The organism is Micromonospora profundi (assembly GCF_011927785.1).
GTDB classification, from domain to species: domain Bacteria; phylum Actinomycetota; class Actinomycetes; order Mycobacteriales; family Micromonosporaceae; genus Micromonospora; species Micromonospora profundi.
Genome location: NZ_JAATJK010000001.1, coordinates 629,278 through 859,963, shown reverse-complemented (window position 1 = coordinate 859,963; position 230,686 = coordinate 629,278). Strand labels below are relative to the sequence as shown.

187 protein-coding genes, 1 tRNA gene, 1 other RNA gene, 1 pseudogene and 1 riboswitch (2 of these 191 running past the window's edge) are annotated in these 230,686 nt (G+C 71.1%); of the genes and pseudogenes, 88 read left to right on the top strand and 102 right to left on the bottom strand.

Annotated elements, in window-relative coordinates:
• Positions 1–1,504, bottom strand: the 5' end (the start) of a protein-coding gene (locus F4558_RS03890; protein ID WP_167943234.1) for a non-ribosomal peptide synthetase. Its footprint begins 3,134 nt before the window's first position; only the first 1,504 of its 4,638 coding nucleotides appear in the window; the start codon lies at positions 1,502–1,504; its stop codon lies off the left edge, out of view.
• Between the two features lie 195 nt (positions 1,505–1,699).
• Between F4558_RS03890 and F4558_RS03885 the strand changes: the two genes are divergently transcribed.
• The 10 genes from F4558_RS03885 (at position 1,700) to F4558_RS03840 (ending at position 25,529) form a co-directional block, all read left to right on the top strand.
• Entirely contained in the window at positions 1,700–1,912 is a 213-nt protein-coding gene (locus F4558_RS03885) for an MbtH family protein (protein ID WP_053657863.1), read from the top strand.
• Between the two features lie 14 nt (positions 1,913–1,926).
• A complete protein-coding gene (locus F4558_RS03880; RefSeq protein ID WP_053657860.1) occupies positions 1,927–2,688 on the top strand; it encodes a thioesterase II family protein in 762 nt (253 codons plus the stop codon).
• Between the two features lie 14 nt (positions 2,689–2,702).
• Entirely contained in the window at positions 2,703–10,856 is an 8,154-nt protein-coding gene (locus F4558_RS03875; protein WP_167943233.1) for a non-ribosomal peptide synthetase, read from the top strand.
• Between the two features lie 115 nt (positions 10,857–10,971).
• The gene (locus F4558_RS32060; protein WP_167943232.1) at positions 10,972–13,452 is read left to right on the top strand and encodes a condensation domain-containing protein; all 2,481 of its coding nucleotides are present in this window, start codon (positions 10,972–10,974) and stop codon (positions 13,450–13,452) included.
• A 107-nt stretch (positions 13,453–13,559) separates the two neighbouring features.
• Positions 13,560–15,032: an MFS transporter gene (locus tag F4558_RS03865; protein WP_245241262.1), complete on the top strand. Its 1,473-nt coding sequence runs from the start codon at positions 13,560–13,562 to the stop codon at positions 15,030–15,032.
• 177 nt (positions 15,033–15,209) lie between these two features.
• Complete coding sequence (locus F4558_RS03860) at positions 15,210–16,661, top strand: MFS transporter (RefSeq protein WP_082377611.1); 1,452 nt, start codon at positions 15,210–15,212, stop codon at positions 16,659–16,661.
• 68 nt (positions 16,662–16,729) lie between these two features.
• Positions 16,730–17,437, top strand: a complete 708-nt coding sequence (locus tag F4558_RS03855) for a 4a-hydroxytetrahydrobiopterin dehydratase (RefSeq protein ID WP_053658630.1) — start codon at positions 16,730–16,732, stop codon at positions 17,435–17,437.
• Positions 17,438–17,547: 110 nt separating this feature from the next.
• Entirely contained in the window at positions 17,548–18,999 is a 1,452-nt protein-coding gene (locus F4558_RS03850) for an MFS transporter (protein WP_167943230.1), read from the top strand.
• Positions 19,000–19,002: 3 nt separating this feature from the next.
• Entirely contained in the window at positions 19,003–23,655 is a 4,653-nt protein-coding gene (locus tag F4558_RS03845; RefSeq protein WP_167943229.1) for a non-ribosomal peptide synthetase, read from the top strand.
• 2 nt (positions 23,656–23,657) lie between these two features.
• A complete protein-coding gene (locus F4558_RS03840; RefSeq protein ID WP_167943228.1) occupies positions 23,658–25,529 on the top strand; it encodes a non-ribosomal peptide synthetase in 1,872 nt (623 codons plus the stop codon).
• A gap of 6 nt (positions 25,530–25,535) precedes the next feature.
• Here F4558_RS03840 and F4558_RS03835 read toward each other — a convergent pair whose 3' ends face one another.
• The gene (locus F4558_RS03835; protein ID WP_231640150.1) at positions 25,536–27,314 is read right to left on the bottom strand and encodes a carbamoyltransferase family protein; all 1,779 of its coding nucleotides are present in this window, start codon (positions 27,312–27,314) and stop codon (positions 25,536–25,538) included.
• A 177-nt stretch (positions 27,315–27,491) separates the two neighbouring features.
• Between F4558_RS03835 and F4558_RS03830 the strand changes: the two genes are divergently transcribed.
• Genes F4558_RS03830 through F4558_RS03810 form a run of 5 tightly spaced genes read left to right on the top strand, consistent with a single transcriptional unit; the run spans position 27,492 to position 42,570 of the window.
• Positions 27,492–32,303, top strand: coding sequence for a non-ribosomal peptide synthetase (locus F4558_RS03830; RefSeq protein ID WP_167943227.1), 4,812 nt, complete (start codon positions 27,492–27,494; stop codon positions 32,301–32,303).
• Positions 32,300–38,041 (top strand): non-ribosomal peptide synthetase, encoded by a 5,742-nt coding sequence (locus tag F4558_RS03825; protein ID WP_167943226.1) that lies wholly within the window; start codon positions 32,300–32,302, stop codon positions 38,039–38,041. Before F4558_RS03830 ends, F4558_RS03825 begins: the two co-directional genes overlap by 4 nt.
• Before the next feature lie 31 nt (positions 38,042–38,072).
• On the top strand, positions 38,073–39,440 hold the full coding sequence (locus tag F4558_RS03820; protein ID WP_197281452.1) for an MFS transporter: 1,368 nt from the start codon (positions 38,073–38,075) through the stop codon (positions 39,438–39,440).
• A complete protein-coding gene (locus F4558_RS03815) occupies positions 39,437–41,332 on the top strand; it encodes a non-ribosomal peptide synthetase (protein WP_053653254.1) in 1,896 nt (631 codons plus the stop codon). The genes F4558_RS03820 and F4558_RS03815 overlap by 4 nt, the downstream gene beginning before the upstream one ends.
• Positions 41,329–42,570, top strand: a complete 1,242-nt coding sequence (locus F4558_RS03810; RefSeq protein ID WP_053653253.1) for a cytochrome P450 — start codon at positions 41,329–41,331, stop codon at positions 42,568–42,570. Before F4558_RS03815 ends, F4558_RS03810 begins: the two co-directional genes overlap by 4 nt.
• A gap of 19 nt (positions 42,571–42,589) precedes the next feature.
• On the opposite strand, the gene F4558_RS03805 is transcribed toward F4558_RS03810, so the two are convergent.
• The 7 genes from F4558_RS03805 to F4558_RS03775 are packed head-to-tail and all read right to left on the bottom strand — an operon-like array spanning position 42,590 to position 50,761.
• The gene (locus F4558_RS03805) at positions 42,590–43,330 is read right to left on the bottom strand and encodes a thioesterase II family protein (RefSeq protein WP_082377306.1); all 741 of its coding nucleotides are present in this window, start codon (positions 43,328–43,330) and stop codon (positions 42,590–42,592) included.
• On the bottom strand, positions 43,327–44,601 hold the full coding sequence (locus tag F4558_RS03800) for a cation:proton antiporter domain-containing protein (RefSeq protein ID WP_053653252.1): 1,275 nt from the start codon (positions 44,599–44,601) through the stop codon (positions 43,327–43,329). The genes F4558_RS03805 and F4558_RS03800 overlap by 4 nt, the downstream gene beginning before the upstream one ends.
• A gap of 12 nt (positions 44,602–44,613) precedes the next feature.
• Entirely contained in the window at positions 44,614–45,411 is a 798-nt protein-coding gene (locus F4558_RS03795) for a PhzF family protein (RefSeq protein ID WP_053653251.1), read from the bottom strand.
• Complete coding sequence (locus tag F4558_RS03790) at positions 45,392–46,519, bottom strand: fatty acid desaturase (RefSeq protein WP_197281451.1); 1,128 nt, start codon at positions 46,517–46,519, stop codon at positions 45,392–45,394. Before F4558_RS03790 ends, F4558_RS03795 begins: the two co-directional genes overlap by 20 nt.
• Entirely contained in the window at positions 46,516–47,205 is a 690-nt protein-coding gene (locus F4558_RS03785; RefSeq protein WP_167943225.1) for an iron-containing redox enzyme family protein, read from the bottom strand. The genes F4558_RS03790 and F4558_RS03785 overlap by 4 nt, the downstream gene beginning before the upstream one ends.
• A 42-nt stretch (positions 47,206–47,247) precedes the next feature.
• On the bottom strand, positions 47,248–48,138 hold the full coding sequence (locus tag F4558_RS03780; RefSeq protein WP_167943224.1) for a chlorinating enzyme: 891 nt from the start codon (positions 48,136–48,138) through the stop codon (positions 47,248–47,250).
• Complete coding sequence (locus F4558_RS03775; protein ID WP_167943220.1) at positions 48,128–50,761, bottom strand: amino acid adenylation domain-containing protein; 2,634 nt, start codon at positions 50,759–50,761, stop codon at positions 48,128–48,130. Before F4558_RS03775 ends, F4558_RS03780 begins: the two co-directional genes overlap by 11 nt.
• A gap of 210 nt (positions 50,762–50,971) precedes the next feature.
• On the opposite strand from F4558_RS03775, the gene F4558_RS03770 reads away from it, so the two are divergent.
• Complete coding sequence (locus F4558_RS03770; protein ID WP_157552321.1) at positions 50,972–51,499, top strand: hypothetical protein; 528 nt, start codon at positions 50,972–50,974, stop codon at positions 51,497–51,499.
• Positions 51,496–52,701 carry a cytochrome P450 gene (locus F4558_RS32055; protein WP_053653246.1) on the top strand — a complete coding sequence of 402 codons (1,206 nt, stop codon included), beginning with the start codon at positions 51,496–51,498 and terminating at the stop codon, positions 52,699–52,701. The genes F4558_RS03770 and F4558_RS32055 overlap by 4 nt, the downstream gene beginning before the upstream one ends.
• A gap of 15 nt (positions 52,702–52,716) precedes the next feature.
• On the opposite strand, the gene F4558_RS03760 is transcribed toward F4558_RS32055, so the two are convergent.
• The 4 genes from F4558_RS03760 to F4558_RS03745 form a co-directional block, all read right to left on the bottom strand.
• Positions 52,717–53,904 carry a VOC family protein gene (locus tag F4558_RS03760; RefSeq protein WP_167943218.1) on the bottom strand — a complete coding sequence of 396 codons (1,188 nt, stop codon included), beginning with the start codon at positions 53,902–53,904 and terminating at the stop codon, positions 52,717–52,719.
• Between the two features lie 74 nt (positions 53,905–53,978).
• The gene (locus tag F4558_RS03755) at positions 53,979–57,299 is read right to left on the bottom strand and encodes a condensation domain-containing protein (RefSeq protein ID WP_167943216.1); all 3,321 of its coding nucleotides are present in this window, start codon (positions 57,297–57,299) and stop codon (positions 53,979–53,981) included.
• Between the two features lie 36 nt (positions 57,300–57,335).
• A complete protein-coding gene (locus F4558_RS03750) occupies positions 57,336–58,607 on the bottom strand; it encodes a cytochrome P450 (RefSeq protein WP_053653243.1) in 1,272 nt (423 codons plus the stop codon).
• A complete protein-coding gene (locus tag F4558_RS03745; RefSeq protein WP_167943214.1) occupies positions 58,607–61,696 on the bottom strand; it encodes a non-ribosomal peptide synthetase in 3,090 nt (1,029 codons plus the stop codon). Before F4558_RS03745 ends, F4558_RS03750 begins: the two co-directional genes overlap by 1 nt.
• A 237-nt stretch (positions 61,697–61,933) precedes the next feature.
• Here F4558_RS03745 and F4558_RS03740 point away from each other — a divergent pair, with 237 nt between their 5' ends.
• From F4558_RS03740 to vioD, 3 genes are all read left to right on the top strand, one after another.
• The gene (locus tag F4558_RS03740) at positions 61,934–62,278 is read left to right on the top strand and encodes a Rieske (2Fe-2S) protein (protein ID WP_167943212.1); all 345 of its coding nucleotides are present in this window, start codon (positions 61,934–61,936) and stop codon (positions 62,276–62,278) included.
• A gap of 102 nt (positions 62,279–62,380) precedes the next feature.
• On the top strand, positions 62,381–63,196 hold the full coding sequence (locus F4558_RS03735) for a hypothetical protein (protein WP_306273761.1): 816 nt from the start codon (positions 62,381–62,383) through the stop codon (positions 63,194–63,196).
• Between the two features lie 176 nt (positions 63,197–63,372).
• Positions 63,373–64,503, top strand: a complete 1,131-nt coding sequence (gene vioD / locus F4558_RS03730) for a capreomycidine synthase (protein ID WP_167943210.1) — start codon at positions 63,373–63,375, stop codon at positions 64,501–64,503.
• Between the two features lie 34 nt (positions 64,504–64,537).
• Here vioD and F4558_RS03725 read toward each other — a convergent pair whose 3' ends face one another.
• Positions 64,538–65,641, bottom strand: coding sequence for an aminotransferase class I/II-fold pyridoxal phosphate-dependent enzyme (locus F4558_RS03725; protein ID WP_197281450.1), 1,104 nt, complete (start codon positions 65,639–65,641; stop codon positions 64,538–64,540).
• Between the two features lie 227 nt (positions 65,642–65,868).
• Between F4558_RS03725 and vioC the strand changes: the two genes are divergently transcribed.
• Positions 65,869–66,897, top strand: coding sequence for an arginine beta-hydroxylase, Fe(II)/alpha-ketoglutarate-dependent (vioC, locus tag F4558_RS03720; RefSeq protein ID WP_053653238.1), 1,029 nt, complete (start codon positions 65,869–65,871; stop codon positions 66,895–66,897).
• Between the two features lie 9 nt (positions 66,898–66,906).
• Here vioC and F4558_RS03715 read toward each other — a convergent pair whose 3' ends face one another.
• The 3 genes from F4558_RS03715 to F4558_RS03705 all read right to left on the bottom strand — a co-directional run bounded on the left by F4558_RS03715 (position 66,907) and on the right by F4558_RS03705 (position 69,911).
• On the bottom strand, positions 66,907–68,064 hold the full coding sequence (locus tag F4558_RS03715; RefSeq protein ID WP_053653237.1) for an aminotransferase: 1,158 nt from the start codon (positions 68,062–68,064) through the stop codon (positions 66,907–66,909).
• A gap of 29 nt (positions 68,065–68,093) precedes the next feature.
• A complete protein-coding gene (locus F4558_RS03710) occupies positions 68,094–69,188 on the bottom strand; it encodes a branched-chain amino acid aminotransferase (RefSeq protein ID WP_053653236.1) in 1,095 nt (364 codons plus the stop codon).
• Positions 69,189–69,263: 75 nt separating this feature from the next.
• Positions 69,264–69,911 carry a response regulator transcription factor gene (locus F4558_RS03705; RefSeq protein ID WP_167943208.1) on the bottom strand — a complete coding sequence of 216 codons (648 nt, stop codon included), beginning with the start codon at positions 69,909–69,911 and terminating at the stop codon, positions 69,264–69,266.
• Positions 69,912–70,380: 469 nt separating this feature from the next.
• Here F4558_RS03705 and F4558_RS03700 point away from each other — a divergent pair, with 469 nt between their 5' ends.
• Together F4558_RS03700 and F4558_RS03695 are read left to right on the top strand one after the other, a co-directional pair.
• Positions 70,381–73,218: an AfsR/SARP family transcriptional regulator gene (locus F4558_RS03700; protein ID WP_245241261.1), complete on the top strand. Its 2,838-nt coding sequence runs from the start codon at positions 70,381–70,383 to the stop codon at positions 73,216–73,218.
• 215 nt (positions 73,219–73,433) lie between these two features.
• Positions 73,434–74,123, top strand: coding sequence for a DUF4191 domain-containing protein (locus F4558_RS03695; RefSeq protein WP_053653235.1), 690 nt, complete (start codon positions 73,434–73,436; stop codon positions 74,121–74,123).
• A gap of 121 nt (positions 74,124–74,244) precedes the next feature.
• On the opposite strand, the gene F4558_RS03690 is transcribed toward F4558_RS03695, so the two are convergent.
• Positions 74,245–74,643 (bottom strand): RDD family protein, encoded by a 399-nt coding sequence (locus tag F4558_RS03690; RefSeq protein ID WP_053653265.1) that lies wholly within the window; start codon positions 74,641–74,643, stop codon positions 74,245–74,247.
• A gap of 263 nt (positions 74,644–74,906) precedes the next feature.
• On the opposite strand from F4558_RS03690, the gene glnA (F4558_RS03685) reads away from it, so the two are divergent.
• Entirely contained in the window at positions 74,907–76,331 is a 1,425-nt protein-coding gene (gene glnA / locus F4558_RS03685; RefSeq protein WP_053653234.1) for a type I glutamate--ammonia ligase, read from the top strand.
• Between the two features lie 126 nt (positions 76,332–76,457).
• On the opposite strand, the gene mptB (F4558_RS03680) is transcribed toward glnA (F4558_RS03685), so the two are convergent.
• From mptB (F4558_RS03680) to F4558_RS03660, 5 genes are all read right to left on the bottom strand, one after another.
• Positions 76,458–77,909: a polyprenol phosphomannose-dependent alpha 1,6 mannosyltransferase MptB gene (gene mptB / locus F4558_RS03680; RefSeq protein ID WP_312877267.1), complete on the bottom strand. Its 1,452-nt coding sequence runs from the start codon at positions 77,907–77,909 to the stop codon at positions 76,458–76,460.
• Positions 77,910–78,004: 95 nt separating this feature from the next.
• On the bottom strand, positions 78,005–79,405 hold the full coding sequence (mptB, locus tag F4558_RS03675) for a polyprenol phosphomannose-dependent alpha 1,6 mannosyltransferase MptB (RefSeq protein WP_312877266.1): 1,401 nt from the start codon (positions 79,403–79,405) through the stop codon (positions 78,005–78,007).
• Positions 79,406–79,453: 48 nt separating this feature from the next.
• On the bottom strand, positions 79,454–81,094 hold the full coding sequence (locus tag F4558_RS03670) for a hypothetical protein (RefSeq protein WP_245241260.1): 1,641 nt from the start codon (positions 81,092–81,094) through the stop codon (positions 79,454–79,456).
• Positions 81,087–84,104, bottom strand: coding sequence for a bifunctional [glutamine synthetase] adenylyltransferase/[glutamine synthetase]-adenylyl-L-tyrosine phosphorylase (locus tag F4558_RS03665; RefSeq protein WP_167943204.1), 3,018 nt, complete (start codon positions 84,102–84,104; stop codon positions 81,087–81,089). Before F4558_RS03665 ends, F4558_RS03670 begins: the two co-directional genes overlap by 8 nt.
• Positions 84,104–84,871, bottom strand: a complete 768-nt coding sequence (locus tag F4558_RS03660; protein ID WP_167943203.1) for a type 1 glutamine amidotransferase — start codon at positions 84,869–84,871, stop codon at positions 84,104–84,106. Before F4558_RS03660 ends, F4558_RS03665 begins: the two co-directional genes overlap by 1 nt.
• 85 nt (positions 84,872–84,956) lie before the next feature.
• On the opposite strand from F4558_RS03660, the gene F4558_RS03655 reads away from it, so the two are divergent.
• Positions 84,957–85,892: a S66 peptidase family protein gene (locus F4558_RS03655; RefSeq protein ID WP_053653228.1), complete on the top strand. Its 936-nt coding sequence runs from the start codon at positions 84,957–84,959 to the stop codon at positions 85,890–85,892.
• A 3-nt stretch (positions 85,893–85,895) separates the two neighbouring features.
• On the opposite strand, the gene F4558_RS03650 is transcribed toward F4558_RS03655, so the two are convergent.
• Complete coding sequence (locus tag F4558_RS03650) at positions 85,896–86,786, bottom strand: Vgb family protein (RefSeq protein ID WP_167943202.1); 891 nt, start codon at positions 86,784–86,786, stop codon at positions 85,896–85,898.
• A gap of 179 nt (positions 86,787–86,965) precedes the next feature.
• On the opposite strand from F4558_RS03650, the gene F4558_RS03645 reads away from it, so the two are divergent.
• Positions 86,966–87,523, top strand: a complete 558-nt coding sequence (locus F4558_RS03645; protein ID WP_245241259.1) for a hypothetical protein — start codon at positions 86,966–86,968, stop codon at positions 87,521–87,523.
• Between the two features lie 333 nt (positions 87,524–87,856).
• Here F4558_RS03645 and F4558_RS03640 read toward each other — a convergent pair whose 3' ends face one another.
• The 5 genes from F4558_RS03640 to glnA (F4558_RS03620) form a co-directional block, all read right to left on the bottom strand.
• A complete protein-coding gene (locus F4558_RS03640) occupies positions 87,857–89,218 on the bottom strand; it encodes a M28 family peptidase (RefSeq protein ID WP_167943201.1) in 1,362 nt (453 codons plus the stop codon).
• A 461-nt stretch (positions 89,219–89,679) separates the two neighbouring features.
• Positions 89,680–90,051, bottom strand: a complete 372-nt coding sequence (locus tag F4558_RS03635) for a VOC family protein (RefSeq protein ID WP_167943200.1) — start codon at positions 90,049–90,051, stop codon at positions 89,680–89,682.
• A gap of 92 nt (positions 90,052–90,143) precedes the next feature.
• Entirely contained in the window at positions 90,144–90,836 is a 693-nt protein-coding gene (locus F4558_RS32050; protein ID WP_053653224.1) for a helix-turn-helix transcriptional regulator, read from the bottom strand.
• A gap of 31 nt (positions 90,837–90,867) precedes the next feature.
• Positions 90,868–91,293 carry a DUF350 domain-containing protein gene (locus F4558_RS03625; RefSeq protein WP_053653223.1) on the bottom strand — a complete coding sequence of 142 codons (426 nt, stop codon included), beginning with the start codon at positions 91,291–91,293 and terminating at the stop codon, positions 90,868–90,870.
• Between the two features lie 87 nt (positions 91,294–91,380).
• Positions 91,381–92,730 carry a type I glutamate--ammonia ligase gene (gene glnA / locus F4558_RS03620; protein WP_053653222.1) on the bottom strand — a complete coding sequence of 450 codons (1,350 nt, stop codon included), beginning with the start codon at positions 92,728–92,730 and terminating at the stop codon, positions 91,381–91,383.
• Positions 92,731–92,992: 262 nt separating this feature from the next.
• Here glnA (F4558_RS03620) and F4558_RS03615 point away from each other — a divergent pair, with 262 nt between their 5' ends.
• From F4558_RS03615 to F4558_RS03605, 3 genes are all read left to right on the top strand, one after another.
• On the top strand, positions 92,993–94,750 hold the full coding sequence (locus F4558_RS03615; RefSeq protein WP_167943199.1) for an NAD+ synthase: 1,758 nt from the start codon (positions 92,993–92,995) through the stop codon (positions 94,748–94,750).
• A 186-nt stretch (positions 94,751–94,936) separates the two neighbouring features.
• Positions 94,937–95,782: a 3-methyl-2-oxobutanoate hydroxymethyltransferase gene (panB, locus tag F4558_RS03610; protein ID WP_053653220.1), complete on the top strand. Its 846-nt coding sequence runs from the start codon at positions 94,937–94,939 to the stop codon at positions 95,780–95,782.
• Between the two features lie 182 nt (positions 95,783–95,964).
• Positions 95,965–96,729 carry a DUF222 domain-containing protein gene (locus tag F4558_RS03605; protein ID WP_167943198.1) on the top strand — a complete coding sequence of 255 codons (765 nt, stop codon included), beginning with the start codon at positions 95,965–95,967 and terminating at the stop codon, positions 96,727–96,729.
• Here F4558_RS03605 and npdG read toward each other — a convergent pair.
• The 4 genes from npdG to F4558_RS03585 form a co-directional block, all read right to left on the bottom strand.
• On the bottom strand, positions 96,690–97,388 hold the full coding sequence (npdG, locus tag F4558_RS03600) for an NADPH-dependent F420 reductase (protein ID WP_053653217.1): 699 nt from the start codon (positions 97,386–97,388) through the stop codon (positions 96,690–96,692). The two genes, F4558_RS03605 and npdG, sit on opposite strands and share 40 nt — an antisense overlap.
• A 116-nt stretch (positions 97,389–97,504) precedes the next feature.
• Positions 97,505–98,935, bottom strand: coding sequence for an RNB domain-containing ribonuclease (locus F4558_RS03595; protein WP_167943196.1), 1,431 nt, complete (start codon positions 98,933–98,935; stop codon positions 97,505–97,507).
• A 93-nt stretch (positions 98,936–99,028) separates the two neighbouring features.
• Positions 99,029–99,865, bottom strand: a complete 837-nt coding sequence (locus F4558_RS03590; protein ID WP_231639956.1) for a histone — start codon at positions 99,863–99,865, stop codon at positions 99,029–99,031.
• An 81-nt stretch (positions 99,866–99,946) separates the two neighbouring features.
• Positions 99,947–100,150, bottom strand: a complete 204-nt coding sequence (locus F4558_RS03585) for a hypothetical protein (RefSeq protein WP_082377299.1) — start codon at positions 100,148–100,150, stop codon at positions 99,947–99,949.
• Positions 100,151–100,420: 270 nt separating this feature from the next.
• On the opposite strand from F4558_RS03585, the gene F4558_RS03580 reads away from it, so the two are divergent.
• Positions 100,421–101,623, top strand: a complete 1,203-nt coding sequence (locus F4558_RS03580; protein WP_231639955.1) for a M48 family metallopeptidase — start codon at positions 100,421–100,423, stop codon at positions 101,621–101,623.
• Between the two features lie 58 nt (positions 101,624–101,681).
• Positions 101,682–102,179 (top strand): NUDIX hydrolase, encoded by a 498-nt coding sequence (locus tag F4558_RS03575; protein WP_053653213.1) that lies wholly within the window; start codon positions 101,682–101,684, stop codon positions 102,177–102,179.
• Here the strand turns inward: F4558_RS03575 and F4558_RS03570 are convergent.
• The 5 genes from F4558_RS03570 to F4558_RS03550 form a co-directional block, all read right to left on the bottom strand.
• Complete coding sequence (locus F4558_RS03570) at positions 102,137–102,751, bottom strand: GNAT family N-acetyltransferase (RefSeq protein ID WP_197281454.1); 615 nt, start codon at positions 102,749–102,751, stop codon at positions 102,137–102,139. The genes F4558_RS03575 and F4558_RS03570 overlap by 43 nt on opposite strands.
• A gap of 144 nt (positions 102,752–102,895) precedes the next feature.
• Entirely contained in the window at positions 102,896–104,122 is a 1,227-nt protein-coding gene (locus F4558_RS03565; protein WP_053653212.1) for an epoxide hydrolase family protein, read from the bottom strand.
• Positions 104,123–104,355: 233 nt separating this feature from the next.
• The gene (locus tag F4558_RS03560; RefSeq protein ID WP_167943194.1) at positions 104,356–104,976 is read right to left on the bottom strand and encodes a hypothetical protein; all 621 of its coding nucleotides are present in this window, start codon (positions 104,974–104,976) and stop codon (positions 104,356–104,358) included.
• Between the two features lie 60 nt (positions 104,977–105,036).
• Positions 105,037–106,038, bottom strand: a complete 1,002-nt coding sequence (locus F4558_RS03555; RefSeq protein WP_053653210.1) for a HEAT repeat domain-containing protein — start codon at positions 106,036–106,038, stop codon at positions 105,037–105,039.
• Positions 106,039–106,044: 6 nt separating this feature from the next.
• Positions 106,045–106,707 carry a HEAT repeat domain-containing protein gene (locus tag F4558_RS03550; protein ID WP_245241439.1) on the bottom strand — a complete coding sequence of 221 codons (663 nt, stop codon included), beginning with the start codon at positions 106,705–106,707 and terminating at the stop codon, positions 106,045–106,047.
• A gap of 242 nt (positions 106,708–106,949) precedes the next feature.
• On the opposite strand from F4558_RS03550, the gene F4558_RS03545 reads away from it, so the two are divergent.
• Positions 106,950–107,876 carry an expansin EXLX1 family cellulose-binding protein gene (locus tag F4558_RS03545; RefSeq protein WP_167943192.1) on the top strand — a complete coding sequence of 309 codons (927 nt, stop codon included), beginning with the start codon at positions 106,950–106,952 and terminating at the stop codon, positions 107,874–107,876.
• A gap of 254 nt (positions 107,877–108,130) precedes the next feature.
• On the opposite strand, the gene F4558_RS03540 is transcribed toward F4558_RS03545, so the two are convergent.
• Positions 108,131–108,406, bottom strand: coding sequence for a hypothetical protein (locus F4558_RS03540; RefSeq protein WP_167943190.1), 276 nt, complete (start codon positions 108,404–108,406; stop codon positions 108,131–108,133).
• 309 nt (positions 108,407–108,715) lie between these two features.
• Between F4558_RS03540 and F4558_RS03535 the strand changes: the two genes are divergently transcribed.
• Positions 108,716–109,522: a helix-turn-helix domain-containing protein gene (locus F4558_RS03535; protein ID WP_167943188.1), complete on the top strand. Its 807-nt coding sequence runs from the start codon at positions 108,716–108,718 to the stop codon at positions 109,520–109,522.
• Entirely contained in the window at positions 109,509–109,700 is a 192-nt protein-coding gene (locus F4558_RS03530) for a DUF397 domain-containing protein (RefSeq protein ID WP_053653206.1), read from the top strand. Before F4558_RS03535 ends, F4558_RS03530 begins: the two co-directional genes overlap by 14 nt.
• Before the next feature lie 205 nt (positions 109,701–109,905).
• On the opposite strand, the gene F4558_RS03525 is transcribed toward F4558_RS03530, so the two are convergent.
• Positions 109,906–110,073 carry a DUF7660 family protein gene (locus F4558_RS03525; RefSeq protein WP_167942848.1) on the bottom strand — a complete coding sequence of 56 codons (168 nt, stop codon included), beginning with the start codon at positions 110,071–110,073 and terminating at the stop codon, positions 109,906–109,908.
• Between the two features lie 426 nt (positions 110,074–110,499).
• Here F4558_RS03525 and F4558_RS03520 point away from each other — a divergent pair, with 426 nt between their 5' ends.
• Entirely contained in the window at positions 110,500–112,722 is a 2,223-nt protein-coding gene (locus F4558_RS03520) for a protein kinase domain-containing protein (protein ID WP_167943186.1), read from the top strand.
• 373 nt (positions 112,723–113,095) lie between these two features.
• On the opposite strand, the gene rnpB is transcribed toward F4558_RS03520, so the two are convergent.
• Positions 113,096–113,512, bottom strand: an RNA gene (gene rnpB / locus F4558_RS03515) — RNase P RNA component class A.
• 131 nt (positions 113,513–113,643) lie between these two features.
• On the opposite strand from rnpB, the gene F4558_RS03510 reads away from it, so the two are divergent.
• A complete protein-coding gene (locus tag F4558_RS03510; protein WP_053653204.1) occupies positions 113,644–114,405 on the top strand; it encodes a sulfite exporter TauE/SafE family protein in 762 nt (253 codons plus the stop codon).
• A 12-nt stretch (positions 114,406–114,417) separates the two neighbouring features.
• Here F4558_RS03510 and F4558_RS03505 read toward each other — a convergent pair whose 3' ends face one another.
• Entirely contained in the window at positions 114,418–115,650 is a 1,233-nt protein-coding gene (locus F4558_RS03505) for an MFS transporter (protein WP_167943184.1), read from the bottom strand.
• 54 nt (positions 115,651–115,704) lie between these two features.
• Between F4558_RS03505 and F4558_RS03500 the strand changes: the two genes are divergently transcribed.
• On the top strand, positions 115,705–116,163 hold the full coding sequence (locus tag F4558_RS03500) for a MarR family winged helix-turn-helix transcriptional regulator (RefSeq protein ID WP_167943182.1): 459 nt from the start codon (positions 115,705–115,707) through the stop codon (positions 116,161–116,163).
• 134 nt (positions 116,164–116,297) lie between these two features.
• Here F4558_RS03500 and F4558_RS03495 read toward each other — a convergent pair whose 3' ends face one another.
• Positions 116,298–117,188, bottom strand: a complete 891-nt coding sequence (locus F4558_RS03495) for an NmrA/HSCARG family protein (protein WP_167943180.1) — start codon at positions 117,186–117,188, stop codon at positions 116,298–116,300.
• Between the two features lie 87 nt (positions 117,189–117,275).
• On the opposite strand from F4558_RS03495, the gene F4558_RS03490 reads away from it, so the two are divergent.
• Positions 117,276–117,812 carry a TetR/AcrR family transcriptional regulator gene (locus F4558_RS03490; RefSeq protein WP_167943178.1) on the top strand — a complete coding sequence of 179 codons (537 nt, stop codon included), beginning with the start codon at positions 117,276–117,278 and terminating at the stop codon, positions 117,810–117,812.
• A 167-nt stretch (positions 117,813–117,979) separates the two neighbouring features.
• Here the strand turns inward: F4558_RS03490 and mctP are convergent, their stop codons facing one another.
• The 9 genes from mctP to F4558_RS03450 all read right to left on the bottom strand — a co-directional run bounded on the left by mctP (position 117,980) and on the right by F4558_RS03450 (position 127,606).
• Positions 117,980–119,629: a monocarboxylate uptake permease MctP gene (mctP, locus tag F4558_RS03485; protein ID WP_167943176.1), complete on the bottom strand. Its 1,650-nt coding sequence runs from the start codon at positions 119,627–119,629 to the stop codon at positions 117,980–117,982.
• 58 nt (positions 119,630–119,687) lie between these two features.
• Positions 119,688–119,942, bottom strand: a complete 255-nt coding sequence (locus F4558_RS03480) for a DUF3311 domain-containing protein (RefSeq protein WP_053653199.1) — start codon at positions 119,940–119,942, stop codon at positions 119,688–119,690.
• A 242-nt stretch (positions 119,943–120,184) separates the two neighbouring features.
• Positions 120,185–122,656: a M14 family zinc carboxypeptidase gene (locus F4558_RS03475; protein WP_167943174.1), complete on the bottom strand. Its 2,472-nt coding sequence runs from the start codon at positions 122,654–122,656 to the stop codon at positions 120,185–120,187.
• Between the two features lie 111 nt (positions 122,657–122,767).
• Complete coding sequence (locus F4558_RS32295; RefSeq protein WP_350874228.1) at positions 122,768–122,848, bottom strand: putative leader peptide; 81 nt, start codon at positions 122,846–122,848, stop codon at positions 122,768–122,770.
• Positions 122,849–122,937: 89 nt separating this feature from the next.
• Positions 122,938–124,095: a bifunctional RNase H/acid phosphatase gene (locus F4558_RS03470; protein ID WP_167943172.1), complete on the bottom strand. Its 1,158-nt coding sequence runs from the start codon at positions 124,093–124,095 to the stop codon at positions 122,938–122,940.
• Positions 124,096–124,098: 3 nt separating this feature from the next.
• The gene (locus F4558_RS03465) at positions 124,099–124,836 is read right to left on the bottom strand and encodes a zinc ribbon domain-containing protein (RefSeq protein WP_053653196.1); all 738 of its coding nucleotides are present in this window, start codon (positions 124,834–124,836) and stop codon (positions 124,099–124,101) included.
• Positions 124,826–125,662: a Nif3-like dinuclear metal center hexameric protein gene (locus F4558_RS03460; protein WP_053653262.1), complete on the bottom strand. Its 837-nt coding sequence runs from the start codon at positions 125,660–125,662 to the stop codon at positions 124,826–124,828. The genes F4558_RS03465 and F4558_RS03460 overlap by 11 nt, the downstream gene beginning before the upstream one ends.
• 125 nt (positions 125,663–125,787) lie before the next feature.
• Positions 125,788–126,360, bottom strand: coding sequence for a flavoprotein (locus F4558_RS03455; RefSeq protein WP_167943170.1), 573 nt, complete (start codon positions 126,358–126,360; stop codon positions 125,788–125,790).
• A gap of 16 nt (positions 126,361–126,376) precedes the next feature.
• Positions 126,377–127,606, bottom strand: coding sequence for a helix-turn-helix domain-containing protein (locus F4558_RS03450; RefSeq protein WP_167943168.1), 1,230 nt, complete (start codon positions 127,604–127,606; stop codon positions 126,377–126,379).
• A 250-nt stretch (positions 127,607–127,856) separates the two neighbouring features.
• Between F4558_RS03450 and F4558_RS03445 the strand changes: the two genes are divergently transcribed.
• Positions 127,857–128,528 carry a bifunctional DNA primase/polymerase gene (locus tag F4558_RS03445; RefSeq protein WP_053653193.1) on the top strand — a complete coding sequence of 224 codons (672 nt, stop codon included), beginning with the start codon at positions 127,857–127,859 and terminating at the stop codon, positions 128,526–128,528.
• A 392-nt stretch (positions 128,529–128,920) separates the two neighbouring features.
• On the opposite strand, the gene F4558_RS03440 is transcribed toward F4558_RS03445, so the two are convergent.
• From F4558_RS03440 to F4558_RS03420, 5 genes are read right to left on the bottom strand one after another with little or no spacing between them, the layout of a single operon-like run.
• Positions 128,921–129,643 (bottom strand): FAD:protein FMN transferase, encoded by a 723-nt coding sequence (locus tag F4558_RS03440; RefSeq protein WP_167947215.1) that lies wholly within the window; start codon positions 129,641–129,643, stop codon positions 128,921–128,923.
• 49 nt (positions 129,644–129,692) lie between these two features.
• On the bottom strand, positions 129,693–130,313 hold the full coding sequence (locus F4558_RS03435) for an FMN-binding protein (protein ID WP_167943166.1): 621 nt from the start codon (positions 130,311–130,313) through the stop codon (positions 129,693–129,695).
• Positions 130,314–130,324: 11 nt separating this feature from the next.
• A complete protein-coding gene (locus tag F4558_RS03430) occupies positions 130,325–131,743 on the bottom strand; it encodes a ferredoxin reductase family protein (RefSeq protein WP_053653191.1) in 1,419 nt (472 codons plus the stop codon).
• A complete protein-coding gene (locus F4558_RS03425; protein ID WP_053653260.1) occupies positions 131,740–133,122 on the bottom strand; it encodes a DUF1501 domain-containing protein in 1,383 nt (460 codons plus the stop codon). The genes F4558_RS03430 and F4558_RS03425 overlap by 4 nt, the downstream gene beginning before the upstream one ends.
• A gap of 8 nt (positions 133,123–133,130) precedes the next feature.
• The gene (locus F4558_RS03420) at positions 133,131–135,251 is read right to left on the bottom strand and encodes a DUF1800 domain-containing protein (protein WP_053653190.1); all 2,121 of its coding nucleotides are present in this window, start codon (positions 135,249–135,251) and stop codon (positions 133,131–133,133) included.
• Between the two features lie 432 nt (positions 135,252–135,683).
• Here F4558_RS03420 and F4558_RS03415 point away from each other — a divergent pair, with 432 nt between their 5' ends.
• A complete protein-coding gene (locus tag F4558_RS03415) occupies positions 135,684–135,941 on the top strand; it encodes a DUF3040 domain-containing protein (RefSeq protein ID WP_053653189.1) in 258 nt (85 codons plus the stop codon).
• Between the two features lie 4 nt (positions 135,942–135,945).
• On the opposite strand, the gene F4558_RS03410 is transcribed toward F4558_RS03415, so the two are convergent.
• Together F4558_RS03410 and F4558_RS03405 are read right to left on the bottom strand one after the other, a co-directional pair.
• Complete coding sequence (locus F4558_RS03410) at positions 135,946–136,845, bottom strand: SWIM zinc finger family protein (RefSeq protein WP_167943164.1); 900 nt, start codon at positions 136,843–136,845, stop codon at positions 135,946–135,948.
• A complete protein-coding gene (locus F4558_RS03405) occupies positions 136,845–140,042 on the bottom strand; it encodes a DEAD/DEAH box helicase (RefSeq protein ID WP_167943162.1) in 3,198 nt (1,065 codons plus the stop codon). Before F4558_RS03405 ends, F4558_RS03410 begins: the two co-directional genes overlap by 1 nt.
• Positions 140,043–140,265: 223 nt before the next feature.
• Between F4558_RS03405 and F4558_RS03400 the strand changes: the two genes are divergently transcribed.
• Positions 140,266–140,472 carry a DUF8847 domain-containing protein gene (locus tag F4558_RS03400; RefSeq protein WP_167943160.1) on the top strand — a complete coding sequence of 69 codons (207 nt, stop codon included), beginning with the start codon at positions 140,266–140,268 and terminating at the stop codon, positions 140,470–140,472.
• A gap of 8 nt (positions 140,473–140,480) precedes the next feature.
• On the opposite strand, the gene F4558_RS03395 is transcribed toward F4558_RS03400, so the two are convergent.
• From F4558_RS03395 to F4558_RS03380, 4 genes are all read right to left on the bottom strand, one after another.
• Positions 140,481–141,623 (bottom strand): polysaccharide pyruvyl transferase family protein, encoded by a 1,143-nt coding sequence (locus F4558_RS03395; protein WP_053653185.1) that lies wholly within the window; start codon positions 141,621–141,623, stop codon positions 140,481–140,483.
• 87 nt (positions 141,624–141,710) lie between these two features.
• Positions 141,711–142,178, bottom strand: coding sequence for a GNAT family N-acetyltransferase (locus F4558_RS03390; protein ID WP_167943158.1), 468 nt, complete (start codon positions 142,176–142,178; stop codon positions 141,711–141,713).
• Positions 142,179–142,345: 167 nt separating this feature from the next.
• Positions 142,346–142,975, bottom strand: a complete 630-nt coding sequence (locus F4558_RS03385; protein ID WP_167943156.1) for an HAD-IA family hydrolase — start codon at positions 142,973–142,975, stop codon at positions 142,346–142,348.
• A 152-nt stretch (positions 142,976–143,127) separates the two neighbouring features.
• Positions 143,128–143,925 carry an alpha/beta fold hydrolase gene (locus tag F4558_RS03380; RefSeq protein ID WP_167943154.1) on the bottom strand — a complete coding sequence of 266 codons (798 nt, stop codon included), beginning with the start codon at positions 143,923–143,925 and terminating at the stop codon, positions 143,128–143,130.
• 201 nt (positions 143,926–144,126) lie between these two features.
• Here F4558_RS03380 and F4558_RS03375 point away from each other — a divergent pair, with 201 nt between their 5' ends.
• From F4558_RS03375 to F4558_RS03355, 5 genes are all read left to right on the top strand, one after another.
• Positions 144,127–144,909, top strand: coding sequence for a hypothetical protein (locus F4558_RS03375; protein ID WP_167943152.1), 783 nt, complete (start codon positions 144,127–144,129; stop codon positions 144,907–144,909).
• 396 nt (positions 144,910–145,305) lie between these two features.
• A complete protein-coding gene (locus F4558_RS03370) occupies positions 145,306–145,701 on the top strand; it encodes a hypothetical protein (protein ID WP_167943151.1) in 396 nt (131 codons plus the stop codon).
• 128 nt (positions 145,702–145,829) lie between these two features.
• On the top strand, positions 145,830–146,060 hold the full coding sequence (locus F4558_RS03365; RefSeq protein WP_167943150.1) for a hypothetical protein: 231 nt from the start codon (positions 145,830–145,832) through the stop codon (positions 146,058–146,060).
• Between the two features lie 85 nt (positions 146,061–146,145).
• On the top strand, positions 146,146–146,610 hold the full coding sequence (locus tag F4558_RS03360; RefSeq protein ID WP_167943149.1) for a hypothetical protein: 465 nt from the start codon (positions 146,146–146,148) through the stop codon (positions 146,608–146,610).
• Between the two features lie 339 nt (positions 146,611–146,949).
• Entirely contained in the window at positions 146,950–147,546 is a 597-nt protein-coding gene (locus F4558_RS03355) for an SMI1/KNR4 family protein (protein ID WP_167943148.1), read from the top strand.
• Positions 147,547–147,771: 225 nt separating this feature from the next.
• On the opposite strand, the gene F4558_RS03350 is transcribed toward F4558_RS03355, so the two are convergent.
• Both F4558_RS03350 and F4558_RS03345 read right to left on the bottom strand, forming a co-directional pair.
• Positions 147,772–147,909, bottom strand: a complete 138-nt coding sequence (locus F4558_RS03350) for a hypothetical protein (RefSeq protein ID WP_167943147.1) — start codon at positions 147,907–147,909, stop codon at positions 147,772–147,774.
• Between the two features lie 160 nt (positions 147,910–148,069).
• Positions 148,070–148,621 carry a CbrC family protein gene (locus tag F4558_RS03345; RefSeq protein WP_167943146.1) on the bottom strand — a complete coding sequence of 184 codons (552 nt, stop codon included), beginning with the start codon at positions 148,619–148,621 and terminating at the stop codon, positions 148,070–148,072.
• Positions 148,622–148,858: 237 nt separating this feature from the next.
• Between F4558_RS03345 and F4558_RS03340 the strand changes: the two genes are divergently transcribed.
• Positions 148,859–149,842 (top strand): aldo/keto reductase, encoded by a 984-nt coding sequence (locus F4558_RS03340; protein WP_245241258.1) that lies wholly within the window; start codon positions 148,859–148,861, stop codon positions 149,840–149,842.
• A gap of 203 nt (positions 149,843–150,045) precedes the next feature.
• Here the strand turns inward: F4558_RS03340 and F4558_RS03335 are convergent.
• The 6 genes from F4558_RS03335 to F4558_RS03310 all read right to left on the bottom strand — a co-directional run bounded on the left by F4558_RS03335 (position 150,046) and on the right by F4558_RS03310 (position 154,936).
• Positions 150,046–150,120 (bottom strand) — tRNA-Val (locus F4558_RS03335).
• 79 nt (positions 150,121–150,199) lie between these two features.
• Positions 150,200–150,664: a peroxiredoxin gene (locus F4558_RS03330; RefSeq protein WP_167943145.1), complete on the bottom strand. Its 465-nt coding sequence runs from the start codon at positions 150,662–150,664 to the stop codon at positions 150,200–150,202.
• A gap of 80 nt (positions 150,665–150,744) precedes the next feature.
• On the bottom strand, positions 150,745–151,182 hold the full coding sequence (locus F4558_RS03325; RefSeq protein WP_167943144.1) for a DUF3052 domain-containing protein: 438 nt from the start codon (positions 151,180–151,182) through the stop codon (positions 150,745–150,747).
• 112 nt (positions 151,183–151,294) lie between these two features.
• On the bottom strand, positions 151,295–153,853 hold the full coding sequence (locus F4558_RS03320; protein ID WP_167943142.1) for a thiamine pyrophosphate-dependent enzyme: 2,559 nt from the start codon (positions 153,851–153,853) through the stop codon (positions 151,295–151,297).
• A gap of 262 nt (positions 153,854–154,115) precedes the next feature.
• A complete protein-coding gene (locus tag F4558_RS03315) occupies positions 154,116–154,520 on the bottom strand; it encodes a secondary thiamine-phosphate synthase enzyme YjbQ (RefSeq protein ID WP_209273163.1) in 405 nt (134 codons plus the stop codon).
• A gap of 26 nt (positions 154,521–154,546) precedes the next feature.
• Positions 154,547–154,936 (bottom strand): hypothetical protein, encoded by a 390-nt coding sequence (locus F4558_RS03310; RefSeq protein WP_167942847.1) that lies wholly within the window; start codon positions 154,934–154,936, stop codon positions 154,547–154,549.
• Between the two features lie 175 nt (positions 154,937–155,111).
• On the opposite strand from F4558_RS03310, the gene aceE reads away from it, so the two are divergent.
• Positions 155,112–157,850: a pyruvate dehydrogenase (acetyl-transferring), homodimeric type gene (gene aceE, locus F4558_RS03305; RefSeq protein ID WP_167943139.1), complete on the top strand. Its 2,739-nt coding sequence runs from the start codon at positions 155,112–155,114 to the stop codon at positions 157,848–157,850.
• A gap of 185 nt (positions 157,851–158,035) precedes the next feature.
• On the opposite strand, the gene F4558_RS03300 is transcribed toward aceE, so the two are convergent.
• Positions 158,036–158,482 carry an SRPBCC family protein gene (locus tag F4558_RS03300; RefSeq protein WP_053653175.1) on the bottom strand — a complete coding sequence of 149 codons (447 nt, stop codon included), beginning with the start codon at positions 158,480–158,482 and terminating at the stop codon, positions 158,036–158,038.
• Positions 158,483–158,672: 190 nt separating this feature from the next.
• Between F4558_RS03300 and F4558_RS03295 the strand changes: the two genes are divergently transcribed.
• The 3 genes from F4558_RS03295 to gltX all read left to right on the top strand — a co-directional run bounded on the left by F4558_RS03295 (position 158,673) and on the right by gltX (position 162,793).
• Complete coding sequence (locus F4558_RS03295; protein ID WP_167943138.1) at positions 158,673–160,022, top strand: GH1 family beta-glucosidase; 1,350 nt, start codon at positions 158,673–158,675, stop codon at positions 160,020–160,022.
• Positions 160,019–161,296 carry an MFS transporter gene (locus F4558_RS03290; RefSeq protein WP_053653173.1) on the top strand — a complete coding sequence of 426 codons (1,278 nt, stop codon included), beginning with the start codon at positions 160,019–160,021 and terminating at the stop codon, positions 161,294–161,296. The genes F4558_RS03295 and F4558_RS03290 overlap by 4 nt, the downstream gene beginning before the upstream one ends.
• A gap of 87 nt (positions 161,297–161,383) precedes the next feature.
• Positions 161,384–162,793, top strand: a complete 1,410-nt coding sequence (gene gltX / locus F4558_RS03285) for a glutamate--tRNA ligase (RefSeq protein ID WP_082377294.1) — start codon at positions 161,384–161,386, stop codon at positions 162,791–162,793.
• Between the two features lie 200 nt (positions 162,794–162,993).
• Here gltX and F4558_RS03280 read toward each other — a convergent pair whose 3' ends face one another.
• Positions 162,994–163,638 (bottom strand): copper resistance CopC family protein, encoded by a 645-nt coding sequence (locus F4558_RS03280; protein ID WP_053653171.1) that lies wholly within the window; start codon positions 163,636–163,638, stop codon positions 162,994–162,996.
• A gap of 220 nt (positions 163,639–163,858) precedes the next feature.
• On the opposite strand from F4558_RS03280, the gene F4558_RS03275 reads away from it, so the two are divergent.
• Positions 163,859–164,509, top strand: coding sequence for a hypothetical protein (locus tag F4558_RS03275; RefSeq protein WP_167943136.1), 651 nt, complete (start codon positions 163,859–163,861; stop codon positions 164,507–164,509).
• A gap of 71 nt (positions 164,510–164,580) precedes the next feature.
• Here the strand turns inward: F4558_RS03275 and F4558_RS03270 are convergent, their stop codons facing one another.
• Together F4558_RS03270 and F4558_RS03265 are read right to left on the bottom strand one after the other, a co-directional pair.
• Complete coding sequence (locus F4558_RS03270) at positions 164,581–164,922, bottom strand: hypothetical protein (protein WP_082377293.1); 342 nt, start codon at positions 164,920–164,922, stop codon at positions 164,581–164,583.
• A 102-nt stretch (positions 164,923–165,024) separates the two neighbouring features.
• On the bottom strand, positions 165,025–165,564 hold the full coding sequence (locus F4558_RS03265) for a hypothetical protein (RefSeq protein WP_053653169.1): 540 nt from the start codon (positions 165,562–165,564) through the stop codon (positions 165,025–165,027).
• Between the two features lie 199 nt (positions 165,565–165,763).
• On the opposite strand from F4558_RS03265, the gene F4558_RS03260 reads away from it, so the two are divergent.
• The 8 genes from F4558_RS03260 to fabF all read left to right on the top strand — a co-directional run bounded on the left by F4558_RS03260 (position 165,764) and on the right by fabF (position 173,448).
• Entirely contained in the window at positions 165,764–166,963 is a 1,200-nt protein-coding gene (locus F4558_RS03260) for a sensor histidine kinase (RefSeq protein WP_167943135.1), read from the top strand.
• Positions 166,960–167,658 carry a response regulator gene (locus tag F4558_RS03255; protein WP_053653167.1) on the top strand — a complete coding sequence of 233 codons (699 nt, stop codon included), beginning with the start codon at positions 166,960–166,962 and terminating at the stop codon, positions 167,656–167,658. The genes F4558_RS03260 and F4558_RS03255 overlap by 4 nt, the downstream gene beginning before the upstream one ends.
• A 96-nt stretch (positions 167,659–167,754) precedes the next feature.
• Positions 167,755–168,603 carry a septum formation family protein gene (locus F4558_RS03250; protein WP_167943133.1) on the top strand — a complete coding sequence of 283 codons (849 nt, stop codon included), beginning with the start codon at positions 167,755–167,757 and terminating at the stop codon, positions 168,601–168,603.
• An 11-nt stretch (positions 168,604–168,614) separates the two neighbouring features.
• Positions 168,615–169,916: a PucR family transcriptional regulator gene (locus tag F4558_RS03245; RefSeq protein WP_306273704.1), complete on the top strand. Its 1,302-nt coding sequence runs from the start codon at positions 168,615–168,617 to the stop codon at positions 169,914–169,916.
• A 78-nt stretch (positions 169,917–169,994) separates the two neighbouring features.
• Positions 169,995–170,951 (top strand): ACP S-malonyltransferase, encoded by a 957-nt coding sequence (locus F4558_RS03240; protein ID WP_167943130.1) that lies wholly within the window; start codon positions 169,995–169,997, stop codon positions 170,949–170,951.
• Complete coding sequence (locus F4558_RS03235; protein WP_053653163.1) at positions 170,948–171,892, top strand: beta-ketoacyl-ACP synthase III; 945 nt, start codon at positions 170,948–170,950, stop codon at positions 171,890–171,892. The genes F4558_RS03240 and F4558_RS03235 overlap by 4 nt, the downstream gene beginning before the upstream one ends.
• A gap of 87 nt (positions 171,893–171,979) precedes the next feature.
• A complete protein-coding gene (locus F4558_RS03230; protein WP_053653162.1) occupies positions 171,980–172,219 on the top strand; it encodes an acyl carrier protein in 240 nt (79 codons plus the stop codon).
• Positions 172,220–172,221: 2 nt separating this feature from the next.
• Positions 172,222–173,448 (top strand): beta-ketoacyl-ACP synthase II, encoded by a 1,227-nt coding sequence (gene fabF / locus F4558_RS03225; RefSeq protein ID WP_053653161.1) that lies wholly within the window; start codon positions 172,222–172,224, stop codon positions 173,446–173,448.
• Positions 173,449–173,523: 75 nt separating this feature from the next.
• On the opposite strand, the gene F4558_RS03220 is transcribed toward fabF, so the two are convergent.
• From F4558_RS03220 to F4558_RS03210, 3 genes are all read right to left on the bottom strand, one after another.
• A complete protein-coding gene (locus tag F4558_RS03220; protein ID WP_167943129.1) occupies positions 173,524–173,742 on the bottom strand; it encodes a hypothetical protein in 219 nt (72 codons plus the stop codon).
• 111 nt (positions 173,743–173,853) lie between these two features.
• On the bottom strand, positions 173,854–175,590 hold the full coding sequence (locus F4558_RS03215; protein WP_167943128.1) for a glycoside hydrolase family 3 protein: 1,737 nt from the start codon (positions 175,588–175,590) through the stop codon (positions 173,854–173,856).
• A gap of 108 nt (positions 175,591–175,698) precedes the next feature.
• Entirely contained in the window at positions 175,699–176,190 is a 492-nt protein-coding gene (locus F4558_RS03210) for a DUF3145 domain-containing protein (protein ID WP_053653158.1), read from the bottom strand.
• Positions 176,191–176,497: 307 nt separating this feature from the next.
• Between F4558_RS03210 and F4558_RS03205 the strand changes: the two genes are divergently transcribed.
• Positions 176,498–176,827, top strand: a complete 330-nt coding sequence (locus tag F4558_RS03205; protein ID WP_030330285.1) for a hypothetical protein — start codon at positions 176,498–176,500, stop codon at positions 176,825–176,827.
• Between the two features lie 101 nt (positions 176,828–176,928).
• On the opposite strand, the gene F4558_RS03200 is transcribed toward F4558_RS03205, so the two are convergent.
• Entirely contained in the window at positions 176,929–177,585 is a 657-nt protein-coding gene (locus F4558_RS03200; protein WP_231639952.1) for a carbonic anhydrase, read from the bottom strand.
• Between the two features lie 148 nt (positions 177,586–177,733).
• Between F4558_RS03200 and F4558_RS03195 the strand changes: the two genes are divergently transcribed.
• The 4 genes from F4558_RS03195 (at position 177,734) to F4558_RS03180 (ending at position 183,294) form a co-directional block, all read left to right on the top strand.
• Complete coding sequence (locus tag F4558_RS03195; protein ID WP_053653157.1) at positions 177,734–178,702, top strand: alpha/beta fold hydrolase; 969 nt, start codon at positions 177,734–177,736, stop codon at positions 178,700–178,702.
• Positions 178,703–178,809: 107 nt separating this feature from the next.
• Positions 178,810–180,927 (top strand): HelD family protein, encoded by a 2,118-nt coding sequence (locus tag F4558_RS03190; RefSeq protein WP_053653156.1) that lies wholly within the window; start codon positions 178,810–178,812, stop codon positions 180,925–180,927.
• 106 nt (positions 180,928–181,033) lie between these two features.
• Complete coding sequence (locus F4558_RS03185; protein WP_053653257.1) at positions 181,034–181,951, top strand: cation diffusion facilitator family transporter; 918 nt, start codon at positions 181,034–181,036, stop codon at positions 181,949–181,951.
• Positions 181,952–182,092: 141 nt separating this feature from the next.
• A riboswitch (cyclic di-AMP (ydaO/yuaA leader) is annotated at positions 182,093–182,224 on the top strand.
• A gap of 53 nt (positions 182,225–182,277) precedes the next feature.
• Positions 182,278–183,294 (top strand): coiled-coil domain-containing protein, encoded by a 1,017-nt coding sequence (locus tag F4558_RS03180; RefSeq protein ID WP_167947212.1) that lies wholly within the window; start codon positions 182,278–182,280, stop codon positions 183,292–183,294.
• A gap of 116 nt (positions 183,295–183,410) precedes the next feature.
• Here F4558_RS03180 and F4558_RS03175 read toward each other — a convergent pair whose 3' ends face one another.
• Positions 183,411–183,878 (bottom strand): SRPBCC family protein, encoded by a 468-nt coding sequence (locus F4558_RS03175; RefSeq protein WP_053653155.1) that lies wholly within the window; start codon positions 183,876–183,878, stop codon positions 183,411–183,413.
• A gap of 187 nt (positions 183,879–184,065) precedes the next feature.
• Here F4558_RS03175 and F4558_RS03170 point away from each other — a divergent pair, with 187 nt between their 5' ends.
• Positions 184,066–185,028, top strand: coding sequence for a 1-phosphofructokinase family hexose kinase (locus tag F4558_RS03170; RefSeq protein WP_053653154.1), 963 nt, complete (start codon positions 184,066–184,068; stop codon positions 185,026–185,028).
• A complete protein-coding gene (surE, locus tag F4558_RS03165) occupies positions 185,025–185,852 on the top strand; it encodes a 5'/3'-nucleotidase SurE (RefSeq protein WP_167943127.1) in 828 nt (275 codons plus the stop codon). The genes F4558_RS03170 and surE overlap by 4 nt, the downstream gene beginning before the upstream one ends.
• A gap of 24 nt (positions 185,853–185,876) precedes the next feature.
• Here surE and F4558_RS03160 read toward each other — a convergent pair whose 3' ends face one another.
• A complete protein-coding gene (locus F4558_RS03160; protein WP_053653152.1) occupies positions 185,877–186,239 on the bottom strand; it encodes an STAS domain-containing protein in 363 nt (120 codons plus the stop codon).
• Positions 186,240–186,670: 431 nt separating this feature from the next.
• Here F4558_RS03160 and F4558_RS03155 point away from each other — a divergent pair, with 431 nt between their 5' ends.
• Positions 186,671–186,814 carry a hypothetical protein gene (locus F4558_RS03155; protein WP_157552313.1) on the top strand — a complete coding sequence of 48 codons (144 nt, stop codon included), beginning with the start codon at positions 186,671–186,673 and terminating at the stop codon, positions 186,812–186,814.
• Positions 186,815–186,948: 134 nt separating this feature from the next.
• Positions 186,949–187,356: a hypothetical protein gene (locus F4558_RS03150; RefSeq protein ID WP_053653151.1), complete on the top strand. Its 408-nt coding sequence runs from the start codon at positions 186,949–186,951 to the stop codon at positions 187,354–187,356.
• A 192-nt stretch (positions 187,357–187,548) separates the two neighbouring features.
• Here the strand turns inward: F4558_RS03150 and F4558_RS03145 are convergent, their stop codons facing one another.
• Positions 187,549–190,311: a cellulose binding domain-containing protein gene (locus F4558_RS03145; RefSeq protein ID WP_167943126.1), complete on the bottom strand. Its 2,763-nt coding sequence runs from the start codon at positions 190,309–190,311 to the stop codon at positions 187,549–187,551.
• Between the two features lie 336 nt (positions 190,312–190,647).
• Between F4558_RS03145 and F4558_RS03140 the strand changes: the two genes are divergently transcribed.
• The 3 genes from F4558_RS03140 (at position 190,648) to F4558_RS03130 (ending at position 192,440) form a co-directional block, all read left to right on the top strand.
• The gene (locus F4558_RS03140; protein WP_053653271.1) at positions 190,648–191,334 is read left to right on the top strand and encodes a BON domain-containing protein; all 687 of its coding nucleotides are present in this window, start codon (positions 190,648–190,650) and stop codon (positions 191,332–191,334) included.
• Positions 191,335–191,397: 63 nt separating this feature from the next.
• Complete coding sequence (locus F4558_RS03135; protein ID WP_053653272.1) at positions 191,398–191,895, top strand: redoxin domain-containing protein; 498 nt, start codon at positions 191,398–191,400, stop codon at positions 191,893–191,895.
• Entirely contained in the window at positions 191,892–192,440 is a 549-nt protein-coding gene (locus tag F4558_RS03130) for a DsbA family protein (protein ID WP_053653273.1), read from the top strand. Before F4558_RS03135 ends, F4558_RS03130 begins: the two co-directional genes overlap by 4 nt.
• A gap of 32 nt (positions 192,441–192,472) precedes the next feature.
• Here the strand turns inward: F4558_RS03130 and F4558_RS03125 are convergent.
• Positions 192,473–195,489 (bottom strand): annotated as a pseudogene (locus tag F4558_RS03125) (winged helix-turn-helix domain-containing protein).
• A gap of 77 nt (positions 195,490–195,566) precedes the next feature.
• Between F4558_RS03125 and F4558_RS03120 the strand changes: the two are divergent.
• From F4558_RS03120 to serS, 5 genes are all read left to right on the top strand, one after another.
• Positions 195,567–196,007, top strand: coding sequence for a hypothetical protein (locus F4558_RS03120; protein ID WP_053653275.1), 441 nt, complete (start codon positions 195,567–195,569; stop codon positions 196,005–196,007).
• Positions 196,004–197,152, top strand: a complete 1,149-nt coding sequence (locus tag F4558_RS03115; RefSeq protein WP_053653276.1) for an alcohol dehydrogenase catalytic domain-containing protein — start codon at positions 196,004–196,006, stop codon at positions 197,150–197,152. Before F4558_RS03120 ends, F4558_RS03115 begins: the two co-directional genes overlap by 4 nt.
• Positions 197,153–197,201: 49 nt before the next feature.
• Positions 197,202–198,377 (top strand): saccharopine dehydrogenase family protein, encoded by a 1,176-nt coding sequence (locus F4558_RS03110; RefSeq protein WP_053653277.1) that lies wholly within the window; start codon positions 197,202–197,204, stop codon positions 198,375–198,377.
• A gap of 109 nt (positions 198,378–198,486) precedes the next feature.
• Complete coding sequence (locus tag F4558_RS03105) at positions 198,487–199,572, top strand: DNA polymerase III subunit beta family protein (protein ID WP_053653365.1); 1,086 nt, start codon at positions 198,487–198,489, stop codon at positions 199,570–199,572.
• Between the two features lie 160 nt (positions 199,573–199,732).
• Positions 199,733–201,016 carry a serine--tRNA ligase gene (gene serS, locus F4558_RS03100; RefSeq protein WP_053653366.1) on the top strand — a complete coding sequence of 428 codons (1,284 nt, stop codon included), beginning with the start codon at positions 199,733–199,735 and terminating at the stop codon, positions 201,014–201,016.
• Here the strand turns inward: serS and F4558_RS03095 are convergent.
• The 4 genes from F4558_RS03095 to F4558_RS03080 all read right to left on the bottom strand — a co-directional run bounded on the left by F4558_RS03095 (position 201,013) and on the right by F4558_RS03080 (position 205,740).
• Positions 201,013–201,960 (bottom strand): cytochrome c biogenesis CcdA family protein, encoded by a 948-nt coding sequence (locus F4558_RS03095; protein ID WP_312877265.1) that lies wholly within the window; start codon positions 201,958–201,960, stop codon positions 201,013–201,015. The two genes, serS and F4558_RS03095, sit on opposite strands and share 4 nt — an antisense overlap.
• A complete protein-coding gene (locus tag F4558_RS03090; RefSeq protein ID WP_053653278.1) occupies positions 201,957–202,565 on the bottom strand; it encodes a TlpA family protein disulfide reductase in 609 nt (202 codons plus the stop codon). Before F4558_RS03090 ends, F4558_RS03095 begins: the two co-directional genes overlap by 4 nt.
• Before the next feature lie 71 nt (positions 202,566–202,636).
• Positions 202,637–204,103 (bottom strand): NADH-quinone oxidoreductase subunit NuoF family protein, encoded by a 1,467-nt coding sequence (locus F4558_RS03085; protein WP_053653279.1) that lies wholly within the window; start codon positions 204,101–204,103, stop codon positions 202,637–202,639.
• Positions 204,100–205,740, bottom strand: a complete 1,641-nt coding sequence (locus F4558_RS03080; protein WP_167943125.1) for a hypothetical protein — start codon at positions 205,738–205,740, stop codon at positions 204,100–204,102. The genes F4558_RS03085 and F4558_RS03080 overlap by 4 nt, the downstream gene beginning before the upstream one ends.
• Before the next feature lie 311 nt (positions 205,741–206,051).
• Here F4558_RS03080 and F4558_RS03075 point away from each other — a divergent pair, with 311 nt between their 5' ends.
• On the top strand, positions 206,052–207,497 hold the full coding sequence (locus tag F4558_RS03075) for an alpha-amylase (protein ID WP_167943124.1): 1,446 nt from the start codon (positions 206,052–206,054) through the stop codon (positions 207,495–207,497).
• An 86-nt stretch (positions 207,498–207,583) separates the two neighbouring features.
• The gene (locus F4558_RS03070; RefSeq protein WP_167943122.1) at positions 207,584–208,495 is read left to right on the top strand and encodes a L,D-transpeptidase; all 912 of its coding nucleotides are present in this window, start codon (positions 207,584–207,586) and stop codon (positions 208,493–208,495) included.
• A gap of 39 nt (positions 208,496–208,534) precedes the next feature.
• Here the strand turns inward: F4558_RS03070 and F4558_RS03065 are convergent, their stop codons facing one another.
• From F4558_RS03065 to F4558_RS03050, 4 genes are read right to left on the bottom strand one after another with little or no spacing between them, the layout of a single operon-like run.
• Positions 208,535–209,155, bottom strand: a complete 621-nt coding sequence (locus F4558_RS03065; protein WP_053653281.1) for a response regulator transcription factor — start codon at positions 209,153–209,155, stop codon at positions 208,535–208,537.
• The gene (locus F4558_RS03060) at positions 209,152–210,288 is read right to left on the bottom strand and encodes a sensor histidine kinase (protein WP_167943120.1); all 1,137 of its coding nucleotides are present in this window, start codon (positions 210,286–210,288) and stop codon (positions 209,152–209,154) included. The genes F4558_RS03065 and F4558_RS03060 overlap by 4 nt, the downstream gene beginning before the upstream one ends.
• Before the next feature lie 27 nt (positions 210,289–210,315).
• Entirely contained in the window at positions 210,316–211,140 is an 825-nt protein-coding gene (locus F4558_RS03055; protein ID WP_167943119.1) for an ABC transporter permease, read from the bottom strand.
• A 1-nt stretch (position 211,141) separates the two neighbouring features.
• Positions 211,142–212,041, bottom strand: a complete 900-nt coding sequence (locus F4558_RS03050; protein ID WP_167943118.1) for an ABC transporter ATP-binding protein — start codon at positions 212,039–212,041, stop codon at positions 211,142–211,144.
• Between the two features lie 159 nt (positions 212,042–212,200).
• Between F4558_RS03050 and F4558_RS03045 the strand changes: the two genes are divergently transcribed.
• Positions 212,201–213,055 (top strand): alpha/beta hydrolase, encoded by an 855-nt coding sequence (locus F4558_RS03045; protein WP_053653285.1) that lies wholly within the window; start codon positions 212,201–212,203, stop codon positions 213,053–213,055.
• Positions 213,056–213,110: 55 nt separating this feature from the next.
• Positions 213,111–214,244 carry a site-2 protease family protein gene (locus F4558_RS03040; protein WP_167943116.1) on the top strand — a complete coding sequence of 378 codons (1,134 nt, stop codon included), beginning with the start codon at positions 213,111–213,113 and terminating at the stop codon, positions 214,242–214,244.
• Positions 214,245–214,274: 30 nt separating this feature from the next.
• Here F4558_RS03040 and F4558_RS03035 read toward each other — a convergent pair whose 3' ends face one another.
• Together F4558_RS03035 and F4558_RS03030 are read right to left on the bottom strand one after the other, a co-directional pair.
• Positions 214,275–215,507: an FAD-binding protein gene (locus F4558_RS03035; RefSeq protein WP_167947210.1), complete on the bottom strand. Its 1,233-nt coding sequence runs from the start codon at positions 215,505–215,507 to the stop codon at positions 214,275–214,277.
• 38 nt (positions 215,508–215,545) lie between these two features.
• The gene (locus F4558_RS03030; protein WP_157552327.1) at positions 215,546–216,316 is read right to left on the bottom strand and encodes a hypothetical protein; all 771 of its coding nucleotides are present in this window, start codon (positions 216,314–216,316) and stop codon (positions 215,546–215,548) included.
• A gap of 101 nt (positions 216,317–216,417) precedes the next feature.
• Here F4558_RS03030 and F4558_RS03025 point away from each other — a divergent pair, with 101 nt between their 5' ends.
• The gene (locus F4558_RS03025) at positions 216,418–216,828 is read left to right on the top strand and encodes a hypothetical protein (protein ID WP_167943108.1); all 411 of its coding nucleotides are present in this window, start codon (positions 216,418–216,420) and stop codon (positions 216,826–216,828) included.
• Here the strand turns inward: F4558_RS03025 and F4558_RS03020 are convergent.
• From F4558_RS03020 to F4558_RS03010, 3 genes are all read right to left on the bottom strand, one after another.
• Positions 216,825–217,754: an LLM class F420-dependent oxidoreductase gene (locus tag F4558_RS03020; RefSeq protein WP_167943107.1), complete on the bottom strand. Its 930-nt coding sequence runs from the start codon at positions 217,752–217,754 to the stop codon at positions 216,825–216,827. The genes F4558_RS03025 and F4558_RS03020 overlap by 4 nt on opposite strands.
• Positions 217,755–217,856: 102 nt before the next feature.
• Positions 217,857–218,894, bottom strand: a complete 1,038-nt coding sequence (locus F4558_RS03015) for a hypothetical protein (RefSeq protein WP_167943106.1) — start codon at positions 218,892–218,894, stop codon at positions 217,857–217,859.
• Positions 218,894–219,163, bottom strand: coding sequence for a hypothetical protein (locus tag F4558_RS03010; protein ID WP_167943105.1), 270 nt, complete (start codon positions 219,161–219,163; stop codon positions 218,894–218,896). Before F4558_RS03010 ends, F4558_RS03015 begins: the two co-directional genes overlap by 1 nt.
• 430 nt (positions 219,164–219,593) lie before the next feature.
• On the opposite strand from F4558_RS03010, the gene F4558_RS03005 reads away from it, so the two are divergent.
• The 6 genes from F4558_RS03005 to F4558_RS02980 all read left to right on the top strand — a co-directional run bounded on the left by F4558_RS03005 (position 219,594) and on the right by F4558_RS02980 (position 224,026).
• The gene (locus F4558_RS03005) at positions 219,594–219,800 is read left to right on the top strand and encodes a hypothetical protein (RefSeq protein ID WP_167943104.1); all 207 of its coding nucleotides are present in this window, start codon (positions 219,594–219,596) and stop codon (positions 219,798–219,800) included.
• Positions 219,801–219,971: 171 nt separating this feature from the next.
• The gene (locus F4558_RS03000; RefSeq protein WP_053653292.1) at positions 219,972–220,523 is read left to right on the top strand and encodes an RNA polymerase sigma factor; all 552 of its coding nucleotides are present in this window, start codon (positions 219,972–219,974) and stop codon (positions 220,521–220,523) included.
• Positions 220,520–221,326, top strand: a complete 807-nt coding sequence (locus F4558_RS02995) for an anti-sigma factor (protein ID WP_167943103.1) — start codon at positions 220,520–220,522, stop codon at positions 221,324–221,326. The genes F4558_RS03000 and F4558_RS02995 overlap by 4 nt, the downstream gene beginning before the upstream one ends.
• An 11-nt stretch (positions 221,327–221,337) precedes the next feature.
• The gene (locus F4558_RS02990; RefSeq protein WP_167943102.1) at positions 221,338–222,138 is read left to right on the top strand and encodes an ATP-binding cassette domain-containing protein; all 801 of its coding nucleotides are present in this window, start codon (positions 221,338–221,340) and stop codon (positions 222,136–222,138) included.
• Entirely contained in the window at positions 222,135–223,457 is a 1,323-nt protein-coding gene (locus F4558_RS02985; RefSeq protein ID WP_167943101.1) for an ABC transporter permease, read from the top strand. The genes F4558_RS02990 and F4558_RS02985 overlap by 4 nt, the downstream gene beginning before the upstream one ends.
• Positions 223,454–224,026: a hypothetical protein gene (locus F4558_RS02980; protein ID WP_167943100.1), complete on the top strand. Its 573-nt coding sequence runs from the start codon at positions 223,454–223,456 to the stop codon at positions 224,024–224,026. The genes F4558_RS02985 and F4558_RS02980 overlap by 4 nt, the downstream gene beginning before the upstream one ends.
• Before the next feature lie 87 nt (positions 224,027–224,113).
• Here the strand turns inward: F4558_RS02980 and F4558_RS02975 are convergent, their stop codons facing one another.
• From F4558_RS02975 to F4558_RS02950, 6 genes are all read right to left on the bottom strand, one after another.
• Positions 224,114–225,316, bottom strand: coding sequence for a serine hydrolase domain-containing protein (locus F4558_RS02975; protein WP_209273162.1), 1,203 nt, complete (start codon positions 225,314–225,316; stop codon positions 224,114–224,116).
• A gap of 133 nt (positions 225,317–225,449) precedes the next feature.
• Complete coding sequence (locus F4558_RS02970; protein WP_082377316.1) at positions 225,450–226,328, bottom strand: IclR family transcriptional regulator; 879 nt, start codon at positions 226,326–226,328, stop codon at positions 225,450–225,452.
• Positions 226,329–226,369: 41 nt separating this feature from the next.
• The gene (locus tag F4558_RS02965; protein WP_167943099.1) at positions 226,370–227,335 is read right to left on the bottom strand and encodes a Gfo/Idh/MocA family protein; all 966 of its coding nucleotides are present in this window, start codon (positions 227,333–227,335) and stop codon (positions 226,370–226,372) included.
• Complete coding sequence (locus F4558_RS02960; RefSeq protein ID WP_167943098.1) at positions 227,332–228,243, bottom strand: NAD(P)-dependent oxidoreductase; 912 nt, start codon at positions 228,241–228,243, stop codon at positions 227,332–227,334. Before F4558_RS02960 ends, F4558_RS02965 begins: the two co-directional genes overlap by 4 nt.
• On the bottom strand, positions 228,240–229,679 hold the full coding sequence (locus F4558_RS02955) for an amidohydrolase family protein (RefSeq protein WP_053653301.1): 1,440 nt from the start codon (positions 229,677–229,679) through the stop codon (positions 228,240–228,242). Before F4558_RS02955 ends, F4558_RS02960 begins: the two co-directional genes overlap by 4 nt.
• 65 nt (positions 229,680–229,744) lie before the next feature.
• Positions 229,745–230,686, bottom strand: the 3' portion of a protein-coding gene (locus tag F4558_RS02950) for a dipeptide ABC transporter ATP-binding protein (protein ID WP_167943096.1). The gene runs 1,068 nt beyond the window's last position; 942 of the gene's 2,010 nt are visible here — the last part of the coding sequence; its start codon lies off the right edge, out of view; it ends in the stop codon at positions 229,745–229,747.

Here is a 230,686-nt window from a genome sequence, read left to right as displayed (position 1 = left end):
GGCGCTGGAACAGCTCGACGAAGCCCGGCGCATCGTCCCGGGCGGCGTCCGACGTCTGCTCGACCGCCGCCGGGGATGCCGGTGCGACAGCCAGCGGCAGGTCGCCCACCGTCGTGTCGGGCGCGTCGACGAACGCCCGCAGGATCCGGACGAACTGATCGGCGAGCACCTGCATGGTCTCGGCGTCGAACAGCTCGGTCATGTAGATCCACTGCAGTCGCAGCGTGTCGCCGTTCGGGTCGGCGTCCAGCGTCAGGGGCGTGGCGGCGATCAGGTCCGTCTCGATCGTCTCGGCGCTGATGCGCAGGCCCGGGACCTCAAGGTCCCGCTCCGGCGTACGCACGTCGAGCCACATGTCGAACAGGGTGGCGGACGCGGCCTCCAGACCGAGGCCGAGCCGGTCCAGCATGCCGTCCACCGGCAGATCCTGGTGGTCGTAGGCGGTCACCACCGTGTCCCGGGCCTGTCGCACCACAGCTGCGAGGGTCTGCTCGTCGGTGAGCCGCATCCGCATCGGGAGGGCCCCCACGAAGCAGCCGATGAGCGGTTCGAGTTCGGCCCGGTTGCGGCCGGCGACGTTCTCGCCGATGACGACGTCGTCGCGGCCGGTGTACCGGTGCAGCAGCACGGCGCAGGCGGCGAGCAGGAGGATTCCCGGCGATGCGCCCTCGCGCTCGCCCAGGCGGCGCAGGTCGGTGGAGACCGCGGCCGGCAGCTCGGTGAGGTGGGACGCCCCGGCGAACGTCGGGCGCGCCGGGTACGGCCGGTCGGTGGGCAGCCCCAGTCCGGCCGGGATCCCGGCAAGGGTCTCCTGCCAGTGCCGGGTCTCGTCGTCGATCCGCTCCGCCTCGACGGACCGCTGCCAGGCCGCGAAGTCGCCGTACTGGATCTCCAGCGGGTCGAGTGGGGCGCCCACGTAGAGGGTGGCGAACTCCCGGACCAGAAGGCCCACCGAGAACGCGTCGGCGGCCACGTGGTCGGCGGTGATGAAGACGACGTGGGTCTGCTCGGCCAGGCGGAACACGCGGACCCGCAGCCGCAGCGGCTCCCCGGGGTCGAACGGCATCTGGACCTCGGACTGCCAGCTCTCGCGCAGCTCGGCCCGCTGCTCGTCGTCGGCCAGGTGCGACAGATCGACGATGGGTACCGGCACCGACGTGGTCGGGTGCACCACCTGCGCCATGGTCCCGTCGGACTGCATCTCCACCGTGGACCGGAGTATCTCGTGCCGTTCCACCACCTCGGCGAGAACGCGGCGAAGCAGGTCCTCGTCCAGTTCACCCTCGACCCGGAACGCACCCGGGATGGTGATCGACTGGAACTGGGCGAAGGTCCACTCGCGCTGCTGCTGGATCGCCAGCGGTGTGGGCCGGTCGCGGTCACGCGGCTTGATGGCGGTGCTCACCCGGTGACCACGGGCGGCGGCCATCTCGGCGAGGCGTTCCTCCAACCGGGCCCGCTGCTCCGGCGAGAGGGCTGCGATGCGTCGTTGCAGATCAGTCATTGGTCATCCCGTCCCTGTGTCGTCCCGCGGCACTCGTTCCAGCGGGTCGAGTCCGGCGGTCGACGAATGCGTCCACTCCTCCGTCGCCCGCAGCCGCGCCAACGCCATCGCCAACGTATGCGGCAGCCCACGGGCCTTCCCGTCCTCGTTTCACGTGACAGATGCGGCACCACCGGGCGTCCTAGGGTCAGCGACATGAACCCCTTCGATGACCCCGACGGCACATTCCTCGTGCTCGTCAACGATGAGGATCAGCACTCGCTCTGGCTGGCGACGCTTGCCGTTCCGGCCGGGTGGCGCGTCGTGCACGGCCCGGACGGTCGTCAGGCCTGCCTCGATTACGTCGAGGCGAACTGGACCGACATCCGTCCGCGCAGCGCCCGCCGCGACACAGCCACCACGAGCTGATTCCGGTCCCCGCGATGACCCAGCTGCAGGACGTCGACCGGCGCTGGTTCAAGCGATTCGGGCGCCGCGAGCAACCGTCCGAGGTCCGGCTGCTGTGCTTCCACCACGCCGGCGGCAGCGCCGCGATGTACCGGAAGTGGCCCGGTCTCCTGCCCGCGTCCGTCGAGCCGATCGCTGTGCAGTTGCCGGGACGCGCCGACCGGTTCGGCGAACCGGCGTTCGACCGGATGGCACCACTCGTCGACGCGCTGGTGAACGCGCTGCTGCCGCTCCTGGACCGACCGTTCGCCTGCTACGGCGTGAGCATGGGGTCCCGGGTGGCCTGGGCGCTCGCACACGCCCTGCGCGAGCGCGCGATGCCGATGCCCTTCATGCTCTTCCACGCGTGCGACGTCGCACCGGTAAACGACGACGACGTCTGGCCGTGGGAAGGGCGCACGGACGGGCTCGAGGGCTACATGCGGGAGATGGGCGGAACGCCGCCCGAAGTCCTCGCCGAACCGGAGCTGGTGCGGGCGCTGGTGCCCACGTTGCGTGCCGACCTCACAGTGCTCAGCACACACGGGTTCCGTCCGCACACGCCGCTCGACGTGCGGATCCGCGCTTTCGCCGGCGCCGAAGACTGGACAGCGCCTCCCGACCAGATGGCGGGGTGGCAGGCCGAGACGACAGCCCGGTTCGACCTGGACGTCGTCCCGAGCGGGCACTTCTTCGGCCCGGAGGCCGAGCAGCAGGTCATTCGGAGAATCGGCGACGACCTCGTCCGGGCACGCTGACCCAAGGAGCAGCGGTGAGCGACAACCTTGTCGACCTGGCCACCACGGATCTCACGTCGGACCGGGTTCACCGCGCCCGCCGCCGCGGCACCACAGTGACGCGGCGAGCGCCTGACGACCTGGCCGACGCCGCCCGCGGACACGCCCAGCGCCACGGCGTTACCTGCTCCGCCCTGTGGCAGGCCGCGCTGCTGACCGTCCTGCACCGGTACACCGGAGAAACGGATCTGGCGATCAGGTCGGGCGGCGCGGTGTGGCGCGCCGACCTGAGCGGCAACCCCGGCTTCGCCGAGCTGACCGCGCGCTGCCACACCTCAGCCGGCACCGATGCGCGGTTCCAGGTTGGCCTGGCCGGGCGCGACACAGCAGCAGGAAGCCCGTTCGACCTCACGCTCACAGTGGGGTCCACGGACCTCACACTGGAATGCCCGGCGGACCAGTCGGACGAAGGCCGGGCCGGCCGGTTGCTGGATCATCTGACCGCGGCGCTGGCCGGTGGGCTGGCCGACCCGCACCGGCCGGTCGCCGCCATCGACATCCTGCCGGCGGCCGAACGGAACCTGGTCCTGCACGGCTGGAACCCGCCACCCGTCCCGCGTACCCCCGGCCTGCTGCACCACGTCACCCTCGGCCACCCCCCGGACCGCGTGGCCATCCGGTTCGCCGGCGCCGAACTGACCTACGACCGACTCGAACGCCGATCCAACCGACTGGCCCACGCCCTGCACGGGCACGGCATCGGCCCCGGCCACATCGTCGGGCTGCTCCTGGACCGCGGCATCCACCTGCCCATCGCCCAACTCGCCGTCATGAAGGCCGGCGCCGCCTGGCTGCCGCTGGACCCCCAACATCCACCGGCCCGGCTCGCCCTCCTGGCCACCGACGCTGGCACCAGGCTCGTGATGACCACCACCGACCTGGCACCGGCGGCCCCCACCGACATTCCCCACTGGAACCTCGACGACCGCGACGACAGCGGCCCGGACACCCCACCTGAGATCGACGTCCGACCGGACGATCCGGCGTACCTGCTCTACACCTCCGGGTCCACCGGCACCCCCAAGGGCGTCCTGGTGCCCCACCACAGCGCCTACTCCTTCTGCGAGACAGCTGTCCAACTGTTCCGCACCACCCCCGCCGATCGGGTCGCCCAGACCTCCAACCCGGCCTTCGACGCGAGCATCTGCGACTGCTACGCCACACTGCTCGCCGGCGCGACAATGATCAGCGCACCTCGCGAGACCATCGCCGACGCGGCCGCGTTCACGACGCTCATCCGTGCCGAACAGGTGACGCTGTCCTTCATCTCGACAGCCGTTCTGGCACTGCTCGAGCCCGACGACTTCGCCGGCACCGCGCTGCGCGCCGTCTGGAGCGCGGGCGAGGCCCTGCCGCCCGAGCAGGCCAGCCGTTGGTCGCGGCCCGGCCTCGAACTGCACAACTGCTACGGGCCCACCGAGACCACAGTGGTCGTCACCGACTACCTGTGCACCGACGAGCCGCTGACCGGACCGACCCCGATCGGCACCGCCCTGCCCAACCACCGCGCGTACGCCCTCGACGAACACCTCCGCCCCACCCCGATCGGCGTACCCGGACAGCTGTTCGTCGCCGGCACCGGCGTCACCTACGGCTACTACGGCCGGCCCGGCCTCACCGCCGAACGCTTCCTCGCCGACCCCCACGCCGACCAGCCCGGACAACGCATGTACGCCACCGGCGACCTCGTCCGCTGGCTCCCCGGCGGCATCCTCGAATTCCTCGGTCGCCGCGACCGCCAGGTCCAGATCCGCGGCCAACGCGTCGAGCTCGGCGAGATCGAACACACGCTCAGCCGCCACCCCCACGTCCGCCAGTGCGCAGTCCTCCTCCACGACGCGACCCACCTCGTCGCCTATCTCACCGGCGAACCCGACCTGGACGACGTGCGCCGGTACCTGGCGGACCGGCTGCCGACGTACATGATCCCGACCGTCCTGGTCACGGTGCCCGAGCTGCCGCTCGCCCCGAACGGCAAGCTCGACCCCACGCGACTGCCCGAGCCGACGACACCTCCGGCCACCGGGTACGTCGCGCCGCGCACCGACACCGAACGCTGGCTGGCCGCCGTCTGGCAGGAGGTCATCGGGGCGGAGGAGGTGGGTGCCACCGACAGCTTCTTCGACCTCGGCGGCGACTCGCTGCACGCCATCCAGCTCGTCGCCCGGATCCGGGACCACCGCAACGTCGACCTGCAACCGCGCCACCTCTTCGCCCACCCTGTGCTCGACCAGTTCGCCGCCCTCCTCGACGAGGCCGCTCCCCTGGCTGTCGACGAACCGATCACGCCGGTGCCGCGCACCGGGCCGCTGCCCTGCACGCGCCAGCAGGAAGGACTCTGGTTCCAGCACCAGTTCGACCCCTCGTCGGCCACGTACCACATCGGGTTGCGGCTCTGGGTGCGCGGCGAGCTGGACGTGGCGGCGCTCGGCCGGGCGGTGCACGCCCTCGTCGTACGCCACGAGGCGCTGCGGACCCGGTTCGTCGACAAGGTCGGCGTTCCGGCGCAGGTGGTCGACGATCCGCCGCCGATGACCCCGCTGCCGGTGGTGGACATCGAGCCGGCCGACGTCGAGGCGTGGGTCGCGCGGGAGATCCGCCGGCCGCTGGACCTGGCCGCCGGGCACCTGTTCCGGTGCCCGCTGGCCCGGATCGCGGCCGACGAGCATGTGCTCCTGATTGTCGTGCACCACATCGTGGCCGACGGGTGGTCGGCTCGCATCCTCGGTGCCGAGCTGTCCCGGCTCTACGCCGTCGAGGCCGGCGCCGCCGACGAGGCGCTGCCGGCGCTCGTCCTCCAGCCGGCCGATCACGCTGTCTGGCAACGTGACAAGCAGCGCAGAGCCGAACTGGAGCGCCAGGTCGCCTACTGGCGGGACACCCTTGCCGACCTCCCTACCGTGGACTTCCCGACCGACCGGCCCCGGCCGGCCCAGCGCACCGGCGCCGGCGTCACCGTGTCCCGGCGCCTGCCGGGCGACCTCGCCACCGCCGCCCGCGCGTACGGCCGGACCCACCGCGTGTCGTTCCTCGCGGTCCACCAGGCCGCGCTGCTGACAGTCCTGCACCGCCACACCGGGCAGCACGACCTGCCGATCGGGTCGATCTTCTCTGGACGCACCCGACCCGAGATCGAGCCGCTCGTCGGCTTCTTCGCCAACCCCCTCGTGCTGCGCACCGATCTCACCGGCCGCCCCACCTTCGCCGACCTTGTCCGCCGCTGCCACGACACGGTCCTCGACGCCGGCGCCCACCAGGACGCGCCGTTCGCCCTCGTGGTCGAGAGCCTGCGACCGGAGGTGACGGGCCAGACCAACCCGCTGTTCCAGATCAGCCTGTCGCTCCAGCCACCGGGCACCTCCCTGCCCGGCCTGGCACTCGCCGGGGCGACAGCCGAGGCCCTCGACGTCAGCACCGGGTACGCCCGCTTCGATGTCGCGCTGGCCGTCATCGACCTGGCCGACGGCGGGCTGGAGCTACAGGTGGAGTACTCCACCGAGCTTTTCGACGCCGACCGCATCGACCGCCTTGTCGAGCAGTTCACCACAGCCCTCGCCCGCGGGCTGGCCGAGCCGGACCGCCCGACCGACGAGATCGACGTCCTGCCGCCGGCCGAACGGGACCGGGTGCTGCGCGACTGGAGTTCCCGCGCCGCCCTCCCGCCCGGGGTGGGAGCCGCTGCCGGGACCACAGTCGTCACTGACACGCCCGGAAGGCGCGTATACGTCCTCGACGCCGCGTTGCGTCCGGCGCCCATCGGCGTCCCGGGGCAGCTGTACGTCGCGGGCACCGGCGCGGCGCAGGGCGACCCCGACCGGCCGGCGCTCACGGCGTGCCGGTTCCTCGCGGACCCGTACGCCGACCGGCCCGGCAAGCGCATGTACGACACCGGCGACATCGCGCGCTGGCGCTCCGACGGCGTGCTGGAGCACCTCGGTCGAGGCGACCGGCAGGACGAGGGAACGGCACGGCAGGACGAGGGAAGAGACCCGCAGAACGGGCACGGGGCCGGGCAGCCCCGACCCCCGATCGTCGACGCGGCCGTCGCCCCACCACCGCCGGCGCCCCGGGGCGAGCTGGACGCCGAGATCGCCGAGCTGGAACGGAGACTTGCCGAGCGGGCCCTACTGGAGCGGCTGCTCGAGGAGAAGCGGGCCGCGAGGGCGCGGCGGGACGCCGCCCGCCGGGTGGTGCCGGTGCCCCGCGACGGGTCGCTCGTGTGCACGTACCAGCAGGAAGCGATGTGGTTCGAGCATCAGCTCGACCCCGACTCGCCGGTCAACCACATCGCGTTCGCACTGCGGTTGCGCGGCGCCCTGGACGTGGCGGCGCTCGGGCGGGCACTGCACGCCCTGACGGTGCGTCACGAATCACTGCGGACCCGCTTCGTCGCCGAGGACGGCAGGCCCCGCCAGGTGATCGATCCGCCGGCGGACGCGCTGCCGCTGCCGGTGGCCGAGCTGGACGCCGGGACCGTCGAGGAGTGGGCGGCGGCCGAGATCAGCCGGCCCATGGACCTGACCGTGGGCGGGCTCCTCCGGACAGCGCTGGCCCGGCTGAGCCCCGACGAGCACGTGCTGGCGCTTGTCATCCACCACATCGTCGCCGACGGCTGGTCGGCAACCATCCTCTCCGACGAGCTGACCCGCCTCTACGCGGCCGGGACCAGCGGGGCGCAGGCACGGCTGCCGGAGCTGGCAGTGCAGCCGGCCGACTACGCGGTGTGGCAGCGCGCCCGGCTCGACGGTGGCGAGCGGGAGCGGCAGCTCGACTTCTGGCGCGAGACACTTGCCGACCTGGCCACTATCGACCTGCCCACGGACCGCCCCCGCCCACTCAGCCCGGCCGGCGACGGCGCGGACCGGTGGCGACAGGTGCCCGACGGTCTGGCGCAGGCCGCCCGGGAGTACGCCCGCGCCCGCCGGGTTTCGCTGCTCACCCTCACTCAGGCGACACTGCTCACCGTGCTGCACCGCTACACGGGGCAGACCGACCTACCCATCGGGTCCATCTTCTCCGGCCGGACCCGTGCCGACACCGAACCGATGGTCGGCTACTTCGTCAACGCGGTGGTGCTGCGCACCCGCCTCGACGGTGATCCCAGCTTCGACGGGCTCGTCGGCCGCTGTCACGAGACCGTCCTGGCCGCCACCGCCCATCAGGACGTCCCGTTCGGCCTCGTCGTCGACGCCCTGCACCCCGAGCGCGTTCCCGGGCGCAACCCGCTGTTCCAGGTCAACCTGTCGCTTCAGCCGCCTGCCGCCGCACAGGGTGACCTGACGCTGGGCACCGTCACCGCCGAGCCGATGCCGGTCTCCGGCGGCCACGCCCGCTTCGACCTCGCCATGGCGGTGATCGACTCGCCGGACGGCCGCATCGAACTGGGCGTGGAGTACGCCACCGAACTGTTCGATGCCGACCGCATCAACCGACTCCTCGACCACTTCCTCACCGCGCTCGCCAACGGACTGGACCGACCCGAGCAGCCCGCCCGCGAGGTCGAGATCATGCCGGCCGCGGAACGCCACCAGGTGCTACACGACTGGAACGACACCACCACCGGATACCACCACGAACCGCTGCACCACCTCGTCGAACGCATCGCCGAACACACCCCGAACGCCATCGCCGTGATCGACCACGACGGCACCCACCACACCTACCGCGACCTCGACACCACCGCCAACAAACTCGCCCACCGCCTCCACCACCACGGCATCACCCCCGGCGACCACGTCGGCGTCTGCCTCCCCCGCGGCATCCACCTCGTCACCACACTGCTCGCCATCTGGAAAACCGCAGCCGCCTACGTCCCCCTCGACCCCGAACTCCCCCCCGAACGCCTCACCGCCATGCTCCACGACGCCACCCCACCCCTGGTCATCACCACAAGCACCCACACCGAGGCATTCCCCACCACCCTCGACGTCACCGACACCACCAACGACGACACCGGCTGCACCCCCGACGACTGCACCCTCCACACCCACACCACCACCGCCGACGACACCGCATACCTGATCTACACGTCCGGCTCCACCGGCGCACCCAAAGGCGTCGCAGTCCCCCACCGCGGACTCCACAACCGCATCACCTGGATGCAGGACACCTACCACCTACAAACCGACGACCGAGTCCTGCAAAAAACGCCCTACGGCTTCGACGTCTCCGTGTGGGAATTCTTCTGGCCCCTCACCACCGGCGCCACCCTCGTCCTCGCCGCCCCCGGCGGCCACCGCGACCCCGACTACCTACACCAACTCATCGTCGACGAGGGCGTCACCGCACTGCACTTCGTCCCCACCATGCTCCAAACCTTCCTCGACGCCACCGCCGACCGCGGCCCCCTCGGCCAGGTCCGCCGCGTCTTCTGCAGCGGCGAAGCACTACCGGCAGACACCGCACACCGCTTCCTCACCACCTGGCCCCACATCGAACTCCACAACCTCTACGGACCCACCGAAGCATCCATCGACGTCACCGCCTGGCAATGCGAACCGAACTCCACCACCGTCCCCATCGGACAACCCATTGCCAACACCCGCGCCTACGTACTCGACAACCGACTACGCCCCACCCCCATCGGTATCGCCGGAGAACTCCACATCGCCGGCACCGGCCTCGCCCACGGCTACCACAACCGCCCCGGTCTGACCGCCGAGCGGTTCCGGACCGACCCGTACGGACCACCCGGACAACGCATGTACGCCACCGGTGACCTCGCCCGCTGGCGCTCCGACGGCACACTCGAATACCTCGGCCGGACCGACCGACAGATCAAGCTCCACGGTCAGCGCGTCGAACTCGGCGACATCGAACACGCCCTGTGCCAGCACGCCGCGGTCGACCGGAGCGCGGTAGCGGTCCGCCACGGCGTCCTGATCGGTTACATCGTCGGCGACGCGGATCCCGCCGACGTACGCCGGTTCCTCGCCGACCGACTGCCGACGTACATGGTCCCCACGACTGTTGTCGCACTCCCGGATCTGCCTGTCACACCACACGGCAAGCTGGACACCGCCCGACTGCCCGAGCCCGCGCCACCGCCGGAGGCCGGGCACGTCGAACCGCGTACCGACACCGAGCGGTGGCTGGCCGAGGTGTGGGAGAACCTTCTGCGCGTCGAGCGGGTCGGCGCCGGAGACAACTTCTTCGACCTTGGTGCCAACTCGCTGCACACCACCCAGCTCGCCGCACGGGTCCGCGACGGGCTCGGCCTCGACGTCCATCTCCGGCACGTGTTCGCCAACCCGGTCCTCGAGGACTTCGCCAGGCACCTTGACGAGAGCGCCAAAGCGCCGGCCGAGGCCAACGGCCCGCTCGTCGGGCTCCAGCCCCGTGGATCGCAGTCCCCGCTGTTCCTGGTGCACCCGGTCGGCGGGGCGGTGACCCACTACCTGACGCTGGCGACGATGCTCGGCGACGACCAGCCGGTGTACGCCATCGAGGACCCTGAGCTGCACGGCACCGCCCCCGCCGGCAGCCTCGCCGAGCGGGCCGGCCGCTACCTCGACCTGGTCCGCGGCGTCCAGCCGCACGGCCCGTACCACCTCGGTGGCTGGTCACTTGGAGGCCCCGTCGCGATGGAGATGGCCGGGCAGCTCCGGGACGCCGGAGAGGAGGTCGGCGTCGTCCTGGCGCTGGACTCGGCCCTGCCGGTCCCTGGCCAGAACCCGACCGACCTGGAGACGCTCACCTGGTTCGTCCTCGACACGGCCGGCACGGCAGGCGTGCCCCTGCCGGACGTCGACCTCGACGCGTTGCGGGGGCTCGACCGCCAGGCGCTGGACACTGTGGCCCTGGACGTGCTGGCCCAGGCCGGGCTGGCACCTCCGGACACCCACGACGACCTGCGGACCAGGATGCGGGCGTTCGCCACGAACATCGCGCACTATGCCGCGTACCGGCCACGGAACTACCTCGGCCGGCTGGTGCTCGTGACCGCAGAAGACAACAGGGCGACGGACGACGTGTCAGCGTGGCAGGCCCACGCACCCCGCCTGGAGCACCTCACGGTGCCCGGTGACCACTTCACGATGCTGCGCCCGCCCCATGTGCGGGACCTCGCGGCGGTCGTACGGAGGGTGCTGGAGCAGGGGGCCGGAGCCTGCGGCCCCCGGTTCGTGTGACGGGACACCTCCCGCGCCCGGCTCCTAGATTCGCACTGCACCGCCCGACCGTTGCCGCGCCGGTCCGACCAGCGGATTGCACCGATGAGGACCCTGCGCGGAGGCAGGAGCTTCCGTGAGCACGTCCAACGTCGACGACATCTACGAGCTGTCCCCGTTGCAGCAGGGCATGCTGCTGCACACGGTCCACGACGGCGCGACCGACATGTACCTCGGCCAGCACGTCTACATCGTCGAGGGAAGCCTGGACGTCGACGCGATGGTTCGGGCCTGGCGGCAGGTGTTCGAGTCGCACCCCGCGCTGCGGACGTCGTTCCACTGGGACGGCGACGACAAGCCGCTTCAGGTCGTGCATCGGGACGTCACGCCGCCGGCGCACCAGGACGACTGGTCCGCGCTGAGCGAGGACGAGCAACAGGAACGGCTCGACGCGATGATGGCCGAGGACCGCGCCACCGGCTTCGACGTCGCCGCAGCCCCGCTCCAGCGACTGCACCTCATCCGTCTCGGGGACGATCGGCACGCCCTGGCCTGGACCCATCACCACCTGCTCCTCGACGGCTGGTCGGTGCCGATCTTCATGAACGAGGTGATGGCCCACTACCAGTCCCTGACCGGTGGCGGCCCGCTGCCTCCGCCCGCGCCGCCTTTCCGCGACTACATCGCGTGGCTGCAACGCCAGGACATGGACGCGGCGAGGACCTTCTGGAAGGAGGTCATGGACGGTGTCACCCCGGCCACCCTGGCCGGGATGCGCCCGGTGGACCCCCACCACGGCACCGGCGGTGTCGACCGGCACGTCGTGAGCCTTCCGCCAGCCGTCGAGGAGGGCCTGCGCGACGCTGCCTCCCGTCACCGGGTCACAGTCAACACCGTCCTGCACGCGGCGTGGGCCGTCGTGCTGGGCCGCTACAGCGGGCGCTCCGACATCGTCTTCGGCTGTGTCAGCTCCGGCCGGCCCGCGGAGCTGCCCGGGGTGGACCGCATGATCGGCATGTTCGTCAACACCCTGCCGGTCCGCTTCAGCGTTCCGTCCGAGGGCGACCTGGGGCCGTGGCTACACGAGCTACAGACCCGGTACGCCGACATCCGCCGCTACGAGTTCAGCCCGCTCTCCGACATCAAGAAGTGGGCCGGCGCCCCGGGCCAGCAGTTGTTCGACAGCCTGTTCGTGCTCGACAACCACTCGTTCGGCGTCCAGGCCGGGGGCTCGCCGCAGGGACAGCTCACAGTGCGCTCGCAGGCGACCTTCGACAAGGTCAGCGTCCCGATGGCGCTGATCGTGACGCCCGCGCCGGTGTCCGAGGTGCAGCTGCTGCTCCACGAGAACCGCTTCGAACCCGGCTTCGCCGACGGCGTCCTCGACTGCCTGTTCAGCACCTTGAGGGCGATCATCGGGGCCGACCGCGTCGAGCAGGTCGTGGCCGCCGCCGGGCCCGTGATCGCGTCACCGGACAGGCACGACTCCGCGTCGTTCGTGGACGCGCCGACCGGACCAGTGGTCCCGCCCGCGACACCAGAGGAGGAGGCGATCGCGACGGTCTACCGCGACATCCTCGAGCTGGCCGAGGTCGACGTCACCACGAGCTTCTTCGACATGGGCGGCGACTCCTTCGGCGCCGTCCGGGCGGTCGGCCGCATCGAGGGCGCCTCCGTCACGCTGCTCGCGTTGAACCCGAGCGTGCGCGCGCTCGCCTCCGCTCTCGCGACCGGCGGCCAGACGAGCGAGGAGGACGAGCTCGATGCCGAGATCGCCGAGCTGGAACGACAGCTCGCCGAGACCGACGACCTCGCCGAGGAGCTGACCGCGTTCTACACGACCAGCGAGGAGGAGGAGCGGGAGGCCGCCGCCTCCGGCCACGGCCGGCTCGAGTTCGAGCGGACGCAGGAGATCCTGCTGCGGCACCTGCCGCCAGCGCCCGCTGTCATCGCCGACATCGGGGGCGGTACCGGCCGCTACGCGCTCTGGCTGGCCGAACTCGGCTACCGGGTGGTGCACCGCGACATCGTTCCCCTGTACGTCGAGCAGTTGCGAGCGGCCATCCGGCCGGGCACCGACGTGGAGACCGCCGTCGGCGACGCGCGCAGCCTCGACCTCGGCGACGAGAGCGTCGCGGCGGTGCTCCTGCTCGGACCGCTGTACCACCTCCCCCGCCTGGCCGACCGGGTGCAGGTGCTCCGGGAGGCGCGGCGCATCGTCGCGCCCGGCGGCGCCGTGTTCGCGTCCGCCATCTCGCGCTGGGCGGCGCGGATGGACGGGGTCCTGCGGGAACGGATCTACGAGCGGGGTCCGGAGATGCTTGCCCACATCGACGAGGTGGAGGAGACGGGGGTCCTTCCGCCGCTGGCCCGGGGCGGCTACACGGCCTACACGCACCGGCCGGACGAGTTGGAGTTGGAGTTCTCCTCCGCCGGCCTCGACATGACCGACCTGGTCAGCGTCGAAGGCTCTGCCTTCCTGCTGACCGACCTCACCGAACGCATGGACGACCCCCTGGGCCACGAGGCGATCCTCGCGAGCGCACGAGCGCACGAACGGGTGCCCGAACTGCTGGGCATCGGCCCGCACCTCGTGGCGACCGGGCGGCGGCCGTGACCAGCCGGACCCGGTTCCAGTGACAAGACACGTCGATGGATGACTCCTACGTTCCGAAGTGCGCGACCGACGCGGTCGCGCCGGCCTGACCTGAGCAGGAGGCACCCATGACGAATGTCGAGGCCGAACCGTCAGCGGTTCGGTCGGACGCACTACCGGCGTCTGGAATTCGTACGTACATAATTCTGTGGATCTCGCAGTGGCTGGCATGCGCCGCGGTGAGCTTCACGGTCTTCGTGATCAGCGTAAACATCTTCGTGGACTTCAGCGCGGTCTGGATCGTCGCCGCCGCGTACGCCGTCCTGTTCGTGCCCTTCCCGATCCTCTCACCGTTCGCCGGCGCCTTCGTCGATCGGTACGGCCAACGGCCGGCACTGCTGATCAGCAACATCGGCACGCTTCTCAACCTGTCGATCCTCGCCTACATGATGATCAGCGGCCTCGGCACCCCGTTCTACGCGGTCTGCGCGGTCGGCATCTCGACGATCCTGCGGACCTTGCAGCTGGCCGCCATCGAGTCGGTGGTGCCCCTGCTGGTGCCGAAGCGCCACTACGGGCGCGCCAACGGCCCACGCATGCTGCTGACCGGCACGTTCGTCCTCGCTGGACCGCTCCTCGCCTACCTGCTGCTGAGCGTTTTCGCACCATCGACGATCGTCATCGCCGAGTGCGTGCTGGTGGTCATCGCCATCATCGTCGTGTCCAGGATCCAGTTCCCTGGCGTCGACAGGCCCAGCCCCGAGGCGACCACCCAGTCGCTCGGCCGGGACGTCGCCGACGCGTACCGCACCCTGCGTGCCCGCAGGGGGCTGCTGACGATGGTGGGGTTCCTGGCCATCGTGAGCGGCGTCCTCGGCGCGCTCGAAGTCGCGGCCAGCGGTACGGTTCTGGGCTTCGCCGACGACAGCGGCGCCATCGCGGTGTCCACGTCGTGCTGGCTCGGCATGGTCGTCGCGAGCATCCTGATGGTGGTGTGGGGCGTACCCCGCAAGCTGGTGATGGGCGGCCTGCTCGGTGCCGGGCTCGTGTTCGCCGTGGCGCTCGTCGCGGCGGCGGTACGGCCGAACCTCATCCTGCTGTGCGTCGGCGGTTTCATCGCGATGGGCAGCCTCGCGGTCGTCATCGCCACCTTCCAGACCGTGATGCACCTCAAGGTCGAGCAGCGTTACCTCGGTCGCGCCGTCGGCCTCAAGAACACGGCGGTCACGTTGTCGCACATCGTCGGCGACGTCGGAACGCTGGTGCTGGGCATCAGCATCTTCGCCAACAGCGGCAAAGACTCCGGCGGCGGCGTGTGGGGATGGCGGCAGGGCCACGGTTGGGACGATGTGGACTCGCCGTTCCTCAAGGTGATCATCGGCGACGGCCCCGGGCGTGGTTGGGCCCTCTTCATGATGTTGATCGGGCTCGGCGTGGGTGCTGTCGTCGCCTACCTCAGGTACCGCAAGCCCGCGTTGCTCCACGTGGAGGACGACCTGCCGGACGTCACACCGATGGACCGGCTGTCCCGACCGACCGAGGACCTCACACCCGTCCGCGCCAGCGAGGCGACGGCGACGCCGGGAGGCCGGTCCGCATGACGTGCCGGTCGTGCGCGTACGGCTCCGGGGAACGTGCGCGCGCGACCGGTGCCGGCTTCCCATCTGGTCAGTGTCGACGCGATCCACCACGAATACGAAGGCACCGATGAACCACAGGTTCCCCATCGTCGCAACCGAACGGCTACCGCACCGACCTGACGAGAGCAGGAGGCATCAATGACAACTGTCAAGACCGGACCACCGCAGGATCAGTCGGACGCATTACCGGCGTCCGGAACCCGCACGTACGTCCGTCTCTGGGTTTCGCAGTGGCTCGCCTGCGCTGCCGTGAGCTTCACGGTCTTCGCGCTCGAGCTCAACATCTTCGTGGATTTCAATCCCATCTGGTTGATCGCCATCGCCTACGCCATCCTGTTCGTGCCCTTCCCGATCCTGTCCCCGTTCGCCGGCGCGTTCGTGGATCGTTACGGCCATCGGCGCGCGCTGCTGATCAGCAACATCGGCACGCTGCTGAACCTCCTGGTTCTCGTCGTCGTGATGGTCACCGGCGTCGGTGGGGCGCTGTACGCCGTCTCGGCGGCCGGTATCTCCACGATCTTGAGAACGCTTCAGTTGGCCGCGATCGAGTCGGTGGTGCCTCTGCTCGTACCGAAGCGTCACTACGGGCGGGCGAACGGCCCACGGATGCTGATGACCGCGACGTTCGTCCTCGCGGGGCCGCTGTTCGCCTACCTGCTGTTGAGCGTCGCCAAGCCGGTCACGATCGTCCTGGCGGAGTGCCTGTTGGTGGTGATCGCCATCTGCGTCGTGATCACCTCTAACATCCCTGTCGTCAAGAGGCCGGACGGTGACGCGCCCCGTCAGTCACTGGGCAGGGATGTCGTCGACGCATGGCAACACCTCCGCGTCCGGCGGGGTCTGCTGACGATGGTGGGTTTCCTGGCCCTCGTCAGCGGCACCCTCGGCGCCCTCGAGCCCGCCTCGAGCGGGGCCGTGCTCGGCTTCTCGCCGGATAGCGGCGCCATCGTGGTGTCCACGTCGTGCTGGCTCGGGATGGTCGTCGCGACCATCCTGATGGTGTTCTGGGGCGTACCCCGCAAGCTGGTGATGAGCGGCCTGCTCGGCGCCGGGCTCGTATTCGCCCTGGCGCTCTGCGCGGCCGCGTTCCGGCCGGATCTCATCCTGATGTCCGCCGGCGGCTTCGTCGCGATGGGCAGCCTCGCAGTCATCATCGCCAGCTTCCAGACCGTGATGCACCTCAAGATCCCGCCGCACCTGCTCGGTCGCGTGTTCGGTTTGAAGAACACCTCGGTCACGCTGTCGCACATCGTCGGGGACGTCGGAGCGATCGCGCTCGGCGTGGCATTTCTCTCGAGCGACTTCACCTACAGCGGCAGGCCTCCCGGGGAGGGCTGGGACGATGTCAGCTCGCCGATCCTCGCGGCATTCATCGGTGATGGTCCCGGCCGCGGCTGGGCCCTCGTGATTATGCTGATCGGGGTCGGGGTGGCCGCAGTGGTAGCGCTCCTCGCGACCCGCAGCCGTGGGCTGCGTGGCCTGGAGCAGGACCTGCCGGACGTGATTCCGGACGACCAGCCGCCCCGGTCCACCGAGGACCTCGCACCGGTCGGCGCCACCGAACCGGCGCCGGGACGCCAGTCCGTGTGACCCGGTAACGGCGCGCACGCCGCGCCGAGCACGAATCCGTTGACCGAACGACGAAACGAGTCCCGACCATGGACATGCTGAAGGGCGACGAGATCGCCAACGCGAAGCTCACCGACTGGCGCAAGCTCGCCCAGGGACTGCATGCCCGCTATCTGGTCGACGACTTCAGTACCGGCGCGCGGTTCGTCGCTGCGGTCGGCGAGGCCGGCGACGCGCTCGGGCACCACCCGAGCGCGTCGCTCGGCACCGGGCACGTCGACCTCAAGCTGGTCAGCGCCGACGCGATCTACCGCGACGACGAAGGCACCGAACACGTCATCGAATGGGTGACGCAGCAGGACGTCGATCTCGCCCGACGGATCACCGAGATCGCCGCCGACCACGGGCTCAAGGCCGATCCGGCCTCGGTCAGCCTCATCGAACTCGGCCTCGACACCGCGGACTCCGCGACCATCGCCCCGGTGTGGGCCGCGTTGTTGACAGGCAACCCCGGGGCCCAGGGCCACGGGACGCCCGGCGACGAGATCCGGGACGCCACGGGCCGCGTGCCGAACCTGTGGTTCGGCGACGCCGGCAACGGCGACGCCCCCGGCCAGCGCTTCCACATCGAGGTCTACGTGCCCCGCGAGGTGGCCGAACAGCGAATCGCGGCTGTCGTCGCCGCAGGTGGGACCGTCGTCGACGACAGCGGCACGCCGTCGCTCACAGTCATCGCCGACCAGGACGGCAACCGGGGGGTTCTCTGCGTCGCCGAGTCTCCCGCGACTGTCGACTGACCCGTCGACCGGACCCCGGTTCGTGTGACAAGACACCACGCAACGCCGTCGAGATCCTGACGTACGACCCGAGGCTCAACGCCGCGACGAGACGAGAGCAGGTAGCGCCGATGTCAACCGCCGACGCCGAAACCTCCACCCGTCGGCCCGACACCGGCCCGCCAGCCAGAATACGTACGTTCGTTCTCCTGTGGTGTTCCCAGTGGCTCGTGGTGTTCGCCGCGGCGCTTACCGTCCTGGTGTTCCGCCTCGACATCTTCGCGGAGTTCGACTCGCTCGCCGCGCTCATCTTCGCGTTCCTCATCCTGTTCGCACCGTTCGCGTTCCTCTCCCCGCTCGCCGGAGCGCTCGTGGACCGTTACGGGCACCGGCGGGTGCTGCTCGCCAGCAGCATCGGCTACCTCATCAACCTGGGCGCGCTCGTCGTCGTGCTGCTCCTGGACGTCCCCCTGCTGTGGCCGCTCATCGCCGTCCTGGCCATCGACGCCATCCTCAAGGCGCCGCAGTTGGCAGCACTGGAGTCGGCGGTGCCGCTGCTCGTCCCGAGGCAGCACCTCATCCGGGCCAACGCCCCGCGGATGCTGCTGACCGTCACGGGGGTGGTCCTGGGGCCGCTGGTCGTGGCCCTCGCCCTGACCGTCGTCGCACCGGTGGGCGTGATCCTGCTCGAGTGCGCGGCGGTGGTGGTCGCCATCCTCGTGGTGCTCACCCTCGACATCCCGGTCGTGCCGAAGGACGCCGACGCCGCGGCACGGCGGTCGATCGGCGCGGAGGTGCTCTCGACCTGGTCGCACCTGCGGTCCCGGCCGGGACTGCTGCCGGTGCTGGGTTTCCTGGCGGGCGTCAGCTGCGTCATCGCGATCCTCGAAGGCGCCGGGCCCGAGAACGTCTTCTCGTTCGCCGGCGAGGGCGGAACGGTGATCGTCTTCGCGTCGGGGTGGGTCGGCATGCTCATCACGAGCATCATCATGATCGTCACCGGCCGGCCCCGCCGCCTCGCCCGCGGCCTGCTGTCGGCGGGGCTCGTCTTCGCCGTGGCGCTCCTCGTGGCCGCCGCGCGACCCAACGTCGCGGTGATGGCGGTCGCCGCCTTCATCGCCCTGGGCAGCACTGCGGTCTTCATCGCCTGCGTGCAGACGGTGCTGCACTCCAAGGTGGCTTCCCAGCACCTCGGGCGGGCGATGGGCTTCAAGAACCTCATGGTCGCCGGGCCGCACATGATCGGCTCCACGATCGTGGTGACGGTCGGAGCGGGTCTCGTCACCGTCGTCGGCCGCGACGAGGTGCGGTCGCCGGGGGTCTCGGCGCTCGTCGGTGACGCGCCCGGCCGCAGCTGGGCCCTCGTCATGATGGGAGGGGCCGTCTTCGTCGCAGTCGTCGTCGCCCTCGTGTCCCGGAGCGTTCACCTGCGGCGCGTGGACGACCTTCCGGACGTCACACCCGGCGCCCAGCTGGATCCGGCGTCCGCGGGCCCATCGGCCTCCGTGGACCTGCCGGCCGCCGCCGGCCCACCGGCCTCCGTGGACCTGCCGGCCGCCGCCCCTACGCCGGCTCGGCGGTGACCGATGTCCTCCGTGATCCCACACGATTTTCGTGAGCAGGTCGCTCCCTCGCGGGCTGATCTGGAGCGGCGGCTCGCCGAGAAGCGGGCGGAGCGGGAATGGCTCGCCCAAGCCCGCCGGATCCTCCCGGTGCCGCGGGACGGCTCGCTGCCGTGCACGTACCAGCAGGAGGGCGCCTGGTTCATCCAGCAGCTGGACCCGCTGTCGTCGACGTACCACATCCCGTTCGTGCTCAAGCTGCACGGCGACCTCGACATACCGGCGCTGGAGCGGGCGTGGCACGCCCTCGTCGTTCGTCACGAGGCCCTGCGCACGCGGTTCGTGGACGAGGGCGGCGTGCCCCGGCAGGTCGTCGATCCGCCGCCGGGGATCCGGCCGCTCCCCGTTGTGGACCTGCCCGCCGACGGGATCGAGAAGTGGACGGCCGACGAGATCCATCGACCGATGGACCTGGCGACCGGGCCGCTGCTGCGTACGTCGCTGGCCCGCGTCAGCCCGCGGGAGCACGTGCTCGTGTTCGTCGTGAACCACATCGTGTGTGACGGATGGTCGATGCGCGTCCTGGCCGGCGAGCTGTCGATGCTCTACACCGCCGAGACGGGTGGTCCCGAGGCCCGGCTCCCCGACCTGCCGATCCAGCCGGCCGACCACGCGGTCTGGCAGCGCCGCTGGCTCGACGGTGACCGGCTCGACCGTCAGCGTGACTACTGGCGTAGCCGGCTGGCTGAGCTATCCACCGTGGACCTGCCAACCGATCGTCCCCGCCCTACCGAGCCCCGAGGCAGCGGCGCCTTCCAGTCGCGTAACCTGCCGAGCGAGCTGGCCGACGCGGCCCGCGCCTACGCACGCTCCAACGGCGTGTCGATCCTCGCGCTCATTCAGGCCACGGTGCTGACAGTGCTGCACCGGTACACGGGGCAGGTGGACCTGCCGGTCGGATCGGTCTTCTCCGGGCGCAACCGGGGCGATCTCGAACCCCTGGTCGGCTTCTTCGTCAACTCGATGGTGCTGCGCACCAGCCTTGAGGGCGATCCCGGCTTCGCCGATCTCGTCCGTCGCTGCCACGACACGGTGCTGGAGGCCACCAGCCACCAGGACATCCCGTTCAGCCTTGTGGTCGACGCTCTGCAGCCGGAGCGGGTCGCCGGTCGCAACCCGCTGTTCCAGGTGGCCGTCACGCTGCAACCCGCCGGAGCCGCCGTCGACGTGCCGACGCTTGGCGACATCACCACTGAGCTTTTGGACACCAGCGGCGACCACACCCGCTTCGACCTGAACGTCCTGGTGGTCGACGGTCCGGGCAGCGCGCTGGAGCTCTCCGTGATGTACGCCACGGAGCTGTTCGACAGCGACCGCATCGACCGGTTCATGTCCCACTTCACGGCCGCCCTCGCCCACGGCCTGAGGGAGCCGCACCAGCCGGTCAGCCGAATCGAGCACCTCTCCGACGGCGAACGGCACCAGCTGCTGCACGCCTGGAACGACACGTCGGTGGACTTCCCGGCCGAACCGTTGCACCGGCTCGTGGAGGCCGCCGCCGACGCCACCCCCGACGCGGTCGCTGTCGTCGACCACGACGGCACCCCGTACACCTATCGGCAGCTCGACTCGGCCGCCAACCAGCTCGCCCACCGTCTGCGCCGCGTCGGCGTCGGCCCGGACACCCGTGTCGGCGTCTGCCTGCGGCGTGGTGCCGACCTGGTCACGGCCCTGCTCGCCACGTGGAAGGCCGGCGGCGCCTACGTGCCCCTCGAGCCCGACCTGCCGCCGCAGCGCCTGGCCTTCATGCTTGAAGACGCCGCACCGGCGGTCGTGGTCACCGACGCCGCCCGTGCCTCGTCATTCCCGACGGTCATCGCGCTCGACACCGAGCGGCAGGCCCTTGCCGCCGAGCCGGCCACGGTGCCGGACGGCGGCGGCGAGCTGGACGATCCCGCCTACCTGCTCTACACCTCGGGCTCGACCGGGACTCCGAAGGCCGTGCAGGTCCCGCACCGGGGCGTGCACAACCGGATCGCCTGGATGCAGGACGCCTACCGGCTTCAGGCCGACGACCGGGTGCTCCAGAAGACGCCGTACGGCTTCGACGTGTCGGTGTGGGAGTTCTTCTGGCCCCTGGTCACCGGGGCCACCCTCGTCCTCGCCAAGCCCGGAGGCCACGGTGACCCCCGGTACCTGCACGAGTTGATCAACCGCGCGGGCGTCACCACACTGCACTTCGTACCCACGATGCTGAACAGTTTCCTCGACGCCGTCGGCTCCGACCCCCTGCCGAGCGTGCGGCGTGTCTTCAGCAGCGGTGAGGCCCTGGCCGCCGACACCGTGCGCAGGTTCATGTCCACCTGGCCGCACGTCGAGGTGCACAATCTCTACGGGCCGACCGAGGCGTCCATCGACGTCACCGCGTGGCGCTGCACGCCGGACGCGGAGACCGTCCCGATCGGACGGCCGATCGCGAACACCAGGACCTACGTCCTCGACGACCTGCTGCGGCCGGCACCGATCGGGATCGCCGGCCAGCTGTTCCTCGCCGGAGCCGGCCTGGCCCACGGGTACCACCACCAGCCGGCGCTCACCGCACAGCGGTTCCTTCCCGACCCGTACGGTCCGCCCGGGCGGCGCATGTACGCCACCGGAGACCTCGCCCGCTGGCGCGCCGACGGCGTGCTGGAGTACCTCGGCCGGCAGGACAGCCAGGTCAAGATCGGCGGCCAGCGGATCGAGCTGGGCGAGATCGAACACGTCCTCGCCCAGCACCCCGGCATCCGCCAGTGCGCCGTCGCCGTCCGCGAAGCGGGCCGTCTCGCCGCCTACGTCGTCGGCGACGCGGACCTGGGCAAGCTCCGGGCGTACGTCGCCGAACGGCTGCCCGCCTACATGACCCCGACGGCGTGGGTCGCGCTCGCCGAACTGCCGGTCACGCACAGCGGCAAGCTCGACACCGCCCGCCTGCCCGAACCCGAGCAGGTGACGGCGGAGACTGTCGGCGCCCGGACCGAGACCGAGCGCTGGCTCGCCGACACCTGGCGCGACCTCCTCGGTGTCGAGCAGGTCGGCGTCGATGACGACTTCTTCGCCCTCGGCGCGAACTCGCTGCACGCCACCCAGCTGACCGTCCGCATTCGCGACCATCTCAACATCGAACTCGCCCCGCGCCACCTGTTCACCAGCTCCAGCCTCGAGCAGCTCGCCGACCTGCTGGACAGGACCGAGCCCCTCCCAGCCGTCGATCGGATCGTGCCGGTTCCGCGCAACGGCCCGCTGGTCTGCACGTACCAGCAGGAGGCCCTGTGGCTCGTGCAGCAACTCGACCGCACGTCCGCCGCGTACCACATCGGCTTCGCGACCCGGTTGCGCGGCGCGATGCAGGTGCCGGCGTTGGAGCGGGCCCTGGGGGACCTGGTGGTGCGGCACGAGGCGCTCCGGACCCGGTTCGTGGCGGTCGACGGCCTTCCCAGGCAGGTCATCGACCCGCCGCCGGCGGCCCTGACGCTACCCGTCGTCGACCTGGCGCAGGAGCAGGTCGAGCACTGGGCCGCCGACCTCATCCGCCAACCGATGGACCTGGCGACCGGGCCCCTGCACCGCGTCGCACTGGCCCGCCTCGGTCCCGACGAGCACGTCCTCGTCGTGGTCGTCCACCACGTCATAGCCGACGGCCTGTCGGCCCGCATCCTGATCGAGGAACTTGCCGCGCTGTACGCCGCCGGAACCACCGGCGAGCAGGTGCGGCTTCCCGACCTGACAGTGCAGCCGGCCGACCACGCCGTCTGGCAGCGTGGCCAGCTCACCGGGGAAGAGCTGGAACGGCAGCTCGGCTACTGGCGGACGCGGCTCGCCGACCTGCCCACCGTCGACTTCCCGACCGACCGTCCGCGACCCGCCCGCCCCACCGGCGCGGGTGCCGGCGTCCGCCGGCGCATCCCCGACGACGTCGCGGCAGGTGCGCGGGCGTACGCACTGCACCACCACGTGTCGTTCCTGGCAGTCCTCCAGGCGGCCCTGCTTGTGGTCCTGAACCGGTACACCGGACAGAGCGACCTTCCCGTCGGCTCGGTGTTCTCCGGTCGCACCCGGACTGAGCTCGAACCGCTCGTCGGATACTTCGTCAACGCCGTCGTCCTGCGTACCGACCTCGACGGCGAGCCCACATTCGCCGAGCTGGTCCGCCGCTGCCACGACACCGTCCTGGACGCGACGGCCAACCAGGCCGTGCCCTTCAGCCTCGTTGTGGACACGCTCGAACCGGACCGTACCGCCGGGGGCAACCCGCTGTTTCAGATCGCCCTCTCGCTACTGCCCGCGCAGCGGGCCGACGAAGCCCCGCAGTTCGGTGGGTTCATCGCCGAACCGGTCGAGGCCACCACCGGGCACACGCGGTTCGACGTGGCCATCAATGTGGACGACGCCGACGACGGAGGGCTGGATCTGGAGGTGGAGTACTCCACCGAGCTGTTCCATGCCGACCGCATCGAACGACTCGTCGATCACTACACCACCGCCCTCGCGCACGGGCTCACCGAGCCCGACCTGCCCGCCACGGACGTCGAGATCATGTCCCACGCCGAGCAGCGAGAGGTCCTGCACAACTGGAACCCGGCGCGAGGCGGGCCGGTCACCGGCGTCGCGGACGCCGCCGGCGGGGAAGGCGCGTGAGGATGGACCCCACCGCTGCGGGCTCGGCATTCACGGCAGGACTGCTGCACGAGGTGGTCACCGGGCACGATCCGGACCGCGTCGCGATGCGGTACCGGGGACCGACCGCCGGTGAGCTGACGTACGGCGACCTGGATCGGCGATCCAACCAGCTCGCCCACGCGCTGAACGAGGCAGGAGTCGGCCCCGGCAACGTGGTCGGACTCCTGCTCAACCGCGGACCGCACCTGGCGACAGCCCAACTGGGGGTGATGAAGGCCGGCGCGGCCTGGACGATGCTGGACCCGCAGCTACCGCCGGCCCGGCTCGCCTTCCAGCTCGACGACGCCGAGGCATCCCTCCTGCTCACCGCCACCGCGCTGGCCCGGACGGCCGAGGAGATCAGCGGGCGGACACCGTACTGGTCCCTCGACGACCCACACGAGCACGCCCGGCTCACGATGTGCCCCGATTCCGCGCCGGACGCCGACGTACGCCCCGACGACCCTGCCTACCTGCTCTACACCTCCGGGTCCACCGGTACGCCCAAGGGCGTCCTGGTGCCCCACCGGTCGGCCCACGCGTTCTGTCGCAACGCCGTGGAAGTCCTGGCGGTCACCTCTGCCGAACGGGTCGCGCAGACAGCCAATCCGAGCTTCGACGCCAGCATCTTCGACTGCTTCGCGACGTTGCTCGCCGGCGGGACGATGGTCAGCGCTCCGCACGAGACCATCGCCGACCCGGCCGCGTTCACCGCCTTCCTCCGCGACGAGCGCGTCACGCTGACCTTCATCCCGCCGGCGATCCTCGGCCTGCTCGATCCCGACGCGGTGGCCGGGGGCGCCCTGCGGCTCGTGTTCACCGGCGGCGACGTCCTCGGCACCGAGCAGGCCAACCGCTGGGCGCGGCCGGACCTGGACCTGCGCAACGTGTACGGCCCGACCGAGACCACTGTCTTCTGCACCCAGTACGAGCTGCCCCGCACGCCCCTGGACACCCCGCCGCCCATCGGCACCGCGCTGCCCCACCAGCGGACCTACGTCCTCGACGCGCGACTGCGACCGGTCCCCGTCGGCGTACCCGGCCAACTGTTCATCGCCGGCCCGGGGATCGCGCACGGCTACCACAACCGGGCGGCGCTCACCGCGCAGCGGTTCCTTCCCGATCCGTACGACGACCAGCCGGGCCAGCGGATGTACGCCACAGGTGACCGGGTCCGTTGGCGTAGGGACGGCGTAATCGAGTACCTCGGCCGTCTCGACCGGCAGGTCAAGATCCGCGGCCTGCGGATCGAGCTCGGCGAGATCGAACACGCCCTCACCCAGCACCCCGGTGTCCGCCAGTGCGCGGTCGTCCTTCGGGACAACAGCTACCTCGCCGCCTACCTCGTCGGCGACGTGACAGTGGGCGAGGTCCGGATGCACCTCGCCCAGCGGCTGCCTGGCAACATGGTCCCCTCGGCGTACGTGACGCTGCCCGAACTGCCGCTGACGCCGAACGGCAAGCTGGACACGGCCCGGCTGCCCGATCCCGGACCGCGGACCGCGGAGTACCGCCAGCCCCGTACCGACACCGAGCAATGGCTCGCCGACACCTGGCGGGATCTCCTCGGTGTCGAACGGGTCGGTGCCGACGACACCCTCTTCGACCTGGGTGCCAACTCCCTGCACACCACGCAGCTCACTGCCCGGGTCCGGGACCGCTTCACCATCGAACTCGACCCGCGGGACCTGTTCCAGGACCCGACCCTGGAACAGCTCGCCGCACGCATCGACGAGACCACGGCCGCCGGCACGCCGGACGACGACCTTGTCGAGATCGCCGAGCTGGAGCGGATGCTTGCTGAGAAGCGGGCCGAAAAGGCGCGCCGGACCGCTTCCCAGCAAGCGATGTAGGCCCGGTCAGGCGCCGGCGGCGGGTCCGACAGGTGCGGGTGCCCGCACCACCAGGCGGTCGCCGAGTGCCAACGCGTCCATGTCGGAGCGGCGGTACGTGGCGACGGCGTCGTCCGGGGTTCGCACGATCGGTTGACCGCGCAGGTTGAACGAGGTGTTCAGGACCACGCTCATGCCCGTCCGCGCGCCGATCGCCTCCAGGAGCGAGGCGAACAGTGGCGACTGCTCACGGTCGACGACCTGCACCCGCGCCGAGCCGTCGACATGCGTGACAGCCGGCAGCTCGGTGCGGTACTTGCTGCGTACCGGGGCGGTGAGCAGCATGTGCCGGTACGCCGACAGCCAGCGGTCGGGGATGTCGAAGTAGGTGGTCGCCTCCTCCGCGAGAACCGCCGGCGCGAACGGCCGGAAGTCCTCCCGCTGCTTGATGATGCCGTTCAGGTGCTCCCGCATCGTGGGTGAGCGGGGATCGGCGAGGATGCTGCGGTTGCCGAGGGCACGCGGCCCGAACTCCATCCTCCCGTGGCACCAGGCCACGACCTCGCCCGCGACGATACGGTCGGCGACGGCCTCGATCAGCTCGTCCTGAGCCAGCTGGCTCACCTGGAAGTCGTCGGGGAGCGTGCCGATCGCGCTGGCCACCGCCTCCGGATCGCAGTCCTCTCCCCAGTACGGCATCGTCATGCGCTTCGGCGGCGCGGGACGGCGGCGGCGTGCCGCGACGAGCGCCGCGCCGAGGGCGCTACCGTCGTCGCCGGCAGCCGGCTGGACGAACAGGTCCTCGACGAGGCCGCTACGGGCGATGGCTCCGTTAGCCGTGCAGTTCAACGCCACTCCGCCAGCCAGGCACAGCCGGCGCGAGCGGGTCCGGTCGAGGTGAGCGCTCAGCACGTGCATGAGCGCATCCTCCACGCGCCGCTGCAGTGCGGCGGCGATGTCCAGATGCCGTTCCTCGATCGGCTCGCGGGGGTTGCGGGCCGGGCCGACGAGGTCGGCGACGACCTCCAGCATCGCACCGTGGGTTTCCCGGTCGGTGTGCGACTGGTCGGCGTAGATGACCGGAACCTGCACGGCCCCCTTCGGGCCCAGGCGGACCAGGCTGCGGAAGGCGGCGGCGTACCTGGCCGGGTCGCCGTACGGGGCCAGCCCCATCACCTTGTACTCGTCCATGTTGAACAGGAACCCCAGGTGGTGGGTAAGCGCGCCGTAGAGGATGCCGAGCGAGCTGCCGACCGGGTAGGACGCCTGCGGGGTCAGTTCGGTGCCCTCCCCGTGGAAGACGGTGATGGCCTCCTGCTCGCCCATCCCGTCGGCCACCAGCACGAGCGCCTCGTCGAAGCCGCTGAGGTAGTAGGCGCTCGCCGCGTGCGCCTGGTGGTGGCGCACGTGCTCCAGCGGGGTGCCGGCCAGTTGCGGGAACGCGGCGGTCAGCATGGCGCGCTGCACCTCGCGCGCGTAGACGTTCTGGTACCAGCCAGCGAGGTTCTCGTTCGCGGACCAGTCCTGGGACGGGTCGTAGTCGAAGCCGTGCGCGACCACGTCGATGTCCGCGAGGTCCGCGCCGGCTTCGCGCAGGCAGGCTTTGATCGCGTCGGCGGGGAACGCGCCGGTGCCCTTGTCGCCGTCGTGGCGTTCCTGGGCGGAGGCGACGATCCCTCCCTGGTCGTCCAGCAGTACGGCGGCGGAGTCCAGGCCCTGGCGCATCCGTTCCGTCCGCGGATCGGCACCCGGAAGGATCTTGCGCTTGTATGCGGCGCTCGCGCCGAGCCCGCTGTATCCGAGCACGATCAACTCGGACTCCTTCGCCGGTCATGGCGACCCATCGTCGCGTTCAGTCCGATGGTCGCCGACCCGACGGCACTATCACCGTCACCGAATCCTGGCACTGCACATCTTCGGGCCGACCACGCCCCCGGTTCCGGCGACACGACACCCGTGAGAGGTCGTCCCTAGATTGCGGAGGTGGGTAGAAGCATGGGTGTCGGCGGTTTTGGGGATGTCTTCGAGCCCTCGCCGCCGCAGCGTGGCACGACGGTTCACAACGGGCACGGCGGCGCCGGCCATCTGAAACTCGCCGGTTTACCCGAGCCCGCCGATCCCGCCGACACGACGGCTGAACACGACCGCGGCGACCGTACCGGTGCGGGTGACCTCGACGACGAGATCGCGGAGCTGGAGCGGCGACTCAGCCGTAAGCGGGCCGCGCTGGCCGCGAAGCGAGTCGTGCCGGTGCCGCGTGGGCAAGCGTTGGTGTGTACGCGTCAGCAGGAAGGGCTGTGGTTCGAGCATCAACTCGACCCGGCGTCGACGGTCTACCACCTCCCCGTCGCACTACGGCTGCACGGCGTGCTGGATGAACCCGCCCTGCGGCGATCGCTACACGCGCTGGTAGTGCGACACGAAGCACTGCGCACCCGCTTCGTCGAACACGACGGACTCCCCCACCAGATCATCGACCCCCCACCGGCAGACCTTCCCCTGCCCACGGTCAGCATCCCGGCCGACACCATCGACACCTGGGTCGGCAAACAAATCAACCACCGTCTGGACCTGGCGACCGGACCCGTGTTCCGCACCGCCCTGGCCCGCATAGCACCAGACGACCACGTACTCGTGCTCGTAGCCCACCACATCGTCGCCGACGGCTGGTCCGTGGGAATCCTCACCACCGAACTCACCCGCCTCTACGCCGTCGAGACCGGCACCGCCACCGCGGACCCCTTGCCTGACCTGCCCGTACAACCCGCCGACCACGCGGCCTGGCAACGCGCCCGCCTCAACGACGACGAATTCACCCGCCAACTCGACCGCTGGCGCACCACCCTCGCCGACCTACCGACGCTGGATCTGCCCACCGACCGGCCGCGCCCGGCTCACCCCACCGGCGCCGGAGCCTGGATAGGCCGACCACTGCCCGACGACGTGACGGCCGCCGCGCGCCGCTACGCCCGCGACAACCGAGTCTCCTTCCTCGCCATCCACCAAGCCGCACTCCTCACCGTCCTGCACCGCTACACCGGACAAACCGACCTACCCATCGGCTCGGTCTTCTCCGGCCGCACCCAGACCGTCATCGAATCCCTCGTCGGCTACTTCGCCAACACCGTCGTCCTGCGCACCCGTCTCGACAGCGACCCCACCTTCACCGAACTCATCCACCGCTGCCACGACACCGTCCTGGAAGCCACCGCACTCCAAGACATCCCCTTCAGCCTCATCGTCGACAGCCTCCAACCCGAGCGCGTCACCGGCCGCAACCCGCTGTTCCAGATCAGCCTCACCCTGCAACCAGCCCTCGCTCGGGGCGCGTCGGGTCTCGGCACGCTCACCGCCGAACCTGTCGACGCCACCACCGGAAACGCCCGCTTCGACATCGCGGTCAGCATCGAAGAAACACCCGACGGCCAGCTCAGCATCGCCGCCGAATACTCCACCGAACTCTTCGACGCCGACCGTGTCGACAGGCTCCTCGACCACTACATAACCGCACTCGCCAACGGACTCGCACAACCCGAGCAGCCTGTCCGCGAGGTCGAGATCATGCCGGCCGCGGAACGCCACCAGGTGCTACACGACTGGAACGACACCACCACCGGATACCACCACGAACCCCTGCACCACCTCGTCGAACGCATCGCCGAACACACCCCGAACGCCATCGCCGTGATCGACCACGACGGCACCCACCACACCTACCGCGACCTCGACACCACCGCCAACCACCTCGCCCACCGCCTCCACCACCACGGCATCACCCCCGGCGACCACGTCGGCGTCTGCCTCCCCCGCAGCATCCACCTCGTCACCACACTGCTCGCCATCTGGAAAACCGCAGCCGCCTACGTCCCCCTCGACCCCGAACTACCCCCCGAACGCCTCACCGCCATGCTCCACGACGCCACCCCACCCCTGATCATCACCACAAGCACCCACACCCAGGCGTTCCCCACCACCCTCGACGTCACCGACACCACCAACGACGACACCGGCTGCACCCCCGACGACTGCACCCTCCACACCCACACCACCGCCGACGACACCGCATACCTGATCTACACCTCCGGCTCCACCGGCGCACCCAAAGGCGTCGCAGTCCCCCACCGCGGACTCCACAACCGCATCACCTGGATGCAAGACACCTACCACCTCCAGGCCCACGACCGGGTGCTCCAGAAAACGCCCTACGGCTTCGACGTCTCCGTCTGGGAATTCTTCTGGCCCCTCACCACCGGCGCCACCCTCGTACTCGCCGCCCCCGGCGGCCACCGCGACCCCGACTACCTACACCAACTCATCGTCGACGAGGGCGTCACCACACTGCACTTCGTCCCCACCATGCTCCAAACCTTCCTCGACGCCACCGCCGACCGCGGCCCCCTCGGCCAGGTCCGCCACGTCTTCTGCAGCGGCGAAGCACTACCACCAGACACCGCACACCGCTTCCTCACCACCTGGCCCCACATCGAACTCCACAACCTCTACGGACCCACCGAAGCATCCATCGAGGTCACCGCCTGGCAATGCGAACCGGACTCCACCACGGTGCCCATCGGAGCGCCCATCGCCAACATCCGCGCCTACGTGTTGGATCGCCGGCTGCGGCCGACGCCGATCGGCGTCGCCGGGGAACTCCACATCGCTGGCACCGGTGTCGCCTACGGCTACCACAACCGGCCGGGACTGACCGCCCGTAGCTTCCTGGCCGACCCGTACGGCCCACCCGGGCACCGCATGTACGCCACCGGTGACCTCGCCCGTTGGCGCTCCGACGGGGCCATCGAGTACCTCGGCCGGACCGATCGGCAGGTCAAGCTGCGCGGCCAACGCGTCGAACTCAGCGAGATCGAACACACCATCGCCCAACACCCCGACGTACGCCAATGCACCGTCCAGCTACACAACGACACCCAACTCGTCGCCTACCTCACCGGACAACCCGACCTCAACCACCTCCGCCGCCACCTCGCCGACCGCCTCCCCACCTACATGGTCCCCACCACCCTCATCACACTTCCCGAACTACCACTGACCCCCAACGGCAAACTCGACACCACCCGCCTACCCGAACCCACACCAACGGTTACCGAACACATCGCACCCACCACCCACACCGAACAATGGCTCGCCGACACCTGGCAAAACCTGCTCAACATCGACCAGATCAGCACCACCGACAACTTCTTCGACCTCGGCGGCAACTCCCTCCTAGGCACCCAACTCGCCGCCCGCATCCGCGACCAACTCCACACCGAACTCCCCCCACGCGAACTATTCGCCAACCCCGTCCTACACCAACTCGCCAACCACCTCGACCACACCGCACCCACCACCACCAGCACACCAATCAAACCCATACCCCGCGGAGAACCCCTGGCCTGCACCCGCCAACAAGAAGGACTCTGGTTCGAACAACAACTCGACCCCAACTCGACCGTCTACCACATCCCCGTCGCACTACGACTACACGGCACCCTGAACACCACCGCCCTACACCGCGCCCTCCACACCCTCACCACCCGACACGAAGCCCTCCGCACCCGCTTCGTCGAACACAACGGCCTACCCCGCCAAATCATCGACCCCCCACCGGCCGAGCCGCCCGCGACCTCCGACAAACCCCCCACCGTCGTCGAGGTCCCCGCCGATGCCATCAACACCTGGGTCACCGAACAGGTCAGCCGGCCGTTCGACCTGGCAACCGGACCCGTGTTCCGCGCCGCCCTGGCTCGCATAGCACCCGACGACCACGTCCTCGTCCTCGTCGCGCACCACATCGTCGCCGACGGCTGGTCGGTGGGAATCCTCACCACCGAACTCACCAGCCTCTACGCCGCGGAAACCGGCTCCACCACCGACGCCCCGCTACCCAAGCTGACCGTGCAACCCGCCGACCACGCAGCCTGGCAGCGCGCCCGCCTCGACGACGACGAATTCACCCGACAACTCGACCACTGGCACACCACGCTGGCCGACCTGCCCACCATCGAGTTCCCCACCGACCGACCCCGCCCCGCTCACCCCACCGGCGCCGGAGCCTGGACCAGCCGACCCCTACCCCACGACCTCACCACAGCCGCGCACCGCTACGCCCGCACCAACCACGTATCCCTGCTCGCCATCCACCACGCCGCACTACTCACCGTGCTACACCGCTACACAGGACAAACCGACCTACCCATCGGCTCCATCCTCTCCGGCCGCACCCACACCGACATCGAACCCCTCGTCGGCTACTTCGCCAACACCGTCGTCCTCCGCACCAACCTCGACAACAACCCCACCTTCACCCAACTCATCCACCGCTGCCACGACACCATCCTCAACGCCACCACCCACCAAGACATCCCCTTCAGCCTCATCGTCGACACCCTCCAACCCGACCGCATCCCCGGCCGCAACCCCCTCTTCCAAATCAGCCTCACCCTCCAACCCGCCACCACCACAAACACCATCACCCTCGGCACCCTCACCGCCGACCCCGTCAACGCCACCACCGGCAACGCCCGCTTCGACCTCGCCATCGACATCGAAGAAACACCCGACGGCCACCACACCATCGCCACCGAATACTCCACCGAACTCTTCGACACCGACCGCATCAACCGACTCCTCGACCACTACACCACCGCACTCACCAACGGACTCACCCAACCCGAACAACCCGTCGAAGAGATCGACATCCTCACCGACGCCGAGCGGGACCACATCCTGTACTCCTTGAACCCGATGCTCAGCCAGGACGCGGACGGTCAGTCCCCGTGGGGTACCGCATGAAGGGTCTGTTGCACGGCGTACTGGCGGGTCATGACCCGGAACGGGTGGCGATCCGATTCCAGGGCGCCGAACTCAGCTACGGCGAGCTGGACCGGCGATCATCCCGGCTGGCCCAGAGGCTGCGCAGGCACGGCATCGGCCCGGGGCACATCGTCGGGCTGCTGCTCGACCGGGGCCTGCACCTGCCGGTGGCCGAACTGGCGGTGATGAAGGCCGGCGCCGCGTGGTCCATGCTGGACCCGCAGCTGCCACCGGCGAGGCTTGCGTACCAGACGAGGGACGCCGACGCCTGGCTGGTATTGACGACCACCGACCTGACTCCGCTCGCGCCGGAGGACGCGCCGCTCTGGCAACTGGACCAACCGGAGCCGCCCGCGGTCACCAGCGAACCGGACCCACCCGATGTCGACGTCCGCCCGGAGGATCCGGCGTACCTGCTCTACACCTCCGGCTCCACCGGCACACCCAAGGGCATCCTGGTCCCGCACCGCAACGCGTACGCGTACTGCCGCAACGCTGTCGCGCAGTTCGCCAGCACACCGGACGACCGGGTCGCCCAGGTGGCCAACCCGGCCTTCGACGCCAGCATCTTCGACTACTACGCGACCTGGCTCGCCGGGGCTACATTGGTCAGCGCACCGAGGGAGGTCATCGTCGACCCCGAGGCGCTCACCGGTCTGCTTGAGGACGAGCGCATCACGCTTGCCTACCTGCCGCCCGCGTTGTTGGGGCTGCTCGACCCGGCGCGTCTGGTCGGCTCCGCGCTGCGCGGAGCGTTCAGCGCCGGGGAGGCGCTACCTGTCGCGCAGGCCAACCGGTGGGTGTGGGCCGGCTTCCGGCTGCACAACTCGTACGGGCCCACCGAGACGACGGTCGTGGTCACCGACTACGTCTGCTCCGAGACGCCGGTGCGCGGTTCGACTCCGATCGGTGTTCCGATGCCGGGCCACCGCGCCTACGTGTTGGACCGTCGGCTGCGTCCGACGCCGATCGGCGTCGCCGGAGAACTCCACATCGCCGGCACCGGTGTCGCCTACGGCTATCACAACCGGCCGGGGATGACCGCGCGTAGCTTCCTGGCCGACCCGTACGGCCCACCCGGGCACCGCATGTACGCCACCGGTGACCTCGCCCGCTGGCGAACCGACGGCACCCTCGAATACCTCGGACGCCGCGACCGACAAGTCCAGCTCCGCGGCCAACGCGTCGAACTCGGCGAGATCGAACACACCATCGCCCAACACCCCGACGTACGCCAATGCACCGTCCAGGTCCACAACGACACCCAACTCGTCGCCTACCTCACCGGACAACCCGACCTCAACCACCTCCGCCGCCACCTCGCCGACCGCCTCCCCACCTACATGGTCCCCACCACCCTCATCACACTTCCCGAACTACCACTGACCCCCAACGGCAAACTCGACACCACCCGCCTACCCGAACCCACACCAACAGCCACCGAACACATCGCACCCACCACCCACACCGAACAATGGCTCGCCGACACCTGGCAAAACCTGCTCAACATCGACCAGATCAGCACCACCGACAACTTCTTCGACCTCGGCGGCAACTCCCTCCTAGGCACCCAACTCGCCGCCCGCATCCGCGACCAACTCCACACCGAACTCCCCCCACGCGAACTATTCGCCAACCCCGTCCTACACCAACTCGCCAACCACCTCGACCACACCGCACCCACCACCACCAGCACACCAATCAAACCCATACCCCGCGGAGAACCCCTGGCCTGCACCCGCCAACAAGAAGGACTCTGGTTCGAACAACAACTCGACCCCAACTCGACCGTCTACCACATCCCCGTCGCACTACGACTACACGGCACCCTGAACACCACCGCCCTACACCGCGCCCTCCACACCCTCACCACCCGACACGAAGCCCTCCGCACCCGCTTCGTCGAACACAACGGCCTACCCCGCCAAATCATCGACCCCCCACCGGCCGACCGACCGATGACAGTCGTCGACATCCCGGCCGACAGCGTCGACACGTGGGTCACCGAACAGGTCAACCGCCGACTGGGCCTGGCGACCGGGCCCGTGTTCCGCACCGCGCTGGCCCGCATAGCGCCGGACGACCACGTTCTCGTGCTCGTGGTGCACCACATCGTCGCCGACGGCTGGTCGGTGGGAATCCTCACCACCGAACTCACCAGCCTCTACGCCGCGGAAACCGGCCTCACCGCCGAGAACCCGCTACCCGAGCTGCCCGAGCCGAACATCCAGCCCGCCGACCACGCGGCCTGGCAGCGCGCCCGCCTCGACGACGACGAATTCACCCGACAACTCGACCACTGGCGCACCACACTGGCCGACCTGCCCACCATCGAGTTCCCCACCGACCGACCCCGACCGGCCCACCCCACCGGTGCCGGGGCCCGCGTCGACCGGCTTCTGCCCCACGACCTCACGTCGGCAGCGCACCGCTACGCCCGCACCAACCACGTATCCTTCCTCGCCATCCACCACGCCGCACTACTCACCGTGCTACACCGCTACACAGGACAAACCGACCTACCCATCGGCTCCATCCTCTCCGGCCGCACCCACACCGACATCGAACCCCTCGTCGGCTACTTCGCCAACACCGTCGTCCTCCGCACCAACCTCGACAACAACCCCACCTTCACCCAACTCATCCACCGCTGCCACGACACCATCCTCAACGCCACCACCCACCAAGACATCCCCTTCAGCCTCATCGTCGACACCCTCCAACCCGACCGCATCCCCGGCCGCAACCCCCTCTTCCAGATCTGTCTGACCCTGCAGCCGGCGGACATGGCCAGGGGTGAGAGCGGGGAGGACCTCAGGCTCGGCGCGGTCGGCGTGGAGCCGATCGACATCGCTGGCGATTACGCCCGGTTCGATATCAGCTTCGACGTGACCGAGCAGGCCGACGGTGGGCTGTCCATCTCGGTGGAGTACTCGACCGAGTTGTTCGACGCCGACCGGATCGACAGGCTCATCGACCACTTCACCGCGGCGCTGGCCGACGGGATCGCCGACCCCGACACCGTCGGCGCCCACGACGTCGAGCTGATGTCCCGCGAGGAACGCCGCCAGGTTCTGCAGGAGTGGAGTTCCCCGCGCCGCCCGGTCACCGCCCGGCGCGCGCCCTGTCTGCTGCACCACGTGCTGGCCGGAGCCGACCCGGACGCGGTGGCGATCCGGTTCCGTGGCCCGGCGGCGGGCCAGCTCACCTACCGGGAGCTCGACCAGCGGTCCAACCGGTTGGCCCACGCCCTTGCCGGGGCCGGGGTCCGGCCAGGCGAGGTGGTGGCGCTGCTGCTCCATCGCGGGCTCGACCTCCTGGTGGCCCAACTGGCGGTGCTGAAGGCGGGTGCCGCGTGGATGCCGCTGGACCCCCAGCATCCGGCCGCGCGGCTGGAGTTCCAGGTCGACGACACGAAGGCCGCGCTCGTCCTGACCCGTAGCGACCTGGCCGAGCTGGCACCGGCCCGCCCACCGCACTGGTGCCTGGACGATCCGCAGCGTGTCGCCGCCATCGCGGCCCGGCCGGACACGCCCCCGGCCATCGAGGTACGACCCGACGACGTCGCCTACCTCATCTACACCTCAGGTTCCACGGGGACACCCAAGGGCGTCCTCGTCTCGCACCGGTCGGCCTACGGGTACTGCGAGAACGCGGTTGCCCTCTTCGCGGTCACGCCTGCCGATCGCGTCCCGCTGGTGGCCAACCCGGCTTTCGACATGAGCGTGTTCGAGAGCTTCGCCACCCTGCTCGGCGGCGGCACCGTCGTCGGCGCGCCGCTGGACGTGATCTCCGACCCGGACGCGTTCACCACCTTCCTGTGCGAGGAGCAGGTCACCGTCGCCTATCTCCCGCCTGCGTTCCTGTCCCACCTCGATCCGCGGCGGCTGGCCGGCAGCGCACTGCGGGCGCTGGACATCGGCAGTGAGGCGCTCAGTGCCGAGCTGGTCAACCGCTGGGCCCGGCCCGGTCTCGAACTCCACAACTCCTACGGCCCGACCGAGACGACTGTGGTGTGCACGGACCACCTCTTCGACGCACCGCTGGAGGGCCGGCCCCCGATCGGCTCAGCCCTTGCCGACCACCGGACGTACGTGCTGGACAGCCGCCTGCGCCCAGCTCCGATCGGCGTACCCGGTCAGCTGTTCATCGCTGGGTTGGGCGTCGCCCACGGTTACCTCGACAGGCCCTCGTTGACCGCCGAGCGGTTCCTGGCCGACCCGTACGGCGACCGACCCGGACAGCGCATGTACGCCAGCGGCGACCTCGTCCGCTGGCGCTCCGACGGGCTCCTGGAGTACCTCGGCCGTATCGACCGGCAGGTCAAACTGCGCGGCCAGCGCATCGAGCTCGGCGAGGTCGAGCACGCTCTGGCGGGGCACCCCGCGGTGCGGCAGTGCGCGGTCGTGCTGCACGACAACGACCGTCTCGTCGGTTATCTGGTCGGGCAGGGCGCCAGCGTCACCGCCACGGACCTCGACCACGTACGCGGGTACCTGGTCGACCGCCTCCCCACCTACATGGTCCCCACCACCCTCATCACACTTCCCGAACTACCACTGACCCCCAACGGCAAACTCGACACCACCCGCCTACCCGAACCCACACCAACAACCACCGAACACATCGCACCCACCACCCCCACCGAACAGTGGCTCGCCACCACCTGGCAAAACCTCCTCAACATCGACCAGATCAGCACCACCGACAACTTCTTCGACCTCGGCGGCAACTCCCTGCACGTCACGCAGTTGGTCGCCCGCATCCGCGACCGGGCTGGCGTGACCCTTCACCCCCACGCGTTGTTCGCCGACCCCACGCTTGAACGCCTGGCCGCCGTTGTCGACCGGGCCGGGGACGCGGACACTGCCGGGTACGCCGGCAACGGCCTCGTCACGCTGCACCAGGCGACCGGGCGGCCACCGTTGTTCCTGGTGCACCCGTCCGGCGGGTCGGTGACCAGCTACGCCCAACTGGCGGGCACGCTCGGCGACGACCAGCCGGTACACGCCATCGAGGATCCCGCGCTGCGCCACGCCGAGGCGGTCGGCGACCTGGCCGCACGGGCCGCGACGTACGTGGACCTGATCCGGCAGGTGCAGCCAGACGGGCCGTACCACGTGGGCGGCTGGTCGCTCGGCGGGGTCATCGCTCTGGAGATGGCGCGACAGTTCGCCGACGCGGGCGACCCGGTCGGCGCCGTCGTCCTGCTGGACCCGGGTCTGTCGAACGACCCGCAACCACCGGACGACCTGTCCACGCTGTCGTCGTTCGTGTACGACCTGGCTGGCCTTGCCGACGTGACGCTTTCCGACGTCGACCCGCGAACGCTCGAAGGGCTGGACCGGGATGCGTTGGAAGAGGCAGCCCTCGACGTGTTGGACAAGGCCGGTCTCGTACCCGACGGGCTGCGCGACGAGGTGCGGTTGCGGATGCGGGCCTTCACCACCAACGTCGCAGCGCTGCACACCCACCGGCCGCGCCGGTACGACGGGCCGGTGACGCTGATCCGGACCGCCGACGGGGCGGACGGGTCGGACGACGACGTGACCTGGCAGGCGCTCTGCCCCCGGCTTGATCGCCGGACCGTGCCCGGCGACCACTACACGATGCTGCGGCCACCGCACCTGGCCGCGCTCGCCACAGCGGTACGCGACGCCCTCGGCGCGCCGGTCCCGACTCCCGGTGGACCGACGCCGGCCCTGCCCGACTCATAGTTCGTTGGATCCACCGACCCGAAGAGGACAGATGGCGGCACCTACCACCGGCCTACGCACCTACATGGTTCTCTGGTGCGGACAGTTCGTCTCGCTGGCCGGGTCGAGCCTGTCCGGCTTCGCCCTCGGCGTCTACGCCTACCTGCTCAGCGGGTCGGTCACGACGCTCGGCGTCATCTACGCGCTTGCCTATCTCCCGCAGATCCTGGCCTCACCGTTCACGGGTTCGCTCGTCGACCGGTGGGGACCACGGCGTGCCCTGGTCGTGAGCAACATCGCCTCCGCCGTGGTCATGTTGACCCTGGCCGCGCTGCTCGCCACCGATCGGTTCGCCATCTGGCACATCTACCCGATCGTCGCCTGCCTGTCGGTGATCGGGGCGCTGCAAACGCCCTCGTTCGAGGCTGCGGTGCCCCTGCTGGTACCGAGTCGGCACATCGGCCGGGCGAACGGGTTGCGCATGGTGGCCCTGGCGACGACTCAGGTGCTGGCGCCCATCGGTGGCGGTTACCTCCTGCTCGCCATCGACATCTCCGGCATCATCCTGCTCGACTGCGTCTCCTTCACTCTCGCCCTGATCACCCTGGCCCTCGTCCGCATTCCGCGGCCGGCCGGTGCCGCGACGACGCCCGCCCACCCGATGTCGTTGCTGCGTGAGTTCGCCGAGGCGTGGCGCTGGGTCGCTGCCCGCCACGGCCTGGTGGCCCTGATGGTCTTCCTCGGCGCGCTGAATTTCTGCGCAGGCTTCGTCGACGTACTGATCATTCCGCTGGTTCTCGCGTTCGCCGAGCCCAACGTCCTCGGCACCGTCATGTCCATCGGCGGCCTGGGCATGATCGCCGCGAGCGTGGCCATGAGCATCTGGGGCGGGCCGCGCCGCCGCATCCACGGCATCCTCGGCTTCACGCTCGTCCTCGGCGTGGCCACTGTCATCGGGGCACTGCGGCCGAATGTCCCGCTGATCACCATCGGTGCCGTCCTCTTCCTCGGCAGCCTGGCCATTGTCATGGGCAGCAACCAGGCCATCTGGCAGACCAAGGTGGAGCCCCATCTGCTCGGCCGGACGATGGCCCTGCTCGGCATGGTCGCCAACACCCCTCAGCTCATCGCCTACCTCGTGGCCGGGCCCGCCGTCGACCACGTCTTCCAGCCCCTGGTCGGTCCGGAGGACGTGCGCTCGCCGTTCGTCGCGGCAGTGGTCGGCGACGGCCCGGGGCGCGGGATCGCACTGCTGCTCATGCTGATGGGCGTGCTCACCGTCGGCTGCGCGATCGCAGGCTTCGCCTACCCCCGCCTGCGCCACCTCGATGACGAACTTCCGGACGTAAGCACAAAGGAGTCACCTATGCCCGTCGAGCCCGTACCGGCGTCTGCTGCCGTCGCCGAGGTGACGCCGTGACCACCGTGGCGACCACCGACGCGCCGGACGAGCCCGTCTTCGCGCGCTCGCCGCTACCGCCGGCCGAACGCGAACGCATCCTTCACCACCTCAACCCCTACCGCCGGCCGGACATCGGCTCCACGACAATGGCCCAGCCGTTCGAGGAGCAGGTCCGGCGCACGCCCGACGCCGAGGCGGTGGTCAGCGAGGACGCGAGCCTGACGTACGCCGCGCTCAACACCCGGGCGAACCAGCTCGCCTGGCTGCTGCGCTCGGCCGGGGCCCGTCCGGGCACGTTCGTGGCCGTGAGCATGGAACGCAGCGTGGACCTCATGGTGGCGCTGTACGCGGTGGCGAAGAGCGGGGCCGCGTACGTACCGATCGACCCCGAGCTGCCCGATGCCCGGATGGCCTTCATGCTTGAGGACTCGGCCCCGGTGGCCGTCCTCGTGGACCGTACGACCCGGCCGCGCGTGCCCGAGGGCTCCGGGCTGGTGCTGGCTGTCGACCAGGACGGCGAGCGCTGGGCCACCGAACCGACCCACGACCTTCCGCCCGAGCCCGGCAACCACCTGATCCACATGCTCTACACATCGGGTACGACGGGCCGTCCCAAGGCCGTGGCGTACCCGGTCGACGGCGCCCTTGCCGACACCTACTGGCTGCACAGCCGGTACCCGTACGGGCCGGGAGACACCGTCCTGCTCAAGACGTCGTACGGCTTCGACGTGTCGATCTGGGAGATCTTCTGGCCGCTCTACTGCGGTGCGCGGGTCGCCATCTGCCCGCCCGGGGCGCACCGGGATCCCGTACGGTTGCGCGACTTCATCGACCAGCACCAGGTGACCGGCATGTTCATGGTCCCGACGATGATGCAGCCGTTCTACGACCACACGTCGCGCGGCAGTTGCCCCTCGCTGCGCCGGGTGTTCTGCGGCGGCGAGCCGGTCACCCCGCGGGTGCGCGACGGCTTCCACGAACGCTTCGACGCCGAGCTCGTCAACTGCTGCGGGCCCACCGAGTTGGGCTGCGTGGCCGAGACCGTACTGGCGGTCGAGCCGAACGCGCCGGTCATGATCGGGTCGCCGCCGGAGCACCGGCGGGTCTACATCCTCGACGACAACCTCGAACCGACCCCGATCGGGGTGGCCGGTGAGCTTTTCGTCGGCGGCGAGGTCGGGATCGCGCAGGGCTACCACCGCCGGCCGGCGCTGAGCGCGGAGCGATTCCTGGCTGACCCGTTCACTGACCAGCCCGGCGCGCGCATGTACCGCACCGGCGACCTCTGCCGCTACCGGGAGGACGGGGTGCTCGAGCACCTCGGCCGGATCGGCCGGCAGGTGAAGGTCCGTGGCGTACGCATCGAGCTGGCCGAGATCGAGGCGGTCCTGGCCGAGCACGACGACGTCAGCCAGTGCGTGGTCACTGTCGTGCCCGACCGGGACGCCGAGATCGCCGCCTTCGTCACGGCGGCGCCGGGGCGGTCCGTCTCGGCGGCGGCCCTGCTCTCGCACGCCGCCACGCTGCTGCCCACCGCCATGCACCCGAGCACCGTGACAGTGGTGAGCCAGATCCCGACCTTCGTCCACGGCAAGGTCGACATCTCAGCGCTGCTGAGTCAGATCGACCGCACCGGCGGCGCGGACACCCTGCCGCTGGTGCCGCCGGCGAACGCGATCGAGGAGCAGGTCGCCGGGATCTTCTGCGAGATCCTGGGTCGGGACGCGGTGAGCGTCACGGAGAGCTTCTTCGCCCTCGGTGGACACTCTCTGCTGGTCTTCAAGCTCATCGAGCTGTGCACCACACAGTTCCAGGTCGACCTGTCGGTGAGGGACGTGCTCGCGAACCTGACGGTCCGCGACCTGGCCGGCACCATCGCACGTCTGAGCCCATCGGAGGCGACACCATGACCACGGACGTCGAGACGGGCGAGTCGGACGACATCCTGGACCAGGTCGTCACCGTCGACCTGGCGGATCCCAGGCTGTACGCCGGCGAGCGACCGGAGCGGCTCTGGGCGACGATGCGCCGCGCCGGCACGCCGCTGTTGATGACCGGCCTGCGCGAGCACTGGGCCGTCACCAGGTACGAGCAGGTCCGCGAGGTCTTCCGGGCCAGCCACCTGCTCTCGTCGCAGAAGGGCAACCGGCTCGGCGAGAAGCCGTCGGACATCGCGGCCGGCGAGGCCGCCGGCGGGCTGTCTATGCTCGTTGCCGACGATCCCGCGCACGCGCGGATGCGCCGCGCGCTGGAGTCCGCCTTCTCACCGAGGGCCCTGGGGCGGCTGACCGACAGCACCCACGCACTGGCCCGACGGCTGGTCTCCGACGCCGCCGCGCAGCCGTCGGTCGACTTCGTGGACTCGATCGTGACGCCTCTGCTGACCACCGTCGCCTGTGACCTGCTGGGGATCCCGCAGAGCGACCGCCCACGGCTCGCGGAACTCAGCCAGATGGCGTTCAGCGGGGCCGGTCACGTCACGGCGACCGCGCAGATGACAGCCCACGTCGAACTGCTGGCGTACTGCGATGAGCTGTTGACAAGCAAGTACCGGAGTCCGGGAGACGACCTGGCGACGACGCTGGCCCAGGCCCAGCGCGACGGCGATGCCATGAGCCGCTCGGCCGCGATCATGAACTGCCACGACTTCATCCTGGGTGGCAACGCCTCGGCCCGCTACGTGCTGACGGCGATCCCCCTGACGATGGTCAGGCATCGTCAGTTCTGGGCGTCGCTGCGCGCCGGCGACGCCGACTTCGGCGTCGCCGCCGAGGAACTGCTGCGGTACGAGGCACCGGTCAACCACGTGATGCGGTCTCTCCTGGATGACCTGGAGATCGGCGGCGTGACAATGCGCCGGGGCGAACTGGTCACGCTGTGGTTGCGCTCGGCCAACCGGGACGCGGACGTCTTCGACGACCCCGAGCACATGAGCCTGAGCCCGCGGAGCCGCCCGCACCTCAGCTTCGGCCACGGACCGCACTACTGCATCGCGGCCTACCTCGGCCGGTTGGAGATCGCGTCACTGTTGCGGGCCCTGGCCGACCTCGTCGACGACGCCGAACTCGCCGGCGAACCCCGGCGCATGGAGTCGAGCTTCCTGCGGGGCTACCGCTCGGTGCCGCTGACCCTGCACGGTAAAGGATGATCGCCGCGCCGGGCCGTCGTCACCGCCCGGCGCGCAGGCCCGAGCACAGATGGTCGAGGAGTTCCGGCGGCGCGTCGACGATGCGGTTGTGCTCCCCCGGGAGGACCCGCAGGGTGGTCTCGCCGCATTCGGCCCACCCGGTCATCTGGTCGGGCGTGACCTCCGAGTCGTCGCTCCAGCCGAACGCGGAGATCGGGCAGGACAGCGGGCCCGGGTCGGAGGCGATGTAGTGCCGGCTCATGTCGAGATCCGACCTCAGGATGTCGGCGTAGATGGCGACCAACTCCGGATGAGGGCTGCTTCCCATGTCGCGGACCGTCTTACCCAGTTCTTCCGCCAACTGCGCCTCGTTCATGGTCATCAGGCGCCCGATGACCTCGTCCTGAGGTGCCATGAGCGACGAGACGTACAGCCCCGCCGGCCGGGGCCCGCCTGAACGCTCCAGCGCGACAGTGGCCTCGTAGGCGATCAGTGCCGACCAGCAGTGGCCGAAGAAGGCGAAGGGAACGTCCAGGTACGGCGCGAGACCCTCGATCATCTCCGCGGCAAGGTCCTGGAAGGTCTTCGGCATCTGGTCGCTGAAGCGGGTGAGCCGGCCCGGCAGCTCCACGGCGAGGAACTCGACGCCGGCCCGCTCCTGCGGCCAGTTGCGAAAGACGCTGGTGCCGCAGCCGGCGTGCGGGATGCAGAACACCCGGCCTTCGACGGTCGGCGAGGGCGCACGCTGAAGCCAGACGGACTTGCGGGCCACCGGATTCACGACGCCGGCTCCTTTCGTTCGGGGTCGCGCCGCCCGAGCGGGTCGGCGTCGGCGTCGCGTGCGGCGATGTCCTCCCGCACGCGCTCCGGCGGGTACACGAACCGCAGGAACACGCCGGCCATCGCGGTGGTGACGAGGGCCATCACCACCATCAGCGAGTAGAGATCCTGGTCGAGCACCCCGATCTGCAGGCCGACGGTCAGCACGATCAGTTCGGTCAGGCCGCGGGTGTTGATGAGCAGCGCGAGAACGAGCGAGTGGCGCGGGCGCACACCGCTGATCCGGGCGCCGAAGAACGCGCCGGCGCACTTGCCACCGATCGCCACCAGCAGGATGAGGGCGAGCTCGCCGACGGCGGTGCCGCCCAGCCCGGACAGGTTCACCTTGATGCCGGCGACGATGAAGAAGACCGGGAGCAGGACCCACGTGCTGATCTTCTCGATCAGCGGCAGCACCCGCTCGCGGACCGCGACCGCGCCCTCGCGCGGCATCACCACGCCGAAGAGGAACGCGCCGAAGATGGCGTGCAGGCCCATCCACTCGGTCGCCGCCGCCGACGCCGCGAGGCCTGCGGCGACAGCGACAAGCACCGCGGTCCCGCTGAGAAGGCCACCGTCCGGGTAGCGCCGGGCCAGCCGGGCGAGCGCGGGCCGCACGACCTTGAGCATCACGGCGGCGAACGGGATCACCAGCAGGACGCGCCACGGGTCACCGCCGGCGTCGGCGAGCGCAGCGACAACGGCGAGCAGCGACCAGGCGAGGACGTCGTCCACTGCCGCGCAGGCCAGCGCGAGACCACCGATCGGCGTGTCGATGAGGCCCCGGTCGGCCAGGATCCGGGCAAGCACCGGGAACGCGGTGATCGACATCGCGGTGGCCAGGAAGAGCACGAACGCGAGACGGTTCTCCGCCGGGTGGTTGCCCAGGAGATAGAGGGCCAGCAGCGCCCCCAGGCCGAACGGCAGCGCGATGGCGCTCAGCGACACGGTTGTCGCGATGCGGCTCTGGCCGCGCAGCAGACGGTGGTCCAGGTGCAGGCCGACGAGGAACATGAACACGCAGACACCGACGCTGGCGATGGTGGCCAGGGTCGGTCGCACATCGGTCGGGAAGACGGCCGACGTGACCGCGCCGTTGAAGAGCGTGGGCCCGAGCAGGATGCCGGCGAGAATCTCGCCGATCACCGCCGGCTGGCCGAGTCGACGGGCCAGCGCCCCACCGATCCGCGCCGCAACGAAGATCACCAGGAGGGCTAGCAGAAGTGTCAACACCTGTCGTCTCCTCTACCTGAGGGCCAGGGCGAGGTCCCGGGCGCCGCCGCGGCGGACCGCGGCGCCGAGCACCCGAACCCGGTCGCCGCGGTGTTCCACCTCGAGCCGCCCGCCACGCTGCGACAACTGGAGGGCGACGAGCGCCTGGCGGTTCAGCCGCCGCGCCCAGAACGGGGTCAACTTGCAGTGCGCGGTGACACACACCTGGTCCTCGTCGACCCCCAGCGACGGGAAGAACGTCCGGGATACGAAGTCCACGCCGGAGGGTCCCGGCGCTGTCACGATGTGCCCGCGGAAGGGCAACCGGGCAAGCGCCGCGAAGTCCGGACGGACCTGGGCCACGGCCTCGGCGGAGGCGACCTCGACGAGGACGTCGTCGCTGGAGACCGCGCACCCCACGGCGTCGACGCCCAGGGCCTCGAGGAGCCCTTGCGGCGGCGGAGCGGGCATCAGCGTGGCTGCCGGCAGATCGATGGCGATCAGGTCACCGACCCGCTCGGCGTACAGGACGCCGTTGTCCGACACGAAGCGCAGCGTGTCGGACCCGAGGTCGCCAGCAGCCTCGAAGAGGTGCCGTGCGCTCGCGATAGTGGCGTGCCCGCACAGGTTGATCTCCTTGTACGGGGTGAACCAGCGCACCCCGTACTCCCCCGGCCCGGCCGGCACCACGTACGCGGTGGTGGGCAGGCCGATCCGGTGGGCGGCCTCCTGCATGCTGGCCTCGTCCGGGAACGAGTCCACTGCCACCACGGCCGCCGGGTTACCCGCGTACCGCCCGTCGGCGAACGTGTCAACGATGTGATAGCGCACCGGTGCCGGTTCCTTCCCAGGCCCGGAAGACCTGGTCGATCGCCGCGCCCATCCCCCAGACCTCCCGATACGGCGGGCCCTCCGGCCCGGTGTCGATGTCGCGTTGCCGCGCGTACGCGGCGGTCGTCCACTCCGCCGTCGAGGGATAGCGGTGGTGGTAGTCGTGGTTGGGCAGATCACCGACCACGACGAGCAGCCGGGACGGGATGTGGTAGCACAGCGTGGCCGCGATCCAGCGCGCCCACGCGACGGCCTTGGCGCCCGCCGGCAGCGAGCGCGCCGGGACCGGCGCGCCGCAGTAGCGGGCGTTGGTGTTCGCCGCCGTGTAGAAGCGGTGCCCGAACTCCGGGTTGCGCGGCGCGAGCCACTCGTGCTCGCCCAACCGGTCCAGCAACGCGCTCAGCTGCGCGAACAGGATGACCGGCAGCACGAACGCGAGCACAAGCACGAGCAGGCCGTTCGGCATCCAGAACGGCATCGAGAGCCACCAGCCGACCCAGGCGGCGAACCCGACCCGCCGCCAGGTGCCGGCCCGCAGGTTGCTGGTGACCCGGCCGAGGAAGCCGCGCGCGTAGAAGACCGGGGACAGGAAGACCTTCCACGCGCGCCGCCACTGCTCGGCGCGCGTGAGGCCCGGACGGAACCCGAGATCGAGCAGGAACTGCACGGGCGGGTCGACCTCCGTCGCGAAGATCTCGCGCCGGTGGTGGTTGTCGAAGTGTTCCTCTTTGAAGTCCCGGAAGGTGTGGAAGACGGACAGGACCGTCACCGCCTCGCCCCAGAACCGGTCGGTCGCCGCGTTGCCGGAGAACTTCCGGTGCAGGGCCTGGTGGGCGATGACGAGGACCATCATCCGTTCGCCGGTGACCGTCAGCACCCAGCCGAGCAGCAACACGACGTACCACAGTGGGAACATCACTGCCACTGCGACCGTGGAGACCGCGAGCCCGGAGAGGAACAACGTCAGCGTCACCGTCAGGTACGAGGCCCACGTGTGCCGGATCAACGGCTCCTGGCCTGGCAGAGCCTTACCGGTCTGCCAGGTCCAGAAGTGTTGCGTCCACGCCGGGAAGCGCGTGTAGGTCGCCCGGACGTCCACGGAACTCACGGGGCCTGGGTGGTCGCCCCGACGCCGGACTCCAGGGCGAGACGGTCGAAGAACGCGATCCACAGCCGCCACATCTCGTCGGCCGCCGCGATGACCGCGTCCTCCTGCTCGGCGCTGAAGTCCGCCATCAGGGCGTGGTTGGCCTCTTCCACGTGGTCCGGCTCCTGCTCGACGTGGATGGCGACCCAATCGTTGTCCGAGACGCCCGTCGTCCGCTCGATCGCCTTACCGATGCTGGAGACCATGAGCAGGTCCGTGGTCTCGGTGGCGAAGATGAAGCCGAGCGCGTCCTCGTGCTTCTCCGAGGCCTGCCGGTAGCCCTCCACGAGCGCCGCCGTCTCCGGGTACGGAGTCGTCCCGGTGACCCGGTCGCGGTCGAAGCCGCACTTCACCATCGATTCGACGTAGATGACCTCGTGCGCCAGGTCGACCCGGCCGCCGCCGGCCTCCTGGTTGAGGATCCGCGTGATGGCGGACTTGGCCGCGATGTCGGGCAGCACGGCAACGCAGCGGGCGAGGAACGTCGGGAAGTAGTGCAGCGGGTACCACCACTGCTCGATGAGCAGGGCGGCCTGCTCCTTGGTCAGCTCGGCGGTGTCGACCGCCGCGAAGAACGGGTGGTCACGGAACTTCTGGTAGACGGGGCTGGCGGCCAACCGGTCGCCGAACGTGAACGTCGCGGTCACTTCTACTCCTTCACAGGTCGTTCGGGTCTGACCGGTGGGCGGTCACATCGCCAACCGGTCGATCGGGGTAAACGGCTCCCCCCACGCGTTCTCGGACCGCACCCGGTTGTGTCCGTACTCGTCCTCGCCGGCCACCACCACGCAGCCGTGCCGGGACAGGTCGAAGTGGTGACCGAACTCGTCGAACTCGGTCATCCCGCCGTAGACCCGCACATGGGTGGGCACGACCCGGATCGCGAACCCCATCCGCTGACGGTTGCTGACGTTGGGGTTCGAACCGTGGATGCACCGGGCGGTGAAGATGAAGAACTCGCCGGCCCGCATCTCCAGGTGTTCCACGTTCTCCTGGTCCGGGTCCCACTGCTTGTCGAGCTTGATGTCGTCGTAGTTGTAGCCGAAGAACGAGTTGTCCCGGGCAGAGCCGTTCCACTCCATCGGGGCACGCTCGTCGTACTTCCACTCCCGGTGGCTGCCCGGGATGACCTTCATGCAGCCGTTCTCCCGGGTCGCGTCGGTGAAGGCGACCCAGCAGGTGAGCTCCATCGGAGCCTCCGGCGACCTGTCGGTCGCATCGAGCATTCCGGTCGTCGCCTCACCGATGGCGTACGTCTCGACCTGGTGCCACCCGGTGCCGGTGTCACCGGGGTTCTTCGGGAAGAACTCGGTACGCCAGCAGAAGATGTCCGAACCGATGATCGCCTGCATCCGTCGTACGATCTCCGGCTCGGTGATGAGCTTGCTGAGGCCGGGGATGTCGAGGTGACGGTCGTAGTTGACGGGGTTGTCGAAGACCTTGCGCGCGTTGTTGGCGGGGTCGAGCAGCTCCCTGCGCTGCGTCTTCCACCAGCGGTTCATCTCCTCCGGCTCCCAGAGGGTGAACGGGCCCATGTAGCCCCGCTCGGCGAAGGTCTTCCGGTCGTTTTCAAGATCCATTTGTCATGCTCCCTACCCGCCCCACGCGTTGCAGCGCCGAATCCAGTTCGCGCGCCGCCTCGGCGACGTGCTCTCCCCTTATGAAGCCCCAGTGGTCACCCGAGATCGGGATGACCGTCAGCGATCCGGGACACAGCCCGCGCATGGCCTCGGCCAGTCGCGCCTGACGTTCGTCATCGGATCCGGTCGCCTGGAACAGGTGGACCGGTCCGGCGTACGGGGCGGGCTCGTAGCGCATCGCCGCGTTCATGCACGAACGGGCTGTCTGCAGCGCGGTCCGCAGGTACCCGCCGGACGAGGCACCGCGGACCGGCGCGCCCATCAGCTGGGTCCAGGTCTGCCCGCTGGTCAGCTCCTCTATGTCGGCCTCGGTCGAGGCCGGGTCGTCCAGCCGGGCGAGGACGGAGTCCAGCATGTCGAGGAACGGCGTGCGGTCCATCGGCAGGCCGGTGATCGGATCGATGAGGGGGTTGGCGTCCAGCAGGGCAAGGAACTCGACATCGCCGCCGGCGGCGGTCAACTGCTGGGCCATCTCGTACGCCAGCACGCCGCCGAACGACCAGCCCGCGAGCCGGTACGGCCCGTCCCGCTCGATGGTGCGCAGCTGCTCCACGTGCACCCGGGCGATATCGGCGAGCGAGCTGCCGAACGCCGGCGGTTCGCCCTGCCAGCCGATGCCGAGCAGGCGCAGCGGCGCCCGCGAGGCGCGTGCCAGCTCGCGGTAGCCGAGCAGCTCGCCACCGAGCGGGTGGACCAGGTACAGGCTGCGCCCGGAAGGGCCGGCCCGCAGCGTGACGATCTGCGACGAGCGGGGGCGCTGCTCCGGCACCGTCGCCTCGGACCCCAGCGCGCCGGCGAGATCCTCGACGGTGCTGTAGTCCAGGAACACCGACAGCTCGACGGTCCGGCCCAGCTCCTGTTCGAGCTCGGTCACGACCCACGTCGCGAGCAGCGAGTCGCCGCCGACATCGAAGAAGTCGTCGTCGGCGTCGAACTCGTCGTGCCCGAGCACCCGCGCCCAGATCGACGTGATGAGCTCGGTGAGCGACGGCGCCTCCGCCGGGCGTGGTCCGGTCGGGTCCGGCAGGTCGAGCGCGGCCAGCGCCAGCGTGTCGACCTTCCCGCTCGCGGTGCGGGGCAGCCGCTCGACAGGGACACAACGGGTCGGGACCATGTAGGGCGGCAGTTGGCCACGCACGTGGTCGGTGATCTCCCGCTGCGTGACCTCGCCGTCGGTCTGCAGGTAGGCGACCAGGACCGGGACGCCGTCCGCGACCTCGCGCAGGCCGACCGCCGCGGCATCGACGCGGGGGTGGCTCAGCAGCGCGTTCTCCACCTCGGCCGGTTCCACCCGGAACCCGCGCACCTTGAGCTGGGTGTCCGTCCGGCCGACGAAGTCGAAATCGCCGTCGGCGCGCGCCCGCACCAGGTCGCCGGTGCGGTAGAGGCGGCTGCCCGGTGCGAGCGCGAACGGGTCCGCCACGAACCGTTCCGCGGTCAGCGCCGAATCGCCGTGGTATCCCCTGGCGAGGCCGCTGCCGCCGACGTACAGCTCGCCGATGTCCCCGTCGGCGACGTCCGCGAGCTTCTCGTCGAGGACCCGGCAGACGACCTCGTCCACGGCGGCGCCGATGGACGGCACGACCGGCCACGCGGCGGCGTCGGCCGGCAGGGTCAGGCTGGTCACCAGGTGCGCTTCGGTCGGCCCGTAGTGGTTGTCGAGCCGGCACTGCGGGATCGCCGCGAACAGCGCGCGGATGGCCGGGGTGATGATGAGGCGTTCACCGGCGGTCACGACGTGCTCCAGCGAGTCCGGCACCACCTGGCGGCGCTGGGCCGTGACGGCCATCAACTGCAGGGCCACGTACGGCAGGAACAGCCGCTGGATCCGGTGCTCGACTATCGCGTCGAGCAGCGCGGCCGGGTCGCGGCGGGTCTCCTCGGAGGCGACCACGAGGCACCCGCCGGTCGCGAGCGTCGAGAGCACCTCCTGGAGCGTCACGTCGAAGGAGGTGGCGGTGAACTGCAGCGTGCGCAGGCCCGGCCGGCCGTCGCCGACCTGCCACCGGAGCAGCCGGGCCAGCCCGCCGTGGGTCATGGCGACGCCCTTGGGCCGGCCGGTCGACCCGGACGTGTGCATGATGTACGCAAGCGCGTCGAGGTGCGGCGACACCGCCGGCAGGGGATCCACTGCCGGACCGGACGGCGGCACGATCGTGAGGCCCGGCGGCAACCGGTGCGCGTCGGCGCGTTCGGCCACTGCGACGCCGGCACCGAGCGCACCGACGACGGCGGCCAGCCTCGCGGCGGGCGCTGTCGCGTCGAGCGGGCAGTACGCCCCGCCTGCGGCCATGACGGCGAGCATGGCGATGACCGAATCGGTGGACCTGTCGAGCAGGACGGCGACCGGCTGGTCCGACGTGACGCCGCCGGCACGCAGACGTGCCGCCAGCCCGTCGACCCGGTCGACCAGCTCGGCGTAGCTCACCGGATCGCTCGACTTGTCGGCGACGACAAGCGCCGGCGACTCGGGGTGCGTGAGAGCCCACGTGCGCACGAGTTCGTACCCGAACGGTGCGATCGCCCCGGCGTCGGTAAGCGTCACGGTACCGGCCTCGCTCATTGCGGCACCCTCCCGAGTCCTGGCGTTCGTACTTCGACCCTAGGTACGCCAGGGATCGACGGGACGTCACGTGAATGGGCGACGGCTTGCGCGGGTGCGACGTCCGTACGGCGAACTGTCCGCCGAACCGGGGACACGGCGGCCGGTTGACGGGCCGGGTGGCAGGTTCGTTAACTGAGGCGGCCGAGACGACCGGCGGTAGGAGTGTTCGTGAGCGACACGACGACGCACCAGGACAGCGAGATATCGACGCCGCCGGAGTGCGTCGGTCCCGTGGCTATTCCCCAGGCGCTGACGCATGCCCTGCGCCGGCTGGCGGAGGCGGCCGCTGTGGACGACCTTGTTCCGCTGTCGGTCTGCGCGACCGAGCTGGTCCTGCGGATGCCGCTGCCGGGACCGCCCGTCCGCGCCCGGGTCATCCGCGGCCCCCTCGAATCCGTCACTCCCCTGTCGACGCGGCTCTCGGACGCGGCGGTGAGCTTCCGCGACGCGCTCGCGCGGTCGCCTGGCCGTTGCACGTCGACGGTGCCGGTCGACGTCGTCTTCCTCGTGTCGCAGGACGGCGACCGCCTGTATGTCGAGACCGTGCCGCGGTCGGCCGGAGCGCCGACAGCGGAAGGCTGGGCCCGCGCGTTCCTGCGTCTGCTGTCCAGCGCGGGCAACGAGCCCGACGCGCCCCTCGCCGGCCACGCGTTCCAGGCCCAGCGGGAGGCCGCCCAGGGCCGGGAGCGAGGGTGACGGCGCCGCGCGACGACGGCCATCCGGAGTACGACCCCTTCTCGTACGCGGTGCAGGAGGACCCGTATCCGATCTTCGCCTGGATGCGTGAGCACGCGCCGCTGTACCGCAACGAGAAGCGCGACTTCTGGGCGCTGTCCCGCTACGCCGACGTGTCCGCGGCACTGCGTGACCCGACGCGGTACTCCAGCCGCAACGGCATCGCCCTGGAGCCCGACCTGTGGGGGCCGGACGCCAGGAAGACCGCCTTCTTCCTGGCGATGGACCCGCCCGAGCACGGCCGCTACCGCAGTCTCGTGTCGTCCGCGTTGGCGCCGCGCCGGGCCGCCGCGCTGGAGCCGAGGATCCGCGAGTTGGCCCGGGAGCGACTGGAGACGCTGCGCGGCCTGCCGGCGTTCGACTTCGCCGAGGAGTACGCGGCTGCCCTGCCGAACGACGTGCTGTGCGAGTTGCTCGGCATTCCCGCCGCGGACTGGGATCAGGTCCGCGCCGACACCGACGAGCTCAACCACCGCGACGACCTGTCGGACGGTCGCAGCGCGACCTCGACGGCTGCCGCGCTCCGGCTCGCCGAGTACCTGCTCGACGTCGTCCGGACCCTGCGCCGCCGGCCCGGAGACGATCTGACTTCAGGGCTGACCCAGGCGGAGGTCGACGGCGCGAAGCTCACCGACGCGCAGATCGTCGGGTTCATGTTCATCATGCTTGTCGGCGGCAACGAGTCCACGGGCAAGACGATCGGCAACGCCTGGTACTACGGCCACCTGCACCGTGACGTGCAACGGGCGGGGCTGAACGGACGCGCCGACGACTGGGCGGGCGAGACACTGCGCTACGACTCGGCGAGCCAGATGGTCGCCCGCGTCCTCACGACTGACACGCTGATCCATGGCACCTGGGTGCCCGAGGGCGCCCGCATGGTGATCCTGCACGCCTCGGCCAACCGGGACCGGCGTGTGTTCGAGGACCCGGACCGCTTCGATCTCGACCGGGACACGGGACGGTTGATCAGCTTCGGCAACGGGCCGCACTTCTGCCTGGGTGCCGGGCTGGCCCGCCTCGAGATGCGGATCGCGCTGGAGGAGATCGGGGCGCTCGTCTCGGAGTACGACGTCGACATGACCCGGGCCCGGCGCTGCCACTCACCGCACCAGCACGGCTTCACGTCGATGCCGTGCGCCGTGCGGTGGCGTACCGGTTGAGCGCCCGCCAGGCCGTCAGGTCGGCCCCCCGGACCCACTGACGATCACCATCTCGTTGCCCTCGGGGTCGGCGACCCGCCACCGGCCCGCCGCCTCGTCGAGGAGCCGGCCACCGGCTGCGACGGTGGCGGCGAGGCGCGTCTGCGCGAGATCCGGCGGTACGGCGAGCTCGACGTGGATGCGGTTGCGTTGCCGGCGTCGCTCCACCTCCGAGGCGTCGAGCTCCTGGAACACCAGCACCGGGTTCAGCCGCCGTGGATCGTGGATGTCGGTGACGTCGGCTCGCCGGTCGTAGGTGTATCCGAGCGCGGCGGCCCAGAACGCGCGCAGCACTTCGACGTCGGCGGCGTCGAGGAAGACCTGGGCGAAACGCGGCAGCCCCGGATCCGCTGTGGCACCGAGGTCGCGGGCGGCGGCCTGGAGCTGTGCGGCGAGATCGGTGAAGTCGAGTTCCAGGCCGTGGACGTCGTCGTCCCACTGGTCCTTGCCGCTGTCCAGGATGACGAGTCCGGGGCGCATGTCGATCAGCAGCGGGAAGCCCGCGTCGTCGGCAAGCGTGGCCGCTGCGGCGGCCAGGTCCCGCTGCCCCGCCGGCGAGGTGACGCGGTAGCACGCCATGGCGCTGAACACCTCCTGCCAGTCGGCTGTGCCGGGCCCGTCGCCGAGGGCGTCGCCCGGCAGCAGGTCGACCTCGTTGCCGTCGGGATCGGCGTGGCAGGCCTCGAACGCTCCCGACGCCTCACCCAGGCCCGCCCGCTCGACCGCCGCGGCCGGCCGCGCCACGTCGAGGTGGATGCGGTTGCGCCACGGCCGCGGCTCGGACGACTGCCCTATCCGTATCGCGGGGTCGCGCCGCAACGGATCCGCCAATCCGCCGTCGCGGGCGGGCGCGTAGTCCAACGCGCGCTGCCAGAACCGCCGCACCGCTGACGGGTTCGCGGATTCGACAACGACGCTCAGGTGCTGCGACACCGCCGGGTTCGCGGTCAGCCCGAGGTCCCGCGCGGCCGCCGACACCGCCTCGGCGTGGCGGTCCGCGTCCAGGCGCACCCGCGTACCCGTCGCGCGAAGGTCGACCAGGGTCTCCGCCGACAGCTGCACGACGCGCCCGGCCAGCGCGGCCCCCTCGATGAGCGACGGCGCGTCGAACCATGCCGTCGTGACACCGTCGACCACCCGCCAGTCCGCTCCGGCCCCTGTCATAGCCGGCACTCTAGGGCTTTCCGGGCCGACCCCGGCGCGACCGCGCGTTTCTCACGGCGTGACAGGACAGCGGATCAGGCCCGCTCGACCTCGTCCAGCAGCGCCTCGAACTCGTCCAGGCCGGACTGCTCCCCCTGCGCGCGGACGACGAGCCGCGCCAGTTCGTCGACTGTCGGCGACTCGAACACGTCACGCACCGCGAGCTGGACCCCGAAGACGTCGCGTACCCGGGTGATCAGCCGGGTCGCGAGCATCGAGAAGCCGCCCAGCTCGAAGAAGCTGTCGTAGATGCCTACCCGTTCGATGCCGAGCAGTTCCGCCAGCAACTCGGCGAGCTGCCGCTCCATCGGCGTACGCGGCGCCGCGTAGTCGTCGCCGAGCCCGGCGTCGCCGCTGGGCCGGGGCAGTGCGCGCAGGTCGTACTCACCCCACGGGGTGCGCGGAAGAGCGTCAAGCACGAGCAGGTGCCGCGGCACCAGGTAGTCGGGCAGGCGCGCCTTGAGATGGCTCTGGATCGCGGCGGCACCCCGCTCCGGATCCGGCCCTGCCACATAGCCCGACAGCGTGGTCGCCCCGTCGGCGTCGGTCTGCGTCAGCACGACAGCATCCCGGACCCCTGGGACGTCGCGCAGGCCGGAGAGTGTCTCGGCAGCGTCGACGTACTCGCCGCCGGACGACACGACGGCGTACTCCACGGACCCGTCGGCACGCCGGCGACCGTGGTCACCGGTACGTTCGTCGCCGAACCAGATCTCGGCGAGTTCCCCGGTCGCGGCCGGCTGTCCGGAGGCCCGCCGCAGCGTGACAGGCATGCCGGGCAGCGGGGTGCCCAGCGGGACACGCAGCGGCGCGTTGCGCACCTCCATGTCCTGCGGCGCCTCGTAGCAGCAGAGCGGGCGGCCGTCCGCCGTCACCCGGTACACCGCCACGCAACGGCACCCCGGTGCCATCTCCCGCACCGCCTCGACGTCGTGCGGCAGCAGGTCACCGGCGTTGTCCATCAGCACGTAGCGCAGCGCCGGCAGGTCGGGCACCGGCGTCTGCGCCGTCATCGCCCGCAGGATCGGCGCGTCGACGTACGCCACAGTGACGGCCTTCTCGCGCAGCCAGGTGGTCAGCGCCCCGGCGTCGGCGCCGAACGCACGGTCCGGAACCAACAGGGTGCCGCCGGCGGCGAAGGCGGTGCGCATCGCCGACATCAGGTGACCGGGTCGGCTGGACAGCACAACGAACCGGTCGCCGGGACCGAACTCGAAGCGCTGGGCCGCCCAGTCGTCCGGCGCCGTCGCGGCGGGACCGCCGCTCGGCGCGGGGAGCGGGCCTGCGGCAGCCGGCAGGACCGTCCGCAGGTCCACAGTGCCGGCGGCCGGCGCACCTGCGGGGTTGCCGTCCAGCACCGTCGTGAGTTCGAGAGGTCCGGTCAGCGCCGGGTCGTCGGTTTCGATAACCATGCCCACCGCCCCGGCCCCGGCCGCACCGAGCAGGCTGGCGACGAATGCGGCACTCGGCCGGCGCACCACGCCGACGCGGTCGCCGGCCCGGACTCCGCGCTCGGCCAGCACCTCGGCGATCCGCTCCGCGGCCACCGACATCCACGCGTAGCTCCACTCCCCTTCGCCGTCCACCACGGCGACCAGGTCGGCGCCGTCGGGCCGACGGAGGTCGAGGGGCGCCAGGGTGTACGCCGGTTCGGCGGCGACCGGAGGCTCGGCGGGCTCGTCGAGCAGCCGAACGGTGGGGTCCTGGACAGCCCGACCCAGCAGCGTGCGCAGTTGCCGGAGCAGCACCCGGCCGGTCTCCGGGTCGCAGCGGTCGGCCGGGAAGTCGAGCTTGAACCGCAGCACCCCGCCGGACTCCTGCGCGGTGAACGTCAGGTCGTAGCGGCTGAACAGCGACGGCGTGTCCATCGGCTCGATGGCCAGGTCGGTGACCTGCTCGGCCTCCGGGCTCGCCACCACGTTGAGGACAACCTCGAACAGCGGCGTACGGCGCGGGTCGCGGACGATGTCGAGGTCGCGGACCAACTCGTCCATGGGGGCCTCGGCGTGGGCGTAGCCGTCCAGGGCTGCTCGCCGCACGCGCTGGAGCAGGTTGGCGAAGTCCGGGTCGCCGGACAGGTCGACGCGCAGCGGCAGCATGTTGACGAAGAACCCGATGAGCCGGTCGGTGACGCTGTTGGTCCGGCCCGCGACGGGGACCCCGATGACGACGTCGGTCTGCCCGGCCCACCGGCTGAAGATGGTCGCCAGGATCGCGTAGAGCACCATGAACGAGGTGACGCCGTGGGTACGGCACAGCTCGTGCAGCGCCGCCGTCTCCGCCGGCGACAGCGCGTCGACGACCTGGCCGGCCTCGGCCCGCAACGCGTTCGTCCGCCGCTGCACCGTCGGCAGCGCGAGGACCCGTGGTGCGCCCTGCAGGTGCTGCCGCCAGTGGCCGACCTGGTGCTCCAGGGCGTCGCCGGAGAGCCAGCCGCGCTGCCACACCGCGTAGTCGCGGTACTGCACGGGCAGCGCGGACAGGCCGGCCCGCTGCGGGTCGCCGCCGGCCCGGTACAGAGTTGTCAGTTCGCGGATGAACATGCCGATCGACCAGGCATCGGACACGATGTGGTGCATCGTGACGCCGAGCGCGTGCTCCCGTTCCCCGAGCTTGACGAGCAGGCAGCGGATCAGTGGGCCGGTGGTCAGGTCGAACGGCGTCGTGAGTTCCTCGTCGAGCAGGCGCCAGGCCGCCGCCTCGACGGACGCGTCACCGCCCTGCTCGCGCAGGCCTGTGAGGTCGCTGATCCGGATGTGCCAGTCGTCGTCCGGGTCGTCCACCACCTGCACCGGCTCACCGTCGGTGGCCGGGAACCGGGTGCGTAGCGTCTCGTGCCGGGCGATGATCGCGCTGATGCTGCGCTCGAGGACCTCGACGTCCAGCGACCCGAGAATGCGCCGCCGCCCGTGCACGTTGTAGATGACGCCGGGCAGCAGCTGGTTCTCCATCCACAGCCGCTGCTGGTCGAAGGACAGCACCGGCCGGGCACCGGAGGGCCGGCGCAGCAGCGCCTGCGGCCGGGTCGCCGCGCGGGCGGCGAACGACTTCGCGGCCACGACGGACGCCAGGCCGGCGACCGTACGTGACTCGATGTAGTCCGCCACCGGGATGTCCACGCCGAACGTACGCCGGATCTGCGCGACCACCCGGGGCACCTGGGCCACGTTGCCCAGCGTGAGCAGGGGGTCCTGCACGTCGACGTCGGTGCAACCGAGGACCTCGTGCAGGATGCCGACGAGCGCGTCCTCGTACGGGGTACGGGGCGGCAACGACCGCTCGCCGTCCACGCCGAACGGCTCCTCCTGGAAGTGAACGGGCTCAGCCGGGGATGTCTCCGCAATGGGACGCGCCATGCCGGAAACCTACGGTCGCCCGGCCCGGGGCGGTTGTCACGTAAACAGGTGGTCGCCGGCGGCGGTGAACCGCATCGGCAGCCGTTCGTAGCCGTGCAGGAAGTTCGACTGCATCAGCCGGGCGCCCTCGGCAGGTTCGCAGGCGGTGAACAGGTCCACTGTGTGCCGCAGCACCGCGCGCAGCTGGGCTCGGCCCAGTGCGGTGCCGGGGCAACTGTGCGGGCCAGCCGCGAAGCCGATGTGCGGGTTCGGATGCCGGCCGGCGTCGAACGTGTCCGGCTGCGCGAAGACTGCCTCGTCGCGGTTGGCGGAGCGGGGCCACACGACGACCGGGTCGCCTTCCTTGATGGCCTGGCCCGCCAGCTCGACGTCGCAGGTGGCGACCCGGGCCAGGTGCCGCACCGGGTTGCCCCACCGCACGGCCTCCTCGACAGCCGTCGGTACGGCGGACGGGTTGGCCCGCAGCGACGCGAACACGTCGGGCATCCGGGACAGCGCGTCCAGCAGGTTGGTAAGCGCCGCGCGGGTCGTCGTGGTGCCGCCGATCGCCAGGTTGAGCGCGTTGAGGACCACTTCGCCGGTGGTCAGGGCGTCCCGGTCGGCGGTGCCCGCCGCGAGCCGCTGGACGAGACCGTCGACGTCGGACCGGTGCCGGCTCGTGCGCAGCAGCCGGGAGAAGTAGCCGAGCAGTTCGCCGTTGGCCTGTTCCGCTTCCTGGCGGAGGTCCCCGCCGTCATCCGCGGCCGCCCGGGACAGGAACACCCGCGACGTCCGGCTGGTGATCCAGTCGAGGTCGGCAGGTGGCAGCCCCAGCAGCAGGCCCGCGGCGTGGGTCGGAACGCGGGAGGCGACGGCCTCGACGACGTCGACCGTCCCGCCGCGGTCGCGTACGGCGACGAGCAGCCTCCGGACGTACCTGTCGATCTCCGGCTCCAGGTCGGTGACCACGCCGTCGGCGAACAGGGCGCCGATGCTGCGCCGCAGGCGGCGGTGCTCCGGCGGGTCGGTGACCTCGACCATCATGCCGCTGGCCGGGTCCGGGCCGGGCCGTAGGCTGTCGAGCGTCATGCCGTTCGTGGCCGAGAATGTGGTCGGGTCCCGGTAGACCCGCATCGTCTCCGCGTAGCGGATCACCGCCCAGAAGCCCGGTCGGCTCTTCGGGCCGTGCCAGAAGACCGGGTGGACGGGCCGCAGGGTCGCGAGGATCCGCTCCAGGTCCGGCGTACGGGCCGGATCCGGGTCGGCGAGGTCGATGTCCGGGATCGGGTCCGTGCGGTCGAGGACCGGGCCGGGCGACGTGCTGCTCATCAGGACACCACCGGAGCGTCGGGGTTCGCGGCGACCTCCGCCAGCAGGGCCACGTAGTCGCCGGCGAGGCGGGCGACAGTTGTTTCGTCGAACAACTGGGTGGCGTACACCAGGCCGCCGTCGACGCCGCCGTCGGCACGTGCGGTGAGGTCGCAGGACAGGTCGTACCGGGATGCGGGCGGATGTGGCAGTGGAAAGCCCGCCGGGTGGGCGGGGATGCCGTGGTCGGCGAAGAAGACGTCGAACAGGGGGTTGCGGCCTTCGGCCTGCGCCGTCGTGGGCACCGCGCCGACGATGTCCTCGAACGGCAGTACGGCGTGCTCCGCGGCGGCGACAGTTGCCGCGCGCACGCGGCCGAGCAGGTCCCGGAAGCCGATGCCGCCGGCGATGTCGACGCGGATCACGGCCGTCTCCTCCAGCATGCCCACGACGTGCTCCAGTCCGGGGCGGTCGCGGCCGGCCACGGGCACGCCCACGGTCACGTCCGTCCCGCCGGTGCGACGGGCCAGGAGGGCGGACAGCCCTGCCAGCAGGGCCGTGCCCCGTGTCGCGTCCCGGTCCGCCGCGACGTCGTCGAGTGCCCGCACGACGGCCGCCGGCAGGTCGAAGCACACCCGGCCGCCGCGCCAGTCCCGCACCTCCGGCCGTGGCCGGTCGGCTGGCAGTTCGACCGCGGCGGCCCCGGACAGCGTGGCCCGCCAGAAGTCGAGGTGCCGTCGCGCGGCCGGGCCCGCCGAATGCTCGCGCTGCGACCGCGCGACGTCGGCGTAGCCGAGCAGCGGGGCGGGCACCGTGCGACCCCGGTACGCGGCCCGTACCTGATCGGCGATCAGTTCCCGGGACCGGTCGTCGGCGGCGATGCGGTGGACCACCATCAGCAGGTACGCGTACTCGTCGGCCGGCCGGCTCACCAGGCGGACCCGGACCGGGGGTGCGGCCGCGAGGTCGAAGGGGCGGTCCAGTTCCTCGGCCAGGATCGCCGCGGGGTCGCCGTCCTCGACGGCGAGGCGCTGCGGCGACGCCGGCTGAACGACCGGGACCGGCAGGCCGGACGGGTCCGGTTCGTAGCGGGTACGCAGGATCGCGTGGCGTTCCAGCAGGCCGGTCACTGCCCGCTCCAGGGCTGTGCTGTCGACCGGGCCGGGCAGCCGGACGACCACCGGTGTGTTGTCGACGGTGCTGTCCGGTGCCGCCAGCTGATGCAGCCAGAGCCGCCACTGCGCTGCGGAGAGCCGGGCGTCGCCCGCGTCGCGCGGCGCTCCGGCCGGCGTCCCGGCCGTGCGGTCGCCGTCCAGCAGCGCCGCGATTCCGTAGACGGTGCGGGCCTCGAACAGCGCGTTGATCGGCACCTCGGTCTGCAGTTCCTCGTTGAGCCGGAGCACGATCTGGACGGCGCGCAGCGAGTCGCCGCCGAGGGCGAAGAAGTCCTCGTGCGGGTCGACCTCGGGTCGTTGGAGCACCTCGGCCACGATCGCCGCGATCCGCTGCTCGGTGGTGCCGCCGGCCGGCTCGTCCGGGGACGTACGGCCGGTGGTCGCGGCCGGTCCGGTCGGCTCGGCGGGCCGGGGCAGGGCGGAGCGGTTCAGCTTGCCGTTCGGCGTACGGGGCAGCTCGTCCAGGACGACGAACTGGGCCGGTACCAGGTAGGCCGGCGCGCAGCGGGCGAGGTGCTGCCGCAGGTGCCGGGCGTCGGGCGGGTCGGCCGGATCGACAGGCCGGATGTAGGCCACCAGCCGGGCGTTCTCGTCGTTCCCGCCGAACGCCCGTACCGCGGCCTCGGCCACACCGGGATGGCCAGCCAGCAGGTGCTCTACCTCGCCGGGCTCGATCCGGAACCCACGGATCTTGATCTGGTCGTCGCTGCGGCCGAGGATCTCGATCCGCCCGTCCAGGTGTCGTCGGGCGATGTCACCGGTGCGGTAGAGCCGGGCTCCGGCGTCGTCCGGGTCGGCGACGAACCGCGTGGCGGTCAGGGCCGGGCGGCCCAGGTAGCCGGTGGCGACGCCGGCGCCACCGATGTAGAGCTCGCCCTCCTCGGCCAGCGGGACCGGCCGCAGCCCCGCGTCGAGCACCCGGAGCGAGGTCCCCCGGACCGGGTGGAACCGGGCCGGAGTGCCCCGCTCGTGGCGGGTGACGGCCGACCACACTGTCGTCTCCGTCGGCCCGTACAGGTCCCAGAGCACGACCCCCTCGCCGAGCAACCGCTCGGCGAGCTCGGCCGGCAGCCGCTCCCCGCCACACAGCACTGTGAAGCCTGGCGGCGGCGACCAGCCGGCCTCCAGCAGGAGCCGCCAGGTGATCGGTGTCGCCTGCATGACCCGTGCGCCCGTGTCGGCGAGCAGCGCCGCCAGCCGGCGCGGGTCGCTCGTCTCGCCGTGCCGGGCGACGACCACCCGGCCGCCGGTGGTCAACGGCAGGAACAGCTCCAGGCCGGCGATGTCGAAGGAGACGGTGCTCACGGCGGGAAGCACCACCGCGTCGGGCAGACCGGGGCGCTCGCGCATCGACTCGATGAAGTTGGCGAAGGCGCCGTGTGTCACCACGACGCCCTTGGGCCGGCCGGTCGAGCCGGAGGTGTAGATGACGTACGCGGTGGCGTCCGGGTGCAGCGGCGCGGGGTGCACCGGGCTGCGGCACACCGCGACGTCGGTCAGCTGGATGCGGGTCGGTACGCGCAGGCCGGGTGCGCCGGCCGCGTCGGCCGTCAACAGGATCCGCGCCCCGGAGTCCGCGATGACGTGGTTCAGCCGGTCGGCCGGGTGCTCGGGATCGAGCGGCACGTACGCCGCGCCGGCGAGCTGGACACCGAGCAGCGCCGGCACCAGGTCGACTCCGCGGGGTACCGCCACCGCGACGAGCTCGCCTGGCCCGACGCCCGCGTGGCGCAGCGCCTCGGCCACCCCGGAGGCTTCCGCTAGCAGCTGACCGTACGTGAGACGGTTGCCTGCCGACTCCACAGCCACCGCGTCCGGCAGCCTGTGCGCCACGGCCCGGATCAGGTCCGGCACGGTGGTCCCGGCGCCGGGGCCGGGACGAGCGGAATCCGGTACGGCGACGAGGCTTTTAGCGGAATCGTGGATGCCGATCACGGACGCTCCTCCGATGCGGGGCGGTCGGATCCCAAGTCAACGGAGCGGGGCCACGGCGGTCAACATGGTCTGCTGTCCCGCGTTCACCGGACATCGCGCTCCGGTCGGGTCACCGGTGCGCGGTGTCGGTCCCCGCTTCGGGCGACGGCCCGCCGGCGGCCCGCGCCGGTAGCCTCGGCGACAATCCGCCGCCGGGCACCCGGCGGCCGACGTCGCACGAGGGGGGGAATGTCGGCCATGTCCCCTGCCGGCGAGGCGAACTCCGGCGGCGCCCAGGTGTGGGTACGCGGCCCTCGCAGCGCCGACGTCGGCCGCACCGTGCTGGTGTGGCGGTCCACGGCCCCGGCGCGGACCGTCCTGCTCTGGCGCACCCGGAGCGGCACGCCGGTCGCGACCGACGCCCACTGCCCGCACCGCGCGTACCTGATGGTGGACGCGCGACTCGTGCGCGACGCCGTCGAGTGCCCGCTGCACGGTTACCGCTTCGGCGCCGACGGCCGCTGTGTCAACTTCCGGCGCTCGCCGGACGCGCAGATCATCGGTGTACGGGAGGCCGACGGGTGCCTGTGGCTGGCGCTGTGAGAGCCCGTCGCCGCTTTCCGTGACTGCCCCGGCCGCCGGCCCCGGTCCTAGCGTCGTGCTGCGAACGGCTGCTACCGCGACGACCGGAGGGCGGGATGCGACGTGCACCGCATCGACGGGGTGGAGTCGCCGGTTCGGCTCCCCGGCGCCGATCCGCTGGGGCCGTTGCGCGCGACGCTGGCCGCGGCTTTCCGCGACAAGCCGCCCGGAGGCCTGGCGCCTGAGCTGGTGGTCGGCGACGGGCCGGACTGGATCTGCGCCGGCAGCATCGCCGACGGCACCCGGCTGCCGGAACTGCTCGACGTCGTGGCGCGTCGCCGCCAGGCCACACCGCACGCCGCCGCGACACTGGCGTGGAAGGCGTACACCTACGCGGTGGCGTTGCCCGCAGTGCTCGGCTGGGCGTCGGCCCGGCGGGTTCCGCTGGTCCGTGCGACCGATGTGGTGGTACGTCTGGACTCGCCCGACTCGGTGCTCACCGTCGCCCTCCGCCCGTCGGTACGCGTGGCGGTGCTGCCGTGGGATCCGACGGCGCGCGGGGGCGGGGTCGAGGTGGCCACTGACGAGGCCGGTCTGCTCACCGCGCTACGCGGAGCCCTTGTGGACGCGCACCTCGGCCCGATGCTGACGCACATCCGGACGGTGGCCCGCGTCAGCTCCCGTTCGTTGCGCGGGTCGCTCGCCTCGGGCGTGGCGCACGCCGTGCTGAGGGCCGCCCACACGCTGCCCGGCAATGCCGTCGACCACGTCGACACGCTGCTCACCGCGCTCCGCGTACGGGATCTCGTGGACCTGCTTCCCGGGCCGGACGGCGGCGCGACAGTCCAGCGCCACACCTGCTGCCTGGCCTTCACTCTGCCGGAGGCGAAGATCTGCGCCGGTTGCTGCATCCGACTAGCCCGCCCGCCGGGCGGCTGACGGGCGCGCATCACGGGCGACACCGCAACCCTGACACCGCAGGCGGGAAGCCGGGACCGGTCGTCCCGGCTTCCCGCGACATGCGCTGCGGTGTCCGCCTGCATACCGTGGGCGGGCGACGGATCCGGTCGCCTGGTCGCACCGCGCCAGCGTCACCGATTGGGACGGACTTCGACATGGAAATCGCCGTTGCCCACCTCGAAGCCTGGATGCGCGACTACTACCACAAGGTTGACCACGACATCGGCAGCAGCGGGGTACGCGACCTGTCCATGCACGAGTTCCGCGCCCTGTGCGGGTTCGAGCTGTCCGAGCTCGACGAGATGGTGTTCCACGACAGCGAGAGCTACGGCGGCAACCGGCTGCGTGCCGCGCTGGCCGACCGGTGGACCGGCGGCGACGTCGACCGGATGATGGTCACCCACGGCTCCAGCGAGGCGATCTACCTGGTCATGCACCTGGCTCTGGATCCGGGTGACGAGATCATCGTGCTCGACCCCGCCTACCAGCAGCTGTACGACATCGCGGCGTCCCGGGGTTGCCGGGTGACCCGGTGGCAGCTGGACCCGGACGCCGGGTTCGCCGCCGACCTGTCCGTGCTGCGCGAGCTGGCGGCGCACGGGCCGCGGATGATCGTCGTGAACTTCCCGCACAACCCGACAGGTGTGTCCATCACTGCCGAGCAGCAGAAGGAACTGGTAGCGATCGCCGCCGATGCGGGTGCCTGGCTGGTGTGGGACCACGCGTTCGGCGAACTCACCTACACTGCCGACCCGCTGCCGATCCCTGTCGAGTACGAGCGGTCGATCGTGTGGGGCACGTTCTCCAAGAGCTACGGCCTGGCCGGGCTGCGAGTCGGCTGGTGTGTCGCGCCCCCGGAGCTGCTGGCCCGGATGGCGGTGCTGCGCGACTACATCGCGTTGTACGTCTCGCCGGTCCTGGAGTTCTTCGCCGAGCAGGCGGTCCGGCACGCGGACCGGATCGTGGCCATGCAGCGGGAGCACGCCCGCGCCAACCGGCAGTTGCTCATCGACTGGGCGGCGGACCGGCCGGAACTGGTGCGGCTCAGCCCGCCCGCCGGCGGGGTGGCCGCGTTCGTCGAGTTGCTCGGCCAACCGGATGTCGTCGCCTCCTGCCGCCGGCTGGCCGAGCAGCACCGGGTGCTGCTCGTACCAGGCGTGTGCTTCGGCGAGGCCTACCGCAACCACGTCCGGCTCGGATTCGGCGGTAGCACCGCCGAGCTCACCGCGGGTCTCGCGCTGCTCGACCGGGTGCTGCGGGAAGACGTTCGGCCGCCGCGCGCCTGAGGCGGTTTCCCGTCCCCGGGCGCGCGGCGGCTCCTCAGTTGGCGGCGGCCAGTTCGCGGTAGGCGCGGACGAGCGTCTGGGCGGCCGTCTGGACGGTCTCGAACGGCCGGGCCAGGGACAGCCGGATCAGGCGCAGGCCGCCATCCGGGTCGGCCCAGTGGAACGGCGCGCACGGGAGCACGTGCACGCCCCGCTCGCGCATGTCCTTGTACAGCAGCGACGAGTCAGGCCCGTTCTGCGGCAGGCCGATGCGGGCCACGCTGATCTGTGAGGTCGGGTCGGCCAGTCGCAGGCCGGCCGGCTCGATCGCCTCCCGTACCGCCGCCCGGTTGCGCTCCACGAGATCGCGCGCACGCTCGTAGCCACCGTTCACCCAGTCGGAGGCGAGCGCCTCGACCAGCTGCAACACGACAGGCGAAGCGGCGAGCAGCGACTCGGAGAAGGCCCGCTCCAGGGGCAGATCGGTCCGCTCGCTGTAGGCCAGCAGCCCGATCTTCAGCTCGTGCATCGGCCACAGTTTGCCGGTGTCCTCGATCGTGATCCAGTCCGCGCCGGCCGCGTCGAGGACCGCGTACGTGTCGTACTGCGCGTCGCGGACCTGGCCCCGGAAGCTGGCGTCGATGATGACGGTCTGCCCGTGCTCGACGGCATGCTCGGCGAGCGAGCGCAGGTGACCTTCCGGCGTGACCAGACCGGTGGGGTTGTTGGGATGGGTGAGGACGATCGCCTGCACCGGGGCGCCGGGCCAGGACTGGTCCAGCATCGCCTCCTCGCTCAGCGGCACCAGCTTGAGGCCGCGCGTGGTGAACAGGTCGGCGATGTTGTCGAACGTCGGGTGCAACACGGCGATCGTGGCGCCGGCCGGCAGCGCGCGGGCCACGATATCGGTGGCAAGCGTGGAGGAGTAGCAGCTCAGGATCCGGCCGGTACCCACCGGTGCGGTGTGCTGCCCGATCGCGTCCAGGAACGCGCGGTGGGCCGCCGTCTCGATCGACGGGAAGGACCGACGGGTCGCCGTCGTGAACATCTCGGGGAGCCGAGCCACGATCGCGGCCTGCTCGGTGGAGAGATCCAGCCGGGCGTGCCCGTCGGTCAGGTTGAGGCCACCGTCGACGTCGGACAGTGCGTCGACTTCCATCGTGGTCAGATTGGCAAGCTCGGTCATATGTCAGTCCCGAGGGTGTCGGCACGCCGGCTGACGGGCTACGGCGTGGACCCAGCAGATGATTTCTAGGACGAACCTAGGGTCGCCGGGGTCGGTGCACCTGTCCCCTCTACCGGGGACCGCAGGGCCGCAGCCCGCGACCATAGGCTGCAACGGCAGGTCGCCGTCGGCGGACCACCTCGGCCAGCGGGAGGCCACGCGTGCATCACCTGACGCTCACTCCGGCGGACAACGCGGCATTGACACCGATGCTCAGCGAGCTCGCGAGGGCGTACAAGACCATCGAGGAGCCGGGGTTGATCCGGCGGGCACCGGTTCTCGCGCGGCTTCTGCCGACGCATGTGCTGGAGTTCCTTGAGGAGTACCGCCTCGGCGAGCCGTCCGCCCTCTGCCTGATCTCGGGCCTCGAGATCGAGCTGGAGCAGCTCGGCCCGACGCCGCCGCACTGGCGCAACAGCCAGTACGACTCCCCCGCCCTGCCGCAGGAGATCTTCTTCCTGCTGTGCGGCTCCGTGCTGGGCGACGTGTTCGGCTGGGCGACCCAGCAGGACGGCCGCATCATGCACGACGTGCTCCCGATCGAGGGGCACGAGCACTACGAGATCGGCTCCAACAGTCTCCAGCACCTGTCCTGGCACACCGAGGACGCGTTCCATCCCTGCCGGGGCGACTACGTGGCGCTGATGTGCCTCAAGAACCCGGACCTGGTGGAGACCGTCGCGTGCGACGCCGGTGACCTCGACTGGTCCGCGCTGGACGTGGAGGCCCTGTTCGAGTCGGAGTTCACCCAGATGCCGGACAACTCGCACCGTCCGGAGAACGCTTCCGAGTCCACCGGCGACCCGGTCGTCGACCGGCTGCGTCGGCGCAGTTTCGCGCTCATCCAGTCGTGGAACGACGACCCGGTCAAGCGGCCGGTGCTCTTCGGCGACCGCACCGATCCGTACATGGCGCTCGATCCGTACCACATGAAGACCGACGGCTGGTCCGAGCGGTCGCTCGGCGCGTTCCAGGCGTTGTGCGACCAGATCGAGGCGCACATGCAGGACGTCCGCCTGCGCCCCGGCGACTGCCTGTTCGTCGACAACTTCCGGGCGGTGCACGGGCGCAAGTCGTTCCGGGCGCGCTACGACGGCTCCGACCGCTGGCTGAAGCGCCTCAACATCACCCGTAACCTGCGCGGTTCCCGGGCGTGGCGGCCTGCGGCGGACGACCGGATCATCTACTGACCCGACGGTTCAGCGGCCCGCGTCGGCGAACCGGCGGGCGAGGGCCGCTATCGCGTCCCGGTCGAGGTTGCCCACGCTCACCCGGACGGTGCGGCGGTCGTCCGGAAGGAAGGCAGTGCCCGGCATGACGAGCGTGTCGTGCTTGACCACCAGCTCGCGCACCACGTCGTCGGTGGAGCGGCCCGGGAACGGATGCCGCAGCCAGGCGAAGAAGCCACCGCAGGAGAGCAGCTCGAAGCCGCCGGGCCGGGCGGCCATCGTGTCGGTGAACCAGGCCCGCCGATCGGCGAGTTCCCGGGCCCGGACGGAACGCCACCCTCGGGCGTACGTCAGGCCCGCCCAGGCGGCCTCCTGCCCGATGCGCGGCGCGCAGACCGCGACGCAGTCCAGCAGCTTGCACACCTCGCGGTTGAGTTCCGGGGAGGCGACCACGGCGCCGACGCGGTAGCCGGGAATGGCCAGGTCCTTGGAGAACGAGTGCAGGCTGACGACTGTGCGTTCCCAGTGCGGGCCGGCGAACAACCGGTGCGCCGGCGCGTCGGTGTCGCGGAACGACCGGTACGTCTCGTCGAGGATCAGCGCGATGCCGTGCCGCTCGGCCACCGCGGCGAACGCCGCGATGCCGTCCGGGTCGACAGTGACCCCGCTCGGGTTGCCCGGCGTCACCAGCACGATCGCGCGGGTACGGGGCGTGACGAGCCGTTCGGCGTCGGCGGCGCGTGGCACGAGGTCCGGCCCGGGCTCCAGGTAGACAGGCCTGATGCCGTTCAGCCGCAGCCACATGTCGTGGTTGAAGTAGTACGGCAGCGGCAGCACGATCTCGTGACCGGGCCCGGCCAGGGCGGCGGCGACCAGGCTGAACGCCTGGTTGCAGCCGGCCGTGACGACCACGTTGTCGGCCCCTACGGTCCCTCCGTAGTCGCGGCTCAGCTCGGCCGCGAACGCACGACGCAGCCGGGGCAGACCGGGCACCTCGGTGTACGCGCCACCGTCCGTGGCACGTGCCGTCCGCACGATGTGCTCGACGACGACCCGCGCCGGCGGGTACTGCGGCGCCGCCTGCGCGACGTCGAGCAGTGCCCCGTCGTTCTCCCGCAGGTCCACAAGGTCGTAGGCCGCGCTGATCGGCGAGTCGATCGTGTTCCGTGTCCGGCTGTTGAATCGCACGACCGGCGCTCCTGTTCGCGACGTCGGTGTCAGCAGACCTTGTGCACCCAGTGGTGCGGATCGGGCCCTCGGCCGTACTGGATGTCCAGCAACGCGGTCCGGAGCCGGTGCGTCACCGGACCGGGCTGGCCGTCGCCGATCTGCCAGTCGCCGGTGGTGGACCGCACCGTACCCACCGGCGAGATCACTGCCGCGGTGCCACAGGCGAAGGTTTCGGTGAGCGCGCCGGACGCGCAGTCGGACTGCCACCGCGACGTGCTCATCCGGTCCTCCTCGGCGGCCATGCCCAGCTCTCCGGCCAGGGTCAGCAGCGAGTCGCGGGTGATGCCGGGCAGCAGGGCGCCGGTCAGCTTCGGTGTCACGATCCGCGGGCGGGACCCCCCGTACACGAAGAACAGGTTCATCCCGCCCATCTCCTCGACCCACCTGTGCTCGGCGGCGTCGAGCCACACCACCTGGTCGCATCCCTGTGCGGTGGCCTGCCGGGTGGCGAGGAACGCGCCGGCGTAGTTGCCCGCCGCCTTGGCGTCGCCGGTGCCGCCCGGCGCGGCGCGCACGTAGTCGTCGCACAGCCACACGGTCAGCGCCCGGGGACCGGACGGGCCGAAGTACGGCGCCGCCGGGGACGCGATAACGCAGAAGAGGTAGCTGCTCGACGGATGGGTGAAGCCCAGTCCGGGCTGCGTCGCGATCATGAAGGGCCGCAGGTAGAGGCTGTTGCCGTCGCCCGGCGGCACCCAGTCGCGGTCCTGCGTGACGAGCAGCTCGACGGCCCGCACGAAGGTGTCCACCGGCAGTTCGGGCATCGCCAGCCGACGCGCGGAGCGGTTGAACCGTTCCGCGTTCGCCATCGGCCGGAACAGGGCGATCGAGCCGCTGTCGTGCCGGTACGCCTTCATGCCCTCGAAGACCGCCTGCCCGTAGTGGAACACCGAGGTGGCCGGCGGGAGCGTGAACGGGCCGTACGGCTCCAGCCGCCCGTCGTGCCAGCCGCGTTCCTCGGTCCAGCGCACCGTGACCATGTGGTCGGTGAACTGCCGGCCGAAGCTGGGCTGGGCCAGGGCGGCGGCGCGTTGATCGTCGGACAGGCACTCGCCGTTCGGGCAGATCTCGAACTGGACCACGGCGTCTCCTCAGGTCGCCCGGAACGTACGGACCGCGCTATCCGCGTGCCCTGTCCCGTGAAGGCGGGACAGGGTTCAGGCGGCGGGCTCCACGGGCCTGGGCGGACGCCCTTCGGGAGGCGGGGGCGCGTCGCGAATCATGCCGCCGAGCAGGGCGGCCCGCGTGAGTTCGGCCTTGTTGCCGGCGCCGATCTTTGCGCGGATTCGTTTGACGTAGGTATCCACGGTGTGCGGACTGATTCCGAGCCGGGTGGCGATCTGGCTGTGGGTCAGTCCGCAGGAAATCTGCCGGAGGACCTGCTCCTCTCGCTCCGACAGGTGGTGGGCGGGCGGATCGGCCCGCCGCGCGGCCGACGGCGCGTCGGTCGCGCCGGACGACACGCAGTACCCCGATGTGACGGCCCGGATGGCCTCGACGAGTCGTTCGATCGACTCGCGCTTGCAGATCACTCCGGATGCGCCCGCCTCGAGGTAGCTCGCGCCGTCGTCCTCGTAATTGGCCAGGACCAGGACAGCCGTACTCTTCGCGGCGACGGTGATCTGATCCAATTCGTTCGGCGGCGACAATGCGTCGACGTCGATGAGTACGGCGTCGGCAAGCCAGTTCGGATCCTCGTCCGGCGACGTGCGAACTGCGACGATCTTGATTCCGGCGTTTGTCAGGGTCTGTACGAGGCCAACAAGGAAAATGGGTGAGCTGACCACTAGATCGGTGCGAATCACGCATGTCCCCGCAATCACATGGTTACCGTTTATACGGTTTTGCCATCCGGGTTGGGTTCGGTCTCCTCATTTATCGCCATAGGGCAGAATCGCGTATTCGGTCGAGCGACTGCCGCCGGAAACGGCATCGTCGGCCTGCAACAAGTGATCTATGAGGCCCTATCGACGCTAGCAATGGGCGTGTCCGGCACAGGTCCCTGCTTTGGGGGACGCGTCCTGCCGTACGCCGCCTGACCGGCCCCTCCCTTCACCGCCCGGCACTGATTTGTCCTATTTGGATATCCCCATGACGGACGACCCCCCTGGGACCGTTCGAATAGGATGTGTCGTATTTCGGCGCTGTGTGCGATCCTTGAGCGCCGGCCGGCAGACGCTACAACGGCGCGCGCACATGCTGGATACATCGGACGCACATCGCTCGACTTTCCCCGGTTTCCGGGACGGGCTATGCTCCTCGATCATCGTCAATTTGGATCTCCTCGGCCCCCTGCGGGTGTCGCGTGACGGCGTCGAGGTGCCACTCCCGTCGGTCAAGCAGCGGCTGTTGCTGGCCGGGCTGCTGCTGCGGCCGAACGAGGTGGTCGGCACCGACGAACTGCTCGCCGTCCTGTGGTCGGACGAGCCGCCCGCGTCGGCCACGGCGAACCTTCGGACGTACGTGCACGGGTTGCGGCGGGCGCTGGGCCCCAGCGGACGGGAACGGATCACCGCGACCGCCGGCGGCTACCTGATCCGGCTGTCGCCGGGTGAGCGCGACCTCGACCGGTTCGACGCGGCGGTGGCGCGCGGCCGGGCGTCGCTGGCCGCCGGCGAACCGGAACAGGCAGCCATGCACCTCGCCGACGCGCTGGACATGTGGCGCGGCGCGCCGCTGTCGGACCTGCCGCACAGCCCGCTGCTGGCGCGCAGGATCCGGCGGCTGGTGGAGCGGCGACTGCTCGCCGAGGAGGACCACGCCGCGGCACGGCTGGCCGCGGGCGCGGCGGCGGGGGTCATCGAGCGGCTCCGCGCGCTCGTCGAACAGCATCCGCTGCGGCAGCGGGCGTGGGCGCACCTGATGACCGCGCTCTACCACACGGGCGACGTGTCCGGCGCGCTGGACGCCTTCCAGCAGGCCCGGGGCGCGCTGGCCGAGCAGACCGGGCTGGATCCGGGACCGGAACTGGTCCGGCTGCGCGACGGCATCCTGCACCACCGGCTCGCCTCCGGCGCCCCCGGTCCTGCGATCGGAGGTCCGGCCGCTGGAGGCCCGGCGACCGGAGGTCCGGTCACCGGCAATCCGGCGGCCCGGCAACGGGACGACCGCAGGCCCGCCCAGCTGCCACTGGCCCTGCCCCGTTTCATCGGGCGCGAGCCGGAACTGTCCCGACTCGATCACTGGCTGGACGACGGTACGGCCGGGCCGACCACCGTGGTCATCTCCGCGGTGAGCGGCATGGCCGGCGTCGGCAAGACGGCACTGGCGCTGCGCTGGGCACACCGGGTGGCCGATCGCTTCCCCGACGGCCAGCTGTACCTGAACCTGCGCGGCTACGACGACGTCGACGCCGTGTCCGCTGCGGAGGCGCTGCGCAGTTTCCTGGAGACCCTCGGCGTGTCGGACGCCCGCATACCGACCACCACGGACGCCCGCATCGGGCTGTACCGGAGCCTGCTGGCCACCCGCCGCATGCTGATCCTGCTCGACAACGCCCGCGACTCCGACCAGGTACGCCCACTGCTGCCGGGCACCGGCTTCTGCGCGGTCGTGATCACCAGTCGTGACCAGCTCAACGGCCTGATCAGGGTGGAGGGGGCGAAGCCGCTGACACTGAACGTCCTGACCGAGCAGGAGTCGCGGAATCTCCTGGGCAACTGGCTGGGGGCCGAACGGATCGACGGAGAGCCGGACGCCGTGACCGGCATCATCGACGCCGCCGGGCGCCTGCCCCTCGCCCTGTCGATCGTGGCGGCTCGAATGGCGGCGAAACCCACACTTCCGCTGACCGCCTTCGCCACCGAGCTGCGCCGACACGAGGCGCTACTGGACGCACTCGACGACGGTGACGTCCGGCGCGTCTTCTCCTGGTCGTACCGGGCGCTCAGCGAGCAGGCGGCGGAGCTGTTCCGACTGCTCGGCCTGCATCCCGGGCCGGATCTCACAGCTGGAGTCGCGGCCGCCCTGAGCGGGCAGACGCCGGCCGCCGTCATAGCGCCACTGCGGGAGCTGACCCGGCTGCACTTGTTGACCGAGCACCAGCCAGGCCGGTACGTCCTGCATGACCTGCTCCGCACCTACGCCGCGGAACTGGCCGCGTCCCGTACGCGCGACGACCATCGCCGCGCCGCCTACCAGCGCCTCTACGACCACTACCTGCACCAGGCCTATCCGGCGGCGCGACTGCTGCAGCCGCAGTGGGCGCCGATCCCGCCGATGCCCCAGCTGCCGGACAGCCTCGCCACCCCGCTCGCCGGCCGGCAGGCCGCGCTGGACTGGTTCGCGGCCGAACGCCGGGTGCTGGTGCGCATCGTCCGGCAGGCCGCCGACACCGGTTTCGGCACCTACGCCTGGCAGCTCGCCTGGGCGCTGACCGCGTTCCTGGCACCGCATGGTCTGTGGCAGGACCAGCTCACGGTGCAGCAGATCGCGGTGGCCTCGGCGGAGACGGCCGGCGACCTGGGCGGACAGGCAATGGCCAACCGGATGCTGGCACGCGCCGCACTGCGGCTCAACCGGCACGACGTGGCCGAGCGTCGACTGGAGTGCGCGCTGAAGTTGTACGAGCGGATCGGCGACCTGACCGGCCAGGCGCAGACGCTGCACAGTCGCACGGAACTGGCGTACGAGGTCGGCAAGCCGCAGGACGCGCTCGTCTACGGCCGCCAGGCGTTGCGGCTGCACCGCCTGGCCAACAGCGCCGCCGGTGAGGGGCGCACCTTGAACGCGATCGGGTACATCTACGCCACGACGGGCGAATACGAACTCGCCATCGCCAGTTGCACCGAGGCGCTGGCCCTCCAGGAGAAGATCGACGACCGCAACGGTCAGGCAGCCACCCTGGACAGCCTCGGCTTCGCCCACGAGCGGCTCGGCGCGCACGAGCACGCCGTGGACCTCTACGAACGGTCGATCCGGCTGTTCCGGGACTCCGCCGACCGGTACCACGAGGCGGAGACGCTGGTCCGGCTCGGCGACGTCCGGGCGACGATGGGCGACCTGGCCGCGGCAGGGAAGGCGTGGCGCCGGGCCACCGAGATCTACGACAGCCTCGGCGACCCCGCCGCCGACGACACCCGGAGCCGGCTGGCCCGGCTTGACGGCAAGTGATCTCGGACCCGCGAGGCATCACACCCGGCAACCCGGCCGGCCCGGTGTACCCCTTTCCGGGGACACCTGACATCCCGGCGTACCGGGACCGCACCCTCCCCTAGCCCGGCCACGCACGCGGGCAGCCCCGGCGTCCGAGGGGACGTACGGTGCTCAGCCGACGAGCACCCGGACGCGGATCAACAGGGTCGGCGGCGCCCACTAGACTCTGCGGCATGGCAAAGCCCCAGGAGAAGGTCTCGTTCGGCCAGCGGCTGAAGCAGATCGGGATGGTGTTCAAGTTCACCGCCAAGCAGGACCGGTGGTTCACGCCTCTGGTCGCCGCCGCGGTGCTCATCCCCCTCGCCCTCACCGTGGCCGCGGTCATCCTCTGGAGCTGGATCTGGCTGCCGGTGGGCATCCTGTTCACCCTGCTCGCGGTGCTGATCGTGCTGAACCTGCGGTCCAACAAGGCGATGATGAACGCCGCCGAGGGGCAGCCCGGCGCGGCGGCGCAGATCATGGAGAACATGCGCGGCGACTGGCGGGTGACCCCGGCCGTCAGCTCCACGACCCAGATGGACATGGTGCACCTGGTGATCGGCCGGCCCGGCGTGATCCTGCTGGCCGAGGGCAACCCGCAGCGGGTACGCGGCCTGCTCGGGCAGGAGAAGCGGCGGCTGGCCAAGGTGATCGGCTCCGCTCCCCTGCACGACTACGTGATCGGGCAGGAGGAGGGCGAGCTGCCGGTCCGCAAGCTGCGCACGACCCTGCTGCGGCTGCCCCGCGCGCTCAGCGGCAAGGACGTCAACGCGCTGGACAAGCGGCTCAAGGCACTCACCGCCCGGCCACAGATGCCCAAGGGCGCGATCCCGAAGAACATGCGGCCGCAGGGCGGCGCGTTCCGCCAGTCGCGGGGGCGCTGACACCTCCGACGTACACCGTGTGAGGAGCCGGGCCCACCACGGGCCCGGCTCCCGCGCGTTGTGCCGGCGCTGTCCGGGCGCCGCGGCGGTGGTCAGTCTGCGCCGGACCCGCCCTGTGAGGTCAGGACCGGGGCGCGTCGACGATGACCGAGCCGGTGAGCCGGTCGTGCAGGCCGCGACGGTGCTCGTCCATGATCAGTGCGGGTACGACCAGGGCCAGCAGCACTCCGCGGCCCAACGCCCGGAGCAGGCCGATCCGACCGCCGTCGAGCCAGTTCACGCAGCGGATCTTCGTGATGTACATGCCTGGTGTCTGGGCGAACAGGCCGAGGAAGATGCCGTACTCCAGGATCAGCACCAGCACCGGCGCCCAGCCGTCGCGCACCGGGTCGGCGAAGATGTTTGCCACCAGCAGGCAGAGCACCCAGTCGATGATCAGCGCTCCGAACCGCCGTCCCAGGGTCGGCGGGGTGAAGGTGGGGTCGGTGGCCGGCGCTGCCGGGGCGTGCGGATTGGTCACAGTGATCAAGGGTATCCGTGTCAGAAATCAGGGCCACGAGTACCGCCAGCACCGCGTGCCGAATCGGGCTATTGGCATCAGATGTCATTACACTGCCCCAGCCGGTATCGTGGATCACGCGGTCTGAGTACGTGAACAGGAGCGTTGCTGACGCTCCGGGAGTGACGTAACACGGCAGAAACACAGGAGACATGGCCGGGCAACCCCCCGGCCATAGCGTCGCCGAAAGCCTAGCCACCCCGTTGGACGTGCCAGGAGGATGTGTGTTCGCCAACCCCGAGGAACTGCTGCGATACCTCAAGAACGAGGACGTGAAGTTCGTCGACGTTCGTTTCTGTGACCTGCCCGGCGTGATGCAGCACTTCAACCTGCCGGTCGAGTCTGTCAACGACGACCTCTTCACCGATGGCCTTGCGTTCGACGGTTCGTCGATCCGCGGATTCCAGGCGATCCACGAGTCGGACATGCTCCTGCTCCCGGACGTCGCATCCGCATTCATCGACCCCTTCCGTGCGCAGAAGACCCTCGCGCTCAACTTCTTCATCCACGACCCGTTCACCCGTGAGGCCTACACCCGCGACCCCCGCAACGTCGCGAAGAAGGCCGAGGCGTACCTGGCCGCGAGCGGCATCGCCGACACCGCCTACTTCGGCGCCGAGGCGGAGTTCTACATCTTCGACTCGATCCGCCACGAGACCTCGGCGCACCAGTCGTTCTACTACATCGACTCGGTCGAGGGCGCGTGGAACACCGGCCGCGAGGAGCCGGGCGGCAACCGCGGCTACAAGACCGCGTACAAGGGCGGCTACTTCCCGGTGCCGCCGGTCGACCACTACGCCGACCTGCGCGACTCGATCGTGCGCCGGCTCGTCGACACCGGCTTCACCGTGGAGCGCTCGCACCACGAGGTGGGCACCGCCGGCCAGTCCGAGATCAACTACCGGTTCTCGACGCTGCTGCACGCCGCCGACCAGCTCCAGCTCTTCAAGTACATCGTGAAGAACGAGGCCTGGGCCAACGGCAAGACCGCCACCTTCATGCCCAAGCCGCTGTTCGGTGACAACGGCTCCGGCATGCACACCCACCAGAGCCTCTGGCTCAACGGTGAGCCGCTCTTCTACGACGAGACCGGCTACGCGGGCCTGTCCGACACCGCCCGCTGGTACATCGGCGGTCTGCTGCACCACGCGCCGTCGCTGCTGGCCTTCACCAACCCGACGGTCAACTCGTACCGTCGCCTGGTGCCGGGCTTCGAGGCGCCGGTCAACCTGGTCTACTCGCAGCGCAACCGCTCCGCCTGCACCCGCATCCCGGTGACCGGCAGCAACCCGAAGGCCAAGCGCGTCGAGTTCCGCGTGCCGGACCCGTCGGCCAACGTCTACCTCGCCTTCTCGGCGATGATGATGGCCGGCCTGGACGGCATCAAGAGCAAGATCGAGCCGCCGACGCCGATCGACAAGGACCTCTACGACCTCCCGCCGGAGGAGTGGGGCGACGTCAAGCAGGTGCCGGGCTCGCTGCCGGCCGTGCTCGACTCGCTGGAGGCCGACCACGACTACCTGCTCGACGGTGGCGTCTTCACCCCCGACCTGATCTCCACCTGGGTCGACTGGAAGCGCGCCAACGAGGTCGACCCGGTGCGTCTGCGCCCGACCCCGCACGAGTTCGCCATGTACTACGACTGCTGAGTAGTCGCTACAGCACCGGCCGGGCCGGCTCCGCACCTCGCGGAGCCGGCCCGGCCGTTTGCAACGCCCCGCGCCGAAGATCGTGCTCGATCCTGGATGTTGCACGATCTTGGCGGCGCGCGCGTGTCACGGAGCGTGTTCGGCGGGGCGGGCGCCGGGGCGTACGCGCCGCACGACCACCACCACGAGCAGCGCCGTCATCGCCAGCGCGCCAGGGGCCTTTGTGAAGCGGGCCAGGTTGGTGCCGTCCGGCAGGGCCAGGAACGCCGCCACCGCGGCCGGCACCAGGAACCACGTCGTCCGTGTTGCGGTGAGCGCCAGCAGCGCCAGCGGCCAGGTCGCGTACCAGGGGTGGAAGACCGGGGACAGCACCACGGTGGCGACCAGCGCCAGCGCCGCACCGCTCAGCGCCACCCGGGGGCGAGCCGCCTCGATCCGGGTCACCCGCCGCCGTACGTCGTTCAACCCGCGCAGCGCCTGCCAGGCCCGCCACCACAGCACCACGAGCACTCCGGCGAGCAGCAGCAACGCGACCGCCCGGGCCACCGGCACGGCCTGGGGGTCCCGGCTGACCAGCGCGCCCGCGTAGTCAACGACCAGCCCGACGGCTGTGGGCGGCGACGTCCACTGCTCGGAGTCCCCGCTGTGGGTCAGCCCGCCCACCCAGCCGAACCCGAGGCCGGACAACGCAGACGTGACCAGCACCGCGCCGAGCAGCCCGCCGGCCAGCCAGCCACCGTCGCGCAGCAGCGCCCGCACTGTGTACCGGCCGTGCACGCCGGCCAGTACGGCGAACGGCACCACCACCACGGCGCTGGCCTTCACCGTCACGGCCAGCCCGAGCAGCACCCCGGCGAACAGCAGCGCCGACGGCCGGCCGGGTTGACGGACCACCACCAGCAGCCCGCACAGCAGCAGTCCGAGCATCACCGCGTCGTTGTGCGCGCCAGCCACCAGGTGTACGCCGACCAGCGGTCCGGCCAGCGTCAGCCAGGCCGCCCGCCGGGTCGGCACCCCGACTGCGCGCGCCAACCCGGGCAGGCAGAACGCGGCAAGCAGCAGCCCCGCCACGGCGATCACGCGTAGCAGCACGACAGTGCCGGTGAGCCCACCGCCGAGGCTGACCGCGAGCGCCGCGAGCAGCACGAACACCGGCCCGTACGGTGCCGGGGTGTCCCGCCAGATCGGCGCCACCGTGTCCACCCAGGGGCAGCCCGCCGCCGCCACCCCCACTGTGTACGGGTCGACGCCGTGCGCGTACGTCCAGCCCTGGCAGGCGTACGAGTAGACGTCCCGGCTGCCCAGCGGCGGCGCGACAAGCAGCGGCAGTGCCCACAGCCCGGCGGTGACGTACGCCCAGCGGGTCGACGGCGCACCTGCGCGCAACGACCACCACGCGCCGACCAGCAGCGCGGTGCCGGCGAGCCAGCAGATCAGCGTGGCGGGGCCGCCCGGGGCTCGCCAGATCGACGCGGGTGTGGCGCCGAGCGGGGAGTCGGGCAGCGCCCCGCCGAGATACCCGGCCACGGCGAGCAGAGCGGCACCGGCCAGCCCGCCGTACCGGACAGCCAAAGCCACCCCCGACGAAACAGACGACGGCGGATCAGGCGGCGGCCCGGAGGGCCGGTCGGACGGCGGAGGTGCACCGGGAGCGGTCACCGGCGCACCTTCCCTCAGTCGGTGGCGACCGGCTGCCGGGCCGCCCGAGCCGACCGTACCAACCAGATGACCACCACGATCACCAACAGCGTCATCAGCGGCGCACCGACCGTCTTGGTAAACCGGGGCAGCCCGATGCCGTTGGGCAGCACCAGGAACGACGCGACGAGCGCGACCACGACGAACCAGCCGGTACGCCGGGCGGTGGCAGCCAGTACGAAGAGCGGCCACGTCCAGTACCAGGGATGCACCACGGGTGAGAGTGCGACAGTGACGGCGAGCGCGAGGCCGGCGTAGTACAGCGGGTCGCGGGTTCGTGCCCGCCACCAGAGCCAGACGAGGAGGACGGCCAGCAGCACGACGGCGATCCCGCGGGTCACCGGCAGCGCGTCGACGTGGCCGCCGAACAGTGCCGCGATGTAGCCGATGGTCTGCCCGACGGCAGTCGGCGGGGACGTCCAGGCGACGGCGGCACCGCCCTGGGACAGCCCGCCGACCCAGCCGAAGTCCAGCCCGCCCGCGACTGTCACTGCCACGACGGCGGCGACCGCCCCACCGACCACCCAGCCGCCGTCGCGGATCAGCGTGCGGATCCGGTACGGTCCGGCGGTGGCCGCCAGCGCGGCGAACGGCACCACCACCACGGCGGTGCTCTTGATCGCCACGGCGACGCCGAGCAGTAGGCCGCCGACCAGCAGCATGCCGGGCCGACCCGGGTGGGACGCCACCACTGCGAGCCCACCGACAAGCGCGGCGAGCATCAGCACGTCGTTGTGTGGACCACCGATCAGGTGCGCGGCGATCAGCGGGGAGCCCAGCGCCAGCCACACGGCCCGCTTGGCCGGCACGCCGGCCCGACGCGCCAGCACCGGCAGCGCCCACGCGCTCAGCACCACGCCGACAAGCGACAACGCCCGGAACAGCACGATGCTGGCGGTAAGCGAACCGGTCGCCTTGACGACGGCGCCGGCGATGAGCACGAACAGCGGTCCGTACGGCGCCGGGGTGTCCCGCCAGATGGGGGAAACCGTCTCCAGCCAGGGGCAGGGCAGGGCGGAGACCCCCTGCTCGTACGGACTGATGCCGCCGGCGAAGCTGGCGCCCTGGCAGGTGTACGCGTACACGTCCCGGCTGCCGAAGGGCGGTGCGATCAGCAGCGGCAGCATCCACAGCCCCACCGTGATCAGAGCCCAGCGGGTCGACGGCCCCCCGTCACGCAGAGCCCACCAGGCGTACGCCATGAGGCCGGTGCCGACCAGCCAGGCGGCCAGGATCAGCGGGCCGTTGGTGCCCTGCCAGATGCTGACCGGGGTGCTGCGCAGGGGGCCGCCGGGGAACGCGCCGCCGAGGAAGGCGGACAGCGCGAGCAGCGTCGCGCCGGCCAGGCCGGTCCAGCGCGCGAGGTGGGAAGGCACGTCCGACATGCTGCCAGCACCCGGGTAGGTGCCCGACGGCAGGCACCGTCAGCAGTGGCCCGTTGGCGTGAGGCTGCTGGAGATCGTGTAGTCACCGGGGGTGCGGACGCGCACCTCGGTCCACCCGTCCGCACCGGGCCGTACGCAGCCGTCCGGGCCGGTCAGCGACAGCCAGCGGGACCACCGCACCCGTACCTCCACGTCACCGGGCGTGGCGGTGAGCCGGACCGCGCCCCGGTCGGCGGTGACGAGTTGGCCCGGCGCTCCGACCAGCGGCGTCGGATCGACAACGGCGTACATGCGCCAGGTCGAATCGCTCCAGACCTCCCGCAGGTACGGCAGACCGGTGCGGATCAGCGTTGCCTCGTCGCGCCCCCACCGGTCGGCGGGGGCGTCCGGGGCGATCGCCACGTAGGTCACCGCCTCGTCGCGCAGCCACTGCTCGTAGGTGGCCTCGTTCAGGGTGCCGTCGTAGAACAGCGCGTTGCGATCGCTGTCCACCTGGCGTTCCCAGCCCCGGGCCAGCGGCACTGTCGGTGGCACGTACGCGGATTCCCAGTGGTCACGCAGCGGCACGACCTCGACCCGCCCGATGGGCTGCCGCCGTTCCAGTTCGGCGACGAGCGGCCGGTAGAACGCCGGGGCGCTCTCCGGGGAGCCGGCACGGGTGACGTCGCTGGTCATCACCGGCGACTGCCACCAGACTGTCGCGGCGAGCAGCCCGGCCAGCCAGGGCCCCGGCAGCGCGGCGTAGCCGGCAAGCACGGGCAGCGCGAAGAGCATCGGCAGTCGCAGCGCGTTGGAACCGATAGGGCTGGGCACGTAGTAGGCCCCGACCAGAAGCAGCACGGTGAGCAACGCGCCGACGCGCAACACCCGGCGCCGCCGTGGCAGCACCACGGCCACCAGCACGGCGAGCGCGACGTTTATCCGCATCGATTCGGCCGAGTACGGCTGGGTGCCTCCGTTGCCGAAGAGGACAGCGATCGGCGCCAGGGTGACAGCGGGCGCGACAGCCAGGACGAGCCCTTCGGCGAGGGGTCGCTCTACCCGCCAACCACCCGGCAGTGGGCGCCCCGGCCCGTCCCCGCGACGCACTGCGACAAGCAGCAACGCCGCGCCCGCCAGCCCGGTGAACAGGCCGGCGACAGGGCTCGCCGCCGTGGCGAGGGCAGCGCAGGCAGCCGCGAGCGCCAGCCGAACCGGACGTGGTGGACGGTCCGCGCTTACCGCGCACAGCGCCAGCAGCCCGAACGCCAACCCGACGGCGAAGGTGATCCGGCCGCTCGCCAGGTTGCCGACAAGCACCACGGCACCGAGGAGGCCGGCCAGCAGCGGCCGCCGCGCCCGGTTCCGGATGAACAGCCAGCCCAGCGCCGCCGCACCGACCACAGCGGCGATCGCCCCCAGCGGACGCATCCCGACCAGTGCGCCCAACCTGGCCGTGAACAGGCTGTACCCGTACTGGTTGACGCCGCCGTACCAACCGAGGTCCAGCGGCGCGCCACCGTAGCTGTCGGCGAACTCGGCACGCGCCACCTGGGCGGCGAGGTCGGTGCCCATCCGTGGCGCGACGAGGAACGCGGCGGCGAGTGCCACCGCTGCCCCGGTGACCAGCGCCCAGACCGCGTGCGGTGAGCGGTCGTTTCCGGTGCGCTGCCCGGCGGGGCGGGTCACCGCATCAGGCATTGAGGACCCGTTCGGTGGCGGCGCGGGAGCGGCGGCCGACCCGCAGGTACTCGTCGAGGAACTCCCCCGGGTCGTCGCGGCCGAGCAGCCGCACCACCCCGGCCAGCTCCACCCCGTGCCGGGGCAGTTGGTCGCCGGCCCGGCCGCGGACCAGCATCAGCGCGTTGCGGACCTGCGCGGCCAGGGACCACCCGGCGGCCATCTCCGCGGCGTCCGCCGGGTCGATAAGGCCGGCCCGCTCGGCCGCCGCGAGGGCATCGAGGGTACGCGTGCCGCGCAGCTCCGGTACGTCGCCGGCGTGCCTGAGCTGGACGAGCTGTACCGCCCACTCCACGTCGGCGAGCGCACCGCGTCCCAGCTTCGTGTGGGTGGCCGGGTCGGCGCCCCGGGGCAGTCGCTCGTTCTCCACGCGGGCCTTGATCCGGCGGATCTCGACGATCTGTTCGCGGGTGAGCCCACCGGCCGGGTACCGCACCGGGTCGATCATCGCCTCGAACTCGGCGCCCAGGTCGGCGTCGCCGCACACGAACCGGGCGCGCAGCAGTGCCTGCGCCTCCCACACGCGCGACCAGCGGGCGTAGTACTGGGCGTACGCGGCGAGGCTGCGGACCAGCGGACCCTGCCGGCCCTCCGGGCGCAGGTCGGCGTCGACGCCGAGCGGCGGGTCGGGTGCGGGTACGCCGAGCAGCCGGCGCAGTTCCTCGGCGATCGTCTGTGCGGCGGTTCTGGCGGCTGCCTCGCCGGTGCCGGCGGGTTGGTCGTAGACGAAGAGCACGTCGGCGTCGGAGAGGTAGTTCGACTCGCACCCGCCGAGCCGTCCCATGCCGATCACGGCGAACCGCAGCCCTTCCGGCGTCGGCTGGCTGGCCCGGGCGGCGCGCAGCGCGGCGGCGAGGGTGGCGTCGGTGACGTCGGAAAGCGCCGTGCCGACCTCGGTGATGTCGGCGAGCCCGGCTGGTGGGCGTTTCGCGCCGTCCGGACGGGTGGGGCTGGGTGCGAGCGCGCCGGCCCGACTGAGCACGTCGGCGCAGGCCACCCGGACCAGTTCCCGCCGTCGCAGCGCCCGTACCGCTCGGGTCGCCTCGACGGGGTCGTTGTGCCGGGCCGCCGCCGCGACGAACCCCTCCCGGAGCACCTCACGGGAGCGCGGCGCCAGCTCGTTCTCTTCGGCCAGCAGCCGCAGTGCCTCCGGGTCGCGGGCGAGCAGGTCGGCGGCGTACCGGGACAGGGCCAGGACCCGGGCGAGCCGCCGGGCGACCGGGCCGCCGTCGCGCAGCAGCCGCAGATACCAGGGGGTGCTGCCCAGCTTGTCGGAGACCAGGCGGTAGTTGAGCAGCCCCCGGTCCGGTTCCGGCGCGTCGGCGAACTCGCTGAGCAGCACCGGCAGCAGGGTCCGCTGGATGGCTGCCGTACGGCTCACCCCGCCGGTGAGCGCCTGGAGGTGACGCAGCGCCCCGGCCGGGTCGGCGAAGCCGAGGATCTCCAGCCGGTTCCTCGCCGCCTCCGGGGTCAGCCGCAGCCCGTCGGCCGGCACCCGGGCCACCGACTCCAGCAGCGGCCGGTAGAGCAGTTTGGCGTGCAGCCTGCGTACCTCGGCAGCGTGGGTGACCCATTCGGCCCGGAAGCTCTCCACGGCGCTGCGCCCCGGCGTGGCCGTGAAGCCCAGCGCGGCGGCGAGCCAGCGCAGCGCGCCCGGCTCGGTGGGTACGGTGTGGGTGCGGCGCAGGGCCTGCAGTTGGAGGCGGTGCTCGACGCTGCGCAGGAAGCGGTAGCCGCGCAGCAGCGCCTCGCCGTCGGCCCGACCGACGTAGCCACCGGCGACGAGCGCGCGCAGCGCCGGGATCGTGCCGGGCGCCCGCAGCGTCTCGTCGCCGCGACCGTGTACGAGTTGCAGCAACTGGACGGCGAACTCGATGTCACGCAGCCCACCCGGGCCACGCTTGATCTCGCGTTCCAGCTCCTTCGGCGGGATGTGGTCGATGATCCGGCGGCGCATCGCGCGGACGTCCTCGACCGCCTCGGGGCGTTCGGCAGCCCGCCAGACCAGCGGCGCGAGCTGGTCGATCCACTCCTGGGCCAGCGGCAGGTCACCGGCGGCCGGACGGGCCTTGAGCAGCGCCTGGAACTCCCAGGTGCGCGCCCACCGCCGGTAGTAGGCAAGGTGGCTCGCGAGGGTACGCACCAGGGGGCCACGGTTGCCCTCGGGACGCAGCGCGGCGTCCACCGGCCAGGCGACAAGCCCACAGATGTTGATCAGCCGGGTCGCCACAAGTGTCGCGGCGGGCAGGTCGGCGTCCTCGGCGGCCACGAAGATGACGTCCACGTCGGAGACGTAGTTCAGCTCGCCGCCACCGCACTTGCCCATCGCCACCACCGCGAGGCGGGGCCGTTCGGTGCCGTCGGCCAGCTCCGTGACGGCGATCTCGTACGCCGCGGCGAGCGTCGCGTCGGCAAGCGCGGACAGCGCCGCCATCGTCTGTTCCAGGGCGCGCCCGCCGGTCAGGTCGGCCGCCGCGATCCGCAGCAGAGCCAGCCGGTACGCGGTCCGCAGCGCCGCAACGGGGTTGCCACCGTCGGTAGGCTCCAGCCGGCCCTCGGCCAGCGGTGCGAGCCCGTCCGGTGCGGTCCGCAGCGCCGCGGAGTGCTCGGGATGGGCCACCAGGTGGTCGCCGAGCGCCGACGAGGCGCCGAGCACCGCGATCAGCCGTCGCCGCAGCCCGGGGTCGGTGTGCAGCTCGGCGAGGAGTGGCGACTCGGTGCCGTCGGTGGTGCGGCCTTCGGCCTCCACGATGCGGTGCAGTTGGCGCAGCGCCAGATCCGGATCGGCGGCCCGGGACAGCGCGGCGAGCAGTTCACCGGCCCGCTCGTCGACAGGCTCCTGTTCGACCGGCAGCCACAGGCGCAGCCCGTCCGGGCCGAGCAGGTCGGCGGCGCGTGCCCCGCCGTCGCCCTCGGCGGCGCCGAAGCCGTAGCGCGCGAGCCGGCCCGGCGTCCTGGTCGGCCGGCTCATCAGTGCCCGAGCAGCGGCAGGCCGCGCCGCGTCGTGCTGTCGTCCAGCTCGCCGAGGGCCAGTGCGGCGAACCGGGCGGCGAACGGCTGCCAGACCTCCTCGACGTCGACCATCACCGCGTCGCAGGCCGCCACCACAAGCTCCGGGTCGTAGCCCAGCTCGGCGAGAAGGGCCGAGTCGGCCGCCCAGTCGGCGATCATCGCGGTGTCGCATTCGATGTGGAACTGGAGGCCCCAGGCCCGGTCACCGAGCCGGAACGCCTGATGCGGGTAGCGGGTCGACGCGGCCAGCAGGGTGGCGCCCCGGGGCAGCTCGGTGATCTCGTCGGAGTGCCACTGGAGGACGTCCGGGATCAGCGGGACGTACCGGAACAGCGGGTCACCCTCGGCGGCGTCGCGCCGGCCGACCACGCCGGGGCCGATCTCCGGCCCGGACGGACTCCGTTCGACGAGGCCTGCGTGCGCGGTGGCGAGCAGTTGCGCGCCCAGGCAGACGGCAAGGGTGGGCACCCGGTAGCGGACCGCCTTGCGCAGCAGGCCCTCCACCGCGGGAAACCAGGGTGCGCCGGGCGAGCCGTCCGCAAGCGGGTACGCCTGCTGGTCGCCGCCGAGCACCACGAGCGCCGCGTACCCCTCCAGGTCGGCGGGTAGCTCGTCACCGGCGTGCGGGCGGACCACCTCCAGTTCCAGCCCTGCCTCGGTCAGCCACTCACCCAGCCGGCGCGCGTCGTCCGTCGGGTCGTTCTCGATAACCAGCGCGGTTGCCACCCGTCGAGGCTATCCGGTGCGCCCAGTGGTGCCACTCCCCGGCACGGGCACGCGCCGTGGTCGCCGCTCGTTAGGCTCTGCGGTTGTGATCAGCGAGGACACCGCTGCCGTACGCCCGCCCGTGCTGCGCCCCGGCGACACTGTGGCGCTGGTGTCGCCGTCCGGGCCGACCTCGCCGGAGCGGGTGGCGCGTGGTGTGGAGCTGCTCACCGGTTGGGGGTTGCGGCCGGTGTTGGCGGCGAACGCGTACGCCCGGCACGGCTACCTGGCCGGCACCGACGAGCTGCGCGCGGCCGACCTGAACGCCGCGTTCACCGACCCGCAGGTACGCGGGGTCATCTGCACCCGCGGCGGGTACGGCGCGCAGCGGATCGTGGACGCGATCGACATGGCCGCCGTCCGCCGCGACCCGAAGGTGGTGGCCGGCTTCTCCGACATCACCGCGTTGCAGCTCGCGCTGTGGCGGGGCGCCCGGCTGGCCGGCGTACACGGCCCGGGCGCCGCCTGGCGGGACGAACGCACCCCGCTGCGGTCGGCCGAGTCGCTGCACGCCGCGCTGATGACCACCGAACCGGTGACGGTCACGGCGGCGCCGGAAGAGGACACCTTTGGCGTACGCGTCGCGGGCCGGGCCACCGGCACCCTGCTCGGCGGCAACCTGTGCATGATCGTCGCGTCGGTGGGCACCCCGGACCTGCCGGACCTGACCGGGGCGGTGCTGCTCATCGAGGACGTCCAGGAACCCCCGTACAAGGTCGACCGGATGCTCACCCAACTACGCCGGGCCGGCGTGCTCGACGGGCTGGCCGGGGTGGCGGTGGGACAGTTCACCGGCTGCGCCGACGGCTGGGACACCACTGTCGCCGACGTGCTCGGCGAACGGCTCGGCGACCTCGGCGTACCGGTGCTCGGCGGCCTGCCGATCGGCCACGGCCCCGGGCAGCTCACAGTGCCGGTCGGCACCGAAGCGCACCTGGACGCCGACGAGGGCACCCTGACTGTCACCTCGGCGGTGCGCTGATCCTCACCTGGTCACCCCGAGGTGGGCTACGGCTCCGATTTCCAGGGCGGCCCAGACCGCGCCGTCGGAGGTGACAGTGAGGCCGTGCGGTTCCGAGGCGGGCGTCGGCAGGTCGTGGCCGGTGATCCGGCCCTGGGCGTCGATGTGGCCGATCCGGTTGGCGCCCCACTCGGTGAACCAGCAACCGCCTCCCGGGTCGGCGACGATCGCGTGCGGGCGGGCCGCACGGTCCGGCAGCGGGAACTCGTCGATCCGACCGTCGGGCGTGATCCGGCCGAGTTGCCCGGCGACGATCTCGACGAACCAGAGCGCGCCGTCGCCGCCGGCAGTGATGCCGACCGGCCCGGCGGCCTCGGTGGGCAGCGGGTGCACAGTCACCGCACCGTCGAGATCAACCCGGGCGATGGCGTTGCCCTGGTTGAGCGTGAGCCACAGCGCGTCGTCCGGGCCGGCGGCAAGCATCGACGGGAAGCCCTTGGCGACCGGCAGCGGATACGTGGTGACCACCCCGTCGACGGTCACCCGACCGACGGTGTCGTCGCCCATGCCGGCGTACCAGAGTGCTCCGTCCGCACCGGCGGCCAGGCCGCAGGGAGCGCTGCCCGGCGGCAGCGCCACCGAGTCGACATTGCCGTCGACGGTGATCCGGCCGAGCCGGTCGTCTCCCGAGCGGGTGTACCAGAGCGCGTCGTCCGGGCCGGCGACGATGATCAGAGGACGGCTGTCCGGCGGGTCGTCCCGGTAGGTCCGTACCTCGCCGTCGAGGCCGAGCCGGGCGATGCCGCCGGAGCCGGCGAGCGTCAGCCAGAGCGCGCCGTCGGGACCAACAGTGATCGAGTACGGGCCGGAGCCCGGCCCGGTGAGCGCGACCTCGCGGATGACTGCCTGTGTCATGCGATGCCCTTTCGTCGGGTTTCGCCCAGCCTTCCGGCCGCCCCGGTGTGACGCAACCCGAATAAGACCGGCCCTTTCCCCCGGATTGCCAGCCCGCTGACAGGTTCGTCATGGGTTGCGCCCAGCTCCGGCGGTCACTGTCGGTGACGTCATCGCATCACCACCGACAGGAGATTCGCATGATCCGCAAGATGTCGAAGAAGCACCTGCTGGCCGGCGTCGCCGCCGCTGGAGTGCTCGGCGTCGGGATCGCCGCCCCGACGGTGGCTCTCGCCGACGACAAGACCCCGTCCCCGAGCGCCAGCACCACCGACCAGGGCGGCGACCGCCAGCAGCGGCACGCCGACCGGCAGGCCGAGTTCGCCGAGGCGCTCGCCAAGGAGCTGGGCGTGTCGACCGACAAGGTCACCGCCGCGCTGGAGAAGCTGCACGAGCAGCGGCAGGGCGACCGGCCGGAGCGGCCGTCGGCGCAGGACCGGCAGGACGCCTTGAAGGAGCGGCTGGACCAGGCCGTCAAGGACGGCAAGCTGACCCAGGAGCAGGCCGACGCGGTGCTCAAGGCAGCCGAAGCAGGCGTGTTCCCGGGCAAGGGTGGTCCGGACGGCAAGGGTGGTCCGCACGGCAAGGGCGGCCCGCACGGCAAGCCTGGCCAGGACGGTCCGCACGGCAAGCCCGGCCAGGACGGCCCGAAGGGCGAGCCCACTCAGGACGACGAGTCCGGCCAGACCGGCAAGTGACCGGTGGCCCCGCCGGTGCTGGCCGCACCTCCTCCTGGCTGGCACCGGCGGGCCACCACTCCGCGCCCACCGCACCCTGCGGGTTCGCGGCTGTCGTGACGGCAACGAACACTCGGCTTCCTGGAAACCGGGGCATCAACCAGGCCCGGACACCGCGATTTCCAAGAAACCGAGTCGATCAAGGCGCTGTGCTCGCCCCCCGCTCGCTGCCCGAACGCGCCGCATAACCGCACACAGGAACGGGCGCCGCACCCGGGACGTACCCGGATGCGGCGCCCGTCGTTCTGTCCCGACCCCGTGGCACCAACGCTGTCACCAGGGGCGGGACAGTCCTCAGCGAGCGGTCGCGTACGCGGCGCAGCCGATCAGCTCGAGCGAGACCTGAAGCCGCTCAAGGCTGATGTTCTTGGCGATGGTGTCCTCGGGGGTGTGGTACGGAGGCTCCAGCAGTGCCGGGCTCTCCTCGCCCCGCCAGGAGAAGTTGGCGCTGGCGATGCCGACCTCCTGGAAGGACTGGTGGTCGCTGGAGCCGCGCTGCGTCACCGGTGACATGCGCGGGTCGTAGCCGAGGCGCAGGCCAGCGGCCGTCACCTCGTCGGTGGCCCGGTTGGCCTGCCCGTCGAAGGACAGCTGCCAGTACCGGGTTGCCGGGTCCCAGCTGGTGGCGACCATGTCGTTCTGGTACACGGCGAGGAACCGGTCCCGCTCCGCCTGCGGCAGCTGCCGGACGTGGTAGCGCGAGCCGAGCAGCCCCTGCTCCTCCGAGCCCCACAGGGCGAAGCGGAGAGTGGCGTTGACCGGGATGGCCTTCATGACGCGGGCCAGCTCGAGGCAGAGCACCGTGCCGGAGCCGTCGTCGTTGGCGCCAGGAGCGCCGATGACCGTGTCGTAGTGGGCGCTGACCATCACGACCGGCCCGTTGGCGCCGGCGCGTCCGACCCGCTCGGCGATGACGTTGTGGGACGTCAGGTTGCGGTGCGCGGCGGTGGAGATGACGAGCGTGAGCCGCCGCCCGGAGGCGACGAGGGCACGCAGCCGCTCCTTCTGCGCCTGCGCGACACCGACCACCGGGATCGGCACCGGCGAGTTGGCCGAGCCCGGCAGGGTCGGCGTGAACGTCCCACTGCGCCGCGGCGGCACGCCGTCGGCGGCCAGGAACACCACGGCGGCCGCCCCACGGGCCAGCGCGGTGGCGACCAGCTGCTCACGCCGGGCCGCCACGTAGTCGATCAGCACGATCTGGCCGGCAACGCTCGCGGGGTAGTTCTCGGGTGCGCCCGCGCCCACGTCGACCACGTCGCCGCTGACCGTGGTGTCCAGCGCGGCGTGCGCCGAGGCGCCGGCCTGCCAGTTCAGGTCGGTGGGCAGTCCGGCCGGCGAGGAGAGTTGGGCGAGGAACTTGTCCGCCACCGCGAACGGCTCCAGCTCGACGCGGTAGCCGTGGTGGGCCAGTTCCTTGGCGATGTAGTCGGCGGCGCGGCGCTCGGAAGAGGTGCCGCCGATGCGCGGACCGATGTCCTCACTGAGGTAACGCAGGTGCTTCACGGCCCGCTCGGCCGAGACCTGAGCGATGATCTTGCGATCGTCCGACGTGAGGGCCGGCTTCCGGCTGGCACCGGGGCGCTTGTCGTTTGCCGCCCAGGCCGGGGCCGGAAGAGCCACGGTGGCGGCGCCACCGAGAGCAATGGTCAGCATGCGGCGTCGGTTCACATTGGAGGACGACGCTGAATCAGTAACGGGGGTAATGGGGTGACCGCCGTTGGTCAAGTGCTTCTCCTTACTTTGCCGAGCCTGCTCGATGATTGACTGAGCAGGCCCGAGGAAAGTCGAACCTATCCACCTCCGGGCCGGCCTCCAAGATCTGTTCGGACGGTCGTCGGAGAGCAGGCAGCCACCTCGTTCCACCAGGCGGACCAGCGCATACTCCCTGGTAGGGGCAGTCCCCGACGATTTGCCCGCCTTGATCACCTCTGCCGGGCCGTTTACGCCCGACACGCCGAAAAGCACTCGTGACATATTCCACTGATGTCAGGCAACCCGATATCCGCGCCATCCCACAACGCGGGCGTCGACTCCCAGAAACGCCGCGACGCGGCAGCCCGATTCGGGTGCGTTCGTCGCCGTCCGAGCCGACGACGAACGCACCTCCGTCGAGGTCAGCCGCCGGCCGGTGGCGTGAAGACGCCGAACCTGTTGCCGGACGGGTCACGCAGCCAGGCGCGCACCAGACCGGCCGGCGTTGTCACCGGCGCCACGAGCACCGTGCCGCCGGCCGACTCGGCCCGCCGGCAGGTCTCCGCCACGTCCGCCACCTCGGCGTAGAAGATCGCGTAGTTCGCCTCGTCCCCACCGAGGCCCCGGATCGCGCCGCCGATCCCCCGCCCACCGCCGGCCGTCGTCTGCCGGTACGACCCACCCGGGCCGCCCTGCTCCTCGAAACTCCAACCGAACAGGTCGGTGTAGAAGCGTTGCGCCTCGTCCGGCCGGTCGGAGCCGATCTCGAACCAGGTCACGGGCGTGCTGGACATGCTGCCTCCTCGCTGCGCCGGCCGGACGGCCGGCGTCGGAAAACAGCATCGTCGCGGCCCGCGACAGCGTCCTGTCGGTGTTTCGCAGACAATCAGACCAGGCTCAGCGGGCGTACCCGGTCGGCCGGAACGTCGAGGTCACCGGGACGCAACTCCCGGGTCACCGGCTCGGCCAGCGGGTGCACCGACCTGATCCGGTCGGTGCGGAAGCAGCGGACAGCGTCGCGCAACCGGCACCAGGCCACCAGGTACCAGTGCGTCTCGTTGCCCAGATAGCCGAGCGGTTCCACGTCGCGTGCCGAGTCGGCGCCGTCGCGGTCGGCGTACCGCAGCCGAAGCACCCGACCGGCGGCGACCGCGTCGGCCACGGCGGCCGGGACGGCAGTGCCCGGCCCGCCACCGACCAGGTGCACCCGCCCGGCGAGCCGGTGCGCCTCGGCCACCGCGGCGGGTGGCATCACGGCGACCAGTTTGCGCAGCGCGACGCCGGCGGCCGGGGCGAACGGCGAGCCGCCCAGCCGGTGCAGCGCGACGGCCATTGCCACCGCCTCGCCCGGCGTCAGGTTGACCGGGGGCAGGGTGCGCGCCCGGTCGACCACGTAGCCGCCAGCCCGGCCCGGCTCGGCCCAGATGGGCACCCCGGCGCCCTGCAACGCGGTGATGTCCCGCTCCACGGTGCGGGTGCTGACCTCGAAGTGGTGGGCCAGCCAGCGCGCGCTGCGCGGACGCGGCGATATTGCGCGCAGCTCTTCGACAAGGGCGTAGAGGCGGTCGGTACGGTTCACCCCCGGAACCTAGATCCGAGGTACGACAGCCTCAGGCGATGCAGGCGCAGACGATCAGAGCCGCGCCGAAGTGCGTGGCGGCGCTGATCCGGGCAGCCGGGTGCGGCTCGGGCGAGCAGATGACCTCACCGAGCTTGCCCGGGGTGAGCAGGTCGAGCACCACGAATGCCAACGCCATGATGGCGAGCCCGACCAGCCCGAAGACCACTGTGGAGGCGAGCCCCTTACCGAAGTCGCTGTAGCTGGTCAGGATCGCCGTGAAGACGATCCCGGCGATGCCGAGCTGGTTGGCGGCGAGCAGCAGCCCCGCGTTGGCGTTGCGGTCGACCCAGATCAGGTCCCGCAGTCGCCCGGGGGTCAGCAGGTCGACCAGGCCGAATCCGGCCGCCATGAGCCCGACACCCACGACACCGAACACGATGCTCTGCCAGGCACCGCTGAACAGATCCTCCAGCACGGACTGCCTCCCGAATCTCCGCCCGGAGGGGTACCGGCGCGGTGATCGAGACGATAGCGGCAGTGCGCCAACGCGTCATCCCCGGCTCTACAGCGCCAGGTAACGCTGCCGCTCGTACGGCGTGACCTCGCGGCGGTACTGCTCCCACTCGGCCCGCTTGTTGCGCAGGAAGAAGTCGAAGACGTGCTCCCCGAGCACCTCGGCGACCAGTTCGGACTCGGCCATCACGTCGATCGCCTCGGAGAGGTTCTCCGGCAGCGCCTCGTAGCCCATGGCACGCCGTTCGGCGCTGCTCAGCGACCAGACGTCGTCCTCGGCGCCCGGCGGCAGTTCGTAGCCCTCCTCGATGCCCTTGAGGCCGGCGCCGAGCAGCACCGCGAAGGCGAGGTACGGGTTGGCCGCCGAGTCCGGTGAACGGACCTCGACACGAGCCGAGTTGGGCTTGCCGTACGCGGGCACCCGGACCAGCGCGGACCGGTTCAGGTGACCCCAGCAGACGTACGCCGGGCTCTCGGTGATGCGGTCCGGCAGTGCCTGCGGGAACAGCCGCTTGTAGGAGTTGACCCACTGGTTGGTGACGGCCGTGTACTCCCGGGCGTGCACCAGCAGGCCGGCGATGAACGACTTCGCCACCTTGGAGAGCTTCATCGGGTCGCCACTGTCGTGGAAGGCGTTGCGTTCGCCCTCGAACAGCGACAGGTGGGTGTGCATGCCGCTGCCCGGCTGGTCGGTGAACGGCTTCGGCATGAAGCTTGCCTGCACGCCGGTGGAGAGCGCCACCTCCTTGACCACGTGCCGGAAGGTCATGATGTTGTCGGCGGTGGTGAGCGCGTCGGCGTAGCGCAGGTCGATCTCCTGCTGGCCGGGGGCGACCTCGTGGTGGCTGAACTCCACCGAGATGCCGATCCGCTCCAGCGCCAGTACGCCCTGACGGCGGAAGTCGCGGGCCACCGCGTGGGTGGTGTGCTCGAAGTAGCCGCCGGTGTCGACCGGGGTGGGCACCGAGCCGTCCTGCGGACCGTTCTCCAGCAGGAAGAACTCGATCTCGGGGTGGGTGTAGAAGGTAAAGCCCTTCTCGGCCGCCTTGGACAGCGCGCGGCGCAGCACGTGCCGCGGGTCGGCCCAGGACGGGCCGCCGTCGGGCAGCAGGATGTCGCAGAACATCCGCGCGCTCTCGCCGCTGACCCCGCCCTCGAACGGGAAGACCTGGAAGGTGGTCGGGTCGGGCATGGCCACCATGTCCGACTCGAAGACCCGGGCGAAGCCCTCGATCGCCGAGCCGTCGAAGCCGATGCCCTCCTCGAAGGCAGACTCCAGCTCCGCGGGTGCCACCGAGACGCTCTTGAGCGTGCCCAACACGTCCGTGAACCACAGCCGGACGAACCGGATGTCCCGCTCTTCCAGCGTGCGGAGGACGAACTCCTGCTGACGGTCCACTTCCCCAACCCCTCGCGACACTCTTTTTGTCCGCCTTGGTCGGGCTGTACCCGACCTGCCCGCCCAGTGTTCCCGGGCCTGGTTACGCAGACGTTACGCGAACCACAGCCGCCCGTCCCCTCGTGTCCCGTCCGCCGGGCCGTACCGTGCCGCACGCTGGCCCGGCCGCCGCCGAGGGCCGCCCGCCGGGCGCGCCGTGGCGTGGCCGCCATCTCGTCCGAGGGTACGGATTGGCCGGGCGGAGCTGGGGCAAGATGAACACATGCCCACCCTGCGTCTCGCCCTGTCCCAGGTCAACCCGAGAGTCGGCGACCTCTCCGGCAACGCCGGCCAGGTCCGCAGCTGGACCCGCCGGGCCGCCGACGCTGGCGCCCAACTGGTCCTCTTTCCCGAGATGATGCTTACCGGATATCCGGTCGAGGATCTCGTCTTCCGGCGCTCCTTCATCGCCGCGTCCCGCGCCGCCCTGGAGCGGCTCGCCGCGGACCTCGCCGCCGACGGCCTCGGTGACCTGCCGGTCGTGGTCGGCTACCTCGACGCCGACGGCCCACCACAGGTCAGCGGGGACGCCGAGCCGGGCCGGGGTGCCCGCAACGCCGCCGCGCTGCTGCACCGGGGCACTGTTGTCGCCCGCTACTTCAAGCACCACCTGCCCAACTACGGCGTCTTCGACGAGGACCGCTACTTCATCCCCGGCGACGAGCTGACAGTGGTCCGCATCGGCGGCGTCGACACCGCGCTGACCATCTGCGAGGACCTGTGGCAGGCCGGCGGTCCGTTCGCCGCCGCCCGGCAGGCCGGCGTCGGCCTCGTGGTCAACATCAACGGCTCGCCGTACGAGCTGAACAAGGACGACGTCCGGCTGCCGCTGGTCCGGCGCCGGGCCGCCGAGGCGGGTGCCACCGTCGCGTACGTCAACATGATCGGCGGCCAGGACGAGCTGGTCTTCGAGGGCGACTCGATGATCGTCACGGCCGACGGCGAACTGCTCACCCGTGCCCCGCAGTTCGTCGAGCACCTGCTCGTACACGACGTCGACCTGCCGGCCGCCACCACGGCGCCGGGCAGCCAGAGCGTCGCGGACGACATGCGGGTCGTACACAGCATCGTGGAGACGATCCCGCCCGCACCGACCGGCCCGGCCGCCTCCGGCGGGCTGATCGAGCCGGTGGCCGACGAGGCCGAGGTGTGGCAGGCGCTGGTGCTGGGCCTGCGCGACTACGTCAACAAGAACGGTTTCCCGTCCGTGGTGCTCGGCCTCTCCGGCGGCATCGACTCGGCGGTGGTGGCCGCCCTGGCCGTCGACGCGCTCGGCCCCGACCGCGTGGTGGGGGTGTCGCTGCCCAGCCAGCACTCCTCCGAGCACTCCCGCGAGGACGCCGCCGACCTGGCCAAGCGCACCGGCCTGGACTACCGCGTCGAGCCGATCCAGCCGATGGTGGACAGCTTCCTGGCCAACCTGTCGCTGTCCGGTATCGCTGTGGAGAACCTCCAGGCCCGGGTGCGCGGCGTCATCCTGATGGCGCTGTCGAACCAGGAGGGCCACCTGGTGCTGACCACCGGCAACAAGAGCGAGCTGGCCGTCGGTTACTCCACCCTGTACGGCGACTCGGTCGGTGGCTTCAACCCGATCAAGGACGTCTGGAAGACGCTGGTCTGGCGGCTGGCGAAGTGGCGCAACGCCGACGCGGCCCGCCGAGGCGAGACCGCCCCGATCCCGGAGAACTCGATCGGCAAGCCGCCGAGCGCCGAGTTGAGCCCAGGTCAGCTGGACAGCGACAGCCTGCCCGACTACGACGTACTGGACCCGATCCTCATCGGCTACGTCGACGGCGACCTCGGCCGGGACGGGCTGGTCGAGTCCGGCCACGACCCGGCGGTGGTGGACCGGGTGCTCCGGCTGGTGGATACCGCCGAGTACAAGCGACGGCAGTCCGCCCCCGGCGCGAAGATCTCGATGAAGGCGTTCGGCCGGGACCGTCGACTCCCCATCACCAACCGGTGGCGCGAGGACGGCTGAGTCGTCCAGGTGGGCGCCGGGTCACCAGCCCGGCGCCCCGTGGCCCGGTGGCCCTCGTTGGCTCGGTGGCCTCGTGGCTCCGTGAGTGACATCTTCCACTGCGCACTGCCGTCACCCCGTCCGCCGGTGCGACGATCGCGACGGAACCCGGGGACCGCGCAGGCGGCCTCGAGGAAGGAGACAACGATGGTGGAGTCCACTCCCAACGAGGTGACCGCGCTGTACGGCGGCCCGGCCACCCGTAGGGTCCGCACCCGCGACCTGATCGCCGCCAAGGAACGCGGCGAACGGTGGCCGATGCTCACGTCGTACGACCAGTACACCGCGGGGATCTTCGACCAGGCCGGCGTACCGGTGCTGCTTGTCGGCGACTCGGCGGCGAACAACGTGTTCGGCTACGAGACCACCCTGCCGGTCACCACCGACGACCTGCTCCCCCTGGTACGGGCCGTGGTGCGCTCGACCCGGCAGGCCCTGATCGTCGGTGACCTGCCCTTCGGCTCGTACGAGGAAGGTCCGACCCAGGCGCTGCGCACCGCCGTACGGTTCATGAAAGAGGGCGGCTGCCACGCGGTGAAGCTGGAGGGTGGCCGCCGCTGCGCCGCGCAGATCGCCGCGATCGTCGGTGCCGGCATTCCGGTGATGGCGCACATCGGCTTCACCCCGCAGAGTGAGCACACGCTGGGCGGCTACCGGGTGCAGGGGCGAGGCGACACAGCCGACGAGGTGCTCGCCGACGCGCGGGCGGTGGCCGATGCGGGCGCCTTCGCTGTGGTCCTGGAGATGGTGCCCGGCGAGGTGGCCAAGCAGATCACCCACGAACTGCCCATCCCCACAGTCGGCATCGGCGCCGGCCCGGACACCGACGCCCAGGTGTTGGTCTGGCAGGACATGGCCGGCCTGCGTACCGGCAAGGCCCCACGCTTCGTGAAGCGGTACGCCGACCTGGCCGGCACCCTGACCGAAGCCACCCGCCGCTTCGCCGACGAGGTCCGCGGCGGCGAGTTTCCGGCAGCGGAACACACCTTCTAGCTCTGCCAGGTGCTCCGGCGCGGTGTTCCAGCGCTGGCGCGGCACTCAGAGTGGCGGCGGGACCGCCGGCTCAGGTCCTCGGGCACCTGCCGGTCCCGCCGTCGCCAGCGCGCCCATCTGGCGGCTGGAGCGGATCGATCATGGCGACCGAGAATGTCGTACACCTGTTCTAAGATTTGCCTGTGATTGATGCGTTGGAGCAGGCCGAGGCCGCAGTGGCGGCCTGCTCTGACGCGGCAACCTGGGCAGCTTCCGAGCACGATCTCGTCGCCGCGTTGGATGCGGCGCACCGCCTCGAACAACGTGTGGCGGCGGTCAAGCTGGCGCTGGTGCGGGAGGTGGACGGTCGCGGCACGGCCCGCCGCCAGGGCGCGTCCTGCACGCCGGTGTGGCTGCGCGAGCGGCTTCGACTCACCATCCCCGCCGCCCGCCGACTGGTCGAGCTCGCCGCCACCCTCGACAACGGCCCTGCGGAGATCCGCCAAGCCCTCGCCGAGGGCGCCATCAGCGTGGAGCAGGCCCGCATCATCGGCGACACCGTCGCCACGGTCCACGCCGCCGCCGACACCTCGGCAGCCGGCAAGGCGGTCGACGTGCTCCTCGGATGGGCTGGCCAGTTCGACGCCACGTTGTTACGCCGGATGGGTGCCCGGATCCTTGACCACGTGGCGCCGGAGGTGGCTGACGCCGCCGCCGAGGCGGCGTTGAGAGCGCAGGAGGCGGCAGCGGGCAACACCCAGCGAACAGGCACCCGGCAACGGACCGCAGCCAGCGGACAGCGACGCAGCCGGACAGCGACGCAGCGGCAGCCGCCCAACAGCCAGCCGCCTCGCGCTCGTTCAGTCGGCGCGATTGAGGCAGACCGGAGACCTACGGCGAGTCCACGCGGACCGCCGCCGCAGGCCGTCTACAGGTCGGTGACGCGGATGCCGGCGTGCGCCTTGTAGCGCTTGTTGATGGCGATCAGGTTGGCGGTGAACGCCTCGATCTGGTGGGCGTTCCGCAGGCGGCCAGCGTAGATGCCGCGCATGCCGGGAATCCGGGCGGCGAGCGCGCCGACAACGCCGACCAGTTCGCGGTCTTCGGTGCAGATCAGCACGTCCAGGTCGATCCGGTCGACCTCGGGGTCGGCCAGCAGCGGGGCGCTGACGTGGTTGAACGCGGCACAGACGCGGGAGTTGGGCAGCAGCGCTGCGGCCTGCTGGACGGCGCTGCCCTCGGGAACGGTGAGCGCGTACGGGCCCTGCTTGTCGAAGCCGAGCGGGTTGACGCAGTCGACGACGATCGTGCCGGCGAGCGGCTCGGCGAGGGCGGCGATGGTCGCGGCGTGTCCGTCCCACGGCACCGCGATGATCACCACGTCGCTGCGGCGGGCCACCTCGTCGTTTGCCGCGCCGGTGATGGTGGCGTCGGCGGGCATGCCTGGCAGTGCGGCGATCTCGGCGGCGGACTCGGAGGCCCGCTCCGCTGACCGGGAGCCGATCAACACCGTCTGCCCCGCCCGCGCGAACCGGTAGGCGAGACCCCGCCCCTGATCGCCGGTGCCACCGATGATGCCGACCGTCAGCCCGGACACGTCGGGCAGCGTGCTCGCGTCGTATGCCATGGGTTCATCCTCGCAAACCGCCTGGTCCGGCAGCAGCGGCGGGCACTGTGACAATCCCCGCTACGCACGCGCCGAACGCCCCGCCAAAGGCACGCCGGACGCCCGAGCCAGAAGGCTCAGGCCAGCTCGAACAGGACGGTACGGGTCGTCGGGTCGGCGGTGACGAGGCGGACCCGGACCCGTTCGCCGAGCGGCAGTTCGCCGAGGCAGCGGGCGCGGACCGGCGGTGCGTCCAGGGCCACCGTCCCGCCGGGTGGGCGGGGGCGAGACTTACCGTTGGGAGGGGAGTCGACGTCGAGGACCGCCGCGTCGAAGGTCTCCCCCAACCGGTCCGCGAGCAGCACTGCTTCGGCAAGTTCCACGGCGCCCCGGCTGGCCGCCGAGGCGGTCCGGTCGGTGCTGGCCATCACCTCGGGCAGCCGGGGCAGCGCGGCGCGCGCCCAGTCGGGCACCGCCCGGCCCTCGTGCAGGGCCAGGCAGACCTCTGTGGCGTACCTGTCGGCCAGGCGCCGCAGCGGCGCCGTGACGTGGGCGTACGCGGCGGCGACGCCCCCGTGTTCGGGTTGTTCGGGCGTTGCCCCGTCGAATGCGGTGTACGCCGCGCCGCGCATCAACTCGGCTGCCTGGTCGATGAAGGCGGCACAGCGCGGTTCGGCCGGGTCCAGCCGCGCGATCACCTCGCCCGGGGCAGCGCCGTCGGGCCAGTGCACGCCCAGCGGCGCGGCGGCGGCCCGCAGCCGCTGCACCGCCTCCGGCTTGGGTCCGGGCATGGTGCGCAGCAGGCCGATGCCGCCGGCCAGCATGATGTCGGCAGCGGTCATCCCGGTCAGCAGGGAGATCTGCGCGTTGTGTTCCTCCATGGGCGCCGGCCCACGCAGCACCAGCCGCCAGCCGTCGCCGTCGGGCTCCACGTCCTGTTCTGGCAGCGGCAGGTTGATGGCGCCCCGACGCAGGCCTCGGGCGGTCAGCCGGTCGCCGATCTCGGGCAGCAGCGCGATCGGGTCGGGCAGCGTGCCGGCGTCGGCTGCCGCCTGCACCCCTGTGTAGTCGAGCTTGGCGCGGCTGCGGACCATGGCGCGTTCCAGCTCGACGGCCACGGTGCCGCCGTCGGCGTCCAGGTCGATGGTCCAGACCACTGCGGCCCGGTCGTCGTCGGGCAGCAGGCTCGCCGCGCCCTCGCTGAGGGTCAGCGGGTGCAGCGGTACGTGCCCGTCGGGCAGGTAGACGGTCTGCCCCCGCCGCCAGGTCTCCTCCTCCAGCGCGCCGCCGGGACGGACGTGGGCGGCGACGTCCGCTATCGCGTACCGCACGCGGTAGCCGCCGCCTGGACGGCGGGCGAGGTGCATCGCCTGGTCCAGGTCGCGGGAGGTGGCAGGGTCGACAGTGACGAACGGTACGTCGGTGCGGTCGACGGCCGGCCGGGGCGGCGCGGAGGCAGCCGCGTCGGCCTCCCGCTGGGCGTCTGCCGGAAACTCCTCGGGCAGGCCGAGCTCGCGGCGCAGCGCGCCGAAGTCGATGCGGGGGGCGAGTACGCGTCGGATCACCACGGGGTCAATCCTGACAGCGCCGCCGGTGATCCGCTTCCGGTGACCGGCCGAGATCTCCCGGCCGGTTCACTCCTCGGATCCGGCGGCGTGCGCTCAGCCGGTCGCCTTCCGGGCGGTGCTGCGCGTACTCCGGGGGGCTGTGGCTCGTGCGGCGACCGGGCGGGCCGGTGACTTACGGGCGGTCACCTTGCGGGCGGGCGCCTTGGCCGCTGTGGTCTTCTTGGCGGGTGCCTTCTTGGCTGCCGCCTTGCGGGTGGTGGCCGACGAGGTGCTTGTCGACTTCGCGGCGGGGGCCTTCTTCGCCGCGGCCTTGCGGGCGCCGCCGCTCGGGCGGGTGGACGCGGTCTTCTTCGCCGCCGTCGTCTTCTTCGCCGGGGCCTTCTTGGCGGCCGTCTTCGTGGCCGGCGCCTTCTTGGCCGCGGTCTTCACCGCCGACGAGGTGGTCTTGCGCGCGGCGGCGGTGGTCTTCTTCGCCGCCGACGACGTGGTCTTGCTCGCGGCGGCGGTGGTCTTGCGCGCCGCGGAGGCCGGGGTCCGCTTGGCCGCGGTGGTCGTCTTGCGGGTGGTGGTCTTCTTCGCCGGGGCCTTCGCGGCCGCCGTCGTGGTCTTCTTGGCCGGCGCCTTCTTGGCCGCCGCGGTGGTCTTCCGCGCCGCTGAGGTCTTCTTCGCCGTCGCGGTCTTCTTCGCCGCTGCGGTGGTCTTCGCCGTCGTGGTCTTCTTCGCCGGCGCCTTCTTGGCGGCCGTGGTGGTCTTCGTGGCCGGGGCGCGGCCCGCGCCGCCGGCTGCCTTGCGGGCTGGCGCCTTCGCCGTGGTGGACTTGCGCACGGGCGTGGTCCGGCTCGCTCCCGTGTTCCGCTCCGCCGCTGCGGTCTTCTTCGCGGTGGTGCGCCGGGCAGCCGGGCGGGTGGTGGCCTGCTGTGCTTCGGCCATCGTGGTTCCTCCTTGGGGACGTGCTCTCGCGTGCGTCCTCGCGGAGCACGAATCACCGCGACGCGGGCCGTCCCGCGCCGTCTACTTGTCCTCCCCGGCCCAACGGGCGTCCTCGGCATCCCACGCCTCGTTGCGCTCCTGCACCCGTTGCAGTGCGTTCTCCGCATCGGCCGCCGAGTTGTACGGGCCGAGAACGTGCTTCGCCGGGCACACGTCGGCGTCCGTCTCGACCCGGTGATGCCGGGTGCACCAGTAGAACTGCCCACCACGTCCGCTGTCGCTCATGGGAATCACTGTGCACCGGGAACCAACCGGCCGCCACCGGATCGCGCAAGTCGCCGACCTTCTCCACAGTAGAGCTGGTTTAAGCCTCTTGGGCCGGAACAGCGAAAGAAGCCCAAGTCGGGATACTTCCTCCCGCCAGCGGCAGTCAGCCGAACGGCCGGTTCCGCCCCACAGAAGGCTGGGGCAGCATCGGTCGCCGTGATCAATACGGTGACCGGCACGGGGGCGTGCCCGGGGTGTGGGGCAACGACGGCGTCCGTACGAGACGCGGTGCCCTGGTGTCCCCGCTGCGAGTGGAATCTGGACACGTACGACCCGGTGCGGCGCGAACGCGAGTTCGGCTGGACCTGGGTCGACCGGTGGACCTATCGGATGGCGTTCCGAACGACCGGACGGCAGTTCGCCCAGCTGGTCGGGCGACCGCTGGGCGCGAACGGCTCCGGTCGCGCCCGGGCGCTGACAGCGGTGGCGTCGCTGGTACTGGTCGCGGCGGTCCTCGCGCTCGCGATCACCGGCGTCTGGCTGATCGTGGCGTTCCCGTTTCCCAACCTGGCGATCCTGCCGGGCGTCGCGATGGTCTGCCTGGCGGTCGCGCTGCGGCCCCGGTTCGGTCGGCTCGACCCGGAGCTGGAGGTGCTCTCCCGGGACCAGGCACCGGAGTTGTTCGCGCTGATCGGCGAGGTGTCCACGGCGGTCGGAGCCCCGGTGCCGGACGTGGTCGGCGTGAGCGACGACATCAACGCGTACGCGGGTGCGGTCGGTTTGCGGCGCCGGAAGGTGCTGTGCCTCGGGCTGCCGTTGTGGGGTTCCCTCACCGCCGGCGAGCGGGTGGCGTTGCTCGGCCACGAACTCGGCCACTTCGTCAACGGTGACCCGCGCCGGGGGCTGCTCACCCAGCCCGCGTTCACCATGCTCGGATCGGCGGCCGACCTGTTCCGGCCGGTGGACACCGTCCGCGGCGGCGGGATCGTGGAGATGGTGGGCGACGCGCTGGGTCGGGCGTTTCAGTGGGTGGTGTCCCGGCTGTTGTTCGGCGCCCACCTGGTGTTGGTGAGCGTGGCGCTGCGGGACAGCCAACGTGCCGAGTACCTCGCCGACGAGCTGGCCGCGCGGGTGGCTGGCTCGACTGCCGCTACCGATCTGCTCGACGCGACGCTCGGCGCCGAGTCGATGGCGCTGGCGGTGCGTCGGGAGACCCGGGCAGGACATGGCCCGGACCGGTGGCGTTCGGCATTGGCCGAGGCCCGCGCCGCGAGCTCCGATCGGCTGCCGCTGCTGCGCCAGCTGTCGGTCCATGACGAGGTGTCGCTGTTCGCTGCCCACCCGCCGACGGGACTGCGCCGCCGGATGCTCGCCGAACGGCAGTGGCAGGATCCGACGGTGGTGCTCACCGAGGCCCGTATGGAGCGGATCGACGCGGAACTCACCAAGGAGTACGAGCGCTTCCGCCGTACCGTCAGCTGGTCGGCCTGACGCCGACGTGGCGTGACGGGACGACGCTGGCCGGTCGGGTCGTGCCTATGATCGCCGGATGGGGACACCGGACTACATCGTGGGGATGCGCAAGCACGTCGGCCACGATCTGCTCTCGCTGCCGAGCGTCAGTGCCGTCATCCGCAACGACGCCGGTGAGCTGTTGCTCGGCCAGCGCTCCGACGACGGGCGCTGGTCGGTGATCAGCGGGTTCGTCGAGCCGGGCGAGCAGCCGGCGACCGCGCTGGTCCGCGAGGTCCGCGAGGAGACCGGCCTGGACGTGGCTCCGGTGCGGATGTCCAGTGCCGTCTCGCACCCGCACACCTACCCCAACGGGGACCGGTGCGAGTACCTGAACCTGGGCTTCCTGTGCCGGGTGGTGGCCGGCACCGCACGGGTCAACGACGACGAGTCGCTGGCCGTGCGGTGGTTCCCGATGGACCGACTGCCCGCGCTGGACAAGCACGCGCTGCTTGTCATCGCGTACGCGCTGCGCGAGAACACCACGGCCGGCTACCTGCCGCCGGGCACGACGTGGGACGACGTACCCGACTGAGCCGCGCCGGGCTGCTGCATGATCCAGGTCGGCAGCGGCTCTGCCACGTACCGCACGACCTCCCAGCCGGCGCGGCGGTACAGCTCGACGTTGGCCGGTTTGCTGGTCTCCAGGATCGCCGGCAGGCCATCGGCGGCGGCCCGATCCAGCCCGGCCCGCATGACGGCGCGACCCCAACCACGCCCGGCGCTGTCGGGGTGCGTGCCCAGGACGCCGAGATACCAGTACGGGAACTCCGGCAGCGCGGCGTGCACGGCCGCGTCGTAACCCTCGACCCGGCCCAGCACATCGGCAGGGTAGTGAGCGGCGAGACTGCCCTCGGGCGCGAGGGAACCGTCGGCCGGTGGCTCCCAGATGGCGACCGACGCGCCGCCGCCGATCGTCCAGATCGACGACCTGTGCACGCGCTTGTCGAAGAGGTTCCCGAAGAAGGCGGCGGCGTACCGCGGGTAGGTCTCCTCGTCAGGGAACAGGTACCGCAGGACGGGATCCTTGACGAACGCGGCGACGAGCGAACCGACGACCGCCGGACGGTCCGCTGGGGTGGCGATCGTGATCTCTGGCGCTGTCACAGCCGCCGACACTATCGCGGCCGAGCGACGCGGGTGTCCGTGCGCGACGCGGCCCCGCAGCCCGGCGGGGTCGAGTGGCTCGGAGTTGAGCCACTCGACCGCCCCGCCCAACGGCGGCAGATGCACCCGGCCGGGCGTGGTCATCTAGCGCAGCGACCGGAAGGCGGTACGGATCTCCTCGGAGAACAGTTTCGGCTGCTCCCAGGCCGCGAAGTGCCCGCCGGTGTCGAGCTTGTTGTAGTAGATGAGGTTGGGGTACGCCTGCTCGGCCCAACTCTGCGGCGCCTCGTACAGCTCATCGGGAAAGACGCTCACGGCAACGGGGACGTTGACGCCCTTCGTGGCGAAGAACGAGAGCTTGTTCTCCGCGTACAGGCGGGACGCGGAGATCGCCGTGTTGGTCAGCCAGTAGAGCGAGATGTTGTCCAGGATGTCGTCGCGGGTGAGGCCGGCTGCGGCGCCGTCGAAGACCTGCGCGATCAGGGCCAGGCTCTTCGCGTCGTGGTCGAGCAGGAACGACGCCAGCCCCACCGGAGAGTCGGCGAGCCCGGTCAGGGTCTGTGGGCGCGTCGCCATCATGAGGGCGTACGCCACGTGCTTCCACACGTAGTCCAGCTCGGTGGCGGCGCGCATCTCGTCGTCGGACAGACCGGACGGCAGCGAACCCATGGCGTTGTTCGCCCCGGTGGTGTCGCCCTGGAACAGCAGGTCGATCTCGGGCGGCACCGCTCCCGGCATGTTCGTGTGGATGCCGAGCAGTTCCGGGGGCGCCTGGACACCCATCTGATCCACGACGACAGCCCCCCAGTCGCCGCCCTGCGCCACGAACCGGTCGTAGCCGAGGCGCTTCATCAACTCGGTCCAGGCGCTGGCGATCTTCTCCGGGCTCCAGCCCGACGAGGTGGGCTTGCCGGAGAAGCCGTGGCCGGGCAGCGACGGGATCACCAGGTGGAAGGCGTCCGATGGGCTCCCGCCGTGGGCAGTGGGGTCGGTAAGCGGCTCGATGATCTTCAGCTGCTCGATCACCGAACCGGGCCACCCGTGCGTGACGATGAGCGGCAACGCGTTCTCGTGCTTGGAACGGACGTGGATGAAGTGGATGTCCACCCCGTCGATGGTGGTCAGAAACTGCGGCACGGAGTTCAGCCTCGCCTCGACAGTGCGCCAGTCGTACTCCTTCTCCCAGTAGCGGGCGACGGCCTGGATCGTCGCGAGCGGCACGCCCTGCGACTGGTCGTCGACAGTCTCCTTGTCCGGCCAGCGGGTGGCGGCGATGCGCCTACGTAGGTCGTCAAGGTCGGCCTGGGGGATTTCCACCGTGAACGGCCGGATCTCCGTGGTGCCGGGACGTGTCTTGGTCTTGACCGCCATGCGTGCCGTCCTCTCCCGTTCGAGTTCACTGGAGGGTGCCGTCTGCTGGGCCGGGGCGGGCGGGAAAGAGGCCGCCGCGAACCTGTTCCTCAGGCCACTGCCGGGCTCCGGTGCCCGTCGAACCAGGGCACGCCCGCCGCCACATCTCGAAGCGTAAGACGGCCTGCCCGTCATCGCGGGCATACCAGCAAGGTCCGTCCGGGACCAGCGTTCGACGGCCGGCCAGGCCGTCGTCACGCCATCGGGTCGGCCGTACGCCGTTGTCGACGTTTACGACGACGACGCGCACGATTACCCATCTGAGCAGGACCGACGCTCGGTTTCCGGCGCGGTCGAGGCCAGCCGTTCGAGGGCTCCAGCACAGTGACTGCCACGAACAGGAGATAGCCGGGGAGAACCGGCACACCGACCGCCAGCGCCACCGCGAACACCCACTCGATCTCGCCGTCGGGCCACATCCACGTCGCTCCCGGACCGCTGACCCGACCGGCCACGGTAGGCCCGGGCGGCTCGTCGCCATGCATGAACAACCGGACCGAGTCGATGTGCAGATCACCCGCATTCGAGGTGAACGGGCCGGTGCAGCTCCAGCCGAGCGTCCAGAACTGCGGGTCTTCCGCCGCTGTGCTCTCTTCACACGCCACGGCGACCGAACCGGGCACACCCCAGATGGTGGCCCGGACGCCGTCCCAGGCGTCGGGCAACACGAGGTGCCACCAGGCCAGCACGATCGCGAGAGCGCACGCAACCAGGCCACCGGACACGAGACGGTCCAGCCAGTCGGCTTCCCTGATCGCCGCGGGCAGATGTTTCAGTCGCGGACGGCGGGCTCGTGACCTCCGCCCATGCCGCATGGTCGGAGGGTAGCTGCGCTCAGCAACGAACTCCTGCGCTGGCTGGGCGAGCGATGGTCGTTATCGTGCGGCGCGCAACCTGAGGATGTAGGTCGCGGTCTGCGCAACGACACGGTCGTCGTCCTGGGAAAGATCGGTGAGGGCACGTGACGCCCTCGTCCCTGGGACGTCCGCGAGCGCCTGTGTCAGCCGCCGCCGCGCGGACGGTTCAACGGTGCCGTCGGCGAGGCGGTCGACGAGTCCGATGGCGATCTCGTCCACCAGCCCGGGGTTCCCCGCCAGCGTGCACAGCGCGTCGGCTGCATCGACGTCGTTCGCCCCCTCGACGATCATGTCCATGAGCACCGGGATCGCGTCGGCCATTCCACGCGCCCCAAGCGCCAGGGCCGCACTCCTGCGGACCACGACATCGGGGTTCGTGAGTGCGTCCCGCAGCACAGGCACCGCGCCGTCCGGAATCTCGGCGATGCACTGGACGGCACGCTGCCGCACCTCGGCCACCGGCGAGGCGAGGCCGTCCGCGAGCAGTACCGGCACGCCGACGCCCGACTGCGCGAGAGCCCAACGGATTGCTCCCGCGACATTCGGGTCCGTCTCGCTGAGCGCCGCCTCGACCAGAGCATCCAGCGGTGCCGGCGCCTCGTCGACGAAGGACAGGGCCGCGCGCTGGCGCTCCCCGGCTCTGTCCGAACCCAGTGCCTGAAGGAGTGCGACGGCCTGGAGGACGTCCTCCCACCTGGCGGGCTCCACTGCGTCGATCCGACGAAGTCGCGTGAGCAGCTCCGTCTCGGCCGCAATGCGTTCCCGCGTCCGGTTGACGAGGTCGTCGACGAGCGCCGACGGCGTGAACCCGGGATCGTCCAATGCGCGCCCGACCTCACGCAGCGACAGGCCCAGCGACCGCAGCATTTCGATATGGAAGATCCGCCGGATGTCCTCGCTGGAGTACTCCCGATAGCCAGCTCTGGTGCGGCCCGTTGGCCGCACCAGGCCGAGCGACTCGTAGTGCCGGAGCATGCGGGCGCTTACTCCGGACCGTCGTGCCACGTCGCCGATCAACACCGCCGGTCACTCCTCCTGTCTGGTCGCGCCGAGCGCGACGATGCGGGTCGCCTCCCCGATCGCCAGCTCGAATCCGGCATCCGGGTCGCGCCACAGCCGTTCCGTGGCGGTCGCATGCCGACGTACGCGCGGATCGGGATCCGTCATCGCGGCGCGCAGGATCGGCATGACCACCTCGCCGAGCGCGACCAGCGCCCTGCTCAGACTCAACTGCGTCGCAGGCTCACCGCGCCCGAGCTGCGTCGCCAACACCTTGGCCAACGCATGTTCCTCCCCCTCGGGCACGAGTACGAGCGCCGCTCGCCAGGCGCTCCGCGCCACCTCGTCGTCGGCGTCGGTCAACAGCGCCCGCGTGATCGCCGGCCACGCCTGCCGATCTCCGATCTTGGACAGCGTGTGCAGGGCCTGGCTACGCGCCTGCACACGCTCCGAGCGGAGTTCGTCGACGAGCTTCGGGACCGTCAGTGACGATGGGTGGCGCGTCAGTGCCCAGGTGAGCGCTTCGCGCACAGGGAACTCCGGCTCCACCGCGCATCGTTCTATCAGCCCGTCGACGAACCGCGCATGCGGGTCCGTGCCGACCGCCAGCGCCGCCCGCAGCCGCACCGAGGGATTGCTGTTCGCCAGCGACTGAAGGGCTCGCACCGCGTTCGCGTCCTCTTCCGGCATGGTCATCGCCACCTCCTTGACCACAGTCCAGCCCTTGTCACTGTGTCAAGGTCAAGCAGAGCGGGCTGCTGTAGTCCGCGTGCGCGGACGCTGCCAGACCGAGCACCAGACCGCTGGAGACGGCAGCAGCGGCGACGATGCTGCGAACGCGAGGTCGAAGCTGCGATCCCGTCGGCGCGGCAGGTGACGGTCCGCTCGATGATCTTGCGCTGCCGCAGGGCACTGCGGCAGCATCAGGCGTCATGACGGTGCCAGACCCGGACCCCAACGACGACATCCCGGCCGGCATCAACGGCACGCGCCGGTGGCGTCGGCGGGCCAGACACTTGTTGGCCGGAGCCGGAATCACCGCCTTGGCGGCCGTACTCGGCATCACCCTCGTCGTACGTGGCGGCGCCACCCCGGCCTGCGCCGCGCCACCCACCGGAAACACCGTCCACAAGGCAAAGGCCAGCTTCTACGACGCCGGCCGCTCGGGCGGCAACTGCTCCTTCCCGGCCCCACCCGCGGACCGGCTCTACGTGGCCCTCGGCTCGTCGGCGTACTCCGGGGCCGCGGCCTGCGGCAGCTACCTGGACGTGACCGGCCCGAAGGGCACCGTCCGGGTCATGGTGATGGACCAGTGCGGCGGATGCGGGCCCGGCAAGATCGACCTCTCCGACGAGGCGTTCGCGAAGATAGCCGACCGGGCGCAGGGCATCGCGCAGGTGACGTACCGGGCGGTGGTGAACCCGCCGCTCGACGGAGGGCTCACCTTCCGGATCAAGGGCGGCGCCTCCCAGTGGTGGTTCGCGGTGCAGGTAGGCAACCACGGCAACCCGCTCCGCTCGGTCGAGGCGAAGGGGCCGGGCGGCGGCTTCCGCAAGGCCGCCCGCCAGAGCGACAACTACTGGACCGTCGAGGGCGGGCTCGGCCCCGGGCCCTACAGCATCAGGGTCACCGACGTGTACGGACTCCAGGCGACAGCCACCACCATCCGGATGGTCACGAAACAGGTCCAACGCAGCACGGCCGTGCTCGCCTCCCCCACCCCCAGCAGTTCACCTTTACCTTCAGCTCCGCCGTCCCCCAGCATCGCGCCCTCGCCGACCCCGTCCGAACCGGTCGCACCAACAGCGGCCGTCGAAGCGCTCGCCGGTGCCGCTCCCCTCAACGTCCCCCGCTGCTGACCGGCGAGGCCGTCGGGCCAGAGACAACCACCCGAGGAACCTGGCGTGCATGGCGGGCAGGTCCGGCCGCAGCCCCAGGCCGTACACATCGTCGATCGCCTCGCGCATCGACGCGGCCAGATAGAACCTCAGCGCGATCGAGTGGCCGTGGAACTCGATCATGAGGTCGAGTTGAGCCGGGCCGCACGGCCAGGGCGCGGCGCAGGTGCGGCACAACCACGCCGGGCGCATCGGCAGGTGCGGACGAGGCCGGGTCATCCGACCCGCACCGGACCCCGCCGGGCGGGCCGACGCTTCACAGACCCCGACGGTACGACGGGCAGGGCCAGCAACCGCACGCCCGCGCGCATCACGAACAACTCCCGCCGCGCCACCGCGTCGCCGGCCGCGTCCAGCTCGTAGCCCTCAACCCATACCCATCCGTCGTACGTGTGCCGCTCGGGCAGCTCACGGATGACGCGTACGAAGATCGGGCGCAGGAACTGCACGCTCGCGGCGGTGGTCAGGTAGACCACGTCGCCGGCCTTCATCGTCCCGATCACTGCTCGGGGCTTCCGGACTCATCAGTCGCGGATGTTGGTCTTCTGCTCTCATGCTCGTCGCCGGGCACAGTGCTCCCCCTGGTGCCGTTGGGAAAGGGCCGCAACCGCGAGTGCTGTGCGGCTTCGCTACGGACGCGGTCGCCGGTGTCGTGGTACCCGCCGGACGCCGCCTGGTGACACTCTGCTGTGGAGGCCACTACGCTCGGAAGGTGCTCGCGAGGTCCGGGCTGAGCTGGCAGAACAGGCACCCGACGTGTGGCGCCACGGGTAGTCGATCTCTGATTTGAGGAGCGTTGCGTGGCTGATGTCCCAGGTCCCTTGTCGGCGTTCATCGTTGGCGAGATCCGCCGCGCCCGTGGCGCTTCCGGGATGACGCAAGAGGCGTTTGGCCGCGCTGCCGGCTTCAGCGCCTCCCACGTCAGCGCCGTTGAAGGCGGCACGCGAGCGTTGACGATGGACTTCATCAAGAGCGCTGATCGAGCGTTGACCAACGGCGGACTGTTCGAACGCCTGGCGACGAAGTTCGGCGCCCCGTCGTGGTTCCTGCCCTGGTTGGACGCGGAGCGCGGGGCGACGCAGCTCCGCTACTTCGAGCCGAACCTGATCCCCGGCCTACTACAGGTGGAGCACTACGCCCGCACCGTCCTGCGAACAGTCGAAAGCCTCACCGATGACGAGGTCGAGCAGCGCGTCGAGAGCCGCATGAGCCGACAAGCGATCCTGACCGGAGAGCGCAGGCCGCAGTTCGTCGCCGTGCTGGACGAAGCCGCGATACGGCGCACCGGTGACGGACTCGGCGGGATCATGGCCCAACAGGTCGCCCACCTGGTCGCGATGGCCGAGCTACCGCACGTGCACGTCCACATCATTCCGATAGCCAGCGGCCTACACATCGGGCTGTCCGGGCCGTTCGCACTGGCCCGGTCCAGCGCGGGCGTGTGGGTCGGACACCTCGAAAACCAGCTTGGCGGGGACGTCGTCGACAAGGACGATGAGGTGGCTACGCTTCAGGCAAGGTGGGGAAGCGTACGGAACGAGGCGCTACCACGCCGGCAGTCCATCGACCTGCTGAAGGAAGTTGAGAGCCATCATGGACCTCAGTAACGCCCGGTGGCGCAAGTCCACCCGCAGCGGCGCGAGCGGTGGCAACTGCGTCGAGGTGGCGAGCAACCTGCCCGGTGTTGTGGCCGTCCGTGACTCGAAAGATGTCACCGGACCGGCACTGACCTTCGCCTCGACAGCCTGGGCCGCGTTCGTCGCCAAGGTCGCCGAGCGGCCGTAACGCCACGGGACAGGGAAGCCGGTCGGCGCTCACCTGCCACCGGTCGTCAGGACAGTCGAGGCCGGAACGGGAGCCTAGAGCCGGCTGGCCTTCACCTCGCCTGAGCCAACGTCTGCGTCAGCCAACAGCGTCAACAAAAGCCCACCTCGGAGCGTTGATCAGTCCCTGACCTGATGGGCACGCAGAAGCCGATGGCCGTCGAGCCCTACTCGTAGCCGCTCGCCATGACCAGCAGTTCGGCGAAAATCGTCCAGTTGGGCTGGTCGGGCAGACTGTCACCCCGGTTCGCGTAGAGGCTCGGCAGCGCTTCCAGCAAGGCCGACAATGCGTCGAGAACCCGGTCAAGCAGCCCGGCGATGCAGCCAACTCGCATCCAGTGACCGCGTCTACACCGACTGCTACGCGGCCTGCGCTGGCAAGGAGAACGCGGCTTCGCGATCCTGATCGGACACTGAAAGACGTTACGCCACGACGATCAACCCAAGCCGGATCGGCGACATCGTCGCCGTCGCGCTACACCTGACCCACTTAGAGTACAAATACCTGCCGAAAAGTAGCTAAGATCACTTTAGTGTCCTTGATCTGTCACACAAGCAGCGATATGCCCACGAGCAGCAAATACTCGTGGTTGCCATCTCGCTCAACCGACCTACATCGACACGCGGGCAAATTCCTCATGATAGAGGCGGTATCCTTCCTGCCGCCCCCGAATCCAGCCGGCAACCTTGAGACGCAAGGAGAAATACCCGCCAGGCTGGATTCAAATCACCCCTTAATTGGATAATGAAAGGTTGCATCATTGGCTGACCGGGTTGCAATTTGTGTCGGAATCGACGAGTATAAGCACTTTCCAGGTCACGAGTTAGATTTCTGCGCTGCGGACGCTGCCATAGTAGCTGACTACCTGGAGTTGCCGGAATACTCCTTCTCCACTTACCGGCTGATAAATGAAGAGGCAACGCGGTACAACATCCTTGAACTGCTGCAACTAATGCAGCGCGATCCCCCCAAGTTCTTCATATTCTACTTTGCAGGACACGGGATGGCAACAGATTTTGGGTCCTCCCTAGTAACTCACGATGGCAGAGAGTTCGAGCTAGGCATAGCGGTCGAAATGCTCAGCGTATATGTAGATCGCATTTCACAGTTAGTGCCGCACTGCCTTGTCGTTCTAGATTGCTGCCACTCGGGTGCCACTCCACTCATTCCTCAAGCGAGGTCAATTTCCGTTGCTGATGTCGAACGTGGAATAAGCAGCCGATCGGAATCAAAAACTCTCCTTGCGGCATGCAGGCCGGAACAGACCGCTGAAGAGAACAGCGAGCTGGGTCACGGAGTCTTCACTTTCGCCCTAGTCGAAGGGCTAGACGGCCAAGCAGCAGACATTAAGGGATCTGTGACCGTCGGCAGTCTCTCTGAGTTCGTAGGTCGGAGACTTGAGGAGCTTGACTGCGAACAGATAATGGTAAGCAAGGGTGACCACGCTGGCCGTGTAGTTCTGGCGACAGGACTGCCGCCTATCTCTAGAGCTAAGCTACCCACTGAGGAAAGGAAAGCGATCCTCGGAGAGGGCCGCCAGTTCATCGACGATTACACTTCGCAGTTGATGCTGAATCTGGATGACTGGAAATCGAAAGGGTATCGCACGGCATCACAAGCGTTGGCCCCTACCGCCGCATGGTTTGCCAAGAAAGCAGCTTCCCACAGAGACCTTGCCACTGACCCAGAATTTGCAAAGCTCCATGAGGCCGTAACGAATCGCGTGAAGCAGCTTGCGGAAGTTGATCGGGGCACGAAGATTTCTGAAGGAGTTATTTCCGAACGTCTGGGTGGCGGTGGATTCGGCACTGTCTGGAAGGTCACCAGAGACGAGCAAGGCCTACCGCCACTCGCCTACAAAATCTATCACCCCGCCGACTACGGCGTACTCGAAAAGCGGGGTCTTTTCCATCGAGGATACCGAGCCATGCAGCAGCTCGACCACCCCAGGGTGGTCAAGGTTCATGGCTATTCGGATTGCCCGGTTGGCTTTTTTATGGACTACATCGAAGGCCCCACCCTTAGGGACATGCCGGCAGTAATTGATGACCCGGCAGCGCTTCTAAGATTCATGATTCTGATTGGTGAGACCATATCTCATGCCCATAGCAGGAGGGTGATCCATAGGGACATCAAGCCGGAGAACATCCTCGCCGTTTACGACCAGGAAAAAGAGCATTGGCTACCATTTCTGACCGATTTCGATCTGGCATGGTTTAGCCAGGCAACGCAAGTAACTAAGCAGGCCTGGGGCAATCTCTCTTATGCCGCACCTGAACAATTGGGAAACCCTAGGTCGCCTGTCGCACGAAAGAAAGCCGTCGACATCTACGCCTTTGGCCAGGTCGCATTCTTTGCCGTTGCAGGCTCGGATCCAACGCCAATCGGACGTGCAGACAACTCAAGGGCGCTGCGTGAGAGATTGGAGAAGTGGCCATCCGCCGAGGCTGCAGAACGATTTCTCGCATGGTACGAAAAGTGCACGGCGGAAATTCGTGACCGATACCCAGACTTTTTAGAAGTTATGGACGAGCTGTTTTCAGTCGAATCCATTCTGCGCACCGAGGAGCAGCAGCAGCTCACTCTCTCGCAATTCACTAGAGAGCTCGCGTTCGCATTATCCGGCTTTTCCTCGATCGGACTCAAGTCGGCGGGAGCATTCTCAAGCACGTCTGGCCGAACGAGCATTGTCATCACCGCCGAGGAGACGTTCGGATCAGAAAAGTCACCCAGAACGAATATTGAGGTCGAGCTCAGGCTTCATGAGATACCAATCGAGACAAGCTCCAACGAACGCGCGCGAAGCATCCTTAACAATAGGATCAACGAGATCCTGAGCAAGTTCCCGAACACGAAAAGAATTCCGGGAACGCAGGGGATCTTCTCCACGTCGATCCACATTTCCAATGCTTCGGTGGATCGGGTAGGTGTAAAGTATGCACAGAAGGTTCTGCGACGAGTTCTAGACTCAATCGAGCGCTAATTATCTTGATAGATTAAGCACTGGCGGTGCAGGCGGGAGCGCTTACTGTCGAACTACTCTGTTTAGATCAAGGCACCGCGCTCCGGGCGGTGCAGGGGTGGCTCACCGCCTCGGCCCGCCTACAGTGCCGGGGCGGTGAGCCACCGACAGTCGCCGGACACCGCGCCCACGTCGGTGCGGAACTCAGCACAGCGCGAGTTCGTCCGGGAATCGCTCACGAAGCCCGCCGCGATCGCATGGCGCAGGCAGTAGTCAGTAGTCAGTAGTCAGGACTGTTGCCGTCGACCCTGATCGACGCATCATCGAGCCACTCGCCCGAGATCGCCACGGCCCGGGGCATTGCCTTGATCGCGGCTTCTGAGCTGGTGGGCGACGGACGAGTCGACCTGTACGCCGGATTCTGTGCGCGGCGCGTACCCCGAAGGGGTTGCGCCGGCGGCGGCCATCCATCTCGGCCTGCCGTTGCCGGCAGGCTCCAGCGGCCTACCCGCAGACATCGGGCGGGCAGCCCTCAAGCGTCTGCGCCGGGTCGTCATCTTCCGGTGACGGCCCTTACTTGGCCTTGCTCCGGGTGGGGTTTACCGAGCCACCCCGGTCACCCGGGATGCTGGTGGGCTCTTACCCCACCGTTTCACCCTTACCGACCCCCGTGGGGGTTGGCGGTCTGTTTTCTGTGGCACTGTCCCGCGGGTCGCCCCGGGTTGCCGTTAACAACCACCCTGCCCTGTGGAGTCCGGACGTTCCTCGGCGGCGGGCCGGAGCCCGCCGACGCGACCGCCCGGTCGACTCGTCCGTCGCGCTCTCATCCTAACGACGCGCGGTCGGCCAGTATTGCCGCCCCGCCTGGGCAAGATCGCGCAGCTCAGGGGCCGACGGTCCGGGGACTCGGTCGCCGGGGGCAAGGACTAGCCTCAGAGGGCTATGGATCTCCCTCACGCCGCGCTGCTGCTCGCCGCCGGTCTCGCCGCTGGCACTGTCAACGCGGTGGCCGGTGGCGGTTCTTTGATCACCTTTCCGGCGATGATCGCGGCCGGCTTGCCGCCGGTGCCGGCGAACGTCAGCAACTCGGTGGCCGTGTTCCCCGGCTACGTGGCCGCCGTGGCGGGCAGCAAGGCCGATCTGCCACGTCCTCGGGCGCTGGCGACCCTCGTACCCACCGCCCTGGTCGGCACGATCGCCGGGGCGTTGCTGCTGCTGGCCACGCCTGCCCGCGCGTTCGAGGTCGTCGTACCCTTCCTGGTCCTCGGCGCGACAGCGGTGCTGGCCTTCCAGGATCCGCTGCGCCGCCTGGTCGGTCACCCCCGCGATTTGTCGCCGCGCCGCCGGACGGTCGCGGTGCAGACGATGGTCGCTGTCGGCGCGGTGTACGGCGGGTACTTCGGCGCGGCATTGGGAGTGATGCTCGTCGCCGGCCTGGCCCTGGTGCTGGACGCGACCCTGGCACGGGTGAGCGCGATCAAGAATCTGCTCTCCGCGGTGGTCGGCCTCACGACGCTAGTGGTTTTCGCCCTGTTCGGCCCGGTGAACTGGACGGCCGTCGCGGTGGTCGCGCCAGCCACGTTGATTGGTGGGTACGTCGGCGCGCGGCTCGTCCGCCGGCTGCCGCCGGTGGTGCTCAAGACGCTGATCGTGGTGTTCGGTACGGCGATCGGCCTCTACCTGCTGTGGCGCGCCCTGAGCTGACCCGGGGCGCCTTCAGTACGCCTCGCCTACCGGCTCTTCTGGGGCGTGCTCGCTGTCGGCGGCGGCTCGGTTCCAGCGGGCCCAGAGCACCCGCTCGCCGTAGCCGGCGGCCATCACGTGCGCGAAGGCCAGGTAGACGAGCACGCCGACGGCGAGCACCCCGAAACCGACCCAGTACGGCAGCGACAGCGAGTGCTCGGCGAGCTTGCCGGAGATGATCGGCGCGGGCGCGGCGGCACCCCAGCGGACGAGGTTGAACGCGCCGGTGGCGACCCGGCGGTCGCTGGAGCCGAGGCCGAGCGCCAGGTCGGTGAGGTTGGCGTTGGCCAGGCCCATGCAGAGCCCGGAGAGCACCAGCACCACGAGCGCTTCGGCGGTGCTTGTCGAGGTGGCGAAGAGGACCATGCAGACCAGCAGCCCGACGATGGCCACGCCGACGGTCTGCACAGCCCCGATCCGGTGGGCGAGCCGGTGGCCGATCACGAGGATGCCGGCGGCCAGGCCGAGGCCCCAGCCGGTGAACGCCAACCCCAGCGGGATCACGTCGAGGCCGAGGAAGAGCGGCGTGTAGCCGAGCACCACGAAGAACACGAAGTTGTACGTGCCGGTCACCACGCAGAGCACGATGAACGCCGGACGGCGGTAGGTGGCGAAGATCTGGCCGAGCCGTACCGAGGGTTGGCGGGTGGTCGGCTCGCGCAGCTTGCGGGCTGCCACGCCGAGGGCGAGGACCATGAACACGCCGCAGACGAAGAACGGCAGCCGCCAGCTGACCTGGCCGAGCAGGCCGCCGATCAGCGGGCCGACGGCGAAGCCGAGACCGAGTGCGGTTTCGAAGAGGCTGACCGCCCATTCCCTGTCGACGGCCAGGTTGACGAGCACCACCATTGCGGTGGCGAAGAACATCGCGTTGCCGAGCCCCCAGACGCCGCGCAGCACGGAGAGCTGCACGATGTTGTCGTTGAGCGAGGCGAGGATCGCGGCGACGCCGACCACGGAGACGCCGGTGATCAGCACCGGCTTGAACCCGAACCGGCCGCTGGCGAGCGTCGCCGGGATCATGCCGAGAGCCATGACCGCGATGTACGCGGTGAACAGCAGCTCGACCTGCCAGGCGGTGACTCCGATCGCCTCGCCGATGGCCGGCAGGATCGGGTCGACGACGGCGATGCCGGCGATGGCGAGGAAGGCCACCAGTGTGGTGGCGTAGATGGCACTGCGGTTCGGTTCGGTGCGCCGATCCACTACGACTCCCCAGATAGCTGTATGATACAGACACTTATCCTGTATCGTACAGCTATGAGCGACGACGACGAGCGCACCCTCGGCCGGATCGAAACCGAGGTCGCACTCCTGATGCGGTTCGGCGAGGCGACCCGGCGGGCCACCGGCACCGCCGAGCACCGGGTGCTCGACCGGGCGGCGTACGTGATCCTGCGCCACCTGGACGCCGCCGGCCCGCAGAACGTCTCCGCGCTCGCCGCCCAGCTCAACCTGGACGGCTCGACAGTCACCCGGCAGGTGTCAGCGCTCCAGCGCGACGGGCTCATCACGCGTACCCCGGACCCGTCCGACGGCCGCGGGACCGTCATCTCCCCCACGGCCGCCGGCCTCCAACGGATGGCGGCGGTGCGGTCCGCGCGGACCCGGCTCTACGGCGAACTCCTGGCCGACTGGAGCGACGAGGACCAGGCCGCCCTGGCGACCCTGCTGGGCCGCCTCAACCAGGCCCTGGTGAACCGCAACCGCCGCCGCTAGTGAACCCCCGCCCGCCGCTGCCGCACTCCGCGCCGCCGCTCCTCAATCCCGGCGCCGCCGCCGCTCCTGCACCCGCCGCCCACTTTCGGTGCGGCTCTCGCCCCGCCTGGTGACGCTCCGCGACTGGCAGAGAGTCAGGAGAACGTCCGCCGCGCCCAGGTGCGGAAGTCGGTGGTGGGCAGCCCCAGGGCACGGGTCAGCTCCGGACGGGCGGGGCTTCCGTTCTCGTTGATCTGCTCGACCGCGTTGACCATGGCGGGCAGGAGACCGCGCTCGACGGCCTGCTGCGGGGTGAGCACGGGTGCGGCGACCTCCCGGCCGGTGACCTCACTCAGGATGGCCGCGACCTCGGTCATTGTGCGCAGGTCACCGGCCAGCTCGACGTCCAGGCCGCCGAACTTCTCCGGGTTGGTGAACGCGATCGCCGCGGCCTCCCCGATGTCGTCGACGGCGATCCACGGAAGCCGCCTGTCCTCGGCGAAGCCGGTGATGATCGTGCCGCTGGACCAGTCGCCGAACAGGTAGGACCAGCCGACGAGGTTCTCCATGAAGGTCGACGGCTTGAGAACGGTCCAGTGCGCGAAGCCACCAGAGCGCACCATCTCGTCGATTGCCGCCTTGCTCTCCCAGTAGTTCCTGTCCCACCGACCCTCGGCCCACCCGGGCTGGTTGCGGTGGAACTCTCCGGCACCCGAGACGCTGCTGTGCACGACGTGCGACACACCGGCCTTGCGTGCGGCCTCGACGACGTTGCGACCGCGGGTCACCTCGGCGTCGCCCTGCATGTTCGTCACATCGGGGTACGGGATGGAGAAGAGGCCGTCCATCCCGTCCGCTGCCGCGACGAGCGACTCCGCGTCGTCGAGGTCGCCCGTGACCAGTTCGGCGCCCAGAGCCCGCAGAGCCTGAGCGCTGTCGGTGCCGGGATCGCGGACCAGAGCACGGACCGCAACGCCACGGTCGAGCAGCGCCCGGGCTGTTGCCCCGCCCTGCTTGCCCGTCGCGCCGATGACGAGAACAGCCATGATGCCTCCTGAGAAAGCAAGTGGGGTGGCCCCCCACTTCTCGTCGGCTACGATATGGGGGACCACCCCACTTTTGCAAGGTGGACCATGAGAGCCGACGCGCAGCGCAACTACGACCGGATCATCAAGGCGGCGTCCGAGGCGATCGCCCGTGATGGCGCGTACGCCTCACTGGAGGAGATCGCCCGCGCCGCCGGGGTGGGCTCGGCGACCCTGCACCGGCACTTCCCCACCCGGTGGTCCCTGCTCCAGGCGGTCTTCCGCGGCTGCGTCCGCAACCTCGCAGCGCGCGCCGGGGATCTGCGCGACGTGCCGGACTCCCTCGACGCCCTGACGACCTGGCTGCACGAGGTCACCGCGTACGCCACGACGACCCGTGGCCTCGCGGATTCGCTCCTCAACGAGCCCGTCGAGGAGACCGACTCCTGCGGCACGATGCTCATTGATGCCGGCGAGCCACTGCTGCGCCGCGCCATCGACAACGGTTCGGTACGGCCCGACGTCACAATGGCCGACCTGATGATTCTCGCCAACGGCATCTCACTAGCGGCGCAACCAACAGGCGCAGCCAAGGCGAATCAACTGCTGACCCTAGCCCTGCAAGGAATCGGGCCAAAGGACTAACAAACGTCCAGGCCTCCGTCGATCATGGAGTTGTGGTGGGGGACGAATGGCGTGAACCACCGTCAACCAGGCACCACAACTCCATGATCGACCGGGACGGAAGGGGCGGGGACGGGGACGGGTCGGGGAGGGACGGGGAGGGACGGGCCGGGCGGGGCGGGGCGGGGTTAGGCGACTGGTTCTCGGGCTGCGTTGGCTTCGGAGGTGGGGCCTGGGGTTACTCGGGGGTCGCCCTCGTCGGCGAAGTAGTCGTCCGGGGTTGTTCCGTCGACGCCTTCGGGGGCCTTGGCAGCATGCAGGATCAGCGTCAACAGGGCCGCTACCGCCAGGTTGACAAGTACCGCCACGATGCCCACGTAGATCGTCTTGGGGGTGTCGAAGCCGAACTTCTCCAGCGGGAACGCCGAGCCGCCGAAGTGCTTCCGGGTCGGGCTGGCCACGTGGTAGAGCATCCACATGCCGAGCCCCATGCCGGCGGCCCAGCCGGCGATCAGCGCCGTCCGGTGGAACCAGCGCGTGTAGAGGCCCAGCGCCACCGCCGGCAGCGTCTGAAGGATGATCACGCCGCCGATGAGCTGGAGGTCGATGGAGAACTGCGGGTCGAGGAAGACGATGCAGGCCACAGCCCCCACCTTGACCACCAGTGAGGTGATCTTCGAGACGTTCGCCTCCTGCGCGGCGGTCGCGTCCCGCTTCAGGTACTCCTTGTAGATGTTGCGGGTGAACAGGTTCGCCGCCGCGATCGACATGATGGCCGCCGGCACCAGCGCGCCGATGCCGATGGCGGCGTAGGCGACCCCGGCGAACCAGTCCGGGAACTGCTGGTCGAACAGCAGCGGCACGATCGTGTTGTTGTCGACGCTGCCCTCGGTCGCCCCGGGCAGCGGCTTCACCCCCGCCGCGATGGCCATGTAGCCGAGCAGCGCGATCAGACCGAGCAGCAGACTGTACGCGGGCAGCGCCGACATGTTCCGCTTGATCACGTCGCGGTTCCGGCTGGCCAGCACACCGGTGATGCTGTGCGGGTAGAGGAACAGCGCCAGCGCCGAACCGAACGCCAGTGTGACGTACTGGAGCTGGTTGTTGCCGTTGAGCAGGATGCCGTCGTTCGGGTTCGGCGACGCCTGGAACTTCGCGTCCGCCGCGTCGAAGATGTCGCCCCAACCACCCAGCTTGTACGGCAGGTAGATGACCGCCACAAGAATCACGATGTAGATCAGGCTGTCCTTGACGAACGCGATGAGCGCCGGCGCGCGCAGCCCCGACTGATAGGTGTACGCGGCCAGGATGGCGAACGCGATGATGATCGGCAGGTGCCGGGCCAGGGCGCTCTCCCCCGTCACGCCCATGGTCTTGAGGACCGCCTCGATGCCGACCAGTTGCAGGGCGATGTACGGCATCGTGGCCACGATCCCGGTGATCGCGATCAGCAGCGCCAGCACCGGCGAGTCGAACCGCCTGCGGACGAAGTCGGCGGGCGTCACGAACCCGTGCCGGTGCGAGACCGACCAGAGCCGGATCAGCACCAGGAAGACAAGCGGGTAGACGACGATCGTGTACGGCACCGCGAAGAACCCGGCCGCGCCGGCTCCGAACATCAGCGCCGGCACCGCCACGAATGTGTACGCGGTGTAGAGGTCACCGCCGACCAGGAACCACGTGATCCAGCCGCCGAAGCTGCGCCCGCCCAGACCCCACTCGTCCAGGTGCGCCATGTCCTTCGGCGCCCGCCAGCGCGCTGCCACGAAGCCCATGGCGCTGACCAGGAGGAACAGCAGAGTGAAGACGATGATCTCGGTGAGATGGTCGCGCCACATCAGCGAACCTCCTTCGTTCGCGACTGCGGGACTCGCAAACCCGGCTCACTCCTCGCGCTCACCGGACCCTCCGCTTCTTCGTCATCTGGTAGACGAACGTCGTGGTGGACACGCCGAGCAGGATCCAGGTCAGTTGCAGCCAGTAGTAGCGGGGGAACCCGAAGATCCGTGGTGCGTCGCCGTTGAAGAACGCCGGGATCAGCGGCACCACGATTGGCACAAAGAGCAGCCAGTTCCAGGGGCTGTGGTCCTTCGCCCTGGACTGGGCCGTCGTGGGCGCCGTGGTGGGCGCATCCGGTTCCGGTACAGCCATCTGACACACCTCCGGGGAGTCGTGGCTCTCGATGTAACGGCCGGAGGCTACGACTCTGTGACCGTCATCACGGTCGATGAATGGACGGTGCTGCGCCGAACGGCGTCCGTAGTGCGCCCAGCGGCATCGACAGACGTACCCGGTGTCGGGCCGATCCGAGCCGCCCCGGAGACGGCGTGGGGCCCGGGTGCGAAACGCACCCGGGCCCCACGTGGGCAGGCTGTCAGCTCACCCGATCAGCCTCAACGCTGGGCTGCCCAGAGCAGCGCCCGACCGAGCTGCGACTGCAGACCCTTGGGGTGCAGGCGGAACGTCGGGTCGGTGCCGAACAGCACCACGCCGTTGCCTGCCGTGGAGACGGCCCGCACGATGCTGGCGTTGTTTGCCGCAGCGGCCTGCCCGTTGGCGCCGCTGGTGGCCCACCAGCCCGACAGCAGCGGGTCGGCGGCGTACGACTGCTCGACCTGGACGTTGGCGCCCAGGTTGGTGAACCAGACGGGCTGGCTGATGAACGAGTGCGGGATGGCCGAGGTGGTGACCGGCCCGCCGTTGTTCACGATGTTGGCCACGCCGCTGGCCAGGCTCGGTGCCGCTGTGGCGGTCACGCTCAGCAGCCCGGTGCCGTTGCCGAAGGACGCCCCGGGGGTGCCCAGGCCGACCACGCCGCCGCCGCGGGCCAGGAAGCCGTCAAGGGCAGCCCGGTTCTCGGCGGTCAGGTTCGTCAGGTTGACGTTGCTGGCGACAAGCAGCACGTCGACGTCGGACGTCAGCGTGCCGGCAAGCGTCGCGGCTGTCACCGCACGCGCCTCGAAGCCCAGGGCGGCGAGAGTGTCCCGCTCCTCGACGGTGCCGATGTAGCCGACAACGACCCGGTCCAGCCGAGTGCCCCGCCAACCCTTCGGCGCCGCTTCGAAGCGCACGCCGTGAGCCTTCACCTCGGCACGGGCCAGCTTCAGGTTGGCCGGGGTGTTCGGAACGACAACCGATCCGTCGGCGAGCCGGTGGACCGCGACGTTCTTGGCCAGCAGCGAGTTCACCACGAGCAGGTCGGCGGCGTCGCGCAGGTCCAGACGCAGGTCGGACTTGCCGGCGGGCAGGGTGCCCTCGGCACGCGCGTCGTTGATCCGCTCCAGGGGCACCTTGGGCAGGGTGTTCCACAGGGTGTCCACAGTGGCGCCCCAGGTCAGGCCCTGGCTCCAGGCGGCCGGGCCGGCGTAGAGGTCGCCCACCCGGTCGGTGATGTCCGCGCCCGGTTCGAGCAGCGAGTTGACCAGGCCACGCTTGGGCTGGTGCATGTCGACGACGTACGAGCCGGCCGGGTAGGTCTTGCCGTCGGCCTTGAACGCCTTCTTCGCCTGCCACACCCGGCCGCCGCTGCCGACCAGCAGGTCGACCAGTCGGGCCGCGGCGGGCTCGGAGCGCTGTCCGGTGCCGGCCGGGATGACGTACGACCGGGGGAACGTGGTGTTGTAGTTGTCCTCCGGACCCCAGCCCGGCACGTAGCCGTCGGGGATGTCGCGCAGCGGCTCACCGGCGAGGCCACGGCGGTAGACCTCGGCCTGGTCGTGCAGCACCTGCGCGCGGTGGTCCTGGATGTAGCGCAGCGACGTACGGATCGCCACCTCGTGCACGTCGGTGTTGATGCCGGAGCGACGGACCCGCTCGGCCGGGGTGAGGTTTGTGCCGCGCGGGTTGAGCGGCGCCTCGATGGTGTACGGGATGCTGCTCTGGAGCATGGCGAACGACGGCACGTAGATCGGCGGGAAGTCGTCCCACACGCCCGGCTCGTCGTCACGGAACGGAATCCGCGCCTGCTGGGTCTCGGGGTAGCCCAGACCGCGCAGGCCCTCCTCGATTGCCAGGGCGTTCGGCAGGCCGTGCTTGATGTACAGGTCGTACTCGTTGTTGACGTTGTGCGGCGGGGTGCTGGGGTGCAGCAGGGTCGGGTTGACGTATCCGTGCAGGTCCAGCGTGATGATCGGCTTGGTGTCGATGATCAGATCACGGATGATCCTGGTCTCGGGCTGCGAGACGATGGTGAGGTCACGGTTGAGGTCGTAACCCGCCGAGTTGGGCCGGGTCCCGGCCACCCGTCCGTCCGGGTTCGCGGTGACGATGAAGACCAGCCGGTTGCGCTTGAGCAGCGCTGCCACCTCGGGGCTGCGGTCGGTGGCGAGGTCCTCGATGACCCGCAGCGCGGCGTCCGTGCCCTCCCACTCGTTGCCGTGCAGGTTGCCGTTGACGAACAGCGGGGTCTTGTAGCCGGCGAGCAGCTTGCGGTCCCGCTGCGCCCGTGCCGGGTCGTCCTCGATGAGCCGCTTCCAGGTCTCCTGCTGCTGGGCCTCGGCGCGGCTCTCCGGCGCGGTCACGGTGACCACGTACAGGTCGTAGCCACCGGCGGACTTGCCGGCGACGTGGGCGGAGACCCGGTTGCTGGCCCGCTGGAGGGCGTTCAGCTTCGGCGCGATCTCGTCGTAGGGGACGACACCGATCGCGATCGAGGCGTCAGCCGGGTTGTCCGGCCAGACCGGGAGGGTGCTCTGCCGGGGGTAGCCCCGGACGTCGGAGTGGTTGGCACCGTGCTTCGGCGCGGGATGCCCCGGGGTCGAGTGCCCCGGTTTGGCGGACGCCGGGTTCGTCAGGGCCACGGTGGCCAGTAGCGCGGTGCTCACCACCGTCACGGTGAGGCGGGACAGACGTCTCTTGAGCAACATGGACAGATCTCCTGTCGGGAGGTACGCGCGCAGGCGGACTCGCCGCTGGGCCGGAGACCAACGGTGAAGGGGGGTACGCCTGCTGCGTGCGAGAAAGGGGTGGACCCGGCGTCAGATGGAGCGTCGACAGGCTGCGCTGGCGACGCGCAGGAGGTCGATGTGACCCCGCTTCGTCAGGTGAACGCTTCGCACAAACCGATCTTGGGGCGCAGGAGCTCCACTGTCAACGGTTTCCGCCCTGGTCGGAGCCCTGAAGCTAAAACCCTCCCGATAGGTGGGAATTAGTCGATCTTGGCGAGGTGTGCGGTGTCGTTTACCGTCCGCACCGCGATCCCACCGTCGGGCCACATGTCGAGCACCGAGATGCCGGCCGCGTCCAGAAAGAGCCGATGTAGGAAACCGTCACCGGCGGCGAGCGCATCGCGCAGCGCCAGCTTGATCGGCGAGACGTGGGAGACGACAACCACAGCCTCCGCGGGGTACGCCGTGGGAAGCGCGCCGACGACCCGCCGGATGCGCTCGGCCACCTGGGTGAACGACTCACCGCCCGGCGGAGCGATCCGGGGTGAGGCGAGCCAGGCGTCCATCTCCCCCGGCCACTGCTGACGCACCTCGGCGAAGGTACGCCCCTCCCACTGGCCGAAGTCGCACTCGATCAGGTCGTCCTCGGTGCGTACCGGCACGTCACCGAGCGCACCGGCGATCGTCGCCGCCGTGGACGTACACCGGGACAGCGGTGAGCTGAGCACGGCCGCGACGGAAGGGACCAGCTCGGCGACCCGGGCGGCGGTGGCGCGGGCCTGGGCGCGGCCGCGCGCGGAGAGCGGCACGTCGCCCCGGCCGGAGTAGCGGCCCTGCTCGGTGTACTCGGTCTCGCCGTGGCGCACCAGTACCAGCCGGGTGGCGGTGAAGCTCGGACGCGGCTCCCAGGACGCCGGTGCGGTCGCCGGGTCGCTGCCGATCACGGCACCGCCGGCGGGTGCGCTGGCCGAGGCCGGGGCGCTGGTGGCGGAGGGCGTGGGGCGGCCTGCGGCGGCGTCCATCGCGGCGTTGGCGAGCGCGTCGGCGTGCCGGTTCTGGTCGCGGGGAATCCAGGTGAACCGGACGGCGTCGAACCGGCCCACGAGCGTCGCCGCCTGTGCGGCCAGCGGACGCAGACCGGGGTGCTTGATCTGCCACCGGCCGCACATCTGCTCGACCACGAGCTTCGAGTCCATCCGGACGTCCACCTCGCTGGCACCCACCTCGGCGGCGGCCGTCAGACCGGCGATCAGCCCCTGGTACTCGGCGACGTTGTTTGTCGCCGTACCCAGGGACTCGGAGCGTTCGGCGAGCACCTCGCCGGTCTCCGCGTCGCGCACCACCGCGCCGTAGCCGGCCGGACCGGGGTTGCCCCGGGACCCGCCGTCGGCCTCGACGACTACCACGCGCGGTGCCACGACCTACAGGCCCGACTCGTTGGTGCGGACCATGATCCGTCGACAGTCCTCGCAGCGGACCACGTCGTCCGGAGCGGTCTTGCGGATCCGCGCCAGGTCGGCGCCGGACAGCTCCAGCCGGCAGCCTCCGCAGCGGCCCGCGGTGAGCAGCGCCGCACCCAGCCCGGTCTCTTCGCGGATCTTGTCGTAGAGGGTGACAAGCTCAGCCGGGAGGTCGGCCGCGAGCGGCTGACGGGCGCCCCGCTTGAACTCCTCCTCCTTGGCGATCTCGGCCAGCGCGTCGTCGCGGCGCTGCTCGGTGGCGGCCCGCTTCTCCCGGACCTCGGCCAGCCGCTTCTCCACGCCGTCCAGCACGCCCTGCGCGGTCTCCCGCTGCTCCATCAGCTCCAACTCGGCGTCCTCCAGGTCGCCCTGGCGCCGGTTGAGCGAGACCAGCTCGTGCTGCAACGCCTCCAGCTCCCGGGCCGGCCCGGTGCCGGCGGCGAGCCGGTTCTCGTCCTTCTCCTTACGCGCCCGGACCTGGTCGACGTCCTTCTCCAGGCGGGCGATGTCCCGATCCAGGTCGTCGACCGCCACCTGGGCGCGGACCCGCTCGTCCTCCAGCGACGACAACTCCCGGGCCAGCGCCTCCAGCTCGGCCCGCTCCGGCAGCGACCGACGGCGGTGCGCGAGCTGGGCGAGGTTGGTGTCGATGGCCTGAAGGTCGAGCAGGCGGCTCTGCACCTTGGGGTCAGCCTTCACGGTCGGGCTCCTTGTCGTCCACAGCGGGTGCGGCGGCGTGCACGGTCCACGGGTCGGTGTCCAGGTCGGACACCAGCGTCTCGACGCCCGGCGCCTCCCGAAGGAGGGCGGCCAGATCGTCGAGCCACGGTCGTTCGGTCGCCCAGTGGGCGGCGTCGATCAGGGCGGGACCATCGGCCGCGAGGTGCTCGCCGGCCGGATGGTGCCGCAGGTCGGCGGTCAGGAACGCGTCCACCCCGGCAGCGGTCGCGGCGCCGAGGAAACTGTCCCCCGACCCGCCGCTGACGGCGAGGGTACGAACCATACGCCCGGGATCCCCCGCAGCGCGAACTCCCCACGACGTGACAGGGAGCACGGCGGCGGCGTGCCCTGTCAACTCGGCGAGGGTCATCGGGCGGGGCAACTCGCCGATCCGGCCGAAGCCCCGGTCGTCGCCGTACGCGGGGGAACCGGGCGCTGGCTGCTGCAACGGGCGCAGCCCGGTCAGGCCGAACCGGGCGGCGAGGGCATCGGAGACGCCGGGGGACGCCACGTCGGCGTTCGTGTGTGCCACGTAGAGCGCCACCCCGGCCCGGATCAACTGGTGCACGATCCGGCCCTTGAAGGTCGTCGGGGCGACCGACGAGACGCCCCGCAGCAACAGCGGGTGATGCGAGACGATCATGTCCGCGCCGACGGCCAACGCCTCGGCTACCGTCTCGGGCACCACGTCGACCACACAGAGCACCCGGCGGACGAGGGCGGCCGGCTCACCGAGCACCAGGCCGACCCGGTCCCACTCCTCGGCCCAGACCGGCGGGTAGCGCCGCTCCAGCTCGGCGACCACGTCGGTCACCGAGGGGGTGGATACGCATACGCTCACGGCGGCCCAGCTTACCGGCGCGGCGACGGTCCGGCGGCGACGCCCGGCCGCGCCGGTCGGGCTACCTCGCGGACGCGGCCGCCGGGCGGTCAGGCCGCGCGGTACGCGACGGTACGCAGCGCGGCCAACGGCATCTGCCAGGGGAACACGTGCATGTGCTGTTCGCCTGTCCCGGGCGGGTGCAGGGGCACCACATGATCACCGAAGAGCATCGTGACGCCCCATTCCGCCAGCCGGGCCACACCGGCCCGAAATGCCGGGTGGGCGGCCATCGCGGCGTTCGTGTAGGGCACCGCCACGATGGGCAGGCCCTTGCCCTGCGCCTCCACCAGCAGCCCGAGGGCGAGAGTGTCAGCGATCCCGGCCGCCCACTTGTTGATCGTGTTCACGGTCGCCGGGCACACGATCATGGCGTCGGCCGGCGGCAGCACGTCCGGATCACCGGGGTTCTTGTAGTGCGTACGCACCGGGTGCCCGGTCTGGCGGGTCAGGGCGGGCTGGTCGACGAACTTGGCCCCGTCCGGCGTGGTGATCACGCAGACGTCCCAGTCGTCCTGCTGGGCCAGGTCGACCAGGCGCCCGACGTGACGTGCCAGCGGCGAACCGCAGGCGATGACATAGAGCACCGAACGGTGCTCGCTTGTGCGCTGTCCGCCGGTCATCAGACCGGCTCCGCGCTCATACCCCTACTCCCATGTGCTCAGCCAACTCCGCTACCGGAGAAGGCGGCGCACCACGTGTGCGACGAAGGATGTCCGACATGACCTCGTGGGCGATCGGACGGCAGCGGATCTCCGACGGCGCGAGCCGATCACCGAGCAGCAGCATCTCGCCGGCGTTGGCCACATCGCCGATCTGCGCGTACCCGCGGGCGATGTCGAGCAGGTGATGGGCACGGCGTTCGGGCAGCAACGCGTTGAACAGAGGCTCCGAGATGCGCAGCCGGTGCACCTCCACGGCCCGGCCTCCGTCACCCAACTCCACGGCGGCGGCGGCACGGTGCAACTCGACGTTCGTCGGGCCGAACGACGTCCAGTAGTGGTTCTGGTCGCTACCGAGCAGCGTGGCCGCTTCCTCCGCGCAGTTGATCAGGTCGTCGACGCTTGCCGAGTCACCGATCCGGGAAGCCGCCATCGCGCCCTGGAGCAGCAGCATGCCGTAGACCGAGAGCCGGGCCGGCGAGACGTCGTTGCTGCCGCCGGGCGCAAGCCGGTTGGCGATCTGGACGTTCAGCTCCAGCGCCGGGCGACCCCTTCCCATGGCGACAAGGGCGTTGCAGACCCGGGTGGTGGCAATGCCGGCCAGCAGCGGGTCGTCGGCCCGCTGGGCCACAGCCATCGACCGGTCCGCCGCCAGCCAGGCCAGGTCGCACTCGCCGAGCTTGCGCAGCACCGAGGAGGCGATCTGGTAGACCTGCCCGAGCAGATGGGCCGCCTCCGGCGCCTGCGCGCCGCCGTACGCGGCATCGGCCGCCTGGGCGTCGCGCAGCAGCTTCGGCAGCGCCCGGGTGAGCATCCCGTACCGGCCGTACTGGTAGGTGAGCCAGGCGTGGTTGACGGCCTTGCGCATGTCGTCAAGCGGGGGCGGACAGGGCGCCGCGTCGAAGTAGGCGCTCATCGAGTCGTACCGCTCCAGGGCCGCCCGGATCTCCTGCACCTCGACCTGGTCGATGCAGTTCAGCGCGTCGGTACGTCGCTCCGGGTCCCGGCCCAGCAACAACTGCACGTCCATCTGGAGGATGTCGGCGATCTCGTAGAGGACCGAGAATTTGTCCAGCCGGCGGACCCCGCGCTCGACCTTGTCCACCCAGCTCTTCGACTTGCCCAGCCGGTCGGCGAAGACCTGCTGCGACATCTTGCGACGGCCCCGCCAGTAGGCCACTCGCCGCCCTATGGGTAGCTCGTCCATCTCCCCATCCCCTCCCCTGCCGCCACCGTCCATCGGTCCGGGGCGATGTCCGCGGGTGCGGCGGTCCAGCGTCCTTTTCAGGTTTCCGCTGGTCGCACAGCGTGTACGTCAGCCGGATAGCCAGTCCTCGTACTTTTCGTGCAAGTTGCACGAGCCGTTCGTCAACCTCAACGATCGTGGGTTACGGCAGTGACGGCGCTCGACATGCGACCTGGCGTACGCCAGGCCCGACGAGGGGAGATGGCACATCATGTGGCGAAACGTCGGACCGCGCGTCGCTGAACTGTCGCCGTTGGAACGGGTCCGGCTGCGCCGGGTCGCCATCCGGTACGCCGTACACGGATGGGAGGTGACCCCCGGCGCCTGCCTGGCCCGCAGCCGGTTCGTGTGCGGCCGGGCCGGCTGCCCCACCGTCGGCTGCCACCCCGCGCTGGAGAACTGGGAGTTGGCCGCGAGCGCCGACCCGATCCGGGTGGCCACCTGGTGGCGGACGCGCCCGCACGGCGTACTGCTGCCCACCGGGCGGGCCTTCGACGTGCTGGAGGTGCCGGCGCACCTGGGCCGGCACGTGCTCGACGCGGTACGCACCCACCCGGCCGGCACCGGCGTACGCGGCCCGGTGCTCGTCACCCCGACCGGCAGGTGGATGTTCCTGGTCCGCCCCGGCGATCCGCTCCGGCCGGAGTTGGAGCACTGTTTCCACGTGGTCCGGCACGGACCGGGATCGTGGATCCCGGCGCCGCCCACAAGGCTGCCCGAGGGGACGGTCCGCTGGGCGGTCGCCCCGGAGCAGGCGCGGTGGCAGCTTCCTGACTCCTACCTGGTGCAGAACACGCTTATCGAGGCGCTGCGCGCCAACGGGGTGACGCTTGCCCTCGACCTGCTCCCCGGCCACCTGCCGCTCCCCCGCCGGGGCATGTGAGTCGGGCCGGGAGCGGACTCGATCCGGTGACCGACAGCGTCGCCGGGGCGCCGGTCCTCGTTGAGCAGAGGGACAGCGACAAAGCGCCAGCGCGAACGCGCGCCACGAACGGGGGAACGATGTCCACGGACGACAGAGCGCCGCATCCCGGCGGCACCGAGCCGCCCCGCCGCAGCCACCCCGGGCGCCGTTGGGCGGGCACCCGTCCCGCCGGCTCCCGCCCCGGCCGTCCCCGCCCCACCGGCACCCGCCCAGCAGGCACAAACCGCCCGGTGCGCTGACCCCATCCCGGGGCTCACCCCCGCGATCTTGCACTTTCTGCCCGGACAAACGCCTTAGTCGCGGCAAAACGGCGACCGAAACTGCAAGATCGCGGCGACGTGGAGGCGGGGTCAGGTTGTTGTGGGGAGGGCCGTCGAGTGGTACTGGCGGCCCTTGTCCGTTATCACCGCGTGGGTGTAGTCGGGGCAGCGGTCCAGCCAGCCGATGCCGGCGGTGCCCATGGCAAGGGCCGCAGTGGCGTACGCGTCGGCCACCCCGAGATCGCTGCCTACCACTGTGACCGACCGCAGGCCGCTCGCGGCAGCGCCGCGGCGCGGGTCCAGCACGTGTCGACCCCGCTCGTACACCCCGGACGTGGCCACCGCCAGATCCGTTCCGGCCAGCACCAGGCAGGTCGCCATCGCGTCCCACGGGTGCCGGATGCCGATCCGCCACGGCTCCCCCGCCGGGGAGAACCCGCGTACCCGCACGTCGCCGCCGGCGTTGACGCAGTGGTTCGGCGCCCCGGCGGCCAGCAGCCGGTCCGAGGCGACCTGCGCCGCCCAGCCCTTCACGAAACCGGACGGGTCGAGCCGCCCGGTGGCGTACGCGTCGAAGAACCCGTCGGTGGCACCCCACAGGTCGGCGCACGCCTCCAACACGAACCGTAGGTCCGCCGACGCCTCGGAGAGCAGCACCTCGCCCCTGTCGAAGCGGCACACCTCGCTGTCGTCCCGGTAGGTGCTGAACCTGGCGTCCACCTCGCGCATCCAGCCGAAGACCTCGTCGGCCAGCTCGTGCAGGCGTGCCGGCGGCAGGTCGTCGGCGAGGTCCACGGTGATCGCCGTACCCATGATCTGCTCGACCCGGCAGAGCCCGGGTCGGGACGTCGTGACCGGCACGTCAGAACGCCTGCTCGATGGCGGCCCGCAGCGACTGCTTGTAGGCGTTGCTGGTCGCGGTGGCCCCGGACACGGTGTTCAGGTTGGCGCTCTGCTTCTGCACCACCTCGCCGCCGGTGCCGTTGTACCTGTCCCGCACGTCGCCGCTGTGGATGTCGGACTCACCGCCGCTGGGCAGCGACAGGGTGGTGGCCTCGACGATGCGGTTGCCGGAGACCACGATCTGCACCTGCACGTACCCGTACGTCTCAGACCCGTCCTTGGCGTCCACCCCCGGCCCGGTGATCCGGCGGGTGGTCGGTTGGGGCGCCTTGGTGGTGGTGCGCGGCGCTGTCGGCGCCTTCGCCGTGGTGCGGGTGCCCGACGGGCGGGCGGTGGTCTTGCCCGGCTTGGGCGACGTGGCCGCGTCGGCGCTCTCGGACGGCTTCGGTGCCGCACCTGTCGGGTCTGCGCCGGGGGCGTCCGGGGCGACGCTCGGGTCGGCGCCCGGACCGGCGGGGTTGACCGGCTGGGAGGTCGGCAGGTTCTGGGCAGCCGGCGTGACACCCGGGGAGCCCTTGAGCACCACCAGCGCGGTGGTGCTGGCGGCCAGACCGGTGATCGCGAGCAACGCGCGACGCATGCGATGCCTTCCTACAACTCGAAGGTGGCCAGGTGGATCTGCCGGCGTGGTACTCCGGCCCGGCGCAACGCGCGCACCGACTGCTCGACCAGCCCGGGCGGACCGCACAGGTAGACGTCACGGCGGGCCACGTCGGGCACCAGTTGGCGCAGCCCGTCGGGGCTCATGAGCTGGCGGGGGCCGGGATCGTCGCGGGAGCCGATGACGTACCAGATGGAGGTGTCGCGTTCCTGGGCCAGCCAGTCCAGCTCGCGGCTGAGCAGCACGTCGGCGGGCGTGCGGGCCCGGTAGATGAGGGCGGCGCCCGGCGGCAACTCCTCAAGCATGGCCCGGATGGGCGTGATGCCGCTGCCGCCGGCGATCAGCAGGGCCCGTTCGCGGATCCGGTGCGCGGCGGTGAACGTGCCCGACGGACCCTGCGCCCACACGCGGGTGCCCGGTTCCAGGTCGCGCAGGTCGGCGGTGTGCGTGCCGACAACCTTGACGGTGAGGCGCAGCCAGCGGCCGTTGGCGGCGGCCGAGACGGAGAACGGGTGCGACTGCCACCAGCAGCCGCGGGTGAGGAAACGCCAGCGGAAGTGCTGCCCGCCGAGCATCTCCAACCGGCCCAGCCGCTCGCCCGTGAGATAGATGGAGATGGTGTCCGGGCTCTCCGCGACCACGTCGGCGACCCGCAGCTTGTAGCGCAGGTTGAACACCAGCGGCGCGATCACCCGTCCCCATAGCAGGGCGGCGACCACCAGCAGGTACAGGACGATCCACCCGGTTCGCACCGGGCCGGGCCGGTAGAGCTGCGCGCCGTGGGTGAACTGGTGCCCGTAGCCGAGCAGCAGAATCAGATAGCTGGACCGGTGCAGCAGGTGCCACAGCTCGTAGGGCAACGCCCGCCGGATCCCCCGCACACTGCTGAACCCGACGAGCATCATGATGCCGGTGGCGACGAACGCCGAGACCATGTCCTCGTAGTCGCCGAGCAGCGTGCCCACCTCGGCGACGATCGACTGGTTTCGCAGGTCGGCGTAGCCGACGAGGATCAGCGACATGTGCGCCAGCACGGCCACCAGCAGCGTCGCGCCGATGTCGCGGTGCCAGCGGGACAGGTGTTCGCCGCCGATCCACCGTTCCAGCACCGACAGCCGGCTCATCAGCAGCACCTGCACGAGCAGCAGGTAGCCGGCGACCAGGCCGGTGATCCGGCCCGCCGCGGTGACGGTCGACGCGGTGGTCCTCAGCGAGCCGGCCGGCGTCCCCAACCACCAGGGCAGCACGCTTGCCAGCAGCCCGAGCACGAGCAGCACGACCAGCAACCGGCGGCCGCCGGGTCCGCGCCGCTCCGGCACCTGCGGGGGTACGGGCGCAGCCGACCGGCCGCCGTGCCGGGACGAGGTCCCGGTGCGGCGGCCGGCGGCGTGGGTGTGCGGATACGTCACGCGTACAGCTTCATCGGGGCGTACTTCATGCGGGGGAACACCTTCTGCACCTCCGCGTTGGTGAGCCCGAACCGGCCCTGGGCGATGGAGCCGTAGACGTTGAACATGTTGTTGTATTCCGGCACGTCGCCGGAATCCGGCTTGTCCAGGCCGTTCCACGTGCCGAGCAGGGAACCGGCGAGCTTCTTGCCGGACAGGACAGTGATCACGCCGCCGTGGCCGTGGTCGGTGCCGCCGCCGTTGGAGCGGATGCGCCGGCCGAACTCGCTGGACACCATGATCGTCACGTCGGCGGCCTGCGGGCCGAGGTCGGTGAAGAACGCCGCCATCGCCTTGGCCAGCTCGCCCAGCCGGCGGTGCAGCTGGCCGCCCTCGCGGGTGCCCTGGTTCTCGTGGGTGTCGTAGCCACCCATGCCGACGGTGGCGACCCGGACGTTCGCGCCGCCCTTGATCAGCTGGGCGAGCTGCTGGAACGCCCGACCGACGCCCTCGTACGTGACGCCCTCGGCAGGCTGGTACGGCTTGGCGGCGAGCTTCTGCGCGGTGGCCAGCGCACCCATGCCCTCCTGCACGGCTTCCTCGACCGGGTGGTTGATCCCGGTGAACAGCCCCTTGATGGCCTTCTCGGTGGCCGCCCGGAACTTCTCGTCGCCGTTGAGCCGCAGCGAGCCCACACTGTTCAGCGAGATCGCGCCGTTGTTGCCGACCAGCGAGCGCGGCAGCGTGCTGCCGATGCCGACGCTGCGGAACGCGGTGCCCTTGCCGAGGTTGTCGACGAGGCCGTCCAACCAGCCCCGGCCGCCGGTCTCGTTGGGCAGCCCGCCCAGGTTGCAGGCGTCCGCGGCCTGGAAGTGGCTGCGGGACAGCCGCTCGTCGGAGACCGCCGGGATGAAGCCCAACTGGCCGGCCTTGAGCCACTGCTCCAGCGGCTTGAACGCACTTGTCAGCTTGAAGCCCCGGCTCAGGGCCAGCGAGTCGTTGCCCAGCAGCAGGTCGGGGCGGTCCTTGGCGAGCACCGGGTCGTTGTCCGGGGCCACCAGGCTCAGCCCGTCCAGGCCGCCGTAGAGGAAGACGTGAATCAACGTGCCCGTCTTTGTCGCCGCGAACGACGCCGACGTGGTGACGAACTGGGCGGTGGCCAGCGCGGTGGCGGTCGCCGCCGCACCGGCGACGAACGTCCGGCGGGTGACACCGCGACCGTCCTGCTGGGCCTCCTCCAGGTTCTCCAGCATGCGGTAGCGGTCCGCCTCGGCCGCGTTCTCGGCGGCGACGACGTCGGCCTCGGCGCGCAGCAGCGCCTCAGCCGGGTTGTCGGCCAGCCGCCGCAGGTCGGGGCATTCGGGGTGCAGGGGGAAAGAGTTGTACACAGTCTTCTCCATCGGGTGCCTCACCGGAGGTGGTGCTGGGGGGACGCGAGGATCGCCCGCGCGACGGCGGTGATGGCCCCGTTGAACGTGGCATCGACCTTGGCGGTCGCCGGCACACCGGCCACGCCGAGGATCAGGTTCTTCTCCCGGGTGCTCAGCTTCTGACCCACGAGCCGCAGGGACAGCGCGTCCACGTACGCCCCGGCGGTGGCCGGCGGCTTCGCGACGAGCTTCTGCGGCGGCGTGTACGTGAACACGGTGCGGTAGCCGGCCGTGATCTCGCCGGCCTCGTTCCAGCCGTTGACCATGGTGCCGGCCGAGGTCCACGCGACGTAGACGTCCGGGTAGCCGTCCGGGGTGGGTTGACCCATCGGGTACTGGCCCAACTCCCGCAGCTTGTCGTGGACCTGCCGCAGGCCCCGGGCGAAGGGGGTGCGCTTGTTGTCGCCGTTGTTGTGCGTCGGCGACGCCTCCGGGCTGACGCCGAGCGTCCGGTACGTGGCCACCAGGTACTCCATCGGCCGGCGCACCTTCTGCCCCACCGCCGCCCAGAACTCAGAGGAGCTGAACAGCGTCATCAGCATCGGCTTGATCAGGCCGTTGTTGCTGCTGTACGTCTTGGCGAGCCGGTCCACGAGGGACTTCGGCGGGGTGTCCGAGACGAACCGGGTGGCAAGGCTCTGCGCCACGTACTTGGCCGTCGACGGGTGCAGCGCGATGTAGGTGATGTACTTGTCGATCGCCGCGTCCACGGCGGCGATCTCCTTGTCCGTCGGGTTGTTGACGTCCTTGATGGAGAACGTGTTCGGGTGGGTGAAGCCGAGGATCTTCACCTTGCCCATGTAGTGCTGGTTCACCCGCAGGCGGTACTGGCCCTTGTCGTCGACGCCACGGCCGGTCTGCAGCATGGCAGCCTGGCGGACGTCGCCCTCCGTGTAGCCGCCGTCGACGCCGACCGAGTACAGCTCCAGGTTCTCCCGGGCGAGGTTCTCGTTGATCGCGTCCTTGCGGGAGTCCTTCTGGTTCAGGTAGATCAGCAGCGCGGGGTGCTTGTTGGCGGCGACAAGCATCTCGGGGTAGCTGCCCAGCGCGTGCTTGCGCACCACGTCCTTGTCGAACGAGGTGCGGTACGCCTCGCCACCGTCGAAGTCGGCGGCGACGTGCAGGAAGTCGTTCCAGAAGTCGACCATCACCTCGAACAGTTGGCGCTTCGACCAGATCTGCCGGGCGATTGTGGCGTCGACCACCTCCCGCTCCGGCTGGGCGCCCTGCTCGTTGAGCTTCTCCCGCTGCTCGCGCAGCTGCTGCACGGTGAGCTTCTGGGTGGGCAGCTCGGCGATCTTCAGCTCGGCCTTGCTCGGCTCGATCTTGTCCGGGTCGAGCTGGGCGCGGATCCAGGCGTCGATGCCCTGCTTCTTGATGTCGGAGATCACGCCGGGCGTCGGACCGAAGGTGGCCCGTCGGGCCAGGTGCAGGATCGGGTCCTTGGCCAGCACCGTCTTGACGGTCACCTGGGTCTCCGCGGCGGCTGCCGCCGGCCCGGAGAACGTCCGGCCACCGGCGGGCGCGTTCTTCTTCAGCGCCTCACCGGCCCGGGAGCCCATGTAGCTCTCGTTCTGCTCGGTGTAGGTGCGCACCGTGCTGGGCTGCTGGCCGCTGGGCCGCGCCGCGTTGCCGTCGGTGACAGTGCTGCCGGTCGCGTCGCCGGCCGCCGCCTCGTCGCCGAAGAGGCCACGGATCTGCGGGGTCATGGCGAGCGCCGCACCGCCGGCCACCACGGCGGCCGTACCGCCGAGGGCGACCATGGCCTTGCGCCGGCCGACCTTGCGGCCAGGCTCGTCGTCATCGTCCAGGGTGGGCAGTCCGCTGCCGGCCGGGCGGGCGGGGGCCGGGCGGCCCAGGCCCTCCGGTCCGACCCACTGCGGGCCGCGCGGGGCTGCGGCGGGGTGTCCGTATCCGTCGCCGTACTGGTTGCGCGGGTCGGCCTGCGCCGGGTACCCGCCCTGATGGGAGTGGGGCGAGTCGTACCCGTACGACGCGGACGCGGTGGAGTCGCCGTACCCGTCCGCACTGTGGTGCTGGCGTCCGTCCCAGCCGCGGTCGTCCCGCGGTCGACGTGGTGGCACATTCTGGTCGGCCATGTACCAATCCCGATTTCTGATGAGCGCCGAAAGCTGCGACCGAGCAGGTGCGGCAGGTGCGGCGACTGTTGCCTGAGGGGGTTGCTACGGCAAGGTAACCAAGCGCCCAGGTGCCTTCAAGGTGGCCTGAACGCCCTCGTGAGGGCACTTAAGACAGGGCTCACCAGCGCTACGGTGACGGGTCGACCGCACGAGACAGGCATCGACCTTCCCAGCAGGGCGGACGTGCCGCAGCCGGGGACGGATCGGACCACGTCGCCGTACGTGAGACATTCGGCGTCGTCCGCGACCACAGGCAAACTTAAGGTACGGCTAAGCAGGACATGAGGTGCCTTCACGCAGGAGGAAAAGTAGGGGCAGCGGGCGAGCGTGAGCCGCCACCGCAGCGGGTATGCCGCCGAACCGCTGAACGCGTGAGGGGAAGGCAGCGCCATGCTCAGCAAAGAGGATCAGCGCAGGTTCGACCAGATCACCCGTCAGCTCCGCGAGAGCGACCCGGCGTTCTTCGCCCGGCTCGATCACCGGATCCGGGGCCGCCGGGGCCGCTACCTGATGTTGTTGACGATCGTGCTGTGGGCATCGCTTCCGGCGATGGCCGTGTTCGCCGGCCGACTCGCCGGTGCGATCTGTGCGGTGGTGCTGATCGCCAACGCGGCGATCATGTGGCGGTTCCGCCGCCGATGGACATGACGGCTCACCTGTCGGCCGGGTCGAACGCCCGGTACGCGCGCCGCAGCCGTTCGAGCAGTCCCGGCCCGCCGATGGCCGGCGCTGGCGGACCGAGCTGGCGCAGCAGGAGGTCCGGCCCGGTCGCCAGCCTGGGCGGCCGGTCAGGAAGCGGCACCGGCGGCGCCCAGAACCTGTCCGTCGCCTCGGCGAGCGTGGTCGCCGACAGCCCGGCGAGCGCCCGCGCCGCACCCGCCGGCGACAGGACGTCCACATGGGACCCGTAAAGGTCCACGGTGGACGGCTCCGGGGCGGTGACCGCCGCGCCGGTGGCCTCGGCCCGGCGGGCACGCAGCCGATCGAGCAGGTCCGCGCGGGACCGCCCACGCCAGTGCAGCAGCTCGAACGGGTCCGCGTCGAACGCCTCGGCCAGTAGATAGAACGTGGCCGCGAGGTGCTTGCACGGCACCGCGAAATCGGGACAGTTGCAACGCTGGGTCAGCTCGTCCACGGTGCCCGGAAACAGCGGAGCACCGACGGCGGCGAACAGCTCCTCCAACTCGTCGGGCAGGTCCCCGGCGAGCAGTCGGGCGCTGAAGAACGCCTGCCCGGCCAGTTCCGCCTCGACCTGGGACCAGAGCGCGGGCGGAAACGCGGCAAGAGCGATGGAGACCTCGTACGGGCGCGGCCGGGAGCCCTGCACCTCGGCGGTGACCCGCCCGGGCGCGATGTCGAGCCGGAGCACCTGACCGGCCCGCGCGTACGACCTGCCGCGCGTCAGCCGGGTGCCGAGCGCGAACGACTCCAGCACCTCCAGGAAACGCCGGGACCACCAGGACCGCCCGATCGCGCCACGGGCGCTGCGGGCGCGCAGACCCCCGTCGACACGGCGGGGACGGCCGTAGTCGGCGAACCTGTCGGTGCTCACTACTCCACCACCGCGCCGGCCTCCAGGGCGAACAACTCCCGCAGCTGCCCCGTGGACAGCTCGGTGATCCACTGCTCGCCGGTGCCCACCACCCGCTGCGCGAGGGCACGCTTGTCCGCGATCATCGCGGCCACCTTCTCCTCCACGGTGCCGGCGCAGACGAACTTGCGGACCTGCACCCGCCGCCGCTGGCCGATCCGGAACGCCCGGTCGGTGGCCTGGTCCTCCACCGCCGGATTCCACCACCGGTCCACGTGCACCACGTGGTTGGCGGCGGTCAGGGTGAGCCCGGTGCCGCCGGCCTTGAGCGACAGGACGAACAACGGCGGCCCCTCGGCCGACTGGAACCGCTGCACCATGGCGTCCCGCTCGGCCTTGCCGACACCGCCGTGCAGGAACAGCACCTCCCGGCCGAACCGCGCAGACAGGTGCCCACGCAGCATCGCACCGAACTCGGCGTACTGGGTGAACAGCAGCGCCCGCTCCCCCGCCGCCAGCACCTCCTCAAGGATCTCGGTCAGCCGGGCCAGCTTGCCGGAGCGACCGTCAAGCGGCGAGCCGTCGCGCAGCAGTTGCGCCGGGTGGTTGCAGACCTGCTTGAGCCGGGTCATGGTGGCCAGCACCAACCCACGACGTTCGATGCCGTCGCTGGACTCGATCCGGGCGAGCATGTCGTCGACGACCACCCGGTAGAGGGCCGCCTGCTCGGCCGTGAGGTTGCAGAGCACCTCCATCTCCAGCTTCTCCGGCAGGTCCGAGATGATCGACGAGTCGGTCTTGAGCCGGCGCAGCACGAACGGCCCGGTGATCCGGCGCAGCCGCTCGGCGGCCTCGGCATCACCGTTGCGCTCGATCGGCTCGGCGAACCGCTTACGGAACGTCGCCGCCGGCCCGAGCAGACCCGGATTGGCGAACTGCATGATCGACCAGAGGTCGGCGAGCCGGTTCTCCACAGGCGTACCGGTCACCGCCACCCGTTGCCGCGCGGGCAGCGCCCGGACCGCCTCGGCCTGCCGGGTCGACGCGTTCTTGATCGCCTGGGCCTCGTCCACCACCACCCGGTGCCAGTCGATGCCAGCAAGGTCCACGGCATCCCGGGCCGCCACCGAGTAGGTGGTGAGGACCAGGTCCGCGCCGTGCGCGGCCGCCGTGAACTCCGGCCCCCGCACCCGCTCCGCCCCATGGTGTACGTGCACCCGCAGCCCCGGCGTGAACTTCGCCGCCTCCCGCTGCCAGTTGCCGACAAGCGACATCGGACAGACCAGCAGGGTCGGCCCGGCGTCCGGAGGGTCCCCGGCGAGCAGCGCCAGCAGTTGCACCGTCTTGCCCAGCCCCATGTCGTCGGCGAGCACGCCGCCCAACCCGAGCGAGCGCAGGAACGCCAGCCAGGCCAACCCGCGCCGCTGGTACGGCCGCAGCGTCCCCACGAAACCCGGCGGCGGATCGAGCGGGGTGAGCCGCCGCTCGACAGCACCGGCGAGCAGGTCACCCAGCGGGCCGTCGGCGGTCACCTCCAGCACCGGCAGCGCCCCGGTGTCCTCGCCGTCGGCGAGCCCGAGGCGCAGCAGGTCGGCGACGGTCAGCTCGCCCGCCGACCGGAGCAGACGCAAACCGGCGGCGAGACGCCCCGGGTCCAGTTCCACCCAGCGACCGCGCAGGCGTACCAACGGGGTCTTCAACTCGGCAAGCGCCGCCAACTCGTCGGCGGACAGCGGTTGGTCGCCGAGTGCCACCTCCCAGCGGTAGTCGACGAGCGCATCCAACCCGACGCCGGCCTCGGTGCCCGCCACCGTGCCGGGCGCGGTACGGCTGCGGGCGCGCAGCCGGGCGCCGAGCCGCGCCGACGGGCGCTGCCACCAGGACGGCAGCAGCACCCCGAAACCGGCGGCGTGCAGCACCGGCGCGCCCTCGCTGAGGAACCGGTGCGCGCCGTCGACGTCCAGGTCCATCGCCTCGGGTGCTGCGGTACGCAGTGCGGCGTCGAGATCCGGCCAGAGCCGGCTGGCCCGGCCCAGCTCGGCGAGCAGGGTCTCCTGCGGATTGGCGGTGGCGCCGGCCAACCCGCCGAAGGTGTGCGGCGCCCGCCAGATCTGCCCGGCGTCGACGTGCAGGCCGGGCTCGTCAGCGGCCTGCAAACCGAACTCCAACCGCCACCGCCCACCACCGGCAGGCCCGTCCTCGACAGGGCTGAGGGTGGTCGGGCTGGGGGCGACGCGACTGCCGTCGGCGTGGCTGTCGTCGGTCGGCGCGGGCCGGGTGGCGAGGATCGGTTCGGTGATCTCGTCGGGGGGCGGCTCCACCAGGCGGAAGCTGGCCCGGATCGCGCCGCCTGCCGCGTCCCGTTGCCAGTCGTCCAGTTCGGTGCGGAGGGTGGCCAGCGCTGTCGCGTCGATGGTGAAGTCGCGTCGCGGACCGGCGAGCGCCGCCAACCAGACCGGCGCCGGCCCACCCGGACGCAGGCCCCGGGCCAGGGTGGTGGTCGCCAGCGCGGCTCGGGCGGCGGCGTCGGTCAGCGCGTCGAGCGCGTCCGCGACGAGCGCGGCAGCGGTCAGCTCGGCATCGCTCGAATCGGTGGTCTCCGAGGTGACGGCTCGGGCCGCTGGCGGCAGGGCCAGCGCCAGGGATCGCGCCCATGCGGCGTCTGTGCCGGTCAGCAGTGGACGCCAGACGGCCAGGGCCGGGACCTCGGCGCCAGCGCCCGACCGCGCCCCTGCGGCCGTCGAGCTGACGCCGGGTAGGACGCGACCACGGGTCACCAGGTCGGCGGCGAAGTCGGCGAGTTCGGCGAGGTGGCGCAGGGTCGACCCGGGCACCACGGGGAGGTCGTCCAGGGCGCGGAGCAGCGGTAGGGCGTCGTCCGGGGCGTACACCAGGATGGGGACCCGCCACCTGGCCAGGGTGAGCCGGGCGCGGGCCGGAGGTGCGACGGCGGTCCGGATCAGCTCGGGTGAGTCGGTCGGCGTGCCCGCCCGGGTCGGCAGGGTGAGCACGGCGGTGTCCGGGTGGGCCGGCTCGGCGGCGTCGGCGAGGACTGCGGCCAGGTCGGCGTGCCCGGCGGCGAACGGGTGCTGGCGCTCCCGGGGCGGGCGGCCGGAGCGGGGTGTGGCGGCTGCCGGGGCGGCGCTGTCCTCGGCCCACACCGCGAGCCCTGCGGACGCGCCGTCGCCGGGCAGCCACAGCCCGTGGATGACAAGCACGTACTCCCCCTCGTCGCCGCCCGCGCCCAGGATAGGCGGCCCGAGTGAGCCGGCGGCGCGCCGCCGGCCATGATCGACTCGATTTCACTGAAATCGCGGTGTCCACGTCGACGGGACACCGCGATTTCCATGAACCCGTGTTGATCAATCGGTAGCGCCGCAACGGTCGTCGCGCTGCCCCGCATCCGCTGCGGGCGGGCCGCACGGCAGGCAGGATGGGCGCATGGCTTCCTCCGTGCAGATCCTCCTCGTCGGCGGCGCGGCGGACGGGCAGACCGTGACCGTCGAACTGGACAGCAACGGCCGCCCGCCGCTCACCCACCATCACCTCGGGTCCGGAGGATTGGCCGAGGCGCAGATCTACGAGTTGGAGTCCGCCCGTGAGGAAGACCGCGAGTGGCGCTACCGGTGGACCGGCCCGGCGGTGTGACGGCCGGATCAGACCCGGGTGAGGGCCTGGCTGCGCAGGCTCTCCAGCACCGCGCGGGTGACCTCCGAGGTGCCCTGGGCCTGCTCGCAGACCTCGGCCACCCGCCGCGCGGTGGCCTCGGCGCGTTCCTCGCGTTCGTCCCAGAGCCGGTCGACCTCGGCCAGTAGCGGCCCTTCGACCTCCCGCTCCACGCCCCGCAGCGCCGGCACTCCGAGCCGCTGGGCCAGGTCGAAGACCTTGCCGGCGTACGGCAGTGGCAGGAACGGCGTACCCACCATCGCCGCGAAGATCAAGAAGTGCAGGCGCATGCCGACGGCCAGGTCGAAGTGGCGCATCAGACCGAGTACCTGCTGCGGCGAGTACGTGCCGTGCAGGATCCGGCCCCGCTCGGCGGCGACCATGTGCGACAGCACGCCGTGGGAGTGCCGGATGTCGTCGCGTTCCATCGGCACGAACAGCACGTGCGCGTCGATCCGGTGCACCAGGAAGTCGCCGATCTGGGCCAACAGCCGGTGGTAGCCGTCGACGTCGAGACGTTCGGCGGCCCGTCCCGGCTCCCGCACGCTGATCCCGACAAGCGGTTTGCCCACCGGCACGCCCTCCTCGGCGAGCAGGTGGGCCGGGAAGTCCGCCGGCTTCAGCAGGAACGCCGGGTCGGCGGTGACGGTGATCGGGTTGAGCAACCCGGCCTCCTCCAGCACCATCCGGGACTCCTGGTCACGGACGGTAACCTGCACGGCGCTGGCGAGCGTTTCCCGGACCATGCCGGTGTCCACCGAGTCGCTGAGCGGCCCGACCCCCACCGCGTACGTGATCAGGGGTAGCCCGCGTTCCTGCGCGACCCGGACGACCCGCAGGTAGCGGCGGGCCTCCCGGTCGTAGAGGATGCCGCCACCGCCCAGGATGAGCAGGTCGAGCTGGGCCAGGACAAGCGCCGAGTCGGTACGGCTGACGCCCTCCCAGGGCACCGCCTCCACATCCGGGTGGGCGGCACGGGTGTGCTCGGGATTACGGGAAAAGACGATGATTCGGGCGTTCGGCTCCTGCGTACGCAGATCGGTGAGCAGGCCGGTGAGGATCGCCTCGTCACCGAGGTTCCGACCACCGTACGAGCCGAGCACACCGATTGTCAGTCCGGCGCCATGCGTCATCCGTCGCTCCTCCCCGGGTGCGGTCCGGCGCGGTTTCCCGCTGGACGGACGAACAGTCCTGCTCAGAGGACCGGCGTCGCCGCCGGCTCAGCCCACCGGGTCGATCGGCTTGGCCATCTGCTGCGCGGTGACCTCGAAACCGAGGCTCTGATAGAGCCCGATCGCCACGGTGTTCGTGCCGAAGACGTTCAACCCCACCTCGGGCACCCCGAGTCGGGCGAGTTCCGCCTCCATGAGCTGGATCATCCGCCGCGCGTACCCCCGGCCCCGCTGCGCCGGATGCACCTCGATGTTGTGAATCCAGGCCCGTTTGGCGTCGGTGGTGCCGGCCGCCCCGGGCAGGGTCACCCAGATCCAGCCGACCTCGGTGTCGCCGACCCGCGCCAGCCGCAGCAGCGCACCCTCGGTGGCCGCGCCCGCCGGTAGCAACTGCCGCAGCTGGTCCGCCGACCGCTCCTGCGCCGCCTGCAGCCTCATCCCCCCGTGCGTGGCCAAATCCTCGGCGTACGCCCGTTCCAGCGGGCCCCGGAGTCGGGCCAGCTCCTGCTCACTCATCGGCCTCAAGGTCAACTCCACCGGCTCCGCCTTTCTCTGGGTCTCGGGATCCAGCAGGAAGTGGAGCAGAACCGGCGCGACCCTGCCACCCCGTCAGCCGGCCGCCGGGACGGCTGGGCGGCTGGCCACCGCGACGGCTGCGCAGGTGACCGCCGCAGCTGGGCAGGTCACCGTGCCGTGGGAGCCGACAGCAGGCCGTCCGCCAACTGCGTCAGGTCGACCAGCCGCAGGTCGCCGTCGAGTCCCTTCAGCGCCGCGGTCATCGCGCCAGCCGCGCGGCCGGCCTGCAACCCGACCTCAGCGTCCTCGACGACAAGGCACCGCGCCGGCGGTACGTCGAGCAACGCGGCCGCACGCAGATAGCCCTCCGGGTCCGGCTTACCCGCGCGTACGTCCTCCACGGTCACCAGCACCGGCGCCTCGATGCCTGCGGCACCGAGCCGGGCCTGCGCCAGTCGGACGTCGGCGCTTGTCACCACCGCCCAGGGCAAACCCAACCGGCCGAGGACCATCAACAACTCGTGCGCGCCCGGGGTGGCCGTCACGTCCGACAGGTCGTCGTACTGCAACGCCAACTGCCGGGCCGCCGCTACGGCGACCGCCGCGTCGTCCAGCGCGGGCAGCAGCCGGCGAATGGTCTGATCGGCGGGCCTGCCGTGCGCTATGGCGAGCGCCGCCGCCGGGTCGACGGCGTACTCGGCCGACCACCGCTCCCACGCCCGCTCCACGGCGGGGTCGGAATCCACAAGCGTGCCGTCCATGTCGAACAGCACCGCGTCGATGTGCGCCAGTTCCACGATCACGCTCCCTGAATACGCTCTGCCCCGAGGGTAGGGCGCTTCGGATCGGACCGCCGGCCAGGTGGCCACCGTCGCGTCCTGGGCCACAACCGGCCCGCCACCCGGCGTACGCCGCATCGACGGGTCAGGTGGGCGTGCCGGCTCGGGGGTCAGGTGGGCGTGCCGACCTGGTGGGTGAGGAACGACAGCATCGCCGTCGGCAGGGCCGGCGCGCCGACGATGTCGTAGTGCGTGTGGCCGGGCAGCACAGCCAGTCGGGCGGCGGGCCGGTCGGTGCCGTCCCAGCCGGCGTCGCGGTGCCCGCCGCCGAGCAGCCCGTAGAACTCCGCCGCATGGCTTGTCGGGATCGAGTCGGCATCGGCGAAGACCAACATCGTCGGCATGCTCAGCCGGGCCACCTCCGCCGACCAGTCGTAGTCACGGCGTAGCAGGTCACCGCTCTTTGCCCACAGGCGTGGCCAGTCCTGCGGGCGCGGCGCGACGCGCTCGTAGAGCAGGTGTGGTGGCGTGCCGCGCATCCGCTCGCCGGTCCGCTCGTCCTGGGCGGCCATGGCGGCCAGGACCTCCGGATACCAGCCGGCGCTCCTGCACGGGGTGGAGACCAGCACCAGCCGACGTACCAGCGCCGGATGCTCGATGGCGGTACGCAACGCGACACCCCCGCCGAGTGAGTAGCCCAGCAGATCGGCAGTGGACAGGTCGAGGTGCCCGAGCAGCGCGGCGATGTCGTCGGCCATCGCCTCGTACCGCAGAGGCCTGTCGACGTCAGCGGTACGCCCGTGGCCCTGAAGGTCGACCGCGACGACCCGGCGTCGCTCGGCCAGCGCCGGCACCATCGGGGCGAACATCTCCGTCGACCCGTAGCCGCCGTGCAGCAGCACCAACGGCCTACCCGTGCCGTACGACTCGTACCAGAGCCGCAGCCCGTTGATCTGCGCGTACCCCACTCGGCCTCCCGCTCTACGGCGTCACAGGTCCCGATCCAACACGGGGCGCACAGCATCGACGAACGCAACGCGCCGATCAGTCCGTACCTCGATCGCGGCACGCCAGCGCTCCCGGTGCCGGTCGCGCAGCGGCACCACCGTTCCCCTGGCAGGCCAGGGTGAGTTGGTGGGCGGGTTGCCCGGGTCGTCTAGCTTGCGGGCATGTCCCCTCGCGTGGCGCGCCTGCTGATCTGGCCCTTCGCGGTGGCCGCGCTCGCCCTGCGGATCTGCACCGAACTGTGGTTCAAGCCGGTGACCTGGCGGATCGAACCGAGTGGTCTCGCCTTCCTGGCCTGGGTTGCCGCCCAGGGCGCATGCTTCCTCCTGCTGGCGGCCGGACACGCCCTGCTCACCAGACGGGTCCGCCAGCGGCCGGCCACCTGGGAGATCGCGGCCGGGGCGGAGAGCTTTGTCGCCTCGGCCAGCCCGCGCTGGCTCGGCCCCTGGGCGATCCTCGTCGGATGGCTGGCCGCTGGCGCGGTATTCACCGAGCGGGTTCCGGGCGAGGATCGCGTGCGGCTCGCCGAGATACCCGGGGCCCTCGCCCTGAGCATCGCCGTCCCGGCCATCGTCCTGGCAGCCATGGCGGCCGTGCTGCTGCTGGACCGACCGCGCCTGATCCTGGACCGGAACGGCATCACCAGACAGGGCCTGATCCGGCGCACCTTCATCCGCTGGGACCGGCTGCTCCCCGGCGGCCCACCGCCACCGGCCCGGCGCACCGCGAACCTCACCCTCATGCAACAGCCGGCGACGCCGGGCCACCCGCCCGTACCGTTCTCGCTGCCGATGGCGCCACTGCATGTCGATCCGACGTTCCTCGCGGAAACGATCCGCCACTACGTCGAGCACCCCGAGCGCCGCCCGGAGATCGGCAAGCGACACGAACTGGACCGGCTCCGAAGCGAGCTGAGAGCAGCGCCGCATCCCGGCACGCCGACGTGAAGACCAACCCGTGCGCCAGCCCTCATCCCGTGCGGCAGACACACGGGAAGCTCAATCAGCGAGACCGCCACGGGCTGGTCCGTCGCATGCTCGCCGACCCTCTCGCCCGCAACACCCCGGTGACGACGCGGCCCCGGCCCTGGACTACTGCACAGACTCCGCCGATCCACGGGTAGTGCATCCGACGGCTGGACGGACCCCTCCCAGATCTCCTGGCGGACTGTGAAGTCCACCTTCACCGACCTTCTCGCCGCCCTGGAGACCGTCTGGTCCACCCGCTCGGAACCACCCGCACCGCCACCAAGCAGGTAGCCCGGTTCAAGGCCCGCAGACCGGAGCCGACACGTCGCCCGTCGCTCCCCCACCGACCCGACCCGAGTCTGCGACCATCCGCGGATGGTCAACGTGGTGATTGACGACAACCGTGAGGACCCCGCTGTCGTGATGGTGATGCTGCAGGGGCCACCGTCATGGGAGTTCCACTTCTGGATCCACCTCAGTGAGCTCGCTTGCCTGCGGTCTGTCCGCGAGATCAATTGGACTGCGCGGCGCTCGGTGCAGCTCGGCGAAGACGCCGCCGGGACGCCGGTGCATTGGTCGATCAACGACGGCACCCTCACAGCTCTGATCGGCCCAGACGACGAAACCTGGCACCTCGCCATCTCCATGCCCCTCGACACGCTCGACCGCCTCACCGCCGAAGCCGCGAACCTCCTGCCTCCGCCAGGACCACCGACGCCATACCCTGGCCAACTGGAAATCTTCCAGCCGGACGTAGCGCCCACGTCCTGAGACCCGACATGCCGGCAGCCTGGCCGCCTCATGTCGGTGGCTGCGCTGCTGATGGAGTTGGGCGTCCCGCTGGTACACACCATCGCCCGGCACAGCTGGCGTGAAGCTCACGCTCAAGGTCTGCTCGCATGCCAACCTCGACCGATCAGTCGTCCTCGTCCGAGAGGCCGAACGCCTCCGGCGCGTCCTCAACGGCAGCATTCAGGTCGCCGCAGAAAGTCCAAGTCGGGAAGGTCCACGCCCGCAAGCTGGTCATCGTCGCCCTCGACGAGCACAACGTCACCGTCTACGACGCCGACAGCACCACCGACTTGAACCGAACCAAGACCAAGCACCAGCTAACTACCTCCCGGCGATGACCTCGACACGACGCCTAGTCTCGTCATCGACACCGTGCCTGCCGGCGCGTCCGCCGGCACCATGCGAGGAAGCGGGAAAGAGCGCGTGGAGAGCAGCCTGCACGTCAATGGCCTGGTGCTGCCGGCCTTGCTGACTGAACTGCTCAACGATGGCCGCTGGAGGCATCCAGGTGACGACGTTCTGCGTGATCTCATGCCCTGGTTCAGATCTCCGCTGGACTTTCTCACCAGCATCGAGGGGATGCGCCGCGAGAGCAGATCGCTCACCATGTTTGCCGACGACCCGCCCTCCTCACACCTGTTCAGGCAAACACGGGGCAGCGTCGCCACCGCCAGCGTCGAGCTGCCCTGGCTCGACGTGGAGAAGGCAGTCCTCATCGCGGTCAACCGCATCCTCGGTGATGACGTCGCGATGGCACTCGACTATCGCACCGACCCCGCCGAACCTCGGGTCGTCGCCAGCGACTTCTGGACCGACCCGAGGCAATGCTCCTGGCGGGCCGTCGCCCCGACCTTCTCTCAACTCGTAAAGGTCCTCCGGCTCGCCTAACACGACACGCGGAGCCGCGCCAGCCAAGCACGCTTCGCCGCGCGCCATACCATCGACGCCAACACCAGATCACCAGTATTCGTTTACGACGCGGCGTCAAGCGTCCTGCGACGCCGTTTCGTCAACCATCATGCGAGACCAGGCATCGCCGGCAGCCGACTGTCCTCCGTCGACTGATGTGCGACGGCCGCCCGCCAGGTGATCTGCGAGATGCCGAGCGCGGGTCGCGGCGGAAGAGGCCGGACTCGGCTCGCGTTTGCTGTCTGCCGACACGGCGGCTGCCGTGGGCGACCTGGCGGTCATCCACGTTCCACAGCCTCGCGTCACAATGATCGTGTGATGGTGGATCCCGACCTGTTGGCACGCCTTGACCGGGTAGCGACGAAACTCGCTGCAGCAGCAAGGCGGCCGGGTGAACCGGTGATGTTTGGGGCGTCGGCTCACCGCTTCAAATTGGGTCCGCCGTTGACCGACAGCGAGGTGAGTGCATTCGAGCGTGAGTACGGCGTTTCGCTGCCGGACGACTATCGAGCGTTCATCACCAGGATCGGACACGGCGGGCCGGGCCGTTGGGGAGGCGCAGGCCCGTACTACGGCCTGCACCCCCTTCAGGACTGGGACACCAGCCTGTGGGGCATGCCCAACGCAAACACGCTGGCCACGCCTTTCCCAGCTGAGCCCGGCCGGGTCTACTCGGATTGGCCGTCCGATGTTGCGCCGGGTGATGATGACGAGCCATATACCGGCACGCTGGCGCTCAGTGATCAGGGTTGCGGCGACCTGGCCATCCTTGTAGTGAGCGGACCGGCCCGCGGCCGCGTGACCGACAATAGCGGCGCTCCGACCGGACCCACCTTTACCAACGATGCTGACTTCCTCGGCTGGTACGAGCGCTGGCTTGATGCTGTCTTGGCCGGCGCAACTCACTTCCGATGATCGTCGCCCATCGGCGACCAGCGACGACGTCGGCCTGGCCGTGGAGGTCACCTGGGTCGTTCCCGCCTCGGGCAACCTCACCTCACCGTCTGCGGACAGCAGTTCTGGCTCAGTCCTGCCCGGGCCGAGCTCCCGGTCACTCTCTGGGCCGATACCACCGTTGTCCACCTGCTCATCGACGGCGTCCGGCTCAAGACCGTCCCGTCCCGGCTGACCGTCGACCATCTACGCCAACTCCTCGCCGACGACGGCCAACCCGCCGGGCCACCACCCACCCCGAACCCGGAACCGGTACGGGTCGAACGCCGCGTCAGCTACCGAGGAGCCCCTGGTCATCGCCGGCCAACGCATCCACGTCGGCATCGCCCACACCGGAGCAACCCCTCACCATCGAAGCCGACGACACCACCTTCCGCATCCACGACGGCGACCAACTCCTCACCGAAGTGCCCCGCACCACCGTCAAACCAATCGCCCGGTTCAAGGTCCGTAAGCCGGAACCTTCACGCCAGAAAACGGGCGGTCAGGTCGAGTCGGAGTACGCGAGGTGACTGCCGCAGTGCCGGCAGCGGAAGAGATAGGCGGTGACCGGGCCGTCCTTGCTCAGCGCTTGCAGATACCAGTCCTTATCATCGGCCGACCAACCAGACCCGGCCACCTTTAGCCGAAGGCGCTCCAGCGCGTCAGGAAAAGCAGCCAACTCGTTCGCCCCGACCGGGCCATGGAACTCCGCCGCGTCTCGGCAATGGTGCAACCACTGCTCCTGCTGCCACCCCACGAAGCCGGGCGTGCGGCGGAGAACCAACTCGGTCACGTCGGCAGGCACACCGTCCGAAACCCGCCAGCTCGCGTCGGTGAACTGCGCGTCGAACATCGCCGCCGCCCGGCCGTCCGCGATGCACCACGGGCACAGCACCCTGGCCAGCTCTTCCACCGCATAGACCGGGCCGACATACGTGAACGGCCGCCGCCGCCCGCAGCACGCGCACACCACCGCAGCGGCCACGACCGAACCCGTCCCCACCGGATCCGGGTGATAAGGGAACTGCGGAAGACCTTCCTCGTCAGCCGGCACCCGCCGATCCTAGGGCGTCACCAGCGGTGTCACGCAGGTCCTGAGATCCGACATCGCCGGCAGCCCGCTGTCCTCCGTCGACTGATGTGCGACACACGTCCGACAGGTGATTTGCGACAGCGGCGTGCTCGGCCAATCGGTCGGATCGGCCGCACTGATCCGGCCCAGGTCGCGGACGCCGTTGCGGTGCCCCGGCAGAGCCTCCCTCGCCGCACAAGCGACACGTACGCTCGCGGCATGAGCGACGAGATGACGTACGGGCACCTGGGGCGCTCGGGTCTCCTGGTCAGCCGGATTGGCCTCGGGACCATGAACTTCGGATACCTCGTGGACGAGCCCAGCAGCTTCGCCGTCATGGACGCCGCGATCGACGCGGGCATCACCTTCTTCGACACCGCCGACGTCTACGGCGGGCCGCAGTCGCCCGACATGAAGCAGGGGTACGGCGTCTCGGAGCAGATCGTCGGCCGGTGGTTGCAGCGCAGCGGACGCCGCGATGACATCGTCTTGGCGACGAAGGTCTACCAGCCCATGGGGCTCGGCCCGAACGACCGCCGGCTGTCCGCCTACCACATCCGCCGCGCGTGCGAGGCGAGCCTGCGGCGGCTGCGGACCGATCACATCGACCTGTACCAGATGCACCACGTCGACCGGGCCACGCCGTGGGAGGAGATCTGGCAGGCGATGGAACAGCTGGTCCGCGAGGGCAAGGTCAGCTACGTCGGAAGCAGCAACTTCGCCGGCTGGGACGTCGCCCTCGCCCAGTGCGCCGCCTCGGCACGGCACTTCCTGGGCCTGACCTCGGAGCAGAGCCTGTACAACCTCGCCGTGCGCGCCGTCGAGCAGGAGCTGATCCCCGCGCTGCGCCACCTCGGCGTCGGCCTGATCCCGTACAGCCCGCTGCACGCTGGCCTGCTCGCCGGCGCGCTGGAAGCCGCCACGGCGGGACGCGTCTCCGACGACCGCATCGAGGGCTACCGCGACCAGCTCGAAGCTTATGAGGGGCTGTGCCGGGAGGTTGGCGCGAAGCCGGAGGCTGTAGCGGTGGCGTGGCTGCTGCGCAACCCGGTCGTGTCCACGACCATCGTCGGAGCGATGACGATCGACGAGTTGCGGGCCGACCTCGGCGCGCTGTCCGTGCACTTAGACGACGAGGTCATGCAACGGCTGGATCAGATCTGGCCGGGGCCGGGCGAAGCCCCGCAGGCGTACGCATGGTGAGTAGCCTGGGTCCGCCAGGGCAAGCGACCGGGGATCGCCACCACGTTTCCTAGACCACCTGTCGCACATCAGGTGGCGGACATGTGTCGCACCTCTGTTGGCGGAGCACACGACGGACGGCTCTCGTAGACCTCGTTGCTGTCACCGTTGCTGTCGTCGCCTCGGGGAATGATCTTCTCGGGGCGGTTTTGGCTGGTGGTTGGTGGTGGGCGCGGCAGGTTTCGAACCTGCGACCCCTCGCTTGTAAGGCGAGTGCTCTCCCACTGAGCTACGCGCCCGGAACGCCCCGTGTGTGGCGGGCCGGTGGCTGGCAAGCTTACCTGCTCCCGCCCGCTCGGGGCGCGCGGCGTACCCCGGTCAGGCGGCGGCTTCCGCGATGGCCTTGCGCCAGCGGGTTTGGTCGCGGGCCTCCCCCGGGCTGTTCATCTCGGCGAAGCGGACGATGCCGGCCTTGTCGATGACGAAGGTGCCCCGGTTGGCGACGCCGGCCACGTCGTTGAAGACCCCGTACGCCTGGGCGACGGCACCGTGTGGCCAGAAGTCGGCGAGCATCGGGAACTGGTAGCCCTCCCGGTCAGCCCAGATCTTGTGGCTGTAGACCGAGTCGACGCTGATCGTCAGGACCTGGACGGCGTCGTTGACGTACTCGTCGAGGTTGTCTCGCACTTCGCTCAGCTCGCCCTGGCAGACGCCGGTGAAGGCGAGCGGGTAGAAGACCAGCAGCACGGTGCGACGCCCTCGGAAGGCCGAGAGGCGGACCTCCTGGTTGTTCTGGTCCTTCAGGAGGAAGTCCGGCGCCTCGGCGCCGACCTGGATGGGCATGAGGACTCCTCGTGTTGCTCGATGACGCCAGCCTGCCACACCCGGCGGTGTCGACCGCCGGGTGCGGGGAGCCGGTTGGGCTACTTCTTGGCCTTGGCCCCCCGGCGCAGCACCAGGCGGGCGCCGCTCCAGTCCCGGCCGGCGTTGACGGTCGAGGTCTGCTGAAGGCCGGCGGTGGGCGCGGACTCCGCGACCTCACTCGGCTCGACGTGACCCTCGCGCCCCGCCTTCGGGGTCAGCAGCCACACGACACCGTTGTCGGCCAGCGGGCCAAGGGCGTCGACGAGAAGCTCGAAGAGGTCACCGTCGCCGTCGCGGTACCACACCAGCACCGCGTCGACCACCTCGTCGGTGTCCTCGTCGACCAGGTCTCCACAGCGGTCGGTCAGGGCGTCCCGGAGATCCTGGTCGACGTCGACGTCGTACCCCATCTCCATGACGACCATCCCCGGTTCGATGCCGAACCGGTCCGCCAGGCTGCGTACCCCGTCGGCGGCCTGACCAGCGGTCGCGCTCACTGTCGCGTGCCTCCTCTTCTTGTTCCTGCTCGCGGCGTCGTGCCGACGCCGTCTGGCAAAGTCCACACAGTTGTGCGTCCCCGCGCAAGTGGCACACCGGGTGGATCGGAATTTACCGTGCCAGCAGCGTACGGGCACCCTCGGTAATGGCTTCCGCGGAGACCAGAACCTGGCGTGCTGCCGGACCTAATGGTACAAACGAGTCAACTCCGGCTACTCGACGCGCCGCACCGACATATCCGGCGTCGACAAGCGCGGCGATCACACCTTCGCCGACCCCACCGGATCGGCGTGTCTCGTCCACCACGAGCACGCGGCCGGTCGCCGAGGACTCCCTGATGATGTCGGCCACCGGCAGCGGAGCAAGCCACCGCAGGTCCACGACCCTCGTACCCACCCCCTCCTCGGCGAGGGCGGCCGCCGCTCGCAGCGACATCCGTACCCCGTTTCCGAAGGTGATGATCGTGAGGTCGTCGGCCGAACCGACCTGGTAGACCCGCGCCCGGCCGATCGGCACGTGCCCCGTCACCCACGAGCCCGGCTCGGGATAGCCGGCCAGCCACTCCCCGTCGCCATCGGCGTACAGGTCGCGGGTGTGGTAGAGCGCGATCGGCTCCAGGAAGACGCAGACGCTGCCGTCCACGGCCGCACTTGCCAGGCAGGTCCGCAGCATGGGCGCGGCATCGTCCGGCCGCGCCGGCACCGCGATCACCAGACCGGGCACATCCCGGAGTACGGACACCGAGTTGTCGTTGTGGAAGTGCCCGCCGAACCCCTCCTGGTACGCCAGCCCCGCCACCCGGACCACCATCGGGTTGCGGAACGCCCCCTGCGAGAAGAACTGCATGGTGGCGGCCTCGCCGCGCAGCTGGTCCTCGGCGTTGTGCAGGTACGCCAGGTACTGGATCTCCGGCACCGGCAGCATCCCGGCCAGCCCGGCGCCCAGCCCGAGCCCGAGCACTGACGTCTCGTCGAGCAGGGTGTCGAAGACCCGTGCCGCTCCGAAGCGGTCGCGCAGACCCTTCGTCACCCCGTACACGCCACCCTTGGCGGCCACGTCCTCACCGAAGACGGCCATCCGCGGGTGGTCGAGCATCCCGTCGGCGAGCGCCGCGTTGATGCTCTGCGCCAGGGTCAGCGGCCCGGCCAGCTCCGGCGGCTTGCCCCCGAACGCCTCCGCGCGGGCACCCGCGCCGGGCCCGCTGGCCCGCGCGGCCGCGTCGGCCACCGCCCGTGCCACCCGCACCGGGCGGCGCGGCGCCAGCGCCGACACCACCTCGGCTGCGGAGGCCAGCTTCGGCTCACCCAACACGTCCTCGGCGAGCCGGCGGATCTGCCAGCCGGTCTCGTCGTACCGGGCCAACAGCTCATCGCCCGTCGCCACGCCCGCCTCGACGAGCAGCCGGGCGGTGGCGGCCACCGGATCCCGGGCCACGTCGTCGGCGAGCTCGGCCGGGCTTCGGTACGCCGATTCGGCGTCCGCCCCTGCGTGCCCCATCAGCCGGACGGTGTGCAGGTGCAGCACTGCCGGTCGCCGGTGTCGGCGTACCCAGGCTGCCGCCTCGGCCGCCGCCGCGTACGTACCCACCGGATCTGCGCCGTCGGCGCTGAAGTAGCGGATGCCCGGCTTGGACCGCAGCGTCGCCTCCACCCAGCCCTTCGGGGAGCGGACGCTGATGCCCAGCCCGTTGTCCTCGCAGACGAAGAGCACCGGGATGCGCAGCCCCGCGTGGTCGTACCAGCCGGCTGTGTTGAAGGCGGCGGTGGCACTGGCGTGGTTGACCGACGCGTCACCAAAAGAACAGACAACGATGGCGTCCGGCGGCCACGGCGCGTTCTCGGCACCGCCCACCTGCGCCCCCGCCCCGGTACGCCGACCCGCACTGTCCATTCGGCGCAGTCGCTCCACGGCCAGCCCCATCCCGACCGCCCGGGGCAGGTGCGAGGCGATGGTGGACGTGGTCGGCACGATGGCCAGGTCGGCCCGGCCGAACACCTTGTGCCGCCCGCCGGCGATCGGCTCCTGGCTGGAGGCGACCATCCCCCGCAGTACGTCCCGGGCCGCCTCCGCGTACGCCTCGAAGCCACCGGGCGGCGTGGATCCCGCCGGCTCCCCCTCGGCGGCCTCGGCCGATTCCGCGCCGGCCGTCGGCTCCCCAGCGGTCGACGGCGCGGCGCCGGACGGCGGCTCGGTACTGGACCGCAGATCCGTGCTGGAGGCAGGCGCGACGGTGGAGGTGGGCCTGGCAGCGGAGTCGGGCCCGGCAGCAGAGGTCGCCTCTACGGTGGAGCCTGGCTCGACGGTGGACGTCGGTGGTGCGTCGGCGGCGGCCTGGGCGGCGCGCACGCAGTAGAAAGCCCCGGAGCGGTAGTGCAGCAACGCCGGGTCGGTGGGGCGTAGCGCGGCGGCGACCGCGGCGTTGCCCTCGTGCCCAGCCGAACCGATCGTGTAGAAGCCCTCTCCGAAGCTGCGTAGCCAACGACCGGCAAGGTCGAGCTGCCTGCTGGTGACCTGCGCGTCGAACAGGTCGAGCAGTTGCGCGCCGGTCAGTGGGGCGTCGTCGGTGACCGGGTCGGCGGCATCACGCCGGCGTTGCGCGGCGGGAAGTGCCGCCAGCGTCTCCCGGAAGCGGTCGTCGAGATCTTGCGGGGTGGTCACGTCGCACAGCATTACCGACGCGGGCCATCGTCGCCCACTGGGACACGACAGGCACGGGTCGACTGGCGCCGGTTCGCACGGCTGTAGGCAGCCACTGTCGGACACCTTCCACGCCAGGTCAGGCAGGGATGGACAGCTCCTGGCCGGCCAGCCCGGCCACGAGTCGGGAGTCAGACATCACCTCGATCACCCGGCAGCGGTGCCGCACCGGCGGCGAACGACGCTGCCCGGCGGCGGGCGATCGCGCCGGATCAAGATCCGCGCCGCGCGAGCGTCAGCCGGGGAGGAACGAGAAGCGGACCTGGCGGGTGGGGTTGTCACCGTTGCTGTCGACGAGGCAGATCGACTGCCAGGTGCCCAGCGTCAACCGGCCGTCGAGCACCGGGACCGTCGCGTACGGCGGGATGAACGCCGGCAGCACGTGGTCGCGTCCGTGGCCGGGCGAGCCGTGCCGGTGTCGCCAGCGGCCGTCGGTGGGCAGCAGGGCGTCGATCGCGGTGAGCAGGTCGTCGTCTGAGCCGGCGCCGGTCTCGATGATGGCCAGGCCGGCGGTGGCGTGTGGCACGAACACGTGCAGCAGCCCGTCGCCTTCGCTGGAGACGAACGCCTGTGCCTCGGCGGTGATGTCCCGGACGGTCGGCCGCGACCCGGTCTGGACGGTGATCACGTCACTGCGCATACGCCGCATTCTGCCGCAGTACGCGCTCAGGAACCGCCACCACCGCCACCACCGCCGCCGTCACCACCGGACGAGCCGCCGGACCAGCCACCCCCGGAGTCTCCGCCGCCGGACCAGCCACCGCCCGAGTCTCCGCCGCCGGACCAGCCACCACTGTCTGATCCGCCGTAGTACGTCCACGGGATGCTGGTGTCCGCGTGCCGGCCGCCCTGCCCTGGGCGCACCGGGCGGCGTGGTGCCGGAGCCCGCAGGCCGGCGCGCAGACGTACCGCGCCGAAGACAATGGCGCCGCCGCCGATGATCATTATCGGCAGCGGCGCGAGGTCACCTGTCAACAGCACCCGCGCGGCGGGAAGCACCGCGAGGACGCCGGCCCCCAGGAGAAGGACACCCACCGCCACCCGTCGCCTGTCCATGCCCGGCACGGTAGTGGTGCGGGACAAGAGAAGGGTTCGGGCGACCGTCGCACTAAGTTACCGATGGGTACCTGTGTTCAGCATCGCGTCCGGGGCACCTAGACGTGACGAGGGGTGCCACCAGGGGGCAGGATGGCGCTAGAGACCTATCCCACACACAACCGAGGGACCGCCTGTGGCTACGGAACGCAAGCGCCCGGTGATCAGCGACGGCCTACCGAGCCAGCTTCCGGACATCGACCCTGAAGAGACAAGCGAATGGGTCGAGTCGCTTGATGGTGTCATCGACGATCGCGGCGCCAAACGCGCTCGCTACGTCATGCTGCGCCTGCTGGAGCGGGCTCGGGAGCGCCAGGTCGGGGTTCCGCCCCTGACCACCACCGACTACATCAACACCATCACCCCGGAGCGCGAGCCGTGGTTCCCGGGTGACGAGCACGTCGAGCGACGGATCCGGGCGTACGTCCGGTGGAACGCCGCGATGCTTGTGCACCGGGCGCAGCGCCCGGAGATCGGCGTCGGCGGGCACATCTCCACGTTCGCCAGTTCGGCGTCGCTCTACGAGGTGGGCTTCAACCACTTCTTCCGGGGCAAGAACCACCCCGGCGGCGGCGACCAGATCTTCTACCAGGGTCACGCCTCCCCCGGCATGTACGCGCGGGCGTTCCTGGAGGGCCGCCTCAGCGAGCACCAGCTCGACGGGTTCCGCCAGGAGCTGTCGCACCCGGGCGGCGGCCTGCCGTCGTACCCGCACCCGCGGCTCATGCCGGACTTCTGGGAGTTCCCCACCGTTTCGATGGGTCTCGGCGGTCTGAACGCGATCTATCAGGCCCGGTTCAACAGGTACCTGCAGCACCGCGGCATCAAGGACACGTCCCAGCAGCACGTGTGGGCGTTCCTCGGCGACGGCGAGATGGACGAGCCGGAGACGCTCGGCGCGATCGGTGTGGCGGCCCGCGAGGAGCTGGACAACCTCACCTTCGTGATCAACTGCAACCTGCAGCGGCTGGACGGCCCGGTCCGGGGCAACGGCAAGGTCATGCAGGAGCTGGAGTCGTTCTTCCGGGGTGCCGGCTGGAACGTGATCAAGGTCGTCTGGGGTCGCGAGTGGGACCCGCTGCTCGCCGCCGACACCGACGGCGCGCTTGTCAACCTCATGAACACCACGACCGACGGTGACTACCAGACCTACAAGGCGGAGTCCGGCGCGTACGTGCGGGAGCACTTCTTCGGCCGCGACTCGCGGACCCGCAAGATGGTCGAGCCGCTGAGCGACGACGAGATCTGGAACCTCAAGCGGGGTGGGCACGACTACCGGAAGCTCTACGCGGCCTACAAGGCGGCCACCGAGCACACCGGCCAGCCGACAGTCATCCTGGCGAAGACGATCAAGGGCTGGACGCTCGGCTCGCACTTCGAGGGCCGCAACGCGACCCACCAGATGAAGAAGCTGACGCTTGAGGATCTGAAGACCTTCCGCGACCGGCTCTACCTGGACATCCCGGACTCGGCGCTGGAGGAGAACCCCTACCTGCCGCCGTACTACCACCCGGGTGAGAAGTCCGAGGAACTGGCGTACCTCAAGGAGCGGCGCGAGCAGCTCGGCGGTTACCTGCCGTCCCGGCGGACCAGCACCAAGCGGCTGGCCATCCCCGGGCCGGAGCGGTTCGCCGACATCAAGCGGGGCTCGGGCAAGCAGAAGGTGGCCACCACGCAGGCCTTCGTCCGTCTGCTCAAGGACGTGATGAAGGACAAGGAGTTCGGCAAGCGCTGGGTGCCGATCATCCCGGACGAGGCGCGCACCTTCGGCCTCGACTCGATCTTCCCGACCGCGAAGATCTACTCGCCGCACGGTCAGCGCTACACCTCTGTCGACCGGGAGCTGTTCCTGTCGTACAAGGAGTCGACGACCGGGCAGATCCTGCACGAGGGGATCAACGAGGCCGGTTCGGTCGCCTCGTTCACCGCCGCGGGCTCGGCGTACGCCACCCACGACGAGCCGATGATCCCGATGTACATCTTCTACTCGATGTTCGGGTTCCAGCGGACCGCCGACGGGCTGTGGGCCGCGGCCGACCAGATGGCGCGGGGCTTCCTGCTGGGCGCGACCGCGGGGCGGACGACGCTCAACGGTGAGGGTCTCCAGCACGAGGACGGGCACTCGCTGCTGCTGGCCGCCACCAACCCGGCGGTGGTCGCGTACGACCCGGCATTCGCGTACGAGATCGCGCACATCCTGGAGAGCGGCCTGCACCGGATGTACGGGGACGCGCAGGAGAACGTCTTCTACTACCTGACGGTCTACAACGAGCCGACCCTTCAGCCGGCCGAGCCGGCCGACGTGGACGTGGAGGGCCTGCTCAAGGGCATCTACCGCTACTCCCCGGCACCGCAGGTGGACGGCCCGAAGGCCAACGTGCTCGCCTCCGGCACTGGCATGCAGTGGGCGCTCAAGGCCCAGCAGCTGCTCGCCCAGGACTGGGGGGTGGCTGCCGAGGTGTGGTCGGTGACCTCCTGGACGGAGCTGCGCCGCGACGCGGTGCAGGTCGAGGAGTACAACCTGCTCAACCCGGGTGCGGAGGCGAAGGTCCCGTACATCGCGCAGAAGCTTGCCGACGCCGAGGGGCCGAAGGTCGCGGTGAGCGACTGGATGCGGGCCGTACCGGACCTGATCTCCCGCTGGGTACCCGGCGACTACACGTCGCTCGGCACCGACGGGTTCGGCATGTCGGACACCCGGCACGCGCTGCGCCGACACTTCCACGTCGACGCGGAGTCGATCGTGGTCGCCACGCTGCGGCAGCTCGCCCGCAGTGGCGCGGTGCCGGCCACGGTGCCGGCCGAGGCCGCCAAGAAGTACGCGATCGACGACGTCAACGCCGCCCCGGTCGGGGAGACCGGCGGGGACAGCTGATCCAGCGGTGACGAGAAGGGCCCGGCGCACCCGCGCCGGGCCCTTTTTGGTGCACCCGCACCCTCGCCCCGTACTCCCCGATCGACCGGGCGGACGGCGGGTGAGGTGGGGCGACGGCGGTCCGGAGTCCCTGGCGGGGACCCGGGGCCACCGCCGGGGGCGGGTGACGCCAGGAGGTGAAGCGGTCAGCCGACTGCGGCCAGGTCGGTGAGCCGGGCCAGCGACTCCTCCAGGTCGGCGCCCACCCGGCGCAGGCCAAGGCGCAGCAGGGCCGCCTTGACCGGGCCGGCCGGCCAGCGGACCACGATGAGCCGCACGATGGTCCCGCCCTCCTCCTCGTCCGCGGTGAGCTGGACGTAGATTTCGGTGCGCGCCTCCGCACGAGCACCGGCGCCCTTGGCCCGCTCCCGCCAGCCGATCAACGTCGGCTCCTGATAGGCGATCACCTCGGCCTCATGCGCCGAACCGCGCCCCGCCTGGACCAGTTGCCGCCGGCCGAAGCCCTCTCCGGAGAGCACTTCGGCCGCGCGGACTCCCGCCAGCCAGGCCGGCAACTGCTCGGCCCGCTGTACGACGTCCCAGACCACTTCCATCGGCGCCGCCACGTGCGCACTGCGTTCCACGAGGATCATTTCCGTCTTTCCTCCGGTGAGGACATCCCACGATATCGGCACTCTATGCGTTAAATCGGACTTACCTGGACGGGTTCGGAAAAAGACACGCCGATCAACCATTGCGGATTGCGCCAGGCCGGCCTATGGCGCATTCATCGACAGCGCCCTAAAGTCCCGAGCACGTTTCACGTTGACCGGGAGGGCGCGCATGTCGACAGCACCGATGCCCCAGTTCCCCACCGGCTTCCGCTGGGGTGTCTCCACCTCGGCGCACCAGATCGAGGGCGCCACCGCCGCCGACGGTCGCGGACCGTCCATCTGGGACACCTTCGCGCAGACCCCCGGCCGGATCGGCGACGGCAGCACCGCCGAGGTGACCTGCGACCACTACCACCGGTACGCCGAGGACGTCGCGCTGCTGACCGGGCTGGGCGTCTCCGCGTACCGGTTCTCGATCGCCTGGCCCCGGGTGCAGCCCACCGGCACCGGCACGGTCAACCCCGCCGGCCTGGACTTCTACGACCGGCTGGTCGACGAACTGCTGACCGCCGGCATCGACCCGGTCGCCACCCTCTACCACTGGGACCTGCCCCAACCCCTTGAGGACGCCGGCGGTTGGCTGCAGCGCGACACCGCCGCCCGGTTCGCCGACTACGCCGAGAAGACCGCCGCCCGCCTCGGCGACCGCGTCCGACTCTGGATCACCCTCAACGAGCCGTTCATCCACATGAGCCTCGGCTACGGCACGGGCGAGCACGCCCCCGGCCGAACGCTGCTCTTCGACGCCTTTCCCGTCGCCCACCACCAACTGCTCGGGCACGGACTCGCCGTCGCCGCGCTGCGCAGCCGGAGCACCAGCCCGGTGGCGATCGCCAACAACTACTCGCCGGTGCGGGTGCTCGGCGACACCGACGCCGACCGCGCCGCCGGAGCCGCGTACGAGGCGCTGCACAACCGCCTCTTCACCGACCCACTGCTCGGCCGGGGCTACCCGGACCTACCCGGCTTCGACCTCGACCTCATCCACCCGGGCGACCTCGACACCATCGCCGCCCCGATCGACGTACTGGGGGTCAACTACTACAACCCCACAGGTGTACGGGCTGCGGAGGAGGGCTCGCCCCTGCCGTTCGACCTCGTCCCGCTGGACGGCTACCCGCGTACCGCCTTCGACTGGCCGGTGGCACCCGACGGGCTGCACGAGTTGCTCGGCTGGCTGCGCGACACCTACGGCGACGCGCTGCCGCCCATCGAGATCACCGAGAGCGGCTGCGCGTACGACGACGTACCCGACGCGGACGGGCGCGTGGTCGACCCGGAGCGGATCGCGTACCTCGACGGGCACCTGAGTGCCGTCCGGGCCGCCCTCGACGACGGGGTGGACGTGCGCGGGTACTTCGTCTGGTCACTGCTTGACAACTGGGAGTGGGCCGAGGGGTTCACCAAGCGCTTCGGCCTGGTGCACGTCGACTACGCCACCCAGACGCGTACGCCGAAGTCGTCGTACACCTGGTTGCGGGACGTGATCGCGGCCAGCCGGGAGGGGTCGGCGCGGTGACCACCGTCGACCCGACACCGGCGTCGCTGCCGGCGGCGCTCGCCGAGCCGACCACGCCGGTGCGGCGCGGGTGGATCGGGTTGATCTTCGCGGCGAACCTCGGGGTGTGGATGGCGTTCTTCACCCCCATCCAGGTGCTGCTGCCTCAGCAGATCGAGCAGATCGCGCCCGGCAACAAGGAGAACATGCTGGCCGTGGTCACCGGCCTCGGTGCGCTGGCCGCGGTACTCGCCAACCCCCTCGCGGGGGCGCTGTCGGACCGGACCTGCCTGCGGATCGCCGGGCGGGAGTTCGGCCGCCGGCACGTCTGGACCGCTGGCGGGGCGGTGCTCGGCGCGGCGGCCCTGGTGCTGCTGGCCCAGCAGCGGACCATCCTCGGGGTCGCGCTCGGCTGGGTCGCCGCGCAGGTCTGCTTCAACGCGATGCTGGCAAGCCTCACCGCAGCCATCCCGGACCGGGTGCCTGTGACGCAACGCGGCGGCGTGTCCGGCTGGGTGGGCATCCCGCAGGCGCTCGGGCTGGTGCTCGGCGCGGTGCTGGTCACCGCCCTGGTCACCGGCAACGCCGCCGGCTACCTGGCCATCGCCGTGGCCATCCTGCTGCTGTCGCTGCCGTTCGCGCTGCTCACACCCGACGAGCCACTGCCGCGTACGCACCGGCCCGCGCTGCGGATGCGGGCGCTGCTCGCCTCGATGTGGGTCAGCCCGCGCCAGCACCCGGACTTCGCCTGGGCGTGGATAACCCGGTTCCTGGTCCAGCTCGGCAACGCGCTGGGCACCCTCTACCTGCTGTACTTCCTCACCGACGGCGTGCGCCACCCCGACCCCGAGGGCGGGCTGCTGATGCTGATCCTGCTCTACACGCTCGGCATGATGCTGACCGCTGTGGTGGCCGGCCGGCTGTCGGACCGTTCCGGTCGGCGCAAGATCTACGTGATCGCCTCTGGGCTAATCATGGCGGTGGCGGCGCTGCTGCTCGCGGTCGCGCCGATCTGGCCGATGGCGATCGTCGCCGCCCTGCTGCTCGGCGCCGGATACGGCGTCTACCTCTCGGTGGACGCCGCGCTGATCACGCAGGTGCTGCCCCGGGCCACCGACCGGGCCAAGGACCTCGGCGTCATCAACATCGCCAACTCGGCGCCACAGGTGCTCGGGCCCGCGCTCTCCGCCCCGCTCGTGGTCTACCTGGGCGGCTACCCCACGCTCTACGCGGTCACCGCCGTGGTCACCCTGATCGGCAGCGCGCTGGTGGTCAAGATCCGCTCGGTCCCCTGAGCTGTTAGGAAGGGCCCCCTGTACAACACCAGGCGATAAGAAGGGGCCCTTCCTTACTCGGTTGTCCGTCGCCGTAGGCTGGGGGACGTGACGGTACGTGTGCGCTTCGCCCCCTCCCCGACCGGTATGTTCCACGTCGGCGGTGCCCGCTCGGCCCTGCAGAACTGGATCTTCGCCAAGCAGCAGGGCGGCGTGTTCGTGCTCCGCATCGAGGACACCGACGCGGCGCGCAACAAGCCCGAGTGGACCGAGGGCATCCTCACCGCGCTGGAGTGGATCGGCATCTCCCGGGACAGCTACGAGGGGCCGTACTTCCAGTCGACGAACGCCGGCGAGCACCGCGCCGCCGCCGCCCGGCTCTACGAGTCCGGCCGCGCCTACTACTGCGACTGCACCCGCGAGGACGTGCAGGCCCGCACCGGCTCGAAGTTCCAGGGCTACGACGGCTACCACCGTGACCTGGGCCTCGCCCCGGGTGAGGGTCGGGCGCTGCGCTTCCGTACGCCGGACGAGGGCGCGACAGTGGTGGTGGACCTGATCCGCGGCGAGCCCACCTTCGAGAACAAACTCATCGAGGACTTCGTGATCGCCCGGGGCGACGGGTCTCCGGTCTTCCTGCTGGCCAACGTCGTCGACGACATGACAATGGGCATCACCCACGTGATCCGGGCCGAGGAGCACCTGCCCAACACGCCCAAGCAGCAGTTGCTCTGGGAAGCTCTCGGCGTCAAGCCGCCGGTCTGGGCGCACGTGCCGGTGGTGGTCAACGAGAAGCGGCAGAAGCTGTCCAAGCGCCGCGACAAGGTGGCCCTTGAGGCGTACCGCGAGGAGGGCTACCTCGCCAGCGCCATGCGCAACTATCTGATGCTGCTCGGCTGGGCGCCCTCGGGCGACCGGGAGATCGTGCCCTGGTCCGTCATCGAGGACGAGTTCCGGCTGGACGAGGTCAACCCCTCCCCAGCATTCTTCGACGAGAAGAAGCTGCGCGCGTTCAACGGCGAGTACATTCGGGCGCTGCCGGTGGACGAGTTCATCGACGCCTGCCAGCCGTGGCTGACCGGCACGGGGACGATCGCGCCGCCGCCGTGGCAGCCCGAGGAGTACGACGCCGCCGCGTTCGCCGCCGTCGCCCCGCTGGCCCAGACCCGGATCGCTGTGCTCAGCGAGATCGTGCCGAACGTCGACTTCCTCTTCCTGGCCTCGCCGCTCATCGACGAGGCGGCCTGGGCCAAGACCATGAAGGACGGCTCCGCCGACCTGCTGGACGCCGCCGTCGCCGCGTTCGAGGCGCTGGAGTCCTGGGACGCCGACTCGTTGAAGTCGACGTTGGAGGCCGTCGGCGCCGAGCGTGGCCTCAAGCTCGGCAAGACACAGGCACCCGTCCGGGTCGCTGTCACCGGCCGCACCGTGGGCCTGCCGCTGTTCGAGTCACTGGAGGTGCTCGGTCGGGAGCGCACCCTGACCCGGATGCGCGCCGCCCGGCTCCGCCTCGTCTGACGGCCTCTGGTCCGAGGGCCTCACCCGGTCGGCGTCACCCGCTCCGGCCTGGGTCCGTCCCCCTAACCCCGCGCGTCCTTGCTCTGCTTCACTCCACGCACCACCGAGCAGGCATTTTTGTTGCGTCCGTTGAAGCAGTGCAAAGGACGCGAGGTGGGGTCGCCCGGCTGGTCAAGGCCGGGCCGGGCGAGCCCACGTGGTCAGCGGCGCGCGGCGCGTCGGCGCCACAGGAGTCCCGCCACGAGAGACCCCAGCACCACAACCGCAGCGACCGTCCACAGCCACCAGTTCCGCCCGTCCGGGTTGTTGCTCTCCTGTGCGGCAGGCACGGGCGTGCCCGAAGCGGCAGCCGTTCCATCGGTCGCGACGGCGGTCGGCGATGCCGACGGCAGCGGTGACGCGACGGTGGTACCGGCCGCCGCGGCATCCGGACTGGCAACCGGCGACGGTGGCTGGGCGGCCGTGCCGGTGGTGAGGGTGAACCGCACCTCGCCCTTCACCGGATGGCCGTCGTTGGAGGCCACCTGGTAGCCGACGATGTAGAGCCCGGCGGCACCCGGTGTGAACGGCACTCGCACCTTGCTGCCGTCAAAGACGGGCTGCCCCCCAGCGACCACATTGTCCGGACCGGTTATTGTGATCTTCGTCGTAGCCGGAGCGGGTCGGGCCAGGAACCGCAGTTCGATCCGGGCCGGCGCGGTCGCCACTCGGGCCCCGTCGCGCGGGTCGCTGCCTGTCAACGAGTTGTGCGCGGCGGCCGGTGCCGGGGCCAGCAACGACACACCGAACGCCACGCCGAGCACCACTGGCACGACCCACGCAACACGTGTAACCCTGCCCCCCATGAACCCCTCCCTAAGGGTACGATCCGCCCGCTGATCAACGGCTCATCATTTAGTCGAGCAGAGATCGCAAATAGTTCCAATTACTGTTCCACAAGCTGCAATTCATCGACGTTCTGCGGAGTCTGTGAGAGTGGGCCCGACCGCACGGCCGGTGGCATCATCGGCCGACCGATCCGGACGTCACGACGAAGCCATCCATCGAACGGGGCGAGGAGGCGGGATGGTCCGACAGATGAGGCGGGCACTCGCCGTGCTGGCGGGAACGCTGGCCGCGGCACTGCTGACGCTCGGCACCACCGGCCCGGCCACCGCAGCGCCGAAGTCGCCGCCCCCCGGGGTGGACGTCACCGGCGAAGGGCTGTCCGAGCCGCTGCGGCTGCGCTCGGACACCCAGCACGCACACGTGGTGGCGGTCATCGACCAGGTCAACTTCCTCGGCCGCATCGGCCAGCCGAACGGGCCGAAGGCTGCCAATCTCGGGCCGAAGTACACGGTCGTGGTGCTCGCCGGGGACACCCCGAAGCAGACGTACGACCTCTATCCCAAGGCTGTGGGCGGGCCGCGCGTCTACCGGCCGGCCAAGCAGCCGGACGGCCGCAAGACCAGCGCCGGCTGGTTCCTCGGCCGGCTCAGTATGTCCGAGACGCTGCGCACCGCCGGAGTGCCGCTGGAGCGGCAGTTCGATACGGTCAGCGGCGGCGTGGGTGGCGGCGAGCGGGTGCTCCCGGAGGAGGCCCTCGACCCCGCCAGGGACATCGACGAGGCCTTGGGCGAGTTGCAGCGGCTGCTGCTGCTCAACGTCGCGGTGATGTTGACCATCACGGTCGGCCTGGCCGGCATCGCCCTGCTCATCCGTCGCCGCACCCGCTGACCGGCCTCACGGCCGCCTGGTCAGCACGGCCGCGTCGTCAGCACAGCCAAGTGGTCAGCACGGCCGCGTCGTCAGCACCAGCGGCGCGGTGGGCGCTCCCGTCGGGTGGCCCGCTGACGTGGCCGGACCGGCCCGTGCCGGTGGGCCCCCGCCCAGCCGGGTAGGCCGCTGCGGCAGCCCGCGTCGTCGTCGGGCTCGGCGGGCAGCGCCTGCTCACCGGCCCGCTGGCGCGGCACCGGTACGTCGTCGGCCCACTCGGCAGGGCGGCAACCTGTCGGCTCCGCTGGGTGTGCGGGGTGCGCCGGCAACCCACCGACCGGCCGACGGGGTTTGCCTGCCACCTGGTGGTCGTGGTGACCCGGCCGGCAGGGCTCGCCCTGGGCGCAGCCGTGCTCGGCCTCCCCGTGCGCCATCCCGGTCTCCTCACGCTCGCACTCACACGCGGGTGCTCCCCCCGACCGTGCCCTGTCACCGTACTGGCCGGGGCCGACGGCTCGTGCACGCGTACCCGGGGGTCAGTGCTTCGGACGGCGCGGGAAGAGGGTCTCCCACACCGGGAAGGCCACCAGCCAGACCACGATCGCGACGGTGAGGCCGCGGATCCAGCCGCCCAGTTCACGGGTTCTTTCCGCATCGTTCACCCAGAGGATCGCAGCGGCGAGCAGACCGCACGCGACGGCCCAGCCCAGCAGTGCCTTGCCCCACTCCCGCCACTCGTAGCGGGTACGGGCCCAGCCGTGGCGGGGCGGCCGGACCGGCGGCGGGCCACCGGCGAACCGGTGGGCGAAGCGCTGGTCCGCCCAACGCACCACCGAGTGGCCGAAGGCCACCGAGAAGCCGAGGTAGACGGCGGCGAGGCCGTGGCCGACGCTCGCGGTCGCGCCTCGCCGCAGGTCGATCACCGACGCGACGAGGAGCACCAGGTCCACAAGCGGTACGCAGATCAGCAGCGCCGCTCCGAGCCGCGGCCGGCGCAGCGGATAGCGGGCCACCAGTCCGGCGGCGAGCACCACCCAGAACGCGATCTCACAGCCGATGATCAAGGCGACCAGCATGTCGACTTCCCTTCGTCGCCACCCAGCGTCGCTGATCAAGAGGGCGTTGACCTCGGCACGAGAGACGACATCGTGTCCTCCCTTCGACGGACTCGTCCGCCCGTGAGCGCTCGGCGTACCCCTTTCGGCGCATGTCGCGGGTGGCGAGGTCCTCCCCCGGTCGGAACCGGATGGCCGACGGTTGTGGTGGGATCGGGGCATGCGACGGTGGCTCGGCTCCGGCACCCCCGGCCGGGATCTGATGCTGGCGGGCGCGTCGCTGGCCGGCGGCCTGATCCTGTACGGCCTCGGTTGGCAACCGCAGGTCCGTCCGCACCCGGACGTGCCGCAGGTGCTGTTCCTGCCGCCGCTGCTGGCGGTCTGCGTGGCCGTGGGCCTGCGCCGCGTCGCCCCGCGCGCGAGCCTGGCCGTCGGCACCGGGGCGCTGGTCGTGGACACCGCGCTCGGCTCCTCGCTGGGGACGATCCTGATCTACACCCAGGTGCTCTACGACGCCTGCGTGTACGGCCCGCCGCGCCTGTGGCGGTGGTTGCTGCGGGTGACCGTCGGGCTGAGCCTGCTCGGCGCGGTGGTCGGTGTGGTCGGGTTCGGGCAGTGGCGCGGCGTCGCCGTCGGGGTGCCTGTGGTGCTCGCCGGGTTGCTGCCGGTGCTGACCGGAATCAGCGTGCGGCAGTACCGCGACCAGGCCGCCGCCGAGCGGGCGCGCGCCGAGCAGACCGCCCGGTTGGTCGAGCTGGACCGTCGGCAGGCGGTGAGCGCCGAGCGCGCCCGGATGGCCCGGGAGTTGCACGACGTCGTCGCCAACCACCTCAGCGCGGTGGCCATCCACGCCACCGCCGCGTTGTCCGTGCCGGGGTTGGATCGCGCCCAGGTCGAGTCGGCGTTGCGGGTGATCCGGGAGAGCAGCGTGCAGGGACTGGCGGAGATGCGGCAGATGATCGACGTGCTGCGCGAGCCCGAACCCAGCGGTGGGCAGCCCTCGGCGGGTGGCGACCCGGCCCTGCCGGATGCGGTCACCGCGCGCCTGGCCGAGGCGGACGGGTTGGTGGACCGGATCCGGGCCGCCGGCCTCGCCGTGCGGGTGCGCACCGACGGCACGCCCGGCCCGCTGCCCGTCGGGGTGGATCTCGCCGCGTACCGGATCGTGCAGGAGTCGCTCACCAACGCGCTCAAGCACGGCACGGGCGAGGCGGAGCTGACAATCGCGTACCGGCCGGCGGAGGTGGTGCTGACCGTGGAGAACCCGGTGCGCCCGGGCGGGACGGACCTTGAGGGCGCCGGGGCCGGGTTGATCGGAATGCGGGAGCGGGCCACGCTGCTTGCCGGCCAGTTCGCCGCCGGACCGCACGACGGCCACTGGCAGGTCCGGGCCGCCCTGCCCACCGGGGTGGGCGGATGACCGGGCCGGCGCGCGACCCGGGCGACGCGGCACCGCCGGTGCGGGTGGTGCTCGCCGACGACCAACCGGCGGTACGCGCGGGGCTGGCCCTGATCCTGGCCGGCTCGCCGGGCATCGAGGTGGTGGGCGAGGCGGGCGACGGCGACGAGGCGGTTCGCCTGTGCCGCGAACTGCACCCCGACGTGGCGGTGCTGGACATCCGGATGCCCCGCCTCGACGGGATCGCCGCGACCCGGACCATCGTCGCCGACGGGCTCGCCGACGTGCTGGTGCTCACCACCTTCGACCTCGACGAGTACGTCTTCGGCGCGCTGCGCGCCGGTGCGGCAGGTTTCCTGCTGAAGGACACCGACGCCGCCGGGCTGATCGCGGCGGTGCGCACCGTCGCGCGGGGCGACGGGTTCATCGCCCCTGCGGTGACCCGACGGTTGATCACCGCCTTCGCGGCCACCGCGCCGGCGGCATCGGCGGGCGGCCGGGCCGCGCTGGACACGCTGACCCCGCGGGAGCGCGACGTGCTTGCCTGCCTCGGGCTGGGGCTGTCCAACCAGCAGATCGCCGACCGGCTGGCGCTTGCGGAGAGCACCGCCAAGACGCATGTGAGCCGGATCCTGGCGAAACTGGACCTGCGCAGCCGGGTGCAGGCAGCGATCCTGGCCCAGGAGTTGGGCCTGCCTACTCCCCCGCAGCCCTGAACCGGGGTGGTCCCAATGGGACACCGACGGGTGTCCCGGCTGCCGTACGCTGCGCGCCATCGATGCCGATGGCGGCTGCCCGGAAATGGAGACGACGTGCGACGGTGGTGGGGGACGACGGTCCTTGTGGCGCTGACCGTAGGGGCAGGCGGTTGCGACAGCGTTCTATCCGAGGAGAAGCTCTCTACCTTCGCTCCCGAGGCGGGGGTGTGCCACGCCACCGCGTCCGACGAGCGCAGCCCCAAGTCGTACACACCGATCCCCTGCTCTTCGAAGCACGAGGTGGAGACGTTCCTGGTCGGCCGGTTCGACGGCGCGGACGCCGCCGCCAAGGCGCCGCCGGCCGCCGACACCGAGGCGATCTGGCGGGTGTACGAATCCTGCGACGCCGAGGCTGCCCGTTTCCTGGGCGGCGAGTGGCGCGAGTCGCGGCTGGCGATGCGGGCGCTGACCCCGTCGGCGGCGCGCTGGAAGGCGGGCGAGCGGTGGTACCGCTGCGACCTGCTGGAGATGCATGCGGTGGACCGGTGGTTCCCGAACCCCCGGGCGAACAGCCTGCGCAACGGACTGACCGGCGATTCGCCGCTGCGGTACACCTGTTTCACCGAACCGGCCGAGTCCGGCGACACCGTCGACCTACCGCCCACCTCCTGCAGCGGGCCACACGCCACCGAGTTCGCCGGGATCTGGTGGGCCGAGCCGGAGGTCGAGGAGATCACCGACGAGGTCCTGGACGCGGGGTGCCGGTCGACCGTCTCCGGGTACGTCGGGGTGTCAGAGGGAGACCTGGACGACAGGCTCGACGTGTTCGCGTTGCTGCCGGAGGGCGAGCCCGAGTGGCTGGCGGGCACGCCCGGCGTCTGGTGCTTCCTCTACAGCCCCGATCGGCCGCTCAACACGTCGCTGAGGGGTGTCGGCCGTACCGGCCTCGCGGCGGCCCGTTGACAGGTGCCGGCGTGGATGGCCTGCTCACGACATGTCAGGCTAGGGCGGTGAGTACGCCCGGCGGTGGAGACCTGTCGGCCACGCTGCGCCGCATCGAGCGTTCGGCGGGGGCGCTGGCCACCGCAAGTGTGGCCCGGATGGACGAGACGCTGCCGTGGTTCCGCGCCCTGCCTGCCGACCAGCGTTCCTGGGTGATGCTCGTGGCTCAGGCCGGCGCGCGGTCGCTGGTGGAGTGGCTGCGCGACGGCGGCGGCACGGCCGACAGCACGCAGGAGGTCTCCGACGAGGTCTTCGCCACGGCACCGCTGGCGCTGGCCCGGTCGATCACCCTTCAGCAGACCGTGGCGCTGATCAAGGTGACCATCGACGTGGTCGAGGAGCAGGTGTCGCACCTGGCCGTCGAGGGTGAGGAGCACCAGCTGCGCGAGGCGGTGCTGCGCTTCTCCCGGGAGATCGCCTTCTCGGCCGCCCGGGTCTACGCGCGGGCCGCCGAGTCACGCGGGGCGTGGGACGCGAGGTTGCAGGCCCTGCTTGTCGACGCGCTGCTGCGCGGTGATTCGCCGGACGTCCTGGCCAGCCGGGCTGCCGCGTTGGGCTGGGCGGACGCGCCGCCGGTCGCGGTGGCGGTGGGCCGTTCCCCGGGCGGGGAGGTCTCCGCCGTGCTGCACGTGGTCTACCGGTTGGCCCGGCGGATCGACGTCGAGGTGATCGGCGGGGTGCACGGCGACCGGCTGGTGATCGTGCTGGGCGGCGCGGCCGATCCGCTGAGCGCGGCGGGCAAGCTGCTTGACGCGTTCGGGGACGGCCCGGTGGTGGTCGGTCCGGCCGTACCCAGTCTGGACGAGGCCACGGAGTCGGCGCGTGCCGCGCTGTCCGGTTTCCGGGCCGCGCCGGCGTGGCCGACGGCCCCGCGGCCGGTGCCTGCCGACGACCTGCTGCCGGAGCGGGCCCTGGCCGGCGACGCGGAGGCACGCCGGCGGCTGCGGCACGACGTGTACGCGACGCTTGTCCGCGCCGGTGGGGAGCTACTGGAGACCCTTGACGCCTTCCTGGCCGCCGGTGGCACCTTGGAGAGCGCCGCGCGGGCGTTGTTCGTGCACCCGAACACGGTGCGCTACCGGCTGCGCCGCATCGCGGAGGTGACAGGTTTCTCGCCGCTGTCGCCCCGGGACTCGTTCGCACTCCAGGTGGCGTTGACCGTCGGCCGGCTGGATCCGGTGGCGCCTGTCACATCGCCGGTGCCGACCCAGACATTGACCCCGGCCACCCGGAAATCCGCTCAAATCAGCGACGATACTGGCCGATCTTTGTAGGAACCCTCCAAAGGTCCTAGTGCGGTTTGGTCCGGGCCGGCACAGCGTTCCGTAGCGGCATCCGGAAGAGTCATAGGCGTGCTCGCCGTACTTAGTCCCGGCCAGGGTTCTCAGAAACCCGGCTTCCTGACCCCCTGGCTCGACCTGACCGGCACCGAGGCACGACTGCGGTCGTGGTCCGAGCTGGCAGGGGTCGACCTGGTGCACCTGGGCACCGAGGCTGACGCCGACGAGATCAAGGACACCGCCCGCACCCAGCCGCTGCTCGTCGCCGCGGCGCTGCTCGCCGCCGAGCACCTGCCGCTGCACGACGTGTCGGTCACCGCCGGGCACAGCGTCGGCGAACTGGGCGCTGCGGCGCTCGCCGAGGTGCTGTCGCCGGAGGCGGCGATCACGCTCGCCGGTGTGCGGGGCCGGGAGATGGCCGCCGCGTGCGCGCTGGAGCCGACCGGGATGGCCGCCGTGCTCGGTGGGGACCCGGACGAGGTGCTCGCCGCGATCGAGGGGCACGGCCTGCATCCGGCCAACCGCAACGGCGCTGGGCAGATCGTCGCCGCCGGCGCGCTTCACGGCCTGGACAAGCTCGCCGCCGAGCGGCCGTCGAAGGCCCGCGTCATCCGCCTTCAGGTGGCGGGCGCGTTCCACACCCCGTACATGGCTCCGGCCGAGACCGCGCTGGCCTCGGTGGCCGCCGGGATCACCCCCGCCGACCCGGCGCGGATCCTGCTGTCGAACCTCGACGGCACCTCCGTGACCGACGGCCAGGAGATGGTGCGACGCCTGGTCCGCCAGGTCACCGCCCCGGTCCGGTGGGACCTGTGCATGCGTACCCTGGCCGACCTCGGCGTGACCGGGGTGATCGAGCTGCCCCCGGCCGGCACCCTCGCCGGCCTTGTGAAGCGCGAGCTCAAGGGCGACGGCGCCCCCGAGATCGTCACCTTGAACACACCGGACGACCTGCCGGCCGCGCGGGATCTCATCGCCCGTCACGGCACACCGGGCCAACCGCTCGCCCCCATCGGAGGAAACTCATGACCGGCAGTCGCATCGTCTCGATGGGGCACTACCAGCCCTCCCGGGTGGTGACGAACGACGACATCGCCCAGCTCGTCGACACCAACGACGAGTGGATCCGGGACCGCGTCGGCATCGCCACCCGCCGCATCGCCGACAGCGAGACGGTGGCCGACATGGCCGCCGCCGCAGCCGGCAAGGCGCTTGCCAACTCCGGGTTGAGCGCCGCCGACATCGACCTCGTCGTGGTCGCCACCTGCTCGTCGATCGACCGCAGCCCCAACGTGGCCTGCCGGGTCGCCGCGAAGCTGGGCATCACCGCACCGGGCGCGTTCGACGTCAACACCGCCTGCTCGGGCTTCGCCTACGCGCTGGGCATCGTCGACCACGCCGTCCGGGCCGGGGCGTCCCGCAACGCCCTCGTCATCGGTGCGGAGAAGCTCTCCGACTTCACCGACTGGACCGACCGCTCCACCTGCATCATCTTCGCTGACGGCGCCGGCGCCGCGGTGGTCACCGCCACCGCCGACGACGAGCCCGCCGGCATCGGCCCGGTGGTCTGGGGCTCGGTGCCGGAGAAGAGCGACGCGGTACGCATCGAGGGCTGGCGCCCGTACATCCAGCAGGAGGGGCAGTCGGTGTTCCGCTGGGCCACCACCGCGCTCGCGCCGCTGGCCCTGCAGGCGTGCGAACGCGCCGGGGTCGACCCGTCGGAGCTTGCCGCGTTCGTGCCGCATCAGGCCAACGGCCGGATCATCGACGGCATCGCCAAGCGGCTCAACATCCCGAATGCGATCATCGCCAAGGACATCGTGGAGTCGGGCAACACGTCGGCGGCGAGCGTACCGCTGGCTCTGTCCAAGCTTGTCGAGCGGCGCGAGGTGCCCTCGGGCGCCCCGGTGCTGCTGTTCGGCTTCGGCGGTGGCCTGACCTACGCCGGTCAGGTCGTCCGCTGCCCCTGATGAACCCCCTCGGGCGCGTACGCGCCGAGGAGCGGCGGTCGGCGACGCCGGCCGCCGGAGATCCCCCTATGAGAGGAACCAACCGCAATGACCCGTGACGAGATCACCACCGGCCTCGCCGAGATCCTCGAAGAGGTTGCCGGGGTGAACCCGGACGACGTGGCCGAGGGGAAGTCCTTCACCGACGACCTCGATGTCGACTCGCTCTCCATGGTCGAGGTCGTGGTGGCGGCCGAGGAGAAGTTCGGCGTCAAGATTCCGGACAACGAGGTGCAGAACCTCAAGACCGTCGGGGACGCCGTCAGCTACATCGAGGCGCAGTCCTGATCATGAGTCGTCCTGACGTCGTCGTCACCGGGCTCGGCGCGACGACCCCGCTCGGCGGGGACGTCGCGTCGACCTGGGACGCAATGCTCGCCGGCCGCTCCGGGGTGAGTGCGCTCACCCAGGAGTGGGCCGCGCAACTGCCCGTCCGGATCGCCGCGCAGCTGGCCGTGGAGCCGTCGGAGGTCCTCGACCGCGTCCGGCTGCGCCGGCTCGACCGCTCCGAGGCGATCGCCATCATCGCCGCGCAGCAGGCGTGGGCGGACGCCGGCCTGGCCGACTCCGGCCTCGACGGTGAGCGGCTGGCCGTCAGCATCGGCTCCGGCATCGGCGGCGCCACCACCCTGCTCGCCCAGGACGACATCCTGGAGGCGTCCGGGCCGCGGCGGGTCTCCCCGCACACCATCCCGATGCTGATGCCGAACGGTCCGGCCGCCTGGGTCGGGCTGGAGCTGGGCGCCAAGGCCGGCGTGCACACGGTGGCCAGCGCCTGCGCCACCGGCGCCGAGGCCATCGCGCTGGGTCTGGACATCATCCGCGCCGGCCGGGCCGACGTGGTGGTGGCCGGCGGCACCGAGGCGGTCATCCACCCGCTGCCGATCGCCGGGTTCAGCTCGATGCGGGCGATGTCGACCCGCAACGACGACCCGGAGCGGGCCTCCCGTCCGTGGGACAAGGGCCGAGACGGCTTCGTCCTCGGCGAGGGCGCGGGCGTCGTGGTGCTGGAACGCGCCGACCACGCCGCCGCCCGGGGCGCCCGGGTGTACGCGCGGCTCGCCGGAGCGGGTATCACCTCCGACGCGTACGACATGGTGCAGCCGCACGCCGAGGGCGAGGGCGCGATCCGTGCCATCGGCAAGGCGATCGCGGACGCGGACGTCGCCAAGCAGGACATCGTGCACGTCAACGCGCATGCCACGTCGACCCCGGTCGGCGACATGCTGGAGATCGGCGCGCTGCACAAGGCGCTCGGCGATCACCCGGTGCTGGCGGCGACCAAGTCGATGACCGGTCACCTGCTCGGTGCGGCCGGCGCGCTGGAGTCGATCGCCACGATCCTCGCCATCCGCGACAGTGTCGTCCCTCCGACTGTCAACCTGGAGGACCCGGACGACGGCCTCACCCTGGACGTGGCAGCCCAGAAGGCACGGCCCATGGAGATCCCGGCCGCGTTGAACAACGCGTTCGGCTTCGGCGGTCACAACGTGGCGCTGGTCTTCACGCGACCCTGACACCACCGCCCGCGGCAGCGGGTGAGCAGTGGCCCTGTCCTGTCGCCTGGCGACGGGACAGGGCCAGGTGTCGTTTCAGGCCCGGTTGCGGGGGTGCCGCTTGGCGGTGCGCTCGTTGCCCCGGCGGTAGTTGCCCGTCCAGCGGGCCATCACCAACTGCGGGTCGTCGTCGACCTCGGCGAGGAACTCCGCTGCCCGGCCGCCGCGCAGCGTGCTCGCCACCCGCCCGTGATGGATGATCACCACGGTGCCGTCGGCCCGCTGGTCGTACCGGAATCCCTCTGGTGCTGGCATGCGGCAGAGGGTCCCAGATCACCTGGCCTGCCGCGACACAATTTCCGCGCCGCAGAACGGCGTCAGGGGCGCCGCGCCGGCCGGTGTCGGTTCAGCGTCGCGCCCCCGGGGTCAGGTGCCGCAGGTCGTGGCGGGCAGGCCCGACACGGCAACCGGGGACCGGCCGCCGGGCCGGGCCTTGCCGGCCAGCACGGCCGCCAGCGCGGTCATCGACGCCCGACTGGAGGAGTACGTCGCCAGCAGCGTGGGCGACGCCGCCCCGGCCAGCACGTACGGGGTGTCCATGGCGACGGTGACCGCCGCGTCGGCGCGTAGATCGTCGGCGCCGTCGCCGTAGCCGACGAGGTGCACCACAGTGCCGCCACTCGGCTTCACTGCCACGCCGGCAGCGGTGAGCGCGGCGGTCAGCGCCGCCCGGGTGCCGTCCCGTCCACCCGAGGAGGTGACGGTGACCGGCCCGCGTACCGCCTTGCCGCACTCGCCACGCAGCACTGTGACGGCACCGGCGGCCAGCGCCTCCGCCGCCGCCCGGTGCGCCGGGGAGTTGAGCGTTGACATCTGCGCGGCCGGGGCGTCCGCGAGCCGGAACTTCATGGTCAGGACCCGGGTCACCGCCTCGACCAGCCTGGTGCGGGGCAGTGATCCGCCGCGCAGCGCGGCGAGCAGCCCGTCGAACGCCTGGCCGACGTTCGGGGTCATGAGGATCAGGTCGTTGCCGGCGTTCAACGCCCGGACGGCGGCCTCGCCGGGCGCCCAGCGCTTCGCCGGCGGCATGTTCATCCCGTCGGTGATCACGACGCCCTTGAAGCCGAGTTGGCCGCGCAGCACGTCGGTGAGCAGTTTGTGCGAGAAGGTCGCCGGGGTGCCCGGGTCGACGGCCCGCACGTCCAGGTGTGCCGACATCACGGCCATGGCCCCGGCGTCGATGCCTGCGGTGAACGGCGGCCACGCCCCGGTGCGCAGCGCCTCGGCGGACTGGGTGAGCACGGGCAGGTCCTGGTGCGAGTCGTCGGCGCTGTGCCCGTGCCCCGGGAAGTGCTTCAGGGTGGCCGCGACGCCACTTGCCTGCAGACCCCGGACGGCCCCGCCGACCTGCGCGGCGGCGATCTTCGGGTCGGAGCCGTACGAGCGGGAGCCGATGACCTTGCTGCGGGTGGCCAGTACGTCGGCGACCGGGGCGAAGTCGACGTTGATGCCCATCGCGGCGAGTTCGGTGCCGGCGGCCCGCCAGGCGTTCTCGGTCAGCTTGGGGTCGCCCGCCGCACCGGCCGCCAGGGCGCTGGGCAGCAGCGTGACGCCGTCGGTGACGCGGGTGACGACGCCGTACTCCTGGTCGGTGCCGATCAGGAAGGGCGCCGGGCCGGCGGCCAGACGACCGGCGGCCTCGCGCAGCCCACCGGTCAGCTCGTGGACCTGCTTGGGGTTGTCGACGTTCGTGGTCTCCTGGTTGCCCTTTGTCGGGTCGTCGGCGCTGAAGCCGACCAGGATCAGCCCGCCGAGCCGGTACTTGGCGATCATCTGGGCGGGGGTGTCGACGCCGGCAAGTGCCTGGTTACCGGCCGCCGAGCCGGGTGAGACCTTCGTCGCCGAGTCGCCGTAGGCGTACGGCATCAGCACCTGACCGACCAGGTCCTCGTCGGAGAGCGTGGCGACAAGCGCGGCGGCGCGGGCGGCCGGGTCGGCGGCGGCCGGCGTCGCGGCGGCGGTGCTCGGCGCGGCGGAGGTCGCCGCCGGGCTGGGGCTCGGGTCGGGGCGTTCCGGGGTACCCGAGCAGCCGGAGACGAGCAGGGCGGTCAGGGCGGCGACGGCGATGCCGGCGCGTCGCGGGCGAATCGGCACGCCGCCCATCCCACCAGGTCCCCCCTTATCGGGGCAACTTGACCTTACCGGTCGGCGTCGGCATGCCCGCGGCGCCGGCCTGCCCAACCCCGGTGAGCACCGGGGCGACGGGCCTGGTCAGCCGACCCGGGTGAGCAACGTCACCGGAGCCCCGTCACCGGCGTACCGGTAGGGCTCCAGATCATCGTCCCAGGCCGTGCCGAGCGCCTTGTCGAGGGCGTGCGACAGCGCCTCCGGGGCCCGAGCGGACGCCATGAGCGCCCGCAACCGGTCCTCGCCGAGCTGGATGTCCCCCGCCGCGCCGACAGTGGCCCGGAACAGGCCGCGGGCCGGCACGTACATGTAGCGCTCACCGTCGGCGCCGGAACTCGGCTCCTCGGTGACCTCGAAACGGATCATGGGCCACTGCCTGAGGGCAGCAGCCAGCTCGGCGCCCGTCCCCGGACGGCCGGTCCACCCGCACTCGGCCCGGCGTGCGCCGGGGTCGACGGGCTGAGCCGTCCACTGCAGGTTGACCGGCGCGGCTAGGACGCGCGCGATCGCCCACTCGACGTGCGAGCACACGGCGAGCGGGGTCGAGTGGACGTATACGACGCCACGCGTTGGCACGGTGACCTCCCGGAGAGCGAGGTGCGTCTTCCCCTACGACCTCGGCCACCCAGGTGGTTGCTGCAACACATGATGACTCCTGTGACGGATGGTGCGCCAGGGAATCGGAAAATTCGCTGGCCGGAATAGCCGGACGGGTGGTCTCGGTTGGCTCAGGGGACACCGCGACGAGCAGCTTGATGTCGTGGTCCTGTACAGTTCCATCGGCGGCTTATGCCGCGTTACACCTCGCGGGCCGACTCACGTGTCGTCCGCATACAGCCCCCGGACGTCCAGTCCTCCCGTACGTCTTGCAAGGAGTACCTCCGTGGCGAGCAACACCTCTAAGACCGCGCGCGCGTCCGTCCGGGCCGGCCAGGCTGGCCAGGGTGGCGCCCTCAGCGTGCTGGGCGAGTTCAAGTACCTCATCCCGCTCAACGGCGGCAAGCACGCCTACGTGCGCAACCTGACCAACGGCAAGACCGCGCACCTGCGCACCGACTCCGACGCCTTCGTCGAGGAGATCCGGGTGCTGGCCGCCGCCGGCCACGCCGCCAAGATCCGGGCGGAGATCAACAACCTGGCTGCCACCCACCCGGGTGACGGCTGGGAGGCCACCGAGAAGCGCCTGGTCGCGGCCGGTGTCTTCGAGGGCTGAGCCCTCCCCCACCGCATCATCAGCAAACCGCCCGTCGGGACTTCCCGGCGGGCGGTTTCGCGTCCGCGTCCGGCAGGGTCCGGGCGCTCGGGCCCCGGGCGTCAGGGCGGGTCGAGCAGTGCGACCTCACCGGTGGCCAGGTCGTAGAGACCGCCGACCACTGCCACCCGGCCAGCGGCGACCGGCCCGGCCAGCAGGTCGTCGTGGCGCAGCGCGCGCACCGTACGCCCCACGTGCCGGCGGATCGCCAGCGGCTGCACCGCCGGATCGTCGAGCCCTGCCTCGACGACCGCAGGGGCGATCTCGTCGACCAGGTGGGCAAGCGATCCCTCCGGCCGCTGACCGCTGCGCAGCGCCTCCACCGCTGCCCCCACCGCCCCGCACCGCTCGTGGCCCAGCACCATGACCAGCGGTACGCCGAGCTGGCCCACGGCGAACTCGATGGAGCCGCGTACCGCGCGGTCGAGTACATGCCCGCCGGTGCGGATCACGCACATCGCGCCGAAGGTCTGGTCGAAGATCGCCTCCAGCGGAACCCGCGAGTCGATGCAGCCGAGCACCACCGCGTACGGCTGCTGGTCGCCGGAGGCCGCGGCGGCGGCCGTCACGTCGTGTCCGTGCATGGGCTGACCGCTGACGAAGCGCCGGTTGCCGGCAAGCAGTTCCGCGAGCGCGACCCTCGGCGTACCCCCTGCCTGTCGCCCCTGAGCTGCCGGTCCGCCGGCTGACGGGCCGGGCGTCGCCTGCGTCGACCCCATGCCGTCCAGCTTGACCCCGTCGGCTGTGGGCAGGTGGGCGCTCGGGAATGTTCCCTCGACGCGATTGGCGTGGTGTGCTGGCGGGTAGCCGGTGTTACCACCGGGTATCTCGGTGCCGGTGGTGCCTGGGCGACCCTGGGAGGTGGCGATGCCCGAGCGGTTCGAGGTCGGTCTGCCCGACGGCGTGCGGCTGCACGTCGAGACCACGGGGCCGGCGGACGCCCCTGTCACCGCCGTCCTGCTGCACGGCTGGACGCTGGACGGACGTGCCTGGCACCGGCAGCTCGACGCGCTCACCGGGCTGTCGGAGGGCGCCGTGCGGGTGGTCACCTTCGACGCGCGGGGCCACGGCCGGTCCAGCTGCATGGCGTTGCCCACAGCCACCCTGGCCCAGCTCGGCGACGACCTCGCGGCGGTCATCGACGCGGTAGCGCCGGCCGGCCGGGTGGTACTGGTCGGGCACTCCCTGGGCGGCATGACGATCATGGAGTACGCGCACCGCCACCCCGCGCACTTCACCGCCCGCACGGCCGGCCTGGTCTTCGTCTCGACCACCGCCGAGGGGCACACGCACACCGCCTACGGGCTCTCGCCGCGGATCACCCGGCTGATCCGGCTCGCCGAGACCACCGGGGCCGGTGTGCTGGCCCGGTGCGGCTCGTGGCGGCCGCCCCGCCCGCTGCTGCGCGCGCTGCAACCGAGCATCCGCTGGATGCTCTTCGGCGACCGCTGCGATCCGGCCGACATCCGGCTGGTGACCTCGGCGGTGGCCCGCGCCTCACTACGCTCGATCGGCGGGTTCCGCGCCTCGATCGGCGCCCAGCACCGGTTGGACACCCTCAGCGCGCTCGCCCACCTGCCGGCCGCCGCCCTGGTCGGCGATCGGGACCGGCTCACGCCGCCGCCCTGCGCCGAGTCGATCGCCGCAGCGCTGCCGGCCACCGAGCTGACCATCTGCTCAGGTGCCGGGCACATGCTGATGATGGAACGTCCCGACGAGGTCAACGCCGCTCTGAGCGGCGTCCTGCGTCGGGTGCTCGCCGCGCTGCCGGCCGACGCCGTGAGCGCCGCGCCGCCGCGCCCGGGCGACGCGAGCGTCGTCGGAACGGGTGCCTGAGCACGTTCGCGCACCTCGGGCGCGGCGGATCCGGGCGGAAGCCGTACCCTTCTGCGGTTGGCCCGCGCGGTTCGCGCCGCTTGCCGGCGACATCGAAGGAGCGTGCGTTGACCGACCAGACCGCCCTGGAGCAGGAGATCGCCGTCGAGCAGCGGCATCTCGACCGGGTGTACACCCGACTGGCCGAGCTGCGCCAGTCGGCGGTCCGCGCCGAGCGCGACGGCTACCGGATGGCGCGGGTGGGCACGTTCGGCGCGCTCGTCGAGCGCGACGCGATGGTCTTCCACGCCGCGCAGCGGCGGCACACCCTCGACGCCGAGCACGAGGGGCTGGTCTTCGGCCGGCTGGACCTGCGGGACCGTCAGGTGCTGCACGTCGGGCGGCTCGGCATCCGCGACGAGGACGCCACGACACTTGTCGTCGACTGGCGGGCGCCGGCCGCCGCCGCGTTCTACCAGGCCACCCCGGCGCAGCCGCTGGGCGTGGTGCGTCGACGGACCATCCAGTCCCGGCGGGAGCGGGTCACCCGCATCGAGGACGACCTGCTGGACCCCACCGCCACGCCGGAGGGGATGACTGTCGTCGGCGACGGCGCGCTGCTGGCCACCCTGTCCCAGGCCACCGGGCGGGGCATGCGGGACATCGTGGCGACGATCCAGCGGGAGCAGGACGAGGCGATCCGGTCGCCCGGTTCCGGGGTGACGATCGTCGCCGGCGGCCCGGGCACCGGCAAGACCGCTGTCGCCCTGCACCGGGCCGCCTACCTGCTGTATTCCGACCGCAGCCGGTACGCCGGCGGCGGCATCCTGGTGGTCGGTCCGTCCACCGTCTTCGTCGAGTACATCGCCTCGGTGCTGCCGTCGCTCGGCGAGGACACGGCGACCCTGCACTCGCTCGGCACCCTCTTTCCGGGAATGACCGCCACCCGCACCGATCCGCCGGACGTGGCGGCCGTGAAGGGTTCGCTGCGGATGCGCCGGGTGCTGGAGCGGGCCGTCCGGGACGCGGTGCCGGGCGGGCCGGGTGAGCTGCGGCTGCTCTACCGGGGCACGCTGCTGCGGCTGGACCGCGCCGAGCTGGACGCGATCCGGGACCGCGTGCTGAACCGGGGCGCCCGCCGCAACGAGGTCCGCCGGGCCGGCTTCGACGGGGTGTTCGCCGCGCTCTGGGCGCAGGCCCGCCGCCTGGGCATCGGCCGGCTGCCGGAGCAGCGTGCCTTCGAGGACGAGATCGCCGAGCGGCCGGAGTTCCGCGAGTTCCTCAAGGCGTGGTGGCCGCGGCTGCATCCCCGGCACGTGCTCGGTTGGCTGGCCCGTCCCGACCGGCTGCGCAGGTACGCCGGGGGCATCCTCTCCGGCGCGGAGATCCGGTTGCTCGGTGCGGCGTACCGGAGTCTGGACACCGACGGCCTGACCATCGCGGACGTGGCGCTGCTCGACGAGTTGGACGCCCTGCTGGGCAAGCCCGTGCAGCCGGCCCGCGCCCGGCGTGACCCGTTCCAGCTCGCCGGCGGCGTCCGGGAACTGAGCACCCTTGGCGACCGCCAGCGGGCGGCCCGCGCGGCGGCGCGGGAGCGCCCGGCGGACTACCGGGACTACGCGCACATCGTGGTGGACGAGGCGCAGGACGTCTCGCCGATGCAGTGGCGGATGATCGGCAGACGCGGCCGGCTGGCCTCGTGGACCATCGTGGGCGATCCGGCGCAGACCGCCTGGACCGGTGACCCGGAGGAGCTGACGCGAGCCCGTGACCAGGCGCTGGGTCGGCGCAAGCGGCTGGACTTCACGCTCACCACCAACTACCGCAACTCGGCGGAGATCTTCGCGGTGGCGGCGGCCGAGATCCGCAGGCTCTATCCGGACCTGCCGCTGCCCAGGGCCGTCCGCTCCACCGGGGTCGATCCGGTCGAGCAGGTCGTACCGGCGGCCGGGTTGGAGACCGCGACGGTGGAGGCGGCCACCGGCCTGCTGGCCGAGGTGGACGGCACGGTCGGTGTGATCACGCCGGTCCCCCGCCGCGACGAGGTCGCCGGCTGGCTCGGCGCGCTCGGCGGGTCGCGGTTGCAGGTCGTGACAAGCCTGGAGGCCAAGGGCATGGAGTACGACGGGGTGGTGCTCGTCGCGCCGAGTGAGATCCGGGCGGATCCGGGTGCGGGTGTCCGCACGCTCTATGTCGCGCTGTCCCGGGCCACCCAGCGACTCACCACCATCGACCCGATCGGCTGAATCCGTGTTGGCGGGGCCGGGGGTACATCGTTGCCCTACAGTTGCATACATAGCGATGTGAACATACATTTGACCCGGTCCCGGCTGGCACAGGAAGGTGGGTTTCGTGGGCTCAGGTCATGACCACCACCACGCTTCGGTCAGCAACGCCGCACAACAGCACCGGGGCCGACTCTGGGTAGCGTTCGGCCTGCTCGCCACCCTGATGGTGGTCGAGGCGGTGGCCGCACTGCACACCGGCTCACTGGCACTGCTCTCCGACGCCGGGCACATGTTCACCGACGTGCTCGGCATCGGGATGGCCCTGGCCGCGATCACCGCAACCCAACGGGCCGCCCGCGACCCACAGCGCACCTTCGGGCTCTACCGCCTCGAGGTGCTGGCCGCCCTTGCCAACGCCGTCCTGCTCTCCGGCGTGGCGATCTACGTGTTGATCGAGGCGATCGGCCGGTTCGGCGACCCGCACGAGGTGGTGGTCGGCCCGATGCTCGTGGTCGCCGTGCTCGGCCTGCTCGCCAATGTGGTCGCGTTCGCCCTGCTCCGCGCCGGCGCCCGGGACAGCATCAACCTCCAGGGCGCCTACCTGGAGGTGCTCGGCGACCTGCTCGGCTCGCTCGGCGTGATCGGCGCGGCGCTGCTCATCGCGGTCACCGACTGGTGGTGGGCCGACCCGCTGGTCGCGGTCGCCATCGGCGTGTTCATCCTGCCGCGCACCTGGCGGCTCGGCCGCGCCGCGGTCCGCATCCTCGTGCAGGCCGCCCCGGAACACCTCCAGGTCACCGCCGTGCACGACCGGCTCGCCGCCGTACCCGGCGTGGTCGAGGTGCACGACCTGCACGTCTGGACGCTCACCTCGGGCATGGACGTGGCCTCCGCACACCTGACAATGGCACCCGACGCGGAGGTCGGCACCGTGCTCACCGCAGCACGCACCGCCCTGCAGGAGGAGTTCCGGATCGAGCACGCCACGCTCCAGATCGAGCCCGGCGCGGCCCCGGGGGCCTGCGGTGCCGTCACCTGGTAAGGCGAAATTCCGCCCTTAATCCCTTTTGTCGGCTTTTTGAGTAGCGCCATGCACACCGTCAGTCACAATGGCTGCACCAGCCCCATGAGCACCGGTAGGCTGGCTCCCGGCCACCACCCGGCGGCGCCCTCCCGGCGCCGGTGGCGGCCGCCGCCTAATCACCCGAGAGGGCGAACCGGGGAACCATGTTCCTGGGGTGCATCCGCGTCAGCGGTAGGGATCTTCCGTCCCGAACCCGTCAGCTAACCCGGTCGGCGGCTGACGGAAGGACATGCGCAGTGGCACGAGCACGACCCCCCGCCGCCCGATTGGCGGCGCTGATCGTCATGATGTTCACCCTCGGCGTCGCCATCCCCGCCGGCGCCGCCTCGGCCGCTCCCCCGGCCACCCAGCGGGCCGCGGCACCCGACAACGACGAAGAGGGCGGCACCCCGGCCCTGCGCGCCGCACTGGACGCGGCCAGCAAGGGCTACCTGGACGCGAAGCGCGCCCTGGACACCTCGGTCCAGCGGCAGCAGCAACTCGCCGCCAAGCTCAAGACCACCGAAGCCGAGATGAACGAGCGCAGCGGCAAGGTCGGAGAGATCGCCGGCGTCGCGTACCGCACCGGCCGGCTCAGCACCGTCTCGGCGCTGCTCAACACCAACACCCCCGAAGGCTTCATGGACCGCGCCGCCGCGCTGGACGTGGTCGCCGCCAACGAGGACCGGGTGCTGCGCGACCTGATCGCCACGAAGGACGAGGCCAACCGCACCCGCGTCGCCCTCGACGGCGAGATCCGCGAGCAGCGCAAGCAGGTCGAGGTGATGGCCAAGCGCAAGGAGCAGGCCGAACGCGCCCTGACCGTTGCCAACACCAGGCAGCAGACCACCGCCTCCGACTCCGGCTCCAACCGGGGCACCTCCACCGCCAACGCCAAGCCCGCGCCGCGCAACTCCGACGGCTCCTGGCCGTCCGAGTCGTGCAGCGTCAACGACCCCACCCCGGCCAACGGCTGCATCACCCCACGCACCCTGCACGCCCTCAACCAGGCCAAGGCCGCAGGCTTCACCAGGTACGTCTCCTGCCACCGCTCCGGCGGCTCCGGCGAGCACCCGAAGGGTCGCGCCTGCGACTTCGCCGCGCAGAAGAACGGCTTCGGTGGGGACGCCACCGGCGGCGACAAGACGTACGGCAACAACCTCGCCGCGTACTTCATCCGCAACGCCGACCGGCTCGCCGTGCTGTACGTGATCTGGTACAGGCAGATCTGGCTGCCCAGCAGCGGGTGGAAGTCGTACAGCGGGGCGAACGGCGACCCGTCCAGCGACCACACGAACCACGTACACCTGTCCGTGTACTGATCGACCCCGACCCGGCCGGCGCCTCCCCCACGGGGGGCGTCGGCCGGTGTGCGTCAGCGGGCGCAGCCCGTCCTGTTCGCGCCGCGCAGCGCGGAGGGCCAGCGGGGCGGGCTGGGTCAGGTCGACGGTGGGGGGTTGTCGCTGCGGTCGAGGGCCGCTCCCAGCCGGGCCGCCAGGGCCAGGTGGGCGACGCGGGCCTGGCTGAAGGCGTACCGGAAAAGGGGTTTCGGTGCCCGCAGGGTGATCTCGACGTCGATCCGGACCAGGCCGTCGGGCTCGGCGCGTAGACGTGTGTGGTTACGCACGGTGGTGGCCGGCCACTGGCGTGCGACTGTGACGATCTCGTCGTCGTCGAGGGTCAGCACGTCCGCGTGATAGGTGGTTCGGAAGCGCACCGGGCCGGCGACCAGCCGGTCGTTGATGGTGTAGCTGGCCACGGCTCCGTCCCTGGGCGGAACTCGCCGCACCCGGACGATGAGTGGATGCAGCTCGCCCTGGCGGCTCAGGTCGCCAAGCAGGGCCGCCGCGTCGGCGAGCGAACAGCGGGCCTGCACGGTGTAGCTGAACGTGTCGCTGCTGAGCACGCCGTCTCCCGCCGTCGATGGGTCGCACGATCGTCCCGTACACAGGTGGGGCTGGCAACGCCCGGACGGACACCGGCCGTTGCCCGGGCATTGGCGGCGCGTTATCACTACCGTCGGCTGTTGGGGTATCACCGGTCGTGACGAAGGGTGGACGCATGAACGGGGATGACCGGTGAGCGGGCACGTGATGGTCTTCGCGCCCACGCCGCAGCTGACGGTAACTGTGGATCAGCCGAACGACCACCCCGAGCTGCATCTGCACCCCGGCGGTCAGGGCGTCTGGCAGGCCCGCATGGTCCTGTCGCTCGGTGTCGAGGTGGTGCTGTGCGCCGCGCTCGGCGGCGAGATCGGCCAGGTGCTGGAACCACTGCTGGTCAGCGAGGGCGTCGACCTCAAGGTGGTGGTCCGGGACTCCGGCAGCGGCGGCTACGTGCACGACCGTCGGGACGGCTCCCGGCAGGAGATCGTCGACGTGCCGGGGCATCCGCTGAGCCGGCACGAACTCGACGAGCTCTACAACCTGGCGCTCGGCGAGGGCCTCCGCGCCGAGGTGAGCATCCTGAGCGGGCCCAACGAGCCGTGGCTCGTCCCGGCCGACGTGTACCGGCGCTTCGCCGCCGACCTCGGCGCCAACGGCAGCCGGGTGGTGGTCGACCTCTCCGGGGACCACCTCGGTGCGGCGCTGGAGAGCGGGGTGTTCTTCCTCAAGGTGAGCCACGAGGAGCTGATCCGCGACGGGCGCGCCCGCAACGACGAGACAGCGGAGCTGACCCGGGCGATGTACGAACTGCACGCGGCCGGCGCGGAGACGGTGGTGGTGAGCCGGGCCGACCAGCCGGCGTTGACGCTCATCGACGGGGAACTCTTCGAGGTGCAGATGCCTCGGCTGGAGGCCGCCGACCCGCGTGGCGCTGGCGACTCGATGACCGCCGGGGTGGCCGCCGTGATCGCCCGCGGTGGGGACATCCGCACCGCCATCCGTACCGGTGCCGCCGCCGGGGCACTGAACGTCACCCGGCACGGCCTGGGCACCGGCCGGTTGGACTCCATCACCGGGCTGGTGGAGCGCGTCCAGCTGGCACCGGCGGACAGCCGGCCGCAGGAGCGGACCACCCCCGACGAGCTGGCCGACCGGGTGGTCGACAGATGAGCCTGCGGGTGTTGGTCACCAACGACGACGGGATCGCCGCGCCGGGCATCCAGGCGCTGGCGTGGGCGGCGGCGCAGCGGGGACTGGACGTCGTGGTCGCGGCACCGCTGGAGGAGGCAAGCGGCACCAGCGCCGCGATGAGCGCTGTGGAACGGGACGGCCGGGTCGTGGTGCACGATCATCCGTTGGCGGACCTGCCGGGTGTGCCCGCGTACGGGGTGGGTGGCTCCCCCGGCTTCATCACGCTCATCGCGCTGCACGGCGCGTTCGGGCCGCCGCCGTCGGTGGTGCTGTCCGGCATCAACAGGGGCGCGAACGCCGGCCGCGCCGTGCTGCACTCGGGCACTGTCGGTGCCGCGTTCACCGCCGCCACGAACGGCTGTCGGGCGATGGCGGTGTCGCTGGACATGCTGTCCGCCGGTGAGGCCACGGCCGCCAGTGGTGGCGCGGCGGTGGACGCCGCGGCTCGGGTACGCGACGTCGAGCGGCACTGGGCCACCGCCGCCCGGGTAGCCCTGGACCTGCTGCCCCGGCTCACGGCAGGCCCACCGGAGAGCGTGCTCAACGTCAACGCCCCCGACCTGCCGCACGGGCGGCTGCGCGGGGTGCGCCGTGGTTCGCTGGCCAGCTTCGGCCAGGTGCAGATGACTGTTGCCGAGTCGGGGCACGGCTTCGTGCGTACCTCGTTGGAGGAGCCGGGCCAGGCCGCGCAGCCCGGCACGGACGTCGCGTTGCTGGCCGGCGGGTACGCGTCGGTGACGGCCATCCGGGCGGTCACCGAGGTGGCCGACGTGGACCTGAGCGGTCTCGACCAGGAGCCCTGACGGGCCGAGCAAGGTGTCGACGTCTCAGGCGCCGGGGAGCACCTCGGGGGTGGCAGCGCCGGCGAAGTAGGGCTCGGGAGCACCGAAGAGGCCGAGCAGGCCCGTCACCCAGAGCTGCCGGTGCACGAACCGGCTGGGCTCGGTGACGACGAGCTTGACGCCGCTGACCTCGGCGGTCTGAAAGCCGGCGACCATGGCGCTGATGCCGACGGAGTCGATGAAGGTGACAAGCCTCATGTTGAGCTCGATGCGCAGCGGGCGGCCCTTGGCCAGCACCTCCGCGATCGCTTCCCGCACCTCGTACGCGGTGTCGACGTCGATCTCACCACGCGGGGAGATCTCCACAACACCACCGGACAGAACTGACTGCACGATCGACAGGCTCACGCGAGCACCTCCACCCGCCCGTCCCCCGGGCGCCTCATCAGTACGCGGGCCGCGACCGAGAGTATTCCTCCGACGGCCTCGGTCGCCACCCCTCAGGATGAGCAATTCACGGATCCGGCCACCCAAAGTGGCCCATATCCCTTCATTTCGGTATCTGATCACTCAATACTTTTCGTTATCTGCTCAGTCGGCAATCGGTCGGAACCGACGCGCCGCCGACAAGGGTAGCGGCCCGGACCCGACATGCCCCACAATCGGCCCGCCCCGCGTCTCGGCCCGACTGAGCCCGGCGTGTCGCGCCTCCCGGGATGCAGAGCTCGATGGGCGTGATTCCATCCGGCAACCCGATGCCGGCTCGAATCACCCGCCCGAGGTTGCCGCTTCCTCCTAGCATCAGCCCGGGACGCCCACCGTGACGGAGAGGATCTTCGATGATCAAGAAACTGGCCGGGATAGCTGGCGTCGGCCTGCTGCTTGCCCTCGTGTTGGCCTGCGGTTTCGGCGGTGGCGGGGGTGACGATGACGACGATGACGACGACTTCGCCCGGGGCGCTGCCGTGGTGACGGTGCGCTGAACCGGTCGGGAGCCCGTGCCGGCCGGGTTTGCGCGCGGTCGGCGCGGGGCACTGCGAGTTGAGCGAGCCGTGACGCGCTGGACAGCCGCCGAAGTCCGAGGTAGGTGGCTTCGGCACCCGAGGAGGTAACCACGATGTTCGGAACCAACCTGCTGGACCGCCGCAGCAAGCCGGAGCGGATCGCGGACCAGGCGTGGGAGCACCTGGTCTCCACCGTCAGCTCCGCCGGGGACAGCGTCCGGGACACCGCCCGCTCGGCCCGCCGCAACAGCGGTGGCCTCGCCGACGGCGCGGGTGACCTGGTGGGCTCGGCAGCCGAGGAGGCGCGGCGGCGCGCCTCGCGTGCCTTCGACGCGCTCGCCGGTCGCCAGCCGGCGCTGCCGTGGACTCTGCTGATCGGTGCCGCGCTTGTCGGCGCGGCGGTCGGCTGGGCCGTCGGCTCCGCCGCCCGTGCCGCCGGCAGCCGGGACGACCGCGCGGTGAACGACGTCGAGTTCGTCGACGTGGACCGCCCCAACTCCCCCGTCGGCCTGGACGACTGACAGCCCAACCGCACGACAAGCCCCGCTCGACCTTCCGGTCGGCGGGGCTCGCTCTTGTGTGTGTACGGGCTGGTTCGGTGCTCGACCTGAGCGGGTGTCAGGCCGGTCCGCCGAGGTGCCGGACCCCTCAGACAGCCCGGCGGACCGGTGTTCCGGAGGTGGTCCGGGGGTTGCCCCCCGGACCACCCGAGGTCAGCGACTCGTGCAGGTGACGGTGGCCGGAGGTGCGTTGCTGCCGGTCCACGTGCCGAGGAAGCCGACAGTGGTGCTGGCGCCAGCGCCGAGCGCGCCGTTCCAGCCGCTGTCCTGAACCGAGACGACCGCACCGCTCTGGGTGTGCGTGCCGCCCCAGAGTTGGCCGATCCGCTGGCCGTTCGGGAAGGTCCAGCCCAACGTCCAGCCGGCGATGGGCGCGCTGCCGGGATTGCTGACCACCAGTTCGGCCTGGAAACCGCCAGACCAGGAGCCCGTCACCCGGTACGTCGCCGCGCACCCGCCACCCGGCGGCGGTGTGGTGGGAGGCGGCGTCGTCGGAGGGGGCGTGGTCGGAGGCGGCGTGGTCGGAGGGGGCGTGGTCGGAGGGGGCGTGGTGGGAGGCGGCGTCGTCGGAGGGGGCGTCGTCGGCGGCGGGGTGGTGGGTCCGCCGGTGCGCTCGCCGACAACGATCCCCCGACCGTTGGTGCCGAGGTAGACCCGGCCGTAGACGCGGGGATCACCGGTCAGCGCCTCGGTCGGGTTGCCGTACTGGTGGCGGTCGTCGTTGACGCGTACCCAGGTCGTGCCGCCGTCGTCGGAGCGGTGCACTCCAGGCTGACCGTCCACAGTGCCGTACAGGAAGACGGCCGGGTTGGTCCGCCCCGGTGCCGCCTTGCCGAAGCCGACGTTGCCGGAGGCGCTGACGCCGCCCAGCTTGGCGAAGCTGGCGCCCCCGTCGGTGGACCGCCACAGCCCGCCGGGCCCGGCCAGCCACAGCTCGCCCGACCGGCCGGGCAGGGCCTTGAACCGCACGTCGGAGGTGGGCAGCCCGGTCGCCGCCGTGGCGGTGAAACTCGCACCGCCGTCGGTGCTGAGGTAGACCCGGCCGCCGCTGAAGCCGTAGAACCGGTTGGGGTCGACCCGGTCGGACTCGATTGTCGCGTTGGCCGGGATGCCCGTGGACGGTGTCCAGGTGTTGCCGAAGCCGACCGAGTAGACAACCCGCTGACCAGCGTCGCCGGGCGCCCAGACGAACCGGCTGCCGTCGGCGGCGGCCGCGACCGTACCGCCGGTGTTGACCCCGGACGGCTCGGTGCCCTGGAACCAGGTGGCGCCGCCGTCGGTGGAGAAGGCGACGTGGCTGTCGCCGGGCCGGTCGGCGTCGGTGAAGTTGCCGGAGCGGACGAGCACGGCCGGCTTGCTCTCGGCGTAGTCCAGGCTTGTGGTGCTCGTGAAGACCGGTTGGGTGAACAGCATTGCCGGGATGGCGTCCAGGTCGGTGTGCCGGAAGCCGCCGACGTCGCCGAGCGCGCTGATCAGCGGCGCGCCGCTGGGCGGGCTGATCAGGTCGAGGACAGCGGTCTCCTCCAGGCCGCGCACCATCGGCTTGATGGTGAACTGGCCGCCGGTGTCCCACTTGGTCAGGTCGGTGGTGCCGTAGATGGTGGCGCCGGTGCCGTACATCATCCGGTTGGAGTCGTGCGGGTCGATCTCCACCGACTCGTTCATCCAGCCGAGCTTGGGCGAGGACTCCGGTGGTGCCGGGTTGACGCCGAACGTCAGCCAGGGCACGGAGCTGACGTCCATCGTGTAGCGGCGGGACTGCTCGGGATAGCTTGTGAACTCCCAGATGCGGGTCCAGCTCGCCCCGCCGTCGGTGCTGCGGAAGAAGATCGCGTCCGGCCACCAGGAGACCTGGGTGGCAACCAGCAGCGTGTTCGGGTGCTGCCGGTCGATGGTCAGGCCGCTGTAGCCGAAGTACGCGTCCGCGCTGGTGGACGGCACCGGGCTGATCCGCGTCCACGCTCCGGTGGACCTGGTGAACTTCCAGACGTCACCCTTGCCACCGTCGTACGGGCCGCCGGTGTCGCTTGTGGCGATGTAGAGGTGACCGCCGACCGGATCGACGACGCCCTTGTGTGCCAGGTAGCCGGTGGGCTGGCCGGGGATGCGCGCCCAACTGACGCCCCCGTCGGTGCTGCGGTAGACCGGATTCTCCTTGTCCGCCACGCCGACGTAGATGGTCTGCGTGGTGGAGCCGGCCGAACCGGTGCTCTTGTCGAAGCTCACCCAGGTCAGGCCCTGGTTCTGCCCGCTGTAGCCGTTGGGGTCGCTCGGGTCGGCCCGGTAGTTGCCGACGTTGGGGAAGGCGGTGACCTTCGCCCACGTGGCCCCGTGGTCGGTGCTGCGCCACAGCCCGTTGCCGCCCTCGGCGCCGTAGTAGACGATGCTGTTCCGGTTGGGGTCGACGGCGAGCCGCTCACCCATCCCCCGGCCCGGCATGTTGCCGCCGTTCTTGAACGGCAACTCGGTGATCTGCCAGGTGGCGCCCTTGTCGGCCGAGCGGAGGATCGCGCCGTTGTTCGGGTCCCATCCGTTCGTGTACATGCCTACCGCCGCGTACACCCGGTTGGTCTGCACCGGGTCGGTGGCGATGCTTACCACCCCGTTGTAGCCCCACCGGTCGGCGCCGACCCAGTCGAGCAGGGGCGTCCACGACTGGCTGGACTGCTCCCAGCGGTACGCGCCGCCGATGTCGGTCCGGGCGTAGATCAGGTTCTTCTCGGTGGGGTTGAAGACGATGCCGGGCACGAAGCCACCGCCACCGACCTGGACGTTGCGCCAGCTGTACGCCTCGGCGGCGGCCGAAGCCGACGACGAGTCAGCCGCTGGCGCCGAGGCGGCGGCGAAGGGGGCCACCACGACGCCCGCGGCGACGGCCAGCGCGGACACCACCGCACCAGCGAGACTTCTGGACACGCTTGTTCCTCTCGGCAGGGACGCCCGGGGGACGGGATCGACGAGTGGTCACGCCGTGGCCCGGGGGACGGGCACGACGCTGGGACGGGCCGGAGCTGCCCTGGCTCCAACCACCCGACGCGACGGCTCTGCGCGATCGAGGAACGCGCTTACCTTAACCGATTCCGCGCCGCCATGGAAGCGCTCCCACCATCGATGTTCGTAGCTTGTGAAAGAGGCGGTCACCTGAATCGGATGAGGACGGCTCACCCGTGCCGCCGGCAGGATCGGACCCCGGCGGACCTGCGGCTCCGGCCGCGACCCCGGTCCGCCAGTCAACCCAGCGGAGGAGGGCCGATGGCCGTCGCGACGATCAGCCGCACCGACCAGGACATCCAGTCCGCCGTACTCGACGAATTGACCTGGGAACCCCGGGTGCAGCCGCACGAGATCGGCGTGACAGTCGACGAGGGCGTCGTCACGCTGACCGGGCGGGTGGACAGCTACGCCAAGAAGTGGGCCGCCGAGCGGGCCGCGCACCGCGTGGTCCAGGTCCGGGCCGTCGCCAACGACCTGGCCGTGCGGCTTCCCGGCAGCGCCGAGCGCGCCGACCCCGACCTGGCGGCCGCCGCCGGCAACGCGCTGGAGTGGGACGCGTTCGTGCCCATCGAGAAGCTCCAGGTCACCGTGTCGGCCGGCTGGGTGACGCTGCACGGCGAGGTCGAGTGGGAGTACCAGCGCCGGGCCGCCGAACGGGCCGTCTGCCGGCTGACAGGCGTACGCGGGGTCAGCAACGGCATCAGCGTCCGACCGGTCGCCCCGCTGGACAGCGCGAACCTGGCCGAACGGATCGTCGACGCGCTCGCCCGCGCCGAGGCCACCGCGGCCGAACGGATAAGCGTCCGGGTACACGGCGACACAGTCGTACTCACCGGGCTTGTGCACTCCATGCCCGAACGCGCCGAGGTGGAGCAGGTGGCCTGGTCCGCGCCGGGCATCCGGGAGGTCCAGAACCACATCGCTGTCGCCCCGGTCCTGCGCTGACGAACGCGGAACCACCCCGGGCGGGTGAGCCCACCTCACCCGCCCGGGAAGCAGGCTGGGGACATGAGTGATCCCAACGGGCTGATCCAGCCGGGACGCCCCGCGCCCGGTTTCACCCTGGCGAGCACTCCGGACGGGCACCAGATCGGGCCCGAGCAGTTCCGGGGTCGACCCGTCGTCCTCGCCTTCTATCCCGCCGACTGGAGCCCGGTCTGCGGCGACCAGATGTCGCTCTACCAGGCGGCGGGACCGATGTTCGACCAGTTTCAGGCTGTCGTGCTCGGCATCTCGGTGGACAGCATCTGGTCGCACCGGGCCTTCGCCGAGAGCCAGGGCATCACGTTTGCGCTGCTCGCCGACTTCGAACCGAAGGGCGAGGTGGCCCGCCGGTACGGCGCGTACACCTCGCGGGGCGTTGCGGCACGGGCGCTCGTGGTGCTGGACCCGACCGGCACCGTCGCCTGGAGCTACCTGTCCTCACCCGATGTCAACCCAGGCGCCGACGGGATCCTCGACGCCCTGGAGCGGATCGCCGTCGACCGGAAGGTGGTGGCCGGATGACCACGCCATTTCAGGTGACCGCCCGACTGCGGGAGCCGGTCACCGTCGAGGACCATGTCCGCGGGCCGTCGAACGCCGCGGTGACCATCATCGAGTACGGCGACTTCCAGTGCCCGTTCTGCGGTGCCGCGTACCCGAACCTGCACGAGTTGCTGCGCCAGCGCTCCGACACGGTACGGCTCATCTACCGCTACTTCCCGATCGCCAACGTGCACCCGTACGCCGAACGTGCCGCCGAGACGGCCGAGGCCGCCGCCAGCCGGGGCAAGTTCTGGGAGATGCACGACTGGCTGTACGAGCACCAGGACCAACTGGACCCGGTGCACCTGTCGCTCGGCGTTGAGCAGCTCGGGCTGCCGCCGGACGAGGTGAACGACGAGGTCGAGCGCGGGGTGTACGCCGACCGGGTGCGCCGGGACTTCGTGGGCGGAATCCGCAGCGGGGTGAACGGCACGCCCACCCTGTACATCAACGACGTCCGGCACGAGGGCGGGTTCGACCTGCCCGACCTGCTGGCCGCCGTGGACGCCGCCGCCAACGCCTGACCCGTCGCCTGATTCGAGGGGCTCACCGCCGCTCAGATCAGGCGCAGCTCGCGCGCCCGCCGGACCGCCTCACGCCGGCGGGTCGCGCCGAGCTTGCGGTAGATGTTGCGGACGTGGGTCTTCACAGTGTTTACCGATAGCGACAGCTCGGCGGCGATCTCCACATTGGACAGGATGCTCTGCAGGTAGCGCAGGATGGTCAGCTCCCGCTCGGTGAGCGGCTCGTCGAGCGATCGGGCCGGCTCTGCCGACGGCGGGGTCGCGCTCTGCTCGACCTGGCGCACCAGGTCGCTGACCAGCGGGAAATGCGCGGTGCCGGCGTCCAGGTGCGCGGCCAGCAGGTCCCGCACCGACGGGTCGGCGCGCGTGAAGACCCGACGGCAGCCCTGCGCACCGGCCAGGTCCAGCACCTGCTCCAGGGTGCGGCCGACCCGGCGTACGTCCCCGCTCCGGTCGGCCAGCACCGCGTCCAGTAGGCCGGCGTCCAGGCGTACCGGCAGGGGCCAGGCGTCGGCGGGCGGCGCCTGCCAGTCCGGCAGGGTCCGCCCGGCGGCGGCGGGGTCACCGGCGCGCAGCTGGACCCGGGCCAGGGCCACGGCGAGCGCCGGGGTGGCGGCGTCGGCGGTGGCGTCGGCCAGCAGGGTCCGGGCGCCGTCCAGGTCGCCCCGCCAGGCGCGGATCTCGGCCTCCGCGGCCCGCAGCAGACCCGACAGCTCGGCGGCGCTGGGCTCGTCGGGCAGCGACTCGCGGGCCCGGACGAGCATCCGCTGGCCGGTCGCCGGATCACCGGCGTCGCGGTGCAGGTGCGCCCCGCACCACGCGGCGAGGGCCGCCGCGACCGGTTCACCGGCCGTGCTGGACGACCCGGAGCCCGCCTCGACGGTGCCGACCGGTCCGGTGGCCTGGGCGGCGAGCGCGAGGTTCGCGCCGGCTTCCTCGGGCTGGTCACGGTGCAGCGCCACCACCGCCAACGCCAGGTACGCGTAGGAGCAGTCGAGCCGGCAGGACCAGCCCCGGCACGGCGGCATGCCGAGGGCGTCGCGGGCCGCCCGCTCCGCCGCGTGCAGATCGCCGCGCACCGCGAGCAGCAGCGCGGAGCGGCTGGCACCGACCAGTTCGGTGCGGGGTCGGCCCGCCTCCCGTGCCGCCTCCCGCGCCCGGACGAACCGCCCGGCGGGCAGCGCGCCGCAGGCCAGTTCGACGAGCCCCAACGCCGTACCGGTGAACGCCCGCAGGTCGGCGTCGTCGGTGCTGGGCGGGTGGGCCGCCGGCCGGCCCGAGGCGAGGCCGGTTGACCCCGACCCGGGTGACACGGGCCCGGCCGGCGCGGACGCGGCCGGCGCGATGCCGGGCGATGTGCTCGTGGCCGGCGCGGAAGTGGCCGGCTCCGACGTGGCTGGCGCGACACCGGTCGGCGTGCTTGCGGCCGGACGCGTGCGCAGCAGCCGGGCGGCGGAGGCGCGGACTTCGGCCCGGTCACCGGCGAGCCGGGCAACTGTCAACTCCAGGGCTGTCGCCATCCGCAGGAACCGGTCCCGGCGCGGCACCGGCAGGGCATCGGCGTACGCGGCGGCGTCGCGCAGGTGGCCGCTGGCTGCGGGCAGGTCGCCGACGTACGCCCGCTCGGCGGCGCAGGCCAGTGCCACCTCCGGATCGGCGCGCAGCACGTCCGGTGGCGGGGACGGGGGCGTCGGGCCGCTGACCGGTTCGTCGTCGTACCGGGTCAGCTCCGGCCAGTGCGCGACGAACAGGTCCCCGGCCAGGTCCCACCGGCCGGCAGCGAGGGCGTGCCGCAGGCCGTCGGCCGGGCGCCCGTCCCCGGCGTACCAGTCGGCCGCCCGCTCGTGCAGTTCCCGCAGCTCGTCGCCGGGCAGCCGGGCCAGCTCGGCGCGGAGCAGGTCGGCGAGCAGCGGATCGCAGCGGTACCACGGCGGGCGGCTGTCCTCCCGGCGCAGGAGACCACCGACCTCGGCCAGGTCGGCCAACGCCTGCCCGGCGTCGGCGCGACCGGTGAGCGCCTCGGCCAGGTCGGCGCAGACCGTCTCGGCGAGGGCGGTACGGCGCAGCAGGTCCCGATCGGCCGGGTCGACGGCGGCCAACACCTCCTCGCGCAGGTAACCGGCGATCTCCGGCTGGTCACCGCCGAACTGCCCCACCCAGCGCTCGGGGTCGGGCCTCCCCCGCAACGCCAGCGCGGCGATCCGCAGCGCCGCAGGCCAGCCGCCGGTACGGGTCCGCAGCCTGCGTACCGCAGTGGCGGGCAGCGGTGCGCCGTGGGCGGTGAGCAGGTCGGCCACCTCGTCGTCGGTGAAGGCCAACTCGTCCGGACCGATCTCGGTCAGCTCACCGGCGAGGCGCAACCGGTGCACGGCAAGCGGCAGCCCTGCCCTCGCACCGACCACCAGGTGCAGCCGCCCCTCGCAGTGGCGCAGCAGGAACTCCAGCCCGGTCAACGCCGCCGGATCGGCGACCCGGTGCAGGTCGTCCAGGACCAGCAGCACCGGGCGTTCCAGGGCGGCCAGCCCGGCGGCGAGCAGTTCCAGCTGGTCGGGGCGCGGTGGGCCGGCGGGCAGCGGCGCCACCGGGTTGTCGTCCGCCGCCCCGGTCGCGGTCCGCAGCGCCGCCGCCAGGTACGCCCACAGCCGGTCGCCGTCGTCACCCGCCTCCACCGAGACCCACGCCGGCGCCGGCCCGGGGGCCACCGCCTGCCCGACGCCGACGTCCGGCGCGGAGCCCGCCTCGGGCGTGGCGGCGGCGAGGCGTACCCAGGTTGCCAGCAGTGTGGTCTTGCCCCAGCCGGCGGGCGCGGTGACCAGGGTGACCGGTCCGGCGCTGCCCTCGTCGAGCCGGCGCAGCAGGCGGGGCCGGGCCACCACCGGCTCGGGCGGCACGGCAGGGGTCAGCCGGGACGCCAGCAGCGGCGGTTCTCCGGGCAACCCCGGTGCCGTGCCCACCCGCACGCGATCACGCTGTTCCGGCACCCGGCCCCACCCCCACCGACGCGTCCCACCCCTGGTCGGCTGCGGTTACCCGACCCGCGACGGTTCACCCCTTCCGGGCGAGCCCGCTTCACCCGGTGCCGACCGACGATCGGGGGACGTGGATCCGGCAGGACGGAAGGGACGGATGGGACGCCTGACACGCACGGGATCCGCCCTGACCCGCGCCGCGCTGGCCAGGGCGCGACGGCTGGTGCGCGTACCCCGGTGGCGTCGCCGACCCGGTGCGGACGGCGACCCCACAGCGGCCGCGCGGTGGGAGGTGGTGACGGTGGACCGCCCGCCGGAGCAGGTGCTTCCCGACGGCCGGTGGCCGGAGCCTCTGCGCCGCCTGGGCGGCGCTGTCGAGGTGCGGATGCGCCCGGCGCCCGGCGACCGCGGCACCGAGCTGGCCGCCCGCCCGCTGGCCGGCGCCGCCCCGACTGTCGGCCTCGCCGCCCACCTCGTCGGCGACGACCCGCGACTGCTTGTCCGCCGGACGTTGCGCCAGGTCAAACAGCGGGTCGAGGCCGGTGAGGTGCTGCGTGCGGACCGCTCCGCGCTGGACCGCCCCGAGGCCCCCGGGTGAGGGCGCTGTGCTGGGTGGCCGCCGACGAGCTGGCGGTACGCGAGGTGCCCGACCCGGAGCTGCGCAACGAGCGGGACGCCATCGTCCGCGTCCGGCGCAGCTCCACAAGTGGTGCCGACCTGCCGCTGCTGGCCGGTCGGGACCCGCTGCTGCGCGCCGGTGACGTGCTCGGCACCGAGTTCCTGGGTGAGGTCGTCGAGGCCGGTCCGGCCGTCCGGCGACACCGGGTCGGCGATCGTGTCGTGGTCGGCGCGAGCGTCGCCTGCGGCGGCTGCTGGTACTGCCGCCGGGGCCGGCATTCCTGCTGCGACAACGGCAGCACCGACCCGGTGACAGCCGACCCCGGCTGGGGACGCTCGGACGCTGGTTGCTTCGGCCGGCCCCCGGCGGCGGGTGGCTTCGCCGGCGGTCACGCCGAGTACGTCCGGGTGCCGTACGCCGACGTGGGCGCGTTCCGGGTGCCGGACGCGGTGGGCGACGACCGGGCGCTGTTCGCCGCCGACGCCGCGCCGACAGGCTGGCTGGCCGCCGAGTTGGGCGATGTGCGACCCGGCGACGTGGTGGCGGTCTGGGGCGCCGGTGCCGTCGGCCAGTTGACCGCCCGCGCCGCGTTGATGCGCGGCGCCGACCGGGTGGTCGTCGTCGACAGGCACGAGGAACGGCTCCGGATGGCCGAACGGCACTCCGGCGCGGAACCGCTCGACTACCGCCGTACCGACATCCCGTCGGAGTTGCGGGACCGCAGCGGTGGACGCGGCGCGGACGTGTGCGTGCTGGCTGTCGGCGCCCCGCCCGCGCGGTCCGTCACCGAGCGTCTCGCCGGGCGGGGCGCCGACCGCCCGGACGCGCTGCACGAGGCCGTGCACGCCTGCCGCAAGGACGGCGTGGTGGTGGTACTCGGCGGTGCGGAGGCGTTCGTCGACGCGTTCCCGCTGGGTGCGGTGACCGACAGGCGGCTCACGCTGCGCGGGGCAGGCCGGCCCGACCTGCGGGACGTGCCGATGCTGCTGCACCGGATGGCCCGCGACGAGCTGCGGACCGAGCACCTGGCCACCCACCAGCTGCCGCTGGAGGACGGCCCGAAGGGGTACGCCCTGTTCCGGGATCGCGCCGACGGCTGCGTCCGGGCCGTGTTCACGCCGTGAACCGCCCTCGTGATCGGCGGGTGGGGTCGACGGGTGGCAGACTCGCAGGATGGCTGGGGAGCGGACGTACGACGTGGTGTTGTTCGGCGCGACCGGCTTCACCGGCGGGCTGACCGCCGATTACCTCGCCCGGCACGCGCCGCCCGGGTTGCGCTGGGCGCTTGCCGGGCGCAACCGGGACCGCCTCGCCGCCGTGCGCGACCGGCTCGCCGCGATCGACCCCGCACTCGCCGACCTGGCGCTGCTCACCGCCGACGTGACCGACGCCGACTCGCTGCGGGCGGTCGCCCAGAGCGCCCGGGTGGTCGCCAGCACCGTCGGCCCGTACGTCCACCACGGGGAGCCGCTGGTCGCCGCCTGCGCCCGGGCCGGCACCGACTACCTGGACATCACCGGCGAGCCGGAGTTCGTCGACCTGATGTACGTCCGGCACCACGCCGAGGCGAACCGCACCGGCGCGCGACTGGTGCACGCCTGCGGGTTCGACTCCATCCCGCACGACCTGGGCGTCTGGTTCACCGTCAAGCAGTTGCCCGCCGACGTTCCGATCACTGTGGACGGCTACGTACGCGCCGGGGCGCGGTTCTCCGCAGGCACGTACCATTCCGCGCTCACCGCGTTCTCCCGTACCGGGGAGGCGAGCCGGGCGGCCCGCGCCCGCCGGGCCGTCGAACCACGCCCGGCCGGCCGCCGGGTCCGGGCGATACCCGGCCGGGTGGCCCGTTCGGCGGAGCTGGGCATCTGGGCCGTGCCGCTGCCCACCATCGACCCGCAGGTGGTCCGCCGCTCGGCGGCGGCTCGCCCCGAGTACGGCCCGGACTTCCGCTACCGGCACTTCGCCGCCGTGAAGCGGCTGCCGACCGTGCTGGTCGGCGCTGTGGGGCTCGGCGCGCTTGTCGGCCTGGTGAAGCTGCCACCCACCCGACGCTGGCTGCTCGGTCGGCTCGCCTCCGGGCAGGGGCCGACAGCGCAGCAGCGGGCGACGTCCTGGTTCCGGGTCCGGTTCGTGGGCGTCGGCGGCGGCCAGCGGGTGGTCACCGAGGTCGCGGGCGGCGACCCGGGCTACGACGAGACGGCGAAGATGCTCGCCGAGTCCGCGCTCTGCCTGGCCCTCGACGACCTGCCGCCGGCCGCCGGCCAGCTCACCCCGGTCAGCGCGATGGGCGACGCGCTGCTCGACCGCCTGATCCGGGCGGGGCTGACCTTCCGCGTGCTGACGGAGTAAGGAAGGGCACCTTACTAACGCCTTTTGCATAGGAAGGGGCCCTTCCTAACTCTCGGCGGCTTGACTCTCGACCAGGTTGAGGGGGCAGGATGCCGGCGTGGTGAGCGACCTGCACAGCATCGGCGAGCTGGCCCGGGCCAGTGGCCTGACGGTGAGCGCCCTGCGCTTCTACGACTCGGCTAACGTGCTGGAGCCGGCCCTTGTCGACCCGGTGACCGGCTACCGCTGGTACACCGACGAGCAGATCGCCCCGGCCCGGCTGGTGGCCGGGCTGCGCCGGGTCGGCATGCCGGTGCCGGAGATCGCCGCCGCGGTCCGCGCGGAGCCCGCCGAGGTGCACCGGCTGCTCGACGCGCATCTGCGCCGGCTGGCCGACGGGCTCGCCGACGCCCGCCGCGAGATCGACAGGCTCCGGGCCCTGGTCGACCCCGCGCCGGCTCAGGCCACGACGCTGCTGCTCTCCCCCACCGAGCTGGCCGCCGCGCTCGACGCGGTGCGTTTCGCCGTCGGCGCCGACCCGGAGCTGCCGGTGCTCTGCGGGGTGCTGCTGGACGTCGAGCCGGACGCCGTACGACTAGTCGCCACCGACCGGCACCGGATGGCGCTGGCCCGAGCCGGGGCGACCGTCGACGGTCCGCCGACGCGGGTGCTCCTGCCCGTGGACCTCGTCGACCGGCTGCGCCGGCTGCTCGACAGCGAAGATCCCGAGCCGGTACGGCTGACAGTGGCCGGAACCGACCTGCGCATCGCGGTGGCGGGCCGGACGCTGACCGGCACCGCCCTGCCGTACGACTTCCCGGACTACCGCCGGCTGCTGCGGGAGGCGGTCGGCGAGCACAGGGCCACGTACCGCGTCCCGGTGGACGTGGCGGCGCTGCGGGCCGCGCTGACGGCCCCGGCCGCCCCCACTGTGGCCCGCGAGTACGCCGGCCGGCCCCTGGCGGTGACAGTCCTCGGCCTCGACGACCGGGGCGGCCTACGGGTGCTGGACCCCACCGACGAGCCCGACCCGGCCGGTACGGACCAAGCCGGCGGATTGCGGATCGGTGTAAACGGTGACTACCTGCTCGACGCGCTGGCCGCCGCCGGGGGGCCGCAGCTGGTGCTGGAGCTGGACGGGCCGATCGCCCCGCTTGCCGTCCGTCGCCCGGGCGACGCCGACACCTTCTCCGTGCTGATGCCGATCCGGCTCTGACAGCTCCTGCGGTCGGGCTGACAGCTCCTGCCGGTCGGGCTGACAGCTCCTGCCGATCCGGCTCTGAAACGGGGTCGTCGCTCCCCGTCCCGGGTCGAAACGGGCGCGACGGTAGCATCTGGTGGTCCACCCGACCCCGGACGGAGGCGTACGGAGCAGCATGCTCGACATGGAGTTGATCCGGAAGGATCGCGAGGCGGTGGCGACCGCGCTGGCGAAGCGTCTGGATCCCGCCGAGGTCGATCAGGCCCTGGACGAGATCCAGCGGCTGGACCAGGAACGGCGCGCCCTCATCACGGAGATCGACGCCGAGCGGCAGCGCCGCAAGGCGGACGCTCGGGCGTACGCGGAGGCGAAGCGCGCCGGCCGAGAGCCGGAGGCCGTCGCCCCCGAGGCCGGTCGCCGGCAGCTCTCCGACCTGGAGTCCGAGCTGGACGAGGTGCAGGGGCGGCTGCGTACCGCGATGAGCGAGCTGCCCAACCTGCCCGCCGATGACATCCTCCCCGGCGGCAAGGAGGCCAACCGGGTCGTCAAGACCTTCGGCGAGCCGCCGGTGATCGAGAAGGTCCGCGACCACGTGGAGCTGTCCCGGGCACTGGGCCTTGTCGACTACGAGCGCGGGGTCAAGCTCGGCGGCTCCGGCTTCTGGATCTACACGGGGGTCGGCGCCCGGCTGGAGTGGGCGCTTCTCAACTACTTCATCGACCAGCACATCAGGGCCGGGTACGAGTTCCTGCTCCCGCCGCACCTGCTGCTGGACTCGGCCGGTTTCGCCGCCGGCCAGTTCCCGAAGTTCTACGACGACGTCTACCACCTGGACGCCGCGTCCGCCCCGCGCGGGCAGTTCCTGCTGCCCACCTCGGAGACGGCGATCCTCGGCGCGTACCAGGACGAGATCCTGGACACCACGAAGCTGCCGTTGAAGGCGTTCGCGTACACGCCGTGCTACCGCCGGGAGTCGGCCGGGTCGCACTCGGACGAGCGCGGCACCGTGCGCGGGCACCAGTTCAACAAGGTGGAGATCTTCCAGTTCACCCTTCCGGAGCAGGCGGACGCCGCGCTTGAGGAGATGCTCGCCCACGCCGAGAGCCTGGTCGAAGGGCTGGGCCTGCACTACCAGCGGACGCTGCTCTCGGCGGGTGACGCGAGCGCCTCGATGAAGAAGACCCTCGACATCGAGGTGTGGATGCCGAGCACCGGCAAGTACAAGGAGGTGTCGTCGGTTTCCTGGGCCGGCGACTACCAGGCCCGCCGGGCGGCCATCCGCTACCGCGAGCCGGGCGGCAAGCAGACCCGTTTCGTGCACACGCTCAACGGGTCGGCCCTGGCCACGAGCCGGCTCTTCCCGGCCATCCTGGAGCAGTACCAACAGGCCGACGGCTCGGTGCTGATCCCCGAGGTGCTGCGCGACCGGATGGGCACCGACCGCCTTACCCCGCGCTAAGCGGTTCGCTCGGCGGGGGCTGGGTCCATCCCGGCCCCCGTCGGCGTATCCGCCGGTGCCGTCGGGCGCTCAGCCACCATGTTAGGAAGGGACCCTTCCTCTACCGCAGGCGTTAGGAAGGGGCCCTTCCTAACAGCCAGGGCCAGCGCGGCGAGCAGGACGAGCACGGCGAGCACTACCACCGGGCCGAGCGCGTCGAGGCCGTCGGCGAGGGCGTGCTGCACCTGGGCCGCCGCCCGTATCACCGGGTCCGTCAGGGCTTCGCGGCGGCCGGCGGCGAGCCGCAGCTCGTACCAGCCGTACCAGGCGACGTAGCCGCCGGTGAGCAGCAGCACCAGGGCACTGAGCCGGGGCACCAGCGCGCCGGCGACCCGCAGCCGGGCCACCAGGCCGTCGCGCACCAGCGCCACGCCGAGCGCGGCGACAGCGACCACAAGCCCCATACCGAGGGCGTACGCGCCGAACAGCGCCAGCCCTTCGCCGGTCGAACCGGCCTGGAGGCTTGTCACCACGATGGCCAGGAACGGTGCGATGGCGCAGCCGAGCGAGGCCAGCGCGTACGCCGCGCCGAACAGCACCATCGACGGCCAGGAACGGGTCAGTCGGGGCGCTCGGGCCGACCAGCCGGGGGTGGGCAGCCGCCGGCCGGTGAGCAGCCAACAGCCGGCCACCACGAGCAGCAGCCCGAGCGCCACTGTCAGCCACGGCAGCCGAGGTCGCAGCCAGCCGGCGAGCGGCGCGAGCGCCAGGCCGAAGGCGCCGAAGACCACGACGTACCCCACTGTCAGCCCGACCGCCGCGGTGAGCGCGCGGCCGACCGCGCCGCGGGTGTCGGTGGTCCCGGCGACCAACAGCGAGAGGTACGCGGGCAGCAGCGCGAAGCCGCACGGGTTGACAGCGCCGAGCATGCCGGCGGTCAGCGCGAGCAGCAGCGGGGTGGTCACGCCCGGGCCAGCGCGGCGACGCGGGCGGTGAGCGCCTCACCGTCGAGGAAGCCCTGGTGGACGACAGTGCCGTTCCGGTCGATGATCACGAAGATGCTCTGTTCGGTCACCTTGAACCGACGCCAGAGCGCGCCGGCGCGGTCGTCGATCTGCGGCGTGCCGGCGAGGTCGAACTCGGTGACGAAGTCCTTCATGGCGTTGCGCTCGCCGAGGCCGGCGACGCCGACGATCGGCACGGTGTCCCGGTACTGCGGTGCGATCTCGGCAACGGTCCACGCCTGGCTGGCGCAGGTGGCGCACCACGGCGCCCAGAACCAGAGCACCACGGGCCGGCCGGCGAACGTCGTCGCGTCGAGCGGGCTGCCGTCGAGGGTGGTCCCGGTGAAGCGCAGGGTGTCCGGGATCGGGGCCGGCGCGGCCGTCGGTGAGCCGGCGGCGGGTACGGTCGGCGCGGCCGGGGAGCTGGCCGGGGCCGGCGTCGCCCCGGCGGCGGCAGCGTCGGGCGGCACCGTGCCGGTGCAGGAGGCCGTGGCGAGCAGAGCGACAACGAGTACGGCTGCGGTACCGCCACGGCGTAACCACCTCCGTCCGTGCCAGCTGCGCATCGGTGTCTCCCTCCACAGTTTGTTAGGAAGGGGCCCTTCCTATACACGAGGCGTTAAGAAGGTGCCCTTCCTTACTCGGCCTTGGCGAGGCGCAGCGCGAGCTCCGGGCAGACCTTCACCGCCTTCAACGCGCCCTCCCGCAGCCAGGTCGGCACCGGCGTGGCCGGAAACGCGGGGTAGCCGTTGCCGTCGAGGCGGATGAAGTCCGGCACCACGTGCGCGCAGAGCCCGTGGCCGTCGCAGCGCGACCAGTCCAGGGTCAGCTTCTGCGGGTTCGCGTCGGGCGCGCCCGGCAACCCCATGACGCCCTTGACCCGCCGGCCGCAGCCGTCGCCGGTGCTGTGCATCCTCAGGTCGTCGGCGAAGACCTCGATCGCGGAGAGGGCGAACCGTGCGGTGCCGTCGGGGTGGCTGCACGCGCCCCGGCCCTTCACCTCGCCGGCTGCGGCGCGTACCACGTCTGCCGGTTGGCTGCCGGCGACGGCCAGGTCGACGGCGCGGGCCAGGTCCGGCAGGCCCATCTTGCACGGTCCGCACTGGCCTGCGGACTCTCCGGCCAGGTAGCGCACCACCTGCGCGGCCTCACCGAGCGGGCAGGTGTCGACGCCGACCGGGACGATGATGCCCGCGCCGAGGGTGCCGCCGACCGCGGCGAGGCCCTTGCGGGAGACCTCTGCCTTCTCCGCCGCCTCCGGGGTGATCCACTTGCCGTGGTAGCCGCCCATCAGGATGCCCTGGACGTCCGGCACCTCGCACAGGTCGAGGATCTCGCGCAGCGGAGTGCCGGCGGCGATCTCCACGACCGCCGGTCGGGCCGCCGCGCCGGTCACTGTGAGCAGCAGGGTGCCCGGCTCGTCGTCGGTGCCGAGTGCCGCGTACTCGTACGGGCCGAGTCGGGCGGCGACGGCCAACTGGGCGTACGTCTCGGCGTTGGACAGCAGTGTGGGCAGTCCACCGACGCCGGAGTCGCTGGAGCGTTTCTTGGTGCCCGGAGGGATGTGCGGCAGCCCGTTGATCCCGTTGACGAGCGCGCCGCCCTCGCCGGAGATGAACCGGTGCGGGACCGTGACGATTGTGGCCGGCACCGGCATCCGCCGCTCCGCAAGCGCGTCCATCAGCGACTCCCGGCCCACCCCGTCGTCGGCGACACCGATGACGATCTCCTCGGCGTCGAGCGCGTACGCGGCCAGCGCGGCCCCGTCGAGAATCAGGTGCGGCGCGCGGGTGAGCAGCACCTTGTCCTTCCAGCTGGCCGGCTCGCCCTCGGTGGCGTTGACCACCACCACGGCGGCGAGGTCCTGCCGCTCGCAGGACTCCAGGACCGCGCGCAGCTTGCGGGCGAACGGGAAGCCGGCTCCACCCTTGCCCTTGAGCTGCATGCCTTCGGCGAGGCGGAGCAGTTGCGCCGGTTCCATCGGGCCGATCGGGCCGTGCACCTCCTCGTGCGCTGCCAGGTCGAGTCGGCCGAACTCGGCGAAGCCGGCGGTCAGTCGGGGTTCACCCACGCAGGCGACCGGGGGCACGGTCGTCCGCATCACTTGGCCTCACCCCGCAGCCCGGCCCAGTACGCTCCGTCCACGGCATCCGCGCTGGCCTTGCGGCGCTTGGCGGAGCGGCTCTCGCCGGCGGCACGGCGGGCTCGCCGGGACGCCAGGTCGACAAGGGTCGGGGTGTCGTCGACGGGCGGCGGTACGTCCTCGGGGACGTACCGGGCCGGCGGGCGCCAGTAGTCCGGCTCCTCCGGCAGGTCGTCCTCGACGCTGTGACGGCCGCTGCCGCTGCGCGGCGCCGCGGAGATCGGACCGGCGGAGATCGGGCTGCTGGAGATCGGCTCGGCGGAGACCGGGCCGGCTGAGATCGGCTCCGCGGCCTGCCAGCGGCGCGGGCTGTCCCACGGCTCCTCGGGCTCTTCGAGCGTCCGCCGTGGCGGTGCTGAGTAACGGGTGCCGTCGTCCTCGGTCCGGGAGCGTCGGCGGGACCGTTCGGCGGCCGGCTCCTCGACGGGCGTGGTGCCACGTCGCCGGCCGGTGGTGGTCGCATCGTCCCGGATGCGCTCGCCTCGCCGGCGGGCCACGGGCTCCAGTTCCTCCTCGTCGCGCTGGCGGGTGGGCGGCTCCTGCGCGCTGCGGCGGGAGGACCGGCGGGTGGGCTCCGCCTCGTCGCGCCGTCCGCGCGTCGGCCGGTCCACGTCCTGCCGGGCGGCGGGCTCCACGTCCCGCCGACGCCGGGTGGGCCGGGTCGGCTCGGCGAGGGAGCCGGGTTCGGGGACCACCGGGACGGTGAACCGCTCGGGGTCGCGCCGCCGTGGGCCGGCCGGTGGCGCGGTCCAGGTTGCGGTGGTGGCCTCCGCCCAGGCGGGACGCTTGTTGTCGCTGGTGTCGCGGCGTCGACTCAGCCCGGCCAGTAGGGCGCGGCCGCGGCTCTCCGCGTTGGCCCGGCCGGCCATCGCGGCGTTACGCAGGGCGGCCTGGTGCTGCTCGCGGCTGCGCCGGCCGATTGTCACCGAGAGCCGCACCAGCAGCGCCAGCACGACAAGCAGGATGCAGGCGAGGTAGCTGAGCACCACCCAGGAGCTCGCGGCCCGGCCGGCGTTGAGGCCGTGCAGGATGGCGAAGGGCCAGGAGAGGTACGCGGTGGAGTGCATGGCCCGCCACAGCCACTTGGGACCGACACCTGCGAAGCGGGCTCGGATGATGCCGGTCCAGATCACGCTGACCATCAGCAGGGCGGCCACCGTGCCGAGGCCGACGTAGAGCCCTCGGCCGCCAACGAACGGGATCAACGAGTCGGTTAGCGCAGCCCGACCGGTGGCGATCTTCGTGAGCACGTGGAAGCCCAGCCCGGCCACGCCCAGGACGCCGGTGGCCCGGTGCGCCGACTGCATAAGCACCCGGTGCGGGATGCTCAGCACCAGCCGGTCGGTGGCGAGCAGGCCGAGCATCACTGTGAGGCTCAGTGACACCAGGGCGACCACCCCGGCGAAGAACTCGGTGAAGAAGAAGCCGTACGCGTATGCCGTCTGCCCCGCTCCGGTCAGCATCGTCGCCGCCCAGAGCGCCGCGACCACCGAGGCGATCAGCAGCATGGTCGCCGACCGCGAACGGGTTCGGACCCCCCGACTGCTGGCGCTGGTCCGGACCGTGGTGGCCTTCTCGTTCTGCTTTGCCCGGGCCATCTGCTCCTCGATCGTCTCGCGGCGGCGTACCACCGGCCGACCCCTGCTCCCCCATCCAGTACGGACGGACGGCGCGCGCGGATCACCCCGGGCGGAAATTTCTGGGGCGGGATCGAACCGGTCGGCGTCGTGGCGCGTGACAGTCAACCCCCGCAGAACGGGGAAGGCAGCGACAGATGTCCATGCGTTGACAGTCCTTGCAACGAGCTTGTAATCTTTCGGCAATTTTCAGCACGGGTTGCAAGATTCGAGCAACTGGTGCTGCTCCCCCCGCACCACCACCTCACCCCCCGCTCCCGTCAGGAGTCCCGATGCACCGACGTCGACGCGCCTCGGCGATCCTCGCCCTCGGCCTGATCGCCAGCCTGCTCACCCCCCTCACCGTGACGGCACCCCCGGCCGCCGCGGCGCCCGCCGGCAACAAGAAGGTCATCGTCCAGCTCTTCGAGTGGAACTGGCCGTCGGTGGCCAGCGAGTGCCAGAGCACTCTCGGCCCGAAGGGCTACGGCTACGTCCAGGTCTCGCCCCCGCAGGAGCACGTCCGGGGCAACCAGTGGTGGCTGGCGTACCAGCCGGTCAGCTACCGCATCGAATCCCGCAAGGGCACCCGCGCCCAGTTCCAGTCGATGGTCAACACCTGCCATGCGGCAGGCGTCAAGGTGCTCGTCGACGCTGTCATCAACCACATGTCCGGCCAGGCGAACGGCGGAACGGGCTGGGCCGGCTCGTCCTACTCGCACTACGACTACCCGGGCATCTACCAGACGCAGGACTTCCACCACTGTGGGCGCAACGGCGGCGACGACATCGTCAACTACAACGACCGGTACGAGGTGCAGAACTGCGAGCTGGTCAACCTGTCGGACCTGAAGACCGAGTCGGACTACGTCCGTACGAAGATCGCGTCGTACCTCAACGACCTGCTCTCGCTCGGCGTGGACGGTTTCCGGCTGGACGCCAGCAAGCACATGCCGGCCGCCGACATCGCCGCGATCAAGGGCAAGCTCTCCCGCTCGGCGTACATCGTGCAGGAGGTCATCTACGGCGCCGGCGAGCCGGTGCAGCCGACCGAGTACACCGGCAACGGTGACGTGCACGAGTTCCGCTACGGCAAGGACCTGGCCCGGGTGTTCCGCTCGGAGCGACTGGCGTACCTGCGCAACTTCGGCGAGGGCTGGGGGCACCTGCCCAGCGGGCCGGCCTCGGTGTTCGTCGACAACCACGACACCCAGCGCGACGTGGGCGGCGTGCTCACCTACCGGGATCGCGGCATCTACGCGCTGGCGAACGCCTTCATGCTGGCCTGGCCGTACGGCTCGCCGACGGTGATGTCCAGCTACACCTTCAGCAACCGGGACGCCGGCCCGCCCTCGGACGGCGCGAACAAGACCCTGAACACCGCCTGCTACTCCGGTTGGGAGTGCGAGCACCGCTGGCCGGTGATCGCCAACATGGTCGGCTTCCGCAACGCCACCGAGGGCGCGGGCGTGGCCAACTGGTACGACAACGGCAACAACCACATCGCGTTCAGCCGCAGCGGCAAGGGCTACATCACCGTCAACGACGAGGATTCGGCGGTGAACGGCCGCTCGTACTACACAGGGCTGCCCGCCGGTCGCTACTGCGACGTCATCCACGGCACGTACTCCGGCGGCACGTGCAGCGGACCGGTGATCACCGTGGACGGTAGTGGCTGGTTCGCCGCGAACGTGCCAGCCCACGACGCGATAGCGATCCACATCGGCGCCCGCGTCTGACCCACTGCAAGGAAGGGCCCCTTCTTATCGCTTTTTGTATAAGAAGGGGCCCTTCCTAACGTCGGGCGGTCCGATACAGTCGTTTGGTGCAGTTTGACCGAATGTCTCCGTACCGTCGTCGGGGTGTATGGGTGGGCGCGGCCGTCGCTGTGGCCGCGCTGTTGATCGTCGCGTTGCTGATCGGCCAGGCCCTCACTCCACGATCGACGAACCGCGACCGGCCGGTCGCTGTCGCGACCGCTCCGACGCCGCCGAGCATTGAGCAGAGCCCCGAGGAGTCGGTACCGGCCGCGGCTCCCGCCCCGGACGGGTTGCCAGTGGTCGACTACGACCCCGCGCCGAAGGGGTTCCCGGCCGACCCGGCCACCATGGACACCACGCCACTGACCGAGGGCGTGCATCCGACCCGGAGGATCGCCGCGTACGACGCGCCCGGCGGACGTCCACTCGCCTTCCTCGAACCGACACTCGCCGGTGTGGAACTGACGGTGCCGATCGCCGAGCGGCGGGCCGGCTGGACGGCTGTCCTGCTGCCGTCGGCCAACAGGCGTCTCGCCTGGCTGCCGCCCGGCGGGTTCGACACGGTGCCGTTGCGCGACCAGATCGTCGTGGAACGCAAGGTGCACCGGCTCACCTGGTACCGGGCCGGCAAGGCGATGCGTTCCTGGAAGACGAGCCTCGGCCAGTCCGGCCAGGAAACCCCCCTCGGCCGGACGTTCATCCTGGGCCGCACACCGCCACCGGAGGCGGTCTACGGCGGGGTGGACATTTACGCCCTCGGCTCGGTGCCCGACGACCCCGAGGCGGTGCCCGCCAGCCTGCGCGGCGCCCACATCGGCGTGCACACCTGGCACAACGACGACGACCTGGGCAGGAACACCACGAACGGCTGCATCCGGGTCACCCGCAGCGGTCAGCGCGAGCTGCTCGCCGAGGTCCGCCCCGGCAGCAGCCTGGTCGTGGTCGACCAACTGCCCACGCCACCGCCGACCGCCTGAGCGGCGCACCGACACCGCCAGGCAGCGGCTACACCCGCCTCATTCGCCCAGCAGCCAGCCGTTCTGCTCGGCGATGCGTACGGCGGCGGCCCGGTTGCGGGCGCCGGTCTTGCCGATCGCCGCCGAGAGGTGGTTGCGCACCGTCCCCTCGGACAGGTGCAGCGTGCGCGCCAGCTCGGCGACCGCCCCGCCACCCCGGGCGGCGCGCAGCACCTCGGTTTCCCGCTCGGTCAGCGGGCTGGCCCCGGTGGCAAGGGTTTCGGCCGCCAGCGTCGGGTCGACCACCCGCAGACCGGCGTGCACCCGGCGGACCGCGTCGGCGAGCTGCCGCGCCGGAGTGTCCTTGACGACGAAGCCGTTCGCGCCTGCCTCCATGGCGCGACGTAGGTAACCCGGTCGGCCGAAGGTCGTCACCACGAGCACCCGGCAGGTCGGCAGCGCCGCCCGCAACGCGGCAGTGGCGGCGATGCCGTCCAGGCCGGGCATCTCCACGTCCAGCAGGGCCACGTCGGGCGCGCTGCGGCGGGCCTCGGCCACCACCTCGTCGCCCCGGCCGACCTCCGCCACCACTGTCAGGTCCGGCTCCAGCGACAGCAGCGCGGCCAGTGCGCCCCGTACCAACGCCTGGTCGTCGGCGAGCAGCAGCCGGATCGGAGTCACCTGGCCTCCCCGGGCACGTGTACGCGCAGCAGGAACCCCGTGCCGTCCCGCCGGCGGCCCACCGTGACCGCCGCTCCCAGCCGTCCGGCCCGCTCACGTAGGCCTACCAGCCCGTTTCCGTCCGCGTCGGCGTCCGGCGTCGACGGCCCTCGACCGTCGTCGCTCACCTCGGCCCGGTCCGCGTACACCCGGACCGTGCAGCACCGCGCCCCACTGTGCCGGACCACATTGGTCACCCCTTCGCGTACCGTCCAGCCGAACAACTGATCCCACTCCCCCGGCAACTCGGGCACCTCGGTCGGCAGGTCGGCCGCGATGCCCGCCGCGGTCAGCGCGGACCGGGCGCCGGCCAGCTCCCCGGCGAGCGTGACCTCCCGGTACGCCCCGACTGTCTGCCGTACGTCGGCAAGCGCCGCGCGGGCCAACTCCTCCACCTCGGCGATCTCGGTCGCGGCCCGCTCGCGGTCCACCTCGATGAGTCGGCCCGCCAGCTCGGCTTTGATCGCCACGACTGTCAGCGAGTGCCCCAGGATGTCGTGCAGGTCGCGGGCAGCGCGTGCCCGCTCCTCGGCGACCGCGAGCCGGCGGATCTCCTGCTGGGCGGCCTGCAACTCGCTGTTGCGCTGAGCCAACTGGGAAACCCCGAACATGGCGAACGACGCGAGCAGCACCGCGAAGAAGATCGTGTCGACCGACTCCCAACCCGACACCAGCCGGGACGCCACCACCGGGGCCAGCGCGCAGAGCACAACGGTGGCCAGCGCCTCCCACCGAGGCAGCAGGAACACCGCCGTCGCCGCGACGTAGACCAGGGTGGCCAACCAGTTCCCACCGGTGCCCGGGATGCTTGCCACGCCCACAGCGAACAGGAGCACCAGGCCGGCCCGTGCCCGACCCACCGGGATAGGCAACAGCGCTTGGCGCAGCCGGCGAGCCCACTGGAACAGCAGCACGTACCCGACGCCGAAGCCGAGCAGCGCCACCACGCCGACGACACGCCGCCAGGGCTCCGGCTGGTGCAGCGCGGTGGACAGCGGCACGTTGAGGAAGAACAGCCACACCGCGGCCAGCAGCCAGCCGGTGAACCGCCAGTGGCGGCTCGCCGGCCGGGGCTGCCCCGTCGAGAGGTCCATCGGTTTCACGCTAGCGGTCGCCGGCCGTCAGACCCGCGCCGTATCCCGGCGGAACAGCCGCGCCGCGCCGACGCCGAAGACGAGCGTCCAGAAGACCATGTTCGCCACCCCGGCCAGGCTCACATCGGCGCCGGTCAGCGGTGCGCGGGACAGCTCTCCCATGCCGTACACCGGGGTGAATTTGGCGACCTGCCCCAGCACGTGCGGCAGCACCTCGACCGGGACGAACAGCCCGCCGAACATGGCCAACAGCGCCAGGATCGGGCCGATGAACTGCATGACGTTCTCGGCCGGCACCAGGTAGCCGATGAACAGGCCGAACGCGGCGAACACCAGCGAACCGACCCAGGCGGCGAGGCCGGCCAGCAGCCAGACGTGCGCCGGGACGCGCACACCGGCTGCGGCGCCCACAAGGAACTCGACGACGACCGCGAGCAGGCCGAGGGTCATCGCGGTGATGAGCTTCATCGCCACGTACGCGGTGGGGCGCAGCGGAGTGAGCCGCAACTGTCGACTCCAGCCCAGTGCCCGCTCCGTGGCGACCGCGCCGCCCGCGCTTGTGGTCGCCACCATTGCCGCGTACACCGCCAGGCTGATCATGACGTACGCCATCACGGGACGGCCGTTGTCAAGCGTCTGCCCGCGCTGGGGCAGGCCGAAGATGAGGAAGAACACGCCCGGCATGATCAGCGTGAAGGCGAGGGTTCGGCGGTTGCGCAGCACCCTGCGCAACTCGATGCCGAGGACGCCCGGGGCGAAACCGCCCTGGGCCGGCAGTCGACGGTCGGGTTGCTTGGACCGGCCGTTGCGGTTGGTCCGTGTGGCGGCGGAGGTGGCCGGCTGGGTCGTCATCTCAGGCTCCGGTGCGCTCGGTGGTCAGTGCGAGGAACGCGTCCTCGAGATTGCGGGAGGTGATCTCCACATCCCGGGCGGCGGTCCGGGTGAGCAGGTGACGGGCTATCGAGTCCGAGTCACCCGTGCGTACCAGCACGCTGTCACCGCGTACCTCCACGGCGTCCACACCGGGCAGCGCCGCGAGCGCGGCCTGGTCCGCGTCGGGCAGGGTGGCGCGCACCGTACGGCCGGCGGCCAGGTTCTTGATCTCCGCGGTGGTGCCGTCGGCAACGGTGCGCCCTTGCCGGACCAGCACGATCCGATCGGCGTACGCGTCCGCCTCGTCCAGGTAGTGGGTGGCGAAGATGATCGTGCGACCATCGCGGGCGTCCCGGCGCAACGCCTGCCAGAAGGTCCGGCGGCCCTCGACGTCCATGCCGGTGGTCGGCTCGTCGAGCACCATCAGGTCCGGGTCGGGCAGTAGTGCCAGCGCGAAGCGCAGCCGCTGCTGCTGCCCGCCCGAGCACCGCCCGACCAGCCGGTCGGCGAGATCGGCGATGCCGGCCCGTTCCAGCACCTCCGCTGCCGGGCGGGTGTGCCGGTAGAAGTAGGAGGTCATCCGGACCGTCTCACCCACTGTGAGGTCCTTGAGCAGCCCGCCGGTCTGGAGCACGGCGGCGACCCGGCCCCGGGCCACCGCGTCGACCGGGGTGCCGCCGAAAACGCGGACCGTGCCCGCGTCCGGGCGGGCCAGGCCAAGCAGCATGTCGATGGCGGTGGTCTTGCCCGCGCCGTTGGGGCCGAGGAACGCCACCACCTCGCCGGGTTGCACCCGCAGGCTCAACCCGTCGACTGCGGTGACCGCGCCGAAGGTCTTTGTGAGGCCGCTCAGCTCGACGGCCGGATGCGTACTGGTCATGCGGTTGATGCTCCGGCGGCGCGGACCCTGACGCCCGGAGCGGCCGTCACGTTCCCACCATGACATTTGTCAGGGGCCACACGATTCGGCGGGCTGAGGAATCCCGCGCCCGGCAGCGGGTAACCGCCGGGCCGGACACCGCTACACCGGGGGGACAGGATGGGCGCCACGCCGCAGGGCCGGGTCGACACGGTCGTACTCATCCACGGGCTGTGGATGACCCCGCGCAGCTGGGAGGGGTGGGCCAGGCGGTACACGGCACGCGGCATGAACGTCCTCGCCCCGGCCTGGCCCGGCATGGACCGGGATGTCGAGCAGCTGCGCGACGACCCCAGCCCGATCGCCGAGCAGAGCATCGCCACGATCGTCGCGCACTACGACCGGATCATCCGGGCGCTGCCCCGACCACCGATCATCATGGGCCACTCGTTCGGCGGGCTGTTCACCCAGATCCTCGTCGACAGGGGCCTCGGCGCGGCCGCTGTGGGCGTGCACTCGTCGGCGCCCAAGGGCGTGCTGAAGGTGCCACTGAGCCAGTTGCGCTCGGCGTTCTCGATCCTGCGCAACCCCGCGAACCGCAACCGGGCCGTCCCGTTCACCCCTGACGATTTCGCCTACGCCTTCGGCAACACGATGAGCCGCGCCGACTCCGACCGGGCCTGGCAGCGCTACGCCGTCCCGGGAGCCGGACGGGTGCTCTTCGAAAGCGCGTTCGCCAACCTCGACCCGACCTCGCCCGCGAAGGTCGACAACGGTCGCAACAACCGCCCGCCGCTGCTGCTGATGGCCGGCGGGCAGGACCACGTGGTGCCGGCGACAGTCGTGCAGTCCAACGCGGCGCTCTACCAGAAGTCCCGGGCGCTCACCGCGTACGAGGAGTTCCCCGACCGGTCCCACTTCACCGTCGGGCAGGACGGCTGGGAGCGGATCGCCGACTACGCGCTGGACTGGGCGTTGCGCGCGGCGGCCCTGCCCCGCGAGGCAACCATCGCCAGCGAGACACCGCGCCGTTGAGCCGCCAACGGCGGGCTGCGGGTATGACGGCGCGGCCTACGGGTATGAGCCGCAGATGAAGGCGAGTTTCCGACTTGGTCGGATCGCGGGGGTGCCGGTCGGCGTCAACTGGAGCGTTCTGGTCATCTTCGCGCTGATCGCCTGGGGGTTGGCCGCCAACCAGTTCCCCCGCTCGTACCCGGACCGCAGCACCTTGGCGTACGCCGTCGCGGGGCTGGTGGCGGCTGTCGTCTTCTTCGTCGGTCTGCTCGCCCACGAGGTGTCGCACGCCGTGGTGGCCAAGCGCAACGGGCTGGACGTCGACGGCATCACGCTGTGGCTGTTCGGCGGGGTCGCCGAGTTGCGGGGCGAGCCGCGCGATCCGGGCGCGGAGCTACGGATTGCCGGCGTCGGCCCGCTTGTCAGTCTGCTGCTCGGCGCGTTCTTCGGTGCCATTGCCGTGCTGCTCGCGCTGGCCGGGCAGGGTGGGCTGCTGCTCGGCGCGGTGGCGTGGCTGGCCGGCATCAACGTGTTGCTTGCGGTGTTCAACGTGCTGCCGGCCGCGCCTCTGGACGGCGGTCGGTTGCTGCGCGCCGCAGTGTGGAAGGCCACCGGTGACCGGACCCGGGCGTCGGTGGTCGCCGCCCGGGCGGGCTGGGTGCTCGGCGTGCTGCTGATCGGCGTCGGCCTGTGGCAGTTCCTGTCCGGCATCGGCTTCGGCGGGTTGTGGCTGGCGCTGATCGGCTGGTTCCTGGTCGGCGCCGCAGGCATGGAGGAGCGGCAGGCCCGCACCGGCAGCGCGTTGCGAGGGATCCGGGTGGCCGACGTGATGACCCCGCAGCCGCAGACCGCCTCGGCGGACCTGACGGTCGGCGAGTTCGTCGATCACTACCTGTTCGCGTACCGGCATTCGGCACTGCCGCTGACCGAGGATGGTCGCCCGAGCGGGCTTGTGACGCTGGACCGGGTGCGGGGCGTACCGGCGGACCGGCGGGCGTCGACGACGCTGGCCGAGGTGGCCTGCCGGGCCGACGAGCTGGTTCTCGCCAAGCCGGGTGAGCAGCTCAACGACCTGCTGCCCCGGCTCACCGAGTGCGCCGACGGCCGGGCCCTGGTGGTGGACGACGAGGGTCGCCTCACCGGCATCGTCTCCCCCAGCGACATCAGCCGAGCAGTCCAGCGAAGCACCCTCCGCGCCCCGACCTCATGATCACCGAGGCGAAGGAGTGGCGGGAAAGGCTCAGCGGGGGAAGTAGTGATCCAGGAGGTCGGTGCGGAACTTGCCCTTCGGGTCCAGGTCGGTCAGTAGGGCCTCGAAGTCGGCGTACCTCGGGTAGCGGGCGGCCAGGGCCCTCGGATCGGTGACGAAGACCTTGCCCCAGTGCGGGCGGGGCGCGAACGGGGCCAGGCGTTCCTCGACCTCGGCCAGCACCGGCAGCACCGCGTCGGCGTCGTCCACCCAGGTGAAGTGCACAGCGAGGCTGTCGCGCCGGTAGTTCGGGCTGAGCCACAGCTCGTCCGCCGCCACCGTACGCAGCTCACACACCTGGAGCACCGGCGCGATCAGGTGCGCCACCTCGGCCAACGCGGCGAGCACCTCGGCCATCGACGTGCGGGGCACGTGGTATTCGGACTGGAGTTCGTCGCCGCTGCTCGGGGTGAAGCCGAGCTTGAAGTGCGGCAGCCGCTCGTGCCACGGCCCCGGCACGCCGAGCTGGGGGGTGCAGTTCTCCGTGGGCATCCCGAGCACCGGGTGCCGTGGCTCGTCGGCGGCGGTGGTGCCGAGCCAGTCCGCCTCGGGCGGCGACTGGTCCGTCGACTGTTTGCGCCACACCTCCCGCAGCCGTGGCGTACGCCAGTCGGTGAAGACGCTCACGCTGTACGCCGAGCCGAGCGCCTCGTCCAGCGCCTCGGGTGCCAGGTCGAGGCGGACGTACTGGCGCAGGTCGAAGGTCGGCACCACGTCCAGGGTGAGCCGGGTGACAACACCGAGCGCGCCGAGCCCGACCACAATGCCGGCGAACGTGTCGTCGTCACGGTCGACGTGCAGCAGGTCGCCGTCGGCGGTGACGATCTCCAGGGCGGCGACGGCTGTGGCGAGGTTGCCGTGGGTCTGGCCGGAGCCGTGGGTGGCGGTGGCCACCGCGCCGGCCACCGAGATGTGCGGCAGTGAGGCGAGGTTCGCCAGCGCGTACCCCTGGGTGTGCAGGTGTTGCCCGACGTCGCCGTAGCGCATCGCGCCGGCGACGGTGACCTGCCCGCGCTCCCGGTCGACCTCGATCGTCGGGGGCAGCCCGGCGAGGCTGACCAGGTCCCCGTCGGTGTCACCGAGGCGGTTGAAGGAGTGGCCGCTGCCGACCGCCCGGAGGCGGGTGCTGCCGGCGACGAGGCGGCGCAGGTCGTCGATGGTGTCGGGTCGGTGGAACTCCCGCGCGGCATAGCGCACGTTGCCGGCCCAGTTGCGGCGCGGCACGTCGGCGGCGGCCGGCGGGCCGCCCGGTTCGAGGGCGGTCACGGCGTGGTCCTCCGGTCGGTGGTCGGGTGGTCGGCCAGCGCGGCGGTGAGGGCGTCCAGCGCCGTTTCGGCCGCAAGTCCGCCGTACCCCCGCTGGGCGATCGGCAAGCCGGCGGCGCGGGCGTGTTCGATCTCGTTGCGGGCGGCCTGCCGGATCTGCGGGTCACCGGACACCAGCGCGTCCTGACCGAGCCGGATCAACTGGTCGACCCGGTTCATCTGGTAGCCGCGCAGGCTGGCGGGCAGGTCGGGGTCGGCGAAGGCGGCGCGACGCAGCGCGGGCAGGTCCACGAAACGGTCACCGGCGTAGCTGGTGAGCGCGGCCGCCACCTGCTCGGGCTGCTCCCGGACCTGGTCGAGGACGAGCAGCTCGATCGCGGGCCGCCCGTCGATCGGGTGGCGGGCGGTCACCGGCTCGACCGGCACACCAGGCGGAGGCACCAGCAGCAGGCGCGGCGGCTCGGGGCGCCCGTCGCGTCGGGGTGGCTCGTCGAGGACCAGCGCGTCGACCTCGGCCCAGGCGATCGAGCGGCGCAGGCCCGGACGCCTGATGGTCAGGCCGTCCGCGTCGATCCCGAACCGGAACGGCCGCAGGGCGCTGACCAGCGCCACGAGGCCGAGCGCGACAGCGCCGACCGCGATGACCATCCGTAGCGGGGCGCCGTCGCTGGGCAGGGCCAACAACACCACCCCACCGAGTACGCAGACAACGGCGAGCAGCCGGGACCCCCGACTCCGGCGCAGCTCCACGCTCGGACCCCCGTTCATGACCGTGGCGTAGCTTCCCGCATCCTCCGACAGATCGGACGCCACGGACACCGGACGATCGGGCACGGTTGTTCTCGCCATCGTCGGGGAACCCTACGCCCATGAGCAGCTATCGCGACCCTGCCCCGCGGGGCGACGTCTTCCCGTCCGAGGAGGAGCTGGACCCGACCGGCAGCGCGGTCGAGCCGGCCAGCGCCCCGCCGGGCGCCCGGTGGGCGAGCCACCCGTCACCCACGCCCGGTCCCCGTCCGACACCCGCTCCCCCGCCCGCGCCGACGCCCGTACCGTCGCCCGGCCCTCCGCCGCGCGAGCCCGGCGCCAGGTCGCTGTCGATCGTGACCCGGCACGTGGACGGCTCGGTCGAGGTGGTCACCGATCTCGACGGTGACGGCATCGCCGACATCGTCGAGATCGACGTGGACGGTGACGGCGTACCGGACATCACCTATGTGGACAGCGACCGCGACGGTCGGCTGGACACCGTGCTGCGCGACCCGGCCAGGAACGCCTAGAGGTTCGCCATCACCTCGGTGGCGACCAGTTCCAGGTGGTCCAGGTCGGCCAGGTCCAGCACCTGGAGGTAGAGGCGCTGGCTGCCGATCTCGGCGTACCGGCCGATGGTGTCCAGGACCTCGTCGGGCGTCCCTGCCAGGCCGTTGGCCCGCAGTTCGTCGGGTTCGCGGCCGATGGCGGCGGCCCGCCGTGCCACCTCGGCGTCGTTGCGCCCGCAGCAGAGCACCAGGGCGTTGGACCACACCATCCCGGCCGGGTCGCGGTCGATCTCGGCGCACGCCGCGCGCACCCGCTCGAACTGCGCCGCCGTGTCCTCCACGGAGGCGAACGGCAGGTTGAACTCGTCGGCGTAGCGGGCTGCCAGCCGAGGTGTGCGCTTCGGGCCCATGCCGCCCAGCAGGATCGGCGGACGGGGCTGCTGCACCGGCTTGGGCAGGGCCGGCGAGTCACTGACCGGGTAGTACCGCCCGGCGTAATCGAACCTCTCCCCCGGCGGCGTGGACCAGAGGCCGGTGATGACCGCGAGCTGCTCCTCCAACCTGTCGAACCGCTCGCCAAGGGGCGGGAACGGGATGCCGTACGCGGTGTGCTCGTCGCCGTACCAGCCGGTGCCGATGCCCAACTCGACCCGGCCGCCGCTCATCTGGTCGACCTGCGCCACGGTGATCGCCAGCGGGCCGGGCAGTCGGAAGGTGGCGGCGGTCATCAGGGTGCCGAGCCGGATCCGGCTGGTGTCCCGGGCCAGGCCCGCGAGGGTGGTCCACGCATCGGTGGGGCCGGGGTCGCCGCTGACCGCGCCCATCTTGAGGTAGTGGTCGGACCGGAAGAACGCACCGTAGCCGGCGTCCTCGGCGCAGCGGGCCACCGCGAGCAACTCGTCGTAGCTGGCGCCCTGCTGGGGTTCGGTGAAGATCCGCAATTCCATGATCCGAGCATAGGTAGCCGTTCGGCGCGGCGCGCACGGATGCCGAGGCCGAACGGCTCGACAACGGCCGAGCCGGCGCCGAAGGGCCGGCTCGACTGTCGCTCAGACGTACGGCCGTTTGGCGTACGCCTCGCGCAACGCGGCCAACCCGGCGGCCTTCGGCGACAGGGTTCCCCACCCGGAGTTGAAGTAGTTGGTCCGGACGATCCGTGGCCCCCGCTCGGCGTTGAGCTGGGCGATGGCCGCCGGGACGGTGGCGATCCAGGCCGCCTGGTCGGGGATCTCCGCCACCCGCACCCCGTACTCCGCGATGATCACGGGCCGGGACAGCGCCACCGGCCCGAGGTCCGCCACCGCCCAGTCCCTGGTACGGCGGAACCGTGCCAGCGCGGTCTGCCCGGGGGCCGTGGCGTAGGCGTTCCACTGGAGGAAGTCCAGCCGGGCCATCAGCGACTCCGGGTGGGTGCGCTGGTAGCAGGCCCTGTCGAAGCCGCCCACCCCGATCGAGAACGTGGTGCCGGCGGGCAGCGCCCGTCCCTTGAACCAGCTGATGATGTAGTTCACCGCCTGCACGGCCCGCGCGTCCGACTCCGCCCAGGTGTACACCTTGCCGTTCTCGGTGGTGCCGAACTCGTGGTCGGTGTCCAGTTCGGAGGCGAGTTGGATGTTCACTCCGAAGCCGAGTGTCCGATACTGCGCCAGGGCGCGGTGCAGCAGTCCGTCGCACTGGCCGGTGATGACCTGCGTGTACCCGTACGCCCTCGGCCAGGTGGTGCCGGGGCGCTGCTGGATGGTCATCGACGGCGCCGGCACCGTGTGCGAGGTGCCGTCCACTGTGAACGTCTGCGGCCCGGCGTTCGGTGCGCCGTAGTGCTTCAGCTCCAGCACCATGTTCATCTGCACCCGGGCCTTGCCGAGGCTGGTCAGCCATGGCCGGTTGTAGCCGGGGAAGGTGTAGCCGTCGGCGAAGCTGCGGTACTGGGTCAGCGAGCGGAAGTTGCCGCCGGCCATATCGGCTGTCGGATCCGCGCCGCCGGACAGGTAATAGCCGCCGAGCACCGGCTGGCTCATCTCGTAGTCGGCGGTTGCCGTCGCGGCGTGACCGGCGGCGTCGCGGACCTGGACGGTGACCCGGGGCATCACGCCACCGCCCGGTAGACGGCCACCGAGCCGTTGTCGGAGACCCGGTTCCAGGTACGCCCGGAGCTGTCGGAGACCGTCACGGTGAGCGGGTCGATGACGGCGCTGACCTTCACCGGTGCGCTGCTGTTGCCCTGCGCGTCGGTGACCACGATGGTGACGGTGAGCGGTCTGGTGTCGGCGTCGGAGTACGTGACGGTCAGCAGCATCTGGTCACCCGGCGCGAAGACGGATGCGTTCAGTGCTGCGGTCGCCGTGGGAGCGGCCATTGTGGGGTCCTTCCTGAATTCGGGTCGCCGGGGCCGGTCGCGCGGGTGAGCGACGTCGGCCCCGGGCGGAGTCCACTGTGGCTAATGCCGGTCGGGGCGGATGCGGTGGCGACCGCGAAGCGGCGAACTGCCGGCGGTGATGACGTCCTTGTCCCGGGTGGGCGGTGACACCGCTGCGGGCGCCCGCGGCGGTGGGAAGGGGATATGGCCGACATCTGTCCGCCTCTTTCCCTGCCCCAACAGTGCCCCACCAGGGGCTTTACCGTCTTGTCCTGTTTGCGACACAGGTACCGACTTATCCATGAAAGGGCTGATCGGGTGGTCAGGTCCGGGCTCCGGCGGCGGCGCGAGCCCAGCTGCGCCAGGTCCGCCGCCGGCGGTAGCGGGTAGACGCACGTGGATGCTCGACGTGGTGTGATTCGATGCGTTCATGCTCCGACACCGAGTGCTCGCCGTGCTTCTGCTGCTGATCGCGTTCGTGGCGCTGGTGCTCTCGCACACATTTCCGTTCCTGGACGACCTCTCCGAGCTGGAGGAGACGGCGATCGTCGTCGTAGGTGCGGTCTGCTGCCTGGCCGGTGTGTCACTGTGGCTGCGTAAAACGCCCCGGGGAGACGACTCTCCGCCGCCCGCGTGACGCCCGGACGGAGCTGACGCCGGTCCGTTCCCCGGCAGCCACCGGGTGCTGCGCCGACGATCGGCGAACCGGGGCCGCCCCGGCGTAACGACTGAGGACATGCGCAGCAGCAGTGACGGCGATCACACCATCGCGGGACCCGATCATCCGGGAGCCGTCGTCTTACCCCATGTGAGACGAAGCCTGGATGCGGCCGACGAGCAGGAGCTCGTGCGCCGTGTGGCCCGCGGTGACCGGCGGGCCTTCGACGAGCTCTACAGGCGTACGGCGCCGTGGCTGGAGGTGCGGCTGCGTCGCCGGTGCGCCGACCCGGACGTGGTCGCCGACGTGCTCCAGGAGACCTACCTGGCCGTCTGGCGGGCTGCTGGCAGCTTCGCCGGCGACCACGTCAAGGGCAGCGCCGTCGGCTGGTTGTGGACCATCGCCGCGCACCGCCTGGTCGACGCATTCCGGCGCCGCGCCCGGCAGGCACAGATGCCGCAGGTGCACCCGGGCGTCACAGTGGCGCCCGCCGCGGAGGACGAGGTGCTGGCCGGCCGGGTCGGGCAGGAACTCGAACAGGCCCTGGCCGTCCTGCCGCCCGAGGTCCGCGCGGTGCTGCGGGCCACAGTCCTCGACGGCTTCTCCGTCCGCGAAACGTCGGTGCTGCTGGGCGTACCCGAGAACACCGTCAAGTCCCGGGTCCGCCGAGCCCGGATCGCCCTGCGGGAGGCCCTGTCATGACCACGCACCCCACCCTGAGCGAGATCGACAGCTACGCCGAGGGCAGCCCCGGGCTGGACGAGGCGACCGTCTGGTCGATCGAGGTGCACCTGGAGAGCTGCGGCGACTGCCGTGCCCGGCTCGCCGGCAGCACCACTGCCACGTCACGCGCCCTGATCGCCCAGGTCGCGGCGGCCGTCGACCGCGAGATCGCCGCCGGCCCCACCCCACGATCAAGAGCCTTCTTCCGTACGCCGGTCCGGCAGCGCTGGTTCGTGGCGGCGCTGCTGCCGTGGGTGGCCATGACCGCCGCCGTGCTCGGCACCGCCACCCTGCTCACCAGCATCCTGCCGCAGTTGCCGTCGATCGTGTTGCTGCTCGCGCCCCTGGCGCCGCTGCCCGGTGTCGCGGCCGCCTGGAGCAGACGCGCCGACCCGGCCTGGGAGTTGATCGCCGGTACCCCCTCGGCCGGGTTGACGATGCTGCTGCGGCGTACCGCAGTGGTGCTGGTCCTTGTCATCCCGGTGCTCGCCGCGGTCGCCTCGGTCGGTGCGAGCCGGCCGAACCCTGCGTTGCTGCTGTTGCCGTGCCTGGCCTTCACGGCTGCCACGCTGCTGCTCGGCTCCCTCGTCGGCGTCCAGCGCGCGGCGATCGGCCTGATGGCGGCCTGGGCCGCCGCCGTGGTCGCACCCAGCCTGGCGAGCGCGGAGCTACCCGTACTCCTCGAACCCGCCGCCACCGGCGCGTGGGCCCTCCTCACGGTCGTCCTGGCCGCCCTGACCCTGCTACGCGCCGGCAGTTTCCGGCGCATCACCTCGTTCTGAGAGGAACCACAATGCGAGCGGTGAGTACTGCGGAAACGACGGCCACCACCCATCCCTGGGCCATTCAGGCCGAAGCGTTGAAGGTGCGCGCCGGGCGTCACCTGGCCGTCGACGGGCTCGACCTGAGCCTTGGCACCGGCGTCCACGGCCTGCTGGGGCCCAACGGCGCGGGCAAGACGACGCTGATGCGCGCCCTCGCGACGGTGCTCACGCCGTCCGGTGGGCGGCTGACACTGCTCGGCTGCCCGGTCGACGGCCGCGCCGACCTGCGCCCGGCCCGACGCGCGCTGGGCTACCTGCCGCAGCACTTCGGCTACTACCCACGGTTCACCGTGCGCGAGTTCGTGGCGTACATGGCCTGGTTGAAGGAGATGCCGAAGGCCGACATCCCGGCGGCCACGCAACGCGCTATCGACCGGGTGGGGCTCAGCCCCAAGGCCGACGCCCGGCTCAAGACACTCTCCGGCGGGATGCTGCGCCGGGTCGGCGTCGCCCAGGCAATCGTGAACGACCCGCAGGTGCTGCTGATGGACGAGCCGACAGTCGGCCTCGACCCGGAGCAGCGCCTCGACCTGCGCGAGCTGCTGCGTGACCTGGGCACGGACGCCTGCGTGCTGGTCTCCACCCACCTGGTCGAGGACGTGGTGGCCGCCTGCACCGAGGTGGTGCTCGTCAACGAGGGCCGGCTGGTGTGGCAGGGCACACCAGCCGGGCTGGCCGCGCAGGGCGACGACGGTCAGGCGGGCGACAGCCCTGCCGAACGCGGCTACTCGGCCCTGCTGCGCCGCCACCGGGCGGAGGCCGTCCGATGAGCATCCTCCGGATCGAGTTGCGCCGCTCCGCAGCTGTCGGCGCTGCCCTGCTCGCGTTGACGGTCGGTGTGGCCACTCTCTACCTCGCCCGAGGGCGCTGGTCGGACGGGTGGTTGTCCCTCGCACTGACCACGAAGGAATACATGATCCTGCTGTGGCCGATCGCCCTGGCCGCCGGCGCGTGGCAGGGCCGCCGCGAGCACCGCGCCAAGGTCGGTGAGCTGTTCGACACCACACCCCGCTCACCGTTGCGGCGGATGCTGCCGGTGCTCGTCGCGATGGGGGCCACGCTCGGGCTCGCCTACGTGCTCGTCGTCGTCGCGGGTGGCGTGCAGCTCGCCTCGACCGCCGGCTACTTTCCGCCGGACGTCGTCGCCATCGTGCTTGTCGGCGCGTTCTCTCTGGTCGCGGCGACCTGGCTCGGCCTGGGCATCGGGCGGCTGCTGCCCGCACTGGTGACCGCCCCCGTGCTCGCCGTGGCCGGTGTGCTGCTGGTCTTCTTCACAGCGATCATGCAGCCGGACTGGATGGCTGCGGTGCTGTCCCCCGCCTACGGCAGCGGCTCGTTCTATCCGTTCCAGACCATCGACGCGGGGGTCACCGCCGCGCTCGCCATCTGGATGGTCGGGCTCGCGCTGACGGGCGTACTGCTGCTGGTCGCCCGGAACCCACGGGTCTGGCTGGCCGCCGCGCTGCCGGTGCTGCTCGGCTTCGGCGCCGCAGCGGCGATCGTCCCCCGCGACGAGGCCACTCTCGTCGCACCGGTCGATCCGGTCGCCCGCGAACTCGTCTGCACCGACGACGCGCCGAAGGTCTGCGTCACCCGGATCCACGCCAACGTGCTCGACACCCTGACCCCGCTCGCCCGCGAAGGGCTTGCAGTCCTCGCGAAGCTGCCGAACGCCCCCACCCAGGCGCACGAGGAGCGGCGGGCCTACCTCACCGATGGTGCGCCGGCGCGTGACCTCGACGTCGTCACGGTTTTCGTCCGGATCGACGAACGCGGCGGCCTGGCCCATCCCGACGTCGTGGTGCCCGAGATGGTCTTCGGTCTGGGCATCGGGTACGCCGACACGCGCTGCGAGCGCAACGGCGCGGTCGAACGGGCAGCCGCCTACTACCTGCTCGGCAGGCAGCCGGTCTCCGCCGTCGAGGAGATCCCCGAGGTGTTCGAGGAGGATCCGGAGACCACTGCCGAGGCTGTCGCGCTGTGGCAGGGGCTGCAAAAGCTGCCGGAACCGGAGGCGCTCTCCCGCGTGACGGCGGTACGCGACGCGATTCTGGCCTGCCGCGACAGCACCGGGCTGCTGTCGCGGTGACCCTCCACCTGCGCGCGCGACGCGTACCCCTGGCAGTGGCCGCTTCCGTCGGTGGAGCCGCCCTGATCTGGGCGCTGTGGCTGACCCTCGCCAAGGAACGCGACGCCATCCTCCTGATCGTCGTGCTGACGATCGTGCTGATGGTGTCGGTCCTGTCGACAACGCTTGCCGCCCCGGACGAGGACCTGGAGCGCACCGCGTCACTGCGCTGGCCCTGGCGGCGAGCCCTGCACCTGCTGGCCGCGCTGGCGCTCGTGCTCGTCGTACTCCTCGCCACAGTGCCCACCGGCGCCCGTTTCGGCCCCGCCGCGCTGGTGCTCCGCGACACCGCTGGCCTGCTGGGCCTGACCGCCCTGTGCGCGAGCGTCGTCGGCGCGGCCCGCGCCTGGTTCCTCCCCCTGGGGTGGACGGTCGTCGCCGCCCTGTTCCCCCAGTCGAGCACCTGGGGCGCCCTCGCCACCTGGCAGGGCCAACCCCACACCAGCCGACCCGCTGCGGTGGTCGCCGCCGTCCTGGCGGTCGCGGGCTTGCTGACGTACGCGTTCCTCGGCTCCGCCCGACGCGACTGAAACGAGGCCAGCGCAACGGTGACAGCGGGGTATCCGCACGAGTCGGATACCCCGCTCTCACCGAAACCGGGTCGATAGTGGAGGACGTCAGCTACCGGTGCCGCACAGCGCCGTCTCGACGGTCTTGTTCACCGCGACGAGCATCTCCCCGGTCGTCGGCAGACCGGTCACGGCCACCACCGCGCTCCGGCCGTCCTGGGTGGCGAGGTTGCGGGTCTGGAAGCCCTGGATGTCGCCGCCGTGCCCCCAGGCGTAGCCGCCGCAGGGCAGCTCGTACCGGGCCACACCCAGCCCGTACGCGTACTGTCCGGCCGGCTCGAACCCGGGCGCGGGCACTGTCGTCATCAGTGCCGCCTGCTGGGCGGGCTTGAGCAATTTGCCGCCCACCAGCGCGTCGAAGAAGGTCCGCAGCTCGTCCGGCGTGGAGACCAGTTGACCTGCCGCCCAGCCCAGGGACGGGTCCATCTCGGTGACGTCCACCCACGGGGCGCCAGGGGCCACCGCGACGTAGCCGCGCGGGTGGGTGCCGCGAAGACGCTGCTCACCGACGCCCGGCCAGTAGGTGTCCCGCAGCTTCAGCGGCCGGATGATGCGGTTGGTGATCTCCTCGCCGATCGGACGTTCGGTGACCTGTTCGACGATGAGCCCGGCGAGGACGAAGTTGGTGTTGCTGTACTCCCACCTCTCCCCCGGCGGAAAGTGCGGCGTGTTCGTGAGCGCCGCGTCCACAAGCCGACGCGGCCCGTAGTACGAGCGACTCTTGTCGATCAGGTCCTGCGGCTTGGTGAACAGCACGTCGTCGTAGTCGGGCAGGCCGCTCGTCTGTTGCAGCAGCTGACGTACGGTGATCTTGCTGCCGTCGTGGCCGTTGCCGCGCACGACGCCCGGCAGGTGGTGCTCGACGGTGGCGTCCAGGTCGATGCGGCCCTCGCCCACCAGTTGGAGGACGACCACAGCGGTGAACGTCTTGGTGTTGCTGCCGATGCGGACCTGGGCGTCGCGGGGCACCGGGCGACGCTTCTGGAGGTCGCTGACCCCTGCCGTGTAGTCGCGCTCGCGCCCGCCGGCCCCCCGCACGGAGGCGAGCGCACCGGGGAAGCCGCTCTCGCTGACCAGTCCGTCCAGATGCCGCTGAACGGCGTCCCGGGGGCCGCCGTGCCGACCGGAGTCGGAGTCGGCGAACGCAGACGGGCCGGTCAGGGCGGCGCCGACAACGGCGGCGGCCACCGCGACGGCGGCCATCCGCGTGGTTCGACGGCGGCGGGCGGGATCGCCTGTTTTGGCGGGCATGATGGCTCCTCGGTGTCGGCAACACGTGACACCATCAACGGTGCAAGAAGCCCGAATCTGGGGCGATCCCCCCTGCTGCCCTCCTTTGGTACAGCCTGCACCACCCCGGCCGGTACCGGTTACCGACGACCGGTCATCGCTCCGTGCGGCCGGGCTCCCAGCCGAGGCGCGCGGACAGCCGCGCGGTCGACTCGAGCAACGCGTCGCGGCAGTCGTCGAACTCGGCCTCGAACCGCTCCTTGGGCCCACACACGCTGATGACGGCCGTAACCGCGCCCTTGTGGTCGAAGACCGGCGCGGCGACCGATGCGGCACCGCTGCGACGCTCCCCTGTCGACCGCGCCCAGCCCCGCTCCCGGACGACCCTGAGCTCCTTGAGCAGAGCCGCCGTGTCGGTGATCGTGCCGTCGGTGACCGGTTCCAGTGCGTTTTCGAGGTAACGGTCGATCCCGTCCTCAGTGAAGAAGGCGAGGAACGCCTTCGACGACGCGCCCGCGTGCAGCGGGTACGGCGTGCCGAGGCTCACCGACATGATGACCTCGCGCCGGGGCACGACCTCGTCGACGTAGATGCGCCTGCGCTGGTCCACGCGCACGGACAGGGTCGCCGTCTCGTTCGTCCGGTTCGACAGCCGGACGAGCTCCGGATGCGCCATCCGACGAATGTCGATGTGCTCCATGTAGGCGAGACCGAGTTGCATTATGCCGATGCCGAGGGAGTATCGGCGCGTCGTCTCGTCGAGCTCGATCAGACCGCGCACGCGTAGCGATGCGAGCATGCGGTGTGTGGCCGCCTTCGACATGCCGAGCCCGTCGGCGATCTCACTGACGCCCAGGTCACGGGTCGGTGCGTCCTTGAAATACATCAACAGATCCGCGGCCCGCACGACCGTCGCGATTGTGGCGCTCGAGACCTGAGCCCCCATCTGGAGCTCAGCGTCAGCCCGCTGCCTGCCCTGCGACAACTGTCTGTCCCTTCCCAAATCGTGCCCCTCGGCCGCCGTCAGTGGCATCGAGCACGGTGCCGGTAAGCCGGTCGTGGTGGGTCGCCATGTTACTCGCCGTACCCGACCCATCCTCCGGCCCGCGCCGAGGCGTACCAGAGATCCACGAGGCGTACGGCTTCCAGGCCGTCGTCCCCGCTCACGGGGAAGGGTCTCCCCAGTTCTACGGCACGATCGGCCGCCCGAAAATACTCCAGATGGCCCGCGCCGTACAGCAGGTCCGCGCCCTCGGTCTCCGGCTCCGGCGGGGTCATGCCCTCGGGGCTCGACACCACCCGGGAACCTTCGATGACAACGGTCCCCTCGCTGGCGGAGAGGGTGATCCGTACGCCTGCGCCACGGGCTGCGACGGCCACCATCGAGACGGCCGCCCGGACGTCGCCGGGCAGCGCGATGAGCGCCGTCGCGGCATCGTCGAACGATCCCCTGACGTCGGCCACGAGGCGCTCCGGAGCACCGAACCACCAGGCGAGCAGATCGAGGTAGTGGACCCCGACGGTGAGGAGGAGGCCGCGTCCCGCCCGGGCCTCGCTCGTCTGCCAACCGGGCACCTGCACGGCCGCCGGCAGGTTGACCTCGACGACGACGTTGTGCACCCGCAGCGTGCCATCGGCGACGATGTCCCGGATCCAACGCAGTTGGGCGTAGGACCGGTAGTTCATCAGGCAGCCGAGTTCGACACCGCCGGCCCTGGCGACGGCCACCATCCGGCCCGCCTCTTCGGCGTCGCGGGCGAGCGGCTTCTCCACGAGGACGGGAATCCCGTTGGCCGCCGCCACCTCGACGGTCCATTCGTGCAGATCGTGCGGCAGCGCCACCGAGATCGCGTCGGGACGCGCCTCCTTGATCGCCGCGTCGAGATCGCTGTGCACGGCATAGCCCGCGGCGGAGGCTCGTTCGCGGGCCTCCGGCGAGGCCTCGACGACACCGGCGACGACTGCCGTCGAGACACGCGAGAGCGCGGCCGCGTGCACCTCGCCGGCCCGGCCATATCCCACGACGAGCCAACGGCTCATTTCGATCCTCCAGCCTGCGTCCGGAACCACTCCGCGACGAACGCCCAGTCCTTGTCGGCGGCCGTGCCGTCGACGCCCTCGCCGAGCGCCCCGGCGATGACGTCACCGAGGGGCAGCCGACCCGCGTGCTGCTGCGCCTGGGCGCGGGCCAGGTCGACGTCCTTCTTTCCCAGCCGCATCGTGAATGCGACCGGCTCGTAACGCTGTGCCACGACCATCTCGCCGTAGGCGCGGTGGATCAGCCCGGAGAACAACCGCTCGGTGAGTACGTCGAGCAGCTGTCCCGGGTCCACCCCGGCACTCTCGGCGACCCCGGCCACCTCGCCGAGCGAGCTGGCCGTGACGGCGATCAGGTAGTTGCCGAGGATCTTGACCAGGTTGGCCTGTGCCGCCTCCGGAAAGGCGTGGACACTGACCGCCAGGTCGGCGAGGACCGGACGGATCAGATCCACCGGCTCCGCGTCCCCACCCGCGACGACAGTGAGCTGACCATTGACCGCTGCCGCGGACCGACCGAAGACCGGCGCCGAGACGTAGTGCGCGCCCCGAGCCCGGTAGAGGCCGTCGAGGTCGCGCGACAGCCCTGGCGAGATGGTGGCGCAGTTGACGTGGACGCTGCCCGGCGACACGGCCGCGAGGACCGTGTCACCGGCGAGAACCTCGCGCACCACCTCGTCGTCGGGCAGCGTGCTGACGACGATGTCGCGCGCTGCCACCTCGGAGATGTCCGATGTGACAGTGACCCCGTGGGCGGCGGCGTCGGCCGCGCGTGCCGCGCTCCGGTTCCATCCGAGGACGGGACGGCCACGATCGACGAGCCTCGTGGCCATCGCCATCCCCATGCCGCCCAGCCCGATCCACCCGATGGTGGGGTTCGCGGGGGCGTCCAGCGCCGCGTCGCTCGTCACGACCACTGCCAGGTCGAGCCGCGCCGAAGGAAGCTGTCGCAGCCGGTCTCCTCGAACAGCTCGCGCTGGACCTCGTTCGCGCGACGCACGGCCTCCTTGAGGTCGACCTGCACCGGCTCGCCTCGGCGCATCATCGTGCGACCGCGCACGACGACCCGGTCGATGGAGTCGGGGGCCGGGCCACCGGACCAGACGAGGTTGGCAAGCAGCGCCCCGTCGGGAGCCGCCGTCGTCTCGCGCGACATGTCGATGACGAGCAGGTCGGCTTCCTTGCCCACCTCGAGCGACCCGATCCGGTCACCGAGACCGAGCGCCCGGGCGCCGCCGATGGTGCCGAGTTCGAGCGCCTCCTCCGCGGTGCCGAACAGCAGCTCGTCGCCGAAGTTGCCCTTGTCGCCGCGGGTGAGCCGCCGCGCGCTGTCACCGATGCGCTGGGCCATGAGGTACGACCGCAGCCCGAGCCAGTAGTTGTGGCCGTACGAGACGACCGGGCCGTCGAGGCCGATACCGACGGTGACCCCGGCGTCGAGGTACTGACGCGAGTCGAAGGTGACCATGCCCAGGATGAGTTCCATGTCCGGAACCAGGGAGATGGTGGCGCCGGCGCGGGCGATCAGCTCGGCCTCACCCGGGCGGATGTGCTGGGCGTGGATGCCGATGACGTGCTTGTCGAGCATGCCCTCCGAGTGCAGCCACTCGAACGAGCCGCCCTCCCAGCCACGGACCTCCTTGAGGTACGCGCCGTCCATCATCGAGGGGGCGTGGATGTCGAACTGCTTGCCCTTGTCGAGCGTCCACTGGTAGAGCGCGCGCAGGTCGGACTCGCTGACGTAGGTGATGCCGATCGAGCTGGCCGTGACCGACATCGTCTCGGAGTCGAAGGCAGCCGCGAGCCGGTCGGTCTCGCTCAGGGCCGTGTCGATGTCCTCGCGCAGCTCCTCCGGCACCGCGAGCGGGTCGTTGATGAGCAGGCGCGCGGCACGGGCGCGGATGCCCGAGTCGGTAAGGGCGCGAAGCACGCCGTCCATCGAGCGCTTGTTGGCGTGGGTGAAGTGGTCGTCGGTCGTCGTGGTCACGCCCGAGCGCAGCAGGTCGAGCGTCGGCGTCATCGCCGACCAGTAGGACCGCTCCTCGTCGCAGGCGCCGGTCATCGGGTAGTAGAACCCGAACAGCCGCTCCTGGAACTTCGTGCCCTCGGCCATGCTGCGGATGCAGCCCTGGACGAGGTGCGTGTGGGTGTTGACGAGCCCCGGCATGACGAGGTAGTCGGCACCGCCCCAGGTCTCGCCCGGCTGGTAGGGGGCCGGCCCGGTGCCGACCTCGACGATGGCGCCGTCGGTGATGGCGACCCAGCCGTCGGAGAGCACGCGCCTGTTGGCGTCCATCGTGATGACCCGGCCCCGGACCAGAACATCACACTGTGACAGCTCGTTCATGTATCGGCCTTCCTCTACTTTGTGGCGGTGCTACTTCGGCTGCGCGGGGCACAGCGGCAGGTAACTCAGGCTTGGTCGAACTGCCCCGGGTAGTGGCATGCGACGAGCACGCCGTCGCGTCCGGGTTGCAGGCTCAGCTCGCGGGTCCGGCACTCGGGGCGCGCGATCGGGCAGCGCGGCGCGAAACCGCAGACCGACAACGGGTCGACGTCGCCGGCATCGCCGCGCAGCGGGATCTCGGTGCGGCGCTCCTCTGTCCCCAGGTGCGGGACGGCGCTGAGCAGTGCCGCCGTGTACGGGTGCAGCGGGCCGGTGAGCAGTGTGCTCGCCGGGCCGGTCTCGACGACGCGGCCGAGGTACATCACCGCGACCCGGTCGCAGAGGTGCCGGATGACGCCGATGTCGTGCGAGACGAGCACTGCGGTCAGCCCGAGGTCCTTCTTGAGGTCCTCCAGCAGGTTGATGATCTGCGCCTGCACCGACAGGTCGAGGCCGGACATCGGCTCGTCCATGACGACGACCTTGGGCTGGACGACGAGAGCACGGCAGATGCCGACGCGTTGGCGCTGGCCGCCGGACAGCTCGTGCGGGTAGCGGGACTCGATGCTCGGCATGAGCCCGCACTCGGCCATGTACTCGCGGATCCGCTTGGCGCGCTGGGCCTTCGAGAGATCGGTGAGCCGCCGGAGCGGCTCCTCGATGATCTGCCAGACGGTACGCCGGGGGTTGAGCGAGCCGAAGGTGTCCTGGAAGACGTACTGGACGAAGGTGTGGTCGACGCCGCGGCGGCTCTTCGAGAGTTCCTTGCCGTCGGCGTACCGGATGATGCCGTCGGTCGGCTGGTCGAGCCCGGCGAGGATCCGCGCCGTCGTCGACTTGCCGCAGCCCGATTCGCCGACGATGCCGAGGGTCTCGCCGAACGCGAGCTGGAGGTCGACCCCGTCGACAGCCTTTGTGATGTTCCCACCGCTGCCGAACACGCGGCGCAGACCTTCGGCGTGGATGGC

Bases quoted from the DNA above. Each gene is read 5' to 3' on its own strand.
- F4558_RS03885 (WP_053657863.1), top strand. From the start codon at position 1,700: ATGAACCCCTTCGATGACCCCGACGGCACATTCCTCGTGCTCGTCAAC.
- F4558_RS03880 (WP_053657860.1), top strand. From the start codon at position 1,927: ATGACCCAGCTGCAGGACGTCGACCGGCGCTGGTTCAAGCGATTCGGG.
- F4558_RS03865 (WP_245241262.1), top strand. From the start codon at position 13,560: ATGACGAATGTCGAGGCCGAACCGTCAGCGGTTCGGTCGGACGCACTA.
- F4558_RS03860 (WP_082377611.1), top strand. From the start codon at position 15,210: ATGACAACTGTCAAGACCGGACCACCGCAGGATCAGTCGGACGCATTA.
- F4558_RS03855 (WP_053658630.1), top strand. From the start codon at position 16,730: ATGGACATGCTGAAGGGCGACGAGATCGCCAACGCGAAGCTCACCGAC.
- F4558_RS03850 (WP_167943230.1), top strand. From the start codon at position 17,548: ATGTCAACCGCCGACGCCGAAACCTCCACCCGTCGGCCCGACACCGGC.
- F4558_RS03845 (WP_167943229.1), top strand. From the start codon at position 19,003: ATGTCCTCCGTGATCCCACACGATTTTCGTGAGCAGGTCGCTCCCTCG.
- F4558_RS03840 (WP_167943228.1), top strand. From the start codon at position 23,658: ATGGACCCCACCGCTGCGGGCTCGGCATTCACGGCAGGACTGCTGCAC.
- F4558_RS03825 (WP_167943226.1), top strand. From the start codon at position 32,300: ATGAAGGGTCTGTTGCACGGCGTACTGGCGGGTCATGACCCGGAACGG.
- F4558_RS03820 (WP_197281452.1), top strand. From the start codon at position 38,073: ATGGCGGCACCTACCACCGGCCTACGCACCTACATGGTTCTCTGGTGC.
- F4558_RS03810 (WP_053653253.1), top strand. From the start codon at position 41,329: ATGACCACGGACGTCGAGACGGGCGAGTCGGACGACATCCTGGACCAG.
- F4558_RS03780 (WP_167943224.1), bottom strand. From the start codon at position 48,138: ATGGATCTTGAAAACGACCGGAAGACCTTCGCCGAGCGGGGCTACATG.
- F4558_RS03775 (WP_167943220.1), bottom strand. From the start codon at position 50,761: ATGAGCGAGGCCGGTACCGTGACGCTTACCGACGCCGGGGCGATCGCA.
- F4558_RS03760 (WP_167943218.1), bottom strand. From the start codon at position 53,904: ATGACAGGGGCCGGAGCGGACTGGCGGGTGGTCGACGGTGTCACGACG.
- F4558_RS03755 (WP_167943216.1), bottom strand. From the start codon at position 57,299: ATGGCGCGTCCCATTGCGGAGACATCCCCGGCTGAGCCCGTTCACTTC.
- F4558_RS03750 (WP_053653243.1), bottom strand. From the start codon at position 58,607: ATGAGCAGCACGTCGCCCGGCCCGGTCCTCGACCGCACGGACCCGATC.
- F4558_RS03740 (WP_167943212.1), top strand. From the start codon at position 61,934: ATGTCCCCTGCCGGCGAGGCGAACTCCGGCGGCGCCCAGGTGTGGGTA.
- vioD (WP_167943210.1), top strand. From the start codon at position 63,373: ATGGAAATCGCCGTTGCCCACCTCGAAGCCTGGATGCGCGACTACTAC.
- F4558_RS03725 (WP_197281450.1), bottom strand. From the start codon at position 65,641: ATGGAAGTCGACGCACTGTCCGACGTCGACGGTGGCCTCAACCTGACC.
- F4558_RS03695 (WP_053653235.1), top strand. From the start codon at position 73,434: ATGGCAAAGCCCCAGGAGAAGGTCTCGTTCGGCCAGCGGCTGAAGCAG.
- F4558_RS03670 (WP_245241260.1), bottom strand. From the start codon at position 81,094: ATGCCTGATGCGGTGACCCGCCCCGCCGGGCAGCGCACCGGAAACGAC.
- F4558_RS03665 (WP_167943204.1), bottom strand. From the start codon at position 84,104: ATGAGCCGGCCGACCAGGACGCCGGGCCGGCTCGCGCGCTACGGCTTC.
- F4558_RS03650 (WP_167943202.1), bottom strand. From the start codon at position 86,786: ATGACACAGGCAGTCATCCGCGAGGTCGCGCTCACCGGGCCGGGCTCC.
- F4558_RS03645 (WP_245241259.1), top strand. From the start codon at position 86,966: ATGATCCGCAAGATGTCGAAGAAGCACCTGCTGGCCGGCGTCGCCGCC.
- F4558_RS03640 (WP_167943201.1), bottom strand. From the start codon at position 89,218: ATGCTGACCATTGCTCTCGGTGGCGCCGCCACCGTGGCTCTTCCGGCC.
- F4558_RS03635 (WP_167943200.1), bottom strand. From the start codon at position 90,051: ATGTCCAGCACGCCCGTGACCTGGTTCGAGATCGGCTCCGACCGGCCG.
- F4558_RS03615 (WP_167943199.1), top strand. From the start codon at position 92,993: ATGCCCACCCTGCGTCTCGCCCTGTCCCAGGTCAACCCGAGAGTCGGC.
- panB (WP_053653220.1), top strand. From the start codon at position 94,937: ATGGTGGAGTCCACTCCCAACGAGGTGACCGCGCTGTACGGCGGCCCG.
- npdG (WP_053653217.1), bottom strand. From the start codon at position 97,388: ATGGCATACGACGCGAGCACGCTGCCCGACGTGTCCGGGCTGACGGTC.
- F4558_RS03590 (WP_231639956.1), bottom strand. From the start codon at position 99,865: ATGGCCGAAGCACAGCAGGCCACCACCCGCCCGGCTGCCCGGCGCACC.
- F4558_RS03585 (WP_082377299.1), bottom strand. From the start codon at position 100,150: ATGAGCGACAGCGGACGTGGTGGGCAGTTCTACTGGTGCACCCGGCAT.
- F4558_RS03575 (WP_053653213.1), top strand. From the start codon at position 101,682: ATGGGGACACCGGACTACATCGTGGGGATGCGCAAGCACGTCGGCCAC.
- F4558_RS03565 (WP_053653212.1), bottom strand. From the start codon at position 104,122: ATGGCGGTCAAGACCAAGACACGTCCCGGCACCACGGAGATCCGGCCG.
- F4558_RS03560 (WP_167943194.1), bottom strand. From the start codon at position 104,976: ATGCGGCATGGGCGGAGGTCACGAGCCCGCCGTCCGCGACTGAAACAT.
- F4558_RS03550 (WP_245241439.1), bottom strand. From the start codon at position 106,707: ATGCCGGAAGAGGACGCGAACGCGGTGCGAGCCCTTCAGTCGCTGGCG.
- F4558_RS03545 (WP_167943192.1), top strand. From the start codon at position 106,950: ATGACGGTGCCAGACCCGGACCCCAACGACGACATCCCGGCCGGCATC.
- F4558_RS03540 (WP_167943190.1), bottom strand. From the start codon at position 108,406: ATGAAGGCCGGCGACGTGGTCTACCTGACCACCGCCGCGAGCGTGCAG.
- F4558_RS03530 (WP_053653206.1), top strand. From the start codon at position 109,509: ATGGACCTCAGTAACGCCCGGTGGCGCAAGTCCACCCGCAGCGGCGCG.
- F4558_RS03525 (WP_167942848.1), bottom strand. From the start codon at position 110,073: ATGCGAGTTGGCTGCATCGCCGGGCTGCTTGACCGGGTTCTCGACGCA.
- F4558_RS03510 (WP_053653204.1), top strand. From the start codon at position 113,644: ATGGATCTCCCTCACGCCGCGCTGCTGCTCGCCGCCGGTCTCGCCGCT.
- F4558_RS03500 (WP_167943182.1), top strand. From the start codon at position 115,705: ATGAGCGACGACGACGAGCGCACCCTCGGCCGGATCGAAACCGAGGTC.
- F4558_RS03495 (WP_167943180.1), bottom strand. From the start codon at position 117,188: ATGGCTGTTCTCGTCATCGGCGCGACGGGCAAGCAGGGCGGGGCAACA.
- F4558_RS03490 (WP_167943178.1), top strand. From the start codon at position 117,276: ATGAGAGCCGACGCGCAGCGCAACTACGACCGGATCATCAAGGCGGCG.
- mctP (WP_167943176.1), bottom strand. From the start codon at position 119,629: ATGTGGCGCGACCATCTCACCGAGATCATCGTCTTCACTCTGCTGTTC.
- F4558_RS03480 (WP_053653199.1), bottom strand. From the start codon at position 119,942: ATGGCTGTACCGGAACCGGATGCGCCCACCACGGCGCCCACGACGGCC.
- F4558_RS03475 (WP_167943174.1), bottom strand. From the start codon at position 122,656: ATGTTGCTCAAGAGACGTCTGTCCCGCCTCACCGTGACGGTGGTGAGC.
- F4558_RS03455 (WP_167943170.1), bottom strand. From the start codon at position 126,360: ATGACCGGCGGACAGCGCACAAGCGAGCACCGTTCGGTGCTCTATGTC.
- F4558_RS03450 (WP_167943168.1), bottom strand. From the start codon at position 127,606: ATGGACGAGCTACCCATAGGGCGGCGAGTGGCCTACTGGCGGGGCCGT.
- F4558_RS03445 (WP_053653193.1), top strand. From the start codon at position 127,857: ATGTGGCGAAACGTCGGACCGCGCGTCGCTGAACTGTCGCCGTTGGAA.
- F4558_RS03440 (WP_167947215.1), bottom strand. From the start codon at position 129,643: ATGGGTACGGCGATCACCGTGGACCTCGCCGACGACCTGCCGCCGGCA.
- F4558_RS03435 (WP_167943166.1), bottom strand. From the start codon at position 130,313: ATGCGTCGCGCGTTGCTCGCGATCACCGGTCTGGCCGCCAGCACCACC.
- F4558_RS03425 (WP_053653260.1), bottom strand. From the start codon at position 133,122: ATGGAGAAGACTGTGTACAACTCTTTCCCCCTGCACCCCGAATGCCCC.
- F4558_RS03420 (WP_053653190.1), bottom strand. From the start codon at position 135,251: ATGGCCGACCAGAATGTGCCACCACGTCGACCGCGGGACGACCGCGGC.
- F4558_RS03415 (WP_053653189.1), top strand. From the start codon at position 135,684: ATGCTCAGCAAAGAGGATCAGCGCAGGTTCGACCAGATCACCCGTCAG.
- F4558_RS03400 (WP_167943160.1), top strand. From the start codon at position 140,266: ATGGCTTCCTCCGTGCAGATCCTCCTCGTCGGCGGCGCGGCGGACGGG.
- F4558_RS03395 (WP_053653185.1), bottom strand. From the start codon at position 141,623: ATGACGCATGGCGCCGGACTGACAATCGGTGTGCTCGGCTCGTACGGT.
- F4558_RS03390 (WP_167943158.1), bottom strand. From the start codon at position 142,178: ATGAGTGAGCAGGAGCTGGCCCGACTCCGGGGCCCGCTGGAACGGGCG.
- F4558_RS03375 (WP_167943152.1), top strand. From the start codon at position 144,127: ATGTCCCCTCGCGTGGCGCGCCTGCTGATCTGGCCCTTCGCGGTGGCC.
- F4558_RS03370 (WP_167943151.1), top strand. From the start codon at position 145,306: ATGGTCAACGTGGTGATTGACGACAACCGTGAGGACCCCGCTGTCGTG.
- F4558_RS03365 (WP_167943150.1), top strand. From the start codon at position 145,830: ATGCCAACCTCGACCGATCAGTCGTCCTCGTCCGAGAGGCCGAACGCC.
- F4558_RS03355 (WP_167943148.1), top strand. From the start codon at position 146,950: ATGGTGGATCCCGACCTGTTGGCACGCCTTGACCGGGTAGCGACGAAA.
- F4558_RS03350 (WP_167943147.1), bottom strand. From the start codon at position 147,909: ATGCCGACGTGGATGCGTTGGCCGGCGATGACCAGGGGCTCCTCGGTA.
- F4558_RS03340 (WP_245241258.1), top strand. From the start codon at position 148,859: ATGAGCGACGAGATGACGTACGGGCACCTGGGGCGCTCGGGTCTCCTG.
- F4558_RS03330 (WP_167943145.1), bottom strand. From the start codon at position 150,664: ATGCCCATCCAGGTCGGCGCCGAGGCGCCGGACTTCCTCCTGAAGGAC.
- F4558_RS03320 (WP_167943142.1), bottom strand. From the start codon at position 153,853: ATGCTGTGCGACGTGACCACCCCGCAAGATCTCGACGACCGCTTCCGG.
- F4558_RS03315 (WP_209273163.1), bottom strand. From the start codon at position 154,520: ATGCGCAGTGACGTGATCACCGTCCAGACCGGGTCGCGGCCGACCGTC.
- F4558_RS03310 (WP_167942847.1), bottom strand. From the start codon at position 154,936: ATGGACAGGCGACGGGTGGCGGTGGGTGTCCTTCTCCTGGGGGCCGGC.
- F4558_RS03300 (WP_053653175.1), bottom strand. From the start codon at position 158,482: ATGATCCTCGTGGAACGCAGTGCGCACGTGGCGGCGCCGATGGAAGTG.
- F4558_RS03295 (WP_167943138.1), top strand. From the start codon at position 158,673: ATGTCGACAGCACCGATGCCCCAGTTCCCCACCGGCTTCCGCTGGGGT.
- F4558_RS03280 (WP_053653171.1), bottom strand. From the start codon at position 163,638: ATGGGGGGCAGGGTTACACGTGTTGCGTGGGTCGTGCCAGTGGTGCTC.
- F4558_RS03275 (WP_167943136.1), top strand. From the start codon at position 163,859: ATGGTCCGACAGATGAGGCGGGCACTCGCCGTGCTGGCGGGAACGCTG.
- F4558_RS03270 (WP_082377293.1), bottom strand. From the start codon at position 164,922: ATGGCGCACGGGGAGGCCGAGCACGGCTGCGCCCAGGGCGAGCCCTGC.
- F4558_RS03265 (WP_053653169.1), bottom strand. From the start codon at position 165,564: ATGCTGGTCGCCTTGATCATCGGCTGTGAGATCGCGTTCTGGGTGGTG.
- F4558_RS03260 (WP_167943135.1), top strand. From the start codon at position 165,764: ATGCGACGGTGGCTCGGCTCCGGCACCCCCGGCCGGGATCTGATGCTG.
- F4558_RS03255 (WP_053653167.1), top strand. From the start codon at position 166,960: ATGACCGGGCCGGCGCGCGACCCGGGCGACGCGGCACCGCCGGTGCGG.
- F4558_RS03235 (WP_053653163.1), top strand. From the start codon at position 170,948: ATGACCGGCAGTCGCATCGTCTCGATGGGGCACTACCAGCCCTCCCGG.
- F4558_RS03230 (WP_053653162.1), top strand. From the start codon at position 171,980: ATGACCCGTGACGAGATCACCACCGGCCTCGCCGAGATCCTCGAAGAG.
- fabF (WP_053653161.1), top strand. From the start codon at position 172,222: ATGAGTCGTCCTGACGTCGTCGTCACCGGGCTCGGCGCGACGACCCCG.
- F4558_RS03220 (WP_167943129.1), bottom strand. From the start codon at position 173,742: ATGCCAGCACCAGAGGGATTCCGGTACGACCAGCGGGCCGACGGCACC.
- F4558_RS03215 (WP_167943128.1), bottom strand. From the start codon at position 175,590: ATGGGCGGCGTGCCGATTCGCCCGCGACGCGCCGGCATCGCCGTCGCC.
- F4558_RS03200 (WP_231639952.1), bottom strand. From the start codon at position 177,585: ATGGGGTCGACGCAGGCGACGCCCGGCCCGTCAGCCGGCGGACCGGCA.
- F4558_RS03195 (WP_053653157.1), top strand. From the start codon at position 177,734: ATGCCCGAGCGGTTCGAGGTCGGTCTGCCCGACGGCGTGCGGCTGCAC.
- F4558_RS03180 (WP_167947212.1), top strand. From the start codon at position 182,278: ATGATGTTCACCCTCGGCGTCGCCATCCCCGCCGGCGCCGCCTCGGCC.
- F4558_RS03170 (WP_053653154.1), top strand. From the start codon at position 184,066: ATGGTCTTCGCGCCCACGCCGCAGCTGACGGTAACTGTGGATCAGCCG.
- surE (WP_167943127.1), top strand. From the start codon at position 185,025: ATGAGCCTGCGGGTGTTGGTCACCAACGACGACGGGATCGCCGCGCCG.
- F4558_RS03155 (WP_157552313.1), top strand. From the start codon at position 186,671: ATGATCAAGAAACTGGCCGGGATAGCTGGCGTCGGCCTGCTGCTTGCC.
- F4558_RS03150 (WP_053653151.1), top strand. From the start codon at position 186,949: ATGTTCGGAACCAACCTGCTGGACCGCCGCAGCAAGCCGGAGCGGATC.
- F4558_RS03140 (WP_053653271.1), top strand. From the start codon at position 190,648: ATGGCCGTCGCGACGATCAGCCGCACCGACCAGGACATCCAGTCCGCC.
- F4558_RS03135 (WP_053653272.1), top strand. From the start codon at position 191,398: ATGAGTGATCCCAACGGGCTGATCCAGCCGGGACGCCCCGCGCCCGGT.
- F4558_RS03130 (WP_053653273.1), top strand. From the start codon at position 191,892: ATGACCACGCCATTTCAGGTGACCGCCCGACTGCGGGAGCCGGTCACC.
- F4558_RS03120 (WP_053653275.1), top strand. From the start codon at position 195,567: ATGGGACGCCTGACACGCACGGGATCCGCCCTGACCCGCGCCGCGCTG.
- F4558_RS03110 (WP_053653277.1), top strand. From the start codon at position 197,202: ATGGCTGGGGAGCGGACGTACGACGTGGTGTTGTTCGGCGCGACCGGC.
- serS (WP_053653366.1), top strand. From the start codon at position 199,733: ATGCTCGACATGGAGTTGATCCGGAAGGATCGCGAGGCGGTGGCGACC.
- F4558_RS03090 (WP_053653278.1), bottom strand. From the start codon at position 202,565: ATGCGCAGCTGGCACGGACGGAGGTGGTTACGCCGTGGCGGTACCGCA.
- F4558_RS03080 (WP_167943125.1), bottom strand. From the start codon at position 205,740: ATGGCCCGGGCAAAGCAGAACGAGAAGGCCACCACGGTCCGGACCAGC.
- F4558_RS03075 (WP_167943124.1), top strand. From the start codon at position 206,052: ATGCACCGACGTCGACGCGCCTCGGCGATCCTCGCCCTCGGCCTGATC.
- F4558_RS03060 (WP_167943120.1), bottom strand. From the start codon at position 210,288: ATGGACCTCTCGACGGGGCAGCCCCGGCCGGCGAGCCGCCACTGGCGG.
- F4558_RS03055 (WP_167943119.1), bottom strand. From the start codon at position 211,140: ATGACGACCCAGCCGGCCACCTCCGCCGCCACACGGACCAACCGCAAC.
- F4558_RS03050 (WP_167943118.1), bottom strand. From the start codon at position 212,041: ATGACCAGTACGCATCCGGCCGTCGAGCTGAGCGGCCTCACAAAGACC.
- F4558_RS03045 (WP_053653285.1), top strand. From the start codon at position 212,201: ATGGGCGCCACGCCGCAGGGCCGGGTCGACACGGTCGTACTCATCCAC.
- F4558_RS03040 (WP_167943116.1), top strand. From the start codon at position 213,111: ATGAAGGCGAGTTTCCGACTTGGTCGGATCGCGGGGGTGCCGGTCGGC.
- F4558_RS03030 (WP_157552327.1), bottom strand. From the start codon at position 216,316: ATGAACGGGGGTCCGAGCGTGGAGCTGCGCCGGAGTCGGGGGTCCCGG.
- F4558_RS03025 (WP_167943108.1), top strand. From the start codon at position 216,418: ATGAGCAGCTATCGCGACCCTGCCCCGCGGGGCGACGTCTTCCCGTCC.
- F4558_RS03020 (WP_167943107.1), bottom strand. From the start codon at position 217,754: ATGGAATTGCGGATCTTCACCGAACCCCAGCAGGGCGCCAGCTACGAC.
- F4558_RS03015 (WP_167943106.1), bottom strand. From the start codon at position 218,894: ATGCCCCGGGTCACCGTCCAGGTCCGCGACGCCGCCGGTCACGCCGCG.
- F4558_RS03010 (WP_167943105.1), bottom strand. From the start codon at position 219,163: ATGGCCGCTCCCACGGCGACCGCAGCACTGAACGCATCCGTCTTCGCG.
- F4558_RS03005 (WP_167943104.1), top strand. From the start codon at position 219,594: ATGCTCCGACACCGAGTGCTCGCCGTGCTTCTGCTGCTGATCGCGTTC.
- F4558_RS02995 (WP_167943103.1), top strand. From the start codon at position 220,520: ATGACCACGCACCCCACCCTGAGCGAGATCGACAGCTACGCCGAGGGC.
- F4558_RS02990 (WP_167943102.1), top strand. From the start codon at position 221,338: ATGCGAGCGGTGAGTACTGCGGAAACGACGGCCACCACCCATCCCTGG.
- F4558_RS02985 (WP_167943101.1), top strand. From the start codon at position 222,135: ATGAGCATCCTCCGGATCGAGTTGCGCCGCTCCGCAGCTGTCGGCGCT.
- F4558_RS02975 (WP_209273162.1), bottom strand. From the start codon at position 225,316: ATGCCCGCCAAAACAGGCGATCCCGCCCGCCGCCGTCGAACCACGCGG.
- F4558_RS02970 (WP_082377316.1), bottom strand. From the start codon at position 226,328: ATGCCACTGACGGCGGCCGAGGGGCACGATTTGGGAAGGGACAGACAG.
- F4558_RS02965 (WP_167943099.1), bottom strand. From the start codon at position 227,335: ATGAGCCGTTGGCTCGTCGTGGGATATGGCCGGGCCGGCGAGGTGCAC.
- F4558_RS02955 (WP_053653301.1), bottom strand. From the start codon at position 229,679: ATGAACGAGCTGTCACAGTGTGATGTTCTGGTCCGGGGCCGGGTCATC.